The sequence below is a fragment of the Plantactinospora sp. CNZ320 genome (assembly GCF_002846275.1).
The window spans coordinates 403,701-633,431 of the sequence record NZ_PJMP01000001.1 but is presented as its reverse complement, the minus strand read 5'-3'; the positions used below and the strand labels follow the sequence as shown (position 1 = coordinate 633,431).

The following is a 229,731-nucleotide window of genomic DNA, read 5'->3' as shown; positions in this document are numbered from 1 at the left end:
TGTCGACGACGTCGAAGGCGAACGCCATGTGCATCGACTCGTCCCGGAACACCCAGTTGGTACCGGAGGCCAGCCCGTGCAGCAGCCCACGGGACCGGAGGAAGTAGACGTACGCGAACGCCCCGTAAAAGAACAGCCCCTCGATGCAGGCGGCGAAGCAGATCAGGTTGAGCAGGAACGCCCGCCGGTCGGCCCGGGTCCTCAGCTCACGCAGCTCGAACACCGAGTCGATCCACCGGAAGCAGAACTCGGCCTTGCGGCGGATCGACGGGATGTTCTCGATCGCGGCGAAGGCGGCGAACCGCTCCTCGTCGTCCGGCACGTACGTGTCGAGCAGGTTGAGATAGAACTGCACGTGTACCGCCTCCTCGAAGAGTTGGCGGGAGAGATAGAGCCGGCCCTCCGGCGAGTTGACGTGCTGATAGAGGTTGAGCACCAGGTTGTTGGCCACGATCGTGTCGCCGGTGGCGAAGAACGCGACCAGTCGGCTGACCAGGTGCCGCTCGGCCGGTGAGAGCCGGTCCAGGTCGGCCAGGTCGGCGTGCAGGTCGACCTCCTCGACCGTCCAGGTGTTCCGGATCGCGTCGCGGAACCGGTCGAAGAAGTGCGGGTAGCGCATCGGGCGCAGGGTCAGGTCCATTCCGGGGTCGAGCAGCATGGGTACCTCGTCGATTGTGGATCGGTCGGCGGTGCGCCGGCCGCTCACGGCGGTGTCGGTGGCGGTCGTGGGTGCGGTGTCGGTGGCGGGTGCGGCGGTGGTCACCGGTGCGGCGGCGGTCACTGGCAGGCGTCGCAGGACTCGGGGTTCTCCAGTGAGCAGGCCAGCGCCGCGTCCGGGGAGCCTTGGACCGCCAGCGTCACGGCGGGCAGCGTCATGGCGGGCAGCGTCACGGCGGGCAGCGCGGGCCGGGCAACCGGCTGCGCCGTCACCGTCGCCTGCTGGATCCGGGTGGCCGGGCGAGACCGGAGGTAGTAGGTCGTCTTCAGTCCGGACTTCCAGGCGTACAGGTACATCGAGCTGAGCCGGCCGATGTCCGGGGCGGCCATGAAGAGGTTCAGTGACTGGGACTGGTCGACGTAGGGCGCCCGGGCGGCAGCCAGGTCGATCAGCGCCCGCTGCGGCAGCTCCCAGGCGGTACGGAACACCTCGCGCAGCCGCGCCGGCAACTCCTCGATGCCCTGCACCGAGCCGTCCGCCCGCTTGATCGCGGCCCGGATCCGCTCCGTCCACAGCCCACGTGCCTTCAGCTCCGCCACCAGAGCCGTGTTCACCTGGAGGAACTCCCCGCTCAGCGTCTCCCGTTTGAACAGGTTGGAGACCTGCGGCTCGATGCACTCGTAACAGCCGGCGATCGAGGCGATGGTGGCCGTCGGGGCGATCGCGACCAGCAGCGAGTTGCGCAGCCCGTACGCCGAGATCCGCTCGCGCAGTGCGGCCCAGCGGCCGGTCTGGCTGCCGGTCACCCCCCACAGGTCGGGTTGGAGCTGCCCGGCCGCCGCCCGGGTCTGCGGGTACGCCGGATGGGCGCCGAACCGCTCGGCCAGCCCGGCCGAGGTCTCCAGCGCGGTCAGGTAGATCTCCTCGGCGATCCGGGTGGAGAGTTCCTTCGCCTCGGGCGAGTCGAACGGCAGCCGCAGCGCGAAGAAGACGTCCTGCAACCCCATCACCCCGAGCCCGACCGGCCGCCAGCGGGGATTGCTCGCCGCCGCCTCCCGGCTCGGGTAGTAGTTGATGTCGATCACCCGGTCCAGGAAGGTCACCGCGGTCCGGACGGTCTCGCGCAGCCGTACCCAGTCGATCCGGTCCAAGGCAGCGGGTGCACCGCCCGGGGCGGCCGGGTCGGCGACCAGGTGCGCGGCCAGGTTGACCGAGCCCAGGTTGCAGACGGCGGTCTCGGTGTCGCCGGAGACCTCGATGATCTCCGTGCAGAGATTGGAGAGGTGCACCACGTTGCCCGGCTCGGCGGTCTGGTTGCAGAGCCGGTTCGAGGTGTCCTTGAAGGTCATCCACCCGTTGCCGGTCTGGGCCAGCGTGCGCATCATCCGGCCGTAGAGGTCACGGGCCCGGACCTGGCGGACGTGCCGGCCCTGCTCTTCGGCGGCTCGGTACGCCGCGTCGAACTCCGCGCCCCACAGATCCGGCAACTCCGGCACCTCGTCCGGGTCGAAGAGCGACCAGACCTCGTCCGCCTCGACCCGCCGCATGAACTCGTCCGGGATCCAGTTGGCCAGGTTCAGGTTGTGGGTCCGCCGGGCCTCCTCGCCGGTGTTGTCCCGCAGTTGCAGGAACTCCTCGACATCCGGGTGCCACGGTTCGAGATAGACGCAGGCCGCGCCCTTGCGCCGGCCACCCTGGTTGACCGCCGCCACCGACGAGTCGAGGGTACGCAGGAACGGGACGATCCCGTTGGAGGTGCCGTTGGTGCCCCGGATCAGCGCGCCCCGGGAGCGGACCCGGGACCAGGCGATGCCGATCCCACCGGCGAACTTGGACAGCCGCGCCACCTGGGCGTAGCGGTCGTAGATCGAGTCGAGTTCGTCGCGGGGCGAGTCGACCAGATAGCAGGAGGACATCTGGGTGTGCCGGGTGCCGGAGTTGAACAGCGTCGGTGAGCTGGGCAGATAGGCGAGCGACGCCATCAGCCGGTAGAAGCCGACCGCCTCGTCCGGGGTACGGGACAGTCCACATGCGACCCGGAGCAGCCAGTACTGCGGGGTCTCCAGGACCAGCCGGTCCACCGGGTGCCGCAGCAGGTACCGGTCGTAGACGGTACGCAGCCCGAAGTACTCGAAGCGTCGGTCGGCGGCCGGGTCGACGGCCTCGTCCAACTCGTCGGCGTACGTCCGGACGAACTCGGCCGTCTCGTCGCCGATCAGGCCGTGCCGGTGCCCGAGCCGGATCGACCCGCTGAACGAGTCGACGCCCTGTCCCCGGACCTCCTGTTCGAGGTACCCGGCGAGCAGTCGGGCGGCCAGCCGGGAGTACTGCGGCTCCTCGCCGATCAACTCGGCGGCGGTCTGCACGCAGAGCCGGTGCAGCTCGGCCGCGCCGGCCCCCTCGGCCAGGCTGTTGACCACCCGGGTCGCCAGCCGTACCGGGTCGACGTCGGGGAGGTCGTCGGCCTGGCGGCGCACCGCGCGGGCGATCGTGCCGACGTCGGCCGGTCCGGTCGTGCCACCACCACCCGCTCCCGGCGGGCTGGCGGGCCAGTCGGGGCGGTAGCCGGTCCGTCGCACCGTCGACCGCTCGCCGTCGTCGTCCTGTGCCGCCGACCCGTCCGGCGTGGCCTCGGTGACTGTCACAACTCTCTCCTCGCGCACTCGACTCCTCCGGTCCGGAGGAAGCCGCGCGGGGACGCCGACGGGCACGCGTCGACGTGCGTCGGTGGCGTCGGCCGTCCCGCGCGGCCTCGGACCGCCGCGTACGGGCTCGTACACGGCGCGCTGGCAGGTCTTCGGACTCGTGGACGGGCCACGGGCGTACCCGGGTTCGCCTACTGGCCGTCGCTTCCCAGGCGGACCGGCTGTCGGGCCGGGCAACCCAGTGCGTGATGACGGCTGTCGTTTCCACTCACCGCTGCGGGGCAGTTCCGGACTCCTACCGGATTCCCTCTTGCCTCGACCGCCGGGCGGCGGCCGAACCAGCTGCGATCAACACCATATATAGGGATGGCCCGAAAGTCATACCCCAATATGTCGTGTCGGCGTGTCGGCGTGTCGGCATCCTCACCCTCGGGCGGGCGCGTTCACGCCGGAGCGGCGGCACGGTCGAGGTCACAACGGACACTCCTCGCCCGTCCTTCCTGGCGACGCCACCGTGCCCGGGCCACCGACCCGGTGGAGTCCGGCTCCGGCCGACGAGACACGAAGCCGGCGAGACAGAGAGACGAAGCCGGCGAGACACCAGAGCGACGAGACACGGAGAGACCATGCACATCCTGATAACCGGGGCGACCGGGCGGCTCGGCCGCGCACTCACCCCGGAACTGGCCCGGGCCGGGCACACCGTACGGGCCGCCAGCCGGACTCCGGCGCCGACCGGGGTACCCACTCCGGACCGGCCGGTGCCCGACGGTGGCGCGGTGCACCGGATCCGGCTCGACCTGGCCACCGGGGACGGGCTCCCGGCGGCGGTCGACGGCGTCGACGTCGTCGTGCACGCGGCATCCGCGCCCTATCAGCGCGGCTACACCCGTCAGGTCGACGTGACCGGCACCCGCCGGCTGGTCGAGGCCGCAGACCGGGCCGGGGTACGGCACCTGGTGTACATCTCGATCGTCGGCGTCGACCGGGTGCCCTGGCCGTACTTCCGGATCAAGGTCGAGGCCGAGTCGCTGGTCGCGGCCGGCCCGGTGCCGTGGACGGTGCTCCGGGTCACCCAGTTCCACGAGTTCCTGGCCGAGGCGTTGAGTCGGCTGGCCCGGCTGCCGGTGCTGCCCATCGACCCGGCGATCCCCGCACAACCGGTCGACGTCGCCGATGTCGCCGTGCACCTGCGGTCGCGGGTGACCGCCGCGCCAGCCGGGGCGATCGAGGAGTTCGGCGGACCGGCGGTACTCGACGCCGACACCCTCGCCCGGGAGTGGCTGGCGGCGCGACAGATCCGGCGTCGGCTCGTCCGGCTACCGGTGCCAGGTCGGCTCGGCCGCGCCTTCCGGTCGGGTGGGATGGTCTCCCCGGCCGGGGACCGGGGCCGGATCACCTGGTCGGAGTACCTCGCCGCCTCGCCGGAACAGGAACGCTAGGGTGCCCGACCGGACCGTACGACAGCCGGTGCCGAGCAGGGCCGTGCAGCCGAACACGAGCGCGTACCACCAGACGTCGCCGTGCACTGTGCTCAACTCGCCGTACCGGTTGGCCAGGAAGCCGGTGAAGACCAGCACCGACAGGAGTGAGACCGAGAGTACGGCCCGTGGGTCCGCGACGAGCGCCGCGTACCCGGCCACGACCGCGGCGGGTATCACCAGCCGGGCGGCGACGGCGTCGGGCGGGAACAGCGCGGCGGAGAGCACCGCGGCGAGCACCAGCGCCACGCTGCCCGCCGCGACGCTGATCCCGGTCGGTGTTCCGGCCGGCCGGTCGTCCGGGCCGGTGCGGGTTTCGACGATCATCACACTCCTCGCTGCGCCAGGGCCGGAGGTTCGGGTGCGGTCCGGCTGACGGTTCCGGCCGGACCGGGTACGGCGAGCCGGTACCCCTGTCCCGATCCCGCCGGTTGAATAGCAACGCCGCTACTGGTCGGAGTGGGCCGCCGTTGACGTTTTCGCTACGACGCCGGCCGGTTTCCGCACGCCGGATTGGCGCCACCGGCACCGTCGCGAACGGTCGCCGGGACGGTGGCGCACCCGGGGGCGGCGGCTTACCCGGGGCGATGGGCGTACCCGGGGGCGGTGGCCTGCGGCGGGCCGGGCCGGACCCGGGCGGTGGCCTGCGGCGGGCCGGGCCGGGCCGGACCCGGGCGTATGCGCGGCGTGCGGAAACCGGGCGGGGTCGTATGCGGCGCGTCAACGGCCCTGGCGGTACCTCGTGCCGCGCGCGACGGTCGGTGCCGTGACAACTGACGAAGCCGGGTCGCCGCACGCGATCCACGCCCTGGTCCTCGTCCGGCTGCCCGGCCCCGACCCGGCACCCTTCCGGCGCTTCCTGGCCGCCGAACCGGAGATCGACGCCGCCTGGCACGTCGTCGGCGACATCGACCTGGTGGTCAAGGTCGCCTGCCCGAGCCTGCCCGAACTGGATCGGCTGATCACCGCGATGCGTACCCGGGGTGGGGCGGCGGCCACCGTCACCCACCTGGTGGTCGGCGTGGTCGCCCTCTCCCCCGTGGCCTCGGCGACGACCGGCCCGACGACGACGGACCCCGGGACGACCGACCCGGAGGCAAGCGATCCTGGGAGGGCGACCGACCCCGGGACGACCGATCCGGACGCAAGCAGTCCTGGGACGGCGACCGACCTCGGGCGGACCGATCCGGGGACGCCGGCGGTCGGGGACGACCGGCCCCGGCAGGCACTCCCGCCGACCGAACACGGTTGGCAGCCGTCGCCGAGCCGTACCCGGCAGGCCGGGCGCCGTACCGTCGGGGCGGGGGCGGCCCGATGACCCTGTCGGACATCATCCCGTCGCTGCGTTCCTCACTGCGCGTCCCGTTGACCGAGGTCTGGCCGATGACCGCCGCTTGGGCGGACCACGGTGACCTCCGGGTGGGCGGGGTGTCGATGACCTCGGTGGCGACCGACCATGGCACCCCGAGCTACGTACTCGACGAGGCGGACGTGCGGCAGGCTGCCGGGACTACCTCGCGGCGTTCGGCGAGGGCGGCGTCGCGTACACCGGGAAGGCCCTGCTCAGCCGGGGCGTCGCCCGTTGGCTCGCCGAGGAGGGGCTGCGGCTCTACGTCGGTTCCGCGGGTGAACTGCGCGTCGCGCTGGCCGCCGGGTTCCCCGCCGACCGGATCGTGATGTACGGCAGCGCGAAGACCCCCGAGGACCTCGACGCCGCGTACGCCGGCCGGGTCGGCACGATCGTGGTCGAGTCGCTCGGCGAGATCACCCGGCTCGCCGCGACCGCTCCGCCCGGCCAGCGCGTGCTGCTCCGGGTGCTCGTCGGCCCCGGATCGGCCGACGGTGCGGACTGCCGGTTCGGGCTGCGGATCGACTCCGGCGAGGCGGCCGGGGCGGTGGCCCGGATCGTCGCCCAGCCCCGGCTGCGGCTGGTGGGGGTGGACTGCTCGGTCGGCCATCAGGTCAGCCGGTTCAGCGTCTACGAACGCGAGGTACGTGCCGTGCTGGAGTTCCTCGCCGGTGTGCGTACCCGGTACGGCGTCGTGGCGACCGAGTTCAACCTCGGTGGCGGGCACGCTGTCGCCTACTCCGGCGGTGATCCCGGCCTCGCCCTCGCCGCGTTCGCCAACCGGATCCGGGCGGTACTCCGGCTGGCCGCCGAACGGCACGAGCTGCCCACGCCGGCCCTGACGGTCTCCCCCGGCCGGGCGATCGTGTCCCGGGCCGGGATCACCGTCTACCACGTGGTGTCGGTCAACCGGGGTACGGACGGCCGGCCTCTGGTCGCGGTCGACGGCGGGATGACCGACTGCCCGCCCGGCGCGCTCTGCGGCGGGCGGCACAGTGCGGTGCTGTTCGGGCGTACCACCTGCGCCGCCCCGGTGCGGGCCACGGTGGTCGGCCGGCACAACGACAGCGAGGATGTCGTCGTGCCCGGGTTGACCCTGCCGTCGGACGTCCGGCCGGGCGACCTGCTGGCGGTGGCGGGGTCCGGGGCGTACCACCACTCGCGGGCGTCCAACTATCACCTGGTCGGTCGCCCGCCGCTGCTGGCGGTGCGGGACGGACGGCTGCGCACCCTGGTACGCCGGGAGTCCCCGGCCGACCTGCTGCTGCGCGACGTGGACGAGTCCGGAGCGGACTGACGGCGCGTCGGCAGGCACATCTCGCATAGTGGACAGCCGACCTGCCCTGCTGGCAGCAGCGTTCCGCAGATCGGAATGACGAGCGTGACATTTCACAACTAAATCGGACAGTTCTGTTCCAGTGCGTGGCGGGGAGACAGCGCCGCGCCACCCCTGGTAACGTCGGCGACACTCGCCGTCGAATCATGGATCTCCATGTTTGCGTCCGGCGTCGCCCTCGTACCGGCAGGTGCGCGAACAGGGAGTTGTCACTGCCCAGATGAGCCGCTCAGTTCTTCTCGCGTCACGGGCGCCCGCCGCGCCGGACCCGACGGTGGTCGCGCACGGGTCTGCGGCCACATCCGCTCGTCCTCAGGAGGTGACGGGATGACCAGTTCGGTCGACCTGCGGGGCGGCTACCCTCTGTCGCCGGTCCAGCGTGCCCTCCTGCACCCGGCCTCGGACGAGGCGGATCCGGCCCGCGACCTCCAGCAGGTACGCCTCGTCATCCGTGGCCGGCTGCGGGTCGCCGAGTTCCAGCAGGCCTGGGACCGGGTGATCGCCCGCCACGAGGTGCTGCGCACCGGGTTCGTCCGCAACGACGACGGCGAAACCGTCCAGGTCGTCACCGCGGCGGCGCCGGCCGAATGGCACCTCGACGACCTGCGGACCATCCGGGCCTGCCAGCGCCGACGCGGCCTCGCCGAACTCCTCGCCGCCGACCGGCTCCGGAACTTCGCGCTGGACGTATCACCGCTGTGCCGGTTTGCCCTGCTCCGGGTCTCCGAGACCGAGCACCTGCTGGTCTGGACGACCCACAACCTGGTCGTCGACGGCTGGAGCCTGCCGATCCTGCTCCGCGAGGCGCTGGCCGAATACCGGGCGGGCATCGAGGGCCGGGACGCCGGGCTGCCGACTCCGACGCCGTTCCGCGACCACGTCGCCTGGTCGGCCGTCCGTGACCTCGCCGATGCGGAGGACTTCTGGCGCTCGGAGTTGTCCGACGCGCCGGCGCCCGTCCCGCTGGAAAGTGATCCGCCGGACTGGCGGGGAGAGCCAACGGACGCCTTCGACGAGTACTCGCTCGAACTGACGAGCGAGGACACCTATCTGCTGGACGGGACCCTCGGTCAGCAGCGACTCACCCTGGAGACGGTCGTCCAGGGTTGCTGGGCCCGGCTGCTCTCGGCCCGTACCGGGACAGACGACATCGTCATCGGTTCGACAGTCGCCGGGCGGGCGACCGGTCCGGGCGTGGAGACCCTGGTCGGCCCGCTGGCCAACACGGTGCCGGTTCGGGTACGGATCCGCCCTGACCAACCGGTCGTGGTGTGGTTGCGCGGGTTGCAGGCACGCCAGGCACTGGCCCGCCCGTTCGACCACGTGCCCCTGACACTGGCCCGCTCCTGGGCAGGGGCGCCCGACGGGGTGCCACTGTTCGAGAGCGTGCTCGACTTCGAGACGTACCCGATGGACAACGACCTGTTCACCGGTACGGTCGACGCGTCGGCTCTCTCGGTACGCTTCGACGGCCGGTGGTCGGCGTCGCACCACCCGCTCAACCTGCTCGTCGTGCCGGGTGAGCGGCTCGGACTGCACGCGAGATACGACCTGCGGCACCTCACACCGGAGACGGTCGAGAGCCTGCTCAACGGGCTCGCGTTCCTACTCAGCCTGGTCGCCACGAATCCGGAGCGACAGGTCTCGACGCTCCGCCCGCCGGAGGACGAGCCCTTCGTCGCCGACTGACCGGCCGCCGATACACGGCCGGGCCGCCGTCACACGCTAGTGCTGTGACGCCATTCACCGGGCGGCGCACAGTTCGGCGAGGCGTGCCAGAGTGCTCGCCATCTGGGTCTGCCACCAGGCGCGCCCGCTGTCCACTTCCGCGCGTTTGTCCTCCGGCATGCGCGAACCGTCGAAGATCTCGGTCACAACCGTCGCCCCGGCCCCGTCCGGGAGCAGGTCGAAAATCCACCGGTGGCCCCACCTGGACCCGGGCTCGGTGGCGTCCGGGTGCCCGCGACCGGGCCTCGGCTCCCAGCCGATGCGGCGGTCCAGCTCGTACTCGACGACGTGGTTGTTCATCTCGTAGTCGCCGTGCCGCTCGTGGTACATCCGCATCACGAAGACGTCTCCGACGCCCGAGACCACGGCGCCGGAGACGCCACCGCGCAGCATCCCCGAGCCGTCGAAGTCCGGGTGCCGTCCGGGATCGGCCAGGATCCGGAAGATGTCCCCCGCCGGAGCCCTGATGCACCGGGACACCATCACGGGCTCGCCTCTCGTACTCGTCATCCCCGCTCCGTAAACCGCAGAACATGAACCCTGACTCGGGCCGGGACGCTACACCGAGGGTGCGACAACGCCTGGGAGGAGTGACCCGTGAACCCGGTGAACCTTCCTGGTCACAGCACTAAGGCGTGTTTCGTAAGTCAGGCCGGCTGTGTCGAGGTCACGGCGTGGCGGTGATCGACAACTGAAGAGGTCTCCGGTATCTGGTTCTGCGACCAAGCAAGAACTTCATACCGGAGACCTCGTGCCCAGCGTAGCGGTGACGAGGCGGCACGACCTGACCGACAGGCAGTGGGCTGTCCTGGCTCCGCTGCTGCCTGCCGCGCCGAGAACGGGTCGTCCGCCGAAGTGGGAGAAACGACAGCTCATCGACGCCATCCGGTGGCGGATCCGGATCGGCGCCCCATGGCGCGATGTCCCGGCCGAGTACGCGCCCTGGCCCACCGTCTACGGCCTGTTCCGCCGCTGGCAGCGTGACGGCACCTGGGACAAGATCCTGACCGCGTTACAAGCCGCCAGCGACGCGGCCGGCCGGATCGGCTGGACGGTGAGCATCGACTCGATGACCAGCCGCGCCCACCAACACGCCGCCGGCGCCCGCACCAACGGCCACCTGCAGAAAGAGTCGCCCGGCGGCGTGCACGACGAACCAGCCGACCACGCACTGGGCCGATCACGCGGCGGGCTGACCACCAAGACCCACCTGGCCTGCGAGCAGGGACAGAAGGTCCTGGCGATGATCGTGACCGCCGGGCACCGCGGCGACAGTCCGCAGTTCATCCCCGTCCTGCGCCGTATCCGCGTGACCCGCCTCGGGCTGGGCCGACCCCGTACCCGTCCTGACCTGGTCCTGGCCGACAAGGCCTACACCAGCCGCGGCAACCGCGCTCATCTGCGTAAGCGGGGGATCAAGGCCTGTATCCCCAGCAAGGCCGACCAGGACGCCCACCGCAAGGCCAAAGGCTCCAAGGGCGGGCGGCCACCCGCGTTCGACAAGGACCTCTACCGGCTCCGCCACGCCGTCGAGAACGGCATCAACCGACTCAAACGCCACCGCGGCGTCGCCACCCGATACGACAAGCTCGCAGTCCGCTTCCAAGCCGTCCTGACCATCACCATCATCACCGAGTGGCTCTGACCGACTTACGAAACACGCCTTAGCCGCCGTTACGTGCCCGGGCCGCCTTCGCAGGTGATCCGGCGTCGAACGGCGGCTGGGGGTCGTACTCGATGGCGAGCTGGATGGCCTCGGCGGTGGCCCGGTCGGTGAGCCGCGCGGCAAGGGTAAGTGCCATGTCGATTCCGGCGGAGACCCCGGCCCCGGTGAGCAGTTTGCCGTCGTCGACGACCCGCTGTGCCGAATAGGTCGCGCCGAAGGCGGCCAGCCGCTCCGCTCTGCGCCAGTGCGTGGTGGCGGTACGGCCGCGCAGCAGACCGGCGGCGCCGAGCAGCAGCGAACCGGTGCAGACCGACGTCGTCCACCGGGTGCCCTCGTGTATCCGCCGGATCCAGTCCAGCAGTGCTCCGCCGGCCAGGTGCGCGTCGACGCCGGGACCGCCGGGCACCACTAATACGTCGCAGGAGTCGATGTCGTGAAGCGCGGCGTCGGCGGTCAGGGCCAGGCTGCCGACGTTGTTCCGGATTGGCCCGGTGCTGGTCGCCGCGAACACCACCTCGGCCCCGGGCAGCAACTTGAGTACGTCGTACGGCCCAACGGCATCGAGTGCGGTAAACCCCTCGAAGAGCGGGATGACGATACGCATGGCAGGCCCTCTCAGCCGAAGTTCAGCCGAAGTGTTGGCGATACTGGCCGGGGGTGACCCCGACCACGCGTCGGAAGCGGCGGTGCATCGTCTCGACGGTGCCGAATCCGCAGCTCCGGGCGATCGCTCCGAGCGGGGCGTCGGTGGTTTCCAGCAGGCGCCGGGCGGCCTCGACCCGGGCCGCCTCGACTGCCTGCCGTCGAGCAACCCGGCCTCGGCCAGCAGGAAGGCCACACTGCACACCCCGGCCACCCGGCGGGCTCGTCCGGCGACGGCGCGCAGCCAGTCGATCAACCGTCGGTCGGCGCACGCCTCGCCCCGGCCGGCGCCACCGACCACCACGAGCGTGTCGATCGGCCCGACGCACTCGTCGATGCCGAGATTCGGCGTCACGGTGAGGCCGCCGCTGGCGGTGACCGGCCCGGGCAGCGGTGCGACGGTCTCCAGCCGGTAGCCCGGCCCGAGCCGTTCGGCCTGTGCGAACACCTCGTGCGGGCCGGTCAGGTCGAGCACCTGGAACCTCGGGAAGATCAGGAAAACGATGTGGCGGTGGTCCACGCGTCCATCGTTTCGCCGGGCGGGTTGTGGCAGCAATGACGAGGTAGTGACGATTTCGGCCATCACCGGTTCGACCGCGCCCGCTCGGGCGCGGTGATGGTCGGCGGGCCCCGCCGTCGGTCGGCGCCCGTGCCAGGCCGGGCGTACGACGGTCGTGTCTGTGGTCAGTCAGGGCTCAGCCCGAGAGCGGTGAGCCCACCGGTCAGGTCGGCGGCGGTGGCCAGATGGCGCCGTGTCCCCTGCTCACGCACTCCGATCCGACAGTCGGCGCCGCTGAACCGGACGGTCACCCAGTGGCCGGCATGGTGCGCGCCGAGCCGGCGCAGCATCGGTTCCGGGTCGGCGATCGGGTCCGACATCGGCGCCTGCGGCGCGGCGATCGGTTGCGCGGGGTCGTCCGGCACCGCCTCGGCCAGCACACTGCCCAGATAGTCGAGGGCGTAGGCGATTGCCCCGGCCAGCGTCGACCGGCCCGTCGGCTCGACCTCCGGCGCCGTCGGGGCGGCGACGGTGATCTCGACGTACCAGCAGACACCCTGCACACGCAGCGGGTCGTCGGCGTTGTGCCGGTTGTCGCGTACCGAGACGTCGACCGCCAGGTCGAGGCCGTGGGCGAGCCTGATCAGGTGTGCCAACGGCGGCACCTCGGGTGAGGCGGCCAGCACGATCAGCCGGCCGCCGGGTCTGCCCCGGCCGGCCTGGGCGAGGTGCTGGGTCAGCGGCTCGACGCCGGTCCCGTGCAGCGTGACGTACCCCTCGCGGAGATCCTGGTCGACCGTCCAGCCGCCGTCGGCCTCGGTGAGGTCCTCCGGACGTACCCCGAAGATGCTGGCGTGGGTGGCCAGCCGGAAGCGCTCGGGGAGCTGGACCACCGGCTTGCCGCCGGGCTGGGTCGCGACCAGCGTGCCGGGCCCGGCGTCGCCGGCCCGCCAGTTGAGGTGTACGACCTGGTGGTCCAGGTCGGTAAGGGTGACGACCAGCCCCTGGAAAATCCGGTGACTGTCCAGACAGGTGTGGCAGGTGAACATCCCGGCGCGCAGGCCGGTGCCGGCGCAACTGTCGCAGTCGGGATCGGCTGCGGGGGCACCGACGGTGCAGAAGCAGGGCCGCAGCCCGTTGCCGGGGTCGCAGGCCGGGCACGGGGTGTGCGGGATCGCGTCGCCGAGCCAGCCGGGGTCGGGTGGTTCCCAGCCCCGCCGCAGCACCTCAATGCGGCGGCACATCAACTGGCCGGTCGCCCGCTCGACGAGCCGGTCGGTCCGGTCGGCGACCCGCAGGCTGGTGTACCACCAGTGCCCGTCCCGCCAGATTGCGCAGGCGCCGGGGAGCGGATCTCCGGTACGCAGATCGGTGCACTCGGCGATCACCCGACGTTCCACCTGGTCGAGGTCCCGGGTCGGCCGCGCCGGGCCGAGAGGCGATTCGACCGACGGGACGAGATAGCGGGCCGGTGCGGCCAAGCCGCGCGCCGTGATGCCGGAGATCGCGGACAACGGGGTGGCGGTGCCGAGCGCCTCGGTCAGGCTGTACGCCGTGCCGCGCCGGGTCGCCGGCACCGCCGCCCCGGGTACGTCGAAGCGGATGTCCCAGAGCAGATCGTCGTGGCGGAGCCGGCGTGCCTCCAGCACCAGGTCGAGGCAGAGTCGGTCGGCGAGCGCGCAGAGCTGGCCGAGCCGCTGCTCCGGGGCGACCGGCGGCGGGGCGATGCTGCGGCCGAGGAACACCCGCCAGCTCTCGCCGGGGTGGCCCGCGATGGCCCGAGTCTCCAGCGCCAGCCGCTGGTCGTCGGGCAGCTCGGGGCACCACTCGCGGGGCAGCCAGACGGCCGACCCGTCGCCCGACTGCCCGTTGCAGTCCGACCGGGTGGCCGCGCCGACGGATTCGGCCAGTTGGTCGACCAGCGGTGTCAGCGGCAAATGCCAACCGCCGCCGGGCGCCGGCCGGGGCGGCACCGTGCCCGGGACGACGCTGGCCGAGGCGACCTCGCCGGTGTCGACGTTGGCCACCGTCAGCACGAGCTGCGCCCGCCGCTCGCCGCGCTGTCCGCAGCGATGGCAGGCGGTCGCGACCCGACCGACGCCCCGACACACCCGGCATTCCTGGTACGGCTCACGGGGCGCCGGCTCGTCGGTGACCAGGATCCGGTTGCCGTATCCGACGCAGAGGCATGCGCCAACCGTGAATGTCAGCCCGTCACAGCTCGGGCAGGTGACTACCATGGCCCGGCCGGTCACCGGGCCGCCCACCGCTGTCCGGTCTGGCGCGAGTCGTCGGTTCGCCGATCGTGATCAGGGCGGTGGCGGCGGGCGGAGAGAATACGACAGAGATTTGCGCGCACGACAGCATCATCCTTTCGCCGAAATTGTTGATCAGCGCGGCGACCCGGTCGAGAACTGTTTGGACGGTCGCTCTCGAAGGCCATCTTGTAGTGTGTGGCGGGTGGGTGGCAACAAATTCTCAGGAGAAATCGCCAAGCCCTGTTGACTTATTTTCGGTCAACGGATAGACGTTTTATCGGAGGCGGCAGGATGTTGCAAAATCGAACGCGGGGAGTGATCAAATGACCGAGGACATGGGTTCGACCGTGCCGCGCCGCCAGCTCGGCCGAACGCTCAAGCAGCTCCGCACCGAGGCCGGGGTGACCCTCGACGCGGCCGCCGACGCCCTGGAGTGCAGCCGACAGAAGGTCTGGCGGATCGAGAGTGGACTCGGCGTCGTCCGCTCACTCGACGTCAAAGCGATGTGCGCGCTCTACGACGTCAAGCCGGAACTGGTCACCGCCCTCGTTGGACTGGCCAGCCAGACGAAGGCCAAGGGCTGGTGGCACGCGTACGGCGACGCCATCCCCGAGTGGTTCGAGCTGTACGTCGGCCTCGAAGCAGTCGCCTCGCACCAGCGGCGATACGACGAAGCACTGATACCCGGACTACTACAGACCAGAGGCTACGCGTTGGCGGTCTACCAACATCGCTTGACGATGAGCGAGGAGGAACGAGACCGACTGGTCGAGATCCGGCTACAACGCCAGTCCCTCCTGACGAGACGCCTGCCACCCGCACCCAAGCTGGAGGTGATCATCCACGAGGGAGCGTTGCTGCGGACAGTGGGCAGCCGCGAGACGATGGCCGCGCAGCTCCGCCACCTGCTGGCGGTAGGCGCTCTACCCAATGTCTATATCCGGGTGTTACCGCTGGCTACTGGCCTGCACTACGGCGCGGTTGCCGGCACGTTCGTCATACTCAACTTCCCGCCAGGCAACCGGAACACCCCCGAGCCACCCATCGTGTACTGCGAGTCACTGACCGGAGCGCTCTATCTCGACCGGCCAAGCGAACTGGCTGCCTACGAAACTGTCTGGGCTGGGCTGACCGCGCTCGCCTTGGATGAGGGACAATCGAAGCACATGATCGGCAAGATTGCTGCGGAGGTCCACCATGGCTGACCTGACCGGCGCCCAGTGGCGCAAGAGCACTCGCAGCGGCGACAACGGTGGCGACTGCGTAGAGGTGGCCGACAACCTGGCCAATGTCGTCGGCGTACGCGACAGCAAAGACCAGGCCGGGCCGGTCCTCGCCTTCTCGCCGTACGCCTGGTCTGCCTTCGTCTCTGGAGTCAAGACCGCCAGCATCGCTCGCTGACCGACCGTCCATCGGATGCCCCTGGCCTCGGCCGGGGCATCCGCTCTTTCCTCAAATGCGCAGCGCGACGCCCGCCCGCTTCGAACTTCGCTCTCTCCAGGTGATCGTGCTGTTCCTGGATCGCGCGTGCCGGGCTGGCTTAGCAGCCGATCGCACCGCTACCGCCGCGAGCTGATCAGAGGCCCGGGCCTCTATCTAATGCGGCTCGATCGAGCGGGCGCGTAGCGGCTCCACGTGACCGCCTGCGTTGTGCGAGCGGGCGGCGGTCTGGTCTGTGGAAGTCAAGCGCGTCGGCCACCACCGGTGCCGGGGCCCGCACCGCAACGCGGAGACCGATGCCTCCTTGCTGGCCGCGCAGAGCACCGCCTGGGCGGCTGGCATCGGTACCGCCGCAGCGTCGCATACGAGGTGGTCCGACGCTGATTCCCAGACGCTCGCCCTCGACCTCGACCGAGAAGACAGCCGGTACGGATCCAGAATGCCGGGATGCGGCACCGACGACGATGGCGAGGTGCGGTAGGTCGTACCGGGAGTGAGCCCGGCGACCTGGTCGGGGCGGGTCACCGTCCCGCCTCCAGACCGAGCGTGGACTTCCAGACGGAAGCGGGCGGTGACCGACTGGACCGCTACAGCTAGTGCGACATCCTGCCGAGCATGTCGAGGACCGCTCCGGCCTCGTTGACGTTGCCGATCAGGATGCCCAGGAACATCCACCCCCACGAGCGAGGGATAGAGAACTGGAAGCGGACCAGGTCGCGGTCCGGCTCGAGCGAGTTCTTCTCGGTCACGCGGCTGCTCCGCTCTGCGTGCGCGGCTGTTCGGTCTTCGCCTTCATGACGGAGCGGATGCGGTACTCGTAGTACTTGGTGAAGCCCAGCGGCGTCAGTGGGGCCGCCTTGCGCTTTTCCTTCCTCTCGGCCAGTTTGAGCTCCATGATTTTCTTCAGACCCCGCTCGGCGGTGTCCGGGGACCACCCGTACCAGTTCGGGATGTGCTCGGGCAGCATCATCGCCCAACGTCCACGCTCGGCACACAAGGCCAGCAGCATGGCCAAGCCCGGCAGCTCGACCTGCTCGTCGTAACCCTTGATCCAGAATGTAGTCGGGATCCGGAGATACGGGTCCCTGTTACCGTCCTTGCCCGGACGGGTGTATGCAACTCCGGAGCCATCCTCGCGTAGGAGCTTCACCCCGATCCTTCGGCTCTTTGGGACCCGGGTGGCCTCGATTAGCTTCATGTCGGCCAGCAGCTTGAGCGTGCGCCACGCCGCAGTCCGCGCCGAAGCGGTCGTCGCGTCCTCGTGAGCGTCGAACAACCGAGCCCACACCATGCTGTCGAACTCGGTGTACCAGCCGCGCTCGTCCTCGAAGGAACTGGCGGCCAGCACGATCAAGTACGCGCGCAGGGCTCGCAGCCGGCCAGCCTTCACGAAGGCTGCCAGTACACTGGAACGCGTCTCGTTCTTATCGCTGAGCTGCACAAAGTCACGGCGGAGCGGGACATTGGAGCGCTTCGCGCGCTTCAGGAGCGCGGCCCGGGCCTGCCTGCCCGTGGCCGCCTCCGCAGACTTGCCGGATGGCACCGGCGCAAGTGGTCGATTCACGATGAAAAGTTAGCCACACGAACGGCCGCACTTCCAAACAGGACCCCGGTCCCGTTCACAGACGCACCAGCGGGTGCAGTGATACATCCATATGACAATCTCCTAGGTGACGATACCCAAACATGACAAGCCCCTTGACGAGAACCAAGTAGCGGGAATGCAGAACGGCGCCAGGCGTGCGGCCCGATCAGCGGGGCGCGTTAACCACCTCGGCGCGGAGCCGCGACCGCTTCATCTGCCAGACGGTCAAACCGCCCGAAAGGGCTGAATCGGACGAAGTTGGGCTCTGATTCCTTGGCATGGTTTCCACCGTAGGCTTACGCCGGCGTTGCCGATCGCGATCCATTTCCGTGAACCGCGCGTGCGGTGTCGCGCCGTTCGTCCGTCGCAGTCACTACGCACCCGGTGAAACCGTACGACCTGCCGGAGATGTGCCGGGCGTTCGGGTTTGCCGACGGCGACGCCGAGGAGGCGCACGCCAGCAAGCGCGGGTACGTACGTGCGCTGCCGGATTCTGGACTTCACCGAGGACCAACTGGTTGAGCCCGGCAACCGGATTGCTGAGCAGCACTACCTGCCGGATCTGTGGGACTGGTGGAGGTTATCGGCGCACTCTGTCGGCATCGGGGCCCCGACGAGTCGACCGCACACCCGATAGGTCGTGCAGGCCATCCTCGTCCTCGAGCCGATCTCAACTCCACGACGGTGAACACCGATGGGTCTGGCTCGCCCTGCACCGGGCGGCGAACCCGGACCCGGTCGCCGCGGTCACGGACACGGTCGGCGCCGCCCGCTATGCCGCCGGCCCGCACGCGGCGAACTTGCTCGCCGACGCCCGGGCCCGGATCACCGATGCCGCCGCCCAGTGACGACCCGTCCCCGGTGTTGCGCCGCTACGCCCGTTGAGGCGGTGCGACTCGCGGGACCGGCGCTGGCGGGTCTGCCGATGGGACACACCGCCGGCAGACCCGTCAGATCGCTTCCGGCCCGAGTCGTCCAACACCCTGAGCTGATCGGCACCGTTCGGACCGCGGGCTCCTCTCGGACCGGACGGGACGCGCGGCGCTCCGGTCAGCGACCCAGGCGCTGGTACTGGCGTACCGCCAGGGGCAGGAAGATCGCCGTGATCACCGCAGGCCAGAGTACGGCGGCGGTGAGGGAATGCTCCTCGATCCAGTAGCCGCTGGCCACGGCGGGAGACTCGAAGAGTTCCCGGATCGCGCCGGCGGTGGCGGAGACCGGGTTCCAGGCAGCGACCGCGCCGAGCCAGCCGGGCATCAGGTCCGGTGGGGCGAAGACCGAGGAGACCATGCCGAACGGGAAGGCGAGTGCGAACAGGTTCCCGGCCGCCTCGGTGTTCTTCAGCATCAGCCCGAGTTGGATGCCGACGAAGATGAGTGCGGTACGCAGCCACAGCAGCAGCGCGAAGGCGGTGATCGTCGCGGCGAGGCTGCCCCCGGGACGCCAGCCCAGCACCAGCGCGATGACCACCAGGATGGCCAGGTCCACCGCGGCGTGGATGACGTCGGCCAGGCCGCGTCCGGTGACCACAGCGGACGAGGCCATCGGCATGGAACGGAACCGGTCGATGAACCCCCGTTCCTTGATCAGGGTGACCGCGAACGCGGTGTTCATGAAGCCGAAGGACATGGTCATGGCGAAGAGACCGGGCATGGCGTACTCGAGGTAGCCGGCACCGGCGCCCTGCCCGGAGACGTCCATGGCGCTGCCGAAGACGTAGACGAACATCAGCACCATGACGATCGGAAAGCCGAGCTGCCAGGCGAAGTTGGAGGGCTGCCGGATGAGGTGCACCAGCTCCTGGAGCAGGATGGTCCAGCAGTCGACGACCGCCCACCTGACCCTGCTGCCGAGCGTGTCGGTGTCTTCCGGGGCGAATGGGATCGTCGTCATCGGCTGGCCTCCAGTTGGGCGGTCGGGCGGTTCTCGTGCGTCTCGGCACCCCGGCGTTCCTCGGTCAGCTGCAGAAAGGCCTCGTCTAGGGTGGGGCGCCGCAGCCCCAGGTCGGCCACGGCGATGCCGCGCTGGCGCAGTTCGGCGGCGACCTCGGTCAGGGCCGCCACGCCGTTGTCCACCGGTACGCTGACCGCCAGCACCGCTTCGTCCACTGTGGCCGTACGCCCGGCGGCGGCGACTGTCGTCACGAGCGTCTGGATCGTCGGCAGGTCGGCCGGCTCGGCGGCGACGACCTCGAGCCGTTCGTTGCCGATCCGGCGCTTCAACCCGTTCGGGGTGTCCTCGACGAGGTTCCGGCCGTGGTCGATGACGCCGATCCGGTCGCAGAGCCGGTCGGCCTCGTCGAGGTAGTGGGTGGTGAGCACGACAGTGGTACCCCGCGAGGCCAGCTCTCCGATCGCCTGCCACACCTCACGTCGTCCTGCCGGGTCGAGCCCGGTGGTGGGCTCGTCGAGGAAGAGCACGTCGGGCGCGAGGATCATGCTGGACGCGAGGTCGAGTCGACGGCGCATCCCACCGGAGAACTTCTTCGGGGTCCGGTCCGCCGCGTCGGAGAGCCCGAACTGGTCCAGCAACTCCTGGGCACGTTGCCGGGCGGCAGTGGTGCCGATGTGGAACAGCCGGCCGAACATCACCAGGTTCTGCCGGGCGGTGATGTTGTCGTCGACCGCCGTGTTCTGCCCGGTCAGGCCGATGCGGCGGCGCACCAGGCGGGGCTGGGTCCGTACGTCGTAGCCGGCGACCTCGGCTCGACCGCCGTCCGGGCGGAGCAGCGTGCAGAGGATGCGCACGGCGGTGGTCTTGCCGGCGCCGTTCGGGCCGAGCAGGCCGTAGACCATGCCGCGCGGCACGGCGAGATTCAACCCCGCCAGCGCATGTGTGTCGCGATATCGCTTCTGTAGGCCCTCGGTTACGACGACGTGGCCGGAAGTGGGCACAGGAAAACCCCCTAGACTGGGTACGGTGTACGAAGATTAGCGTACGCCGTACCCAGAACACAACCGACTTGTAGGATTACCGCACCATGACGAGCGAGCTCAGCCCCACGGAGCAGTTGCGGCGCAGCATCGACCTGCTCTGGGGCAGCGCCGAGCGCCCCGCCCGCGGTCCCAAACCGACCCTCACCCTCGACCGGATCGTCGACGCGGCGATCGCCGTCGCCGACCGGGACGGCACAGAGGCGATCTCCATGCGCCGGGTGGCCGGCGAGCTCGGGGTCGGCACGATGACGCTCTACCGGTACGTCCCCGGCAAGGCCGAACTCCTCGCGCTGATGCTGGACCGGGTCAGCGGTGCGGGCGAGGAGGCGGTTCGGGCCGCGGACAGGGGCTGGCGGGAACTGCTCACGGCGGTGGCCCGCGACTCCTACCGGCTGTACCTGGCGCACCCGTGGCTGCTCCAGGTCAACTGGACCCGCCCGGTGATGGGCCCGAACAGTCTCGCCGGGGCCGAGATCGTCGTCGCCGCGCTGACCGGCCTCGGCCTGACCAGCCAGGAGCGGATCGCCGTGTTGATCACCCTCGACGGGTTCGTCACCGGCTACGCCCGGCGCCAGATCCTCTACGACTCGGCGGCCGAGGAGAGCGGGGTCAGCGACGAGGATTTCTGGAACCAGCACTATCCGGTGCTCGAGCGCGCCATGCTGTCGGGCAACTACCCGGCGATGGCCTCGCTCGCCGAGGACGCGTTCGACGCCCGCTGGGACGAGAACTTCGAGTTCGGGCTGCGCTGCCTGCTCGACGGCTTCGCCACGCTGTTCGCCGCCCGTGGCTCGACCCCGCCGGACGGTACGACCCGGTCCGGCCCGCCCACCGACTGCCCCTGACGCCCGGGGTCCCGTCGACCGGTCGCGCCGGACGGCTTGTTCATGCCGGCCGCCCCCGGTGCGCGCCTCGCCGCTCCTGATGAGAGGGTTCGGTAATGGCAGACTTGCGGGGGCTGGTCGGTGAGATGGCGTCGGCGCTGGCCGGCAGCGACGTCACGGTCCTACAGGGGTGTTACCGGCCAGGTGGCGGCAGCTCGTTGGCCACCTTCGACGACGCCGGGCAGTCGGCTTTCGCGGACACCGGGTTCACCATGCACGACCTGCTCCGCCGGGTGGACGAGGCGGTGCGCCCGGACGGCGAGGACCGCCCGCTCGTCGTCGAACTCGCCCGCGACGGGGCCGGCCGCGCCGAACTGCGGTACACCTTCGACCTACCCACGGTGGCACCGGTGCGGCTGGTGCTCGACGCCGACTACCGCCGCCCCAACCACCCGGCCGCACCGATGCCGGCACCGCCCGGGGTCGCGGTCACCGACCGGCCCACCGACCCCGAGGTGCTCGGCACGGTCCGGGCACTCGTCGCGGAGATCGTCGACGGGTACGCCCGGAAGACGGGGCGCACGCCCGAGCTCGGCGCCGGGCACTCGGAGGAGGAGATCCACGCCGCCGAAACCGCCATGGGCCTGCGGCTGCCGGAGGACCTCCGGGCCCTGTACCGCACGGTGTCCGGCGGTGACGAGTACGGCCTGCTCAAAGCAGGGTCGCTGTTGCCGTTGCGCGCCGTGGTGGCGGGATACCTGGAGGGTGAGCGCGGAGCCGCCCTGGATGACGGGGATCTGTTCGAGGTCTTCCCGGTGGTCTACCAGGCCCACCCGCCCGGCCGGGTGCGCAGAGTGTCTCGCAACGACTGGTGGGTGGAGGTCGGCACCGACTGGGGCGGCAACTACCTGATGGTCGACCTCGATCCGGCGCCGGAGGGCACCTCTGGACAGATCCTCAAGTACGGCAGGGACTTCTACGGGCCGGTGGGTTACGTCGCCGAGTCCGTGACGGCGGCGCTGCACGACTGCCTCAGGACGTTGCGCAACGACGGGGCCGGACAGTCCAGCACCGGGCATCCGCCGTACAGCCACTCGAAACGGGTGCGGGAGCGGCGGCTCGCCGACATCGTCGCGGGGATCGACGTCCAGGAGCTGTACCTCAACGAGGCGGCCGCTCTCGACCTGGCGGACCTCGCGCCGCTGCGCCAGTTGCGCAACCTGTCGATCAACCGCGCGACGGCGGTCACGGCGGCACTCCCGCCCGCCGTACCGCTCGAGTGGCTGTCGATCGACACCGCCGAGGTCGACCTTGCGCCGCTGGCCGGGCATCCGACGCTGTGGGGGCTCAGGCTCGCCTCCCGCTCCCCGCTCTCCATCGCGCCGCTGGCCGACCTGCCGGCGCTCGCCCACCTCGACCTGTCCGGGGCAGACGTGACCGACCTGCACCGGGTCACCGGGTTCGCCGGCCTCCGGGTGTTGGAACTCAGCCTGGCCCAGTGGCGGGAGCTGCGCGACAACGGTCCGTTGCCGACCGGGCTGGCTGCCGCCGCGTTGAACGGGTTCGCCCGGCTGGCGGAGGCCGACGAGTGGGCCGGCTGGCTGCGCGGAGCGACCGGGGCACGATAGGTCCAGGCCGCACCCAGGGGCCGCGCAGCTGCCGCCGTAGGAATCAGCCGACGGTGACCGGGTGCCGCACGACGGCGCCGAACAGATAGCCCTGGGTGTTGTGTGGCACGGTGTCGGGCTGGGTCGCCCCGGTGACGTCGGTGGCCCGGGCCCGCAGCGCGTACGCCCCGGTGCCCGGCGGCGTCCAGGAGATCTGCCACCGCTGCCAGCCCCGGTCGATCGTGGAGCCGACCAGGCGGGCGGGACGCCACGACGCCCCGTCGTCGGTACTCACCACCACGTGTCGGACCGCTCCGTTCGCCGACCAGGATCGGCCGGAGAGCAGGTGCCGACGCCCGGCCGCGAGTGGGGCGTCCCAGGGCAGCTCGAAGGCGCTCTTGACCACCTGCGGGCCGAGCAGGGTGCCGTCCTCGGGATGGTCCGGTCCGAAGAGGCGATAGAACTGCGTGTTCCACGGGGAGAAGAGCGGTACGTCGGAAACCTCGATCTGGCCGACCCACTTGATCGACGAGATGCCGATCCAGGACGGCACGATCAGCCGGACCGGAGCACCGTGATCCGGCGGCAGCGGTTCACCGTTCATCTCGTACGCCAGCAGCACGTCGCGCAGTGCCTTGGCCACCGGCAGGGGGCGGCGCACCGGCCCCAGGTTCACTCCCCCGCTGACGAAGTCGGCGTCCAGCCCCTGCGGCATGATGTCGACCGCTGCCGGGGTCAGCCCGGCCCGGCGCAGCACGGTCGCCAGCGGCACGCCCCGCCAGCGGGCCACCCCGACCGCGCCGAGCTTCCAGGCCGTACCGGAGACCTGCTGGCCCTGCTGGCTGGTGAAGAGGCTGCGTCCGTTGCCGGCACACTCAAGGAAGGCGGTCAGGGTGCGGGCCGGCAGGGCCCGCAACTGCCGGTAGCTGAACTCGACGGGGTTGTCCGCGCCGGGCCTCCCGGCCAGCCCGGTGCCGAACAACCGCAGCCGCCAGGTTTCCGGGTCGATCAGCGGGGTCCGGGTGTGGTTGCGGACGAAGAACCTGTCGATCGGTACGAGATAGCCCTGGCCGCGCAGCGCTTCCCAGCGCGTCTCGGCGTTGGTGCCGTGCACCTGGAACAGCTCGGGTGGCAGCGGCTTCAGGATCGGGCCGGTGGGTGGTGGGGTGCCGGTCGCGGCGGATGCCGGAGCAGCCGTGGCAGCGGTGGCCTGCGGCAGCATCGCCGCGAGGCCCGCCCCCGCCGTCATCCGGATCAGGTCGCGGCGCGACAGCCCGGCACTCCGGGCCTGCCCCCGCAGCCACTGGCCGAGCCGCAGCCGGTCGTAGGCGCTCTCGTTGGTCAACTCGTCGCGGTCCATCTCGGCTCTCCTCGGAGGACAGGCAGCAACCCGCAGCGGAAACCCTACTCATCCTATGGGATTAATAGGGAACATGGCCATACCCCTGACGCGACGCCGTCACGCGCTGGCTCCCGGGCTGGCCGCACCCACAGCGGCGCCGCCGAAGGGCCATCAGCTGACGGCGGTGGCCGTCGGCAGGTTCGGCCCACTGTCGAGCACGACGGTGCCGGCGTCGATCCCGGGGGCGATCCGGACCCGCACCGGGTCGCCGGGCCGAAGGCCGAGGGCGAGGAACTCGTTGCGGGTCAGGGTGGCGGCGACGACCTGGTCGGCGGCGGCGATCTCGACCCGGATCTCGAAACCGACCCGGATGATCCGGGTCACCCGACCGGCGGCGGCGCCCGGTTCGGCGCCGTCGGCCGGCAGGATCTGTACGTCGTGCGGGCGCACCAGCCGATCACCGAGTTGGGTGACCGGGCCGAGGAACCGCATCACGAAGTCGTTGGCCGGCCGGTCGTAGAGTTCGTCAGGCGACCCGATCTGCTCGATCCGGCCATCGTTGATCACGACGATCTCGTCTGCCACCTCCAACGCCTCCTCCTGGTCGTGCGTGACGAAGACGGTGGTGACGTGCACCTCGTCGTGCAGCCGGCGCAGCCAGTCCCGAAGCTCCTTGCGGACCTTCGCGTCGAGCGCACCGAACGGCTCGTCGAGCAGCAGCACGGTGGGCTGCACGGCCAGGGCCCGAGCCAGAGCCATCCGTTGCCGCTGACCGCCGGACAACTGGGACGGCAGCCGGTCGGCGAACTGTTCGAGGTGGACGAGCGCGAGCAGGTCGTCGACCCGGCTGCGGATCTCCGGTTTCGGGCGTCGGCGGATCTCCAGCCCGAAGGCCACGTTGCGGCGTACCGACAGGTGTTTGAACGCCGCGTAGTGCTGGAACACGAACCCGACGTTGCGCTGCTGCGGCGGCAGGTTCGTGGCGTCCAGACCCTCGATCTCCACCCGACCGCTGTCGGCCCGCTCCAGGCCGGCGATGATCCGCAACAGGGTCGACTTCCCGCCCCCGGACGGGCCGAGCAGTGCGGTGAGCTGGCCGGACGGGATGCTCACGGAGACGTCGTCGAGCGCGACGAACTCTCCGAACCGCTTGCTGACGTTCGCGATCTCGATGCTCAACGTGATTCCTTAGGACGGATGACGGAGACGACGACGATGGCTGCCACCGCGACCAGGGTGAGCAGCAGCGCGGTGGCGTAGGCGCCCCCCTTGTCGAAGTTCAGGTACTTCTCCTCGACCACCAGGGTCGCGGTGCGGGTCTGCCCGAGGACGTTGCCGGAGACGACCTTGACCGCGCCGAACTCCCCGAGTGACCGGGCCAGGCTGAGTACGACGCCGTAGACGACACCCCACTTGATGGTCGGCAGGGTGATCCGGCGGAAGGTCTGGATCGCGTTCGCGCCGAGGCTGCGCGCCGCCTGCTCCTGCTCGTCGCCGACCTCCTGGAGCACCGGCACCACCTCTCTGATCACCAGCGGCAGGGCGACGAAGACGGTGGCCAGCACGATGCCGGGGGTGGCGAAGATGACCTGGAAGCCGAGGCTTTCGAGGGTGGGGCCGAACCATCCGCCACGACCGCCGTAGACCAGCACCAGGGCGAGGCCCACCACGATCGGCGAGACCGACAGCGGGATGTCGAGCAGGGCGTTCAGCAGTCGCTTGCCGGGAAACTCGTAGCGGACCAGCAGCAGCGAGATCCCGACCCCGAAGACCGTATTGATCACCACCGCGCTGATCGCGACGACGATGGTGAGGCGGAGCGCGTGCACGACGTCGGGATCGGCGAGGACGGCGCGCAGATCCACCGGCCCGTTGGCGAACGCGTTCCGGCCGACCAGCGCGACCGGCCAGGCCACCAGCAGCACGAGGTAGCCCAGCACAACCAGGCGCAGCAGGTAGCGGACCGGCCCGGGGCGCCGGCGGGTGGTCGTACGCTCAGCCACGGCGGACCACCCGTCGTTGGATGAGATCCACGGTGACGATGACCACGAACGAGATCACCAGTAGCACGGCGGCAACCGCGGCGGCGCCCTCCAGATTGTCGTTCTCGATGCTGCTGAGGATCCGTACCGAGGTCACCTCGGTGCGCATCGGCAGATTGCCGGAGAGCAGCACCAGGGAGCCGTACTCGCTGACGCCCCGGGCGAACGACAGCGCCGCGCCGGCCGCGATCGCCGGGGTCAGACTGGGCAGGATCACCCGGCGGAAGACGGTGAGCCGACTCGCGCCGAGGGAGGCCGCCGCCTCCTCTGCCTCGCGGTCGAGTTCGGCCAGCACCGGCTGCACCGTCCGTACGACGAAGGGCAGTGTGACGAAAAGGAAGGCGAGGAAGACGGCTACCCGGGTGTTGGCGACGTTCACCCCCAACGGGCTTTCCGGCCCGTAGAGCGACAGCAGCACCAGACCGGCGACGATCGTCGGCAGGGCGAACGGGATGTCGATCAGCACCTCCAAGGCCCGCTTGCCGAAGAACGGCTCGTCGCGCACCAGTACCCAGGCGATCGCCGTACCCATGACGACGTTGACCAGGGTGACCAGGAAGGCAGTGCCGACCGTCAGCCGGATCGCCGCCACCGTCTGCTGGTTGGTGACCGCCGCCCAGAAGCCGGCCCACCCGCCTTCGGCGGCGGTGACCACCACGGCGGTGAGCGGTATGAGCACGAGCAGGCTGAACCAGAGCATCGCCACACCGAGGCCGAGACCGGAGGTGCGGGTGAGCCGCCGGCCGCCCCGGGACGGCCGGCGTCCCCACGCCGGCCGCTCCGAGGCAAGGGTGGCCGAGGTCATCGCGCCTTCCCGGAGGCGGCAATGATCTTGACGATGATGCCGTCCTTCTCGTCGAAGAACTTCTTCGACAGGGCCGACCAGCTCTCGAAGTCCTTCTCGACCGTGAGCAGCTTCTGCGGGGCCGGGAACGGGTTGGCGGGATCGAGGGCGCCCTGGACACCGCTGGTGTCGATGCCCTCGATGATCGGCCGGAAGCCCTTGAGCGCGAACTGACGCTGCCCGCCGGAGCTGAGCACGAAGTCCAGGAAGGACCGGGCCTTGGGGTCGGCGTTCTTGAGGATCGCGCCCGGGTTCTCGATCAGGATCGTGGTCGACGGGAGCACCCAGTCGAGTTTCTCGCCACTCTGGGTGGCCAGGATGGTCTCGTTCTCGTAGGCGAGCAGGACGTCACCGGTACCACCGAGGAAGGCGGTGGTGGCGTCCCGGCCGCTGTTCGGCAGCGAGACCACGTTCCCGAAGAGCTTGCGCAGGTACTCCTCCGCCTCCACCTGGGTGCCGCCGTTCGCCGAGATGTGCCCCCAGGCGGCGAGGGCGTTCCACCGGGCCGCACCCGACGAGGCGGGGTTGGGCGTGACGATCGAGACGCCCGGCTTGACGAGGTCGTCCCAGCCCTGGATGTTCTTCGGGTTGCCCTCCCGGACGGCGAGCACCACTACGGACGACGAGACGATCCCCTTGTTGGGGCCGCTGTTCCAGTTCTCGTCGACGAGTCCCGCGTCCACCAGCCGGGTGACGTCGCTGGTGACCGAGAAGTGCACGTAGTCCGCCTTGAGGCCGGACACGACCGCGCGGCTCTGGTCGCCGGAGGCGCCGTAGGAGGTCTGGAACCGTACGCCCTTGCCGTCGTCGGTCTTGTTCCACTCGGCGATGATCGCCTTGTTCGCGGCCTCCGGCACCGCGTAGCCGACGATCGACAGCGTCGTGGTGTCACCCGCCGCCCCGCCTCCGCCGCAGGCGGACAGGGCCAGGCCGGCAATGAGCGTGAGAGCGACCGCCACTCTGGTCCGGTTCATCGATCTCCCCTATTTCCTATTAACTTGATCGGCATTATCGGGTTTACGCTAGGACCGCGGGCGTCGCGGCGTCAATGGCCGTTCGGTCGGCGGTCAGTCGCCCTGACGCCGTCCCGCGCTGACGAGCAGGTCAGCCACGGTGGTCCGGTCGACTATCTCGGTGATGGCGCGATCCAGCGAGAGCCAGACGTCCCGCAGCCCGCCCGCCACCCCGTGATAGCTGGCCAGCGCCGTCGGTCGACCGCGGACGGTCGTGATCAGGACCCCCTCGGTGGCCCGCAGGATGTCGCCGACACTTATCGCGTCCGCCGAGCGGGCGAGGGCGTGCCCACCCTCGGTCCCCCGGAAGCTCAGCACCAGTCCGGTGCGGCGCAGGTCCATCAGGATCTCCGAGAGGAAGCTCGCCGGGATCTGGTCCGCAGTGGCGATCTCGGCGGTCGTGACCAGGCGCGGGTGGGCCTCGGCGATGACGAGCACGGCTCGGATGGCGTAGTCGGTACGCGCGGAGATGTGCACCGCTGACGTGCCTCCGATCGACAGGGCGACACCCGGTGACGAGCGCGCACGGCCACCACCGCCCGCCTCCTTCGGCCAACTCCACAATTCCTACCTGCAAGATAGGAATCTTGCAGGGTTCGGGGCGGGCAGTCAACCGGCCCGCTCCGCGAAGATGTGTGGTCCGGTCCGAGAAGATGTGCGGTGCGGCGGGGGGAGACATGATGGGTGCGGATGTGATCGAGATCGGGGTACAAGCACCCAGCTTGCGCGCCGACGGTCACCCGGGTGTCATTATGATGCGATGACGGACGGAAGGTGGGAGATGTCTCCGGATCTCGACTCCACCGCCGCCATGCTGTCCTTGACGGTGGTCCGCGACGGCGCCGAGACCACGGTCACGGCCGAGGGCGAAATCGACATGAGCACCGCCGACAGTCTCCGAGACTGTCTGGAGGAGTTGCTGGAGCAGAAGCCGGACCAGCTCACGGTGGACCTCTCCGGCGTCACCTTCCTGGACTCCAGCGGCATCGCCACCCTCGTCCGCGCCTACAACCGCGCGCTCAACCAGGACGGCGCACTGACCTTGGTGAACTGCCAGCCGAACGTCCGCCGGGTCCTGGAGCTGACCGGCCTGCTCTCGATCATGAGCAACGACACCTGAACCGGCACGCCTAGCCCCGGCCCGTTCTGGGTAGCGGGATCTCCGTGAAAGACAATCCCCAGGTCCTGGTGGTCGGACAGCTCGCCCGTGACCTCGTGCTCGTGGTCGACCGGATGCCGGTGGCCGGCAGCGCCGCCGACGTGCGGTGCCGGCGCGAGGTGCTCGGCGGGAAGGGCGCGAACCAGGCGGTCGCGCTGGCCCAGCTCGGCGCGCGTCCGATCCTGCTCGCGGTGGCCGGGGACGACCAGGTCGGCGAGGAGCTGCTGGCGCAGGCGGGTCGGGACGGTGTCGACGTGTCGCGGGTACGCCGCCGGGCCGGGTCCCCCACCGGGCTGATCGTGGAGGCACTCGACGCCGACGCAGGCTGGCGCTATCTGCAACACCTCCCCGCTGACATGCTGCTGACCGAGGCGGACGTACTGGCCGCCGCCGAGGCGTTCGCCGCCGACGCCGTACTCGTGCAGCTTCAGCAGCCGTCGTCGGCCGCGCTCGCGGCGGCACGGCTCGCCCGCAAGGCCGGCCGGCTGCTGGTACTCGACGGCGCACCGGCCGACGACCGGCACCGCCAGCCGCTGCTGGCCGCCGCCGACGTGCTGCGGGCGGACGACCGGGAGACCGAGTTGCTCACCGGCGTCCCCGCCGAGGACCCGCAGCGGGTCCGCGCCGCCGCCGAGAACCTCCTCCGGTCCGGGCCGGGGCTGGTCGTCCTCGGCCTCGGGCCGGCGGGAAACCTCTTCGTCTGGGACGACCCCCGGTGGGGTCGCGGGCAGGTGCTGGTGCCGCTCACCGACGAGCCGGTGGTGGACACCACGGGTGCCGGAGACGCGCTGGTCGCCGCGCTCACCGTGGCGCTGCTGCGCGGCGATCCACCCCCGGAGGCGGCCCGCTACGCGGTGGCCGCCGCCGGAGCAGTTGTCGGGCATCCCGGCGGTCGTCCCGCGCTCGACGCCGCCGCGATCAGCGACCGCATGGCGGGCCTGGCCGCCGAGTCGGGTGCGCAGGTATGGGCCGGCGGTGCGCCGTGACGGTCGGTACCGGTCCCGCCAGCGGACGACGACACCCCACCATTCCGACGCCACGGCTCAGGACCGGCCGGCCGACGCCCGACTCCCCGACCTGGGAGATCCGCGAGGAGGGTCTCGGCCACCGCGCACTGGCCGATCTGGAATCGGTCTTCGCGCTGGCCAACGGCCAACTCGGGGTACGCGGCACGCTGGAGGAGGGCGGCCTCAGCGGCAACCCGGGCAGCTACCTCAACTCGTGCTACGAGGAATACGACCTGAACTACCCGGAGAACGGCTACGCCTTCCCGGAGCAGAACCAGGTGCTGGTCGGTGTGCCGGAGGGAACCCGGTTCCGGCTCTTCGTGGACGACCAGCCGGTCGAGCCGACGGCCGGCGGCACGCACCGGCACGAACGGGTCCTCGACCTGCGCGACGGCGTCCTCCGGCGGTCGTTCGGCTGGACCAGCCCGTCGGGTACGGCGGTGGAGGTGCGCAGTACCCGGCTTGTCTCGTTCGTCCACCCCGGGGTACTGGCGATCCGCTACGAGGTCGCCGCCACCGACCGGCCGGTCCGGATCCGGCTGCACTCGGAACTGCGGGCCAACCCGGCACTGCCCGAGCGGGAAAGCGACGACCCGAGAACCCCGAACGTCCTCGAACGCCCACTGCTGGCGCAGCGGCACGCCACCGACGGTCTCGGCGGTCTGCTGGCGCACCGGACCCGGCGCAGCGGGCAGCGGATCGTCGCCACCGTCACGCACCTGCTCGACGGGCCACGATCCCGGGTCCACGTCGACACCGGGCCGGATCTGGTGCGGCTCGCCGTCGACGCCGAACTCGAACCGGGACAGCGGCTACGGGTGACGAAACTCGTCGGGTACGCCTGGTCCGGGCACCTGCCGTTCGACGAGCTGATCGCCGAGGCGGGTACGACGCTCTCCGAGGCGACCCGGCTTGGCTGGGCAGGGCTCCGCGCCGGCCAACGGAGTTATCTCGACCGGTTCTGGGACGACGCGGACGTGGTGGTCGACGGCGACCCGCAGCTACAGCAGGCGGTACGGTTCGGGCTCTTCCACGTGTTGCAGGCCAGCGCCCGGGCGGGACGGCGCCCGTTGCCGGCCAAGGGGTTGACCGGCAACGGCTACGACGGCCACACCATGTGGGACGCCGAGACGTTCGTGCTGCCGGTACTCACCTACCTGCGGCCGGAGGCGGCCGGGGCGGCACTGCGCTGGCGGCATGCCACCCTCGACCGGGCCCGGAAGCGGGCCGGCGAACTGCGGCTGGCCGGGGCGGCCTTCCCGTGGCGGACCATCGACGGCCGGGAGTGCTCCGGATACTGGCCGGCCGGAAGCGCGGCACTGCACGTCAACGCGGACATCGCTGCCGCCGTGCTGCGGTACGTCGACGCCACCGACGACAGCGCGTTCCTGCACGACGCCGGACTGGAGTTGCTGGTCGAGACGGCCCGGCTCTGGCACCGGGCGGGCCACTTCGACGACGCGGGCGGATTCCACCTCGACGGGGTCACCGGCCCGGACGAGTACACCGCGCTGGGCAACGACAACCTGTTCACGAACGTCATGGCCCGGCACAACCTGCTCGGGGCCGTCGCCGCTGCCGAGCGACTGCCGGAGCGGGCCCGACAGCTCGGCGTCGAACAGGCGGAACTCTCCGCATGGCGACGGGCGGCCGAGGCGATGCACCTGCCGTACGACGCCGCCCGGGGGGTGCACCAGCAGTGCGCCGGGTTCACCGCGTTGCAGGAGTGGGACTTCGCCGGCACCCGGGCCGACGAGTACCCGCTGTTGCTGCACTACCCCTACCTGGAGCTGTACCGGCGGCAGGTGATCAAGCAGGCCGACGTCGTACTGGCGATGCAGCACTGCGGTGAGCTGTTCAGCAGGGAGCAGAAGGCCCGCAACTTCGACTACTACCACCGGCGTACCGTCGGCGACTCGTCACTGTCGGCGAGCGCGCAGGCGATCCTCGCCGCCGAGTTGGGGCACCTGGAACTCGGCTACGCCCACCTCGCCGGCTCGGCCCTACAGGACCTGCACGACCTTCCCGAGCAGAGCCGCGACGGCCTGCACATCGCCGCCCTCGCCGGCGTCTGGCTGGCCCTGGTGACCGGCTTCGGCGGGTTCCGTGTCGATGGCGACGAACTCGTGTTCGCGCCCCGGCTGCCGACCGCGCTGACCCGGCTGGAGTTCTCGGTGCGCTGGCGGGGCTGCCGGCTCCGGGTCACCGTGACCGGTGACGCGGCGACGTACCTGCTGCGGGACGGTGGTGACGACGCGGGGATCCGGCTGCGGCACCACGGTACGCCGCTGCATTTGCGGCCGGGCCGGTCCCGCCGGCTGCCGCTGCCGGAACTCCCCGACCCCGGCCCGGAACCTCCCGCCCCGCCGGGCCGGGCTCCCCGGCGCCGTCCGGTCGGGATGCCGGTGACCGCCATCCGGCCGGCAAGCTCGGACGGGGACGAGGCCGCGCCGCCGCCGGCCCGGTCGGAGGGGGACGAGGCCCCGCCGGCCCGCCCTGGTCCGGTGGCCCCGGCACGCGGCTGACGCCGCTGCCGACGGCCCGTCGGGTACCCCTGACGCCGCCGTCCGGGGCGGCCGGACCTGCCGGCGGCTGGGGATTGCCGGCGGCGGCCCCGGACGGCGGCGGGTGGACGTCACGACCGGGAATCACCCGGACCGTCAGCCAGTTCGCCGGCCTGGCCGGCGGCGAGTGGAGAGGCGACCCGATCCTCGGCGTTCTCCGAACCCGAACTCGCGCCGCCCGGCGCCACCTCCCCGTCGTAGTTGTAGACCCGGTACGTGCCGTCGCCGACCTGCCTGGTCGCGGTCGTCCGGATGTACCTGTGGATCAGCCCGTCGATCTCCACCTCGATCAGCCCGCTCTCGCCGGCCGCGACGAGGCTCTCGTCTCGCGGGCCGCCGATCAGAATCGTGTCGTCATGTGTCGTCATGGCTGCCCACTACCCACCGTCGGATCCGTTCACTCGCCCGTGGCCGGCCTTGCGGAAGCAACGAACGGGCGGCACCGGTTCAGTCGTGGTCGCCGAGGGCCGGCAGGACATGCTTGGCGTAGAGCTCGAAGAGTCCCTGGTAGTGCGGTCCGGTGTTGGCCACGTAGACCTCGTCGAAGCCGGCCTGTGCGTACTTGTCGATCATCTCCAGGTGTGCCTGCGGGTCGTCGCCGCAGACGAACGCCTGCTTCACCTGCTCCTGGGTCACCAGTTGGGAGGCCTGTTCGAAGTGTCGGGGCGAGGGCAGCACCTGGGACAACTCCCCCGGTACGCCGGCATTGGGCCACCGTTCGTAGGCGATCCGGGCGCCCTCCTCGACACTGCTGGCGTACGCCGCCTTGAAACCGGCCTGGCACGGCTTGTCGCCTCCGCCGTTGCTCCGGAACCGGCTGACCGCCTCGGCGTCCGGGCTGACGCTGATGTAGCCGTCACCGATCCGGGCGGCGAGTTCGACGGCCTTCGGCCCGAACCCGGAGACGTAGATCGGCGGCGGGGTCTCCGGCAGGGTGTAGATCCGGGCGTTCTCCACCCGGTAGTGCTTGCCCTGGTGGTCCACGAAGCCGCCCTGCCACAGCTCGCGGATCACCTCGACGGCCTCCTCCAGCATCTCCAGCCTGGTGGCGGCGTTCGGCCAGGCGTCGCCGAAGATGTGCTCGTTGAGCGCCTCACCGCTGCCGACACCGAGTACGAACCGGCCGGAGTGCAGCACGGCGGTGGTCGCCGCGGCCTGGGCGATCACCGCCGGGTGGATCCGGACGGTGGGGCAGGTGACCGCCGTGGTGACCGGCAGCGAGCAGACCTGGCTCAGCGCGCCGAGCATCGACCAGACGAACCCGCTCTGCCCCTGCGCGTCCACCCAGGGGTGGTAGTGGTCGGAGATCCAGAGGCCCTGGAAGCCCGCCGCCTCCGCCCCGCGTGCCTGCTCCAGCAGTTCCGCCGGGGTGTACTCCTCACTGGACAGGAAGTAGCCGATGCGCATGCCGTCCTCCTCGAATTGGCTGCTCTGGCCCTACCCGGACCGCCGGAGAATCAGTCATCCGGATCGTCCGCACCGGGAGATGGACGGATCGCCGGCACCGGGAGACGGGTGGGGACGGTTCGCCCGCACCGGAGGACAGGTGGAGACGGTTCGCCCGGACCGGGAGATGGCTGGAGAGACGAGTGGGCTCGACGGCGCCGGTGCCGTCGAGCCCGGGTGTGGGGCGGGCGGTCGGCTCCAGCAGGCGCCGTCCACCCGGTCCGGTGCGTTCGGGTCAGCCCTGTGAGATGGCGTCGACCAGGTCGCCGACGGGACGGTCCGGCAGGGCCCGCGCGACGTCGGCCACCGCGACCATCCCGACGAGGTCGTGCCCGTCGATCACCGGCAGCCGCCGTACCTGGTGGCTGCTCATCGTCCGGAGGATCTCCTCGGCGTCGTCGTCGGCTCCGATGGTCACCGGCTTGCCCTCGGCGAGTTCTCCCGCCGTCACACTGCCCGGGTCACGACCCTGGGCGAGTACCTTCACGACGATGTCGCGGTCGGTGAGCATCCCCTTGAGCCGGTTGTCGCTGCCGCAGATCGGCATCGAGCCCACGCCGAGTTCCGACATCCGGCGGGCGGCCGTGAACATGTCCTCACTCTCGCCGACACAGGTCGGGTTCGGCGTCATGATCTCCCGTGCGGTTGTCATCACAGATCACCTTCTCTAGGAGACGGGGGACTTGCCGGTCCTCCTACCCAGAAGTCGGTCCCGCTACCCAGGAGCTGGGGACCCGACGCAGGTCTTCGCGCCGGTACCGGGGTTCGACCCGGCCCTGACGGGTAGCAGTTCCACATCCCCCAGCGAAATCCCAGCGACATCCCCACAGCGACGTTCCCACAGCGACGGAAGGCGGAGACGGTGAAGGCGTTGACCTGGCAGGGCAAGCGTGACGTGCGGGTGGCGGACGTGCCGGATCCACGGATCGAGGAACCGACGGACGCGGTCATCCGGGTCACCTCGACCGCCATCTGCGGTTCCGACCTGCACCTCTACGAGGTGCTCGGCGCCTATCTGAAACCGGGCGACATCCTCGGTCACGAGGCGATGGGCATCGTCGAGGAGGTGGGGTCGGCGGTGGACCGGCTGCGTCCCGGTGACCGGGTGGTCGTGCCGTTCAACATCTCCTGCGGCGCGTGCTGGATGTGCGAGCGCCAGCTCTACGCCCAGTGCGAGACGACCCAGGTCCGCTCCGAGAGCAAGGGCGCGGCCCTGTTCGGCTACACCTCCCTCTACGGCTCGGTAGCGGGCGGCCAGGCCGAGTACCTGCGGATCCCGCAGGCACAGTTCGGCCCGATCAAGGTGCCGTCGACCGGAGCCGACGAGCGGTACCTGTACCTCTCCGACATCCTGCCGACCGCGTGGCAGGCGGTACGGTACGCCGACGTACCGCCCGGGGGCACGCTCGCAGTCTTCGGGCTCGGGCCGGTCGGGCAATTCTGCGCCCGGGTCGGCCGCCATCTCGGTGCCGCCCGGGTCATCGGTCTCGATCTGGTGCCCGAGCGGCTGGAGATGGCCCGGCGGCACGGCGTGGAGACAGTGGACGTCACCGATCTCGACGACGTGCCGGGTGCCCTCCTCGACCTCGTCGACGGCCGGGGCCCGGACGCGGTGATCGACGCGGTCGGGATGGAGTCGCACGGCTCGCCGTGGGGCAAGCTCGCCCAGACCACGGTCGGCATGCTGCCGGACGCGCTGGCGCGGCCGATGACCGACCGGTTCGGGGTGGACCGGCTCAGCGTCCTGCACGCCGCCGTCAAGTCGGTACGCCGGGGCGGCACCGTCTCCCTCTCCGGCGTCTACGGCGGGGAACTCGACCCGATGCCGATGATGGAGATGTTCGACCGGGGCGTCCAACTGCGGATGGGACAGGCACACGTACGCCGCTGGACCGACGAGATCATGCCGCTGCTGGCCGGCGAGGGCGACCCGCTGGGCGTGCAGGACCTGCGTACCCACAGCCTGCCGTTGCAGCGCGCGGCCGAGGGCTACGAGATGTTCCAGAAGAAGACCGACGGCTGCATCAAGGTGGTGCTGACCCCGTAGCCACGGCGGTGCCGGCCTCGCACCGACGCCACTGCCGCCTGGTCAGGTGAGGGTGGCGGTTTAGCGCGAATCCGGCGGGGCATCATCCGACCCGGCAGACTCGCGGCGTGCTCCGCGGCCGGTGCCGACCGTCTCGGCGAACCGTTCCTCAGACAGGAGCACCGACATGACAGACACCTCCGGCCGACCGCTCGCGCTGGTCACCGGCGCCTCCACAGGCATCGGCTACGAGTTGGCGAAGGAGTTCGCCCGCAACGGCTTCGACCTGGTCGTCGTCGCCGAGGAGGACCGCATCCGCGAGGCGGCCCGGGACGTCGAGGCGCTCGGCGGCACCGTCGAGCCCGTACAGGCGGACCTGGCGACACCCGACGGCGTGCAGCGGGCGTACGACCGGGTCCTCGCGACGGGCCGCCCGCTCGACGCCCTGGTCATCAACGCCGGCATCGGCGTCAACGGCAGGTTCGCCGAGACCGACCTCGCCGACGAACTGCGGCTGATCGACCTCAACGTACGGTCCTCGGTGCACCTGGCCAAGCTCGCCGTACCGCGGATGGTGGCCCGGGGCGCCGGTCGTGTCATGTTCACCTCGTCGATCGCCGCCACCCAGCCGGGCCCGTTCGAGGCCGGGTACGCCGCCTCCAAGGCGTTCCTGCTCTCGTTCTCCGAGGCGCTGCGCAACGAACTCAAGGACAGCGGGGTCACCGTGACCGCGCTGATGCCTGGCGCCACCGAGACCGAGTTCTTCGACCGCGCCGACATGCGGGACACCAGGCTCGGCGCCGGCCCGAAGGACGATCCGGCCAAGGTCGCCCGGCACGGCTTCGAGGCCATGATGGCGGGCAAGGACCACGTGGTCGCCGGTTCGGTGCACAACCGACTGCTCGCCGGGGCGGCCAAGCTGGTCCCGGAGCGGGTCAAGGCGGAGCTGCACTCCAGGCTCGCCCGGCCCGGCTCGGCCGGCGACTGAACCGGCCCGCGCCCGAGGCCACCTGCGGAGAGCTTCGCATATCACGACACGTCCCCCCAGCCCCGTCCATTCGCAGCAGAACGGACGAGCGGTGTGCCCGCGTCGACTATCCACCGTCCCGGTCGACTATCCCCGTCCCGCTGGTAGGTACGGCGCGAATGGTCGGCAGAAGTCGGTATATCGGCCGATCCGCGGGGTAACCGGCCGCCGACACCGCGCGCGAAGCTGGGGGCGGATATGACACAGCACAGTAATGCCGAGCCGACCGGTGACGGTCACCGGTCGAAGACCCAGGTAGCCCGTCACGGGGCGACCGAGACCGGACAGCGGTTGGCACAGACCGGAGGCGGTCTGGCGCACAGTGCCGCAGACCGGGGCCGGGACGTCGCCGCCGAGGCGGGACGGCAGGCCAACGAACTGATGGGCAAGGCGTCGGCTCAGCTCAAGGAACAGGCCGGTGCGCAGCAGCATCGCGCGGCGTCCGGCCTGCGGGCACTCGGCGACGAGCTGCGGGCGATGTCCGAACGCAGCGAGCAGTCGGGGGTCGGCACCGACCTGGTCCGGCAAGCGGCCGACCGGGTCCAGCGGGCGGCCCAGTGGCTCGACCAGCGGGAACCCGGAATGGTACTCAACGACGTGCGCGACTATGCCCGTCGCAACCCGGGACTCTTCCTCGCCGGAGCCGCTGTCGCCGGCGTGCTCGCCGGCCGGCTGACCCGCACCCGGGACGCGTTGCAGGGCGGCGGACCCGAGTCCCATCCGGACGGACGGCAGACCTATCCGGGCGGCAGTCCCGACGCGTCACTCGGAACGCCGCCCGGGATGGCCGGTCCGGCGCGGGCCGGGCAGCCGCACGGAAACCCGGCAGCCGGACAGCCCGGCGGGACCGGTGACGGACGGACCAGCGGGGTGGGGCGGTGAGCGTCTCGGCGGGTGGTCTCGGGGCGAACCGGGAACACGACCCCACCCGCGCCTCGATCGGCGAGTTGCTCGGCGCCGTCACCCGCGACACGTCGACCCTGGTCCGCCAGGAGATCCAGTTGGCAAAACTGGAGCTGCGCCAGGAGGCACGCACCGCCGGCCGGGTCGCCGGCATGTTCGGCGGCGCCGCGCTGGGTGCGTTGATGGTCCTGCTGTTCCTGTCGTACGCCCTCTGGTGGGGGTTGTCGAACGTGATGGACCAGGGCTGGGCGGCGCTCGTCGTCGCGGGAGTCTGGGCAGTGATCGCCGCCATTCTCGTCGGGGTGGCCAGGCGCCAGGCGCGCAGTCTCCGGCCACTGCCGCAGACGTCCGAATCGATCCGGCGGATGCCTTCCGCCATGCGTGACCGGACACAGCACCAATCGGGGGGACAAGGATGAGTACCGACCCAAGCTCGATCCGGGCCGACGCCGACCGCACCCAGGACCGCCTGGGTGAGAACCTGAACGCGCTCGGCGACCGGATGAACCCGCGCAACATCGGCGACCGGGTGAACCCGCGCAACATGGCGCACCACCAGGCTGGCCGGGTCCGGAACGCCTGGCAGCGGATGCGGGAGTCCGTGATGGGTACCGCCGAGCATGCCCGCCAGGACATGGCCGGCGCTGCCGGGCGGACCCGCGAGGGTGCCCAGCACGCGCGCGACGGCATACAGCGGGCCCGGGAGACGTCGCAGGCCGGGCTCTCCTCGGCCGGCCACCGGGTCCAGGAGCTGGGCCAGCAGACCCGGCAGATGTCGGAAGGGCACCCGTTGGCCGCCGGTCTCGTCGCGTTCGGACTCGGCGTGCTCGCCTCCGCGCTGGTGCCGGCCAGTTCGGCGGAGCGGCGGGCGGTCGGCCGGATCCGCGACGAGGTCGCCGAGCACTCCGACCAGATCAAGCAGCAGGCCAGCGGCATCGCCCAGCAGACGCAGCAGAACCTGCGGGAGCCGGCCCACCAGGCCGTCGAGTCGGTCCGGTCCCGGGCCGGTCAGCACGTGGGCGAGATGCGGGAACAGACGCGCTCGTCGGCGGAGGAACTGCGTGGGCAGACCCAACAGACGATGGGCGAGGTACGTCGGCGCTGACCGCGTCGGCGTACCCGCGCCGGGCATCGGGTCCGAAGGGGCCGTACCGGCGTGGTCGGGTCAGTCGCCGAGCAGGGCGAGTACCGCCTGCTCGGCCGCCTGGCCGGACGCTCCGTCCAGCGGTCCGAGTCGACCGTCCCGATAGAGATCGAGCAGCCGGGGGTCGACGTACGAGGCTCGAGCCACCGCCGGGGTGTTGCCGAGCAGGTCGGCGACCTCCCGCATCACCCCGGCCACCACCCGTCGGCGCTTCGCCTCCGAGTTGCGCGGCCCGGCCGCGCAGAGCCGGGTGGCCGCGAGTACGGTGGCGTGCCAGGTGCGGAAGTCCTTGGCGGTCATGTCGGTGCCGCTGGCCTCACGAAGGTAGTCGTTCACGTCCTCGGCGCGCACGTCCCACCAGCGCCGCCGCTCCCAGTAGCCGAACAGCCGCTCCCGGCCCCGGCGTCGACGCCGGAGGTTCCGGAGCACCTGGCAGACCTCCGGATCGGTGACCCGCCGGCTCTGCTCCACTCCGCCCTTGGCCGGAAACTCCAGCACGACGCAGCCGCCGGACCCCCTGGCGTGCTCCGGTCGCAGTGTGGCGACACCGAACGTCGGCGCCTCCCCCGCGGCGTACTGGTCGCCACCGATCCGGAACATGCCGAGGTCGAGCAGGCGGGCGATGGTGGCCAGCACCCGTGCCCGGCTCAGCCCGCGCTCGCGCAGGTCGCTGTCGACCTGCTTTCGGAGTTGCCCGAGGTGTCCGGCCACCTCGACGACATGCCTGAACTTCTCCCGGTCCCGGCGCTCCCGCCACACCGGGTGGTACAGGTACTGCTTGCGGCCGGCGTCGTCGATGCCGGTGGCCTGGATGTGCCCCCGGGGGTCAGGTGAGATCCACACCTCCCGCCAGGCCGGCGGGATGGCGAGGTCACGCAGCCGGCGGAGTTCTGCCCGGTCGGTGATCCTCCGCCCGTCGGCGTCGAGAAATGTCACTCCCCGTCCCCGCCGAAGGCGGCGGTAACCGGGCGCGCGCAGGTCGGAGCGGCGCAATTTCACGTCTCAACCTTCGCTGCCATACCGGCAGTCCTTACCCCTGGACCGGCGAGGGCACTCCAGGTGTGTCGAGGGCACTCCAGGTGTGTTCAGCACCGCCGACAAGGCGCAGCGTCGCATCGACACTCGCGGATTTACGATTCTTGCTGGCACCTTCTGGGTAGCTCATGTCAGGAAGCAGAACAGGAGGCACAGAATGCCCGACCGGGCCCAATACCACGTCATCCCCGAGGTCGGCTGCTGGAAGGTGGAGCGCGATTCCGCCGTCGTCGGACGCTACGGCAGCAAGGAAAGCGCGATCGTCGCCGGGCGCAGGGTCGCACGGGCGAATCAGCCGAGCCGGCTCGTCGTACACCGGCCGCTCGGGCAGGTCGAAATGGTGCACACCTATCAGCACGACACCTTCCCGCCGCTCGGGCACTGAATTTCCGCCGCCATGTTCGTCGACGAAGCGGTGCGGACGTTCCCGCCGACGCGGCGATTTCACCCATTCGGTTCGGTCCGACACGCCGTGACCGGGTTTTCCGCAGACCGGGCCCGGGAAGCATGGCCGGGGCAGGAGGGAATTCCCTGACCCGGGAAGAGCACCTCCGGAAGTGGAGGTAGCGGCATGGGACAGCAGACGGTCACACCGGGGCGAACCGGAACACGTCGCCCCGCCAGCCTGCAGGCGGCAACCGGGTTCCGTCGTTGGCTGCGCGACAACGGGTTGGCCGTGACGATGTTCGGGGCGTTCCTGCTCTTCCTCGTGTTGCAGAGCCTCTTCGGCTGGCAGACCCGCAACGACGCACTGATCGAGGCCGGGGCGCGCCCCGAGGGCTATCTCGGCTATCTCGGCACCGGGCACTTCGCCGAGGCGGTGTTCGAGAACTGGGAGTCGGAGTTCCTCCAGATGGGCGCGTACGTGCTGCTCACCGTCTATCTGGTGCAGCGGGGTTCCGCCGAGTCCAAGCCCGACCCCGCCCAGGACCGCCCCGGTGACGATCCGGCCAGGGCAAGGGCGGGCTCCCCCTGGCCGGTACGCGCCGGTGGCCTGGTGCGCGGGCTCTATCGCAACAGCCTCTCCCTCGCGCTCTTCCTGCTCTTCGGCGCATCCTTCGTCATGCACCTGGTCGGCGGCACCGCCGAATACAACGAGGAGCAGATGCTGGAGTCCGGGGCGCCACCGATCACGGCGTGGCAGTTCCTCGGCAGCAGCGAGTTCTGGTTCCAGTCGATGCAGAACTGGCAGAGCGAGTTCCTCGCCGTCGGCACACTGATCGTGCTCAGTGTCTTCCTCCGCCAGCACGGCTCACCGGAGTCGAAGCCGGTCAACAGCCCGCACCACGAGACCGGAGCCTGACGGCCAGCCGGCCGGCCGCGCCGCCGCGCCGCACCCCTGCGGTCCGGAACCGGGTGGTCGGCGCCGTCCAGCGGGGGTGGAGACAGCCAAAAGCTTTTGTTAGGTTCCTACAAACAGGGGTGCGTACTGTTCGGTGCGTACGACATGGCGCCGCCAGCCGCCAGGCAGCAGGGTGATCACTGCCGGGGCAGCCGTCCCGTGGCGAGTTGATCGTGGGTCTACCGGAGGGGTCGGTCGGGTGTTCAGCCGTATCGCCATCGTCAACCGTGGTGAGTCCGCGATGCGGCTCATCCACGCGGTCCGAGAGCTGGCTGCGGAGACCGGGGCGCGGATCGAGACCGTCGCTCTCTACACCGACGTCGACCGTACCGCCACCTTCGTCCGGGAGGCGGACCTCGGCTACTACCTCGGTCCCGCCTCCGCGCGCCCCTACCTCGACATGGCAGTACTCGAACAGGCGCTCGTCCGGTCCGGCGCCGACGCCGCCTGGGTGGGCTGGGGTTTCGTCGCCGAGGATCCGGCGTTCGCGGAGTTGTGCGAGAAGCTCGGGGTCACCTTCGTCGGGCCGAACCCCGACGCCATGCGCCAACTGGGCGACAAGATCGGCGCGAAGCTGATCGCCGAGGAGGTGGGCGTACCAGTCGCGCCCTGGAGTCGCGGCGCGGTCGAGACCCTCGACGTCGCCCTGGCGGCGGCGGCCCAGATCGGCTACCCGCTGATGCTGAAGGCGACCGCGGGCGGCGGCGGGCGCGGCATCCGCGTGATCACGAGCGACGCGGAGCTCTCCGACGCCTTCGAGCGGACCCGCCAGGAGGCGGCGCGGGCGTTCGGCAGCGGCGTCGTCTTCCTGGAACGCCTGGTCACCGGTGCCCGGCACGTGGAGGTCCAGGTGATCGCCGACGGCCAGGGCACCGCGTGGGCGCTCGGCGTGCGGGACTGTTCGGTGCAGCGGCGCAACCAGAAGGTCATCGAGGAGTCCTCCTCGCCGGTGCTCGCCCCGGCGCAGGCCGCCGAGCTGAAGACGTCGGCCGAACGGCTCGCCGTCGCGGTCGGCTACCGGGGCGCGGCGACCGTCGAGTTCCTCTACCACCCCGGTGACCGCCTCTTCGCCTTCCTGGAGGTCAACACCCGGCTACAGGTCGAGCACCCGATCACCGAGGCCACCACCGGGTTCGACCTGGTCAAGGCGCAACTGCACGTCGCCTCCGGCGGACGGTTGGAGGGCGGGCCGCCGGTGGAGCGCGGGCACGCCATCGAGGCCCGGCTCAACGCCGAGGACCCCGACCGCGACTTCGCGCCCTCGCCGGGCCGGATCGTCCGGCTCGACCTGCCCGCCGGGCCGGGCATCCGGGTGGACACCGGGGTCAGCGAGGGCGACACCATCCCCGCCGACTTCGACTCGATGATCGCCAAAATCATCGCGTACGGCCGGGACCGCGACGAGGCGCTCGGCAGGCTGCGCCGGGCGATGGCCGAGACCACTGTGGTGATCGAGGGCGGCGCGACGAACAAGAGTTTCGTCCTCGACCTGCTCGACCAGCCCGAGGTGATCGACGCGAGCGCGGACACCGGCTGGATCGACCGGGTCCGGGGCACCGGCCGGCTCGTCGCGCACCGGCACTCCGCGGTCGCACTGGCGGCGGCGGCCATCGAGACGTACGAGGAAGAGGAGCGCGCCGAGCGACGGCGCCTGCTCGCGACGGCGTCCGGCGGGCGTCCCCAGGTGCAGCACTCCAGCGGCCGGCCGCTGGACCTCAAGCTGCGTGGCGTCGGCTACCGGCTGCGGGTGGCCCGGATCAGCCCGCACCGGTTCCGGGTCGGTATCGAGACCGGCGGCGGTGTGCGCACCGCCGACGTCGAACTCGACCACTTCGACCGGCACAGCGGACAGATCGTCGTCAACGGCAACCGGTACCGGTTGCTCACCGGGACGCACGGGCCGATCCACCTGGTCGAGGTGGACGGCGTGACGCACCGGGTCAGCCGGGACGAGGGCGGTGTCCTCCGCTCCCCGATGCCCGCGCTCGTCGTCGCCACACCGCTGTCGGTCGGCGCCGAGGTCGAGGCGGGCGCACCGGTGCTGGTGCTGGAGGCCATGAAGATGGAGACGGTGCTGCGGGCGCCGTTCAAGGCACGCCTGAAGGAGTGTGCCGTCTCCGTGGGCAGCCAGGTGCAGGCCGGCGCCCCGCTGCTGCGGCTGGAGCCGCTCGGCGAGGGGGCCGCCGAGGATCCCACCACGGCCGCCGTCGAACTGGACCTGCCGGCCGCGCCCGGGGAGATCCCGGCCCGGCAACGTGCCCGGCACGGCCAGGAGAACCTGCGCGGCCTGCTGCTCGGCTTCGACGTTGACCCGCACGACGACCGCCGGGTGCTCGACGACTACCTCGCCACCCGCCAACTGGCCATCGAGGAGGGCCACCGGCCGCTGGTTGAGGAACTCGACCTGGTGAACGTCTTCGCCAACCTCGCCGAACTGAGCCGCAACCGGCCGTCGGGTGAGGACGGCGGCGGCGAGGCGCACGTGCACAGCGCCCGGGAGTACTTCCACACCTATCTGCAGAGCCTCGACGTCGAGCGGGCCGGACTGCCGGCCGCGTTCCAGACCAGGCTCGCCCGGGCGCTCGAACACTACGATGTCACCGAACTAGAGCGCTCCCCCGCGCTCGAGGCCGCCGTCTTCCGGATCTTCCTCGCCCAGCAGCGCGCCTCCGCCGACGCCACGGTCGTCGCGACGCTGCTGCGTAGCTGGCTGCGGGAGCCGCCGCCGGACGAGGCGCTGCGCGAGCCGGCCGGCCTGGCGCTGGAGCGGCTGGTGGCCGCGACCCAGGTCCGCTTCCCGGTGGTCGCCGACCTCGCCCGGGGCGTGGTGTTCGCCTGGTTCGCCCAGCCGCTGCTGCGCCGCAACCGCGCGCTCGTCTACGCCCGGGTCCGCAAGCACCTGCGTCACCTCGACGTCGCGCCGGACGCGCCAGACCGCGCCGAGCGGATCGCCGAGATGGTACGCAGCACCGAGCCCCTGGTCCGGCTGCTCGGCCAGCGGCTCCTCCGCGACGACCTCGACAACGCGGTCATGCTGGAGGTGCTGACCCGGCGGTACTACGGCAACAAGGGGCTCACCGCTGTCGACACCCGACAGGTCGCGGGCTGCACGTTCGTGGTCGCCCGGCGGACGGATTCGAGCCTGGTCTCCGCGGCGGTGCGCTTCGACACGCTGGGCAGCGCGCTGCGCGGGCTCGCCGAGGTGGCCGGTGGGGAGAACTCGGTCGACGCCGACCTCTACGTCGGCTGGGAGAACCAGCCGGAGGACTTCGACGCGATGGCGGCGGGGCTGGTCGAGGTCATCGGAACGGTTCCGCTGCCGCCGCAGGTCCGCCGGCTCACCACCACCGTGGCGGGGCGGCACGGCGCGGTGATGCACCACCACTTCACGTTCCGCCCGTCGACCACCGGGATGGCGGAGGAGCGGCTGATCCGGGGGCTGCACCCGTACATCGCGCAGCGGATGCAGTTGGAGCGGCTGCGCGAGTTCGACCTGACCCGGCTGCCCTCGGCGGACGAGGAGGTCTACCTCTTCCAGGCGGTGGCCCGGCAGAACCCGTCCGACCAGCGCCTCGTCGCGTTGGCGCAGGTGCGGGATCTGACCGAGCTGCGCGACCACGACGGCCGGCTGGTGGCGCTGCCGACGACCGAGGACACCGTCGCCGCCTGCCTCGACTCGATCCGCCGGGCACAGTCGCGGCGCCCGTCGAAGAGCCGGTTCAACACCAACCGGATCGTGATCTACGTCTGGCCGCCGATCGATCTCACCCGCGAGGAGATGGAGATGATCGCCGGTCGGGTACGCCCGACGACCGCGGGTGCCGGGCTGGAGGAGATCCTCTTCATCGCCCGGCAGCGTGACCGCAGGACGGGCGAACTGGCCAAGATCGCCGTACGGATCTCCTTCGACGCCACCGGCGGCGCGGAGTTGACCATCGGGGAGCCGCCGGTCGACCCGGTCGAGCCGCTGGACGACTACCGGCTGAAGGTACTCCGGGCGAGCAGCCGCAACACCGTTTACCCGTACGAGCTGACCGGCCTGCTCGGCGACTTCGTCGAGTACGACCTCGACGCCGACCACACGCTGGTACCCGTCGACCGGCCGAAGGGGCGCAACAGCGCGGCGATCGTCGCCGGGGTGGTCAGCACGCCGACCGCACGTCACCCGCAGGGGGTCACCCGGGTGGTGCTGCTCGGCGACCCCACGAAGTCGCTGGGTGCGCTCTCCGAGCCGGAGTGCCGTCGGGTGATCGCGGCACTCGATCTGGCCGAGCGGATGGGGGTGCCGCTGGAGTGGTACGCCCTCTCGGCCGGTGCCCGGATCTCGATGACCTCGGGCACCGAGAACATGGACTGGGTGGCCGCCGCGCTCAAACGGATCGTCGAGTTCACCCAGCGGGGCGGTGAGATCAACATCGTGGTCGCCGGCATCAACGTCGGCGCGCAGCCGTACTGGAACGCCGAGGCGACGATGCTCATGCACACCAGGGGCATCCTGGTGATGACGCCGGACTCGGCGATGGTGCTCACCGGCAAGCAGTCGCTCGACTTCTCCGGCGGTGTCTCCGCCGAGGACAACTTCGGCATCGGCGGCTACGACCGGGTGATGGGCCCGAACGGGCAGGCGCAGTACTGGGCGCCGAACCTGACCGCCGCCCGGGACGTGCTGATGTCGCACTACGAGCACACGTACGTCGTCCCGGGCGAGGAGACGCCACGGCGGGTACCGACCAGCGACCCGGTCGACCGCGACATCTCCGACTTCCCGCACGCCATGCCCGGCAGCGACTTCAGCACGGTCGGCGAGATCTTCTCGGCGGCGGCGAACCCGGACCGGAAGAAGCCGTTCGACATCAGGACGGTGATGCGGGCGCTGGCCGACCAGGACCACCCGGTGCTGGAGCGCTGGGCGGGGATGGCCGACGCGGAGACCGCGGTGGTGCAGGACGTGCATCTCGGCGGCATCCCGGTCTGCCTGCTCGGCATCGAGTCGCGCACGGTGCCACGGCGCGGTTTCCCGCCCACCGACGGCCCCGACACCTACACCGCCGGCACGCTCTTCCCGGCCTCGTCGAAGAAGGCCGCGCGGGCGATCAACTCGGCCAGCGGCAACCGGCCGCTGGTGGTGCTGGCCAACCTCTCGGGCTTCGACGGCTCGCCGGAGTCGATGCGGAAGCTGCAACTGGAGTACGGCGCCGAGATCGGCCGGGCGATCGTCAACTTCCGGGGTCCGATCGTCTTCTGCGTGATCTCGCGGTACCACGGCGGCGCGTTCGTGGTCTTCTCGAAGGCGCTCAACCCCGAGATGACCGTCCTCGCCCTGGAGGGCTCCTTCGCCTCGGTGCTCGGTGGCGCTCCGGCCGCCGCGGTGGTCTTCTCCGGTGACGTCGACCGACGCACCGCCGCTGATCCACGCATGCGGGAGCTGGAGGCACGCGTCGCGGCCGCCTCCGGGGCCGATCGCGCCGCACTCACCGCCGAACTCGACGAGCTGCGGGCCGCTGTCCGGGCGGAGAAGCTCGGCGAGGTGGCGACCGAGTTCGACCGGGTGCACAGCATCCAGCGCGCCGTCGAGGTCGGCTCCGTCGACGCCGTCATCCGGGCCGCCGAGCTGCGGCCACGGGTCATCGAGGCCATCGAGTCCCGGCTGGCCGGAAGCGGCGGGCCGGGCGCGGCAGGTGCGGCGGTGGCCGACTGAGAAATGGCGGGACCGGCGACGGCGGCCCGGACTACGAGGCGCGGTACTCCGGGTAGCCGTACAGGTCGAGCAGCCGGGTGCGGGTGGCCTGGAGCCGGTTCAGCATCACGGCCATGAACCGGCGGTTGAGTTCGTACCCGAACGTCGTGTCGTCCGCCATCAGGTGCCGTACCCCGGACGCGTCGAACTCGACGGCCCGGACCGGCTCCGCCACCACCGCCCCGAACTGCCAGCGCTGCGGTGCGAAGAGCCAGGACCAGCCGAGCACGTCGCCGCCGCCGAGGGTCTCGATGACCACGTCGCCCCGGCCCGGTGTCGGCAGGTCCAGTGACACCGCTCCGGAGCGCAGCAGCCAGAAGCGGGTCGCGGCGCGCCCGGCCGCGAAGAGCCGGTAGCCGCGATTGCGGTACACCGGATGGGCGTAGGCGGTGAGCCGGTCGAGCCAGGCCGGGGCCAGGCCGTCGAGGAACGGCTGCTCGGCCAGCAGGTCGCGGGTGCTCGTCATGACTTCCCCAATCGCTCGGGTACGCCGTTTCGTCCGCCGGACGGATCCGCCCTCCATCACACACCTACCGGCCGGAATCGGACAGGGCCGAAGGACCCGAACTCGGTGTCGACCGGCCCCCTGCCGCCCGGATGTGCCCGGGTGACCTGCGGGTACGGGGTACAGGGTCACCAACCGAACCGACCATGTGCCCTACGCCGTAGATCTCGCGCCCTGTTACGGTCGGTGACAGGAGCCCGGTCGGCGAAATTGAGCGGGAAGTCCGGTTGGAGGAAGTCATGCACGTACGCCCCATCATTGTCGGCTACGACGGTTCTGACGGCGCCAAGGAGGCCCTCCGCTGGGCCCTCGACGAGGCGGCCCGCACCGACGCGCCCGTGACGCTGCTCTTCGCGTTCGAGTGGCCGCCCGTCGCCAGCACGATCGCCCCGCTGGCGACGACCTGGCCGGACCCGGGCGTCCGGGAGGAGGTGCGGAAGATGCTCGACGCCGCGGTCCTCGACGCCCGCCAGACCCACCCTCGGGTGACGGTCACCGGCACCGTGCTGGACGGCCCGGCCGCGATCCTGCTGCGGGAACACTCCCGGCACGCCCGGCTGCTGGTGCTCGGCAGCCGTGGGCACGGCGGCTTCGCCGGGCTCCTCCTCGGCTCCACCACCGTCACCGTGTCGGCGCACGCGCACTGTCCGGTCGTCGTCGTACGGGGTGACCAGGCGCGGCCGGACGGTCCCGTCGTCGTCGGGGTGGACGGCTCCACCTACGCGCTACTCGCCCTCGAGTACGCCTTCGCGCAGGCGGCCGCCCGCGAGACCGCGCTGCGGGTCGTCCGGGCCTGCACTCCGGGCTCCGAGGGCGGGCAGCCCGGTGCGGAGTCGGAGGAGCAGACCGGTGCCGAGCGGGCCGAACTCGACGAGGTGCTGGCCGGCGGGCGGGGCAGGTACCCGCAGCTCCAGGTGGATGTCGAAATGATCACCGGCCCGGCCGGCCAGGTCATGGTCGACGCCAGCCAGGACGCCCAGCTGGTGGTCGTGGGTTCCCGTGGCCGTGGCGGCTTCACCGGGCTGCTGCTCGGCTCGATCAGCCAGCAACTGCTGCACCACGCGCACTGCCCGGTCGCGGTGGTCAGGGAGCTTCCACCGACCACCGACTGACCGGTCGCGATCCGCCGGTCGACCACCGGCCCCGGCCGCCGAACGCGACGGCCGGGGCGGGCTGGTCCCGCCCGTTCCTCAGCGGACCAACCCGAAGAACGCCCGCAACTCACGGACGAAGACGTCGGGCTGTTCGAGGGCGGGAAAGTGCCCACCCCGGTCCAGGTCGTTCCAGTACCGGATGTCGGTGTACCGGCGTTCGGCCCAGCGACGCGACAACCGGGGTACGTCCTTCGGGAAGATGGAGCAGCCGGTGGGCACCCCTACGGTGTCCGTCGTGGCCGAGGTGAACCATTCGGAGACCTGGGCGAAACTCTCCCAGTAGAGCCGGGCGGCGGAGGCACCGGCGGCGGGCAGCCAGTAGAGCATCACCGTGTCGAGTAGTTCGTCCCTCGTGATCACGCTCTCCAGGTCCCCGTCGTGGTCGGTCCAGGACCAGAACTTCTCGGCGATCCAGCCGGCGAGCGCGGCGGGCGAGTCGACCAGGGCGTACCCGATGGTCTGTGGTTTGGTCGACTGCTCGGCGGAGTAGCCGGATTCCCGCTCCTGTGCGTGGCGCAGCGCAGCGAGGCTCTCCCGTTCGACCCCGGTGAGGCTGTCGAAGGTGGCCGGGTCTGGTGCGGCGATCGGCGGTACGGGATGGATCCCGACCACGTGTTCGGGATCCTGCTGGCCGATCGCGGTGGTGACGCTGTTGCCCCAGTCCGTGCCGTGCGCGCCGTACCGCCGGTAGCCGAGCCGGGCCATCAACTCCGCCCAGGCACCGGCGATGCGCTGTACGCCCCAGCCGGGGCCGGTCGGCTTGGCGCTGAACCCGTATCCCGGCAACGTCGGCAGCACGAGGTGGAAGGCGTCCGCCGCGTCGCCGCCGTACCGGGTCGGGTCGGTCAGTGGGCCGACCACCTTCAGGTATTCGGCGAGGGACCCCGGCCAGCCGTTGGTGAGGACCAGCGGAAGTGCCTCGGGGTGTGGCGAGCGCACGTGCGCGAAGTGGATGTCGAGCCCGTCGAGCACGGTCCGGTACTGCGGCAGGGCGTTCAACCGTGCCTCGGTGGCCCGCCAGTCGTACCCCTCGGCCCAGTACCGGCACAGCTCCCCCAGGTACCGCAGCGGCACCCCCTGGGACCAGTCCGGCACGGTTTCGGGTTCCGGCCAGCGCGTCGCGACAAGTCGCCGCCGCAGGTCGACCAACTGTGCCTCGGGTACGTCGATGCGGTAGGGGGTCAACTCGTCGGTCACGATCCCGGTCTCCTCCGGTCGGCGGTGCGGGTACGGCTCTTACAGTTGGCGGATCTCGCCCCCGGAGGTGGGTTCACGGCCGCGCGGAGGCGGAGTGCGGTGCCGGGTCGCGTCGGCCGGTGGCCCAGTCGGCGAGGGACGACTCGCCTGTGGCGTGGTCGAGGCCGATGATCGCGGCGCCGCGCAGTGGCCCGTCGTTCCCGTGGGTGGCGTCGACGATCGGCGGCGGTCGGCTGCGGTGCGCGGCCATGAGACCGTCGGTGTAGGCGTTCTGAAAGGTCAGCTCGGCTGCGCCTCGGATCGTGGGGCCGAGACCGCCGAGGGTGATCAGGTCGGGATCGTGGATGTTGACCAGGCCGGCGATGCCGGTGGCGAGGGCCTGCGCGACGGTGGCGACCGCCTGCCCCGCCCGGCTGTCGTGGCCGGCGCGGTCGAGGACGTCGCGGGCGTAGCGGCGGGGATCGGTCGGGGCCGGGTCACCGAGATGGCGGGCGAGGGCACGGCCGTCGACGTCGAGTTCCCAGCAGCCACGTGCGCCGCAGGGGCAGCGCAGCCGGCGGTCTCCGAGCGGCAGGTGTCCGTACTCTCCAGCCGCGCCGTGTGCGCCGGTGACGGGTTGCCCGTCGACGGTGAGCGCACCACCGATGCCGGCCTCGACTATGAGGTGCAGCGCGGTGCCGGCGGTGGTCGCCGCACCGGTGCGGGCCTCCGCGACCCCGGCGAGCGTGGCGTCGTTGCCGACCAGCAGCGGCAGCGAGGTGCCGCTGGTGAGCGTGCCGAGGTCGACCGGTCCCCAACCGAGGGTGGACGACTGCACGAGGTGCCGGTCGTTGATCGTGGCGGCGACGGCGAGCGACACCGCACGAAGCCGGCCGCCATACCTGACCAGGGTGCGGTCCACCGTCCGGCGCACCGCGCCGAGGACCGTCGCCGGCCGGCGACTCTGGTGCGGATCGCGCCGCAGGTCGTGCAACTGCCCGTCGACCCCGACGACGGCGTGCAGCCACTCCCCCTGGCGCAGGTCGACGGCGAGCACGACCGGACCGTCGGGATGTGGGTGCAGCACCGTGGTGGGTCGGCCGCGCCCGCCGGCCGGGGCCGGCGCCTCGGTGAGCAGTCGAAGGTCCCGCATCCGAGCGATGATCTCCGTGGCGAATCCACTGGTCAGGCCCAACTCGCGGGCCATCGCCGCTCGGGTGATCCCGGGCTGCCGGGACAGCACGGCCAGGATCTGCGACACGGTGTGCCATCGGGCCGCGTCGGCACGCTGCCGGCCGGGGCTTGCCATGGCAGTCCACCACCACCTTATGCTCGTAGCACGAGTATATAGGGCGGGGAGGGTGGTCGACGATGGACCTGTCGATGGTGCAGGCCGTGCTGCTGGACATGGACGGCACGCTCGTGGACTCCGACGCCGCGGTCGAGCGGGCCTGGCGAACGTGGGCGGGCGAGCACGGCGTCGATCCCACGGCGACCCTGGCGATCGCACACGGCAGCCCGGCCGACCGCACGGTACGGCGCCTGCTGCCCTCCCTCGACGACGAGCGGGTCGCCGCAGCGGCCAGGCGGCAACTGGTGTTGCAGTACGACGACCTCTCCGATGTCACCGCCGCGCACGGCGCGCGGGACCTGCTGGCGACGCTGGACCGGCTCGGACTGCCGTGGGCGGTGGTGACCAGCTCCGACACCCGCCTGGCCAGGGCACGGCTGGCCAGCGCCGGCATCGACCCACCGGTGCTGGTCACCGTCGACGACGTCGACCTCGGCAAGCCCGACCCGCAGGGCTACCTGCACGCCGCCAAACTCCTCGACGTGCCACCGCGGCGCTGCCTCGTCGTCGAGGACTCCCCCGTCGGGGTGGAGGCGGGACGCGCGGCAGGCGCGACGACCGTCGGCCTCAACGGCGTCGACGCCGATCTGCGGGTGCCGGACCTGACCCGGCTGGCACACCTGCTGACCCGGGCACGTCGACAACAGTAGTGGCGCGGCGCCGCCGGCCCACCAGGCCCACCCCTGCCGTCGTTCGGGCAGGTCAGCGCCGCGCGGGGGCCACCGGTTCGCCCGTGCGCAGGGACTCGACGACGGCCTCGGCCACCGCGACACCCCAGCACGCCTCCTCGATCGGCATCACGTCCGGCTCGCGCCGGCCGGTGAAGACCGCGAGGGCGTACCCGACCTCGCGGCGCAACGCCCCACCGACCACGCCGTCCTCCTCCGGCCACAGCGACATGTCCGGCACCTGGACCCCGGCCGGAGTCCACTCCACCAGCGCGTCGCTGACCAGCCGCTGCTTGAGGATGCCCGCCATTCCCAGCACCTCGACCTCGCCGACGATGGCGCCGTCCAGGCTCAACGGGCCGTCGTCCAGGGTGCCGGGTGCGGTCGCCGGCACCAGCCAGGCGGACTCCACCGTCGCGATCACCCCGTTGTCGAACTCCAGCAGGGCGCTGACCACGCTCGGCGCGGCGTCACCGGCGGCGCCGCTGCACATCGACGTCACCCGGCGTACCTGGGTGCCGGCGAACGAGATCGCCAGGTCGATGTCGTGGATGCAGGACTCCCAGACCGGGTGCACCCGGTCACCGAAGCTGAGGAACCAGTCGCGGCTGAAGTCCCGGCGCAGCCGCAGCGCGCACGGGGTGCCGACCGCGCCCCGTTGGATGCCGGCCCGCATCCGGGCCATCGGCGCGGTGAACCGGGAGATGTGCCCGACCACCACCTGCCGCTGGTGCGCGGCGGCGGTGTCGGCGACCCGCCACGCGTCGGCGCTCGACAGGGCCAGCGGCTTCTCGACGAAGACGTGGCTGCCCGCCTCCAGCGCGGTCACCGCCAGTCCGACGTGTGACGCCTCGTCGGAGGCGATCACCACGATGTCCGGACGGACCCGGTCGAGCAGTGCGGCCAGGTCGCTGGCCGTCTCCTCGACGCGGTGCGCCCGGGCCACCTCGGCGAGCCGGTCGGCGTCCGGGTCCACCAAGCCGACGATCCGGGCGCCGGCCTCGGCCCAGACGCGGGCGTGCAGGGCGCCGAACCGGCCCACTCCGGCGATGGCGACTGTCGGTCCGGTCATGGGTTCCTCCCGGGGACGCTTGTGGACGGTTCGGGTGGGTCGGCGAGCAGGCCGAGGGTGGAGGGCTCCTTCGCACCGTGCCCGGTGAGCACGGCAACGGCACGCGACCCCGCCGGCACCCCGGCGCTGTGCAAAGCTGCCGCTGCCCCGGAGCCGTCCGGGACCGCTGCGCCAGGGCTGTCCAGGGCCGCCACCGCAGAGTTTTGCAGGGCCGCCACGGCGGCAGCCGCCGCCGGCTCGACGAACAACCCTCGGCGGGCCAGCGCGCGACCCGCCCCGGCGATCGCCGACTCGTCGACGGCGACGAGGGCGCCGCCACTGTCCCGGACGGCGGCCAGGGTGAGCAGGCCCTCGTCCTCGTAGCCGCGCAGCGCGTCGGCGATCGCGGTCGCGGCGGTCGGGGCCACCGCGAGCGGCTCGCGCAGCGACGACTCCCAGTCCGCCGACCCCCAGGCCCGGACCAGCGGCGCACACGCCTCGGCCTGCACCCCGACCATCCGGGGCAGGCTGGCCGTCAGGCCCGCGTCCCGCAGGTCGGTAAAGCCGAGCCAGATGCCGCGCAGCAGCGGACCGGCCCCGACCGGTACGACCACCACCTCGGGTACGCCGCCGAGATCCTCGACGAGTTCGGCCGCGATCGGCCGGTACGCGTCGGTCAGCAGCGGGTTCCGGTACGTGGTGGTGACGTTGAGCCAGCCCTCCTGCTCGGCGTGGGTCGCGGCGGCGTACGCGTCGCTGTAGTGGCCGTCGACCAACTCCACCTCCGCACCGTGCGCCCGGGCGGTCTGCACCTTCGCCCCCGCGTTCGAGCCGGTGGCGCAGAAGACCCGGCAGCGCAGTCCCGCCGCCGCCGCATAGCTGGCGGCCGAGACGGCGGCGTTGCCGGTGGAGGCGAGGACGAGACCGTCCAGTCCCCGGTCCAGCGCGGCGGAGGCGGCCAGCGCCATCGCCCGGTCCTTGAACGAGAGCGACGGGTTCAGCGACTCGAGTTTCACGTGCGCGTCGAGACCCTTGGCGTGCGCGTCGAGACCGTCGAGTCGCAACGGCAGCAGGGGCGTCGCCGCCTCGCCGAGGGTGACTGCGTGCCCGACCCGGGGCAGCATTCCGGCGTACCGCCACAGGCCGCTCCCGGATCCGGGCCGGCAGGCGGCGGCGGTGACCGGGGCCAGCTCCAGCACCAGCGGGGATCCGCAGGCCGGGCAGCGGTAGGCGGGAAAGTCGGTGCTCCGGTGACACCGGAGACACGAGACGGTGAAGTCCCTCATGGCGCCGCCAGCGGTGCGGACGGCGGCTGTGCCGGTGCCGGGCGCGGCTGCGGGGTCCGGTCGACCGGGTCGGCCTGTCGGTCGGCGGTGTCGCGGGCCGGCGCACCCGGCCAGCCGAGCTGGCCGGAGAGGTCGGCCGCCGCCGCCCGGACCTGCGGGCCGAGCCGGCCGGCGGAGCCGGCGTCGAACCGGGTCGCCGGGGCCGAGATGCTCAGCCCGGCGACGACGTGGCCGGTGTGGTCGAAGACCGGGGCCGCGACGCAGCAGACGCCGAGTTCGCTCTCCTGGATGTCCCGGGCGTAGCCGTCCGCGCGTACCCCGGCCAGCAGCGCCTCGATCTCGGCCCGGTCCGACCGTTCGCCGAAGAGCCGCCGGTGCGCGTCGACCACCTCGTCGACCACGTGTGCCGGGGAGTGCGCGAGGATGGCCCGGCCGATCGCGGTGGTCAGCGCCGGGTTGGTCTGGCCGACCCGGCTGTGCATCCGGACCCGGGACGGGCTGTCGATCTTCTCGATGTAGACGACGTGCACCATGGCGAGTACGCCGAGGTGGCAGGTCTCCCCCGTCAGCGCCGAGAGCGGCCGCATCACCCCCAGCGCCTCCTGCCGCAGGTCGAGCCCGTCCAGATAGGAGCGGGCCAGCGTCATCGTGCCGGCGGCCAGCGCGTACCGGCCGTCTGCCGTCTCCCGGACCAGCGCGGTGCCGCGCAGCACACCGAGCATCCGGTGCAGGGTGGTGGCCGGGATCTCGGTGGCCTTGACGAGTTCGGTGAGCGACGCCCCCGAAGGGCTCTCCGCCAGCGCCAGAAGCACCGCCATCGTCCGCTCGACCGCCCGCAGGCCGTCGGGCTTCCGCTCGTTGTTGACCATCGTCATGCCCTCATCCCGGCGTCGGTCTCCAGCGGGCGCACCGACAGCATCCGCTGCGCCATAGCACAGTAGACCTCGGCAGCGCCCCGCAACTGGTCGACCAGCACCCACTCGGCGAGGGAGTGCGCCTGGGCGATGTCGCCCGGTCCGCAGACCGCCGCCGGGGTGCCGGTGGCGGCGAGCAGTGCGGCATCGGTCCAGAACTGCAACCCGACCGGTTCCGGGTCGGCGGCGACGGCGCAGAGCATCCGCAGGTACGGGTCGTCGGGCGGGCAGTCCAGTGGGGCGTGCACGAAGGTCGACGTACCGGCCATCTCCTCGACCGTCGCGTCCACCCGGGAGTCCGCCCGGTGCAGCTCGGCCACGATCTCGCGCAGCTCGGCGAGCACCTCGTCGTGGCGTTCCGACGGCAGCCAGCGCCTGTCGAGTTGCACGACGCAGCAGGCGGGGACCATCGGCGGGCGGTCGCCACCGGCCACCACCCCGACGTTGACGGTGGCGGGTCCGAGCAGCGTGTGCCGGCGCCGGTCGAGCCGGGGTACCAGCTCCCGCTCGACCGCCGCGATGAACCGGGCCGCGTGGTAGACCGCGTTCACCCCGTCCTGCGGGACGCTGCCGTGGGTGGCGACACCACGGAACGTCGCCTCCGCCCACATCGCACCCTTGTGTGCCCGGCCGACCCGCAGCATCGTCGGCTCGCCCACGATCGCGAAGTCGGCGCGTACGCCGGCCTCGACGAGTGCCCGCATACCGGGGCTGCCGTTCTCCTCCCCGGCCACCCCGGTCAGCAGCAGTTCACCGTCGAAGGTGACGTCCGGGGCGGCGAGCAGTTCGACGACGGCGATCATCGCCGCGAGCGCGCCCTTCATGTCGACGGCGCCCCGGCCCCAGAGCCGACCTTCGGCGACCCTGGGCAGCAGGGCGTCCGGCATGCCGTACGGCGGCACGGTGTCCAGGTGTGCGTTGAGCATCAGGGTCGGGCCGGGCCGGCTGCCGCATACCCGGGCGATCACGTTCGCCCGGCCGTCCTGCACCGGTTGCAGCTCCACCTCGGCGCCGCAGCCGCGCAGCCGGTCGGCGAGGTAGTCGGCGACCCCCCGCTCGTGTCCGGGATGGTCCTGGTGCCCCTCGACCGCGATCAGCCGGGCGGCCTCCGCCAGCACCGCGTCCGGGTCGATCCGCCCGATCATCCGGCACCACCGGCCAGGGCCGGATCGCGGTGCAGTTCGGCGACGGCCGCCGAGGCGGCGGTGTAGCGGTGCCGGGCCCGCCGGTATTCGGCCCGGTGTTCGTCCGGGGCGGTCAGCGGCTCGCTGTCGTCGAGCACCTCGCAGGCGGCGGCGACGTCCGGCCAGATCCCGGCGCCGATCCCGGCCAGCGCGACGGCGCCGCGCGGCGAGGCGTCCTGGCGCAGCCGCCGCACCGGTGCGGCGCAGGCGGCGGCGAACGCCTCGCACCAGACCTGCGAGCGGGTCACCCCGCCGCCGACCCGGATCTCGGTCGCCGCACCGGCGCCGTCGAGGAGTTGCTCGACGGCCGCCGCGCAGGCATACGCGACGCCCTCCAGCACGGCCCGGGCGACGTCGGCGGTTCCGTGTTCCGGTGCGGCGCCGAGCAGCGCGCCCCGGACCGCCGGATCGTGGATCGGGGCGCTGGCGCCGAGCAGGTACGGCAGGAAGGTGAGTCCGCCGGCACCGGGGCGGCTCCCCCGGGCCAGCCGGTCAGCCGTACCGTCCGGCACCTCCGGGGCGCCGCCGCCGAGCAGGTTCCGCTCGGCCCAGCGGATCGCCAGCCCGGCCGCGTACGAGGAGACCATGCCGAGGAAGCCGTCCTCGCCGGCCCGGGCGAAGACGAACCGGTCGACACCGGCCCTCGGCTCGGCCACCGGGGTGACGATCTGGGCGGCGGTGCCGACGTTGACGTAGACCCGGCCGTCGGCGACCGCCCCGGCGCCGAGCGCGGCGCAGGAGACGTCACCGCCGCCGGCCACCACCGGGGTACCGGGGGGCAGCCCGGTCACCTCTGCCGCCTCGGGCCGGACGACTCCGACGATCTCCGCCGAGCCCTGCACCCGGGGCGCCAGCCGCTCGTCGGCCCCGCAGCAGGCCCAGAGCCGGGGCTCCCACCGTCGGCTGACGACGTCGTAGAGCAGGGTGCCGGCCGCGTCGGTGGGGTCGGTGCCCCAGTCGCCGGTGAGGTGGTGCCGCAGCACGTCCTTTGGCTGGACCAGCCGGACGGCCCGGCGTACCGCCTCGGGTTCGTGCCGGACCAGCCAGGCCAGCTTCGGGGCGCTGAACGCCTCGACCACCGGGTTGCCGGTCAACTCGCCGAAGAGGTCGCCGCGCTCGCGCAGCGCCCGTACCTCGGCGACGGCCCGCCGGTCCGCCCAGGTCATCGCCGGCCGGACCGGCCGGTCCCGGTCGTCGAAGAGCGCCACCGCGTGCATGTGGCCGCTCAACCCGACCCCGGCCACCGCGCCCGGGTCGAGGTCGGCGAGCGCCTCCCGGACAGCACCGGAGGCCGCCCGCCACCAGTCGTCCGGGTCCTGCTCGTGCCGGCCGGGTCGGCCGGTGTCCGACGGGTAGTCCCGGTAGGACCGGGCCGCCGTCGCGCCGGTCGCGGCGTCGACCACCACCGCCTTCACCCCGGTGGTACCGAGGTCGATGCCGACCAGCAGGGCGTTGCCCGGTACGGCGCCGGTCAACGGCTGCGCCGGGGGACGAAGCCGAACTCCATCAGGTATTCCAGGGACTCCTCCGCGACCCGGTCGAAGTCGGCGAGTCCCACCCCGGCCGGTTCGCCGACGCCGATGTTGCCGCCGACCTGCCAGCCCTCCCACTCGACGCTCACGTACCCGTCGAAGTTGATCTCCGCGAGCGCCTCGTACGTCTCCCGGAAGTCGACGAGCCCGCCGCCGAACCAGATGTGGTTGCAGTGCACGATCGTCGGCAGCCCGACCTCGTCCTTGATCTGCACGATGTCGATGTACGGGCCGAGCCGCTTGATCGCCTGCTTGACGTTCATGAACGGCTTCACGGCGACGTAGAAGGCGCCGGTGTCCATAGTCATCCGCAGGTTGCTCGCACCGACCTCGTCGAACATCCGCTCGATCAGCTCGACCCGGTTGAGGATGGTGCCCTGCAACAGCTCGATGCTGACGTTGAGGCCGAGCGTCGAGGCGTGCGCGGCCACCTCGGTGATCGCCTCCCGGCACTGCCGCCAGGCGTCCTTGCGACTGAGCAGCACGTTGAGCGGCGGGTCGTAGTAGCCGTCGCCGATCAGCGTGCAGACCGACTTCGCGCCGAGTACGGCCGCCGCGTCGAGCGCCTTCTTGAACGACTCGATGCCGCGCTCCCGGTCGAACTCCCGGGGGCTGACGAACGTGGTGTGGTGGCCGAGGTAGCCGATGTCGATGCCGACCCGTTCCGCCGTGGCGCGGACGTCCCGCAACTGCTGGTCGTACTCGGCCTTCGGCGCCTCCAGCAGCTTGGCGAAGATGAAGTCGACGCCGTCGTAGCCGTACTTCGCGGTCTGCTCCACGCACCAGGTCGCCGGCTTGTCCCCCCAGGAGTTCCAGGCCGGGCCGGCAGCCTCCAGTCGGCCCCAGGGCATGTTCGGCCAGACCTCAAAACTGATCTTCACCGGATGTCTTCCCTTCCTCGGATGTGCGACGGGCTACAGGTGTGGGACGAGGTCGGAGATCCGCCGCGTCGCCTCGGTGTTGTGCTCGGCGGCGCCGGGCATGTTCGCGCTCATGAACACCTCAGGTGTCTCGCCGCGCCGGATCTGGATGCCGAGTGCCTCGACGATGATCGCGTCGAGCAGGGCGAGACCGACCACACTCGACGACGGCCCGGCGGACGGCAGCCCGGGGCCCAGCTCGACGAGCGCGTCGCCGGGCGGGCAGTGGTTGTCGACGACCACGTCGGCGATGTCGTGCAGTCGTGGACCGGGCCGGGAGATCGCCGAGGCGTACCGCCGGGAGGTGATCGCGATCAGCGGCACGCCGCGCGCCTTGGCGGCTTGGGCGACCTCGACCGGCAGCGGGTTCGCGCCCGAGTTGGAGGCGACCAGCAGGACGTCGCGGTCGCCGTCGAGCCGGTACCCCGCCAGCACCGCTTCGGCGTGGCCGGCCTCCCGTTCCAGCACGGTGCTGCGTACCGCGCCCTCGTGCAGCATGTGCGCCGGCCGCAGGATCGGGCAGACCCGCACCGCACCGCCGGCCCGGTAGAACGCCTCCTCGCCGAAGATGTGCGAGTGGCCGCTGCCGAAGACGTAGAAGAGGCCCTTGGCGGCGAACGACCGGGCGACGAGTTCCGCCGCCCGCCGCACCGCCGGCAGCTCCTCGGTCAGGGCGCGGCCGAGGACCTCCTGCACCCGGGCCGCGTACCCGGCGGCGGTCACGTCCCGGGCCGACGAGGCCACGCGGTCGGCGGGCACCGCGCCGCTCACTTGACCGCTCCCGCGGTGAGGCCGCCGACGAAGTACCGGCCGGCGAAGAGGAACGGAACGATGGCGGGAATGACCGTGCAGACCGTACCGGCCATCAGCAGCCCCCAGTTCACTGTGTACTGGCCCATGATCGCGCTGAGCCCGATGGGCAGGGTCTTGAGCTGGTCGCTGACGATGAGCTGCGAGGCGAACACGAACTCGGTCCAGGAGAAGACGAAGGAGTAGACGGCGACCGTGGAGATGCCCGGGGCGAGCAGCGGCAGGACGATCCGCAGCATCATCCGGACCGGGCCGGCCCCGTCGACGGCGGCGGCCTCGTCGATGTCCCGGGGGATCGCGAAGAAGAAGCCGCGCAGCAGCCAGGTGCAGAACGGTGCGGTGAAGGCGACGTTCACGATCACCAGCGCGTTCCTGGTGTCGATCAGCTGCACCGAGGCGAACGCCTGGTAGAGCGGCACCAGCAGCAGTGTCCCCGGAATCATGTACGCCACCAGGATCGCGCCGGCCACCTTGTTGCCGCCCGGAATGCGCAACCGGTACAGCCCGTACGCCGCCGCGAACGACACCAGCACGGTGAAGAAGGCGGTGGACAACGCGATCACGAAGCTGTTGGTGAGATAGCTCGGGTAGTCCGTCGCGGTGAAGAGCTGCCGGAAGTTGTCCAGGGTCGGGTTCGCCGGGAACAGCGTCGGCGACGTCCGCAGGATCTCCTCACGGTCCTTGAACGCCGAGATCGTGATCCAGTAGAGCGGGCCGAGCACGATGGCGGTGAGCACGGTCCAGGTGACCAGGCGCGGCAGCCGCGCCCAGGAAAGCCGGGACATCACGGGCGGCCGGGTTGTCACGAGTCCTCCTTCGGCTTCGCGACACGGATGTAGAAGAACGCGAGGGCGGCCAGCAGGATGATGGTGATCATGCTGACGGCGGCGGCGTCGCTCGCCTGGAACTGGTTGAACGCCTTGTTGTAGATGAAGACCGGGGCCGTCGTGGACGCGTCGGCGGGTCCGCCCTTGGTGACCAGGTAGATCGAGTCGACGATGTTGAACGACCAGAGCGACCCGACCAGGCCGAGCGCGAAGAGCACCGGCTGGAGCAGCGGAAAGGTGATCCGCCAGAACGTACGCCAGGCGTCGGCGCCGTCCACCCGGGCGGCCTCGTAGATCTCGGGGGGAATGGTCCGCAGCGCGCCGAAGATGACGACCGCGCCGAGCGGGAACCAGTGCCAGCTGTTCATCAGGATCAGCGCTGGCATCGCCAGGGCACTGTTCCCGAACGGGCTGCCCAGCCCGTCGATGCCGATCGCGGCGGCGAGCTTCGGCACGATGCCGTAGTTGCTGTTGCTGAGCCACTGCCAGATGACCGCGACCGCGACCGTGGGGATCACCCAGGGGATCAGCACCCAGGTCCGGGAGGCCCGCGCCCAGCGACCCGAGTGGCCGATCAGCAGCGCGGTGCCGAAGGCGATGAGGGTCTGCACCAGGAGGTTGCCGAACAGCCAGATCCCGGAGCGGCCGATCGAGGCCCAGAACGCGCCGTCGGAGAGCGCCTCGGTGTAGTTGTCGAGGCCGACGAAGTTCGAGCTGCTGCCGACGACACCCTGGTCCTGGAGGCTGAGCAGCACGGTGTTCACCAGCGGGTACCCGATCACGCCGAGCATCACCAGCACCAGAGGCGCGACGAGGCCGTACCCGAGCAGGTGCGTGTGCCAGGGCCGGCGACGGCGGGCGGCCGCTCCCGGCCGCCCGGCCGCCCGGGTACCGGGGATGATCTCCCCGGTACCCGGTACCGCGTTGCGGCTGCTCACTTGGCAACCGCCGTACGCATCTGCTCGTCACCCCACTTGGCCGCCGCCTCCGGCGACTCGCCGCTGCTGTACATCCGCTGCACGACCTGGGCCAGGATGTTCTGTCCCGAGATCTTGCCGACGGAGTCGACGTACTGCCCGTCGACGAAGCCGAACAGCGCGCCGGTCTTCGACTGCTCGAGCATGGCGTCGACACAGCCCTGGTACTTCTTGATGACCTCGTTGCTGGTCCAGGACTCGGCGGTGGCGCCGTCGGCGGTGAGCGGCAGGAACAGGCCCGGCTCGGAGTTGAGCAGGGTGCCGTAGTTCTCCGGCTGGAGGACGAACTTCAGGAACGCCTCCGCTCCGGCGGCCTTGGCGTCGTCGTCGGACATCACCATGGCGGCGTTGGAGTAGTAGATGCTGCCCGGCTTGCCGCCGTCCGCCACCGGGATCGGGGCGCAGCCCAGGTCGCTCGCCGGACGGCCGGACTCGGCCTCGAACGGGGCGAGGTACTGCCCCTTCTCGATCGCCATCGCCGCCGCGCCGCTGTTGAACGCCGCCTGCGGCTCGCCCCAGGAGTAGTTGCCGCTGTCCGAGGGCGACTGCTTGAGCAGGTCCCGGTAGAGGGTGAGGGCCCGGACGGTCTCCGGGGTGTTGAAGTTGATCTCACCGTTGGGGGTGAAGAAGTTCCCGGCCCCGCCGGTCAGCATCAGGCTGTAGAGCACCTGGTCGGTGGCGAGGTTCTTGCCGGCCGGCAGCGCGATCCCCTTCTGGTCGCCCTGGGTGAGCTTCTGGGCGGCCTCCAGCAGCTCGGTGGCGGTCTTCGGCGGCTCGTTGATGCCGGCCTTGGCGAGCAGGTCCTTGCGGTACCAGAGCATCTGCACCATGCCGAAGAGCGGGACGGCCCAGTACTCGTTGTCGTCGCGGTACGGCGCCTTCGCCGCCTCGCCGAAGGTGTGCGTCTTGTCGAGCTCCTCCACCAGCGAGGTCACCGGCCGAACCGAGCCGAGCGGGCGGACGTAGGTGGTGAAGTCGGGGATGGTGAAGAGAATGTCGGGCTGCGTCTTGGACTGCACCGCGCCCGAGATCTTGGTGTAGATCTGGTTCCAGTCCTGGACCTGCGCCTGGACCTTGTATTCGGGGTTCGTCGCGTTGTAGCTGTCGATCAGCTTCTGGAACCCCTCGACCCGGTTCGGTGGCTGCTCCATGTGCCACAGGGTCAGCATCTTGTCGTCGTCACCGGCTGGCCCACTCGAGCCGCCGCACGCGGCGACCGAGAGGCCGACCACCGCGGCCACCGCCACAGCGGTGAGCCGCTTGGCCTTCCCGTACCTCATGAGCTGGTGCTCCTCTCACGGCCTTCAGGTTTCCCGCGAGCTTCGAGATCGTCACGACTTCCCGTGCGGCTGACGACGAGGCTGCGGACTAGACGGACCGAGCGGTGTTGGAATAATGTTCCGGACCATACCGACGCGGTCTAGACCAGTCAAGGGTGAAGGAGCAACCGGTCTGGACCGGACCTGGCCGGGTACGGCCGCCAGCCGGAGATACGGGATGCTCACCTCATGTCAACGCCGAAACACGTCGCGATCACGAACGCGCTCCGCGAGCAGTGCCGGAACCTGCCGGTCGGGTCCCGGCTGCCCTCGGAGAAGGATCTCGCCGTGCGCTTCGAGGTCAGCCGGATGACGGTCCGGCAGGCGCTCGACGCATTGGCCACCGACGGACGGGTGGAACGCGTCCCCGGCCTCGGCACGTTCGTCCGCCGGCCCACCGTGGCGATGGGCCCGAACCTCTCCTCCTTCACCGAGGACATGCGGTCCCGGGGGTTGCGGCCGAGCAGCCGACTCGTGGCGATCGAGGAGGTCGCCGCCTCCCCCGAGGTCGCCGTCGATCTCGGGGTCGAGGTCGACAGCCCGGTCATCCGGCTGGAGCGGCTGCGCTTCGCCGACGACGAGCCCATGTGCCTGGAGGACGCCCACCTGCCGGCCCGGTTCCAGCGCATCCTGGAGGGCGCCGAACTGGAGGGGTCGCTGCACGAGGTGCTGGCGAACGCGGGCGTGGTGGTCGCGGCAGCCCGCCGACGGGTACGCGCGGTCCCCGCTCCGTCCCGCGACGCGCAACTGCTCGGCCTGCCGGAACACGCCCCCGCGCTGGAGATCGTCGATGTCTTCTACGACACCAACCGCCGCCCGGCCCAGCGTTCCCGTTCCCGCTACCGCCACGACCGCTACGAGGTCATGTCCGACCTGCACCGCCCCAGCAACGAACCGAGGGAGACCCACAAGTGACCTGGACCGCCCATACCAGCCCTGACCTCCCCAAACCGGCCGGACCGTACAGTCACGTCATCGACGCGGGGACGCTGGTCTGGACGGCCGGCTTCGGGCCGCAGGACCCGGCCACCGGGCTGCTCCCGGAGGGGATCACCGCGCAGACCGAGCAGGTGCTCGACAACGTCGAGGGCGCGCTGCGCACCGTCGGGCTCGGCCTGGGCGACGTCGTGAAGGCCACCGTGCACCTGCAACACCTCGACCGCGACTTCGCCGCATACAACGAGGTGTACGCCCGCCGCTTCCAGCCGCCCTACCCGGTACGGACCACCGTCGGCAGCACGCTCGCCGGGATCCTGATCGAGGTCGACGTGGTGGCCGTACGCCGTGACCCGGGGCAGGCGGGCTGAGCCGATGGGTGCCGTCCCCCTGGTCGACTCCGTCTGGCTGGTCGGCAGCGGCAGTAACCCCGACGCGCTGACCGACCCGCACGACTGCCACTGCTACCTGATCTGGGACGGCGTGGGCGGCGTACTCGTCGACACCGGGACCGGCCTGGGGGCGCGGGCGTGGCTGGCCGCGGTCGCCGAGGTCTGCGACCCGGCCGCGCTGACCGGCGCGGTCGTGACGCACTACCACGCCGACCACGCCGGTGGGGCCGCCGCCGCTGCGGCCGCCGGGCTGCCCCTGCTGGCCAGCGCCGAAACCGCGGCGGCCCTGGCCACCGCCGACGAGTCACGCACCTCGTTGGCGGTGGCCCGCTCGGCCGGGGTCTACCCGACCGACTACCGGCTCGCACCGGCCGCTGTGCACCGGGTGCTGGCCGACGGCGACACCGTCGAGGCGGGCGACCTCGACATCCGGATCGTCGCCGCACCCGGCCACTGCGACGGCCACCTCGTGGTGATGCTGCGTCGCGCCGGCCGCACCATCCTGTTCAGCGGCGACTGCCTCTTCGCCGGCGGGCGGGTGAGCATGCAGGCGATCCACGACTGCCGGCTCGACAGGTACGCCGAGACGGTGATCGCACTCGCCGCGCATCCGGTCGACGTGCTGCTGCCCGGTCACGGCGAACCGGTGCTGGCCGACGCCCGGGTGGAGATCGCCCGGGCGGCCGAGTCCTTCCGCCGGCTCGTCCCGCCGCCGAACGTGCTCTCCTGACCGTTCCCCGCCGAGGCTCCACAGCGGACGGCCTGTCGGTGGGCTCCCCTAAACTGCGTCGCCATGGCGATGGTGAGTTTCGTCGACGAGACGACCGCGGGCGAGCGCAGCACCGCATGGCACCTGGAGATCTTCGAGGAGCGCCTGCCGCTGCGGGAGGTGATCCGCCGCCGGGTCTTCCAGGAGGTCGCCGAGCACAACGCGAAGGGCGGCGACGTCTTCCGCGGGTTGGTGCAGCCGACCGACACCGAGCGCACGCTCAACGGCTTCAAGCTGCGGCAGCCGCGCCGGATCGACCCGGGCGAGCAGGCCGACCTTGCCCTGGAGGCGTTCTCCCGCAACGGTTTCATCGTCCTGGTCGACGACCGGCAGGTCGACGAGCTGGAGGCGGTGGTGGAGCTGGCCCGGGGGACGCGGATCACCTTCCTCAAGCTCGTACCGCTGGTCGGTGGCTGATGCCGACACCGCTGCTCCGTCCCGAATTCGGCGAACGGATGGCGGAGCTGGCCCGGCGCGGTGACGTCGAGGGCCTCGCCGACGAGACGATGGCCTACACCGCCGGCTACACCGGCCACTGGGGTCCGGAGAGCCGGCACGTGACCGACGCGCTCGGACTCGTCACCGCCGAACGCAGGCCCGACCTGCTGATGGCGATCCTCGACCGCGGCTGCCTGGTCACCGGGGCCGAGCAGCGCCGGGTCACGAACGAGTTGTTGAAGATCCTGGTCAAGCCCTACACCAGGATCGACAGCCCCGACTCGGCCGCCGTCGCGCTCGCCTTCGCCGCCCGGCACACCAGCTACTTCGGCGCGCAGCAGCTGTGGATGATGGCCGCCCTCCTGCGCGAAGCCGGCCGGCCGCTGGCACCGGAGGTCGTCGCCATGATGCGCCGGACCGTCGCGTACGGCTACTGGGGCGCGGCCGACCAGCTCAAGCCGTTCCTGGACACGCTCGACGCACCCCCGCTCAACCCGGGTGAGGCGTGGGCCGACCGCGCGCTCGCCGACCTCGCGTCGCTCGGCCCGGAACAGGCCGGTCGCTGGCACGCGCTGTTCCGGCACGCGGCGACCGCGACCAGCGCCAAACCGAGCCAGAAGTGGGAGGCGACCGGGCGCGGACTCCTCGACGGGTTGACCGAGCCCGGTGACCTGCTGCGGAGCTGGCTCTCGCTGGTCGGCCAGCCCCGCACGCTCCGGCTCAACCGTGGCCAGTGGGAGCACGACGTCAACGAGGCGTTCGACCAGTTCAACGCCACGCCGCTGCGCGGACTGGTCTGGTTGGTCTCCTTCCTGCCCGCCGAGCCCGAGACCGCGCGGCTGCTCGGCGCGCTCGTCGAGACGTCACTGCGCAAGGCCGCCGGGCTCGGCCCACGCAGCCCGAAGATCGCCAACGCGGCGGTGCACGCGCTGTCGCGGATCCCGACCGAGGAGGCGCTCGCCCAGATCGCCCGGCTCGCCGCCCGGGTCACCTACAAGGGCACGCTCAAGGAGCTGAACGCGGCGCTCGACGCCCGGGCCACCGCGCTGGGCCTGAGCCGGGACGAGGTCGAGGAACTCGCCGTGCCGACGTACGGGCTGACCGAGGTGGGCAGCCGGGTCGAACACTTCGGTGACGCCTCGGCGACCCTGGACGCCACCTCCGGGGCGGTCACCGTCACCTGGCGCAACGGCGCCGGAAAGGTCGTCAAGTCGGTACCGGCCTCGGTGCGATCCGCCCACCCGGAGGAACTCGCCGACTTCAGGGCCGCCGTCAAGGACATCGAGAAGATGCTCTCCGCCCAGGCGGAACGCCTCGACCGGCAACTCCTCGCCCAGCGGGTCTGGCCATTCGACGCCTGGCGCGCCCGCTACCTCGACCACCCCCTGGTCGGCACGCTGGCCCGCCGGCTGATCTGGCTCGTCGACGACGTGCCCTGCGGCTACGCCGACGGCGCGCTGCGCACCCACGAGGGGAAGGAGATCGTGGCCGGCGAGACGGTCCGGCTGTGGCACCCGATCGGTCGCGAGGTGACCGAGGTGCTCGCCTGGCGCGCCTGGCTGGAGGCCCACCGCATCACCCAGCCGTTCAAGCAGGCACACCGCGAGGTCTACCTGCTGACCGCCGCCGAGGAGAACACCCGGGTCTACTCCAACCGGTACGCCGCACACGTGCTGCGCCAGCACCAGTTCCACGCCCTGGCCGCCGTCCGGGGCTGGCGCAACAAGCTGCGGATGATGGTCGACGACATGTACGAGCCGGCCACCCGCGAGCTGCCACAGTGGGGGCTGCGTGCGGAGTTCTGGATCGAGGGCATCGGTGACGAGTGGGAGGTCGACACCACCGATTCGGGGGCGTACCTGCGGATCGCCACCGACCAGGTCCGGTTCTATCCGATCACCGCACCGGAGCACTACGCGCACGCCGGTGGTGGCGGCTACGAGCAGTGGGTGTCGCATGAGGCCCAACCGACCGAACCGCTGCCGCTGGCCGAGGTCCCGCCGCTGGTGCTCAGCGAGATTCTCCGCGACGTCGACCTCTTCGTCGGGGTCGCAAGCGTCGGCAACGACCCGAGCTGGCAGGACGGCGGTCCCGGCGGGCGGTTCCGGGAATACTGGGCGTCCTACAGCTTCGGCGAGCTCAGCGGCACCGCCCAGACCCGCCGGGAGATGCTCGAACGCCTCGTCCCCCGGCTGGCCATCGCACAGCGGGCGAAGGTCGAGGGCCGGTTCCTCGTGGTCCGGGGCGACCTCCGCACCTACAAGATCCACCTCGGCTCGGGCAACATCCTGATGAGCCCGAACGACCAATATCTCTGCATCGTGCCGAAGCAGACGGTCGGCACCGGCACCGGCGACGTCTTCCTGCCGTTCGAGGGAGACCGGGTGCTCGCCGTCATCCTCAGCAAGGCGCTCATGCTGGCGAAGGACACCCAGATCACCGACCCCACCATCACCACCCAACTCCGGCGCTGACGGCCAGCCGCGGATAGGCGTCGACCCGTACGGTGGAGCGGTGATCACCTGCGTCGTGCACTACACAATCGACCCAGCGCAGATCGAGGCGTTCGAGCGCTTCGCCCGCGCCTGGATGCGGCTCGTGAACAGGCACGGGGGCGTGCACCACGGCTACTTCCTGCCCGCCGAGGGAGCCAGCGACCGGGCCGAGGCGCTGTTCAGCTTCGAGAGCCTGGCCGCCTACGAGCGGTACCGGGCGCTGTTCGGGGTCGATCCGGAGTTCGTGGCGGCGGACCGGATCCGCGACGAATCGGGGTGCGTCCTGCGCTACGAGCGCACCTTCATGCGTCCACTCCTGCCGACCGACTGAGCACCGCCCCGGCGGGATCCGAGCTGTCAGCCGGGCTTGATCTGCGCGAGCTGCACCAGCAGTTGGACCAGCCGGTACGCCTCCACCACGTTCTGCCCCGTGAAGACGAGGGTGCGGGCACCGGGCGCCCGGGTGACGCCGGGCACCAGGGTGGCCAGGTCGACGGAGTACGGGCCGTACAGGTCGAGCTCCACCCGTACCGGCGTGGGGGTCGAGGTGAGGCGGACCCCCCCCGCGTCTCCGGACCGCCTCGGCGGCACCTCGGCGGATCCGCTCCCGGGCCTCCTCGGGATGCAGTGTCTCCGCCGCCGCCTGGCCGAGTGCCCGCTTGACCTCGACTGTCACCGCCTCCGGCACCAGCTCCCGGAGTTCCGCGCAGGCCGCGTCGTCCCCGCTCAGCAGCACCACCGGTACGCCGTAGTGGCCGGCCACGGCGGCATTGAGCCCGATCTCGCCCACCGACCGCCCGTCAAGCCGCACGTCGAGGACGGCGTCGCTGATGGTGTGCGCCAGTACCGCCGGCCCCGCACCGGCACGGGCGTGGTATCCGACGAAGAGCAGCGCGTCCGCCCCGGCTTCGAGGCCGGCCACCATGCCCAGCGGGCGCGGCTTGCCGCGGATCAGCCGGGCCCGCCGGTCGAGTTCCTCGGGCAGCAGGTTGCGAAACGGGCCGTGCGAGTCCGCGACGCAGACCTCGGCGTCGGGCTCGGCGTCCAGCACACCGGCGACCGCCGCATTCACCTCGGCCGTCATCAGCGCGCGTCCGCGTTCGTAGTCGTAGCCGCCCGGGTTCGTCTCGGTGGGATGCACCACTCCGGAGACACCCTCCAGATCAGCGGATATCAACACTTTCAGCCGGTTCGCCATCACACCACCGTAGTCAGTTGTGATCGACCACCACGACGTCCCCGTGCCACGACGACCACCGACCGGCCGCGGCTTCGTAGAGTCTTCCCAGTACACGGGGGATGGGAGATGGGCATGTTCGACGACACCGGGCTGCTGCGATCGCATGAGGAACGGGCGTACCGGCTGCTGTTGCGGCTCTCCACGGCCCGGCCCGCCGACCTCGCCAGGTTGGCCGACGTACCGTTGGGCGAGGCCGCCGCGGCGTTGGATGGCTTGCGTAACAAGGGATTGGCCATGGCCCGGCCCGGCCCGGATCCCGTGTTCGAGCCGCTGCCGCCGGATGTCGCGCTCGGCAACACGCTGCTGCGCTGGCAGGAGTCGCTGGAGAGCGCCCGCCAGGCGGTGGCCGCGCTGACCGAGGAGTACCGGAGCAGCGCCCGGCGCCGCAACGCCGACCACCTGGTCGAGGTGGTGGTCGGTACGGCCGCGTTGCGCGACCGGCTGCGGGACCTCCAGGAATCGGCCCGGGAGGAGATCCTCTGGTTCTGCCGGGCCAATCCGCTGGCCATGTCCGGCGCGGAGAACGCCGAGGAGTCCGGGGCGCTGGCCCGTGGCGTGCGCTACCGGGCGATCTACGAGCGAGCCCTGCTCGAGGCACCCGGTGAACTGGAGAGCATCGCGGAGAGTGTGCGCGCCGGTGAGGAGGCCCGTACCCTGCCGACGTTGCCGGTCCGGATCGCCATCGCCGACCGGGCGACCGCGATCTGCCCGCTGGTGCCGGACGACGAGCGCGACGTCGGGGAGCCGACCGCCGCGCTGATCCGGCGCAGTGAGTTGCTGGACGCGCTGCTGGCGCTCTTCGAGAGCCACTGGGACCGGGCGACACCGATCCGCTGGGACGCCGACCAGGGTGGACTCGTCGACGACGCACCCGACGACGCGCTGGACGACGGCGAGCGGTTCCTGCTGTCGCTCTTCGTGGCCGGTTTCCCGGACAAGTCGATCGCGTCGCAGCTCGGGGTCAGCCGCCGGACGGTGCAGCGCCGGCTGGAGCGGCTGATGGCGCTGGCCGGAGTGGACACCCGCACCGGGCTGGCCTTCCAGGCCGCTCGCCGGGGCTGGCTCTGACCAGCGGTCGTCACCCTCGGCCGGCGGTGACCGCCGGCCGAGGGGGTGACGACCTGCGTCGGGGCGGGACGGCGGCACCTCCGTCCCGCCCCGTCCCCGTTGCGCGCAGGCCGTACGCCCGGATCACGGTCTGGGTGACCGGGTTGCCGGAGCGGTCGACGAACTCGGGTACCCGCAGCGCGAGAGTGTCCCCGGTGCGGATGGAGGCCGGTTCCGGTATCCCGCGCGGCGAGGCCGGGCGGGATACCGGGGCGACTCAGGTCTTCTCGGCCCTACGGGCACGGCAGCTGGTGGACCGCTCGGTCATCCCGGTCAGCAGGGCGCCGAGGTCGTTGCACGGCCACCCGTGGCTCACCCGGTGCTGCCAGACCGGGCCGGTGGTCACCCACTCCTCCCGCTCCCTGGGTGTGGCCACGAACCGGGACGTGTCGTTCCATGCACAGGTCTGCCAGGGGCGCCATCCGAACCGCTGCTCCTTTGCCAAGGGGAATCCGCCGTCGTCGGCGTCCCAAGTGGTGATCCGTGTCGAGTTGGCCGGGGTAACCCGGTAGACGATCCGGTCCGGGATCCGGTTCCGTTCCACGCGCTGTCCGTCGTGGCGGTGGGGCTGGCGAGGGTCAGGGCCGGCGTCGCCCGGCCACGCCGTGCCCGCGCGACGAGTCGCTGGCCGTCGTCGTTCGTCACCGTCAGCATCGGAATCAGCGGGCTCCTTCGACCTCCACGAAGACGCCGTCAACGGCGACAGTCGGAGTCTGTGGCCGAAGCGTTTGCCGGTCAGCAACCTTGCGGTGCCGCAGAGGCGACATGGCGCCAAGTGGACACCGGGCCACCACAGCGGGTATCTGCGATGTTCACCCAGCGGGATGATCGGACAGGCTTAGACAGTACAGCATCTGATGTACTATCGGCCCATGCAGACGTCGGCCCACGGAGCGGCGCTGGCGCGCTTCGGTCACGCACTGTCGGATCCGACCCGGGCACGACTCCTGCTGGCCCTGCGCGACGGCCCGGGTTACCCGGCCGAACTGGCCGAGCTGCTCGGCACCACCCGGCAGAACCTGTCGAACCACCTCGGCTGCCTGCGCGGCTGCGGCCTGGTGGTCGCCGTACCGCAGGGGCGCCGGACCCGCTACGAACTGGCCGACGCCCGGCTGGCACACGCCCTGGCTGACCTGCTCGGCCTGGTCCTGGCGGTGGACCCGGCCGCCTGCCCGGACGCCGCGACCAGGGGTTGCTGCTGATGGCCGCGCCGCTGCGGCTGCAACCGGCCGGCCCGGCACCGGCCCGCCGCGCCCTGCTCACCCGACGGATCCGGCTGCTGGTCGCGGCGACGATCACCTACAACGTCGTCGAGGCCGTGGTGGCGATCACCGCCGGCACGCTCGCCTCCTCGACCGCCCTGATCGGATTCGGTCTGGACTCGGTGATCGAGGTTTCCTCGGCAGCGGCCGTGGCCTGGCAGTTCGCCGGCCGGGACCCGCAGTCCCGGGAGAGGGTCGCGTTGCGCGTCATCGCGCTCTCCTTCTTCGCCCTCGCCGGCTACGTCACGGTCGAGTCGGTACGCGCCCTCGTCGGCGGCGCCGAGGCCGCACACTCCACCGTCGGGCTGGTACTTGCCGCGCTGTCCCTGGCCGTCATGCCACTGCTCTCCCACGCACAGCGGCGCACCGGCCGGGAACTCGGTTCCCGTTCGGCGGTCGCCGACTCCAAGCAGACCCTGCTCTGCACCTACCTCTCGGCGGTGCTGCTGGTGGGACTCGGCCTGAACAGCCTGTTCGGCTGGTCCTGGGCCGACCCGGTCGCCGCGCTCGTCATCGCCGCCGTCGCGGTTAGGGAGGGGCGCGACGCCTGGCGCGGCGACACCTGCTGCGCCGTACCGCTGGAGGCGCCGTCCGACACCGACCGGTCCGTCGCCGCCGTCAGCACCGGCGACGGGTGCGGCTGCCAGTCCGGCTGCTCCGGTCGCCCGGACTGATCCCCCGGGACGATCCGGTCAGCCGGTGCCACCGCCACCGGCGGGCCTGTCGACATCGGTCGGGCCCGTCGCACCATCGGTCGGGTCCGTCGTACCACCGGTCCGGTCCTCGAAGCTGTCTCCCGGCCTGCCTCCGGCCCGGCGTATCTCCCGTTCCGCCTGGTCATGCGGCAGCCCGGTGGTGCCGAGCAGGTCGGTGCCGATCGCGCGGACCTGCGCGACCAGCACGCTGCCGGAGAAGCCGAGACCCTGCCGGTAGGCGACGCTCGCCTGCTCCACGGCGTGGCACACCAGGCCAGACGCCTTCGGCAGCGAACCACGGCGAAGATCCCGTTGCACCACCCGGGCCGCCTCCGCCAGCCCGCAGAGCGAGGCCACGAGTTCGGCCGGCGCCGGTTCGTCGTCGCGCAGCAGGGTCACCGCCCGCCGGGTGAGCACCCGGGCGTTGCGTACGGCCCGTTCGAGGTATTCCGCGGCACTCACGTACCGCTGCAACGCGGCCCTGGATCGCCAGCGCAGCGGTGCGATGGTGGCGGCCTCCCGCCCCTCGGGCAGTACGTCGTAGAACTCGTCGAGCTTCTCCTCACCCCGGGTCAGCGCGGCCAGCGCCTCCTGCACGCGGTCCTGGTCGCGCTCGGCGAGACCACGCGCGGTCATCGTCAGGCTGTCCACGAGTACGTCGAGAGCCGGCCGGGCCACCCGCGACACCACGGTCACCGGGTTCACCGGCAGCAGCAGGGCCATCACCGCCAGCGCCACGGCGCCACCGATCAGCGCGTCGATCAGACGGGCGAAGTAGATGCCCTCGGTCGGCGGGCGCAACGTGGCCACCAGTACCGACGAGGTGGCCGCCTGGGAGACCACGCCTGCCGATCCCCCGGCCAGGATCGTCACCGCCATGGCCAGGGCGGCCCCCACGCCGATCTGCCACGAGCCGGTACCGATCAGGTAGATGAGCCCGTCACCGACGGCGATCCCGGCGATCACGCCGAGCACCAGTTCCACCGCCCGGCGCAGGCGCTGGCCGGACGAGATTCCGAGGGTGACCATGGCGGCGATCGGCGCGAAGACCGGCTGCGGGTTGCCGACCAGTTCGGCGGCGAGGAACCAGGCCAGGGCGGCCGCCAAGGCGCTCTGCACCACGACCACCTCGACCGCCCGCAGTTGGCGCCACCGTTCGACGAACGCGCCGCGAATCTTCGTGATCCGCCGGGTGCGCATCACCGCCGCCCGGGCGGTCTGCCGGCCACCACAGTGCCACGATAGGGACGGGGTACGGCGGCAGCGGGCGGATCTGGCATATCGGACCGGGTGCCCGGCGACAGTCGGTTCGTACCTTTTCCGGCTCGACGTCGAGGTTCCTCCCGGCCTGCCCATGCTGCGCGCACCGGACCGGCGGCGGCACCTGCGCCGGAGCACTGCGCAGCGGCGCCCGCCACGCATCACCGCCAAGCATCGCCGACCGGCGCTTGAAGTGGCGCCGGGCGGGAATGCCAGGCCGGTAGTCGGACGATCATGGGGAGCGACCCAACCGAGAGACGGATCATGGCACGGATCGTCACACCGTACGGGCGGCACTCCACCGCCGAGGAGGTCGTCGCCGGAATCGACCTGTCCGGACGCCGGGCCATCGTCACCGGAGGTGTCTCCGGGATCGGCCTGGAGACGGCGCGAGCGTTGGCCGGTGCGGGCGCGCAGGTGACGGTGACCGCCCGGGACGACGACGTCAACCAGGCCGCCGCCGACATCGCGGCGTCGACCGGAAACACCGACGTGCGGGTGGCCCGCCTCGAACTGACGAACGTCTCGTCCATCAGAGCCTTCGTGGACGACTGGGAAGGCCCGGTGCACATCCTGGTCAACAACGCCGGCGTGATGGCCCTGCCCGAACTGCGCCGAACCTCGCAGGGCTGGGAGGAACAGTTCGCCGTCAACCACCTCGGCCACTACCTGCTCGCCATGGGACTGCGCGACGCGCTGGCCCGGGCCGAGGGCGCCCGCATCGTCTCGGTCAGTTCGAGTGCCCACCACCTCTCCCCGGTGGTCTTCCAGGACGTCCACTACCTCTCCCGCCCGTACCACCCGCAGCAGGCGTACGGGCAGGCCAAGACCGCCGTGGCGCTCTTCGCCGTGGCTGCCGCCAGTCGCTGGGCCAGGCTGGGCATAACCGCCAACGCCCTCAACCCGGGCGCCATCGCCACCGGACTACAGCGGTACATCGGCGGCGACCTGGGCGTTCCCATCGACCTGCAGAAGAACCCGCAGCAGGGGGCGGCCACCTCGGTACTGCTGGCCACCTCGCCACTGCTTGCCGGCGTCACCGGCCGCTACTTCAACGACTGCGCGGAGGCCACCCCGGTCACCGTCGCCCCCACCGACCAGGCGGAACTCGCCTCGTCAGTCGCCGACTACGCGATCGATCCGGAGAAGGCCGACCAGCTGTGGCGGATGTGCGACCGGATGGTCTGTTGACCCGGGACAGCCCGACGGGGATGGCGCCGACCGGCGCCATCCCCGTCGTGGTTTGCCGTTACCTGGCCGTACAGGTCAGGGTCGGTGCGGTGTTCGTGCCGTTCCAGGAAGCGTTGAACCCGAAACTGGTGCTGCCGTTGGCGCTCAACGAGCCGTTGTAACTCGCGTTCGTGGCCGTCACCGACGACCCGGACGAGCTTATCGACGCGTTCCACGAACTGGTGATGCTCTGGTTGTTGGGCCAGGTCCAGCCCACCGTCCATCCCGAGATCGCGGCGTTGCCGGCCCGAACGGTGACCTGGGCACCGAAGCCGCCCGACCACTCGTTCGTCTTCGCGTACGTCGCGGTGCAACCGCCGTTGCCGGCCGGCGGGGTGGTGGGCGGAGTGGTCGGCGGGTCCGTCGCAGGCGGGGTGGTCGGCGGCGGGTTCGTCGGGTCGCCGCCACCGCCGAAGATCACGTCACTGCACAGGTAGTACGGCTGGTCGAGGTGGCTCGCCTGCCAGATGGTGTAGACGACGTGCCGACCGGTGCGGTTACCGGCGTTCACCTGGGCCTCGTACAGCCCGGTGGTCGGGTAGCTGCCGGTACGCAGCACCAGATCCAGGCTGCCCCAGGTGAGCGGCTGGGTGGTCGGGTCGAAGCCCTGCTTGGTGATGTAGATCAGCATGTAGTCGGCACCGTGCCGGGCGCCGTCGGTGAGCGTCAGCGTGAAGTTGTTAGGCATCGGCTTCGCGACCCAGGCACCGACCGCGTCGAGCGAGGCGTACAGCCCGCCCTGGGTACGGCCGCCGCTACAGAGCTGTCCGTCCGGTACGGCGGCCTGGTGGTTGCCGCCGACGTTCTCCCGGTACAGGCCGTTCCAGTTCCACATCGTGTTCGGGTTGGCCTGCCAGGCCTGGGCGCACATCGGGTCGGTCTGCGCCATGTTGGGGTTGAGGTGGTCGTCGCCCCAGCGCTCCCAGCACCCGTAGTTCCGGGAGGGCGGGTTGGTGACCGATCCGTGCGCCGAGGCCGGGCCGGCCTGGTTGACCACGACCATCGTGAGCCCGGTGACGAGGACGGCGACCGCACCGAATATCACGCGGCGGGCACTTCGTGCAGCTTTCATCTGTGCTCCAACATTCCGCCGACGCCTGTGTCGCTCGACGGGATGCCCTGGCCCACGAGGAAACACGCGCCGACACCAACATCGATGATCTCGAAAAGCGCAGGCAAGACGGCTGCCCGCCTGCGATGGCTCGGTGGCTCCCGCAGTGATCGTACTAGAGACATGCAAATATGTGAATCTCATTCCGGGAGTTTCCCGGCCACCGGCGAACTCGGGCGGCCGCCGGTGGCTTGTCGGATCACCGGAGGTGTGTGCAATATATTGCATGCCCGTCCCCCGAAACGCTCCCGCGATCGACCGGCGCCTGCTGCGCGACGACGTCTACCACCGGCTCCGGGAGGTCATCGTCGACGGCAGCCTGGCACCTGGCGAGCAGCTACGCGACGTGGAACTGGCGGCCTGGCTCGGGGTCAGCCGCACCCCGGTTCGAGAGGCGTTGCTGCGCCTGGCGGAAGCGGGACTGGTCGTGGCCCGGCCGGGACGCTCCACCACCGTCAGCTCGCTGGACCTGCGCGACGTGCGGGATGCCCGCGACGTGGTGGCGGCAATGCACGAACTGGCCGTACGCGATGCGGTGGGCAGCCTGACCGAGGACGATCTGGCGGCGATGCGCGAGGCGAACCGGCGGTTCGGTGCCGCGATCGAGCGGGGCGACGTCGAGGCCGCGCTGCGGGCCGACGACGACCTGCACGCCGTTCCGGTGAAGGTCACCGCGAACCGGGCGCTGACCGCCGTCCTCGAGCAGTTCACCCCGGTGCTGCGGCGAGCCGAACGGCTGCGCTTCTCCTCGCTGGCCGGCCGGGACTCGCTCACCCGGCACGACGAGCTGATCCGGCTCTGCGCCGCCGGAGACGCGGATCGGGCCGCGGCCGTCGCCTTCGACACCTGGCGCACCCTGTCGACCACCGAATCGACCACCGAGGAGTGACGATGGCCCTCTCCGACTTTCCGCGCCACCGGCTGACCTTCGGGCCGAGCCCGGTCCACCCGCTGCCCCGACTCACCGCTCACCTCGGCGGCGCGTCGATCTGGGCCAAGCGCGAGGACTGCAACGCGGGGCTCGCCTACGGCGGCAACAAGACCCGCAAGCTGGAGTACATCATCCCGGACGCGCTGGCACAGGGCGCCGACACGCTGGTTTCGATCGGCGGTTACCAGTCCAACCACACCCGCCAGGTCGCCGCCGTTGCCGCCTCGCTGGGCCTGAAGGCCGTACTGGTGCAGGAGAACTGGGTCGACTGGCCCGACTGCGTGAGCGACCGCGTCGGCAACATCATGCTGAGCCGGATCATGGGTGCCGAGGTCCGGCTCGACCCGGCCGGCTTCGGCATCGGGTTCAAGGACTCGTGGAAACGCGCGATCGAGGACGTGCGGGAACGGGGCGGTAGGCCGTACCCGATCCCGGCCGGTGCCTCGGACCACCGGCTCGGCGGTCTCGGGTTCGCGAACTGGGCATACGAGGTGGAGCAGCAGGAGCGCGAACTCGGCGTCTTCTTCGACACCATCGTGGTCTGCGCGGTGACCGGCTCGACCCAGGCGGGCATGATCGCCGGGTTCGCCGCCGCTGAGCAGGCCGGGGCCCGGCCACGTCGGGTGATCGGGATCGACGCGAGCGCGAAGCTCGACGAGACACGTGCCCAGGTCGCCCGGATCGCGCGGGCCACGGCGGAGTTGATCGGTGTGGGCCGGCCGCTGCGCGACGACGAGATCAGCGTCCTGCCCGGCTGGGCCGGCGACCGCTACGGGATCCCGGTGGAGTCCACAATGGAAGCGATCCTGCTCACCGGCCAGCTCGAAGGCATGATCATCGACCCGGTCTACGAGGGCAAGTCGATGGCCGGCCTCATCGACCTCGTCACCAGCGGCGAGATCCCCGAGCAGTCCACCGTGCTCTACGCGCACCTGGGCGGCCAGCCGGCCCTGAACGCCTACAGCGGCCTGTTCACCCAGACCCGCCCGACAACCCGCTGAGCGCGGCCGGTCCCGCCGGACGTGCCGACCGGCGATGCCGTACGGCGGGTCCGTGGCGCGTTCCGACTCCGGGCTGTCATGATCGCCTCCATGGGCCTCACCCGCCGTACCCTGGTCAATGCCGGTCTCGCCGCCGCCACCGCCGCGCTCGCCGGCTGTGACCGCCCCGACGGCGCGGCGCCGGACGCGACGTCGAGCAGCGCCGGCCACCGGACGCGCACGACCGGAAGCGGAAGCGCCGCCAGCGGCGCACCGACGGGTACGCCGACCCCCGGCGACGCCCTCGGCCCGGCGAGCGAGCCGGAACCGGTACCCGGCAACCGCCTCGGCTACGCGGCGGAGGTGACCACCCTGCTCAAGCGGCACCTACCCGCCACCGCCGACACCTTCCAGCACAGCGGCTTCCCCGGCGCGGTCGCCACCATCCTGGTCAGAGGGGTCGCCACCGTGCACACCGCAGTCGGCGAGGCACTGCGCTACGGCGCCGGGCCGAAACTCCTGCCGGCCGGTCAGCGGGTCCCGATGCGCCCCGACTCGATCTTCGACCTCGCCTCGGTCACCAAGGTCTACACAGCGATCCTGCTGCTCCAGCAGGTCGAGCGGGGCCGGGTCGACCTCGACGCCCCGGTCCGCGGCTACCTGCCGGACTTCAGCGGTACCGGCAAGGATCGGGTCACCGTCGAGATGCTGCTCACGCACACGAGTGGCCTTCCGGTCGGTGCCAAGGTCACCGGCCTGCCCGACAACACCGCGCGCTGGAACGCCGTGCTCAGCACCCCGCTGCTGGCCGGCGCGACCCCGGGCGACACGTTCCGCTACTCAAGCGTCGGGCTGATGGTCGCCGGCAAGATCGTGGAGAAGGTCACCGGCCAGCGCCTCGACCAGGCCCTGAAGACGAACCTGACCGGGCCGCTCGGCCTGCGCGACACCGGCTTCAACCCCAACACCTGGCTCTCCGCCACCGCCCGGGCGACCCGGCTGGTCGCCACCGACGCCCGCTCCTCCCGAGGACTGCTTCGCGGCATCGTGCACGACGACGTCGCCAACCACCTCGGCGGGATCGCCGGGCACGCCGGCATCTTCGCCTCCGGCAGCGACCTCGCCGTGATCGGCCAACTCCTGCTCGACGGCGGCACCTACCGGGGCACCCGGATCCTGTCCGCCGAGACCGTGGCGCGGATGCTCACCGACCACAACGCCGGCAAGCCGGCCGTCGACCCCGACCGGCCGCACCGCACCGCCGCGCACGGCCTCGGCGTCGTACTCGACCAGCCCTGGTTCATGGGTCGGCTCTCCTCCCCCGGCACCTTCGGCCACACCGGGTTCGCCGGCCCCTCGCTGCTCGTCGATCCTGCCCGCAGTCTCGTGCTCGCGCTGCTCACCAACCGGGCGCATCCCAACTGGAGCTGGGCCGACCCCGATCCGGTACGCGCCGCCGTGGCGGACCTGCTCGCCCGCTCCGTCAGGTGATCGACGGCTCCACCACGAGCCGGTACTCCCCCGGCGCCCGGAACCGCCGCCCGTCCGCCTGCCCCGACGCGGCGGCGGCCGCGGTACCCGGAGGTGCCACGGCCGCCACACGGTCGGGTCGGAGCCGTCCTCACCGCCGGGGTGGGATGGCGACTCCCTTGCGGTGGTTCTTGCCCCTGCCGTCGGGGCGGTAGTTGCCCTCGACGTTGCCGGCCGCGTCCACCGAGAACCAGTTGATCCTGGTGCCGTACCGCACCGTCAGGATCTCGCCGCCCTCCCGGATGCCGGCCGAGCCGTAGAGCGTGGACGAGTACGTCGGCTTGCTGCCGTCGAGGGTGTAGAAGACCGCCGCCGGCTCGTTCACCTCGAACCTGACGTCCACCATCCCGGGCGTGGCGCTGCGGGTGACCGACAGGGAGCTCTCCGGCCGCCTGCGGTCGGTGTCGAAGTCCCGGGCCACCCGCATCAGCTCGACGAGACCGTTGGCGAACTCCATCGTCTCGTCGTGCGCCTCGGCCCACTCCGGCTGGAACGAGGTGCCGACCTCGAAGTTCCAGGCGTAGATGCCGTACCTGTACCAGAGCATGTCACCGGAGTTGCCGGCGGCCGAGTAGAGCACGTCGGAGATCGGGCCGGTACGCGCCGGGGTGACCGCCATGTTCCGGTGCCGCTTGATCGAGGTCAGGATCCGCGACGAGGCGCCCCAGAAGAACGACTCCTCGCCGAGGGTCGGCCGGGGTGCCGAGATCCGGCCCGGCGTGGCGTACGCGCCCGGCGACCACATGAAGTAGTTGCCGGAGGAGTGCAGGTTCATCGAGAACTTGATGTTCGGTCGGGAGGCGAGCCAGTCGAGGTTCCGGTTCTCCGGCTCGGACAGCTCGCCCGGTCCCGCGTACGTGCCGCTGGTGCAGCTCGACGAGGCACCCGAGTAGCCGTCGAAGAGGCTGTACTCGGTGTAGTTCCGGTTGTTGTCCACGCCCCAGGAGTTGCGGCCGAGGGCGTCCGCCGCCCCGGTCTGCGGGCAGTGGTTCGTCATGTTCTTGCGCTGGGAGTTGAAGTCGTAGAACGAGTAGTGCCCGCCGTCGGGGTTGATCGACGGGGCGATCCAGATGTCGAGGTTGTCGAGCAGGTCCCTGGTCTTGCGATCGTGGCCGTAGTTGCGCAGCAGCCGTTCGGCGGTCTCGATCGTGACCAGTGGCGGCACCCACTCCCGGGCGTGCTCCTGGGCGTACGCGAGGACTCCCAGTTTCCTGGTGCTGCGGTCCTTGCCGATCCGGATCGCGTACACCGGATGCGGGTCGCGCGAGACGCTGGCCGGCGCGTTCAGGCCGTCGGTAAGCGGCGTCGGCGCGGCCGGCGCGACCACGCCGCCGCCGGTGTCGCCGCGATAGGTGTAGGCGACGAGGAGCGATCCGGCGGTGGCGTTCAACGCCGCGACGACCTCGGCGGCGGTGCTGGTCACCGCGCCTGCGGAGTCGGTGGCGAGACTGACCCGCACGGCACTGCCGGTCACCGCCACCGCGAGCGCCCGGTCGGCGGCGCCGGGGTCGGTGAACTCGACTGTGATGTCGTTGCCACCCTGGTGCCCCCACGCCCTGGAGTCCACCGCGACCCGGCTCGCGTTCGCGGTGCCGAGCACCGCCTGCGCCTTGCGCCGGTAGCCGTTCGTCTTGTACGGCAGCTCGACGATCTCGGCCAGCCTCGGGTACTGCTCGGCGAGCTGGTGGATCCGGTCGTAGAGTTCGGTCGGCGTCAGGTAGCTGGCGACGAAGTCCTTCTGGTAGCCGGGGCCTTCCGGGTTGTCCTTCGGGATGGGCAGCCAGTGGTTCACCTTGGCCACCGCCACGTCCCCGCTCGGGCTGGTGATCTGGACGTAGTTCGGCCGGGCCGTCACAGTGGCGGCGCCACGGTGGTAGAGGTACACCCCGGCGTCCACGAAGCGGGAGATGGTCTGGGTGCCGCCGGAGCCCATCGGCGTGCCGGGGCCGCTGTCCCGGGTGACGGTGAGGGCGTCGGTGGCGGTCTGCCCCTGCGCCCACTTCGCCTCCACCGACAGCACCTGGTCGGTGCCGGAGGTGTAGTAGTCGGCCCGGATGATTTTGACGTCGGCCGGCGCCTGGGTGCTCCGGCGGGACTGGTCGCCTCGTTCTCCGCCGTGTGGGCGGCGATCGTCGCGTCGCGCTCGGCGATGCGGCGGGCCGAGTCGGCCGGGGTGAAGAGCACGTCGCCGATCCGGTAGCCGCTGGCCCGCAACGTGACGACCTCGTTCGGAGTGACGACGGCGTGTGCCACGATGCCGTTCGCGGTGCGACTCACGTGGTGGTCGAGGTCGACGCCGGTGGCGACCAGCCGGTCCAACTCGGCGCTGTCGGCGAGCAGGACCTCCACGACGCTCGTCGCCTCGCCCGCGAGCCGGCCGAGGTCGAGGTGCGGGTTGGCGTCGGAACCGGACGGGGTCGGGGTGGGTGCGCCGGCCGTGGCCGGGCTGACCAGGAGCAGGCCGGCGAGGGCAGCCGACGCGGCGACGACGGCTCGGCGTCGCCAACCGGGGCCAGGATGATCTGACATGGCGTTGCAACCCTTTCTGCGCAGTTCACCCCTGGTGGGATCGGCCGCCAGGGACGTGACGGACCGCTTGATGACACGCAGGATGCAACAGCCGCCTGGACTTGCGGCGATCGTTGCCTACTGCCCGGGCTGGAAAATCTCGAAGATAATCTTGAATCCGTCGTGATCGTCTTGTCAATCACCGACCACAGATGGGCGACTACGCTCCGTAGGCTCGTTCTGCCCCAGTCGCCGGGCAATGGTACGAAAAAAGCCGACCCGGCCCAGGACGATGTCCTGGGCCGGGTCAGATCCGACCGTCGGTCTTGCCGATCAGGAGATGTTGATGTCGCTGCACCACATGTAGGCCTGGTCGAGGTGCGAGGCCTGCCAGATGACGAAGAGGATGTGGTGCCCCGTGCGCCCCGAGGTCGAGACGTTGAACGAGATGTTCTGGGCAGGCGCGTACCGGCCCGTGGTGTGGATCAGGTCGAGGTTGCCCCAACCGAGGCGCTGGGTGGTCGGGTTGAACCCCTGCTTGGTGACGTAGACCCGGAAGTAGTCGGCACCGTGGCTCGCCTGGTCGTACAGCTGGACGGTGAAGCTGCGGCCGACGTTGGTGGTCTTCCAGGCTCCGGGCTGGTTCAGGCTGTCGTTCCTGGACAGACCGTTGCTGCAGAGCTGGCCGTCCGGGGTACGGCCCTGGAAGTTGCCGCCCAGGCCGTCCCGCAGCGCGCTCATCCAGTTCCACATGGTGTCCGGGTTGGACTGGAACGCCTGGTAACACATCGGGTCCTGCTGCTGCATGGCCGGGTTGGTGTGGTTGTTCCCCCAGGCCTGCCAGCACTTGTAGGCGCGAGTCGCCGGGTTGACGATCGTGCCGTGAGCTTGGGCCGTGCCGGTCCAGACGAGCGAGCTGGCCACCATGGCGAGCACCAGGACGAGCGCTCGGAGGGACTGGTGAGCCGCCGACCGGGGTTGCCGGTCGGACTGGTCGTGGTGGTGTGAACGCACTGTACATCCTCCTTCTTCGGCGCTCAAGATCCGTCTGGGAGCGCTTCCAACGAGTATTACAGCTACGCAATGAAATATCAACGATCGTCTATTAGTGTCCGCCGTGCGTCCAGTTCGCCGGAGTCGCCGCAACTACACTCTAGTTTGTTGGGTTGCGACGGTCTGGGCGATCCGGCCAGCCGCACGCGTACGGCAAAACCGCAGGTGACGGGCGTCGAGCGTCGTCATCTGGCCACACCGACCCTGGCACACCACGCCATTGATCACCACTTGGCGGGCCTGCGACCGCATCCTCCGAGACGCCGCCGGACCGGTCGGACGAGCCTCGTCCACTACCCACGGTCACCTAGACAGCCGGGCATCCACCCCGCGTCACGCCACTGTGGTGCCGCGCGGCGACGACGCACTCAGTCCTGGCGCGCTGCCCTCGGCAGTGAGGTACCGGCGGCCGCCTCCCGGCGCCGGGCGCTCCGGACCGGCGGGTGCAGCGGATGCGGCGGGCGCCGGTGCGGCGGCTGCTCCGACGGATGGCGGGTGGCGCCCCGGGGCGGCTCGGCAGGCAGTCTGCGCTGGAGGATCGCCCGGTGCAGGGTGACCAGCTCGTCGCCCGGCTCCATCCCGTACCGGGTGATCAGCGCGACCCGGGCGCTCCGGTACGCGGCGAGCGCCCCCGCCAGGTCACCGCCCCGGTAACACGCCACCATGAGCTGCCCCCAGGCGCGCTCCCGGTGCGGATGGTCACCGAGGAACTCGTGCAGCAGCACCCGAGCCGCCTCGTACTGCCCACTCCTGTTCAGCACCTGCGCGTACCCCTCGGTGGCGGTGAACCGCTCCGCCTCCAGTACGGCGGCACGGGCGGCCAGCGGCCCACCCTGCCGTACGTCCTGCAGGGGCGCTCCCCGCCAGTATCCGACGGCGCGGCGCAGGTGCAGGCCCGCCTCCGCCAGGTCACCGAGCCGGGCCGCGCACCGCCCCTGTGCCAGCGCGGCCTGGAAGCCGGTCACGTCGAGGGTGATGCTGACCCCCGGCGACGGCACGATCCGCCAGCCGGAGTCGTCACGTACCAGGTCGGCGCGGCCGGCCAGCCACGCCCGCAGCCCGGACAGATAGGTGCGCAGGTTGGCCGACGCCGATCGTGGCGCCGCCGCCCCCCACAGTTCGGCCGCCAACCTGGTACGCGACACGGCGCCGCCGTCGAGCAGCATCAGGGCGAGGGTGCGGCGCCGGTTGCCGACCGGCGCGGCAACCGGTTCCCCGTCCTGACGGATGTCGAACGGCCCCAACAGTCCGACCGCGAGTTCCATCGCGACCGCTCCCTCCCCCGTTGCCGCAGAGCACCGTCCGTCCAGGATGCAACCCGAGGTGTGGAAGAAGCGTGGAAGTTACGTGCAGGGAGCCCCGATAACATCAACAGGTTCCACTGCCGAGCCGAGAAGTCGTCGAAGTGCGAGGTCGGGATGCTGTTGGTTTCGGTGCTGGGACCGCTGCGGGTACTGCGCGACGGCGTCCCGGTCCGGCTCGGGCCGCGACAGGTCGAGGTGCTGTCGATCCTGTTGCTCAACCTGGGTACGTCGGTACCGGCCAACCGGATGGTGAACCTGCTCTGGGGCGACGCCGTACCGCCCGGTGCACCGGCGACGCTGCGCAGCCACGTCTCGCACCTGCGCCGGGCGCTTGGACCGGACTCCCCCGGCACCCCCGGCCCGACAGGCACCACCGTCATCAGTGCCGCCGACGACCCTTCCGGCCGGGGGTACCGGCTGGAACTGGCTCCGGAGCGGATCGACGCACACCGGTTCGAGCAGACGTACGCGCAGGCTCGCCAACTCCTGTCGGCGAACGACACCGAGGCGACGACCCGGGCGGTGGGGGTACTGCACGACGCCCTGGGACTCTGGCGTGGTCCGGCCTTCGCCGACGTGGCCGACCGGCCGTACGCGCTGAACGAGGTCGCCCGGCTCAACGCACTGCACCGCTCGGCCCGGCTCGCCCACGCCGAGGCGCTCGCCTCGCTCGGCCGGTACGCCGAGGTGGTCGTCGAACTGTCCGGTGTGGTGCCCGAGGAGCCGTACGACGAGGGGCTACGCCGGCTGCTCGCCGTCGCCCTCTATGCCGAGCAGCGGGTGGACGAGGCCGCCCAACTCTGCCGGACCGGCCTGCTCCTGCTACGGGAACGGGGCATCGACGCTCCCAACCTCCAGGAGTTGCAGCGGCGGATCCTGCGGCGTGACGTGCCGCTGCACCGACCGCAGGAGCAGCCACACCGCCCGGACGAGCAACCGCACCGACCCGACGGCCCAGCACACCAGCCTGCGGGGGTCTCCCCCGGGTCGGTCGCGCCGCATCTGCTGCCGCCGGATCCGGCACGCTTCGTCGGCCGGGAGGCGGAACTCGACGAGATCCGGCGCCGGCTGCACAACCTGGCCGACCGGGCCGAGATCATCGTCGTCACCGGGCCGCCGGGGGTGGGCAAGTCCAGCCTGGCGATCCGGGCCGGGCACGCGGTGGCGGACCGGTTTCCGGACGGCCAGTTGTACGTCAACCTGCGCGGCTTCGACCAGACCGGCTCGGCACTCGGCCCCGGCGAGGCGATCCGGGGTTTCCTCGACGCGCTCGGCGTACCCCAACAGCAGTTTCCGGTCACCGAGGCGGCCCAGGCCGGTCTCTACCGGGCGAGGCTGGCCAACCGGCGGACGCTCGTGGTGCTGGACAACGCCCGGGACGCCGATCAGGTACGCCCGCTGCTTGTCGGGTCGCCGGGCTGCGCCGTACTCGTGACCAGCCGCAACCAGCTCGCCGACCTGGTTGCCGCCGAGGGAGCGCATCCGATCGGCCTGGATCTGCTCTCCGAGCCGGAGGCCCGGCAGTTGTTGGCCCGGCGTCTCGGTGAGCGGCGGGTGGCCGCCGAACCCGTGGCGGTGGCGGAGATCGTCAACCGGTGCAGCCGGCTGCCGCTGGCGCTGGCGATCGTGGCCGCCCGGGCAGCCGGCAACCCGCGCTTCCCGCTCGAATCCTTGGCGGACGAGTTGCGCCACGCCGACCAGGGCCTGGACGGGTTCCGGGCCGCCAGTCCGGCAACCAACATCCGTACCGTCTTCTCCTGGTCCTACCACGCCCTGAGCGCGCCGGCGGCCCGGCTGTTCCGGCTGCTCGCCCTGACCCCCGGCCCCAGCATCACCGTGCCGGCCGCGGCCAGTCTCGCCGCCGAGCCGGCCGACCGGCTCCGGCCGGTCCTTGCCGAGCTGGCCGCCGCGCACCTGGTCGCCGAGGTGGTACCGGGCCGGTACGCCTGGCACGACCTGCTCCGGGCGTACGCCGTCGAGCTGGCCGGCGACGACCCGGCGGAGGAACGGCAGGCCGCCGAACGCCGACTGCTCGAGCACTACCTGCACACCGCCCGCGCCGCTGACCAGTTGATCTGGCCGCAGCGGGACCCGATCCCGATCGGGTCACCCGTCGCCGGGGTGGTCCCCGAACGGCTCGCCGACCAGCAGTCGGCGCTGGCCTGGTTCGCCGCCGAGCACGCGGTACTCCTGGACGTGGTGGCCCGAGCGGCCGACACCGGTTCCGACGCTCCCGCCTGGCAACTCACCTGGAGCCTGGTGAACTTCTTCGACCATCGTGGACACTGGGACGACTGGCTGGCGACCGTCGGCCGGGTGATGCCAGCGCTCGACCGTCTCGGTGACCGCTCCGCCCAGGCACACGCGCACCGGATCCTCGGTGGCGCGTACGTGCGATTGCGGCGCCACGACGACGCACGGGCGGCGTACCTGCGGGCCCTGGACCTCTTCGGCGAACTCGGTGACACAGTCGGCGAGGCGTTCACGCATCGCAGCCTGGGGTGGCTGGCCGAACGGCAGGGCGACCCGGAGGGCGCGCTGCGCAGCGATCTGCGGGCGCTGCGGCTGTTCCGGCAGGTGGGCCATCTGGACGGCCAGGCGAGCGCGCTCAACTCGGTCGGTTGGTGCCAGGCGTTGCTGGGCCGGCACCGGGAGGCGATCGAGCACTGCGAACAGGCGCTGGTGCTGCACCGGAAGAACGGCAACCGGGGCGGGGAGGCCAGTGCGCTGGACAGCCTCGGCTACGCCCACCACCTCCTCGGCGACCACGGAACGGCGGTCGGCTATCTGCGGCAGGCGGTCGAGCTGTGCCGGGAACTCGGCCAGTGGACGCAGGAGGCAGAATCCCTGCACCGCCTCGGCGACGCGCAGTACGCCGCCGGAGCCGTACCCGAGGCCCACCTGGCGTGGCGCGCGGCGCTGGTGATTCTCGACCGGCTCGGCCGCCCGGAGGCCGACGCGGTCCGGGACAAGCTCGACCGCGACCCCCGGACCGGTCCGCTCACCGGTCCCTGAACCCCGCCGTCATCCGCGTCCGGCGCACGGATCTCGCCCGCCGAGGGTGCACCTCGACGGCTACCGGTCGACCGGGTACGCCCTCCCGTCGGCACCGACCCCGATCCGGCCCTGCGGCCCGACTCCGCCGCAATTCCCGGCAGAATCGGGCAGCTTCGGATCGACCGTCACCGTCTCGTCGACGATCGAACTGCCTGCCCGGTCGGTCAGGCGCACGGTCACCTCGACCGGACTGGCAGGCATGCCGGCGATGTCGACGAAGCCCGTTCCCTCATCCGTAGGCTCCGCACGTGCGGCACAGACGTCGTCTGGCCCGGACCCGCTACAGCTCTCGTCGACGACCCGGGAACCCGGCCGCAGGGCGAGCGGCCGTGTCTGGCAGGAGCCGCTCCAGCACACCGTCAACTCCCCGGCCTCCACCCGCGTCGCGATCGCCGCGTCGACGGTGACGCCGACCCCCTCCGGGGTGTGGATCAACAGGCATTCCTTCGCTCCGTCAGCGGAGCAACCCGCAACGACCATGAGCATCAACGTCGAGACCAACAATGATCTGCCGCTCGGCACAGCCACCCCCGTCGGTTCGGCACCATGGAAACGACGACACCGTCGACGCCTCGGTATCGTCCCAGGCGGGTCCGTCACCGACAACGTCGCATCGGTGTTACCTGCCCCCGATCCGCGCGCTACCGAGTGATCGCGCTACCGAGTCATCTCGTCGCGCGACGCCGCCGAATGCACAGGCGAGGGAGTCCAGCGATCACAGCGATCGGCGGCGATCGGAGGTGGCGGGCGGACGGGGCAACCTCCATGATCGGTCCATGGACGCGGAGAACTGGCGGGTGCTGGGGCGGGCATTGCCCGGCCCGATCGGGCTCGCGGTGTGGATCGCGGTGACCGTGCCGGCCCCGTTGTTGTTCTTCGACGCCTCCCACCGGTGGGAAGAGGACCAGCCGGTGTCGACGGCACTGTGGTGGACCGTGGCAGCCCTGCCGGTGCTCGCAGCCACGATGGCGGCACGCTGGACCAGGCAGACCGGTCGACGCCACAGCGGTCCTGCCCTTCTGACAGCGGTCGCGGTGGCCACGCTGCTCGGCACCTTGTTCCTGGCAGCGTCGATGGCCTTCTACCGGTGGGTCATCCCACTGACCGGCGCGGCTGACTGGTGGAATGTGACGCTCGGCGGAATCGCGCTCGCGGCCGGCGGCGCGGCGGTCGGCTATCTGATCGGGCTGCGTGGCGAGCCGCACAGCGAGCGGCCCGACCGACACGGCTACCTCGTCGGCGCAGTCGTCACCGTGCTCGGCATACTGCTCGCGCCGGTGACTGTCCAGTTCGGTGCCGAGAACAGCACCACGTCGGTCGACCCGACGACCTACGGCGGGGTGGGGCCATACCTCGGCCCGACCGGTGACTCGGGGACCGTGCCGTTGCCGCAGGCGGGCCGGTACGCCATCTTCGCGGTGGGGTTCGCGCCGCAGGATCCCGACTGTCGGGTCACCGGCTCCGGGCTGACCGGTCGTTCGGCGGAACTGGTCCCGATTCCACCCGGCAGCTACGGCGGGGACGCCGCCTCGTACGCCTGGGTCGCCTCGCTTGAGGTCCCCGCACCCGGCAGCTACTCACTGACCTGCCATTCCTCCGACGAGCAGGCGTCATACACGGTCGGGGAAGTTCCGCAGATCCGTGGCGCGGTGGGCGCCTTGATCCACTGGCCGTCGGCCGCGATCTGGCTACTCGGTGCCGTCCCCGGTCTGTTGATCCTCGTGGCGACCGTCAGGCGACGCGCCGGACGGCAGGAGCCGGCCGCGCCGAACTGACAGTACGAAGTGGACAGACCGGGGTCGCGCACGTCGAAAGGTAGGGAACCGATTCAGCTCACTTCGCGCCGGTCACGATTCCCGGATTGATGCAGAGGCCCGGGTTACTGCCGTTCTTCTCCGCGATCTCCAGGCACCGGGTGATCTTGTCCACCTCGGCGTTCTTTTCGGTGATGGCCTTCTGCTTCTCCGCGTTGATCAGGTCTTGGTCCAGGTTCCGCCCCTGGGCCAGCTTGTCCTGGAAGACCTTGATGTTGGCTTCGGTCTTCTCGTCGTGGTTGACCCGGATAATCGTGACGGACAGGATGTCGATGTCCTCGCCCAGACGGCTCTGCGCCGACGTCTGCACCTTCTCCGCGAAGGGCCTCAGATCGACGTTGAGGTTGCCGGTCTTCGCGTCGATATTGGCCAACGGGTTGTAGGTGGCGAAGGCGTCGTTCACCGCACCGTCGAGCTGGACACCGACGCGCTGACCCCGGAACGCCTCGAAGTCCCCCTTGTAGTCCATGAACTGCCGGGCGGCGTTCTCCGGCCGTACCTGCCACTCGACCAGCAGTTCGACCCCGGCGTTGGCCAGCGTCCCGGTCCGTACGGGGACGGCGTAGTCAGCACCGACGTGGTCGTACTTCTGCCGGCTCGCGTCCCACTCACCGACCTTTTCCCACGGCGCGACCCAGTTCAGGCCACTGCCGGTTACCTCGCCGGTCGGCTTGTTGAATGAGGTGACGATGCCCACGTTGCGGACCGGTACGGAGTTCGCCGCCGCACCGATGGTGAGCGCGATCCCGAGTAGCGTCGCCCCTGCGGCGCCCCCCAGGACGCGGCCTTTCATACCGGCCGGTGCGAACAAGCTGTAAATGGCGGCGAGGACCGCGCCGGCGAGAACAACAAGAGCGCAGACAAACAGCGCTGGCATTACCGCGACTCCTCTACTGGCCCCGAGCCGAGGCCAAGGTGATCATGCTCCTTGGTGGCAGCATAACGAGAACGGGCAAGCCTGATTCGTACGGAACAGCAGCGCTGGGTCATCGTGCTCCACCGGGAGGCGTGGTCGAGGTAGCGGTTTGCCCGGGCGACCAGACCGCCACCATCATCCGGCGGCTCCCGCATCAGCCGAGGACGCCTCACCATCATCCGGCCGAGCTGGTCGGGGCAGGTCGGCGAGCCGGCCGGCCAGGACCAGCCGCTCGTAGGCCCACCGCCACTCGTCGCACCGGCTCCGCCCACAGCGCACGCAGACTCCCAGGTCGGGATCGTTGGCGTGGATGCGCATCGTGTCCCGGAAGTGCGCCGCCATCTCGTCGGAGACCTCGACGGCCGCGGACGGCCGGTCAACCGGTCGATCCGTCATCGCCGACCACCCCGCCACCGGCCGTCGGCCGGCCGGGCGTTACGGGTCTGCCAGCTCCGCAGCGCCGCCTTCACCCGATCCGCGTCGGCACGAGCCACCCGCACATCCCGCCGCAGCAACTCCACCTCGTCAGCCAACCGAGCCAGGAACCGGTACACCTCCTCCGGCTCCAACCCCCGTCGCCACCTGCTCCGCCCGAACCGGACCGACCGGATGTCCGTCGAGGTCAGCCTCGGATACACCGCGCTCACCGCCGACCACCACCAGCCTGATCGGGTACGCACACCAGCGCCCCAACCGCAACACCACCCCACCCCGCCCTCCGGGCGGCTCCCGCAGACCAAGACACCTGTGCCCTCCCGAACGTCGTCCGAGCCTGTCGACTGGATCGGCACCGAGGCAGGCGGGGTCGGCATTCCGCCACGCCGACATGGCGGAAACCGTTGGCCACAGCACCCGCCCCGGGCCACAGCTGGATCCTGTGCCGCAGATGGGTCTGCGAGAATGACGCGCCGTTGGTGCGATATATACGCAAAGCTCATTGGTTCGATAGCCTCGTCGGTATCTGTCCGACGCCAACCGGCAACCCTCGTGGGGGTCCTGACATGTCCAGCAAAGCCCCGCCAGCCTGCCGCCGGTGTGGCGCGCGGCTGGCGAAAGACAATCGCACGAGAGTCTGTCGGCGATGCGGCCGCGAGGCCAGCAGTTACCTGTTCGCGCCGCCACCATTGCCGTCCGGGTTCTGGCGGACCAGGGAGCTACGCGATGCTTTTGCCGAGCGCCACGTCGGCCACGTCATCAGGGCGTACCGGCATCATCCTCACCACGGACCACGACCGCTTCCCCAGGACCTCGTAGCTGGCTGGATGAACCTGTCTCAGGCTCAGCTCAGCCGTCTGGAGAACGGGCCAGGGCTACGCGACCTCGATCGGTTGGTCGATTGGGCGCTGCTGCTCGCCATGCCCGCGGAGATGCTGTGGTTCGCGCTGCCCAGCAGTGCGCCAGCGCAATCCCAGCCTGGACCGGACGGCATCGCGCTTCCCTTCGTGGACGCGCTCCGTACCGTCGATCGAGAGGTCGGCGGGGCGCACCTTTACGCGACAGTCGCCGCCCACCTCGCTCAGTATCCGTCCGCGCTTCCATCGACTGGCGCGAGTTCACGAGCGCGCCCCGGATCGGCATCTGTGGCGTCCCTTGCAGAGATGGCGGCCTGGATGGCGCTGGAGAGCGGCGCCAGGACGGTGGCCCACCGGCATCTGTCCTACGCCGTCGCCAACGCCGTCACCAGCGGCGACAGCCAACTGGCTGCCCAGTCCTTTGCGAGTCTCAGTCACTTCGCTCGCCAGGATGGCAACGCGCAGGATGCGGTGGCACACGCCGACGCCGGGCTGGTACATCTTCGGAATGGACCACCACACGGCCCGCTTGAGGCCCGACTACAGGCAGTCCGCGCATCCGGGTTGGCGGCAGGTGGCCGCCCCGTCGAGGCTGTAGCGGCGATCAGCGCCGCCGAGAGAGCATTCCAGGGCACATCTGTCCCCTCCTCACAATGGTTGAGCCCGTTCGACGAAGCATCCCTCGCCGCAGAGGCAGCCAGGTGTTTCCTTCAGGTAGGTGACTTCGCTGAGGGGGCTCGACAACTACACCAGGCCCTCGCGGGCCGCGAGCACGGTCGCCTCCGTAGCCGTGCTCTCGCCCAAATCACGCTGGCCACCGCCCTCCTTGGCCAAGGGCGGCCGGACGAGGCATGCGCTCTTGTCCGCGAGGTGCTCGCATACACGACGAGCCTCGGTTCGGCGGTACTCCTCGACCGGCTAAAGCATGTGGCGTTGTTACTCAGGTCCCACACCGAGTGCAGCGACGTTCCGGAGCTGATCGAGCGCCTTCGACAAGCAGTGCTCGACCGCTCGTGGATCGGCAGTACCGGGGCCTTGCACGAGCTGCCAGCCGTACGTCGGCCGCAATGACCAACGAGGAACGGCCACTGTACGAACGCGACCGGGCAGCCTGGCGTGAGCACCTCGCCGAGGGTAACGCCAGGCAGGCCCGGAAACGGGTCGGCGCAGACGCCCTCATTCGGAACGGCCGGGGTGAGGTCCTGTTGGTGGACCCGAGCTACAAACCAGATTGGGATCTCCCGGGCGGCATGGCCGAGCAGAACGAGCCACCGCACCAGGCCGCTGAGCGTGAACTGCGAGAAGAGTTGGGTCTCGAGCTTTCGCTCAACACGATCCTGGTGGTCGATTGGGTCGCGCCGCACGGCCCCTGGGACGACAGCCTCATGTTCGTCTTCGATGGCGGAATCCTCGATGACCGACAGGTCACTTCGCTTCACGTGGCGGATCCGGAGATCAGGGCATTCGAGTTCGTCCCTCTGGCGCGGGCAGCGACGTTACTCCGGCCGTACGTCTGGAAGCGGCTCGACCGGGCTCTGGCTGCCGTCAACGAAGGTACGGCGGGCTATCTGCGTACTTGGGTAAGCGACCGGTCGCCCGGATGACCATGTGCTGTGGAGGATGGGCGGTCACAGCCTGGCTCACCGGTGACCGCGTCGGCTGACGTATCCGTGACACCATCGGCGATTCCCGTCCGGCGGTCCGTTCGACAATGATGGCCCGGTGGCTGACACGTTCTCGTACACCGACGCCGTACGTCTGCTCGGCGGCGGGCAGAGCCGGGTCGTCGCCGCCCTGGACAACCTGGCCGGCGGGCTGCTGCTCGGCGGGTCGGTGCTGGCGCCTGGACTGCTCGCGCTCTTCGACGCCAAGGCGGAGTTCGCCCGGCTGAGCCGGGAACTCGTCGGCAAGGTCGGCGAGCAGTGGCACCGGTTGGGCAGGTACGACCGCACCGAGCGGTTGGCCGCCGCGCACTCGGTACTCGTGGTGACCGCCTTCTTCGAGGCGCTGGCCGAACTCGACCTGCCGGTCCCCTTCGCCGAACTGGAGTTGACCCGCGACGAGCAGTTGCTCCTCACCGGACACAGGATCGAGGGCTCCGTACGCTCGCCGCTCACCGCGTTGTTCGCCTCTCCGGTGCCTCGGCCGGCGCCGCACGAACCGTACGAGGTGTTCCGCGCCCGGCTCGCCCTGATGTACGACACTGTCGCGGTACGGCTGGGGGGTTTCCTGCCCGGTCTCGCTGCCTGGGAGCGGCTTCGCCACTCGGAGCGGGCAGCCTTCCAGAGAGGCGTGGAGCGCCTGCCCGAGCCGGCGATGCGCCGGTACGACGAACTGTTCGGGCGGCTCGCCGCCGACTTCCCCGAGGTGTCCTTCTGGGCACAGATCCGCGAGCACGAGGGCACCCGGGCCGAGGTGCGCGAGGTCCTGTCGGTGCTGCGCGACGCGCGGGCCGACGTACGGGAGTTGGGCATTTCGCTCGCCGGGCTGGAGCGGGCGCTCGCCCGGATCGCGGACGGCCGGACCGCCGCTGACCTGCCGGCGGCGCTGCGTCGCGCCTACACCGACACCCTCGACGAGTCCGTCGTCGAGTCCGGTGAGGTGCCGGACTGGCTCTCGGTGCCCACGCTCGGCCAGGCGTACGTGCCGCCGCTGTGTCGGGTCGCCGAACTGGTCGGCGACGAGGCGAAGCCCAGCGACGAGTGGTGGTGGTCGCAGCAGCCGGTCCGGGACGACCTGCCGGAGTTCCTGCTGGGTTACCTCACCTCGCCGCGAGCCACCCGGGCCCCGTTGCTGGTGCTGGGCCAGCCCGGCTCCGGCAAGTCCGTGCTAACCCGCACGCTCGCGGCCCGACTACCGGCCGCCGACTTCCTGGTGGTACGGGTCGAGCTGCGGAACGTGTCGGCCCTCACCGACCTCCAGGACCAGATCGAGCGCGCGGTCCGGGACGTCACAGGTCAACGGATGGACTGGCCGGCGCTGGCCGGAGCAGCCGGCGGCGCCCTGCCGGTGGTGCTGCTCGACGGCTTCGACGAGCTGTTGCAGGCCACCGGGATCAGCCAGACCGACTATCTCGACCGGGTGGCCCGGTTCCAGCGCCGGGAGGCTGTCCAGGGCCGGCCCGCCGTCGTCGTGGTGACCAGCCGGACCAGCGTCGCGGACCGGGCGGTGCCGCCGGACGGTACGGTCGCCGTCCGGCTGGAGCCGTTCGACGCCGAGCGGGTGTCGGCCTGGCTGGACGTGTGGAACGCAGTGAACGCCGAGAACTTCGCCCGGCGCGACGTGACACCGCTGGCACCCGACACCGTGCTCGCGCACGGGACGCTGGCCGAGCAGCCCCTGCTGCTGCTCATGCTCGCGCTCTACGACGCGGACGGCAACGCGCTGCGCGACGCCGGCCAGTTGCGCCGTGACGAGCTGTACGAGCGGCTGCTGGACCGGTTCGCCCGCCGCGAGGTGACCAAGCACCGGCCGGCACTGGACCGTTCGGAGCTGGACGCGGCGGTCTCCGCCGAGCTGTACCGGTTGTCGGTGGTGGCGTTCGCGCTCTTCAACCGGGGTGCACAGTGGGTCACCAAGAAGGAGTTGGACGACGACCTCGGCGCACTGCTCGGCCCGGCCCCGTCCAGCCCGCCCGACGAGCACCGGCGCGCCGCGCTGCGCCCGGCCGAGATCGTGCTCGGTCGGTTCTTCTTCGTGCACCGCTCCCGGGTGGCCGACAACGCGGCAGCCGGTGACGAGGAGCTGGAGACGTACGAGTTCCTGCACGCGACCTTCGGCGAGTATCTGGTGGCCCGCCTCGTCTGGCACGTCCTGGCTGGCATGGTGGCCGCTCGGCAGGCGGCGGCCGTCGCCCCCTTCGGGATGCCGTTCGGTGACCCACAGCCGGTGGACGACGGCCGGCTGCACGCGCTCACCTCGTGGGCCGCGCTCTGTGGCCGGGCGCCGGTGGTGGAGTTCCTGACCGGAATGATGTCCACTTTGGATCGGCAGCGCCGGGAGTGTCTGGTCGAGCTGCTGATCGGGCTGTTCCGGGCGGCCAACTGGGCGCGGGCAGAGCACCGGTTCGACAGGTACCAGCCCCGGCCGCTGCCGGTGCCGGCCCGGCATGCGGCGTACTCGGTCAACCTGTTGCTGCTCGCCGTCTGCGCCGCCGGCACGCTCCCCGGCAGCACCCTGTACGGCGCCGGCAGCAACGTCGTGCCATCCTGGCACCGGCACGTGTTGCTGTGGCGTTCGCAACTGCTCTCGGCCGACTGGACCAGTTTCGTCCGGACCATCGCGCTCGACCGGGTCGGCATAGGCGAGGCCCGGGACATCCAGCTGCGGCTGGCCGGACCAGACGAGACGCCGCCACCGATCGACCTCGGCTGGACGATGGGCCAGGCCTGGCCCGACCAGCAGCCGGAGCACATCCCCCGGGTTGTCACCTTCCGGTGGGGTGCCCGGGAGGTCAACCTGCTCTGCGGGATCGGCGAGGACATGACCCAACATGCCCTCGACCCGCTGGTCGCGCGCCAGCCCGACGCCCTCAGGCTGGCGCAAGTCGGATCCGCGGGGCGGTTGCGTTCCGAGGCGCACGAACTGGTCGACCTTCTGCTGACGCCGCTCTCCGGAGCCTCCCAGTCAGACCGTATCTCCGGCTACCAGCGGTGGCTCCAACTGTGCACCTTCCACCCCTCGGAGGCGCTGCCGCCGACACTGCTGCTGGAACGGCTCGCGGCCGACACCGAGCTGCTGGCGCCGGTCGCGGCCGCGATCCTCTCCAGCCTGACCGGGCAGGCAGGCGAGGGCTTCGTCCAGGCGCCCCCGCTGCCGCCCGAGCCGTACCTGCGCTGTGTCCGGGTGTGGCTGGGCCGGAACGAGGACGCTGACCGGGAGCTGGCCAGGCTCCTGCGGCACATCCTGCCCGACCTGTTGGCCGAACCGAATCGCCCCCGGCCGGGGACGCCGACCGCCGAGCATCTGCTGGCCGTCCTCGACGAACTGGAACGGCTGGACCTGCTCGACGAGGCCGCCGTGGACCCGACCATGCCACCGATCCTGCGGGCCATCGCCACGATGACCGGCGCCCCGGCCGGACCCACGCCACCCCCCGACTGACCGGAGGTCATCCGGTAGCGCTGGCGGCCGGTGACGCAGCGGTCTGCTGCATCAGTGCGACGTATCCGTCCTCAAGGGAGGGTGCGACCGGCGTTGCGTCGGGACTCGGCCGGGTCGGGCTGACCACCCGGTAGTGCGTACCGTCGGTCCGGCTGATCGCCGAGAGCACCACCCCCGACGGCGGTGGCGCTCCGGCGGCCGAGACCACCTCCCAGGTGGCACCCTCACCGAGCCGGATCAGGTCGGTGACCATCCCGGTGTAGACCACCCGACCGGCCGCCATCACCGCCGCGTGCTGACAGGTCTGCGCCACGTCCTCGACGATGTGCGTACTCAGCAGCACCGTACGATGCCCCGCCAGCCCGGCCAGCAGGGTCCGGAAGCGTACCCGCTCCTCGGGGTCCAGCCCGGCCGTCGGCTCGTCCACCACGATCAGGGCCGGGTCACCGAGCAACGCCTGCGCGATGCCGACCCGCCGCCGCATGCCACCGGAGAAACCCTTCATCCGCCGGCCAGCGACCTCGGTCAACGCCACCAGCTCCAGCAACTCGTCGACCTGCCGCCGCCGCGCCCGGGTGTCGTCGAGTCCCTTGAGCAGCCCGACGTAGTCCAGAAACTCCCGGGGCGACAGATCGGGATAGAGCCCGAGGTCCTGCGGCAGGTAGCCGAGCCGGCGTTGCACCGCCAACCGCCCCGCGCCGGTGGTCAGGTCGTGGCCGCCGACCCGCACCTGTCCACCGCCCGGTGGCAGTACTCCGGCGAGGATCCGCATCAGCGTGGTCTTGCCGGCGCCGTTCGCGCCGAGCAGGCCGTACATGCCGCCGGGGATGTCGAGGTCGACCGAGTGCAGCGCGGTGACCCGCCCGAACCGGCGGGTCAGACCGGTGGTCTGGATGTCCATGCGAGAGAAGCCTTTCGGAAGCGGAGGACGCGTCAGGCGGCGTGCCGGCGGCGGGACAGGACGGTGTGCGTCACCAGCAGGGGCACCAGGCCGAGCAGGACGAGCAGGGCGATGCTGAGCAGCGCGCTCGCGGCGTCCGGCTCGGGGCGCAGGAAGGAGAGCCAGCCGGGTACGCCGGCGAAGAACGCCAGCTCGCCGGAGAGCCAGCTCGCCTGGTAGTCGCCGATCGGTGTGATCAGCGTGCCGGTCAGCGAGGGCAGGAAGTCCGGGGCGAGCATGTTGCCCCAGAACCAGTACCCGACGAAGAGCACCCGGAACAGTGGCGCGGAGATCGCCAGCGGGCAGGTGAGGGCGAACCCGGCGACGAAGGCCAGTCCGGGCAGCATGATCAAGGCGAACGCCAGTACCGCCCAGCCGAGCATCAACGGGTCGTCCCGGTGCACGGTCTCGTATCCACCGGCGACCAGCATCACCAGCAGCGCCGGCAGCGCGGTCGCGGCGAGCCCGCCGAGATACTTCCCGGCCAGCAGCAGACCCGGCCGGACCGGCAGGCTCTCCAGCAGCGCGGCGGTGCCGAGCCGGCGGTCCCGGACCAGCCGGTCCGCCAGCACCATGCCGAGGCCGAGCGGCACCACGATGCCGAAGAGCAGCGCCCAGCCGGCCATCACCTCCGGCGCGGTGGCGTCCGCCGGCAGGTAGCGGGGTCCGCGCGGACCCTGGAAGAGCGCGATCACCGCCGCCAGGATCAGCGTCGCCAGCCACAGCGACCGCTTGCGGGCCTGCATCCGGAACTCGTACCGGCCGACCGCGAGCAGTTCCGACATCCCGTTCACTCCTCCTCCTCGGACAACAGCAGATGGGGCCGGCGCAGCAGCAGTGCGACAGCACCGGCGAGCAGCAGCCCGGTGAGGGTCAGCACCAGCCGGTTCGTCAGCCAGCCCTCCCCGGTCCCCACCCGACTGGTGGTGAAGAGGAAGAGCGGACGGGTCCAGTCGTGACCGACCATCGCCCCGGCGAGGATCTGCTCGCAGAGCCACAACCCGCCGACCGCGCTGGTGGCGAGTACGACACTGCGACCGAGTACGGCCAGCAGCACCGCCAGGGCGGCGAGCCAGATCGCCGGCGGCGCCCAGACCAGTACCGAGGCGAGCGGCCCCGGGCCGGTCCACCAGCCGGTGAGGCCGACCCCGGCGGAGTAGACAGGTGCGGAAAGCGCGGTGGCCAGCGCCAGTACGCCGAGCCGGCGGCCGAGCGTGTGGGCGTACCGGGTGGGCAGGGCCAGTTGCAGTTCACGGCAGTTGTCCCGGGCCACCAGGGTCACCGCGCTCATCGCCACGGCAAGCGGCAGTACGGCTTCCAGCCCGGTGAGCAGCAGGTCGCCGATCTGTCCTCGTCCGGCGCCGCCGTTGCCGGCGAGCAGGGCCATCGTCACCGCGACCAGCAGCGCCACCGGCGGCGTGGCGACGGCTGTCCAGCCGGCGCGCCGCGCCTCGTACCGCCACAGTTGGCGGGACTCGGCCCGCCGCAGTGGAACGTGCCAGGAATGTTGGGCCATCACGCAACTGGGTGGGTCGGCAGGACACCGGGGTTCACGGTGCGGCCGGTGACCCGGGCCACATTCCGGGCGCCGGTCACCGCCCGTAGGCGCGGCGCCCCACCCCGGCCGGCAGGTGCGGCAGCAGTGCCACCGTGCCGGCCATCAGCAGCACTGCCACCAGCAACAGTGGTGCGCTGGTCCGCCAGAGCGGTTCGACAAGCCGGTCCACCGTGCCGTCGAGGGCGCTGGAGCCGGCGAGCAGCCGGAGCACCCAGAGGCCCATGGCGACCCCGATCCCGACCGCCGGTCGCCAGAGCACCGAGAGTGCGAAGCTGACCGCCGAGAGCAGCGCCATCGGCCCGAGCCAGGCTGCGAAGAGGGCCGGTGGCGCCCCGGCGTCGAAGAAGACCAGGCCGAGGGAGGCGAGCGAGGCGGCGCCGAAGATCGCGCCGAGCACCAGGGTGAGCCGGGCCAGCAGGACCGCGCGTACCCCGGTGAGGCTCGCCGCGACCAGTTCGCCGGCCGGGTCGACGCCGCTGCCGCAGGCGCCGGCCACACCGAGGGCGGCGACCAGGGGTACCACGATGGCCAGGACCTGCTCGGACATCTCCGACGGCACCCAGCCGGCGAGGCCGGTGCCGGCCGCCAGCACCACGGCGGCGACCAGCCAGATCCGCCGGTCCACCAGGCGGCGCTGCGCGGCCAGGATCCGCGTCGCACGTCGCGCGGCAGCGCCGCCGAGCGGTGCCGCATACCGGGGTACGACCGGCGCGTGCCGGGGTACGTCCGACGTGCCGGCCACCGACCGGGCCGACGCGATCCGGGACAGCAGCGTGTCGCGCAGCCTGGCCGGCGGTGCGGCGACCGCCGCGACCCGGTCCCCGACGGCGACGGCCACCCGCTGCCAGGCCGCCAGTTCTGCGGCACAGCCGGGGCACTCCGCGACGTGTCGGGCCACCCCACCGGCCCGGTCGTCCGGAAGCGTGCCCGCGGCGAAGGCGGCCAGCAGATCACTCGGGTGGGTCATCGTCCCGCCTCCTGTCCGGAAAGCCCGACCGCCGCGGCGTTGTCGGGCAGCGCCCGGGCGAGCCCCGCCCGGGCGTGGAACAGCCGACTCTTCACGGTGCCGACCGGGATGCCGAGCACCTCGGCGATCTCGCCGTGCGCGAGTCCGGCGCCGAACGCGAGGTCCAGCACCTCCCGGTGTGCCGGAGCCAGCTCGGCCAGCGCGGCGGCCACCGCTCGGGCGTCGGCCCGGGCCAGCGCCACCGCCTCCGGTCCCGGCTCGCCGGCCGGTACGTCGGCGGCGGCCTCCATCGGCAGCGGCGCCGGCCGCCGTGCGGTCATCCGGCCCAGCGCCTGCCGCCGGCAGATGCCGAAGAGCCAGGTACGCACCGTGGACCGCCCCTCGAACGAGCCGGCCCCCCGCCAGATGGCCAGAAAGGTGTCCTGGAGCGCCTCCTCGGCCCGCCCACGGTCGCCGAGCAGCCCCTCGGCGTACGCCAGCAGCGGCTGGCCGTGCCGGTTGTACAGCTCCTCGAAGGCCCGCTGGTCACCGGCGGCCACCCGCTGCAACAGCCCGTGGTCGACGTCATCCATCCCGTCCTGGGTAGCCGGCCGACCCGCCCCGGTTCACGCCCCGGTACGGAATGTGCCGCTCGTCACAGCAGGCGTACGAGCGGGTGCGGTCCGAAAGGTGGCAACGAGAAATGATCTTGTAATGCCGAGGAAAACCCGAACTCGCACGATCGCGGTCATCCCCTCGTCCCGGCAACTGACACCCCCTCGTTCCCGCAACCGGAGGTCGCATTGTCCAGTCTTCCCGGCCGGCTCCGGCCGACCCCACGGCGGCTGACCGCCGTACTGGTTCCGGTCCTCACCGCGGCACTCACCGCCACCGTCGTCTCGGTCGTCAACCGCGCACCCGCGCCGACGGCGGTGGCGCTACCCCCGATCAGCGGCGCGGTCACCGGGGTCACCGGACCGACCGAGATCCGCAGCGTCGCGTACGCCCAGGCGGTGGCCGGGGCGAAGGCGAAGAAGCCCAGGGTGACCGTGATCGGCACCGGCGGCACCATCTCCGGCGTCGCCACCTCACGGAGCAGCTTCACCGACTACCGCTCCGGTCAGATCGCCGTCGCCGACCTGGTCGCCCGGCTCCAGCCGGAGATCGGCCAGGTCGCCGACGTCTCGACGGTGCAGTTCGGCAACAAGGGCTCCGGCGGCTACACCATCGCGGAGTTCCACGCCCTCACCCTGGCCGTCGAGTCGGCGCTGAAGAAGTCGGACGCGGTGGTGGTGACCAGTGGCACCGACACCATGGAGGAGTTCGCGTACTGGCTGGACCTGACCGTGCAGAGCCGCAAGCCGGTGGTGCTTACCGGTGCGATGCGGCCGTGGGCGGCGGTCACCCCGGACGGGCCGCAGGTGATCGGCGCCGACGGGCCGGCCAACCTCTACAACTCGATCGTGCTGGCGGCCAGCCAGTCCACCTACTGCTACGGCACCGTGCTGCTGCTCGGTGACGAGTTCCACGCCGCCCGGGACGTCACCAAGACCAGTTCCTACCGGATGGACACCTTTCAGTCCCGGGAACTGGGCGTACTCGGCTGGGTCGACGGGCCGAACATCAAGGTCGGCCGGGCACCGGCCCGGGTCGAGGAGTGCGACGCGAAGAAGCGCTGGCTGACCCCGTTCGACCTGTCGAAGATCGCCCCGACCTCGGTACCCCGGGTCGAGGTGGTCTACGGCTACCAGCAGGCCGGCGGGGAGGCGATCACCGCCTTCGCGGACGCCGGGGTGAAGGGCATCGTCACCGCCGGTACCGGTGCCGGCGGCATCTCCTCGGCGCAGAGCAGCGCCCGGAGCGCGGCGGCGGCGAAGGGAGTCGTCTTCGTCAGCACCACCCGGACCGGCTCCGGCTCCGTCTACGGCGGCAGCACCACCTCGCCGATCATCGCCGGGGACGACCTGCTGCCGCAGAAGGCCCGACTGCTGCTGATGCTCAGCCTCGCCTTCGCACCGGCCGACGTGGCCAAGGTGCGAACCTGGGTCACCACCCTCGGCAACCCGGAGTGGAACACCGCCCCCAAGGGCAGCCCGAAGGACTGACCGGGCTGCCGGCTGATGCCGGGCGGACGAGCGATCGCCGCAGTCCGCCCGGCACCCGACGGACGGGTTCCTCCGGCACTCGACCGGCGGGTCCGTCCGGCGCCCGGCAGCTTCGGCGGGGGCCGGGTCCGCGCCGCCGCGGTTCACGCCAGCGGTACGCGACCGTGGACATCACCGCCCCGGCCAGGTTCAATCCCTGAGCATGGGTGAGCCGAGCAAGATTCTGCTGGACGAGTCGGAGATGCCGCGTCGCTGGTACAACATCGTGCCCGACCTGCCCGCCGCGCCGCCCCCGGTGCTGCACCCGGGCACGCTGGCGCCGGTCGGGCCGGACGACCTGGCCCCGCTCTTTCCGATGGCGTTGATCGAGCAGGAGGTCACCGCCGAGCGCTACGTGGAGATCCCCGAGGACGTCCTGGACGTCTACCGGCTCTGGCGGCCGTCTCCGCTCTACCGGGCACACCGGCTGGAGCGGGCGCTCGGCACACCGGCCAAGATCTTCTACAAGTACGAGGGTGTGTCGCCGGCCGGCTCGCACAAGCCGAACACGGCGGTGCCGCAGGCGTACTACAACGCGGCGGCGGGGATCCGTCGACTGACCACCGAGACCGGTGCCGGTCAGTGGGGCACCGCCCTCGCCTTCGCCTGTTCGCAGTACGGCCTGGACTGCGAGGTGTGGCAGGTGCGCGCCTCCTACGACCAGAAGCCGTACCGGAAGATCATGATCGAGACGTTCGGCGGGACCATCCATCCGTCGCCCTCCGAACTCACCGCCGCCGGCCGGGCGGTACTGGCCGACCAGCCCGACTCGCCCGGCTCGCTGGGCATCGCGATCTCCGAGGCGGTCGAGGTGGCCGCCGGCAGCCCGGACACCAACTACGCGCTGGGCAGCGTGCTCAACCACGTACTGCTGCACCAGACGGTGATCGGTGAGGAGGCGATCGCCCAGTTCGGCAAGGTCGGGCTGACCCCGGACGTGATCGTCGGCTGCACCGGCGGTGGCTCCAACTTCGGCGGGCTGGCCTTCCCGTTCCTCCGGGAGAAGTTGGCCGGCCGGATGGACGTGACGATCCGGGCCGTCGAGCCGGCGAGCTGCCCGTCGCTGACCCGGGGCGTCTACGCGTACGACTTCGGCGACACCGCCGGGATGACCCCGCTGATGAAGATGCACACCCTCGGCCACGACTTCATCCCCGACCCGATCCACGCCGGTGGGCTGCGCTACCACGGCATGTCACCGCTGATCTCGCACATCTACGAGCTGGGGCTGATCGAGGCGGTGGCGAAGAACCAGCGGGAGTGCTTCGAGGCGGGGGTGCGCTTCGCGCGTACCGAAGGGATCGTGCCGGCCCCCGAGCCCACCCACGCGCTGGCCGCGTGCATCGAGGAGGCGTTGCGCTGCAAGGAGACCGGTGAGGAGAAGGTGATCCTGACCGCGCTCTGCGGGCACGGGCACCTGGACCTGGCCGCCTATGGCGCCTATCTCGCGGGCGACCTCACCGACCACGAGATCGCCGAGTCGCAGTTGCGGGCGGCCACCGCCGGGCTGCCGACGGTACCGGCCGGGTCGGCGTAGCGACGGTACCGGCCGGACCTGTCCCCGGCCGGCCGGATGCTCGGCCGGCCGGCCGGGTGCGGCGGTGGCGCGGTCCGGCGGTGGCGCGGTGTGGTGGTGGCGCGGTCCGGCGGTGGGGACCCGCGACGCTCTGGTGGTGGATCCCGAGGCTAGTGCCGTGACCACGAACGTTCACGGTGTTGCATGACACGCCGTGGGGCCTGTCGGCTGGGCGGCGTCGGGGCGGTCAGGCTGTAGCGGTGGCAGATCCTGTACGCGTGCGGCGGCTGAGTGATCAGGAAGGTCAGCAGCTGCTCAGAATCACCCGCCGGGGTACCGGTTCACCGATCCGACTGCGACGGGCGATGGTCGTGCTCGCCTCGGCCGGTGGGAACACAGTGCCGGCGATCGCCCGCCTCGTCCAGGCCGATGAGGACACGATCCGGCAGGTCATCCACCGGTTCAACGAGATGGGGATGGCCTGCCTGGACCCTCAGTGGGCGGGTGGCCGTCCCCGCCAGATCAGTCCTGACGAGGAACAGTTCATCGTCGAGACGGCCAATACCCGCCCCGAGAAGCTGGGACGCCCGTTCACCCGCTGGAGCGTACGCAAGCTCGCCGAGCACCTGAGCTCGGGTACCGCCCGCCGGATCCGTATCGGTCGAGAACGGCTGCGGCAGATTCTGCACCAGCACAAGATCACCTTTCAACGGACGAAGACGTGGAAGGAGTCCACCGACCCTGACCGGGACGTCAAGCTCGCCCGGATCGAGTACGTGAGCAGCCGCTTCCCGCAGCGAGTGTTCGCGTTCGACGAGTTCGGGCCTCTGGTGATCCGGCCGCAGGCCGGTGCTGGTTGGGCTCCGGCAGGGCATCCCCACCGGCTGCCCGCGAACTATCACAAGCTGCACGGGGTCCGGCAGTTCCACGGCTGCTACTCCGTTGGTGACGACCAGCTCTGGGGCGTCGTCCGGCGACGCAAGAGCGCGGCGAACACACTCGCCGCACTCAAGTCGATCCGCGCCGCCCGCCCGGACGGTGCACCGATCTACGTGATCCTGGACAACTTGTCGGCTCACAAGGGCTCGAAGATCCGCAGGTGGGCGGCCCGCAACAAGGTCGAGCTGTGCTTCACCCCGACCTACGCCTCCTGGGCCAACCCAATCGAGGCCCAGTTCGGGCCGCTACGCACCTTCGTCATCGCCGGCTCGAACCACCCCAACCACCCCGCACTGACCCGAAAGCTGCAGGCCTACCTGCGCTGGCGCAACGCCAACGCCCGCCACCCCGACGTCCTGGCCGCCCAACGCCGCGAACGCGCCCGCGTCCGCAGCGAACGACAACGACGCTGGGGCCAACCCGCCACCCGAGCAGCCTGACCCCAACACCCCGAACGTTCGTGGTCACGGCACTAGCCCCGGGAGGAGATCTGCTGCACGGCCCAGCCGTTGCCGTCCGGGTCGCTGAAGAACACGAATCCGACGTTGTCCAGCGGCTCCGGCACGGGCCTCGGGTTCTCGCCGAGCACCTGGATCTCGCTGACCTCGACACCCCGCTCGACGAGTTGCGCACGCGCCTTGGCCAGGTCGGGAACGACGAGTTGCAGGCCGCGCAGCGAACCGGGCGGCGGCAGGTCCGGTGCGACCCCGGTGCCGATCACGATCGAGCAGCCCGAGCCCGGCGGGGTGAGCTGGACAATGCGTACCTCATCGCCGACCCGGGTGTCGTGGTCGACGTGGAAGCCGAGCTTGTCGGCGTAGAAGGTCTTGGCGCGGTCCACGTCGGAGACGGGGACCATCACCACTTCCAGGGTCCAGTTCATGGTTGTTGCCTTTCTGGTTGTGCGGATCCGGTGTCCGCCTCAGCGCCCGGACGATCGCCGGGGCACCTGGTATTGCTGGTCAGCTTCGATCCGTTCCGCGAGCAGGTCGTCGAGCCGGCGGTAGCCCTCGGACACGCCGCGCCGCATCGGATAGCGGAGCACCCGGTCCCGGCCCTCCGGGGTCGCGTACCGGATCGTGCTGGTCAGGGTGGTCACGCCGGCCCGTTCGACGAGCCGGTGGTCGATCAGGGTGTCGCCGGGGTAGGACTGCTCGTCGTAGCGCTCGGTGTAGACCAGCCGTAGGGCCGGCTCGATCACCCGATAGGTCCCGCCGTGCGCCATCTCCTCGTCCCCCGGACCTCGGGAGACGAACCGCCACGCGCCGCCGACCCGCAGGTCGATCCGGCAGTCGACGAGCTGCCAGCCCCGCGCGCCGAACCAGCGCCGGAGCAGTTCGGGGCGGGTGAGCGCGTCGAAGACCAGGGCGGCAGGGGCGTCGAAGGCCCGGGTCAGCTCGATTTCCCGGTCCGTCGGGGTGGTGACGGTCAGCTCCCGGCCGGCGTCGCTCACCGGCTCCGCCCCTCGCCGCCCTCGGCCTGGAGCTCGGCGAGCAAGCCGTCGAGGCGCTGGTAGCTCTCCCCCCAGTAGTCGCGGTAGTTCTCCAGCCAGTCCAGCGCGGCCTTGAGCGGCCGGGCCTCCAACCGGCACGGCCGGCGTTGCGCATCCCGGCTCCGGGAGACGAGCCCGGCCCGCTCCAGCACCTTGAGGTGCTTGGAGATGGCGGGTTGGCTCATCGCGAAGGGCGCGGCCAGCTCGGTGACGCTGGCCTCGCCGGTGGCCAGGCGGGCGAGGATGGCCCGCCGGGTCGGGTCGGCCAGGGCCGCGAAGGTGGCATCGAGCAGGTCCGCACTCATGTTTTGTAACCTCTCAGTTCTATAACCGGATGGTTTATAGCGTGGCTCCGGTCGGGCTGTCAAGCCGGTCCGTCCGAGCCTTTGTCCATCGTGGACGGGTCGGATCGGCAGTTGGCAGCGATCCGGATGGATACCATGGGCCATGGCCAGACCCAGGATCGACCCCGTGGTGTGGCGACCGGAGCGGGCACCGGCCCGGGCGCGCCAGCGCGGTGGTACCGACCCGATGCCACCGGTACGCCTGCACGCCGTACCCGGCCAGGGGCCGGAGGACGTCGCGGTCGACTCCGCCGGCCGACTTCACACCGGACTCGCCGACGGCCGAATCGTGCGACTGGCGGCGGACGGCACCGGAGCGCGGGTGGTCGCCGAGACCGGGGGCCGGCCGCTCGGCGTCGAGGTGGACGGCGACGACCGGCTGGTGGTCTGCGACGCCTCGGCCGGACTGCTCCGGGTCGACAGCGGCACCGGCCGGGTCGACACCCTGGTCGCCGCCGGCACCCCGGTCGGGTCGGCGCCGCTGCGGCTCTGCAACAACGCGGCGGTGGGGCGTGACGGGTCGATCTGGTTCAGTGACTCCTCGCAGCGTTTCGGGCTGCCGCACTGGAAGGCGGACCTGTTCGAACACTCCGGCACCGGGCGGCTACTCCGGTGGCATCCGGACGGGCGTACCGAGGAGGTGCTGACCGGGCTCCACTTCGCCAACGGGGTGGCGCTGGCCGCCGACGAGTCGTACGTGGTGGTGGCGGAGACCGGAGCGTACCGGCTGACCCGGGTGTGGCTGGCCGGGCCGCGTACCGGCGAGGTGGACCGGCTGGCCGACAACCTGCCGGGCTTCCCCGACAACCTCGTCCGGGACGACGAGGGGCTGCTCTGGATCGCGATGGGCTCGCCCCGCAACGCGCTGCTGGACCGGCTCTCGTCGTGGCACCCCGCCGTGCGGCGGGCGGTCTGGGCGCTGCCGGACCGTCTGCAACCGAAGCCCGCGAACACCGCCTGGGTGCAGGCGGTGGACGCCGAGGGCCGGATCCGGTACGACTTCCAGGCGACGATTCCGGGCTTCTCGATGGTCACCGGGGTACGCCGGCACGGCGACACCGTCTGGCTGGGCAGCCTGCACGGCGATGCCGTCGCGGAGTTCACCCTGCCGATCGTGGCCCGCCAGAACGAGGGCTGAACGAAGGCAGGCGAAGCAGAATCGCCGTTGATCGCCCGAAACGAGCCGGATCCGCCATTACGCCGAAAAGGCCCTAACCCTAACCATTCAATCGGTTCGGTCTGCTATCCATAATCCGACACCGGCGGGCGCGGAGCGAAGTTGGACACAATCGCTACCATGCCGGTGTGCGCGACAACGGCAAGCGCCTCCTTTCGCCCCGCCTCCTAATAGCTGTAACCGCAATTGTCCTGCTTGCGGCACTGCCGGCCGTCGCCGAGCGCAAACCATTCATGGTAGTAGCCGCCTGCACGGTCTCGGCGGCACTTCTGGCCTTCGCGGCGAACTTGTGGCCAAGACTGGTCCGCTGGTCACAGTTGACACCCACGGCCTTGGCTGAGGCCATGGACACCCTGGCCGGCGAGATGCGGAACCAGTGGCAGAGATTCGCTGTCGAAAATCAACTCAGGTACCCGGTCGATATGCCGATCAGATGGCGATGGACCTCTCTTCCCGTATCGGGATCCATCTCGGTCGCGGTGGGCCGGGTCGGCGTGAACCCGAGGTTCAGGAGTCTGGACGGCGTCCCGGCGTCAGCACCAGATGACCTCGTCGAAGGAGACCTGGCCGACCTGTTCCGGGTCTACGCGGGTCTGGACTCCGGGCGCATGGTCGTACTGGGCGAGGCCGGGAGCGGCAAGACGGCCGCCGCTGTCCGTCTGGCACTTGACGCATTGGAACACCGCGCGGGGCTGGCCGAGGCCCAGCGGGCAGTCACACCGGTGCCGGTACTGTTGACCCCGCATGGCTGGAACCCCCGAAAACTCGATTTCGAGAAGTGGCTCGTCGATCGCATCGCGGATGAGTTCGGTGCGCAGCCGACACTTCGGCGGCGAGCTACCGTACGGCAGATGCTACAAGACGGAAAGATCGCACTGTTCCTCGACGGCTTCGATGACCTCCCCGTTCCGTCCCGGAGGGTCGCCATTTATGCGATCAATCACCGGAGCACCATACGCACGGTGATAATGAGCCGCAGCGACGATTACCGGGACACCGTCGCAGACGTCCATCTGCGCGGGGCCGCCGTGCTCGAACTACAACCCCTGTCCGGCGACGACGTCATAACCTACCTCCGGCGGTGCCAGGTCAATCCCCCGCCGGAGGAGTGGGCCAGCCTGCTCGACCGACTGAGCGACAGCCCGCCCGGTCCGCTCATGCAGGCGCTGACGAGCCCACTGATGCTCACCGTCGCGCGCGACGCAGACGTCTTTCCCGCTGCCGTGCGAACTGCCAGTTTCACCGACAGAGCGGCCGCCGAGAACTTCCTGCTCGACCTGCTCGTTCCGGCCGCGTACTCGCGCTCGAACCTCGACGACGAGGTTCCGTCCGCCGAGCAGGTCACCCGCACACTCGGCTTTCTGGCCCGGCGACTGGACCGAAACGGGCTTCGGGAGTTCGGCTGGTGGGAGGTGGTGAGCCTGCTCGCCTGGCCGCACCGTCTCGTGAACGCGGCGTGCAGCACCGGGGTCACGCTCGCGGCGTTGTCCGCCTCGTTGCTGGGCGCTCTCTCCAGTTCGCCTACCGATGCGGCGGTGGTGTTCGCCGTCGGTCTTCTCGCTTTCTCGTTCGCACTGGAGCCACCCGGAAGCGCTCGACGTCGGGCCCGTGTCGGGACGAGGTCCGGCGTCGGGCCGCGACGACCGACGAGGTTCCGCTGGCGGGTCCTCATCAGTGGCGACCGCTGGCGCGAGGCGAGTCTCAAAGATGTTCGGCAGGCCGCCCTGTGGGGACTCGCCGCCGGCCTGCTACTGGGGGCAATCGCCTGGTACGAAAGCACCCGCGATGCCCAGGACACTGTTCTTGGTCCACGCTCGCCGCGCAGCATTGTCGGCGAACTGCTGATATTCGAGCTGGTGGGTGCGTTCGTCGGATCGATCGCCGCGCTCGCCCTCCTGGCATTCATCATTGTCCTGAACGGCACGTTCGGGAGCCTGCTCGACGCTTTCTCCGCGCCGATCGCCGACGACGGCGGGCATCTCAGTCCCAAGGAGTCCTGGCGGCTTGATCGCCGAGACGACCTGACCACAAACGCCGCCGCAGCAGCCGCGATCCTTGCCGTGCTCGTCGTCTCGGGCCTCGTCTTCCCGGACAGTGTCCGGGTCACGTCGGTCAAGCTACTCTTCGCGCAGCTCTTCCTGGGGGGCATTGCGGTGCTCGTGCTGTCCGAGCTTCTCTCGCTGCGCTGGCGAGCGAGAGTTGCCTTCGTCCAGATACGGATCCTGAGCCGGAGCAGGACGGGTGGGATGCGGCTCCTCGAGGATGCGCGCAATCGCGGCATCCTCCGAGTGGTGGGCTCGCGTTACCAGTTCCGACACGCACGGCTACAGGAACGAATGGCGGAGCTTACCGCCCGGACCGCGCACACACCACGGACGCTGGAGCGAGAGAACGCGGGCCATTGAGCCACTGTCATCCTGGTCCTGGTCGTCGAATCCCCGCATCGGGCCGTCCTTGCGGCACATTGGGCAGGAATCTAGCCTGCACGGATGCGGACAGAGTCACGCGGCACGATGCACGGCTGGATCTGGCGTGCGAATCTGCTGCCGTTCGTCGAGACGATTGCCGGCCTTGTCCGGTGCCGACTCGATGACCATGCGCTCACCGCCGGGATCGAGGATTCCGATGCCGACGACGACAACTGGTTCACGTTCGTCCTGAACGGACAGCCGCGGGTCGAGATGCACTTCGCGCGCACCCGTACGGACGACACGGTTCTGGTCGACGTGGAGTTGGACGGCATCGACGAGGCGCTCGAAATCCGGACTGCGCTGTTGCTGGACGTCTGCAACCGATACCGGCTGACGCCCGCGACCGGTCGATCCGAGCCCGACGTCCACGCGCAGCAACGAAGTTCCGCTGCGGGAGGAACCCCAGGGCGACACCCTTGATGCCTCATCACGATGAAGATCGCTCATTGGTGTGACGGCACCGTGTCGGGATCGGCACGGCGGAGGGATCCCCAGGGCCAGCACCGTGAGCCGGTCGCCGCAGCAGTGCACGACGACGTTTCGTTACTCCGCCGCACGGAGGCGTTCGACGGCCTTCTCCGCCAAGCCCCGCACATAGGGCTCGGCACCGCTGGCGTTCTCCCAGCCCAGATCGGCGACGACTGTGACACGGTCGCCGACCCTCGCCACCACGGCCGGCGTGGTGGTCACGACGTCGTCGTCACCGTAGCTGAACCGGGCGGAGACCCGTACGAGCAACGACTCGTCGCCGACAACTCCGGTGCCGGCGATCTCCCACCGATGCTGCCCCGATCCCAGGCCGCCCGGACACCGCGGTAACGCCGCCGCGATCTCGGCGAAGGCCGCTCTCCCGTGCCCCGGGTGCAAACCCACGTACTGCAACACCACCCGTGGGGTCTCGTTTCCGCCCGGGCTGACGTACGCCCGCATGGCGACAGCCGCAGCCCGGGTCGCATCGCTCGGGTACGGGTCGCCGCAGGGGCGTGCCGGCCGAAGGTGTGCGTTGTCGCCCTCCGGTAGCGGTTCGAGCCTCGCCCCACCGAGATCCTCGGGCTGAAGCAGGGCCGACGAGGCGATCACCTGAGCGCTCGGCGATGGCGAGCGGGCCGGCACACTCCCCGTGCCCGTGCCCGTGCCCGTGCCCGGCTCGGTCGACGCCGTCGCGGACGGACTGCGGCCAGGGCTCGACTCCACGTCGTCGCCATCTGCTGAGCAGGCGACCACCAGAGCGAGTGCGACCACTGCGGCGGGAATCACCCGTAGCGAACGGCGCATGGCATCCTCCGTCGTGATCGGTCGGCTCCGTCAGGACTGCCCGGCCGGCACATCGGACAAACCCCACCGGTGCGGATGGCGCCCCCGACCGCGCGCCGTCAGCTGGCCTGGCGGAGGTCCCAACCAGGCTTGTCGTCGCCCCCTGCTGCGGAGCAGGCTCCTCGACGCGGGTCCGATGTTCGGCGGCGAGCAGGCCACTCAGCGCAGTGACAGCCGTAACAAACCTCCCTATCACTCCCTATGCAGGGTAGGTTAGATGTCGATGAGTGAGGAAATGTACTCGGTCGAGCAGGTGGCCGACCGGCTCGGCCTACACGTCCGGACCGTGCGCGGTTACATCCGCTCCGGCCGGCTCAGGGCGGTACGGATCGGCAAGCAGTACCGGATCGCCCGGACCGACCTCGACGCGCTGACCGGCGGTGCCACACGGCCCCGAGCCGGCGGGCGCGCCACCGTCGAGGTGTCGAGCATCGTGCAGGTCGACGGCATCGACCGATCCGGAGCCGACCGGCTCGGCACCCTCCTGCTGGCCGGGGCGAACACAAATCACTCGCCCGGGCATCCGCTGCGGGTGCAGACCGTCCACGACGAGGAACGAGGCCGGATGAAGATCGTGATACTCGGCGACGCCGCCGCCACCGCCGAGCTGCTACACCTGCTCGACGCTGTGCTGCACGGCGACAACGGCCTGCTCACCGGGGAGGTGGCGGATGCCTGACGAGATCCAGGATCGGGCCGGGGCATCGGTGCTGGTCTGTGATCCGGCCGGTCCGGCGATCAGCACCGAGCAGGACGCGCTGGATCTGATCGGCGCGGCTTTCCTCGGCGCCACAGTGGTGGCGATACCGGCGAGCCGGCTGGACCCGAGCTTCTTCTCCCTCGGCACCCGCTTCGCCGGTGAGGTCATGCAGAAGTTCGTCAACTACCGGCTGCGGCTGGTGGTGGTGGGCGACATCGCCGGGCACCTCGCGAGCAGTTCCGCCCTACGCGCCCTGGTCCAGGAGTCGAACCGGGCCGACCACATCTGGTTCGTACCCGATCTCGACGCTCTCGACGATCGGCTCCGCGCCCTGGCCGACCGGCCCGATCGTCGACCGGCCTGACCAGGCTCGGACCCGCCGGTTCCGCCCCCGCCGGGCGGGCGGGGGGCGACCAGGGTCAGCTCCGGGCGCCCTGGTCGTCTTCCTGGTAGACGTCCGGCACCCCGTCGGCGTCGCGGTCCTCCTCCTCCACCATGCGAAGCCGCTGGTAGTGCCGGTTACGGACCCGGAGTACCACGGCGGCCAGCACCGCCGAGATCAGCGAGCCCAGGAGTACGCCGATCTTGGTGTGGTCGTCGCGTTCGGTCCCGGCGCCGAACGCCAGTTCGCCGATCAGCAACGACACCGTGAAACCGATCCCGGCCAGCAGCGCCAGCCCGAACACGTCCCACCAGCCGAGCCCTTCGGCGAGCCTGGCCCGGGTGAACCGCTGCACCAGCCAGGTCGCGCCGAAGACCCCGACGACCTTGCCCACGACCAGCCCGACCACCACCCCGACGGCGACCGAGTCGGTGAGGGAGGCACCCAGGCCGCCCGCGCCGGCCACCGACACCCCGGCGGCGAAGAACGCGAAGATCGGCACCGCGATCCCGGCGGAGATCGGCCGGAACCGGTGCTCGAAGTGCTCGGCCAGCCCCGGCCCGGGCCCCGGCTTGCGTCGCGACACCGGTACGGCGAAGGCGAGCGCCACCCCGGCGACCGTGGCGTGTACCCCGGAGGCGTGCACCAGCGTCCAGGTCACCGCCGCCAGCGGGAGCAGCAGCCACCAGGACCGTACCCGCCGCTGGACCAGCAGGCCGAACAGCGCCAGCGGGACCAGTGCCAGCAGCAGCCAGCCGAGGTGCAGCGCGCTGGTGTAGAAGAGCGCGATGATCATGATTGCCAGCAGGTCGTCGACGACCGCGAGAGTGAGCAGGAACGTCCGCATCGCCGCCGGCAGGTGTGTGTTGATCACCCCGAGTACGGCGAGCGCGAACGCGATGTCGGTGGCGGTCGGGATCGCCCAGCCCGCCAGCGCCCCGTCCCCGGTCCGGAGGTTGAACGCCACGTAGATCAGGGCCGGTACCGCCATCCCGCCAACGGCGGCGGCGACCGGCAGCATCGCCCGGCGGGGTTCCCGGAGGTCCCCGGCGACGAACTCGCGTTTGAGCTCCAACCCGGCGACGAAGAAGAAGATCGCCAGCAGGCCGTCGGCCGCCCAGGTCGCCAGGGATAGGTCCAGGTGCAGGGCGGCGGGGCCGATCGTGACCTCGCCGAGCGACCGGTACGCCTCAGACCACGGCGAGTTGGCCCAGCCGAGCGCGAGTACGGCGGCGATCAGCAGCAGGACGCCACCGACGGTCTCGGCACGCAGGATGTCACCGATCCGGCGGACCTCGGGCCAGCTACCCCGGTCGAACAGGGTCGGCATGCGGTTGCCGGGGGTGGCCATCAGGGTGCCTCCGATGGGGTCGACGAATGAACCGCCGACCAGACTTCCCGGCACACCGGCTCCCACCCTACCGAACCCGCGATCACCGCCCCAACCAGGAGCAGGGCAGGCAGCCGACGAGCGACCCGGGCCGATCAGGGCCGGGATCGGATCTCCCCTGATCGGGTCAATCTGTGCTGATAGGTTGAAAATATGTTCATCCGGGCCAGGGGTATTGCCCGATCCCTGCTCCTCTACTACTGCCGGCCGGCCACCCAACGCCGGGCGGCCCACCTCTACGGGCAGTTCCTGGGTCCGGGAGACGTCGGCTTCGACATCGGCGCGCACGTGGGCGGCCGGGTGCGGATCTGGCGACGGCTGGGCGCCCGGGTCGTCGCCGTCGAACCGCAGCCGGACTGCCTGCGCGTGCTGCGCTGGGCCTTCCGCCGGGACGGCGGCGTCACCATCGTGCCGGCGGCGCTCGGCGACCGATCCGGTCGGGCGACGATGGCGCTCTCCACCGCCACCCCGACGGTGTCGACGATGTCGGCCGACTGGATCCGCTCGGTGACCACGGATCGCAGTTTCGCCCAGGTGCGCTGGGACCGCTCGGTCGAGGTGGAGGTGGCGACCCTCGACAGGCTCATCGCGGTGCACGGCGTACCCGCGTTCTGCAAGATCGACGTCGAGGGTTTCGAGGCGAACGTCCTCGCCGGGCTCAGCCAGCCGTTGGCCGCGCTGTCGTTCGAGTACCTTCCGTCGGCACACGACGCCGCGCTCACCGCCCTCGACATCGTGGACGGGCTCGGTGCGACGGCCGGCGGATACCGCTACAACTACTCGCCCGTCGAGACGATGCGGTACGCCAGCGAGCGCTGGCTGGACGCCTCCGGCCTGGTGAGACTCCTCGAACGCTTCCGCCCGCTGGGTCGGTCCGGCGACGTCTACGCCTGGCTGGCATCACCCGGGCGCGGGCCGGAGGCTTCCGGTTCGCCGGGCCGGCCGGCCGATCCGGCGACCGCACCGACTCTCGTCGGCGACGGGTAGGCTGCCGGATCGTGGACGCCTCGGACTGGGATCGCCGCTACGCCGCGACGGAGCTGCTCTGGAGCGCCGAACCCAACCGGTTCGTCCACGCGGAGTTGGCCGACCTGCCACCGGGCCGGGCCGTCGACCTGGGCACCGGCGAGGGCCGCAACGCGATCTGGCTGGCCAGCCGGGGTTGGCGGGTCACCGCCGTCGACTTCTCGGCCGTCGCCGTCGACAAGGGACGCCGGCTCGCCGAGTCGGCCGGGGTCGCCGTGCACTGGGTCGTCGCCGACCTGCTCGACCACGTGCCGGAGCCCGACTCCTTCGACCTGGTCCTGATCGCCTATCTGCAACTGCCGGCCGAGCGGTTCGGCACCGTGCTGGACCGGGCCGCCCGGGCGCTCGCCCCCGGCGGGGTGCTGCTGATGGTCGGGCACGACGCGGAGAATCTGCGCCACGGCGTCGGCGGGCCACAGGACCCGAGTGTGCTGCACACCCCGGATGGCGTCGCGGCACGGCTGCCGGGCCTGCGCGTGGACCGGGCCGACCGGGTACGCCGCCCGGTCGCCGACGCCGACCGCGAGGCGATCGACACCCTGGTCCGGGCCCACCGGCCGGCCGGATGACCGCCCGGGAGCCGACCGGCACACCCGTACTGCGCCGACTGACCGGGCCGGAGGCACTGGCGCTGCACGACCGGCTGGTCGAGACGTACGCGGCGGTGTTCTGCGCGCCGCCGTGGAACGACGCACCCGAGCGGGCCGTCAGGTTCGGCGAGCTGCTGACCGAGTGGGCCGGGCGGCCGGGCTTCGTCGCCGTTCTGGCCGACGACACCGGGCTCGCCGGCTCCGGTGAGGACGACGGGGCGGTTCCCGCCTTCGCGCTCGGGCTGACCACTCCGACCCCGTTCCCCGCCGACCGCGCCTACGGGCAGGTACGCCGCCTCCTCGGACCCGCCACGGAGACGCTCTCCAACTGGCTGGAGGTCGCCGAGCTGGCGGTACGGCCTTCGGCGCGGCGGGGTGGACTCGGCCGGCGCCTGCTGGCGGCGCTGACCGACGACCGGCCGGCGTGGCTGCTGACCGTTCCGCAGGTCGCCGGCACCACCGCCTTCTACGACGCGGTGGGCTGGCACCGGCGGGGCACCGGTTACGGCATCACGGTCTACACCAACCGGCCGCTGGACCGCTGAGCCGTCGCCGCGGGAAGCGGTGTGGCTGGGCAGGGCGGCTCGCCGCGGTAGTGCCACGCCGCACCATGTCTAGAAAACTTGACATGATGTCTGCGCCTCTTTACTCTTCGACATGTCAAGAATTCTTAACCTCTCGAAGGCGGCACCCATGTCGTACGAGGAAAAAGGCACCTGGGTGGCGCTGGTGGTCGGCGTTACCGTCTATCTCGGTTACCTCGGGGTCGTCCTGGGCCGGTTGGCCGGAACGCCCGTGGCCGAGGTGACATACGCGCCGACCCTGCTGCTGGCGATAGGCGTCTCGATCGTCGCGTCGATAGTGGCCCGGATCGCGGTCGAGATCGCCAAACCCAGCGACAGCCACTCCGGCGACGTCCGGGACCGGGAGATCCACTGGCTCGGTGACCGCATCGGGCAGCAAATGCTCATCGCCGGCGCGCTGGCCGCGCTCGGATTGGCGCTGTTCGAGGTCGAGCACTTCTGGATCGCGAACGTGCTCTATCTCGGCTTCGTCGCCTCCTCGGTGGTCGGGTCGGTGGTCAAGCTCCGCGCCTATCGCAGGGGAATCTAGCCGTGGTCAAGCCCACCAGGGTCACCAACTCGATCCGCGCCCTGCGCTTCGCCGCCGGCGAGATGACGCAGGCACAGCTCGCCGAGCGGATAGGGGTGACCCGCCAGACGATCATCGCGATCGAGCAGGGCAGATATTCGCCGTCACTGGAGATGGCGTTCCAGATCGCCCGGGTCTTCGCGGTGCCGCTCGACGAGGTGTTCCAGTATCCCGACCCCGGAGGAGAACAGCCATGAGAGCAGCCGTGTACCGGACGTACGGCCCGCCGGACGTGGTCCGGGTCGAGGAGGTCCCGACCCCCGTGCCCGGCGACGAGGAGGTCGTCGTCCGGGTCCGCGCCGCGACGGTCAGCGTGACCGACGGTACCGCCCGGCGCGGCTCGCCAGGCTACGCCCGACTCTTCTTCGGGCTGCGCCGTCCGAAGTGGACGACACTGGGGTCCGAGTTCGCCGGGGTGGTCGCGGCGGTCGGGGTGGGCGTGACCCGGCTGCGGGTCGGCGACGAGGTCGTCGGGATCACCGGACCGGACTTCGGCGCGCACGCCGAGTACGTCCGCGTGCACCAGGACGGCGCCCTCGGCCCCAAGCCGGCAAACCTCGACTTCGCCGAGGCGGTCGCGTTGATCGACGGAACCGCGCTGGCGTTCCTGCGTGACAGCGCCGGCCTGCGCCCCGGGCAGACGCTCCTGGTCAACGGCGCCTCCGGCAGCGTCGGGAGCGCGGCAGTGCAACTCGGCAAGCACTTCGGTGCCCGGGTCACCGGCGTGTGCAGCACACCCCATCTCGACCTGGTACGCGACCTCGGCGCCGACACGGTGCTCGACTACACCAGGGAGGACTTCACCCGTACCGGCCAGACGTACGACGTCGTCTTCGACGTCGCCGGCACCAGTTCGTACGGGCGCTGCCGACGGGTGCTCAACCCGGCCGGACGTTATCTCAGCCCGGTACCGTCGCCGGGCCTGCTCTTCCTGACCCCGTGGACTGCCGCGTTCGGCCGCAGGAAGGCGGTCGTTGCGTTCACCGGGCTGCGGAAGGCGACGGACAAGGCCCGTGACCTGCTGCTGGTGCACGAGTTGGCCGAGGCCGGCGCGCTCCGGCCGGTAATCGCGGAGCGCTACCCGTTGGAGCAGATCGTGCAGGCCCACCGCCACCTGGAACGCGGCAAGTACGGCAACATCATCGTCACCATGGACGCGGCCGACTGAGAGCCGCGGCAGTTGGCACCTGGCCTCGAACGTCCGGGTCAGCCGCGCCGTCCCGCCAATCTGGACAACGGCACCACGGACCCCGGGCCACGGTACGCTCGGTCCGACGGAGGAAATTCGTCTGCTTGATCATCCTTTGCGGTGGGAGAGAACGCGATGACCCCTTCTCCGGTACTTCCCCTGAAACGCACCTGCCCGTACGCGCCACCGGCCGAACACCTGCGGCTGCAACAGCAGGAGCCGGCGGCCCGGGTGGTGCTGCCGGACGGCACGACGGCATGGGCGCTGAGCCGCCTCGAGGACATCCGGGCCATGCTCACCGATCCACGGTTCAGTTCTGACCGGCAGCGCGACGGATATCCGTTGCAGCCACCCGGACAGCGCCGAGCCGCCGACGAACGACCGGTGCTGATCGGGCTCGACCCGCCGGAGCACGGTGAGGCCCGGCGCGCCGTCGTCGGCGAGTTCACCATCAAGCGGATGAACGCAATGCGCCCGCGCATCCAGCAGATCGTCGACGACTGCCTCGACGCGATGCTCGCCGGGCCACGCCCGGTCGACCTGGTGCCGACGCTGGCCCTGCCGGTGCCGTCGCTGGTCATCTGTGAACTGCTCGGCGTGCCCTACGCCGACCACGACTTCTTCCAGAGCCGCTCGGCGAATCTGCTGCGCCGGTCGGCCCCGGCTCAGGAACGCTTCGCCGCGGCCCAGGAGATCCGCGAGTACATGGCCACGCTGATCGCGGAGAAGGCGAAGACACCCGGTGAAGACCTGCTCAGCCGGCAACTCGGCAGGGGAGCCGATCACGAGGACCTGGCGGGCCTCGGCTTCCTGCTGCTGCTCGCCGGGCACGAGACCACCGGAAACATGATCTCCCTCGGCACGATGACCCTGCTGGAGCGGCCGGAGGCGCTGGAGGCGCTGAAGCGGGATCCGACCGTCACCCCGCAGGTCGTCGAGGAACTGCTGCGATACTTCACCATCGCCGAGTACGTCACCTCCCGGATCGCCGTCGAGGATGTCGAGATCGGTGGGGTACTGATCCGGGCCGGCGAGGGCGTCGTCACGCTCGCCAACGTGGCCAACCGCGACCCGGCCGCGTTCACCGACGGCGACACCTTCGACATCAACCGGGGCGCCCGGCACCACATCGCGTTCGGCTTCGGCGCCCACCAGTGCCTGGGGCAGAATCTCGCCAGGGTCGAACTCCAGATCGTCTTCGACACCCTCTTCGCCCGCATTCCCGGTCTCGAACTGGCGGTGCCGGTAGACGAGTTGTCCTTCAAGGACGACTCCACGGTCTACGGCCTGCACTCGCTGCCGGTCACCTGGTAGGAGACGCGATGCGGATAACCGCCGACCTGGAGCGCTGTGTCGGCGCCGGTCAGTGCGTGCTCACCGAACCCGCCGTCTTCGACCAGAACGACGAGGACGGCACCGTGATCATCCTGCGCGCCGTACCGGAGGACGACGAGACGACCCGCCGGGTACGCGAAGCCGTCCGGCTCTGTCCAAGCCAGGCCCTGACCCTCACCGAGCCCGCTCCGACGCCCTGACCCCCGGCCGGTACGGGAGCGCGTTGCGCTACTCGTGCCGGCTGACGCCCTCGGAGTGCATCCCGGTCTCCTCCTCCAGCGGGTTGTTGCGGAGGTCGTCGAGCCCGGTGTCGTCGGGGAAGAACCGATGCCCCGATCCGGGGTCGGTCGGGGCACCGCCCGGTCCCGCCTCCGGCGCACGGGTCGGCTCGACCGGACCGAACCCGTGCTTGCCCGCCCCCTGCGGCCACGGTTGCGGCGGCTGCGCGTCGGCCCGTCGTTCGGCAAGACGCGTGGGTGGCAGGCCGGCCTCCTCGCTCCCCTCGTCCAGCGGCGAGTCCTCGGTCGCGCCCCACGGTGCGTCCCGGTCCTCGGTCCCACCGGTGGTGCCCCACGGTTGGACCGACTGCGGGCCACGGTCCTGCCCGTCCGGGGCCACCTGACCGCCGTCGGCGGCACCCGGCCGGAGCTGGCCACCCGGATCCTCGTCCGCCAATCGCCTCTTCGCGCCCATCGCCACCACCTCGTTGCCGACTCGTCCCGCCCGGTCATCCGGTCGGTCCGGTGCGTGTGCCGTTCCCGGCCCGAGCCAGGACATGCGCACCGGACCGGAAGGGATCTCCGGGCCGCAAGGGTGCTTTGAGCAGGGAAGGAAGCTTTAAGCCAGGAAGGGAGCTTTGAACCAGAGTCACCTGGACGTGTGGTCCGACCGGGCGAGGCCGACGCACGGTCAACTGGAGGTACGGTCGGGCCCGGCGAGGCCGGCGGCGGTCCGGAACGCCGCGAGAGCCCGGGCGATGTCGTCCTCGTCCGTCTGCCAGTTCGAGACCGACAGCCGGATGGCGCGGCGCCCGTCGACTGTCGTGCCGCTCAGCCATGCCTCGCCGCTGTCGACCACCGCACGCAGGATCCGGTCGGTCGTAAGGTCGTCGCCGAACCGGAAGAGCACCTGGTTGAGCGGACCGTCGCTGAGCACCTCGCAGCCGGGTACCCCGGCCAGGCCCGCGCCGAACGTGCGGGCGTGTGCGCAGGTCCGCTCGACCAGGTCCGCCACACCCTGCCGGCCGAGCGACCGCAGCGCCGCGTAGACGGCGAAGCCACGCGCCCGCCGGGAGAACGCGGGTGTCCAGTCCGTCGCGTCGCGGGGCTGTCCCGGGCCGCCCTGCACCAGGTAGTCGGCGGTGGCGGACATCGCGGCCCGGTGCGCGTCCGGGTGGGCGCAGAAGGCCAGGCCGCAGTCGTACGGGACGTTGAGCCACTTGTGCGCGTCGAAGGCCCACGAGTCGGCACGTTCGACCCCTCGGACGAGGTGGCGGAGCGCGGGACTCGCGGCGGCCCAGAGCCCGAAGGCGCCGTCGACGTGCAGCCAGCCGCCGGACTCGGCGACGGCGTCGGCGATCCCGTCGAGGTCGTCGACGGCACCGGTGTTGACCTCACCGACCTGGGCGCAGACGATCGTCGGGAGGTCCGCCCGGCCGAGTTCCGCCCGCAGCCCGGCGACCGACATCCGACCGGCCCGGTCTGCCGGGACGACCCGCAGCGCCGCCCTGCCGATGCCGAGGAACCGCAGCGCACGGTCCACGCTGACGTGGCGCGCCGCCCCGACCAGCACCCGGATCGGCGGGGAGCCGGGCAGCCCCAGCTCCTCGACGTCCCAGCCGACCGCGCGGAGCACGTGGTGCCGGGCCGCAGCCAGACCCGTCAGGTGCGCGGTCTGGCACCCGGTGACGAAGGCGAACGACGCGTCCCCGGGCAATCCGAGCAGCTCGGCCAGCCAGGCACCGGCCACCTCCTCGGCGACCGACGCCGCCGGGCCGCACGCGTAGAAGCCCGGGCACTGGTCCCAGACCGAGGTGAGCCAGTCGGCGGCGACAGCGGCCGGCAGCCCGCCACCGATCACGAAGCCGAAGTAGCGGCCGGACGGGATGCCGAGCAGTCCCGGGTCGACCGCCGCGGCCAGTTCCTCGACCACCACCAGCGGGTCGACCGGGTCGACCGAGAGCGGTCCGCCGAGTCGGGACCGCAGTTCGTCGACTGTCGCCGCGACGCCCACCGGCCGGCGGTCGAGCGACCGGAGCCAGTCGGTCGCGATCTGCGCCGTACGGGCCAGCAACCGGTCGGGTACGCCGGTCGGCAGGTCGGCGTCGACCTCGACGACCGGCGGCTGCACCTGGTGTTCTGCGGGAACTGTCGAGCTGCCTGTCATGCGGGCAACCTAAAGCGGCACCGGGGCATCGGTCTTGTACGGGATTGCGGCCGGCCGGGCCCGCTCGTCCCCGGTTAGGCTCGGTGTCGTGGCCCTCGCCGACGGCGGCACCCGTGATCCAGCCGCTCCCGCCCGGATGTGGTGGGTGCCGGACCTCGGCGGCCTGGAACTGTTCCGGGCCACCATCAGCGAGTTCGAGTTCCACCCGCACGCGCACGAGGAGTTCTTCCTCGCCCTCACCGAGGACGGCCTCGCCACGCCCAGCTACCGGGGGCAGACCCACGTGATCGGCACCGGGGACCTGATCACGCTCAACCCGGAGGAGACGCACTCCGGCGGCCCACCTGCCGAAATCTCCTGGAGCTACCGGGCGCTCTACCCAGGTCCGGAGCTGATGGGAAAGATCGCGGCCGAGTTCCCCGGCGTACGGCGGCACGTGCCGGCGTTCGGCGCGGACGTGGTGCGGGACCGGGAGGTGGTGGCGCGGCTGCGTCGGTACCACCGGCTCGCCGAGCCGCCCGGGTCGAGCCGGCTGGCCCGGGAGGCGTACCTGGTCGAGGCCCTCGCGCTGCTGGTGGCCCGGCACACGGCGCCGACGCGTACGCCCACCAGGGCCGGCCGGGAACGCGCGGCGGTGCGCCGCAGCAGGGAGTACCTCCAGGAGCACGCGGAGGAGAACGTCACCCTGGAGACGCTGGCCGAGTTCGCCGGGCTCAGCCCGTTCCATCTGTGCCGCGTCTTCCGGGCGGCGGTGGGCATGACACCGCACGCCTACCAGACCCAGACCCGAATACGCCGCGCCAAGTCCCTGCTGCGGGCGGGCCTGCCGATCACCGTTGCCGCCACCGAGGCGGGCTTCTACGACCAGGCGCACCTGACCCGGCACTTCAAGCGTCTCATCGGCCTGCCGCCCGGCCGGTACGCCCGGGACACCACCACCTGACCCTGCGGTGCCGGGGACCCAGCCGAAGCGGCGGGGCCACCGGAAGGCACCGCCGTCAGGCGCGCATGACTGTGGCGATCGGAATGCGGGCGGCCCGGATGGCCGGGATGAGACCGCCGAGCAGCCCGGCCACCAGACCGGCGATGACTCCGGCGACCCCCGCCCGCCACGGGAAGACGTTGTCCGCCAGGAACGGTGCCTGGTCGGCGAAGAGGGTGCCGGCCACGTTCAGCGCCAACGCGGACGCCCCGATGGCGGCGGCCGCGGTCAGCAGCCCGGTGAGCAGGGTCTCGGCGAGGACGATGCCGGCCAGCAGCAGCCGCGAGGTGCCCACCGCCCGGCGCAGCGCGAACTCCTCGACCCGCTCCCCCACCGTGGCCAGCCCGACGTTGAGGATCCCCGCGACGCCGATCAGCAGGACGAGGCTCGCCATGCCGAGGAATACCCAACGGATCAACGCCAGATCCCGGGCGATCTCCTTACGGGCCTGGATCGTCTCGAAGTGGATCTGGTCCGCCGGTATCCCGGTCGCGGCGAGCCGGAGCGCCAGGACCCGTTCCAACTCGCCCGCCGTCGGAGCCAGCATCACCTGGAGGCCCGGACCGGCCTCGCTCTGCTGGGCCTCCGGAGCCAGCCAGGTCGCCAGCTCGTCGGCCCGGGAGTATGCGGCTGGCATCGGGCTGCCGTCATCGACCACCCCGACGATCCGGGGCGTCGGATTGGCAGTCGTCCCCTCGATGCGCATCTCGGCGGGTACCTGGTATCGATTGAAGCCCTTCGCCGCCTCCAGGTTGAGTACCAGCCGGGGTGCCAGGGACGGGTCGGAGCTGAAGTCCAGCCACTCGCCGGAGACCCGCCGGAAGGGCTTGAACTGGCGGATGTCGCCGGTAAGCGTGGTCAGGGTCAGCTCGATCGCCTGACCGGACACCGGTGCAGCCCCGTCGCCGCCCGGCGAGGTCGGGCGGCAGCCGTACTGGTCACAGTAGATCGGGCCGCCCGGGCCGCCGTAGCCACCGGGCTGGTCGAACGGGGCGCCGCCCGGGTTGACCGGGCTGAGTCCGGGTTCACCGACGATCGCCTGCCGGGTGACGATCGCGACCGCGTCCGGCCGGTTCGCCAGCGTCTCGGAGCTGACCTGGACGGTCTGCTGACTTCCCGGCAGGTACGCCTGCCGGGTCCCGTCCTTGCCCACCTGTAGTGCGAGATCGGCCAGTCGGGACTGTTCCAGGGTCTCGGCGGCGGCCTGCACCACCACCACGGCCAGTACGCCGAGGAAGAGGCTGACCATCGACAGGAAGGTACGCATCTTGCGGGCCCGGATGCCCTGTACGCCGATGATGAGCGCGGACCGGAACCGCCCGGAGAGCCGGATCACCGACCCACCCCTTCCGCGGCCCGGACGGCACCGGCCGGGGCAGGCTCGGCCACGGTGCCTCCGGCTGACTCGGCCAACGTTCGGGTCGGGCCCGACTCCGGCCGCAGCGCCTGCTCCGGGGCGCCGGTCGCCGGTTCGAGTCTCCCGTCGTTGAGCCGCAGCACCCGGCGCATCTTGTCGGCGTGGACCCGGTCGTGGGTGACCAGGATCAGTCCGCAGCCCCGTTCGGTGGCCGAGCGCATCACCTCGATCACCAGGTTGCCGGTCTCGGTGTCGAGTGCGCCGGTGGGCTCGTCGGCCAGCAACAGCCGGGGTTCCCGGACCAGGGCCCGAGCCACCGCCACCCGCTGCTGTTCACCGCCGGAGAGCCGGGCCGGGCGGTGTTTCGCCAGATGGGCGATGCCGACCTGGTCGAGTGCGGCCATGGTGCGGGCCCGGCGCTTGCGACGCGGTAGCCAGCCCTGCCCGTTGACCAGCGCCATCGCCACGTTCTGGGCGGCGGTGAGGTGTCCCAGCAGGAAGAACCGCTGGAAGACGAAGCCGAACTCGGCGCTGCGCAGGGCGGCCGCCCGGCGCTCGGGCAGCCGGGTGATGTCCCGGCCGCCGAGCAGGTAGCGACCGCCGTCCGGACGGTCGAAGAGGCCGATCAGGCTGAGCAGGGTGCTCTTGCCGGAGCCGGACCGGCCGAGGATCGCCACGCTCTCCCCCTCGGCGACGGTGAGGTCGACGCCGTCGAGGATGGTCCGTGGTGTGCGCTGTCCCTTCAGCGTCTTGGTGATGCCGTGCAGTTCCAGCAGCGCCGTCATTTCCCGCCCATCGGGTCGGTCGGGCCGCCGGGCTGCCCCGGCGCCGGTTTGGCCGGCGGCAGGTTGGGACCGGGTACGGCGACCGTCTCGTCACCGGTCAGTCCGGACTTGATCTGCACGACCTTGCCGTCACTGAGTCCCAGCACCACGTCCCGGGTCTCCCGGTTGCCGTCCGGACCGACCACGTCGACCTTGCCGCTGCCCTGGCCGCCGGCGACCGCCTCCACCGGGAGCACGAGCGCGTTCTTCGCCCGGGCGGTCACCACCTGGAGGGTGGCGGTGGCACCGTTTATCAGCTTGACGCTGGCCGGCGCCGTGCAGACCAGTCGCATCCCGGTCGGCTCGGACGGCTCGACCTGCTGCCCCGGGCCGGGTGGCGGGCCGACCGGTACGACCACGCGCGAGCCAGGGGCGGCGGACGGATCGCTCGACGGCTCCGGGGCCGGCGGGTCCGGAATCGTCCCGGCCGGAAGCGCGGCGATGGTGCCGAGGACCTTGCAGGCGAACGGGCCGGGGCCGTTCTTGATCTGGGCCTGCACGGTCGCCAGCGAGTCGGCGATCTGGTACGCCTGAGCACCGTCGATCTCCGCGACCAGCCCGTACCCGATCCGTTTCGCCGACACCACAGGCATTCCGGCGGTGACGTTCGAGCGGTCGTCCACCAGCCGGCCGGCGAAGACGGCACCGGCCGGTACATCGACCTGGTGCGACTTGCCCTTCGCCCAGATGCTGGCCACCCGCGTCGCCTTGCTGGGGGTGTTCCGGGGTGGGTCGACGTCGCGGTAGCGGATCTGCCCGGCGACCGGCGCCACCACCCCGAAGACCGGGTTCATGGTGACCCTGCCGGTCAGGCTTACCCGGTTGTCGAGATTCTGCCGGACCGGCTTCGCCGTGGTCATCGTGGTGCCCCGGGCCGCCAGTCCGGGGGTCTCGGCCTCCGGATCCGGCTCACTGCAGGCGGCTCCCGCACCGACGAGCAGAACGAGCACGCACGAGCGCAGCAGCAGTCGCCTTCGCACCGGCACCCCCAACTGACATGGTCCTGGACCGACATCTGACCAGACGCGGTGGGCCGGTCCTCGGTTGCCTTCGGACGAATCATTCACGACGATCGACCGGCATGATGACTGTGCGTGTGGGTTCGCACAGTCATCGCCGTACCGGACACCGCCACCGCCGTATCAAACCAGACCGGCCGCCGGGGTATTGCCCCGCCCGTCGTAGCGGGCCGATCCGGGAAGACCGGCGGCGCAGGACATCGCCCGGTGCCGGACCAGGCACCGCCCGGCAGCGGATCGGGTGCCGGATCCGGCGCGGTCGTCTGTGCACTGTCAGTCGAAGTGCCGGATCCGGGGCCACAGCTCGGCCCAGGCCGGTTGGCGGTCGTGGCAGACCACGATCGGCACGCCCTGCTCCTCGTTGTCGACCCCGACTCCATTGTCCAGGCGTCCGACGGTCCGGCACGTGCCGAAGAAGCCACGGAGTTGGCCCGCCTCGCCCACGCCGACCCCGATCATCACGGTCGCCGACTCCGGCGGTGGGCCGTAGAAGCCGAGTTCGTTGTGTCCACTGTAGATCGGCGGTAATCGGTCGGCACCGAGTCGGGTGAGCGCACCGGCCTCGCCGTAGTTGGCGGTCAGCACGACCGCCGCGGCCCGGTCCGCGGGGGCAAGCTCGTCGTATGCCCGGACCACCTGGTCGACGTAGCGCGGCCAGCCGACCGAGTCGGCGGCGGTGATGTTGATTCCGGGCACCGGTGTGTCACCGAGCACCTCGACCGGAAGCAGTGGCAGCGCCACCACCGCACTGGTCACCGCATTGAAGAGGTACGCCGTGCCGAGCAGGGAGGCGCGGATCCGCCGTCGCCCCCGCCGCAGCCAGTCGGCCACCGGTACGCATCCGGCGGCGAAGAGCACGCCGAGCAGCGCGTACGTGTAGTAGTGCTGACCGCCGGCGACAAGTACCAGCACACAGACCACCAGGTAGGCCACGGCGAGTGCCCGTACCGGCCGCCAGGACGGGCGACGCAGCAGCCCGACCAGGCCGGCGATCCAGACCGCCGCCAGGGGTGGCCCGATCAGCAGGAACTGGAAGGGCACGAAGGTGCTCCGCGACTCGGCGCCCCTGTCCTCGGCTATCGCACCGGCCATGTCGGCCTGCGGCAGCTCGTGGGTGAGCTGGTACACCAGGTTGGGCGCGCCGATCACCAGGGCGAGCGCCACGCCCGCCCAGAGCCAGCGGCTGGCCAGCACCCGTCGCGGCCCCACCGCGAGCAGCCCGGCGCCGAGCCCGACCAGCAGCAGCACCACGAGCAGTTTGTTGTGGAGCCCGATCCCGAGCACCGCCCCGGCCGCCAGCCACCAGCGCGGCTGGTCGCGCAGCAGCGCCCGGGCGGCACAGAGGAGGATGCCGAGCCAGACCACCAGGTCGAAGCCGGCGGTGAGCAGCACGTGTCCGAAGATCAGGGTGGTCGCCCCGGTGCCGAAGCCGAGCGCGGCCAGGGTCTGGGCCAGCGCGCCGCCGCCGAATTCCCGGGCGAGCAGGGCGGCCAGCAGCAGCGCCGCCAGCACGCAGAGGGTGGCCGGCACCCGCAGCCCCCAGAGCGAGCCGCCGAAGAGGGCGTCGGCCAGCCGGGCGATCGCCGGGGTGAGCGGCGGCTGGTCCAGGTAGCCCCAGTCGGGGCGGAGCATCAGGAAGTAGAGCTCGTCGCGGTGGTAGCCGTAGCCGCCGTTGGTGGCCAGCAGCAACGCGGCGACAAGGGCGGCGACGGCGCCGAGCGGGCGCCAGGCGACCGGGGGCGGCGTGACCCGGCCACCGTCGGCGGTCACGGTCGACTCGGGTACGTCCGGCGGCGCGGCGATCGCGGCCGGTCCGACGGCGTGCTCTGTCATGGGTCGCCCCTCCCTGGCGCGGCGGTGCCGGCGACCCGTGACGCGATCCCGGGCGCCCATACATAACGGTTAGAGCTTAACGGTTATGTATGGCGTGTCAACGCCCGAACAGGGCTGCTGTCAACGCCAGGACCGGAGACCGGACGACCGGCCAGGGATGGCGTCCACCGTGGCCGGTCGAGGCTCCGGCTATCCCGCCCGCCGCTGCCCGTCCGGCACGGCGGACACCCCCGACACCGGGCCGGCCGGGTTGCCCCGCCAGACCGTGCCGGCCGGCAGGCTGCTCCCCTTCATCACGAACGAGTCGGGCGCCACCACCACCCCGTCGGCCAACTCGACGCCGTAGTGCACAAGCGCGCCCGTGCCTACCGAACAGCCACTACCGAGGCGGATCCGGTCGGACTTGAACGTCCCGTCCTCCAGCGAGTGGGAGTGCAGCGACGACCCCTCGCTCAGCGTGCAGTGGTCGCCGATCCGCACCAGCGTCCGCTCCGGCATCCCGCAGCCGTCGTCGAAGACCCGCCGGCCGACCCGTACGCCGTGCAGCCGCAGCAGCAGCGGCTTGAGCGGGGTGCCGTTGAACAGGCCGAGATGCCCCACCCCGGTGAGCTTCCAGTACCGCTCGTGCCGCCAGTACCGGGGGTCGTAGATCGAACAGTACAGCGGGCGCAGCCGGCGGAAGCCGAGGCAGAGCCAGTCCACCAGGGCTGAGTAGCCGACGATCGACAGCAGGGCGAGCAGGATCCCGGCACTGAAGGTGTAGAGGTTCGGCCGGGACCCGTCGTGGATGCCCTCGACCCGCACCACGATCTGGATCGAGAGGTAGAAGAGCAGCCAGCCGCTGAGCAGGTACCAGCCCATGGTGCACAGGTTCGAACGGTTCTTCCGGGCCAGCCTGCGGCGGAACTGGTCCCCGGTCCGCAGCTCGTCGAAGCTGGCGTCCCGGCGTACCGACCGGGGGATCTCGAACGGCGGTGACCCCAGGAGCCCGACGTCGGACCGGACGGGACCGTCGATCGGCACCATCACCTTCGTTGCCAGCAGGCAGTTCTCGCCGACCCGTGCTCCGGCCGGAAAGACGACCCGGTTGCCGAGGAAGTTCTCCGCGCTGATGGTGACCCGGGACAGCGAGAACGAGGAGGACGAATACCTGGCGTTGCCCATGGAGAGCCCGTCGGAGACGAGTACCCCGCCGCGCACCTCACACAGGAACGGCGTGTCGTGCCGCTGTGCGCAGCCGAAGTTCGATCCGGTCTGACGCAGCTCGCGGAACCGCCAGCCGACGGCACGCAGATAGCCGACCACGTACGAGCTGTCTCCGAAGAGGGTGTTGAGGTACGGGACGTTGCTGAACCGGGAAACGATCTGGAAGCAGATCCAGCGCCAGCCGTAGAGCGGGTACGCCCGGTCGGCGGTCAGGAAGAGGTTCGCCAGCCGGGGTACCCCGAGCACCAGCAGCAGACCGAGCAGCACACCGCCGTAGAACATCAGCAGCGACCCGGCGACCCTGCTGACGTCCAGCGCGAACGCCACGGCCGCGAGTACGACAAGCAACTGGGTGTCGACCACGACCCGGCCGAGGAGTTGACCGGCGCCGTACCCGATTCGGCGCGTCGTCGAACAGTGCCGGGGTTCCGCCGCCGGGTTGCCGCTCCCGCCGGGCACCGCGGGCGAGCCGTGGAAGCGCGCCCCGGCCGGCACGACCTGGCCGGCACGCGGCGACGAGGCGTGCCCGAGCTGGGCGCCGTCGTCGATCACCGTGTCGAGGTCGAGCACGCTGCCCTCGCCGATCTGGACGTCCCGACCGAGCCGGACCGGGCCGGTGGTGATCCAGCCGGCTTCGGCCCGGTAGCCGAGGAAGCTCGTCCCCCGGCCGACGACCGTGCCGGCGCCGATCTCGATCAGGTCGGTGCAGACCGGCACCGACCGGGACAGCAGCAGGACGTTCGGGCCGATCTTCGCGCCCAGCGCGCGCAGATAGAGGTTGTAGACGGGCGATCCGACGAAGAGCACCAGCGGATTGGCCCCGATCATCCGCTTGACGACCCAGAACCGGAGGTAACGCAGCCCCCAGATGGGGAAGGCGCCCGCCCGCCACCGCCCGACCAGCAGCCACTTCACCGCCACCGGCAGCACCGCCAGCCCGGCGAAGCAGGCCGCCCCGAAACCCAGCGACCGCAGCGTGACGTCGACCGCGCCGGCACCGTCGGAGATCCAGTTGTACCCGGTGAGCGCCATCGCCGCGAGCAGGAACAGGTAGCCCAGGCCGAAGATGGTCTGGACGACCGCGCAGCCGTACCACTCCAGGTCGCTCGGGACGCGCTGCGCCGGGTGCGGCGGTTCGGGCGGCGCCTGCGCAGGCTCCGCCGCTACGACCGTGGCGAGATCGCGGACGGTCGGATGCAGGTACACGTCCTTGATCGAGACGTCGGCACGGAGCCGTTCCCGCAGCCGGGTGCAGTACCGGGACATCACAAGCGAATCGGCGCCCAGGTCGGTGAAGAAGTCGTCCCGGACCGAGACCCGGTCCACCCGCAGCAGGTCGGCGAGGAGGGCCGCGAGGGCGGTCTCGGTGGGTCCGGCCGGGGCGACCACGGGCGTCGCCGGCAGCACACGTGACCGGGGTGCGGGCAGGCGCTTGCGGTCCACCTTGTCGCTGGGCAGCGTCGGCAGATCAGGCAGCTCCTCCAGATAGGCCGGAACCATGTAGCCGGGCAGCCGGGTCCGTAACGCCGCCAGCGCCGCCGTGTGGTCAAGCGTCGCCGCACCGGCCCGTCGGGTGTAGAAGGCGGCGAGTTCGACCACGCCAGGCTCCGGCTGGTACGTCGTCACCGCCGCCTGGGCCACCTCGGGCAGCCGCAGCAGCACCGACTCGATCTCGGCCAGCTCGATCCGGTATCCACGCACCTTGACCTGGCTGTCGATCCGGCCCAGATATTCGAGCTGGCCGTCGCCGGTGATCCGGCCGAGGTCGCCGGTCCGGTAGATCCGTCCCGACGGGTTGTCCGGGATCCCTGCCGGATCGGGGATGAAGGCCCGCTCGGTCAGGTCGGGCCGATTGACGTACCCCGGGGAGAGGCCGACCCCGGCGAGGCCGATCTCCCCGGTCTGCCCCGCCGGCAGCAGACGGTGCTCGGAATCCAGGATCACCACCGAGTACGTCGGCAGCGGCACCCCGATCGTCACCGGTCGATCCGGCACCAACCGGGTCCAGGTGGCGGTGACCGACGCCTCGGTCGGCCCGTAGACGTTCAGCAGTGTGCGTCCCGGCCGGTGCCACCGCCGCACCAGGTGTGCCGGACAGGCCTCGCCGGAGACCAGCACGAACCGCAGGTCCGGCAACTCCTCCTCGATCGTGGCCAGCAGCGTCGGTACGCAGCAGAGTGCGGTGACCCGGTGCCGGACGAGGAAGCCGGCCAGGTCGGCACCGACCAGCGCCCCGGGCGAGGTGCTGGGCACCAGCGTCGCGCCGGAGACCAGTGGCACCCAGATCTCCTCGACCGAGAAGTCGAAGGCGATCGTCATGCCCTGGTAGACCCGGTCGTCCGGGCGCAGCCCGTAACACTCCACCGCCACCCGGACGAAGTTGCAGATGTTCGCCTGGTCGATGGCGACCCCCTTGGGCCGGCCGGTGCTGCCGGAGGTGTAGATGACGTAGGCCAGGTCCTCCGTGCCCGCCCCGACCTCGTCCGGCCCGACCTCGTCCGGCCCGACCTCGTCCGGTCCGATGCGGTGCCGGGGGTAGCGGTCGAGTTCCGGGTCGGTGTCGATCAGGATCACCGTGTTGACGACGCCGTCGAGCCGACTGGCCAGAGTGGAGAGCGTGACGACCGTCCCGACCCGCGCGTCGGCGACCACGAAGCCGAGCCGGTCGGCCGGAAAGGTGGCGTCCACCGGGACGTACACCGCATGGATCTTGGAAACCGCGAGCATCGCCTGATAGGCGAAGGCCGACCGGTCGAGCAGCAGTCCGACCCGGTCGCCCGGCCGCACCCCTCGGGCCGACAGCAGCCGGGCGAACTGGTTCGCCCTGGCGTCCAGCTCGGCGAAGGTCAGCCGGCGCTCGCCGTCGTCCACGGCCAGGTGCCCCGGATCGCCCTCGGCGGCGAACCGGTCGCAGCGCTCCTCGAAGAGATGGTGCAGGCGCTCACCCGGCCGCCAGCGGATCCGGTTGTCCACGCCCCGCGCCCGCAGCACCAGACCGACGCCGGGCTGGACGGTCGAGGTCGGGGTACGCGGTGCGACCGTGGGTACGGCGGCATTCGGTGCCACCGGAGTCGGCCCGGTCACGCCGGCACCAGGCCGGAGGAGCCCCGCACGTCCGGCGCCGCCCCACCGTCCGGCCCCGATCCACCGTCCGACCCTGATCCGGCGGCCGACCCTGATCCGCCGGCCGGCCCTGATCCGCCGGCCGGCCCCGGTCCACCGTCCGGCCCCGATCCGCCGGCCGGCTGCGGTCCGGCGGCCCGTTCCACTCCAGCGGCGGTCTGTTCCGCCACGGTGGCACGGGTTGCCGCCAGCAGGATGTCGAGGCCGTCGGCGAGTTGCTCGTCCGGGGTGGTGAGCGGCGCCATCACCTTGACCACCTGGTCGTAAGCGCCGGCGGTCTCCAGCATCAGACCGTCGGCGAAACAGCGCCGGCTGATGGCGTCGGCCAGCTCGCCCGACCCGACGTCGACGCCACGCATCATCCCGCGCCCCTTCACCACCGCACCCGGCACGACGTCGGCCACCTCGGCGAGCCGGAGTGCAAGCAGGTCGGCACGACGCGCCACCTCGGCGGTGAAGTCGGTACCGGTCCAGAACTTCGTCAGCGCCACCCCGGCGGTGACGAAGGCGTGCACGTTGCCGCGGAAGGTTCCGTTGTGCTCGCCGGGCTGCCAGACGTCGTACTCGGGGCAGATCAGCAGCAGTGCCATCGGCAGGCCGTACCCGGAGATCGACTTCGAGAGCACCACCAGGTCCGGAACCACGTCGAACGGCTCGAAGCTGAAGAACGTGCCGGTACGCCCGCAGCCCGCCTGCACGTCGTCGACCACCAGCAGCGCCCCGCTGCTCCGGGCCAGCTCGGCGATCCGCCGTAACCAGTCCGCCGAGGCGACATTCAGGCCCCCCTCGCCCTGCACGGTCTCCAGCAGGATCGCGGCAGGGGCGTCCAGCCCGCTGGACGGGTCCCGCAGCATCCGGGCGAGCAGCTCGGCGGTGTCGATCCCGTCGCCCTGGTAGCCGTCGTACGGCATCCGGGTCACCCCGGGCAACGGAAGTTGCGGGCCGATCCGGTGATGCTGGTTTCCGGTCGCCGCCAGCGCGCCCAGCGAAACCCCGTGGAAGCCGTTGGTGAAGGCGACCACATTGCTCCGCCCGGTCACCTTGCGGGCCAGCTTGAGTGCCGCCTCGACCGCGTTCGCCCCGGTCGGCCCGGTGAACTGCACCCGGTAATCCAGCTCTCGGGGTATCAGCACGATCGACTCGAACGCGGCGAGGAACGCGCTCTTGGTCGAACTGAACAGGTCGAGGCTGTGTGCCATCCCCCGCTGTTCCAGGTGGGTGATCAACGCCTGCCGCATGTCCGGGTCGTTGTGCCCGTAGTTCAACGAACCCGCACCCGCGACGAAGTCGAGATAATCGCGGCCGGTGACGTCCCGGACCACGCTTCCCTCCGCCGTGTCGAACACGCAGTCGAATCGACGACAATAGCTTCGTACGGCTGATTCTCGTCGCTCAAAGATCGGGTTTTCCTCCGCGCCCGCCAATCCGCGCACCTTTGTCACTCCCTCCGGGCCGCACCCGACGATCTGGTCGACCGCAGCCGCTGACCAGGAACGAGGGCCGTGGATGTCGCTACGTCCAACCGCAGAACGACGCGCAGGACACGGCGGAGTTTCGCAGATATGTCAATTGGTTGGATTGCCGACTCAACGCTTGTCAGGCAGGCTGCCGCGCACTCTGATATGTGACGGGATTTCCAGGAGGAAAATGCCTGTCACCGATCTCCGGAGCGATTCGTCGAGGCGAGGCGTCGGCACGCCCGGCAGTCTGTCGCAGGCGCCTGCCGATGGCCGGCGCCTGCGTCAGCGATAGTCGCAGACCCCCGTCGGGAAGATCTGCTCAAGGCGCCGTCGCTCGACCTCGGTCGGGCGCCACGATCCGTAGAGTCCCCGGGCGATCGCCACCCTGACCGGCTGCCGGTCGCAGGCGTAGACACCGCCCTCGATCGGGCCGCCCGCGACGGTCCGGGACGTGCCGTAGAGCGGGAAGTACCGGGTACAGGCACCGTCGGGCCGGCTGTCGAGGATGCCGTCCCAGACGTGGTCACCGCGGGCGATCTCCGTACCGTCGGTGCGGAAGCAGCGGTCCACGGCCAACGCCGGCTTGTTGCCCTGCACGCCCCGCCACGGCCGGTCGCGCAGGTTGGCCATCCAGTCGTCGATCACCGCCAGCGCCTGCGGGGTCTGGTCGAACGCCTCGGCCGGCCGGGCGTCGGTGAACCAGATGACCTGGTTGCCGGCGTTCCGGTCATGGTCGCGCATCCGCTGCCGGGACGCGAAGGACTGGTGCGAGTTGTGCATGTCCAGCTGATCTTCGAGGTAGTGCCGCCAGTCGATGATCGGGATGTCGATGTCACCGGTGAAGACGATCCCCGACTCGTACGCGGCCCGGATCGCCCGCCGATCACCCGTGGTACGCGGTGCCGGTGTCCCGCCGCCGTCCGGCGACAGTCGCATGTTCCGGGACGACCAGGGGTCGAACTGGGCCGGGTCGGCACAGGCCGCCTGGGTGAACGGGCAGCCCTCCTGCACCATCTCCGGCTGCGGCTTCCACGAGCCGACCCGGGCGTTCAGGTCGAGGAACTCGGCAGGGGTGATCCGGCCCGAGGTCAGCGCCGAGAGGCCGTACTGGACGCCGACGTTGTCCCAGGTGGACCTGGCGTACCCGTCCGGGCCGGTGCCGTAGATGTTGACCAGGTCGCCCCAGTGCGACCACTGCACGGTCTCGGTCACCCCGGGCGGGTCCATCCGGGCCCAGAGCGGGTCACCGGGGAACCAGCGTGGGTTCAGCGCCAGCGGGGTCAGTCCGCGCCAGCCCTCGATGCACTCGGTGGAGCCGGGCGCACCGCCGAGGTACGGGTTCGGCACCGTCGCGCTGGCGTTCATGCCGATCAGCCAGGTCCGGTTCTCCCAGTCCCGCCACTTCGGGTTCGCCCGGTCGGTGACGTCCATGTAGTACTCGAGCAGTTCGCAGTCGCCGACGTGGATCGTCTGGGTGGCCATGTCCGGGTACGAGTACTGCGGAATCGCCGCGTCGATCACCCGGTTGCCGTGGTTCTGGCCGTAGATGTACTGCTGGATGCCACCGCCGGAGCCACCGACCCCGACCGTGTAGAGCGGGACGCCGTACTCCTCGACGAAGTGTTCCTTGAGCATCAGCGCGGTCTCGCCGCCGAGTACCAGGTTGTAGTGGGTCGCGGTGCGGGTGCCGGTGGAGTAGAGGACGGCGTAGCCGAGCGAGAGCCCCTCGTGGTAGAGGTGCCCGCCGGGGAGCCTGCCCTGGTCGTGGCCGATCGCCACCCCGCCGTCGAAGCGGTAGACGACCCGCCGGTTCCAGTTCCCCTCCAGCACCGTGATCGAGTAGACGAACCGGTTGATGGTGCCGCGTTCCCGGCGTACGACGTAGTCGACGGTCCGGCCGTCCAGGGTACGGGTGGTGGTCAGGTCGGCCGGGCGGGTGCCGTCCGGCGGCATCGGCTTGAAGGTGCCGTCGGTCGCCCGGTAGAGCCGGTCCGTCACGGTCGGCGCGGCACAGTCCCGGCTCCAGCCGACGATCGCGCCGTCCGGACCGGTCACCCGCATGCCCTGCCCGTCCTGGTTGTCCACCAGCGGCGCGCCGAGCCCGTTCTGTTCGGTGCGGCAGAGGAACGGATACTGCTGCGGCCCGGAGAAGACCGGACCGGAGATCGGGTGGTTGCGAAGGGTCAGGCTCGCGGTACGGGCCGACCGGGCGCTCGCCTGGAGCAGGTTCGCGCCGTCCCGAAGCCCGTCGACGACGCCGCGCAGTGACCGGCCGTCGACCCGGAACGCGCGGGTGACGTCTGTGCCGTTGCGGGTGACCCGGACCGAGCGCGGGTCGATCCGGCCGTCCACGGCGATCCGGACCAGCGCGTCACCACCGGTGACCTGGTCGGCGCGGCTGGAGAGGACCTCGATGTCGAGCCGCTGCCCGGCACCGCCGGCCCCGGCGGTGGCCGGGGTCGCCAGGCCGGCACCGAGTACGACGGCCAGGGTGCTGCCGAGCCCGGCGGTGACGATCCGGCGGGTGCCAGAGCTGGCCGACGCCCCACCGGTGCCGAGGCGCGCGGCGGATCGGCGCCGCAGCCTGAACCGGCCGGTCTGGACGGTGCCGTGCGCGGCACGCCTACCGTGAGCGAGGAACCTGAGTACAGACATCGGTCTTCCTCTCCTCCCCCGGAGGTGGAGCACCGACCATGTCATGAGGATCGTTCGCTTGTCGAGATCGGATCGTGGTGTGACCGCCGCGAGCCCGGCATCGGACGGGGCCGGTGAGCGCCGGTGCGGTGACGAACCTACGCCCTCCGATCAACGCTCGCCGGGCCGAGGTCCGTGCTACCTCACCTTCACTCGCCGGGCCGGGTCCGCTGCTACCCCACCGTCAGGAGCCGACGAAGCTCGGTGGGAGGTTGGATGGCCGGGACGGGGCGCCCGCCGTCGATCACCAACGAGGGGACGCCGGTGACGCCGTGTCGCACCGCGCGGCGCCGGTCGGCGCGGACGTCCGCGGCGTAGTCGTCCCCGGTCAGCACAGCGCGGATGTCGGCGTCAGCGAGCCCTGCCTCACCGCCGAGGCGTTGCAGGACCTGCGGGTCGGCGACGTTGAGTCCGTCGGTGTGATAGGCGCGCAACAGCTGCTCCATCATCTGGTCCGCCCGGCCTCGGTCAGCGGCGAGGTGGCACAGTCGGTGCGCGTCGAAGGTGTTGACCGGCCGGGCCCGACGCAGGTCGATGGTCAGGCCCTCGGCAGCGCCCAGAGCCTCGATCGTGGCTATCCGGGCCGGCGCCTGATCCCCCCACCAACCAGCCATCGCCGCCGCGGCGGTAAGGCCGGGGGTCCGGCTCTCCTCGGGTGCCAGTTCGAAGCTGCGCCAGACGACCTGCACGCTGTCCCGATCGACGTGCTCCAGCGCGGCGGTCAGGCGTCTCTTGCCGATGTAGCACCACGGGCACAACACATCGGCATAGACCTCTACTATCATCAATATCCTTCGTGAAACGGCTGGCGCGCCCCGGCGTCCGCCCCCGGCCCGTACCACCCGGCCGAGACGCCCACCGGGGCGTGGTCAGGGTCGGTCAGGCGTCGAGACGCTGCGGTCCGGGGCCGACCTCGCGGACGACGGTGTAGGTGGTCACCTCACTCATCCGCGCCTCGGCCCTGCCGGGCAGGCCCTCCAGGGCCTCTCGGATGGCGGCCATCCGGCCCTCGGTGTCCGAGGTCTCCACGAAGTGGCGATAGTCCGCCTCGCTGGCCCACCGCACGATGTTGTACACCCGCGCGCCGTCGGTGCTCACGTGAAACCGGGCTGACTGGTAGCCGGGATAGAAACGCACCCAGCGCTCCTGAATCTCCGCGAAGGCCGCTACCAACTCCTGTTGGGTACCGAGGCCGTCGACCGTGTAGTCGATGATCGAATAGAAGCTGGTATCCGTGCTCACGTGCATGCTCCTCGCCTTGCGGGACACTCCCTCGCCATCCTGCGACCTCAACCACGGACGAGGTAAAGGTGCGAACCTCGCCGATTTCTGACTGCCACGGTGATCCGAGAACCCGCAACCACGTCACTGCACCTCGACACCGCAGAGCATGACGGCCCACGAGTTCCCTGCGGCGGCTCGGCGTTGGTCGGCGGCTCAGCCGCGGTCGCCCTCCTCTGTCCTGAAGGTGCGAAAGCCTCGGCGGTGATAGTTGGGCAGGGCGTGCGGGTGGTCCACCGACGAGGTGTGCAGCCAGATCCGTTCCACAGTGGAGGCAAGTGCCCAGCCCCGTTGGATCGCGAGCGTCAACGCGTACCCGCCCAGGCCCCGGCCGACGAACCTCGGTACCAGCCCGAAGGTCTCGATCTCCACCTCGTCCCCGGGATGGAGATCGTAGGCGACCAGGCCGGCGGGCTCACCGGCGAAGGAGAGCAGCCAGAACACCCGTTCCGGGTACCGGGCGAACCAGGCCGTCCAGTCGTCCCGGGTTCGGCGCGCGCACGGCCAGCCGTACGGGGCACCGATCTCGACCTGCAACTCGACGACCAGCGGCGAATCCCGGTGCAGTGGCTCCAGCGCCAGGCCAGGCACCGGATCGGCGGGGACGAACTGGGCCGGAGACGTCAACTCCAGATAGGTCACGATCTCCCTCACCCGCCGAAGACTACGTCCGCCCTGCCCCGCCACGGACGCCACCTCCAGCAGCGGGCTACCGCGCCGGTCCCGGCCGCGGCCGGCCCGACGCTCATCCCCGGCCCGACGCTCATCCCCGGGCCAACGCGCGTCCCGGGGCCAACGCGCGTCCCCGGGCCGGCACTCGTCCCGGGCCGGCACTCGTCCCCGGTACGGCGGTCGTCCCCGGGCCGACGGCCGTCGCCGCTATGGCGGTGCGCGCCGCAGCCCCGGCGCGGTGAGCCGGTCGCGGTTCACCGGCAGCCGGCCGTCTCGGCGAGCAACTCGACGACGGCGGACGCGGTCGCCGGATAGGCGCTCAGCAGTGAGGCGGACCCGCTCGACGCTGACCCACCCCCGGGCGGCCCGGCCGGCTGCCAGCCGGCATCGCAGCCGAGCAGTCCGGCGACGGCGTCGCAGGTGGCCGGTTGCGCCCGCAGCAACCCGACCACGGGTCCGGACGACGGCATCGGGCCACCAGCCACGACGTCCGGCGCGGGCGCGTCGGGCGACCACGGCGGCACCCAGGCGTCGAGGGTGGCGAGACCGGCCGGGAAGGTCCGGCCCGCCTCCCGGACCAGCATCGGGACGAGTTCGCCGGCCTGCTGCCGCAGCGTCGTGATCAGCTTGGGCAGCCAGGGCAGCAGCACCGGATCGGGCAGCCGGGCGAACGCCTCGGAGATCACCTCCACGACGAACGCGGCCAGCGACGGCACCGGCTCCAGCGCCTGCACGAACCCGCTGAGATAGTGCGGGAACGCCGGCACGACGAGCGGGTTCGTCAGCAGTTCGACGCAGCGGGACCGGAGCTGTGCCACCGACAGCAACCCCAACTGGGACTGTGCGGCCCAGAGCAGTGCCACCTTCGCCGGGGCCTCCGGGTGCGACTGGCGCACCGCCAACTCCAGTTGGGCACGGTCACAGCCGAGGGAGAGCGCCAGGCTCTCCATGGAGAAGAGGAAGCCGAGCATCGCCCCGACCTGGCGTACCCCGGTCTCGTCGTCGGTGAACGCGGTCGGCAGCAGGGTGCAGTAGTGCGCGTACCCGGTCGTCACGAAACTCTCGCACCAGGCCGGCAGCTCCGGCTCGGTGTTGCGGTAGTGCGCCAGCAGCCGACGGATCCGGCGCAGCACCTCGGGTGCCTCGTCGACGGTGCGCTCGGCGGAGAGCAGCTCGACGGCCCGGCTGCCGAGTTCGTCGGCGAATCGCCGGCTGGGCAGGAACAGGATCGCGTCCTCCACCGCAGCCAGCGCGGCCGAGGCGGTGGCGTCAGGGGCCCAGACCACGCGACGCAGCCGCTTCTCCAACACCTGCTCGACGGTGATCCCCTCGTAGCCCAGCTCGATCACCGCGCGCTGGTGCCGGCCCAGCCCCAGATCCCAGCTCTCCTGGATGGACCGTTCACCGAGCCGCCGCTCCCCCATGATCGGCCGGACGACGCCGTCGGGCAGCAGGCGGTGCAGCACCCAGAGCAGGTCCGAGCAGGGCGCCAGCTCCGCACGGGTGGTCAGGTCGAGCAGGGCACGCTGGATCGTACGGGTCTCCAGGGCGAGCCCCAGCGGCGCGAGCCGGTCGAAGACGTCCCGGGCCAGCGGCGGCAGGGCGTCGTAGCCGACCTGGCCGATCCGGTCACCGCCGAGCAGGATGTCGCAGAGCCGGCGTACGTCCCGCCGGCCGGGGACGACGTCCTTCTCGATACAGGTGACCGCCGCGTCCGCGAAGTCGTAGGGCGTCGGCCGGGCCCGGTTGCGAATCCCGGCCAGCAGGATCGAGGTCTCGAAGACCGCTATCGCGTCGGCGGTACTCGCCAGATAGCCGTTGCGCCGGGCCAGTCGCACGATGTCGACGCACCAGCCGAGCAGCTCCGCCTCGTCGACGTCGTCCAGCACCGGCGGCCGGGAGAGGAAGCCGGAGAGCCGGTCGGTCACCGGTGCCGGTGCCGCCGCTGCCGGAACCTGCTTCTTCGCCCTGCCTCGCTTGCGGCCCGCCTGCTGCCCGGTCAGCTGGTACGGCGTGACGCCGCCCCGGCCGACCGCCTTCGCCCAGCCGGCCTGGGCGATCGACACCGACCCGGGAGCGAGGTCGAACTGCCGCTCGATCGCCGAGTGGCTGGACGGGATGAGCCCGTACAGCCAACGGGTGCCGGTGCGCGGGCTGATCTCCCAGTCGGGTGTGCCGGGTGCGGTGCCGAACTCCTCGACCGGGCTGGCCGCGTGGAAGGCACCGCAGACGTAGAGGCAGCGGGACCGGTCGACGCCGGTGGCGGCCATGTGCTGGCGCATCCGGGTCCACATGTAGCGCTCACGGTCGCAGTCCCGGTCGTCGTCCCCGGTGCCGGCGGGTGGGCGCAGTCGCCGGAACAGGCTGCCGATCAGCACCATCACCTGCCGGTACGTGTCGTAGTCGGCGTCGGCGAGCGGCTGCTCGACGTACTGGTCCCACCATTCCGACCAGTGCCGCACCCGCCCGTGGTGCAGCAGGTGGGAGCGGAGTTCGGCGAACCGGGGACGCAGGTCGCCGATGCCGATCCCGACCGCCTCCCCGTGCAGCGCCGCCTCCTCCGCCGGCTGCCCGCCGGAGTCGTCCGGGGCGTCCTCCTCCTCGCCGGACTCCGGCACGGTGGCAGCGGCCGGTTCCGCCGACTCCGTCGACGTCCACTGGAAGACGTGGTCCGCCGACCGGTCCACCAGGACCAGTTCGACGCCCGGGGTGTCCAGCGCGTACGCGATGGCCTGGTATTCCGCCGACGCCTCGCTGATCGGGGCGACGATGTTGAGCGGTGCCCAGGCCGGCGGGAACCCGTCGAGGTCGGAGGCGAACGCCTGCAACGCCACCGGCAGCCGGCAGTTGCGCAGCTCCTCCAGCAGCGGTCGCAGGTCCTCGCAGAGTTCCAGGTAGATGACGCTGGGCTGCTTCTCCCGCAGCCGGCGGGCCATCGCCAGCGCCGAGGCGGGCGAGTGGTGGCAGACCGGGAAGATCTCCAGCTCCTCCCCCAGTGCCCGGTCGACGTCGTCGACGATCCCGGTGAGGATCTCGGCCACCGCGTCCGGACCACCGGCGAAGGTGGTCGCCGCCGCCTCCAGTTGGGCGCGCAGCGGGGCGAAGGTGCCCGCCGACCGGTCCGGCGGGACGGATACGCCGCCGCTCACGACAACGTCGCGATCGCCTCGCGACCGCCTTCGAGGAACTCCGGCCAGGACCCGCCGTCGGACTTGCTGCGCGGCTCGACCACGCCGTGCCAGTACTTGTTCAGGATCGCCAGGTCCTCCGGGGCACGCCGGGCCAGCGAACCGACGAGCGAGCCGGCGAGCGTGGCGGCCCGCAGGGTCCGGTCGCCGAAGAAGTGGCTGTGCAGGATCGCGTCCTCCAGCACACCGATCTGTTCGGCGGTGGAGAGCGCCGACTCCAGCTTCTCGTCGTCGCTGCCGGCCGCGGCCGCCGCCGCGCGCAGGTCGGCGAAGCTCTGCAACAGGATGTCCAGCAGCGTCGGCGGCACGTCCAGCTCGATTCGGTGCCGGCGCAGCAGTTCGGTGGTACGGAACCGCACGATCTCCGCCTCGCTGCGCTTGTTCGTCACCACCGGGATGCGGACGAAGTTGAACCGGCGCTTCAGTGCCGAGGAGAGGTCGTTAACCCCCCGGTCCCGGCTGTTGGCGGTGGCGATGATCGAGAAGCCCGGTTGGGCGAAGACGATGTTGTCGTCGTCCAGCTCCGGAATGGAGACGTACTTCTCGGAGAGGATGGAGATCAGCGCGTCCTGCACGTCGCTTGTCGACCGGGTCAGCTCCTCGAAGCGCCCGATCACCCCCTGCTCCATCGCCGTCATGATCGGCGACGGGATCATCGAGTCCCGGGACTGGCCCCGGGCGATCACCATCGAGACGTTCCACGAGTATTTGATGTGGTCCTCGGTGGTGCCGGCGGTGCCCTGCACCACCAGGGTGGAGTTGCGGCAGATCGCGGCGGCGAGCAGCTCGGCGAGCCAGCTCTTGCCGGTGCCGGGGTCACCGATCAGCAGCAGGCCCCGGTCCGACGCCAGGGTCACGATGCTGCGCTCGACGAAACTCCGGTCGCCGAACCACTTCTGCGAGATCTCCCGGTCGAGGCCGTCGGCGCGCTCGGAGCCGAGCACGAAGAGCCGGACCATCCGCGGGCTGAGCCGCCAGGAGAACGGCTTGGGGCCGTCGTCTACCGACTCCAGCCAGTCGAGTTCCTCGGCGTACTTCACCTCGGCGGGGGCACGCAACATGTCGGTCATTCGGTGGGTCTCCTAGCTGAGGAAGTTCTTGAGTTCGAAGACGAGCTTGCGGATGTGTCCGGAGAGGACCGGCGCACCGAGATCCTTGAAGCGCTGGCGGAACCACGGGTTCACGCTCTGCTGGCCGCCGCTGTTCACCGAGCCGACCGGGATCACACGTACTCCGCTGCGGTGGGCCGTCGCCAGCCCGTCGAAGACGCCCTGCGGATTCGCCTCGTAGTAGTCCGAGATCCAGACCAGTACGGTGTTGCGCGGCTCGGCGATCTTCGGGCGTACCAGGGTGAGCGCGGAGGTGCCGTCCGTCCCGCCGCCCAGCTTGGTGCGCAGCAGCACCTCGAAGGGGTCGTGCACCCACGGCGTCAGGTCCAGCGCCCGGGTGTCGTACGCCACCAGGTGCACGTCGACCCGGGGCAGCCCGGCGAAGATCGAGGCCAGGATGGTGCAGTTCACCATCGCGTCGACCATCGATCCGGACTGGTCGACCACCACGATCAACCGGGCCGGGGTGGTGCGCCGGGCGGTCTGCCGGTAGTAGAGCCGGTCGACGTAGAGCCGCTGGTCCTCCGGGTTCCAGTTGGTGAGGTTCTTCCAGATGGTGCGTTCCAGGTCGAGGTTGCGGAACACCCGCTTCGGCGGCACCGAACGGTCGATGGCACCGACGCTTGTCTGCTGCACCTGGGTACGCAGCACCTCGGCGACCTCGTCGACGAAGCGCCGGATCAGTGCCTTGGCGTTCGCCAGCGCCACGCCCGACAGGTTGTGCTTGTCCCGGAGCAGTTGCTCGATCAGGGACATGCTCGGGGTCAGTTTGCTGGCCAGTGCGCTGTTGCCGAGCACCTCGCGCAGTTGCATCCGGCGCACCAGGTCGCCCTCGATCCCGGCGAGCACGCCGGCCAGCTCACCGTTGCCGGGCTGGTTCCCGACGCCGGGCCCGCCGGTGGCGCCGGGCCGGCCGCTGCGCAACTGCCCCGGTTCCAACCCGAGTGCCTGCTCGAACCAGCCGGCGTCGGCCTGCCAGCGGGCCAGCTGGTTGGCGGTGACGTTGCCGGAGCCGGTCGCGAAGACGTTGAGCAGCAGTTTCGACACCAGGGCGGCCCGGCGTACCTCGGCCCGGCCGACCTGCTCGTCCGGCCCGCCGGGCGACGCCGCAGCGCCGCTGGGCTCCTCCTCGGCGGGCGGCGGGGTCATCAGGTCCCGCAGGTCGGCGGCGAGCTCCGGGAAGCGCTGCACGATGGTGTCGACCGAGACCGTCGGGTCCAGCAACGCCGCCGGCAGGTCGAGGTCGTCGACGATCGCCACGCTCGCCGACTCCAGCGCCGGCTGCTCGTCGGCGTCGAAGAGCCGGGCCAGCAGGCGCCAGTAGAGCACCTGCCGCCGGTTCTCGTGCATTCGGGTACGGTCACTCGACTCCGCGCTCTGCTCGCTCATCGCCGCAGCAACCGTCCCGCCCGCTCGCGGAGTACGGCCACCGCGTCTCCGGACTTCGCCTCCGCCTTGACCACCTTGGGATCGGTGGGGCCGAGCGCCCAGTCGCCGGTGTGTGCCTCCGCCGTCACGCGTTTCGAGGTGTGCCGCACGGCGAGCGGTTGCAGCAGCCAGCGGCCGGCGTCCCAGCGGAGCAGGCCGAGACAGGCCGACGACCTGGCGACCAGCTCCGGGGTCAGCGGCGCGCAGCTCGGCAGCCGGGACACGTCGACCGGCAGGGCCTGCCCGTCGAGTTGCAGGGTGATGCCGCCCCGGTCGTCGGCGGTGGCGGAGTAGCCCTCCAGCAGGACGGGCTCGGCGATGCGTACCGGATGGCGGTCGAGTGGCGGGACCGCCGCGGCGACCGCCTCGGTCAGCCGGAGCCGGGCGGTGGCGAACGGATCGGCCGGCTCGGCCGGCCGGGCCCGGTCGTCGTGCCAGAGCAGGTCGCCACCAGGCAGCAGCGGCAGATCGGTGATCTCCACGGCGTGCCGCTGGGCGAGCGCGCCGAGCAGCACGGGGTGGCTGCCGAGCAGTCGCCAGACCGCCGGACCGACGATGGTCTCCACCTTCGCGGCCGAGACGCTCGCCCGGACCAGCCGGGCCGGCGCGGCACCGGCCGGTTCGAGTACGGCGTGCACCTGCACCTGGATCGCGGTGCCGTGCTCGTGCACGTCTGCACCGAGTGGCAGCAGTCGCCCGGAGACCGGGGTGGCGGCGGCCGGCCCGTCCGGCAGGCCACCGGGCTGGGCCAGCAGCATGGCCCGGGTCCACAGGTCGGCCCAGCGCCGGGCCGGCAGCTGGTCCATTGTCGACACCGGACAACAGCCGCGCAGCTCCGCCGCCAGCCCGTCGAGGAGTACCGCCAGGCGGCGCAGTGCCGGCACGGCAAGCGCCGCGTCGATGGTCGGTGCCGAGGCGGCGACGAGATCGTGGTCAACGCCGCGCCAGCCGGCGATGGCCAGCTCGCGCAGCCACGACCGGCACCCGGCCAGCACGTTCTCCGGCACGGCCCCGGCTGCCACCGCCGGCGCGGGTGCCACCCAGTCGGCGCGGGAGCGGCCGACCGCGGTGTCCAGCCCGGCGAGCAACGCGTCGTGCACCGCACCGAGCAGCGCGGCCCGGCCGCCGGCCAGCGCGGTCAGGTGCTCGTCGGCGAGCGAACCCGCGACCACCTTCTCCACGGCCTCCCGGACCCGCTCACCCAGTGGCGTCACCGCGAGGGCGTCGGCCAGCTCGGCAAGCGCCGCCCGGGGCCGCTCACCCAGCCGGGCGAACCCGTGGCTGAAACCGTCGTCGAAGCCGCCGACCAGGTCGAGCGCCTCCTCGATGCCGGGCTCGACGGTGGCGAGCCCGGCCAGTTGGGTGGGGAGCATCAGGCGGCCGTCCCCGTCGCCGGAAACCAGTGCAGTTCGGGCAGCGGCTCGGTGCTGCCCGGCAGCTCCAGATAGGCCAGGTGCCGGAGGAACCGGCTGAAGACCACTGCCGCCGGAGTCGGCTCGTGCGCGCCGTTCAGCCGGGCCGCCAGGTCTGCGCCGGAGGACGCGCCGTCGGCCACGTCGATCCGCAGGTAACTGGCGACCCGCTCCACGCCGTACTGCACGGTGGCCTCGTCGAGCAGCGCGTACAGGTGCTTGCAGGGCGCACCACGCAACCCGCCGCACGGGCGGTTGTTGTTGGTGCTGCAGTTGAAGCCGTGGCTGCCGGCGGCGATCGACGAGACGTAGACCCGCTCGATGTCCGAACCACTCGACACGACACCCTGCAACCGGCCGTCCGCCAACTCGACGAAGGGGACCTTCGCCAGCTTGCGGGGCCGCACCGCCGGCAGCACCCGGGCGACGCTGTGCCGCTCCCATCCGACCTCGATCGTTCCCAAGACCCGCGCCCCTCTCGTTCGTTGCCCCGAGAAGATAGACCGGCGCGGCGACATTTTCCGCCGCCCGATCAACTTCCGGGACGGCGGCGCGGGGACCTCCGGGCGGGCGGCGGCGGTACGACCGTCCACAGTGGTGACGGCGCCGGGGCGGGGCGGCGTGACAGGCGTACCCGCCCCGGCCCGGGCACCGTGCTCAGTCGGCGCTGCGGGCCATCGCCCGTACCCCGACGGTCAGGCCGACCGTCGCGGTGACCAGCGCCGCGACCCAACCCCAGAGCACGGTCGAGGAGCCGATGTCACCGGCGAAGAGCGCGCGCTCGGCGTCGACGAGATAGGCCAACGGGTTGAAGTGCGCGGCGACCCGCATCCACGCCGGGCCGGTCTCCAGCGGCAACAGGATCCCGGAGAGCAGCATCAGCGGGAAGATCAGGGTCTGCTGTACGGCCCAGAACATCCAGTCCTGCTTGCGTACGGCGATCGCCAGCGAGTAACTCAGCGCGCCCAGCCCGACGCCGAAGACCGCGAGCAGCGCCAACCCGACCAGCGCGCCGACCGGATAGAGCCGGAAGCCGAACGGGATCATCACCGCGACGATGATCGCCGCCTGCCCGGCCAGTGGCACCATTTCCTTCAGAGCGCGGCCGATCAGCAGCGACGGGCGGGACAACGGGGTGACCAGCATCCGCTCGTGCGCACCGGTCTGGAACTCGAAGAGCAGGTTCGCCCCGGTGGTGGAGGTGCCGAACAGGGCGGTCATCACCAGGATGGCCGGTACGAACCACTGCCAGACACCATCGGTGCCGAGCGTCGTACCGGCCTGGGCGCCGAGCGAGCCGACCAGCAGCGGCCCGAACAGGGCGAGGAAGAACAGCGGCTGCACCATGCCGAAGATGAGCGAGAACGGATCGTGCCGCAGCGGACGAAGTTCCCGGGCCAGCACGATGCCGGTGTCCCGGAGCAGGCTGACCGGCCCGCTCCGGCGCCCGGCCGGGACCGGGGTCGGCGAGGAGACGGTGGCACCGATGGTGGTCATGAAAGGTCCTTCCGAGTCTGCGAATCCTGCGGGCTCTGCTGCGCGGTCGAGCTGTCCTGTCCGGCCTCGCGCAGGCTGCGGCCGGTGAGGGTCAGGAAGACGTCGTCGAGGGTGGGCTGGTACGCCTGGGCGGTGCCGACCGGTACCCCTGCGGTGACCGCGGCCCGGAGCAGTTCCGGCAGCGCCGCCGGTCCGTCGGCGACGTGTGCCTCGACCCGGGAGCCGGCGCAGACCACGTCCCGGGCGCCGGGCAGCCGGTCGACGAGCCGGGCCAGCGGGCGGGCGTCGGAGTCACCGGCGACGGTGACCACGATCCGGTCCCCGGCCAGCTTCGCCTTCAGCGCCGCCGCCGAATCGTCGGCGATGATCTCACCGTTGTCGACGATCACCACCCGCTCGGCCATCGAGTCCGCCTCGTCGAGGTAGTGCGTGGTGAGCAGCACCGTCATCGCCGCCTCGGCGCGCATCCGCAGGATGTGCTCCCAGAGGTTCGCCCGGTTCTGCGGGTCCAGCCCGGTGGAGGGCTCGTCGAGGAAGAGCAGGGACGGCGCGTGCACCAGCCCCATCGCCACGTCCAGCCGGCGCCGCTGCCCGCCGGAGAGCGCCGAGACCTTCCGGTCGGCGAGATCGACGAGGTCGAGGTTGTCCAGCAGCTCGTCGGCCCGCCGCCGGGCGGCACGCCGGTCCATGCCGTAGATCACGCCCTGGGTACGCAACTCGTCGCGGACCCGCTGGCTGTGCCCGGCTCCGTTGCCCTGTCCGACGTACCCGATGTGCTGGCGGACCCTGCCCGGTTCGCGTACCACGTCGTGGCCGGCGACGGTGGCGGTGCCCGAGGTCGGTGCGATGAGCGTGGTGAGCATCCGCATCGTGGTCGTCTTGCCGGCGCCGTTGGGGCCGAGCAGCGCGACCAGTTCACCTGGTTCGATCCGCAGGTTGACGCCCCGGACGGCGTGCACGGTCTTCGTGCTGCTCACGACGAAGTGCCGGGTGAGCGCGCGAGCGTCGATCATCGGCTGCTCCCCCGGTCGGAGGATCGTATCTGTCATGCCCGGAACGCTAGGCGCGATAGCGGCCACTTTCTGACCTCAATCTCGGGCAGACTCGTCGGCATGGCGAACACCAGCTCCCGAACCCTCCGCCTGCTCTCCCTGTTGCAGACCCACCGCTACTGGGGCGGCACCGAACTCGCCGACCGGCTCGGCGTCTCCGCCCGTACCCTGCGCCGCGACGTCGACCGGCTGCGCGAACTCGGCTATCCGGTCGAGGCACACCGTGGCGTGGACGGCGGCTACCAGCTCGCCCCGGGCGCCGCCCTGCCGCCCCTGGTGGTCGACGACGAGGAGGCGGTCGCGCTCGCGGTCGGGTTGCAGGCCGCCGCGCACGGTGCGGTCGCCGGCATCCAGGAGTCGTCGATCAGGGCGTTCACCAAGGTCGTACAGGTGATGCCGGCCCGGTTGCGGCGCCGGGTCGACGCACTGCGCGCGATGACCGTACCGGCGTTCTGGGGTGACGGCGGGCCGACGGTCGAGGCGGCGGTCCTCACCACCGTCGCCCAGGCGTGCCGGGACACCGAGCGGCTGCACTTCGGCTACACCGCCCGGACCGGGCAGCGGACCGAACGGCACGTCGAGCCGTACCGGCTGGTCTCGCTCGGCCGGCGCTGGTATCTGGTCGGCTACGACCTGACCCGGCACGACTGGCGCAGCTTCCGGCTCGACCGGTTGCACGACCCGCGCGGCACCGGAGCCCGGTTCCACCCCCGGCAGCTTCCGGCCGAGGACGCCGCCAGCTTCGTCCGGGCCGGCATCGAGAACCTGCCCGCGCCGTACCGGGTCGAGGTGGTCATCGAGGCACCGCTTGCCGTCGTGCAGGAGCGGCTGTCCCGCTGGGCCACCATCGAGTACGTCGACGAGCGGCGCTGCCGGATGCTGATGACCACCGACACCCTGGACTGGCCAGTGATGGCGCTCGGCTCGCTCGGCGCGGAGTTCGAGGTGCTCTCCCCGCCCGAGCTGACCGAGCAGCTCAGCGAGTGGAGCGAGCGGTTCCGGCGCGCGACCGTGACCGGCCCGGCGGCCGGCGGGTTGACGTCCGCCCCGACGTAGGCGAGGCTGCTGCGACCGATTGTGGATCATCGTCCCGGGGCGGTGCGGGACAGCCGGGAAGCCTGGGACATGGAACAGACATTCGAGTTGACGATCAACGGCGAGCGGCGGAGGGTCGACGCCGACGCCGACAGCTCCCTGCTGCACGTACTGCGCGAACTGCTCGACCTCAAGGGTTCCCGGTTCGGCTGTGGCGAGGGCCACTGCGGTGCCTGCTTCGTACTGTTGGACGGCCGACCCGCGCCCTCCTGCGACACCCCGCTCTGGTCGGTCGCCGGCAGGATGGTCACCACGGTCGAAGGGCTGGCCGACGGCGACGTACCGCACCCGGTCCAGCGGGCGTTCCTCGACGAGCAGGCCGCACAGTGCGGCTACTGCCTCTCGGGGATCCTGGTCAGCGCGGCGGCACTGCTCGCCCGCGAGCCGAGGCCGGACGAGTCGACGGTGGCCGCCGCGCTCGACCGGCACCTGTGCCGCTGCGGCGCCCAGCGGCGGATGATCCGGGCCGTGGTCCGGGCCGCACGGTCCGAGGTGGACGGCGCGGGGGTGCCGGGAGCGGGGGCCGAGCGGTGAGCGCCGACACGCCGGAGCGCGGCCCCGACCTGCCACCGCTGCCCCGATGGGTGCTGGCCAATCCACGGCTCGCCCGCTGGGTCACCGTGCACCGGGACGGCACCGTCACGGTCCGGGTCGGCAAGGTCGAACTCGGGCAGGGCATCCTCACCGCGCTGGCCCAGATCGCCGCCGACGAACTCGACGTCGACCTCGGCGCCGTCCGGATGGCGGCGGCAAGCACCGCCGAGGGGCCCGACGAGGGACTCACCGCCGGCAGCCTCTCCGTCGCCGACTCCGGCGCCGCGGTCCGTCAGGTCTGTGCCGAGGTACGGGCACTCTTCGTCGCCGAGGCGGTGCTGAGCCTGCCCCTCGATCCGGAGACCGTCACGGTCCACAATGGTGTGATCAGCGACGCGGCCGGTGTGCGACGCACCTGCTACGGCGAGCTGGCCGAGCGGGTCGACCTGGACCGCGAGGCGACCGGAGCGGTCCGCCCGAAGCCGGCGCGGCAGGCCCGCTGGGTCGGCACCAGCGTGCCCCGGCTGGACCTGCCCGACAAGCTCGCCGGCCGGCCGCGCTTCATCCAGGACCTGGCACTGCCCGGTCAGCTCTCCGGCCGGGTGGTCCGGCCGCCGTCACCGGCGGCGACCCTGCTCGACGTCGACACCGCCGCCGCTCGGACGCTGCCCGGGGTGCAGGCGGTGATCCGGGACGGCGACTTCCTCGGTGTGGTCGCCGAGGGCGAGGAGAACGCCGAGCGCGCCGCCTCGGCACTCGCCGCCGGAGCGCGCTGGCACGAGGAGCCGACCCTGCCGGACGAGGACGACATCTCCAACCTCCTCCGGGAGGGCCCGGCCGAGTCGATCCCGGTACCCGAGCCCGGCGCCGCTGCCCGGCCGGCCGCACCGGCCGAGAGTGCCGGTGTGACCGTCGAGCCGGCCGGTGCGGCGACCGAGCCTGCCATCGTCGCGACCGAGCCTGCCGACCCGGTCGGGCGTGCCGGCACAGCCGCCGAGCCTGCCGGTGCGACCGTCGAGCGTGCCGGTGCGGCCGTCGTCCGGCGGCTGCGGGCGAGTTACAGCCGACCGTTCCTGGCCCACGCGTCGATGGCGCCGAGCTGCGGTGCCGCCCGCTGGGCCGAGGACGGCACGACGGTCTCGGTCTGGAGCCACAGCCAGGGCATCCACGCGTTGGGTCGGGCGATCGGCGCGGCCCTCGGACTCGATGCCGACCGGGTCGACGTGCGGCACGTCGAGAGCGCGGGCAGCTACGGGCACAACGGTGCGGACGACGCCGCCTTCGACGCCGTACTGCTGGCCCGGGCGGTTCCCGGCCGACCCGTACACGTGCGGTGGAGCCGCCGCGACGAGCTGACCTGGGCACCGTTCGGCTCGGCGATGGTGGCCGAGGTCGAGGCCGGCGTCGGCGCCGACGGTACGGTGCTGACCTGGTCGTACGACGTGTGGAGCCAGGGGCACACGGCCCGACCCGGTTACGCCGGCAGCCCCGGCCTGCTCGCCGACACACACCGGGACCGGTCCCGCCCGACGCCATCCGCGGTCGACCCGCCGGCCTGGGGGGGTGGCGGGACCACCCGCAACGCCTGGCCGATCTACACCTTCCCGGAGCGCCGAGTCCACGGCCACCGGGCGCTGCGGACCGTGCTGCGCTCCTCGTCGCTGCGCTCACTCGGCGCGTTCACGAACGTCTTCGCGATCGAGTCCTTCATGGACGAGCTGGCGCTGGCCGCCGGAACGGACCCGGTGGCGTACCGGCTGGCGCAGCTCGCCGACCCCCGGGCCCGGGAGGTGGTCTCGACCGCTGCCGAACTCGGCGGGTGGCGGCGACGCGGTACCGAGGAGAGCGTCGGCCACGGCATCGGCTTCGCCCGCTACAAGGACCGGGGTGCGTACTGCGCGGTACTGGCGGTGGTGGAGGCCCGGCACGAGGTACGGGTACGCCGGCTGACTCTCGTCGTCGACGTGGGGCGGGTGGTCAACCCGGACGGGGTCCGCAACCAGGTCGAGGGCGGCGCCGTGCAGGCGACCAGTTGGACGCTCAGGGAACGGGTCCGGTTCGACCGCTGGCGGGTCACCAGTGCCGACTGGGAGAGCTATCCGATCCTGCGGTTCGGCGAGGTGCCGCAGGTCGACGTACACCTGATGGATCGCCCGACGGAGCCGTCGGTCGGCGCCGGCGAGGCGGCCCAGGGCCCGACGGCGGCGGCCATCGCCAACGCCGTCGCGGACGCGCTCTCGGTCCGGGTACGCGACCTGCCGATCACCGCCGACCGCATCGTCGCGGCGCTCTAGCCCCGGCAGCGGGCCGCCGGCCGTTCCGCGGTCGCGGCACTGCCTGGACAAACGATTGCCCATCCGGTCGGCTTCGCACCTCGTGTGCGACTGCCACGGCTGGCGGATCGATAACCTTCGCGCCATGCGAGGCTCGCGGGAAGACGACGGTTCGGCCGAACTCGACGACGTCGAGCGTCGGCTACGTGCGATCCGGGACAACCCGGAGAAGTCCACGACGCTCCGGGAACTGGCCCGGTACCAGCTCGAGCGGATCGCCGCACTGCGGGCCGCGCGCACCGGAATCGGCACCGGTGCCCCTGCGGTGACGGTGGACCGGCTCGGCCCGTTCCGGTTCTCGGCGATCCCCGCGTCCGGCCTCGTCAGCATCGAGGTCGACCGTGCGGAGCAGCTCTCCCCGCTGGTGGTGGTCGTCTCGGCGGACGAGATCCGCCGGTTGACGCCGCTGTTCCAGCATCTGCGGGACCGGGCCGCGCGCGGCGAGCCGACCCGGATCGACGTCCGGGAGGCGTTCCTCCAACTCCTCGGTCACGATCCGTTCGAGGACCAGCTCGACGAGCGCTGACCGCCGGCCGGCACCGGCGTACCGGCCCGGTGTGGTGGTACCGGCCAGCCGGGTCGCCACCCGTCCGCTACCCGGCCGAGGCGCCGACCCGGTACTGGTGCGGGCTGACGCCCCGTTCCCGCTTGAAGGCCGTGCTCAGTGCGAACGGGCTGCCGTAGCCGACCCGTCGGGCCACCGAGGCGACGGTGCTGTCCGGCTCCCGCAGCAGGTCGGCGGCGAGCGCCAGCCGCCAGCCGGTCAGGTACGCCATCGGCGGTTCGCCGACCAACTCGGTGAACCTGCGGGACAGCCCGGCCCGGGAGACTCCGGTCTCGGCGGCCAGTGACGCCACCGTCCATGGATGCGCCGGGTTGTGGTGCAGCGACCGCAACGCCCGCCCCACCACCGGATCGGCGTACGCCCGGTACCAGCCCGGCGCCTGCGCCTCGGTCCGGGCGAACCAGGTCCGCAGGGCCGTGACCAGCAGCAGGTCGAGGAGCCGGTCCAGGATCGCCTCCTGGCCGGGTTCCTCCTTGACGATCTCGTCGCCGATCAGCCGTACGAGCGGGCCCAGTCGCCCCTGCTCGGGCAGTACCAGCAGCGGCGGCAGCGCGGCGAGGAGTCGACGCCCGACCTCACCGTCCAACTGGTAGGTGCCGGTGAGCAGCACCGTCGAACCGTCCGGATGGTTGCCCCAGGTCCGGACCCCCAGGTCCATCGCCTGGCCCAGGCTCTCCCCCTGCGCGGTCGTGCAGCGCTGGCCGGGGTGGATGATCACCTGCGGCGCGGTCGCCGGATCGTCGGCGACGGTGTACGGATCCGGGCCGCGCAGCACCGCCACGTCCCCCGGCTCCAGGGACCGGGCGGCGCCGTTGTCGGGCAGCACCACCGCACTGCCCCGGACCATCACCGCCACGGTCAGCGGTGCCTGGTCCTGAATCCGCAGCGACCAGGGTGGTTCGAGCACCGACCGGAGCAGGAAGGCGCCCCGGGCCCGTGGCCCGTCGAGGAGTCCAGTCAGCGCGTCCACTCCGCCAGGTTAGACGCTGACGCATGGAATTGCGATTCTCAGCTATGGGAAGTCGCAGCCAGCCCGAGTTGACTGATCGGCATGACGAAGAACGAATCCACAGGCACACCCCTGACCCTGGTCCTCGGCGGTACCGGCAAGACCGGCCGGCGCGTCGCGCAGCGGCTCACCGCGCGGGGCGTACCGATCCGGATCGGGTCCCGCTCCGGCCAGCCGCCGTTCGACTGGTGGGACCGGACCACCTGGGCGGACGCGATCCAGGGGGTCTCCGCCGCCTACCTCTCCTTCTATCCGGACCTCGCGGTGCCGGGCGCTGCCGAGACCGTCGAGTCCTTCAGCGAACTCGCCGTACGCGGCGGCGTACGCCGACTGATCCTGCTCTCCGGACGGGGCGAGGAGGAGGCGCAGCGAGCCGAGCGGATCGTCCAGGACTCGGGTGCGGAGTGGACGATCCTGCGGGCGAGCTGGTTCAACCAGAACTTCAGCGAGGGCGAGATGCTGGCGCCGCTGCGCGACGGCGAACTCGTGCTGCCGGTCGGTGAGGTCGGAGAGCCCTTCGTCGACGCCGACGACATCGCCGAGGTGGCCGAGGCGGCGCTGACCGGGGACGGTCACGTGGGCCAGCTCTACGAGCTGACCGGGCCCCGACTGTTGACCTTCGCCGAGGCCGTCGCCGAGATCGCCGAGGCGACCGGCCGGGAGATCCGGTTCCGGACGATCCCGGTCGAGGAGTACGCCGCGATGCTGGCGGAGCAGAAGCTGCCGTCGGACGTGGCCGCGCTGTTGACGTACCTCTTCGTGGAGGTGCTGGACGGGCGCAACGCCGCGCTCGCCGACGGGGTGCAGCGGGCACTCGGCCGCGAGCCTCGGAATTTCCGCGACTTTGCCCGGCGTGCCGCCGAGACCGGGGTCTGGTCCGGGTGAGGCGGCCTCAGGCTCGGCCGACCGGCTCCGGAATGACGGGGTCGGTCGGCCCGGTCGCCGCGTCCACCGGCTCGGCCGGTCCGGTCGCCGCGCCCAGCGGCTCGGCCGTCTTGGTCGCCTCGTCCACCGGCTCGGCCGGGATCTTGGTCGTCGCCTCGACCGGGACGGCGGGAAGGTCGAGCGGGTGCGCCAGTTCGTCCCTCGGCATCCGGGCCAGCACGATCGCCAACCCGGCGAAGACGGCGGGCAGCAGGCCGGCGAGCGCGAATGTCGTGCCGAGCCCGATGCCGTTGCTGACCGGACCGGCGACGGCCATCGACAGCGGCATGAAGACAAGCGAGACGAAGAAGTCGAGGCTGGAGACCCGACCGAGCATGTGTGGCGGAACGCGGCGCTGGAGCAGGGTGCCCCAGATGACCATCGGGGCGGAGAAGCAGAGCCCGACGGCGAAGACCGCCACGGCGATCAGCCAGACCTGACCGGCGAAGCCGACCACCGCCAGCGGCAGGCAGCCCAGGCCCCAGAGCAGGTTCATGATGGTCAGGTAACGCCTGGGCATCCGGAACGAGGCCATGCCCAGCGAGCCGATCGCGCCGCCGATGCCGAACGCGGCCATCACCAGGGCGTGGTCGCCGGGGCCACCGCCGGCCTGATCCTTGATCACGAACGGGATCAGCACCTCGATCGGTCCCATGATCAACAGGATCAGGACGGAGGCGTACAGGAGCGTGGCGAGCAGCCAGGGAGTACGGCCCATGTAGGCGAAGCCGTCACGCAGGTCGATGAGCGTCGAGCGGACCGGATGGGCGGCCGGCGCGGCCCGGTCGTGCCGCAGCGGCACCGGACGCAGCGCCAGCAGGAACGCCACACCGACGACCTCCAGGGCCGTCACCACCAGCAGCGCGGCACCGGGTGACCAGGCGGCGACCAGCACGCTCGCCAGCGCGGGCCCGGCGGCCTGCATGATCGTCGGCCGCAGCATCCCCTCGACACCGTTGGCCGGCATCAGGTCCTCGGGCGGCAGGATCGACGGCAGCAGTGCCGAATATGCCGGAAAGTGGAAGCCGTTTCCGACCCCGATCAGCAGCGCCACCGCCGCGAGCTGCCACAGCCGCAACTGGTCGGTCACGGCCAGCACCGAGACCAGGCCGATCGCGACCGTCCGGCCCCCGGCCACCGCCAGCAGGATGCGACGCTGTGGGACGCGGTCCGCCAGCACCCCGCCGAGCAGCGTGGTGACAAGCATGCCGACAGCCATCGCGGCGGAGACGAAGGAGAGGTGACCGGGGCCGCCGTCCATCTCGATGACCTGCCAGACGACGGCGATCATCCACACACCGGCGGCGAGGAGCGACATCGTCAGGGCACCGGCGAGGAGCTGGTACTGCCCGTGGCGGAACGGGCGCAGTGGCCCGCGTAGCCAGCCCGGATGACTCTCCCCCGTGGCGCCGTCCATCGCCTTTCCCCCTCGTGTCACGATCGCTCGATGATGTCACGGGCCGGAGTCGCCGGGCCCGTTACCGTCCACGGCTCCGGGCCGGCGTCGGATCACCCGGACCGGAGTCCGCGACATTGTCGTCGGCACCTCCGACATTTCCGGGCCGAACGGCGGTGGGTGGCCCGAAGGATGTAGCGACGAATCGTCAGCGCGGTCGAGGAGAACCCTCGTGCCGGCCGGAACGCTTGCACCATGCCCAGACGGATCCTCACCGGCACCGGCCTCGCGCTGGTGATCGCCGCGCCCGTGGCCCTGGCACTCTTCGACGGAACGGAGGTGCGCACCTCCGCCGATCCAGAGGCGCCGGCCAAGACGCTGGTCGGGATCGTCACCGCCACCCTGGTCGGCCTGCTGCTGGTCCGGCTCGTCCCGCTCCGGCTACCGGCGATGCCGGCCGTCGGGGCCGCCGAGCGGCCCGCGCTCGGCCGGCAGGCGATCGGGTTGGTCGGGATCGCCCTGCTGCTCCCCGCCGTGGTGCTCGCCGTCGACCCCGGCATCTGGTACGCGCCGATCAAGCTCATCCTCTTCTTCGGCGGCGCCGCCCTGGTGCTCAGGCTCTGGCCGACGGAGTGGCGGGGCGGCCGGGCACACCGACGCCTCCTGCCGACCCGCTGGTACTGGCTCGGCCCGCTGCCCGCCCTGGTCGGCTGGGCCTACCTGCTCTACTACAGCCCGCTCGCCGGCAGTCAGGACATGTCGGGCTACCTGCGGTACGACCGGAGCTACCTGCTCGCCGCCGTACTGCTGACCTTCGTCACCGCGAGTCTCGCCGAGGAGATCTTCTACCGGGTGCTGTTGCAGACCCGCCTGGAGGCGCTGTACGGCCGCTGGCCGGCGATCATCAGCGCCGCGCTGCTCTACGCCGCGATGCACGTACACCGGGTCGGCGACGGTCCACTGTGGCAGACGATCGCGGTGATGCTCTTCTGGAACGGAGGATTCGGCGTCCTCGTCGGCTATCTCTGGGCCCGCCACCGCAACATCTGGGCCATCTTCGCGCTACACGCCGCGCTCAACGCGCTGAACATGCTGCCGCTGTTGGTCCGTTGACCGACGGACACCCCGGGCCAGGCGCCGCGGGGCGATCGGCCACCCGCCGAGCGACGCCGGCTCGGCCACCCGCCGAGCGACACAACTCGGCTACCCGCCGAGCGACGTTGGCTCGGCCATCCGCCGGTTCGCATCCGTCCCCGACGCCCTACCAGCGGCTCGGCCGGGTCAGGCCGGGATCGGGGTGAACCGGGCGACGTACCGGCGCTGCCACGGCGTCTCCACCGCGCCCCGGGCGTAGTGCTGGCGCACGAAGGCGACCGCCTGCTCGGCCGGTACGCCGTCGAGCACGGCGAGGCAGGCCAGGGCGGTGCCGGTCCGGCCCTTGCCGCCGCCGCAGGCGAACTCCACCCGCTCGTCCGCCGCCCGCTCCCACGCCTCCCGCAGGACGGTCCGGAACCCGGAGCCGTCGCGGGGCAGCCAGAAGTCCGGCCAGCGCACCCAGCGGCTCTGCCACGGGGTCGGTGCGGGGGTGTCACCCAGCAGGTACACCCCGAACGTCGGGACGGGCCCGGGCGGCAGTGGCCGGCGCAGGCCGCGCCCGCGCACCAACCGGCCCGAGGGCAGGCGCAGCACGCCCGGTTCGGACGGGTTCCAGGGCTCGTTCATCCCGGCAGTCTAGGCCGGCGGCCCGGCTCCGGTGGACCGGTTCACCGCCGGCCCCCGGGTCACCGGTCAGCCGGCTCGCCCCGCCACCCGGCACTGCGCCTCGGACGCGATCGCGTGGGACCGGCGTGCCGCCCTCCCGGTCGCAGGGGCCGGCGTGCCGCCCTCCCGGTCGCAGGGGCCGGCGTGCCGCCCTCCCGGTCGCAGGGGCCGGCGTGCCGCCCTCCCGGTCGCAGGGGCCGGCGTGCCGCCCCCGGCCGGAGGGCGCGGTGGCTGGCGTGTTGCCCCGGCCGGCGGGCGCAGGGCCGGCGCGTCGCCCCGGCCGGCGGGCGCAGGGCCGGCGTGTCGCCCCCCGTCGCGGCGGCACGCCGGCCCGCCCGCCGGGCTCCGCCCCAGCGGTGATGCCGGCCCGACCCAATTCGTGGCAGCAGCGCAGGGACGCGGCTGGGAACCCGGCTGGCATCGGCATGGCCTTGCGGACTATTCGGTGCGCAGTGCCGTGGCGGTCCGGGTACGGGCGGCCCAGCCGGCCGGCAGCAGCGCGCCGAGTACGGCGATCACCAGACCGCCGAGCCCGAACAGGACCAGTTCGGCGGGGTGGTAGATGTCGACGACCGAGGCGGGCATGGTGAAGCCGGTGACCCGACCCATCTCGCCGACGATGACCCGTTGCATCAGCACCCCGACGGGCGCGCCGACCGCGCCACCGACCAGTCCGGTCACGACGACCGAGGCGATGACCATCGTGATGGTCTGCCGTGGTGTCATGCCCAGCGCCTTGTGTACGCCGAGGTCGTGCACGCGCTCCCGGGTCTCCAGCACGACCATGTTGAGTACGCCCAGCGCGGCCACCGTGACGAGCATCAGGGTGAGCAGCGTGGTCAGGGTGTTGATGGCGATGATCACCTCTTCGGCCTCCTGCTCGACGACCTCCGCCGTCGCCTCCACCGACCCGAGCGCGGTGTTCAACGCCGCGACGTACGCCTCCGGGTCGGTGCCGGGCGTGAGCGTGATGCGGTACTCCATGGCCCGCAGGTCCGGCTCGGCGGCCGCGAGGGTCGCGGCGGCGGTGAGCACCTGCATGCCCCTGGACTCGATGTTGAAGACCTCACCGACGATGCGGACCGGAATCTGCCTGCCGTGGTCGGTCAGCACGATGCTGTCGCCGACCCGGGTACCGGTGGCGGTCAGGAACGGTGTGGCCACGACGATCTCCCCCGGCCCGCCGAACCAGTGACCGGAGATCACCGGGTAGTTCCCGGTGGCGCCGTCGCCGGTGAAGGCGAGGACCCTCACCGGGTTGGTGAGCCCGGGGGTGGTCACCTCGGTCTCCGCGACACCGCTGTAGCCGGCCGTACCGGCCTGCGCGGTTATCACGGCGACCACCGCGACCGGGTCCGGTGCCGGCGGAGGTCCGGCCGCGATCCCGGGCCCGCGCTCGACCGGTTGCCCGCCCTGCGGTGGTGGCCCGGACATCGCGCGGCCCGGGTGGATGACCACGTCGCCGTGCGCCTCGGTGGCCCGCACCTGGTTCAAAGAGGCGCCGAGGCCGACGGCGAAGGTCGCGGCTGCGGCGCCGAACGCGATCGCCGCGACGACGGTCGCCGACCGGAGTGCCCGGGCGAACGGCTGGGCCAGGCCGAGGGTCACCGGACGGGGCAGCGGAAGCCGGCCGGTCAGCCGGGCCGCCCACTGGCCGCGTCCCGGCCCGGGGGTGCGGCCGACCGCCAGCACCTCGACGGTACGCAGCCTGCCGGCCCGCAACGCAGCCGTCCACGCGGTCACGGCGACCAGGGCCAGCGCCCCGGCGAACACCACGGCGTTGACCCACGGGGTGACCCCGCTGTCCGCCGTGCCGTAGACCTCGTTCGTCTGCGCCAGTACCGGAAGGACGAGGATGTTGCCGGCGACGACGCCGAGTGCGGCACCGACCAGGGCGGGAACCAGCGCCTGGATCGTGTACGCCCGGACCACCTGGCTCGGGGTGAACCCGAGTGCCTTGAGGATGCCGATCCGGTGCGTACCGGTGCCGACCGCTCCGGCGATGACGTTGCCGATGATCAGCACCGCCATGAGTACGCCGAGCACGCCGAAGGCGAGCAGGAACGGTACGAACAGTACGGTGCTGCCGGCGCTGTTGGTCCTGGTGGTAAGCCAGGACCGGGCTCCGGTCAACGCCCCCTCCGGCACGCTCGCCTGCACCGCCGCCCGGCCGGCGTCGACCTGTGCGGCGGTGCCACTGGCCGCCAGCCGGTACAGCATCTGGTATTCGGTTTTCGCGCCCGGAGGGGTGAGCCCCGCGATCTGTTCCGGGACCACCCAGCCGCCGGCGGTCTCGCTGACGGAGCGGGCCACCCCGACCACGGTCAGGGTCGGGTCGCCGGGCAGATCCGGCAGCGACAGTACGTCTCCCACCCGTGGCTGCATGCTCGGCGGGCGCCGGACGTCGCCCTGCAACACGATCTCGCCGGGGCCGCTGACCCAGCGTCCCTTCGTCACGGCGACGGCGTCCACGGGTCCGCCCGGATCGGCCCGCCCGACGACGGTGAGCGGTCGTACCGGTCCACGCTCCTCGGCAGGGGTGATCGTCGTGGTCGGGAACGGACCGGCGGCGGCGGTCACCCCGACCGCCTTCGCCGACGCCGACAGTTGCGCCGCCGTGCTGCTGCTTCCGTCGAACTGTGCGGTGAGGTGCGCGCCCCGCTGCTCGGCGAAGGCCCGTTCGAAGGGCGCCGTGGAGGCCACCATCAGCGATCCGCCGAGCACGGCGGCGGTCACCGCGATCATCACCACCAGCCCGATCACCACGGTCTGCACCCGGCGCCGGCCCACGCCCGATCGGACCACCCCGCCCAGCGCACTCATCGGACCGGCTCCATGCTCCGGTCGGCGGCGACCCGGCCGTCGACGAGCTCGACGGTGCGGGTGGCGCAGGACTGCGCCAGGCTCAGGTCGTGGGTGACCAGCACGATGGTCTGGCCCTGCGCGTGCAGGTCGCTGAGCAGGTGCCTGACCTCCGCGCCGGAGGCGGTGTCCAGCGCACCCGTCGGTTCGTCGGCGAGCAGCAGCGACGGCCGGTTCATCAGTGCCCTGGCCACCGCCACCCGTTGCCGCTCGCCGCCGGAGAGCCGGCCGGGATAGGCGCTGGCGTGCCGGTCGATGCCGAGCGTGTCGAGCAGTTCCATCGCGCGACGCCGTGCGGCGGTACGGGCCGTGCCGACAAGTTGCGCCGGCAGCATGACGTTGTCCAGCACGGTCAGGTCGTCGAGCAGGTTGAAGAACTGGAAGACCATGCCGATCTTCGCGCGCCGGTAGCGGGCGGAGCCGGCCTCACCCAGCTGGTCGACCCGGACGCCGTCCACGGTCACCGTGCCGCTGCTCGGCCGGTCCAGTCCGGCGACGAGGTTCAGCAGGGTGGACTTGCCGCTGCCGGACGGCCCGAGGATCGCGACCGCCTCCCCGGCCGCGATCCGCAGCGACACGGCGTCCAGGGCCGGCCGGCCCTCGTCGTATCTGCGGCTCACGTCGGTCAACTCGATCACCGGTACGGTCATTGGGGATTCCCTCCTGCTCGCTGCGCCTCTGGCCGCTCGACGCTAGGTCCGGAGCGGGATCGCGGGCGTCGGCCGGCGGAGCCAAATCGGGTACCGCACCGGGATGAGCGGAGCCGCCGTCATCCCTGCGACGTAGTCGACGGAGGTAGCCGGGTGGTCAACCCGACGGATATCGCGGGCCGGACACGCCGGGTGACAATGAGCTGGTGCGGAGCGGAGTGCTGGCCAGTCGGCTGTGGTCCCGGGTCAGATCACTGCTACAGCCGGCCGGTCCGCTGCCCAGCCTCTCCTGGCGCGGCCGGATCTTCGACGGGCTGCTGGCGCTGTGCCTCCTGCTCGCCGCCATCGTGGAGGGCGACGATCAGGACCACAGCGAGCGGACGTCGGTTGTCGTCTTCGGCCGGGACGAACTCGGCCCGGCTGGACCCCCGGCGGCACCCGAGCCGGAGATACCCCCGATCCCGCCCGATCCGCTGCGGCGCCGGGAAGTACCCGAGCCCTTCCTGCCGATCGAGGACTACGAGATCGGCGGGACTGTCGTCATGCTCCTCGTGGTGGTGCTGCCGCTGGTCCTGCGCCGCCGGTATCCGCTCGCCGTACTCTGGGTCGTCCTCGCCACGGCTCCACTGGCGAGCGACTTCAACGCCGCGCTGCGGGTCTCCTTCTACGCCTGTGTCATCGCCGCCTACACGGCCGCCGTCTACAGCCCCTACCGGTTGCCCGCGCTGGCCAGCCTGCCGATGGCGGCGTTCATCTACACCCAGCTCCGGGAGCCGGCGGTGCCGACCGTCCCGGACAACGCCGTGCCGTTCCTGATCCTCGTCCCGATCGTCCTCGCCGCCAACGGACTGCGGCGGTGGAAACGGCGTGCCGACGAGGACCGGGCCCGGCTCGCCGCGCTGGAACACGAGCAGGCCGAGGCGCTGCGGCGGGCCACCGAGCACGAGCGCGCCCGGATCGCCCGTGAACTGCACGACGTGGTGACGCACAACGTGAGCGTCATGGTCATCCAGGCCGGGGCCGCCCGCAAGGTCATGGCGGTCGACCCCGACCAGGCCCGGGACGCGCTGCTCTCCGTCGAGGCCGGTGGCCGGGCAGCGATGGCCGAACTGCGTCACGTCATGGGACTGCTGACCATGGACAGCGACGGCGCCGACCCGGCGACCACCAGCGGCCTGACCCCGCAGCCGGGCCTGGACCGGGTCGAGGCGCTGGTGCAGCGGGTACGCGACACCGGGATACCTGTCGAGCTGACAGTGACCGGCGAACCGCGTCCCCTGCTCTCCGGGATCGAACTGACCGCCTACCGGGTGATCCAGGAGGCACTGACCAACACGGTCAAGCACGCGTCCGGGGCGACCGCCCGGGTCCTCGTCGACTACGGCACCGACGAGTTGCGGGTCGAGGCCACCGACACCGGCGGAGTCCCCGGCGTCTCCGCCGCGACCGGTGACGGGCACGGCCTGATCGGCCTACGCGAGCGGTTGGCCGTCTACGGTGGCACCCTGCAGGCCGGGCACCGGCTCGGTGGTGGCTATCGGGTCGCCGCACGAATCCCGTTGGAGGGACCATGACCGCGCCACTGCGGGTCGTCGTCGCGGACGACCAGGCGTTGGTCCGTACCGGCTTCCGGATGATCCTGACCGCCGACGGCATCGACGTGGTCGCCGAGGCGACGAACGGTGCCGAGGCCGTCGACGCGGTCCGGCGTACCCTGCCGGACGTCGTGCTGATGGATGTCCGGATGCCGGAAATGGACGGGTTGGAGGCCACCCGACGCATCCTCACCGGTGCCACAGGCGATCCTCGGGTGATCATCCTGACCACGTTCGACCTGGACCACTACGTCTACGCGGCGCTCTCCGCCGGCGCCAGCGGCTTCCTGCTCAAGGACGTCACGCCGGAACACCTGGTCGCCGCCGTCCGGATGGTCCGCTCCGGCGACGCGCTGTTGGCTCCCACCATCACCCGGCGGCTCGTCGAGCGGTTCGCCAGCCGCAGCGCCGACCCCGCCGCACCGCACCGCGACCTGTCCACGTTGACGCCGCGCGAACTCGAGGTGCTGCGGCTGCTGGCCCAGGGGCTGAGCAACGCCGAACTCGCCGCCCACCTCCACCTGTCGGAGGCGACCGTCAAGACCCACGTCGCCCGGATCCTCGGCAAACTCGGGCTGCGCGACCGGGTCCAGGCCGTTGTCGTCGCCTACGAGACCGGACTGGTCAGCCCGGGCGGCGGCTAGCCTGGCGACCCGGAGGTGGAAGAGCCCCCTTCCTTCGCGGCTGGAGCGCTCGCTCGCCGCGTCGGCGGGGCCCTTCCACCGCGTACCGTCGGGATCGCCTCAGGACTCGTCGTCGGCCACCTTGCCGTCCGGCCCGTACGGTGAGGTCTGCCCCTTCGGCACCGGACGCTTCGCGGTCTTGTCGTGGCTGCCGCCCGGCGGGTCTGTCGGGTTGGCGTCCTGGATCCGCTGCTTGGTCGTCCCCGTCTCGCCGCTGCGGCGCATCTCCGGCTGCTGGATGTTGGTCATCACGGTCTCCTCTCGGCGTCCCGACTGGTTGGCTACCCCGGCTCACCCCGGTCATGCCGCAGCGGCGAGGTGTCGTCCCTCCCCACGTCCGGGTCCGCCGCGAAGGTCCGGGACACTCGCAGGCCGCCTGCGCCGGATGGGCGGTATGACATGTCGGATCACCGGCTGCGGCTGTCGAGCCCCTTGCCTCGGTTTCGCCCGCACGCCACGCTGTTAGGCATGGGGGCGGCATGGTCGTAACTCGGGAAAGCGCATACGGCGTCAGCGCTTTCCGGGAGTCCGGCGACAGCGGCGTCGAGACGGTACGGCTGGAGATCCTCGGCTCGGTGCGGGCCTGGCGCGGTGAACACCAGATCGCGTTCACCTCACCCGGCCAGCGGGCCGTGCTCGGTCTGCTGGCACTCGCCGCCGGTCGGCCGATAACCCGGGCCGAGATCATCGACACGCTCTGGGACGACGGCGAACCGCCAGCCACGGCCACCAACGTGATCCAGACGCACGTCAAGAACCTTCGTCGACTACTCGAACCCGACCGGCGTACGCACAGCGCCAGCGCCGTGCTGCCCCGGGTCGGCGACGGGTACGCCGTCGGGGTACCCGCCCGCAACCTCGACCTTTGCGTCTTCCGGGAACTCGCCGGTGCGGCGTCCGAGGCGTACCGCCGGGACGACCTGGCCGGTTCGGTCCGGCTCTGGCAGCGGGCACTCGCACTGTGGCGTGCCGAACCGCTCGTCGACGTACCCTCGCTCGCCGGGCATCCGAAGGTCGTGGCGCTGGCCGAGGAACGCCGGGCCGCCGTACGCCGGTACGGCGAGGTCATGATCGCCATCGGCGGGGCCGCCGACGTGCTGCCGGCACTGGAGGAACTCGCCACCGGCAGTCCGTTGGACGAGACGGCCCAGGCACTGCTGATCCGGGCCTACCACGCGCTCGGGCGCCGGGACCGGGCCGGCGCGGTCTACCGGGCGGCCCGCCGTCGACTCGTCGACGAGCTGGGGGTCGAACCCGGCCCGGAGCTCGCCGCCGCCTACCGGGAGGCGCTACGGGCCACCGAGACCGTGGTACCGGCCGCCACTCCCGGTACCGGCGGCGCGCCAGAGGAGCAGCCGGCCGTTCCGGCCCAGCTTCCGGCCGACGTACCCGGATTCAGCGGCCGCTCCGCCGAGCTGTCCAAACTGGACCGTCTGCTGGTGCACGCCGGTGAGGAATCCCGGCCCGCACCGTCGACCGTCCCCGTCGTGGTGCTCGCCGGCACCGCCGGAGTCGGCAAGACCGCCCTCGCACTGCGCTGGGGGCACCGCGCCCGGCACCGGTTCCCCGACGGGCAGCTCTACGTCAACCTGCGTGGCTACGACGTCGACCGGCCGATGCCGCCGCAGGAGGCCCTGGCCGGGTTCCTCCGCGCCCTCGGCGTACCCGGTAACGAGGTGCCGTTCGACCTCGACGAGTGCGCGGCACGCTACCGCAGCGCACTTGACGGCCGGCGGATGCTGATCGTGCTGGACAACGCCGCCTCGGTGGAGCAGGCCAGGCCGCTGCTTCCGGGCAGCGCCGCCTGCGCGACGCTGGTCACCAGTCGGGACAGCCTCGCCGGGCTGGTCGCCCGGCACGGCGCCGAGCGGATCGAACTCGGTCTGCTCTCCAGCGCCGACTCGGTCGAGCTGCTCTGGCGCACCCTCGGCGAGCGGGTTGCCAGGGAACCCTCGGCCGCCGCCGCGCTGGCCGAACGCTGCGCCCACCTGCCACTGGCGCTGCGGGTCGCCGCCGAACTCGTGCTCACCCGGCCGAGCGCACCGCTGGCGGTACTCGTCGGCGAGCTGGCCGACCAGCAGCACCGGCTGCGCCTGCTCGACGCCGGAGGCGACCCGCGTACCGGCGTGCGCGCGGTGCTCTCCTGGTCGTACCAGCAGCTGCCCACCGCCGCCGCGCGCGCCTTCCGGATGCTCGGGCCGCATCCCGGCCCGGACGTCGACAGGTACGCCGCGGCGGCGCTCTTCGACACCGAACCGGAGCCGGCCCGGCAGCTGCTCGACACGCTCGCCCGGGCGAACCTCGTGCAGACGGCGGGCCACCACCGTTACACCTTCCACGATCTGCTCCGGGCGTACGCGGCCGAACGCTGCGCCGCCGACGAGCCGGCCTCGGCCGCCGACGCCGCCCTCGACCGGCTCTTCGACTACGAACTGGCCGCCGCGACGGCGGCGATCGACACGCTCTATCCGGCGGAACGGCACCGCCGGAGCCCGGTGCCCCGGCCGCCGGTCCCGCCACCGCCGATGCCGGACCCGCAGGCGGCCCGGGAGTGGCTGGACGCGGAACGGCCGTCCCTGGTGGCGACGGCGGTACGGGCCGCCGAACGCGGCCGCTCGGCACACGCGATCCGGCTGACCCTCACCCTGTTGCGCTATCTGGAGAGCGGCGGATACTTCGCCGACGCCGAACGGATGCACACGCACGCCCTGGCGGCGGCCCGTCAGGACGGCGACCGGGTCACCGAGGCGCACCTGCTGACCGGGCTCGCCGTGATGTACGCCCAGCAGGGCCGGTACGCCCCCTCCATCGCCCGGCTCCGGGAGGCGGTGACGCTGAGCCGGGAGAACGGCGACAGCGCGGGTGAGGCGCGGGCACTGGGCAACCTCGGCCACGTCCAGCAGCGGCAGGGCCGGTACGACGAGGCGGCCGAGGCGCTGCGTGCCGCGCTGCTGCTCTGCCGTCGAGCCGGTGACCCGGCCGGCGAGGCCCGGGCCGGCGGCAACCTCGGGCACGTACTGCTGCGACAGGGCAACCATCGCGAGGCGGGGGTGCACCTGCGTACCGCCGCCGTGCTCTGCCGGCGGATCGCCGACGCGACAGGTGAGGCGTACGCGCTGACCAGCCTGGGCGAGGTGCACCTTCGTGGCGGGCGCCTGCTCACCGCCGCCGGCCGACACCAGCGGGCACTGGCGTTGTTCGAGGCGGTCGGTGACCAGGCCGGGCGGGCACTCGCGCTGGACGGGCTCGGCCGGGTGCGCCTGCGGCAGGGAGACCACGATGCCGCGCTGGAACTTGTCGAGCAGGCGCTCACGCTGCTGCGCCGGGTCGGTGAGCGGGCCGGCGAGGCCGCGTCCACGAACAGTCTCGGCGAGATCCTGCACCGGCTGGGTCGGTCCGGCCCGGCCCGGGCACAGCACAGCAGCGCGCTCAGCATGGCCGCCGAGATCGGCGACGCGTACGAGCAGGCTCGGGCGCACGCCGGGCTGAGCCGGGCGTACCGGACCGACGGTGACCACGGTCGGGCCGAGACGCACTGGAGTTCCGCCAACGCCCTCTACCGGATGCTCGGGGTGCCGGAGGCGGCCGAGCCGCCGGATCGGCTGGCCGTGCCCGGCCAACCGTCCTGACCGCGCCGCCGCGCCATCCCCGATTCCAGCCTCATCCCGGTCGCCTGCTCGGGCGGCCTACTCCTCGACGGCGCCGCCGATCCGGCGCAGGTGCCGCCGGAAGCTGTACGCCGGATCGACGGCCCGCTGGGCCAGATACTCGGCGAAGCGGGTCTGCTCGCGCAGCGACTGCCCGGCCCGGACCCGGTCGGCCTGGTCACGTTCGGTCCGGCGGATCTGCCGCGCGGTCGTCAGCACCTCCTCGGTCCGGTCGGCCGCGACGAAGAGCACCCCGTCGTCGTCGGCGAAGACGGCATCTGTCGCGTCGACGGTGTACGTGCCGAACCGCGCGCTGACCAGGGCGGTCGGCTCGGGGTCGTCGAGGCGTACCGGACCGGGTGGGTAGCTGCCGTAGCTGAAGACCGGCAGCCCGATCTCCACCAGTTCCGGCGTGTCGCGGTGCAGACCCCAGACCACCAGTCCGGCCAGCCGGGCCGCCCGGGCCTCCAGCACCATCAGGTCGCCGACACACGCCTCGTCGGTACGCCCGCCGTTGTCGACGACCAGGACATCGCCTGCGTCGGCCGCCTCCAGCGCCTCCAGGAACACGTCCACACTGCCGTAGTGCCGGGCCGGCAGGACGCGTCCGGCGAGCCGCTGCCCGGGTACGACCGCGGCGATGCCGGGCGGCGCGACCCGCAACGGCACGCCGAGGCGTACGCAGGCGTCGGCGACCAGCGGCGTGGACAACTCGGCGAATGTGTCGCGCACGAGGGTTTCCTCCCCGGTCGGATGCGGTTCGGCGGCGATCTCGCGCCAGCCTCGGGAGGCCCGATGCTACCCACGGTGGCCAGGTTGCCGGCCGGGCCAATTTCCCGGTGGTGGCCTGGCCATCTCGTCGGGGAGGCTGTCCTGGCGACGGTTTCCGGCGGGCCGGGTCAGGGCACGGGTGGCCCGGAGAACCGGGGCGCGGACTCGCCGTCCAGCCGGCCGGGTGGCAGTCGACGCCCGCAGATCACCAGCAGCAGGTCCTGGGCGAGGCCCCGGAGCGGGCTGCCGGTGCCGTAGCTCCAGTCCAGGTCGCTGGCGTGCAGCGCCACCCCGCGCAGGTCCACTCCGAAGTACGCGATGTTCCTCGGCTTCATCCCGGACAGCACGAGGCGGACCCGGTCCGGCGGCACCCGGCGGTCGAGGCCGAGCCCCACCGTGATGTCGAGCCCGTGGATCACGTCGTGCGACAGCGCGCCGTGCGCTCCGCCGCCGGGTGGTGCCCAGGTGTGCCCGATGTTGTCCCGCAGCGACCCGAGCAGGTGCTCGGCGGGAAGCGCGGCGGCGTCACGCCTGGCGCACTGGTCGGCCATCCGGTCGAAGTTGCCCCGGGCCCTGATCAGGTCCAGCACGGTACGCCCGAGCGAACTCCGGAACGGCAGCGTGGTGTGCGCGACGACCTCGCGTACCCGCCAGCCGGCACAGAGAGTCGGCGAGTCCCACTGTTCCTCGCGGAGTGCGCCGAGCAGTTCCACCTGCTCCCGGCGCTCGGCCCGTACCTCGGCCCACAGCTGATCCTCACTCATCGAAACCTGCTCCTCCTGTCAGCCGCGCCAGCCGTCGGCTCCTGCCTGTCCTACGGGGCGGGTGGGGGAAACTCATCGGTGCTCGGGCGGGTCCATCGGCGTGGCCGAGCGGACGGGCTGGGTATGGTCGGACCGGTGGCGGAGACGACGACCGTGCAGACATCCCGACCGGACGCGCAGGCGTCCCGGCTGGAGCCGTTCCGGACCGAGCTGACCGGCTACTGCTACCGGATGCTCGGCTCCGGGTTCGAGGCCGAGGACGCCGTCCAGGAGACGCTGGTGCGAGCATGGCGGTCGTTCGACAGGTACGACGAGCGGCGCGGCTCGCTGCGGACCTGGCTCTACCGCATCGCGACGAACATCTGCCTCGACATGCTCCGCAGCGCACAACGCCGGGCACTGGCGATGGACCTGGGTTCGGCCGCCGACGGGCCGGGCATCGGCGCACCGGCACCCGAGCGCCTCTTCGTCCAGCCGGTCCCGGACGGTGCCGCACTGTCGACACACGGCGACCCGGAGGAGCAGGCGCTTCGCCGGGAGACGATCCGGCTGGCGTTCGTCGCCGCGTTGCAGCACCTGCCGCCCCGGCAGCGGGCGGTGCTGATCCTGCGCGACGTGCTGTGCTGGCGGGCCGAGGAGGTCGCCCAACTCCTGGAGACCACCGTCGCGTCGGTGACCAGTGCCCTGCAACGGGCGAGGGCGACGCTGCGGACCGTCGAGGCGGTACCCGGTGAACCGTACCGGCCGGCCGACCCGAGCCAGCGCCACCTGCTCGCCCGGTACTGCGACGCGTTCGAACGCCACGACGTCGAGGCGTTGGTGGCGCTGCTGCACGAGGACGCCACGATGTCGATGCCGCCGTTCCGGTTCTGGTTGCGGGGCCGGGACCGGATCCGGCAGGCCCTGCTGGACCCGGCGGCATCGTGCGCGGGTGCCCGACTCGTCCCGGTCGCGGCGAGCGGCTCCCCCGCGTTCTGGCAGCTCCGCCCGGCCCCCGAGGGCGGCTACCGGCCGTTCGGACTGGTCCTGCTCGACGTGGCCGACGGGCTGGTGACCGGCATGACCACGTTCCTCGACACGGACCGGCTGGTGGTCCTCTTCGGGCAGCCGACCGGGGTGTCGCCCGTCGACCGATGAGTTCCGCCGCTCCGGCCCGTACCTCTCGATGAGAGCGCCACTACGGATCCCGGAGGTACCACCGGCATGAGCACCGTGCAGCCGATCATCGTCACACCCGACCTACCCCGCCTGCTGAGCTTCTACCAGCGCTTGCTCGGCGCGGTGGAGATGAGCCGGTTCCCGGACGACGGTCCGGTCTTCCACGTCCTGCTGCGGCTGGGCGACTCCGACCTCGGGCTGGTCAGCGAGGCGGAGGTCGACCTGTCGACTCCGTCCCGGATCGCACTGAGCGTGGCCGTGCCGGACGTCGACGGGCTGCTGGCGGAGGTGGCGACGCTCGGCGGGCGGGTGCTGGGCCCGCCGAACGACATGCCGTGGGGTGAGCGGGTGGTCCACCTGCACGACCCGGACGGCAATCTGGTCAACCTGACCCAGCGGCTGGGCGAGCCCGACCGGATCGGCTGAGTCGCCGGCCGGTGGCTCCCGGCGGGACCGGTCCTCGGTGCGTTCGTCGCGCCGAAGGGAGGGTCCACGGCCGCCGGGAGCCACCGGGGTGTCGACGCCGGGGGGTGGGCGCCGACAGGCCCGTTCAGCAGCCGATCACCCAGTGGGCGGGACCGGTCTGCCGGAGGGTGGTGGTGGCGAAGACGTTGTAGAGACCCATCCGGGCGCCCGAGCCGACGGCATAGGCGTACCCGCCGGAGTGGTAGGCGCGGCCCGCCTGGACGTGCGCGTAGTTGCTGGCCGTGACGCAGACCGGGTCCTCCCCCGGATCACCGGGATCGCCAGGGTCGCCCGGATCGCCAGGGTTACCCGGGTCACCCGGGTCGGTGCCAGCGTCGAGGCCGAAGAAGAGCGCGTCCCGGTACGCCGAGCAGATGGTGTCCAGGAAGTACGCGGCGGCGGTACCGCACTGCTCGGTTCCGGAGCCCGGGTCGACCGGGGTACCGTGTCCCATCCCGGCGACCCGGTAGAGGCGGACCCGGTCGGCGCCGTACGTCTCCAGGCTGGTCCCACCCGGCAGGCTGGCGGTACCGGTGGGGGTCTGCGAGACGCCGAGCACGTTGGTCCACTGGTCCCGAGACTCGGTGGCGTTGGTGGTGCCGACCGTGTAGTCGGCGGTGCCGTGCCAGATCGCCACCTTCGGACGGGCCCCGGAGTAGCCCGGGTACGCGCCGCGCACCAGGTCGCCCCACTGCGCCGGGCTCCGGTCGACACCCGGGTTCATGCAGCTGAACGCGTTGACCATGCTCGTGGCACAGCGGTACGGGATGCCGGCGACTATCGAGCCGGCCGCGAAGATGTCCGGATAGCTGGCGAGCATCGCGGCGGCCATCGCACCACCGGCGGAGAGCCCGCTGACGTAGACCCGGTTGGCGGCGATGCCGAAACTGCTCCGGGCGTGGTCGACCATCTGCTTGATGGAGAGCGCCTCGCCCTGGCCCCGGGCGGTGTCACCGGGCTCGAACCAGTTGAAGCAGGAACTGGAGTTGTTAGCCGACTTCTGCTCCGGCACGATCAGCGCGAATTTCCACTGGTCGGCGTACTTGCGCCAGCCGGAGTTGCTGAAGTAGCCGTTGGCGTTCTGGGCGCAGCCGTGCAGCAGCACCACCGCCGGGGCGTTGCCGGGCAGGTTGTCCGGGCGGTACGCGTACATGCTGAGGTTGCCGGGGTTGGAGCCGAAGCCGGTCACCTGGCCGAAGGTGGCGGCCCGGGCGGGACCTGCGACGGCGAGTACTCCGACCGCCACCAGTACGGGCACGAGGGCGGCCCGCGCGAGGCGGGCCAGGAGGGGTCTGTGGCGCATGCGGGGCCTCCGGCGGTGGTGTGGGCTGGATCACGCTGAAGTTGCCGCGACGTTACGGTGCCGGGACGAACCGACGACATGGCGCGCCGGCACACATTTCCGAACATCGAAGTGATGCCGAGCGCTATGCCGCCGGAGGTCGTCGCCGGTTCGCTATCGTTTCGGCCACTGCCAGGGCGGCTCGTCCAGGCGCCCCCGCCCGGCCACCCGGGTCTCGCCGAACTCCTTCACCAGCTCGACAGTGGTCAACTCCCCCGCGTCGCGCTCCAGCGCGCCGGTCAGCGCCCGGGAGTGACTGACCACCACCACCTGGGTACGCGCCGAGCCGGCCAGGATCAGCCCGGCCAGCGGTCGCAGCAGCTCCGGATGCAGACTCGTCTCCGGCTCGTTGAGCACCAGCAGCGCCGGCGGCCGTGGGCTCAGCAGCGCGGCGACCCAGAGCAGATAGCGCAGCGTGCCGTCGGAGAGTTCGGCGGCGTCCAGCGGCCGCAGCAGGCCCGGCTGGCGCAGCCGCACCTCGAAGCGCCCGGCCTCGATCCCGATCGACAGTTCGGAGCCGGGAAACGCCGAGTCGACCGCGAATGCCAGCGCCTCGGGGTCACCGGTCTCCCGGATCGTCTGCAACGCGGCGGCCAGGTCCGCGCCGTCCGGCCCGAGCACCGGGGTCCGGGTACCGACCTGCGGCTGCCGGGCCGGCGCGGCCGCGTCGGTACGCAGATGGTCGTAGAACCGCCAGGAACGGATCCGCTCGCGTACGGTCAGCAACTCCGGGGCGCGCTGCGGATCGGTGTACTCGCTGAGCATGCTGTCGAACGGGTGCACCGCGTCCGGCACCGGCAGCCACGAGCGGCCGTCGCGGATCCGCAACGCGGTGCCGGACCGCTCGGCCAGCAACGCCGACGGGCGCAGCAGCGGCCCGGCCCAGACCGCCTCCCGTTTGATCTCCGGATCCAACGTGAAGAACGATGTCGTCGACGGCGGAGGAAGCCCGAAGTCGACGGCGTACCCGAAATCGGTCCCGGCGAAGCCGAGGCGCAGGCTGACCGGGCCGCGCCGGACAGTGCCCTGCACCGGATGCTCGCCGGCCCGCACCGCCCGGCCGATCGTCTCCGGCCCCGCCCACAGCGTCGACGGCAGCCCGCCCTCCCGGGCCAGCGCCGCGACCGCGCCGTTGCGGGCCGAGTCGGCCAGCAGCCGCAGCGCCCGGTACAGGCTCGACTTGCCGGTGCCGTTCGCCCCGGTCACCACCGTGAGCCGGCCCAGCTCCACGACCAGGCTGCGCAGCGACCGGTAGTTCTGCACGGCCAGGGTGCTGATCACCCGCCCAGGTTACGACGCGGCCGACCGGCCCGGAGTGCTGACACCGGCCCGCCGCCGGTCCAGCAGGACGCGCGCCGGAGCGCGCCGACCGGCCACGGGCGGCATCCGGTACGGGTACCCGGAAGCACGCCCGTGGCCGGTCAGGCCCGGACCCGGTGTCTCAGTCCACGGCCGGCCTGAGCGGTTGCCGGAAGGCCGGTGCCGCACCGGTGATGGTGAAGCTCGACCCCGGCTCGACCACGATGTTGCCGGTGCCCGAGTTGGTGATCGTCACGTTCGACAGCGTGGCGCTGCCCCGCGCACCACCCATCGCCAGGATGCCGGCGCCGTTGTTCGACCGGTCGATCCGGACGTTGCTGATCACGACGCCCGGCATGTTGCCGTTGCCGCTCTTGAACTGGATCCCGTCGTAGGTCGAGTCGACGATCTCGGTGTCCCGGATGGTGGCCCCGACGATGTCCCGGGTCGCCGGGAAGAGCGTGATCGCGCCGAACTCCTGCTGCCCACCCCAGAAGGCGCCACCGGTGCGGTAGAGCCCGTTGTTAGCGATGAGCGTCTGCCCGGAGAAGGGCAGCGGGTTGTGGTCGGTGGCGAGCATGATCCCCGGGTAGTTCATCGTGTCGTAGACCAGGTTGTTCTCGATCCGGTTGCCGTACCCGCCGTAGACCGCGATCCCGTTTGCCCGCCACGGAAGCTGGATCGTGTTGTTGACGAAGGCGTTGGAGTGGCCGATGTCGACCGAGGGGTCCCGGACGTAGGTGCTGGCCCAGACCGCCAGGGCGTCGTCACCGGTGTTCCGGAACGACGAGTTGAAGACCCGCGAGTTCCGGGTGCCGTTGGTGAAGTTGATCCCGTCGGCGTACGTGTTGCGGACCCGCATCCCGGTGAGCTCCAGCCCGTCGCCGGGACCCCAGAGTTCGCGGATGTTGTCGTAGTCCCGACCGACCCAGACGCCGACGTTTGCGTGCTCGATCCAGACGTTGCTGATCCGGGTGTTCATGCCGAACCGGCCGTTGAGCCCGACGCCGCCCTCGGCACCGCCCGGCCCACCCCTGATCCGGCCGGAACCGAAGATGGCGATGTCGGAGATCTGGGTGTTGTGGTCGATGTCGAACCCGAAGTTGCCCTCGTGCGGGTGGTTGATCCCGCCGACCACCAGGTGCGGTTCGGTAAGGGTGTAGAGCTGTGAGTGCCACATCCCGGCGCCCCGGATGGTGACGTCGCGGATCCCGACCTGGTTCCACTGGCCCCGGTTCAGCGGGTCGTCGGTGAGGATCTTCTGCTCCTGGCGCCACTGCCCCGGCGGGATCCAGACACAGCCGATCACACCGTTCTGGTCGTCGGTGACCGCCCGCTGGATCGCGGCGGTGTCGTCCAGCCCGTCGTTCGGCACCGCCCCGTACTGCGTGATCGAGGTGCAGCCGGCCGGCTGGCTCGCCGCCGGGGCGACCTGCTCCAGGTCGACCAGGTCGATGATGTAGAACGCCGCCGTGTCGCCCGCGTCCCGCTGGAGCCGGAACCGGGTGCCGGCCGGGTACGACTGGGCCAGCAGCGCGTTCGCCTCGTCGAAGAGCCGCCGCGCGTCACCGCCGGGGCTGTTCGACAACCCCTCCGGATCGTCGGTGTTGCCGTACAGCCAGCTGTGCCGGGAGGAGAGGGTCAGTTTGCGCAGGAAGACGTCGTTGACGTACAGGCTGATGGTGGCCTCGATGCCGCCGCCGCCCGGCGCGTCCGGGATGGAGTTGCGGACCACTATCGAATTCGCCGCGTTGGTCGAGGTGAACTCGACGAACTGGCCGGTGCCGTTCAGCCGGACCGAGCGGCGCCCCGACGACTCGGTGGCGAAGTTGGTGTGCCCGAAGGTGCGCAGCGGGTCGGCCTCCAGCAGGGTGCCCTGGTAGCGACCGGCCTCCGCCTCGTACGACACGTACGGCACCGCCGCGCCGCGCCCCACGACTATCGACTGGGTGCGTACGTTGTTGCCCTCGTTCGTCTCCGCGACGACGTTCGTCGCGTCGGCGGTGGCGGTGACCGTGGCCCCGCCGCTGGTGGCGGTCCAGCTACCGCTGATCGCCACTGTGCTCGTCGCCCCCGCCCCGATCGACGGGGTGCTGGTGTTCAGCGTGGTGCCGCCGACGGTGACCCGGGTGACGGTTGTCGCGCCGGTCGCGGCGGTACCCCGGTTGCGCACCGACACCGTGAAGGTCACCGCGGCCCCGACCGCCGGGTTCGGCGGGTTCGAGGCGATGCCGGTCACCTCCAGGTCCGGCCCGGGTGCCTGGCCCACGACCAGCGGCGACGGCGCGGTGAAACTGTTGTTGGCGTCGCTCTGCTCGACGATCGTGTTCGTCGGGTCGACCACCGTGACGACCGGATAGCTGCCCATCGGCCGGGTGCCGGCGTTCACCGTCACCGTCGCCGAGGCACCGGCGGCCAGCGCGGGCACCGGGGCGCTGCCGGCGACCGTGCCGCCGAGGCTGATGTTGGCAGTGGTCGCGGCGGCCGCCGCCGAGCCGCTGTTGCGGATCGTGGCCGAGAAGGTGACCGGTGTGCTCTCGGTCGGTGCGGCCGGCGTCCAGGTGGTTCCGGTGACCACCAGGTCAGGGTTGGGTGCCGGAGTGCCGCAGACCTCCAGCTCGGCGACCTGGCCCGACGGGGCACCGGTGTTGGCGTTGAACCGGAGCTGCACGTCCGCCGTGGTCGCGCTGACCGGGACCACCACAACGTTGTCGCCCGCCACGAACTGGTAGTTCGCCGCCGGCACCAGACCGGTGTACGTCGTCGCCGCCTGGTCCCGGCCGAGGACCTGGAAGTTCTGGGTACGGGTACCCCAGGCGGGATCCGGGTTCAGTTTCACCCGTACCGCCGTGATGGCGTGGTTGGCGCCGAGCGCCACAGTCAGGTGCTGCGGGTATCCCGGCGCCCCCTCCCAGTACGTGCCGAGCGACCCGTCGACGGCGTTGCCCGGTACGAAGGTGAACGTCGAGCCGCTGGCCGTGGCCGGCCTGCCCCGGGCCACGTTGACGCAGCCGGGTTGCTCACCGCCGACCCGGGTGACCGTGTTGCTGTTGCCGGAGAGGTTGCCTGCCACGTCCCGGGCCCGGACGAAGTACGAGACAGTGGTGTTGCCGGGCTGGGTGTCGTTGAAGCTGGTGACGTTGCCGAGCGAGGCGACCTGGGTGCCGTTGCGATAGACGTTGTAGCCGGCCAGGCCGCTGCCGCCGGGGTTGTCGGTCGACGCGCCCCAGTTCAGCGCGATCGTCGTACCGGACTGGGTGTAGGAGAGCGTGCCGGGCACGGTCGGCGGGGTGGTGTCGGTGCCGTCGCCACCGTCCGGGCCGTAGACCTCCAGTTCGGAGAGTTGCCCGGCCGGCCAGCCGCTGTTGGCGGTGATGGTGATCCGCAGGTAACGGGTGCTGGCCTGCCCGAACGTGATAGCCACCGAGTTGGCGTCGACCGCCGGGTCGAAGGTGTACGTCCGGGACGCGGCCAGGTCGGTGAACGAGGACCCGTTGGTACTCCCCTGCACCCGCAACGTCTGGGTACGGGTGCCCCAGTTGGCGGTCGGCAGCTTCAGTACGACCCGGTTGATCGGCACCGCCGAGCCGAGGTCGACCTGGAGCCACTGCGGGAAGGCGTTGTTGACGCTCTCCCAGTAGCTGCCCTGGTTGCCGTCGACGGCCCGGGCCGGGTCGTAGACGTCGGCGTGGCCGCTGGCCTGGGTGGGGCGGCCCTGGGCGAGGTTGACCTCGGCCAGCGCGGCGGTCTGGTCCGGCCGACCGGCCGGGACGGTCGGTTGCTCGGCGAGCTGCGCCGGGCCGGCCGCGTGCGCGGCGGGCACCCACAGCGCCAGAGTGGCGATCACGGCTGCGGCGACAGTCGTCGCCACCACCGGGACCGGATCGGAGCGTCTCATCACTGTCCTTTTCGCTGGGGGACGGTTCCGCGGCAGGGGTGGCGGAGCCACGCTCGCGCGGGCGGTGGGGGTGGCCGGCAGACCGACCGCGCAGCCGGTATCGGTGGCGGGGCGGCCGGCGCCAGGTCAGCGCTGTAAGGAAGTTCCGGTGAGGAGTGAGAAACAGAGCATTAAACTGTTCTGTTCTTGCAGTGGGTTGGCCAAAGGTTACCGGCGGGCTACCGGCACGTCAACGCTTCCACCCCGATCGATGCCAAGGCGGCGAACCGCAGCCGGCCCGACAGACAGCCGCCCCACAGACAGCCACCCGCCCCACGACCGGACCGGGTCGCGGGGCGGGTGGCTACCGGCGGGCTACCCCGCCGCTTTGAGGGTGCAGGGCCGCACTCCCCGTAGAGCGTCCTAGGACAATTGCGATGGACGGTCGGCCGTCGGCGACCGGGGCGCGCTCAGACGGCGCTGGGTCGGTCGGCCCGGCGGTGCCGCCGCCACCGGTGCCCGGCGACGATTCCGCACCCGGCGAGCGCCACGACCAGGAGCGTTCCGGCAACCAGCAGCGCACGCCGCGACGTCGACGTCGACGGATCCGGCGCGGCCACCGAGCCGGACCGCCCGGCGGCGGCACTCGGGTCGTCGACCGGGGCGGCGACCACCGAGAACGGATTCCGGTCCGGGTCGACCGGGACCGCCGGCGGCCGGATCGCGCCGGGCCAGTACCGCTCGGTCTCGCCCGCCTTCAGCGGCGCCGGCACGCCGAGCACCGCCAGTCCGCCGGGCACGGTGAGGGTGCCGATCCGGTAGTCGGCGAACTGGCCCTGTACGGCGGTGACCGTCCAGGCACCGGCGTGCGGCACCGCGACCGCCGCCGCGTAGTGCGCCGGTTCCGGCAGTGCCGACGCGGCGAACGACAGCGAGGTACCGGTCCCGTCCTCCAGCCGCAGCGCCACCCGACCGAGATCACCCTCGAAGGGGTGGAATCCGTGCTGGAGCACCCAGAGCCCGACCGTGTAGGCCCGGCCCGGTTCCAGCCGCTCCGGCAGCGGGTCCAGCAGGGTGGCCGCCCAGTTGCCGGCCTGGGCGGGCGCCGGGGCGAACAGTAGGGTGCCGGCCAGCCCGACCAGGGTCGCGACGACGGCGGCGAGCATGCGACGGGTGCGCATCGGTTACCACCTCCACCGGGGACGAGCCGCGCCCCCGCCGCCCGGTTCCCCGGAGTTCCCGGACGCCGACGGGCCCGACGCTCCGGGTGGAGCGCCGGGCCCGTCCGGCATCGCGTGGTGGTCCCGCCGCCGGTCAGCGACCGGGCAGCGGCACCCGGGACCAGTCGATGTCCGAGCCCAGATAGAAGCTCGGGTACGACGGCTGGTTGTACGTCGTCTGCTGCCGTGCCACCTCCACCCGGTACTGCGGGTCGTGCATCAGCGTGTAGAGCTTGCGGTCGGTCAGCTCGGTACTCAGGTAGATCCGGATCGCCGAACTGTCCACCGTGCGGACCAGCAACTCCTCGCGCCAGTCGCCGAGGACGTCGGCGACCAGCCCCGGGTTGCCCTTCGTCCCGTTGTTGGTCCGGGTCCCCTCGGCGGTGAGCAGCCGGCCCCGCTGCCAGTCGTCGATGCTCGGGGTCACCTCCTGGGCACCGTTGACGATCTGGGTGGTCATGTCGGCCGCCCACCGGATGCTCTGGTTGGTGCCCGGGATGACGCTGCTGAGCAGCTCGCCGTCGGCGGTACGCAGTCCGGGTCCGTCCGGCTGGCCGCCGACCACCGTCGCCCAGGTCTCCAGACCCGGCTCGGTGGGTACGACGTCGCCGACCATCCCACGCCCGGTGTCCACGCCGGTGTAGCCGCCGTAGATCACCTCACCGGTGCGGGCGTCCCGCAGCGCGTAGCCGTACGGCGCACCGGTCGCCCCCTCGTGCACCATGAAGATCTCCAGCCCGGGACGGGCCGGGTCGATGTCGGTGACGTGCATGGCGTCGCCGTGCCCGACCTTGGCCCGGGCACCCGGGTTGGCGCTGCCCGGCGGCAGGATCCCGTAGGAGCTGTAGAGCAGGCTGCCGTCGTGGTCGATGGTGGCGCCACCGTAGACGATCTCCTGCTTGCCGTCGGCGTCAACGTCGGCGACGCTCAGCGAGTGCGCGCCCTGGGTGGTCAGGGTGCCGTACTCCGGGTCGGTGCCCTCCCGGCCGTGTGGGCCGTCGTTGAACGGGTTGGTCATCGGCACCCAGCCACTGTCGACGTACCAGTCCTCGCGCAGTCGCCGGCCGTCCCAGCGGTACGCGACCAGGGTGGCCCGGGTGTAGTAGCCCCGGGCGAAGACCGCCGACGGGTGCCGGCCGTCCAGGTAGGCGACTCCGGCGAGGAACCGGTCCACCCGGTTGCCCGGCTCGATCCGGCTCATCGCGTAGTCGCCCCACATCAGCCCGTCGTCGTGCCGGCCGGGCTTGTAGTGGATGGTCTGCAACTCGCGCCCGGTCGCCCCGTCGAAGACGGTCAGGTATTCCGGCCCGTCCACGATGAAGCCCTGGAAGGCCCGCAGCGCGTTGCGGGTGCTGCGCGCCGGGGCGTAGACGTCGAGGAAGTGGTCGACAAGTGCCTCGGCATCGGGGCGGGACAGCGGGTAGGCGTAGGTCGGGGCGATCCCGAACGCCTGCTCCAGGGTCGCCGGCCAGCGCCCGGCGACCACCTCGGGGTGCCGGTGCCAGCCGAGGAAGAGGTCGACGAGCTTCTGCCGGTACTCCTCCGGGGACAGCCGGTAGTCGTCGGTGTGCGCGTACCCGGCCCGGACGTCCTCGCGGGGCATCGTGACGTACCGCTCGGAGACGACCCGGCCGCGCTTGTCGTACCGGGTGACCTTGGTGCCGGGGGCGGTCTTGAGCATCATCTCGGCGCGGTTGTCGCCGTCGAAGTCGTAGACCAGGAACTGCGTGTAGTGCGCCCCGGCCCTGATGTTGACCCCGAGCGAGACCCGGTGCAGCAGGGTGCCGTCGAGTTCGTAGGTGTCGAGGTAGACCTCGCCGGTGTAGCCGACCTGGGATACGTCCTTGGAGTTCGACGGATCCCACTTGACGACGTACTCGTACTGCCCGTCGCCGTCGACGTCGCCGACGCTCAGGTCGTTCGCCGAGTAGGTGTACGTCTCACCGGTCGGGGTGACCCCGTCGGCCGGTTTGCGCAGCGGCAGGTCGCGGTGCCCCTCGGCCCACGGCGTCACGGCCGCGCTCCGGGCACCGGTGCGGCCCCGGGTCAGCGGCGCGACCTGGTAGGCGGCGGTGGCGGTGCCGGCCCGGTCGAGATAGTTGGTGCTGTCGGTGACGGTGCCGATCCGCCGCCCGTCCCGGTAGACGGCGAAGTCGGTCCCGGTCAGGCCGGTACGGCTCCGGCCGGTCGCCTCGGCGCCGAGCAGCCGCCAACTGAGGAACACTCCGTCGCCGGTGGCGACCGCGGCGAGCCCGCGGTCGAGGCGTTCGAGGCGGGGTCCGGAGTCGTGTCCGCCACCCGGCCCGGCCGAGACGGTAGCCGGACTGCCGACCAGCAACACGGTGGTCGAGAGGACCGCGACGGCCGCCCGCGACAGCGGGGAGAACCTCCGGCCTGTCCTGGTTCGAGATCTCATGGGTCTCCAATGTGGGGTGCGACCCGATCCTGGTGGTGGGGTGAGCACGACCGGGCTGAAACGATACAACTCACTGAGAATTCTGGATCCCGGGCAGGCTTGTCAAGGTCGGTGGGCACGAGTTGATCGATCGGTCACCGGGGCACGGCCGGTAGCCCGCGATCCCCGGTCGACCTAGCGCAGCACGCCCCGGACGGCGCGTTCGAACTCGGCGCGGCGCAGCGAGGCGCCGAAAACCGGGCCGCCGGGTTCGAGCAGCCGCCCGGCGACGAGGCTCTCCAGCCGTACGGCGTCGTAGCCGATCCGCTCGACGACCCCGGCCACCAGATCCGTGGCCGCTCCGTCGTCCCCGGCCACCCCGAGCGCGCGCCGGTCCGGGTCACCCACCGGCCGGCGCTCCTCCTCGATCTGGTGGTAACCGGCGTGGTTGAACGTCTTCACCACCGTCGACCGGTCGAGCCGGCGGGCGACGATCTCGCTGCTGCCGTACCGGGGATCCTCGAACAGCTCCTGCACGCCGTCGGTGGGCGGCCAGTAGTTCATGGTGTCCACGACCAGCTTGCCCGCGACCAGTGCGGGGTCGAAGTCCGCGAACCGGTGCAGCGGGATCGCCAGTACCACCAGGTCGGCGTCGCGTACGGCGTCGGCTGCCCACCGCGCCTCGACGCCCGGCACCAGGATCTGGGTGATCAGGGCGATCCTCTCGGGGTCGCCGGAGGCGGCGATCGTCACCCGATGGCCGGCGGCGAGCGCGACCCGGGCGATAGCCGGTCCGACGTGTCCGGCGCCGAGCACGGCGATCCGGGGCAGCGGCGAGCCGTTCATGATCGGGAAGCCCTGACCGCGGGAGTGGCCGGCACCCCACGCTGCGGTCGCATCCCCGGCCCGACGGCGGCGGTGCGGGCGTGCCGACGGAGCAGAGCACGCTGTGTCCGCACGACCCTCCCCCCGTGGTTGACGCGTCAGAAAAATATACCCGGGCAACCGGGCGGTTCCGCCGGTTATCCCGGCTCGGCACCGCCCCGCCCAGCGCCGGGCGGGGCGGTGAGCCGGAGCAGCCAGCCGGGGCCACGCCCGGCCAGCCGGACCACCGCCAGCGGGGCCACCTCCAGCCGCCAGAAGGTGGCGGCCGGCAGCCGCAGCGCCCGGACCAGCGCGGCCCGGACCACCACCGGATGGGTGACGGCGACGATCCGCCCGCCCAGGTCACGCGCGCCGGCCAGCCAGCGGTCGACCCGGTCGAGCAGCGCCTCGACTGACTCGCCGCCGTGCGGGGCCGCCTTCGGGTTGCCGAGCCAGTCCCGCAGCGCCTCGGGCTCCCGGGCGGCGACCTCGGCCAGCGGCAGCCCGGTCCACCGGCCGTAGTCACAGTCGGCGAGCGCGGGCACGGCGGTCGGCCGCAGGCCCAGCGCGTACCCGGTCTGCCGGCCCGCCTCGGCCGGAGTACTGAGGCAGGCGTCGACCCGGCCGAACGGCCCAGGCCGGCCCGGCCCGGTGTCGGCCAGGGCGCGGGCCGCCGCCAGGCCGCCGGCATCGAGGCTGTCGTCGCCGCCGAACACCGCCCGCCGCAGCGCGCTCGTGTGGGCGTGCGCGACCAGGTGCAGACTCGTCGGGCTCACCGGCCGGCCGACGCCCCGGCACCGTCCGGCGTCCCGGCGGACCGTCCCGGCCCACCGTCGCCAGCCTGCCGCCGGTCCCGGCCCCGCCAGCCGAGCAGCACGGCGAAGAGCAGCCCGATCCCGGTCCAGAGCACCACCTGGGTGCCCAGCGAGGCGAGCCGGAACTCCCACAACAGCGCCGCCGGGAAGTCGCCCGGCACCTCCGAATACGACGGCAGCACGGTGTACGCGACCGCCGCGACCAGCAGGAAGCCGCCGACCGCCGCCGAGGCCCGCAGCGCGTACGGGGTGTGCGGGGCGACCGAACGGTGGGCGAGCGCACCTGCCCAGACGGCCACCAGCCCGAGCACCACCAGCAGCAGGTAGCTGCCGGTCCGCTGGTCGATGGTGTCCGGGTTGCCGACCGCCGGAGGGTTCGCCGGATACTTGCCGAACGGCACGACCACCGCCCCGAGCAGTGCCCCGCCGGCCAGCAGCAGCGCCGCCCGGCCGTCGTCGGTGCTGCGCAGTCGACGGCGCAGCAGGACGTACCCGGTGGCGAGCAGGCCGCCCATCGCGGCACCGAACAGCCCGGTGGCCAGGAACAGCCCGGCGCGCTGACCGTCGCGGCCGACGAGTTCCTCGGCGTGGTGGTCGGCCTCGACCCCGGGGGCGGCGTGGGTCGCCGCCTCCTCGATCGCGATCGCGGCATCGATCCGCGGCTCGCCGACGAAATAACCGAAGGTGCCGGCGATCAGACCGGCGACCAGGCCCGCGAGCAGGCCACGCAGCAGTACGGACAGAAACGTCGACACGTCGGTGCGACGATTCAGTGGCAGGGAACGCCGAGCAGGTGCCGACCGTCGTGCATCAACTCGTGCAGGAACATGCCGCTGCGCGAGACAGCCCCCTGGTCGAAGGCGACCAGGTAGACCAGCAGGGCGAGCAGGGCGACCACGGCGAGAGCCGTCCACAGTAGCCGGACGGAAACGACAGGCTGGGCGAGCGGACGGGCCGGAGCAGGGCTGGACATGCGCGTAGAACCTCCTCGGGGATGACGCGTCCCCGTCGACAGGCTGCGACGACCGAGCGTCCTGGCTCGCGGAACCCGACCGGGGTCGGGACCGCTCACAGTGGCGCGACCGCGCCGGACTTTCACCGGCTTCCCTCGTACCGCCGCAGATGGCCAGTCGACCGTAACCGGGCGGTACCCGGCGGTCAACCGGGGCACCGGCCGGCCGGCGGTTCACGGTCGGCCGGTGCGCCGTACCGCCCGCTCCGGGTGTCGGAGGTCACCGCCGCCACACCGTCCGGTTGTGCCGGCCGGGGCCGGCCGATACCGTCGCGCCCGTGACGACCCGGGTGCTGCTGCTCGGCGGCACCGCCGAGGCGCGGGAGCTGGCCGCCGCGCTGGCCGGCCGCCCCGACACCGTGGTGGTCTCCTCACTGGCCGGCCGGGTCGCCGATCCCCGGTTGCCGGTCGGCGAGGTGCGGATCGGCGGGTTCGGTGGCGTGGCCGGACTCACCCGCTGGCTCGTCGAGCACCGGGTCGACGTACTCGTCGACGCCACACACCCGTACGCGGCCCGGATGCGGTCGTCGGCGGTGCGGGCGGCCGAGGCGACCGGGGTACCGTACCTGCGGTTGGGGCGTCCAGGGTGGACGGCCGGTCCCGGGGACCGCTGGCACCGGGTACCCGATCTCGCCGCCGCCGCCGACCTGCTGCCCCGGCTGGGCCGGCGGGCCTTCGTCACCACCGGCCGGCAGGGGCTCGGCGCCTTTCTGCACCTGACCGGCACCTGGCTGCTGGTCCGGGTGGTTGACGAGCCGACCGTCCCGTTGCCGGACAACGTGACCCTGCTCCGCGACCGGGGACCCTACCGGGTGGCGTCGGAGCGGGAACTGTTGACCGGGCACCGGATCGACGTGCTGGTCAGCAAGGACAGCGGTGGGACGTACACGATGGCGAAGCTGACCGCCGCCCGCGAGCTGGGGTTGCCGGTGGTGCTGGTGGACCGGCCGGCGCCGGTCGCCCTGCCGGCGGCGGTCGGCGACGTGGCGGCGGCGCTGGCCTGGTTGGATCGGGTACCGCCCGGAGCCGGCCGGGCGGACGGTGCTCAGCCGGGATAGGTCCGGGGCGTCCAGACCACCGTCGAACCGTCCGCCCGCCGATCGGTCCGGGTGGTGGAGGAACCGACGATCAGCAGGCAGCGCATGTCCACATCGGATGGATCGAGGTCGGCCAGTGGTACCACGGTGACCCGCTCCCCCGGCCGGCCCACGTCCCGGGCGATCACCACCGGCGTGTCGGCGCTCCGGTGCCGCAGCAACACCTTCCGGGCCGCCTCGACCTGCCACCGTCGGCTGGCCGAGGCCGGGTTGTAGAGCGCCAGCACCAGGTCGGCGGCGGCCGCGCCGGCCAACCGCTGCTCGATCACTGCCCACGGCTTCAACCGGTCCGAGAGCGACAGCACCGCGAAGTCGTGGCCGAGCGGGGCACCGATCCGGCTCGCCGCCGCCTGCGCCGCGGTCAACCCGGGCAGCACCCGCACCGGGACGGCGTCGAACCGCTTGTCACCGGTGGCGACCTCCAGCACCGCCGTGGCCATCGCGAAGACTCCCGGGTCGCCGGAGGAGACCACGGCCACCCGGGCACCGGCCAGGGCGAGTTCCAGGGCGTGCCGGGCCCGGTCGATCTCGACCTGGTTGCCGGAGGTGTGCCGGTGCTGTCCGGGGCGGTGCGGCACCCGGTCGACGTACGGGCCGTAGCCGACCAGGTGCTCCGCCTCGCGCAGCGCCTGGCTGGTCTCCGGGGTGAGCCATCGGGTGCCGGCGGGGCCGAGGCCGAGCACTGTCACCTCGCCGGCCGGTGCCCCGCCCCCGGCCGCCACCGCGCCAGCCGAAGCCACCGGTCCGGTCGAAGTCGCCGGTCCGGTCGAAGTCGCCCGTCCGGTCGAAGTCGTGGCATCGGGTGTCGCTGTTGCGGCAGGTGCCGTGCGGACACGAGCCGCCACGGCGTCGCCGGTGGGGCTGGTCAGCACGGCGAGCGAGAAGTACGGCACCCCGTCCGGGTCGACCTCGGCCAGTGGCAGTTCACGGCCGACCGGCGCGGTGGCCCGCTCGACGTACCAGGCGTCGTCCAGCCGCCCGGCATCGGCGAACGCCGCCCGTACCTGCGGAAACGTCCGCCCCAGCTTGAGTACGGCGGCAGCGTCGGTGTCGGCGAGTCGACGGGTCAACTCGTCAGCCGGCAGCGTCCCGGGCAGTACGGTGAGCACCTCGTCCCGCTCGACGAGCGGCCGACCCAGTACGGCGGTCGCGGCGCTGATCGAGGTGACCCCGGGTACCACCTCGGCGGGGAACCGGTGCGCGAGCCGCTCGTGCAGGTACATGTAGGAGCCGTAGAACATCGGATCGCCGGCACAGATCACCACCACGTCCCGCCCGGCGCGCAGGTGCGCGGCGAGCCGCTCCGCGCTGGCGTCGTAGAACTCGGTGATCGCCGCCTCGTAGCCGCCCGGATGGTCGGTGGTCTCGGTGGTGACCGGATAGACGAGCGGCTCGGTCAGCTGGCCGTCCCGGAGGTAGGGCTCGGCTATCGACCGGGCGATGCTGCGGCCGTGCCGGGCCGAGTAGTAGGCGATCACGTCGGCGGCGCCGATCAGCCGGGCCGCCTTCACCGTCACCAGTTCGGGATCGCCCGGCCCGACGCCGACGCCACGCAGCGTGCCGGGCCGCCGGCCGCCGTCGACATCTGGTCCGCCGCCGGGTTCGGACGCGCTCATTCGACCTCGCTCGCGATCGCGTTGACGGCGGCGGCGGTGACGGCGCTGCCGCCGCGCCGGCCGTGCACCACCAGGTAAGGGATGCCGGCGCCGTGCCCGGCCAGCGCCTGCTTCGACTCGGCCGCCCCGATGAACCCCACTGGTACGCCGACGATCGCCGCCGGCCGGGCGGCCCCCTCGTCGATCATCTCCAGCAGCCGGAACAGCGCGGTGGGGGCGTTGCCGATCGCCACCACCGCCCCGTCGAGCCGGTCCCGCCACAGCTCCAGGGCGGCCGCACTGCGGGTGGTGCCGAGCCGGCGGGCCAGGTCGGGCACCTCGGGGTCGCGCAGCGTGCAGAGCACCTCGTTGTCCCGGGGCAGCCGGGCCCGGGTGATGCCGGCGGCGACCATCACCGCGTCGCAGAGGATCGGCGCACCGGCCCGCAGCGCGGCCCGGCCGGCGTGGACCAGGTCGGGTGCGGCCTCGACGTCGGCGGCCAGGTCGACGCTGCCGCTGGCGTGGATCATCCGTACCACCACCGGCGCGATCTCCGGCGGCAGCGCGGAGAGGTCGGCCTCGGCCCGGATGGTCGCGAACGACTGTCGGTAGATCTCCGCACCGTCGCGGATGTACTCGTAGCTCACTTCTGCCCTTCTGCCCGCGCGGCCAGGGCGGCCGCCGGGGTACCCGGTCGGCTGGTGCCGCCGGCCTCGATCCGGTATCCGGTGCCGGTGGCGACCGCCAGTACGGCCGGTCCGGCCGGTCGGCCGCAACCGCGCTCGCAACCGACCACGTGCACCGGAAGCCCCGCCCCGTCCGCCGGAGCTGCCGCATGTGGCATTGCCGCCCCGTGCGCCGGAAGTGTCGTCCGGTGTGCCGGAGGTGTCGCCCCGGCCGCCGTCTCGGCGTCGGCTGCCGTTTCGGCGTCGGCCAGCGCCTCGGTGACGTCCCGGCGCACGTCGGCGAGGGCGCTGGCGCAGCCGGGTCGGCCGGTGCAGGCGGTCACGCCGAGCCAGGGCGAGGCCGGGTCGACGAGCAGGCCGGCGGCTGCCAGCCGGCCGACGATATCGGGTCCCTCGGCGTCGAGCACCAGGCTGCGCCACGGCGTGACGACGATCTCGTCCGTTCCCGCCAGCTCGGCCAGCAGGTCGGCCTGGTCGGCGGTCAACCGGCCGAGCCGGGTACCGGCCACCAGCACACCGCCCGGGTGGGCGCCGACCGCCGGTGCCGGTGCCGACCCGCTCGGTGCCGATGACAACTCGGCCGGTATCGCGGCGATGTCGGGACCGTCCAGTGCCTCGGTGACCCGGGCCGGCCCGTCCGGCAGGTCCGCCAGCCGCCACAGGTCCCGGCGGTCGCCGCGTACCCGCAGGAAGGCACGGGCGGCGGCGATCAGCAGCGCCACGGCATTGGCCGGGCCGGCCCGCAACCCGGTGTCGGTGCCGGCCAGCCACAGCACCTGCGAGTCGCCGGTCCAGCACAGGTCAGCACCGAGGGTGGCGACATCGCCCCGGCCGTCGTCGAGGGCGAACAGGAACCGCCCGCTGAGCGACGCCAGCTCGGCCGTGCCGCGCAGCGCCGTGTCGAGGTCCCGCACCATCGGGCGTACGTCGAGCCGCCCGGCCCGGTCCCGCCCGCTCATCGGGGAGGCCAACAGGTTGCGTACCCGTTCGTGGGTGGCGGTGGGCAGCAGTCCCACCTCGGCGATCCGGTCGGCTACCCGGCGTACCGAGGCGTCGTCGGCGAGGCGGCGGAGTTGGAGGTTAGCCCGGGAGGTCAGTTCCAGTGCGCCGTCGGACTCGATCCGGGCGAGGTCGGCGAGAACCCGCAGTTGGCCGGGGCGGAGTTGACCGCCGGGCAGCCGTACCCGGACCAGCAGCCCGTCGGCGGCCTGGTGCGCCCGCAGCGCACCGGGACAGCGGTCCTCCGGCAGCCGGGGGGACGGGGTGGAGACGGCGGACACGGGCTCATCGTAGAGTCGTGTTCCTCGGCGTCGACCGGCGGCGAGAAAAGCATCACGCGGTGGACCCGGAGGAACCCGGTGCGAGTCCGGGGCGGTCCCGCCACTGTCACCGACCTGTTCGCGGGTCGGGAGCCAGACACTCCGGACCGCTGTCGAAACGGACCACGACCACGGGCGCGGACCCGGGGAGGAGCCACCCATGCCGGACGCTGCCACCATCCTGCTCTTGTCCACTTCGGACACCGATCTGCTCTCGGCTCGCGCCAGCGGTGCGGCGTACCGGCTGGCGAACCCGGCCCGGATCGACCCGGCCGAGCTGGCCGACCTGGTCGACGGCGTCGACCTGGTGGTGGTGCGGATCCTCGGCGGCGCCCGGATGTGGGCGGAAGGGCTGGCGGCGCTGCGTGCCGGTACCCGGCCGGTGGTGGCGCTCGGCGGCGAGCAGACCCCGGACGCGGAGCTGATGGCCCGCTCGACGGTGCCGGCCGGTACCGCCGCACAGGCGCACGCCTACCTGGCCCAGGGCGGGCCGGAGAACCTGCGCGAACTGCACGCCTTCCTCTCCGACACTGTACTGCTGACCGGGCACGGCTTCGCCCCGCCGGTCGCACAGCCGAACTGGGGCGTCCGGGCCCGCCCGGCCGGCCCGGCGACCGGGCCGGTGGTCGGGATCCTCTACTACCGGGCACACCAGCTCAGCGGCAACACCGGGTTCGTCGACGCGCTCGCCACCGCTGTCGAGGAGGCGGGCGGTCGGGCGCTGCCGGTCTTCTGCGCCAGCCTGCGTACCCCGGAACCGGAGCTGCTGGCGACGCTCGGTGCGGCCGACGCGCTGCTGGTCACGGTGCTGGCTGCCGGCGGTACCCGACCGGCGGACGCCGCTGCCGGCGGCAGCGAGGAGGCCTGGGACGTCGGCGCGCTCGCCGCGCTGGACGTGCCGATCCTCCAGGCGCTCTGCCTCACCTCCACCCGGACGGCCTGGTCGGACAGTGAGGACGGCCTCTCCCCACTGGACGCGGCGACCCAGGTCGCGGTGCCGGAGTTCGACGGGCGGCTGATCACCGTGCCGTTCTCGTTCAAGGAGACCGACAGCGACGGGCTGCCCCGCTACGTCGCCGACCCGGAACGGGCCGCCCGGGTCGCCGGCACCGCCGTCCGGTTGGCCCGGCTCCGGCACACCCCGGTCGAGCGGCGCCGGATCGCCCTGGTGCTCTCGGCCTATCCGACCAAGCACGCCCGGGTCGGCAACGCGGTCGGGCTGGACACCCCGGCCAGCGCGGTACGCCTGCTCCGGGCGATGCGCGACCTCGGCTACGACGTCGGCCCGGCCGACGGCCCGGACGCGCTGCCGGGCCTCACCCCGACGACCACCGGAGAGACCGCCCCCGGGTCCGGACCCGAAGCCGGGCTGTCCGATGGTGATCGGCTGATCCACGCGCTGATCGCGGCCGGTGGCCAGGACCAGGAGTTCCTCACCGAGGAGCAGCTCGCCGCCAACCCGGTACGAATCCCGCTGGGCCGGTACCGGCGCTGGTTCGACGCGCTGCCGGCGCAACTGCGCGAGGCGATGGAGACACACTGGGGGCCGCCACCCGGGCAGCTCTACGTCGACAGCTCCACGGACCCGGACGGCGAGATCGTGCTCGCCTGCCTGCGGGCCGGAAACGTGGTGTTGATGATCCAGCCACCGCGCGGCTTCGGTGAGAACCCGGTCGCGATCTACCACGACCCGGACCTGCCGCCGACGCACCACTACCTGGCGGCGTACCGGTGGCTGGACGAGGAGTTCGGTGCGGACGCCGTGGTGCACCTGGGCAAACACGGCTCACTGGAGTGGCTGCCCGGCAAGACCGTCGGGCTCTCCGCCTCCTGCGGGCCGGACGCGGTGCTCGGGTCACTGCCGCTGGTCTATCCGTTCCTGGTCAACGATCCCGGCGAGGGAGCGCAGGCGAAGCGGCGGGCGCACGCGGTGATCGTCGACCATCTGGTGCCGCCGATGGCCCGGGCGGAGAGCTACGGCGACATCGCCCGGCTGGAACAGCTCCTCGACGAGTACGCCAACATCGCCGCGATGGATCCGGCCAAGCTGCCGGCGATCCGGGGACAGATCTGGACGCTGATCCAGGCTGCCCGGCTCGACCACGACCTCGGTCTGGAACAGCGCCCGCACGACGCCGAGTTCGACGAGTTCCTGCTGCACGTGGACGGCTGGCTCTGCGAGGTCAAGGACGCCCAGATCCGCGACGGCCTGCACGTGCTCGGCGAGGCGCCGACCGGCGCGGCCCGGGTCAACCTGGTGCTGGCGATCCTGCGCGCCCGGCAGGTCTGGGGCGGGCAGGCCGGTGCTGTCGACGGGCTCCGGGCCGCGCTCGGCCTGACCGAGGGCGGGGACGGGCAGGGCACCGCCGAGGTCGACCGGGCCGAGGCGGTGGCCCGAACCCTGGTCGAGGCGATGGAGGCACGGGACTGGACGGTCGAGGCGGTACCCGCCGTACTGGCAGACGTCCTCGGCGACGACGACCCGCGCCGCGCGGCGGTACGCCCGGTGCTGGAGTTCGCCGCCACCGAACTGGTACCCCGACTGGCCCGGACCACCGACGAACTGACCCACCTGCTGCACGCCCTCGACGGCGGGTACGTACCGGCCGGCCCGAGCGGCTCGCCGCTGCGTGGACTCGTCAACGTGCTGCCGACCGGCCGGAACTTCTACACGGTGGACCCGAAGGCGATCCCGAGCCGGTTGGCGTACGCGACAGGGCAGGCGATGGCGACCTCGCTTGTCGAGCGGTACCGGAGGGACACCGGGCAGTGGCCGCGCTCGGTCGGGCTCTCCGCCTGGGGCACCTCGGCGATGCGGACCGCCGGGGACGACGTGGCCGAGGTACTCGCGCTGATCGGCGTGACACCGACCTGGGACGAGGCGTCCCGCCGGGTCGACGGCTTCGAGATCGTGCCGCTGGCCGAGCTGGGCCGGCCGCGCATCGACGTGACGGTGCGGATCAGCGGCTTCTTCCGGGACGCGTTCCCGCACGTGGTGCTGCTGCTCGACGACGCGATCCGGGCGGTGGCGGCGCTCGACGAGCCGGACGAGCAGAACTTCCTGCGGGCACACGTGCGGGCCGACGCCGCCCGGCACGGCGACGAGCGGCGGGCCACCAGCCGGATCTTCGGCTCGAAGCCGGGAGCCTACGGTGCCGGGCTGCTGCCGCTGATCGACAGCGGAAACTGGCGGGACGACGCCGACCTGGCCGAGGTCTACACGGTCTGGGGTGGCTTCGCCTACGGGCGCGGGCTGGACGGGCGGCCGGCCCGGGAGGAGATGGAGGACGCCTACCGGCGGATCGCGGTGGCGGCGAAGAACACCGACACCCGGGAGCACGACATCGCCGACTCCGACGACTACTTCCAGTACCACGGCGGAATGATCGCCACGGTGCGGGCGCTGACCGGGCAGGCGCCCCGGGCGTACATCGGGGACAGCACCACCCCGGACGCGGTGCGGACCCGGTCGCTGACCGAGGAGACCGCCCGGGTGTTCCGGGCCCGGGTGGTCAACCCGCGCTGGCTCGCGGCGATGCGCCGGCACGGCTACAAGGGCGCGTTCGAGCTGGCCGCCACCGTGGACTACCTCTTCGGGTACGACGCAACCGCCGGGGTCGTCGCCGACTGGATGTACGAGGACCTGGCGAAGACGTACGCTCTCGACGCCGCGAACCAGGAGTTCCTGCGCCGGTCCAACCCGTGGGCGCTGCGGAACATCATCGAGCGGCTCTCCGAGGCGGCTGACCGGGGGCTGTGGGCGAAGCCTGATCCGGCGACAATGGCAGCGCTGCGGGAGACGTACCTCCAGCTCGAAGGTGACCTTGAGGGCGGCGACGGCGGTACCGGCCCGACGTGATCGTCCGGCTGGAGTTCGATGACGTCGCCGGGCCCGCCGGCGGTGGGCGTGCAGAAGGGACGGCGCAGATGGAACAGGTGGACGCGACGGCCACGGACCCGGTCCGGACCTATCTCGACGGCACGGCGGAGCGGCTCCGGGCCGACGGCTGTGAGGTGACGACCGAGGACTGGAACGGCCTGCCGGTGCTGGTCGGCTACCGGGCCGACTTCAGGTTGCGGTGGATGGCCACCAAGCTGCACCTGTTCACCATCGCCGCGCCGGCGCCGGTGGTCACGGCGAGCGCGATCGAGGAGTTCACCACCGTGGCGCTGGACAACGTGGTGGCCCGCAAGGGGCAGCTTCGCGGGCTGCAGAGCGGGGTCGCGGTCTTCCCCGCACTGGTGAGCACCCAGGTCGAGCCGGCGGCGGCAGCCTGGGCACAGCACGGGCAGCGGGTCCGGTTCGCGGCGGCGGCCCGCCCGGTGGTGGTGGACGCCGGCACGGGCACGGTCGCCTGCTTCCGGGGCAACGCGACGCTCGGCCGGCTCTACTCGGCCCACTTCCGGCGGAAGCTCGCCGCCTACTTCCCCGGCAACTGACCCGCCCGCCGAGTGGCGCCCGCTGAACGACAGTTCCTGGCGTCCGCGGTGGGTCCGGTCCTGGCGGCCGGCGTGGGTCCGGCCGCGGCGGCGTACCGGGCCGCCGCCGCGCCGAACCGGGCGGCCAGGGCCGGATGGCCGGCCCAGTGCACGTGCAGGTAGGAGGCGTGCAGGTTGCCGACGACCACACCCTCCTCGACGGCCGCGTCGAGCCCGTGCGGGCGGGAGGGCCGGGGCCGGAACCGCCAGGCCGGCTGGCGCCCGGCGGCGTACTCGACCCGGGTGCGGTGGAACTCGTGCCCGGTGGCCACGGTTCCCGGCTCGGCGAGCAGGCTGACGCCCGCCGCCACCGCCTCCCGGTAGCCGAGGGTGAGCCGGCCGGTCATCCGGGCCGAGGCGTCCAGCACCCCGGTCATCGGGTGGCCGTCGAGGTCCCGGCAGAGGTAGAGCAGCCCGGCGCACTCGGCCAGCACCGGCATGCCGCCCCGGGCCGCCCGGCCGACCGCCTCGCGCAGCCGCCCGTTGGCGGCGAGTTCCGCCGCGTAGACCTCCGGGAAACCGCCGCCGAGGTAGAGACCCGCGCACTCCGGCGGCAGTTCCTCGTCCCGCAGCGGATCGACGGGTACGACCCGGAGGCCGGCAGCCGTGAGGAGTTCGTCGGTTTCGGCGTACCGGAAGGTGAACGCCGAACCACCGGCGACCGCGATCGTCACCGTGGGCAGCCGGGGCAGTTCCTCGGCGGGTCGCCACTGGCCGGCCGGCAGTTCCGGTGCCTGGCGCGCGACGGCGAGCACCGCCGCCAGGTCCACCGCTTCGGCCAGGCGGGCGGCGAGCGCGTCGACGGTACGCCGGGCCCCGGCGACCCGCTCGGCGGCCGGTACGAGCCCGAGGTGCCGGCTCGGGGTGTCCAGGGCGGCGTCCCGGCGCAGCGCCCCGAGCACCGGTACGCCGGTCCGGGCGACCGCCTGGCGCACCTCCGCCTCGTGCGTCTCCGAACCGACCTTGTTCAGGATCACCCCGGCGACGCTCAACTCCGGGTCGTAGTTGGCGAAGCCGTGCACCAGCGCGCCGATGCTGCGGGAGGCACCGGAGACGTCGACCACCAGCAGCACCGGGCTACGGGTCAGCCGGGCGACGTGCGCGGTGGAGGCGAAGCCCTCCCGGCCGATCGCACCGTCGTGCAGCCCCATCACGCCCTCGACCACCGCGATGTCGGCCGGCACCGGCACGCTCGCACCGTGCCGCAGCAGCGGAACGATCCGCTCCTCGCCCTGTAGGTGCGGGTCGAGGTTGCGGCCCGGCCGGCCGGTCGCCACCGCGTGGTAGCCGGGATCGATGTAGTCGGGGCCGACCTTGTGACCGCTGACCACCAGGCCCCGGGCGCGCAGTGCCGCCATCAGTCCGGTCGCCACCGTCGTCTTGCCCTGCCCGGAGGCGGGCGCGGCGATGACCAGCCGGGGCAGCCGGGTCACCACTCGATCCCCCGCTGTCCCTTCTGGCCGGTGTCCATCGGGTGCTTCACCTTCGTCATCTCGACCACCAGGTCGGCGGCGTCGACCAGCCGGGGGTCGGCGTCCCGACCGGTGACCACCACGTGCTGGTGGCCGGGGCGGTTCCGCAGGGTGTCGACGACCTCGGCCACGTCCACCCAGCCCCACTTCATCGGATAGGTGAACTCGTCGAGCACGTAGAGCTGGTGCCGTTCCTCGGCGAGCCGGCGCCGGATCTCCCGCCAGCCCTCCAGGGCGTCGGCGGCGTGGTCGGCCTCGCTGCCCGGCCGGCGGCTCCAGCTCCAGCCGGCGCCCATCTTGTGCCACTGCACCGGGCCGCCCTCACCGGTCTGCTCGTGCAGCCGGCCGAGCGCGAGCAGCGCGGACTCCTCGCCGACCCGCCAGCGGGCCGACTTGACGAACTGGAAGACCGCGATCGACCAGCCCTGGTGCCAGCCGCGCATGGCCAGCCCGAAGGCGGCAGTCGACTTACCCTTCATCGCGCCGGTGTGCACCATCAACAGCGGACGGTTGCGGCGTTGCCGGGTGGTCAGCCCGTCGGCGGGTACCGTCTCCGGCTGTCCCTGCGGCATCAGGCTGCCCTCCCCCACCGGCTCCGGACGCCGCCGCCGGAGCCGTCCGGGCCAGTCTCTTTTCGGGTACGCACACCGGTGCGCTCGCGTACCGCACCGCTCAGGGTGGCGGCGGCCACCTGCTCCAGGGGCAGGTGTTCGGCACCGAGTGCCTCGGCGAGTTCGGCGGCCAGGCCGAGCCGGATCCGTCCCGCCTCGCAGTCGACCACCACCGAGCGGACTCCGCGCTCGGCGAGCAGCCGGGCGGCGTACCGGGACCGGGCCACCGCATCCGGGCCGGCGGTGGCCCGACCGTCGGTGAGCAGCACCAGCAGCGGGCGGCGGCGCGGATCCCGGATCCGTTCCACCCGCAGCACCGCACCGGCCCGGAGCAGTCCCTCTGCCAGTGGCGTACGGCCGCCTGTCGACAGCCCGGCCAGCCGGGTCGCGGCAACGTCCACACTGGAGGTCGGCGGCAGCGCGAGTTCGGCACCGTTGCCCCGGAAGGTGACCAGCCCCACCCTGTCCCGCCGCTGATAGGCGTCGAGCAGCAGTGACAGTACGGCTGTCTTCACCTCCCGCATCCGCTGCCGTGCCGCCATCGAGCCGGAGGCGTCGACGCAGAACAGGATCAGGTTGCCCTCCCGGCCCTGCCGTACCGGCACCCGGAGGTCCTGCGGGCGCAACTCCAGCCCTGCGCCGCGCCGGCCGCGCACCCGCTGGTGCGGCGCTGCCGCCCAGAGCGTGGCGACCAGGTGTGGCCGGTTGCCGGCAGCCGCCCCCGGGGTGGTCCGGATCGTCTGCCCGACAGTGGTGACCGCCGGTGAGCGACGCCCGGCGACGCCGGCCCCGACGCCCGGTACGACCAGCAGCCGGGCCCGGTACGGCCGCCCGGCGGCAAGTGTCCGGCCATCGCCACCCGCCCCGCCCGGCGACCCGTCCGGTCCCGCCGAGCCGTACGGCGTCGCCTCGCCCTGCGTCCCGTCCGGTTGCGCCGAGCCATCCGGTTGTGTCGAGCCGTGCGGTTGCGTCGAGCCGTGCGGTGTCGGCCAGCCGTGCCACGCGCCGGGCACCCCGACCCGGTCCCAGCGTCCGGATCCGGTGCCGTCGGTGGTGCCGTCCGGGGCGGTGTCACCAGCCGGGGCGGGACCTGTGCCCGGCGGGCTTCCCGGCGCCGGGCCGTCGTCGGGTGCCGGCGCACCGCCCGGCCCACCCGGGTCGGGCCCGTCCGGTCCGGGATCCCGCGGCCCGGGGTCCTGCGGTGGAGCACCATCCGGGGGCGGCTCGGTGAGGTCGAGCCCGGCGTCGGCGAGCGCCTGGTCGAGCCGCTCCTGCTCGATACCGGGTGGGTCGAACGGGTTCCGCCGACGCCGGTGCGGCAGCGCCAGCCGGGCGGCGGCGCGGATGTCCACCCCGGTCACCGTGGTTCGCCCGCACCATGCGGCGTGCGCCATCGCGGTCCGTGCGGTCACCAGGTCGGCACGCATCCCGTCCACCTCGAACGAGGCGCAGACCGTGGCGATCCGGTACAGGGTGTCGTCGTCGAGGCGTACCTCGGGGAGGAGTCGACGGGCTCGGGCGATCCGGGCCGCCCGCTCGGCGTCCACAGTGGCGTACCGGCCGGCAAACCCGTCCGGGTCGGCCTCGTAGCCGAGCCGCCGCCGGGTCACCTCGGCCCGTACCGCCGGGTCGCGGCTGGCGGTCACCTCGACGGTCAGGCCGAACCGGTCCAGCAGTTGCGGGCGGAGTTCCCCCTCCTCCGGGTTCATCGTGCCGACCAGGACGAACCGGGCGGCGTGTGCGACCGAGACGCCCTCCCGTTCGACTGTGGCCCGGCCCATCGCCGCCGCGTCGAGCAGCACGTCGACCAGGTGGTCGTGCAGCAGGTTCACCTCGTCGACGTAGAGCAGTCCCCGGTGTGCCGAGGCGAGCAGTCCCGGCTCGTACGCGGTGACGCCGTCGCGCAGCGCCCGTTCCAGGTGCAGGGCGCCGAGTACCCGGTCCTCGGTGGCACCGACCGGCAGCTCGACCAGCCGGGCCGGCCGGGTCGTCGAGGGTGCCGCCGGATCGTGCGGCCCGTCCGGGCACTCCGGGTCCGGTGCGCCCGGGTCGCAGGAGAACCGGCAGCCGGTCACGACGGTCACCGGTGGCAGCAGCGCGGTCAGTGCCCGGACGATCGTGGACTTCGCGGTCCCCTTCTCGCCCCGGATCAGTACCCCGCCGATGGCCGGCGAGACGGCGCTGAGGGTGAGGGCGAGGGCCATGTCGTCCATCCCGACGACGGCGGAGAACGGGTACGACCGCACGGGGCCAACCTCCTACCTCGCGGGTGTCCACGCCCGCGACCGGTCCGGTACCGGGCCGCCCGGAGGGCCGACCCGGGACGGGGGCGGAGTGTCTGGCTCCCGGCCGTCGGCCGGTCACAGTGGCGGGACCGCCCCGGAGTCGCCGGCCCTGTCGGACCGACCCACCGGTGTTCCTCGCCGCACCGTCGCCGCCGATGATGACACAGCCCGGCCGAGCCGGCACCGTCGGCAGCTCACGGCAGGGCCCGGTGATGACCCGGCTCACCCGGCGGGGCACCGGCGGCGCGGGTTCGGCTAACGTTCCGGCTCGTGACCGCGACGAGTGCCGACGCTGGGCTGACCGTGGTCGGCATCGGCGCGGACGGCTGGGCCGGGCTCGGCGACGCCGGCCGGCGGGCGTTACGCACGGCAGAGGTGGTGCTCGGCGGGCGTCGGCAGCTCGACCTGCTTCCCGCCGAACTGCCGGCACAGCGGGTGAGCTGGCCGAGCCCGTTGCTGCCGGCGCTGCCCGGCCTGCTCGACAGGTACGCCGATCGCCGGCTCGCCGTCCTCGCCAGCGGTGACCCGATGTGGTTCGGGATCGGGGTGCGGATCGTCGAACTGGTCGGCCCGGACCGGGTGCGGATGCTGCCGCACCCGTCGTCGATAAGCCTGGCCTGTGCCCGGCTGGGCTGGCCGGTCGAGCGGGTCACCGTGGTCAGCGCGGTCGGCCGCGACCTGGCCCGGGTACGCCGGGTGCTCGCCCCCGGCCGGCGGATCCTGGTACTCAGCGCGGACGCCTCCACCCCGTCGGCCCTGGCCGCCCTGCTCACCGAGGCCGGCTACGGCCCGAGCCCGCTGGTCGTGCTCTCCTCCCTCGAATCGTCCGGGTCCCTCGGATCGCCCGCACCCCTCGGATCGCCCGGATCGCCCGGACCCCTCGGATCGCCCGGACCCCTCGGATCGTCAGGACCGCTCGGGTCGCCCGGACCGCTCGGGTCGTCCGGGCGGGAGCAGCAGCTCGCCGGGACTGCCGAGGAGTGGTCGCATCCGCCGGGTGATCCGTTGAACGTGGTGGCGGTGCACGCCACGGCCGGGCCGGAGGCCGTACTCCGGTCGACGGTGCCGGGGCTGCCCGACGAGGCGTACGCGCACGACGGGGCGCTCACCAAGCGGGAGGCGAGAGCGCTGGCGCTGGCCCGGCTCGCCCCGGCCCCGGACGAGCTGCTCTGGGACGTCGGCGCCGGTTCGGGCAGCATCGGTATCGAGTGGCTGCGTGCCGAGCCGAACGCCCGGGCGGTGGCGGTGGAGGCACGGGCGGACCGGGCCGAGCGGATCGCCGGCAATGCGTCGGCGCTCGGGGTGCCGGAGCTGACGGTGGTGGTCGGCCGGGCTCCGGCGGCGCTGGCCGGGCTGCCCACCCCGGAGGCGGTCTTCGTCGGCGGCGGGCTGGCCACCGACGGTGTCCTGGACGCATGCTGGGCGGCGCTGGCCCCGGGCGGCCGGCTGGTGGCGCACGCGGTGACGATCGAGGGGGAACGCGAGTTGACCATCCGTGCCAATCGCCTCGGTGGCGATCTGACCCGGCTCGCCGTCGAGCGGGCCGCACCGCTGGGCGGCTTCACCGCGTGGAAGCCGGCCCGCGCCCTGGTGCAGTGGGCGGTGGTCAAGCCGTGCCGGTGACCTTCATCGGCGCCGGGCCGGGCGCCGCCGACCTGATCACCGTACGCGGGCAGCGGGTACTGGCCCGCGCTCAGGTCTGCCTCTACGCCGGCAGCCTGGTCCCGGCGGAACTGCTGGAATCGTGCCGGCCGGGGGCGGAACTGGTGGACACCGCCGACCTCACCCTGGACGAGATCGTGGCCCGGATGGTCGACGCCCACCGGGCCGGGCACGAGGTGGCCCGGCTCTGCTCCGGCGACCCGTCGATCTACAGTGCCGTGGCCGAGCAGTTGCGCCGGCTCGACGAGGCGAACGTACCGTACGAGATCGTGCCGGGCGTGCCGGCCTTCGCCGCCGCCGCCGCGACGCTGGGCCGGGAGCTGACGGTGCCTACGGTCGGCCAGACGGTGGTGCTGACCCGGGCCCGGGCGCGGTCGACGGTGATGCCGGCGACAGAGGACCTCGCCGTGCTCGGCGCCAGCCGGGCGACCCTGGTGCTGCACCTGGCGGTCGGCCGGACCCGGGAACTGGCCGACCAGCTCGTGCCGCACTACGGCGCGGACTGTCCGGTCGCGGTGGTGGCTCGAGCCAGCCGCCCGGACGAGCTGGTGCTGCGCGGTACCCTCGCCGACATCGCCGACCAGGTCGAGCAGGCCGGGGTACGCCGCACCGCCGTGATCGTGGTGGGTCGGGTGCTTACCGCCGAGGGCTTTCCGGACTCCTACCTCTACTCCGCCGGCCGTGACCGCTCGGCGAAGCGCTGAAGGGCAGGCGACCGTGCGGAGGATCCTGGTCATCGGCATCGGGGCGGGCGATCCCGCCCAGTTGACCCTGGAGGCGGTCCGGGCGATCGCCGAGGTCGACGTCTTCCTCGTGCTGGACAAGGGCGCCGTCAAGCAGGACCTGCTCGGGCTGCGGCAGGAGATCCTGCGCCGGCACCCGACGAAACCGGGGCACCGGGTGGTGGAGGTACGCGACCCGGACCGGGACCGGAGCGCACCAGACTATGTGGACGCGGTGGACGAGTGGCGTCGCCGCCGGGCCGAACTGTTGCGGGCACTGATCCGCGACGAGGTGCCGGCCGACGGCTGCGGCGCCTTCCTGGTCTGGGGCGACCCGGCGCTCTACGACAGCACGCTCGGGGTCATCGAAGAGATCCTCGCGGACGGGTCGGTCGAGTTCGACTACGCGGTGATCCCGGGGGTGAGCAGCGTGTCGACGCTGGCGGCCCGGCACCGGATCGGGCTGAACCGGGTCGGACGGCCGTTCCAGGTGACCACCGGCCGGCTGCTGGCCCAGGGTTGGCCGGCCGGGGTGGACGACCTGGTCGTGATGCTCGACGCGCACTGCACGTTCCTGCGGGTGACGGAGCCGGACGTACAGATCTACTGGGGCGCCTACCTCGGTACCGCCGACGAGATCCTGGTCGCCGGCCCGCTCACCGAGGTCGGCCCGGAGATCGTCGAGGTGCGCCGGGCCGCCCGGGAACGCAAGGGCTGGATCATGGACACCTATCTGCTGCGCCGCCGGGTCGACCAGACCGCCGGATAGCACCCCGCTCGCCCCCGTACCCCCTTCCTGGTCCGACCCTGCGCGGGCCGGACCGGTCGGCGGTGCTCGCCCAAACACGGAACCGGTATATCGGTCCGCAAAATAGCTTGGTATTATGTTCCGCATGATAGCGGCGGAGCACCAGCCGAGCGACGACAACGACCGGCACACCCAGCTGCTGCGCGGCGTGCTCGACATGTGCCTGCTGGCGCTCCTGGCCCGGCAGCCAGCCCACGGCTACGAGTTGGTGCGCCGGATGGAGACGGCCGACTTCGGTGTGCTCAGCTACGGCACCATCTATCCGCTGCTGACCCGGATGCGTCGGCTGGGCCTGGTCGCCGACGAGCAGCAGGCGAGCCCGAACGGCCCACCCCGGAAGGTCTACGCACTCACCGAGCTCGGCCGGGCACACCTGGATGCCTGGCAGAAACAGTGGAACCACTTCGCCGACACCGTCGGCGCCCTCCTCGACCCATCCGACCAAGACCCCAGCAGGAGTTGACCGTGGACAGCATCGACAGCGTCATGGCCGAAGCCGAGCGGGCCTGGCGGTCCTACGGGGTCGGCCGGGTCGATCGGGCGGCACTCGCCGCCGATCTGCGCCTCGATCTGGAGGCCGCGGTGGCCGACGGCGGCGACCCGGCACAGATGGTCGGCGGCGACGTGACCGGATTCGCCAGGCGGCTCGCCGAGGAGGCCGGCGTCCAGCGGGTACGCCGAGACTACGGCCGGCTGCTCCGCACCGCGCTGGCCGGTGCGGTACTCGGCAGCGTGCTCGGGTACGCCGTGATGGCCGTGCTGTATCCGGTGTTCGTACACCTGGTGGACATCCCCCGCTCGATCGAGATACCGATCCTGCTCGCCGTCGCCGTCTACTACGGTGTGCCCGCCGCGGTCGTGGTGACCGGCGCGGTCGTCGCGGTCCGGATCCGGCTCTCCGACATGCCGCAGATCAGGAGGACGGCCCGGCTGATGGCCCTGCTGCTCCCGGTCGCCGGCATCCTCGTCACGCCACTGACCATCGCGTTCGCCTGGTCGACGAACTACAGCACGGCCCCCGAGGTGGTGCTCACCGAGACCGCCATGGTGCTCGCCGCGCTCGTCGGCGCCACAATCCTGGCCCGCCGACTGTCTCTTCGGCAGAGCCGGAAGTCCACCGATTCCACCGATTCCGCCGACCCCAGCGGCCCGTACCCGGCGCAGGCCACCTCGGCCTGACAGCTCGACGGTGGCAGGATCTACCCATGGAGTTCGCCGAGGTGATCCGCCGCCGCCGGATGGTCCGCCACTATTCCGACCGGCCGCTCGGTCCGGAGGTCGTCGACAGGATCCTGGCCAGTGCGCTGCGCGCACCGTCGGCCGGCTTCTCCCAGGGCTGGGCCTTCCTCGCGCTCACCGACCCGGCCGACCGGGCCAGGTTCTGGCCCTTCGTCCCCACCCGGGTCGCACAGACCCCGACCATGCAGGACGCACCGCTCGTCGTGGTGCCCCTCGCGCACAAGGCCGCCTACCTTGCCCGGTACGCCGAAGCCGACAAGGGCTGGACCGACCGCTCCGAGGCCCGCTGGTCGGCACCGTACTGGTACGTCGACACCGGCATGGCCACGCTGATGATGCTGCTGACCGCCGTCGACGAGGGGCTCGGTGCCTGCTTCTTCGGCATCACCCCGACGGCCGGCGACGACTTCGATCCGGTGGTGGCGGTTCCCGCGCACACGGCCGCGTTCAAGGCCGAGTTCGGCATTCCCGACGAGTACGCGCCGATCGGTGGCATCTGCGTCGGCTACCGCGCCGACGACCTGCCGCCGCAGAACCCCGCCATCGCGGAACGCCGCCGCGACCGCGACGATGTGATCCACCGTGGACAGTGGGGTCGCAGGTCCTGAACCGGGTTCTTAGCTCCTGAGCCGGGTTCTTAGCTCCTGAGCCGGGTTCTTAGCTCCTGAGCCGCCGCCACAACTTCAGGCCCGGACGGGGTTCGGTGCTGGCCTGGGCGCCGGCCGGCGCGGTTCAGCGGAAGGGCCCGGGTGCGCCGTCGACGAAGGGCCAGGTGATCCGCTCCGCCCGCAGGTCGGCCACCAGGTCACGCACGTAGTGCAGTTCCGCGTCGATGACCTGGCGCCGGTATTCCGTCTCGATCGCGAAGAGTCGGGGCAGGAACGTGGCGACCTCGGCGATCTCCCGGTCCAGGGCGGCGAGCCGTTCCTCCAGCCGGGTCACCCGCAACGTCAGCGCCTCGACCGCGTCGGCCGGGGAGAGGTTCGGCAGGAACGACAACGCGGCCGGAAACTCGGGATACTCCGCCGCCGGGCTGGCGAGCATCGCGCGGAGCCAGTCGGTCAGGGTCGCCCGTCCGGCGTCGGTGATCCGGTACGTCGTGCGCTCCGGGCGGTTCTCGGCGCGTTCGGTCGCGGCGACGGCGACGAGTCCGTCCCGGAGCAGGCGCTGGATCGTCTGGTAGACGCTGTTGCGCTGGCTGACGTTCACCACGTCGTCCTTGCGGCGCGTCTTGATCAGCTGCTGCATCCGGTACGCGTGCATCGGCTCCTCGGTGAGCATCGACAGCACGGCCAGCGCGAGGACGGATCGGCGTGGTTCGGGCACGGCACGAGCCTATCGACACCTCAGAATTAGACATAACATGTATAGTCAGTTTATGACTACGGCCCCTCACCTCGATCCTGCCGCCGGCCCCGACAACGCTCGCCGCGACAGCCGCCCCGCCGTCCAGCCCGGACACCCGCTCGCTCGGCGGCTCGCCCTGGGCGCCGTCATCGGGCCGGCACTCTTCACCCTCGCCTGGCTCGTCCTCGGTGTCGTGAGCGACGGGTACACGCTCTTCGGTCACCGGTTCACCGACTACTCGCCGGTCAGCCAGCCGATCAGCGGGCTCGGCATGGGCGCGACAGCGCCGTACATGAACAGCGCCTTCGTCGTCACCGGGCTGATCCTGCTCGTCGGGGTGATCGCGGTGTTCCGGGCCGTCCCGACCGGCCGGCACGGGCTGCGCCGCTGGTCGGCGGTACTGCTCGGATGCAGCGGCGTCGGGCAGGTCGTCTGCGGGATCTTCAACCTCGAGGCGGTACTGCCACACACCCTCGGCTTCGTGCTCGCCATCGGTACACCGGTCGTCGGATTCCTCGTCGCCGGTTACTACTTCCGGGGCGTACCCGGCTGGCGGCGGTTCGGCAGCTGGCTGCTGCTCGGCAGCCCGCTGACGCTGATCCTGCTGGTCGCCTTCTTCGCCACGTTCCAACCGACCGCCGACGGTGCCGAGCAGGGCGTCGCGGGGCTCGTACAGCGCATCGGCGTACTCGAACTGCACGCCTGGTTCGTGGCGATGGGCTGGCTCGCGTACCGGCGTACTCCGGCCTCATCCCTGCGTGCGCGGGGAGCAGACTGCTTGACCCCCAAGGCCACCGGGTGATGTCGGCACCGCCGGCGCTGACCTGCCCCGGTGGGCCGAATGCACTTCGGCCACGACACTGACCAGAGGGGACCTCCCGAGGCCGGCCCCGGCACCCGTGGCCGGGTCTGGCCTGGTCTGGCTCAGTGCGGTCGGAGCGATCAGTCGCCGGCGGCGAGGGCACGGCGCCGTCGTAACAGCGGCGGTACGCTGCCGAGCAGCCCGACGGCCAGCGCGAGGGTGCCCCAACCGTAGCCGGCGAACCCGTCCAGCCCGAGCAGGTGGTCGAGGGACCAGGCACCCGGCCCGGTGTACGCCAGCACGACTGCCAACGCACCGTAGACGAACGCCACCTCGTAACCGCCGAGGTGTGCCCAGAGCCCGTTCGGCAGGTTGACCGAGGCGGCCACCACCATCGTGCCGAGCACGATCGCCGCGCCGAGCGGGGTGGCCAGGCCGAGCGCGATCAGTGCCGCGCCGAACAGTTCGGCGACACCGGCCAGCAGCGCCATCTGCCGGCCGGGCCGGAAGCCCCAGGTGTGGAAGGTGGCGCCGGTCCCGGCGGGACCCTGGCCGCGGAACCAGCCGAAGAGTTTCTGGCTGGCGTGGCCGAAGAGCAGTGCCGCGAGGAGCAGCCGGAGCAGCAGCAGTCCGAGGTTCACGCCGCACCCACCGAAACCGGCACGGCAGGCCAACCGGCTGACCGCCGAGCGCGGACCGGACCGATGGCGACGGCATGTGGGACTGCGGTCTGCGGCGCCATAACCTGCTCCTCCGATAACTCGGCTCTGCGGCCGTCGACTGCGTCGCGGACGTTCGTCCGCTACGCGGACGCGGCGCACCTCACAATCTCCGCCGCCGCTTGAGGCATGTCAAGACTCGCTGTGGAAACATTTGCACCCGCGTCCGGACTGGTGTTCGCTTGACGGTCAGGGTGCACCGAGCGGAGGCGACGGCGGGACCGAGGCGGCAGCGACGACCGAGGCGGCAGCGACGACGGATGCGACAGCTCGGCGGATGCGGCAGCGACGACGGATAGAGGCGGACGATGGCACAGCGTGGCGAAGGACCCGACTTCATCGAGGCCCTGGCCCGAGGGCTGAAGGTCATCACCGTCTTCCACGCCGACCATCCCCGACTGACCCTCAGCGAGGTCGCCGCCGCCGCCGGACTGGCCCGACCTACCGCCCGACGCTTCCTGCTCACCCTTGAGGAACTCGGCTACGTCCGTGCCGAGGCGGGCAGCTACGAACTCACGCCCCGGGTGTTGGAGCTCGGCATGGCGTACGTCGGGGCGCTCTCGCTCTGGGACGTCGCCCGCCCGCACATGCAGGAGCTGGTCGCCGCCACCGGGGAGTCCAGCTCGATGGCCCAGCTCGACGGCTCGGACATCGTCTACATGGCCCGGGTCGCGGTACCGAAGATCATCGCACTGCGGGTGCAGATCGGCACCCGGTTCCCGGCGAGCGTGACCTCGCAGGGCAAGGTGCTGCTCGCCGCGCTCGACCGGGAGACGCTCGGCACGGCGCTGGCCCAGCCCAGTCGTTCCGGGGTGGAGCCGAAGGTCCGGCACAGCCGTACCGCGCTGGACGCCATGCTCCGCGAGGTCCGCGCCCGGGGCTGGGCGCTCGCCGACGACGAACTCGCCCCGGGCATCCGCTCGATCGCGGTGCCGATCCGGGACGGCCACGGCACGGTCCGGGCCGCGATGAACGTCACCGTCAACTCGGCCGAGACCAGCGTCAAGGTACTCGTCGAGCAGCATCTGCCGCGACTCATCCAGGCGGCCAGCGCGATCAGCGCGGACTGGGCCCGCTGGCAGTCCCGGCCGCAGGTCGAGGTGGCCGGCGCCGCCACCGCCGCCCGGCACTGACCGCGGCGACAGTGGCGGCGTCGTCGCGGCTCAGGTCGCGATGTCCGGGTACGGGAGCGCGAAGTGTGCCAGCCGGGCCGCGTAGTGCTTCTGGAAGCCGAGCGGTTCGGGGTGGTCCCGTTCGAACATCGCGATGAACAGGGTCAGGGTCAGGAACGGGTGCGCCCCGAGCTCGAAGAGTTTGACGTAGTCGTGGCTGGCCAGCGCCTCCCGCTCGGTGTCGGTGAAGCGCAGCCAGGTGCTCGCCTCGCCGGTGTGGCAGTTGAGCACCGCGTTGGCGCGTTCGGCCTCCCACCAGGTGACGGTGCCGCGCGGGTCGTCCCGGTACCGCTCGACGAGTTCGGCGTCCCGGTCCACCGTGTAGAGGAACTTGTTCAGCAGGTATCTGCTCACGACGCCACCCCCGTCCCGCCCGGTACGCCGTTCGGATACCAGGTGAAGTACGCCTCCATGGTGTGGAACAGGTCGAGGGTGTCGACGTGGTCCGCCTTGGCGCCCGCCCCGGCCACCCCCATCATCAGCATGAAGTCCATGAAGCCGTGGGTGGCGTTGCCGGGCGAGTGCAGGCTCTCCAGGGTCACCTCGGCCAGGCAGCGCTCCAGGTCGCCGGTGGCGATCCACTCCACCGCCTTCCGGTCGAACTCCGGGTCCGGGCCGTGCGGGCCGAACTGGCGGGGGCCGCCGAGTTCCAGCGACAGGTGCCCGGTGCCGACGATCGCCACCCGCAGGTCGCTCGGCCAGGACTCGACCAGTTCCCGGACAGTCTGGCCGAGCTGCACGAACCGCTTCGGCTGCGGCAGCGGCGGCGCGAAGATGTTGGTGTAGATCGGCACGATCGGCAGGTCGGCCTCGGGGCGCAGCGTGATGATCGGGCAGGTGATGCTGTGGTCGATCCGCAACTCGTTGCTGAACGCCAGGTCGAAGCCGGCGTCCAGCCCTTCGCGCAGCAGGTGGGCGGACAGCTCCTCGTGGCCTTGCAGCAGCATCCGGGGCAGGCCGAACTCGCGTTCCTCGTTGTACCAGTTCGCGTCGTAGAACGGGGCCTTGCCGATCAGGAACTGCGGCATGTTGTCCAGCCAGAGCTGGTGGAAGTGGTCGGAGCCGACCATCACCAGCACGTCGGGGTTGGCCCGGGTCAGCGTCTCCCGGAAGGCCAGGATCTTGCGTACCCACTCGTCCGCGAAGGGTGGCCGGTCCTCGCCCTGTGCGGTGCTGGCCCGGTAGTAGAACGGATGGTGGGTGGAGGCGATCACCGCGGCGATGGTGGCCATCGCGGCTCCTCTCAGGCGGGGTCGGGGGGTGTGTAGCGGGCGTTGCGGTCGACGGTGCGGTAGATCTCCATCCCGGTGCCGGTGCGGCGTTCCTCGGCCAGGTGGCCGAGCAGCCCGGCGGCCCGGGCCAGCAGCGCGAAGCCGCGCAGCAGCTCCGGCGGCAGCCCGAGGTCGGCCAGGGCGGCGCCGCAGACACCGGCACCGTTCAACGGCAGGGTACGACCGAGCACCTGCGGATGGACCCGGCCGATCGCCTCGAAGAGTCGCAGGTGGGGACCGCGCAACCCCTCCCGCTCGGCGAGCGCGATCAGCACCGGGGTACGCGGGTCGCGTACCCGATGCACCGGGTGACCGAGTCCGGGGACGAGCCGGCGCTCGGACCGGGCCCGGGTGACGGCGGCCAGCGCGAGGGTGTCCCAGCCGGCGTCGTCGGTCGGCGCCTCGGTCGCCCCGGTCAGTTCGGTCAGCTCGGCCAGGGTGTCGGCGAGGAACCGGCCGCTGTCCTCGGTGACGCCGAGGAACCGGGAGCCGCCGCCGAGCAGCCCGGCGGCCAGCGCGCCCTGCAACGCCTCCGGCGCGCTCTGGTAGGTGACCCGGGCGGCGATCGCGGTCGGGGTGAAGCCGTGGTCGGCGAGCGAGACGAGTACCGCCTCGAAGACGCGCACCTGGGCCGGGCTGGGTCGGTGCCCGGCGACCAGCCAGAAGGCGAGTTCACCGAAGCCGACCTGGCCGATCATCTCGGTGGCGAGGTCGTGGCCGAGCAGCCGGATCGTGTCGGCGTCGGAGGTGCCGATCGAGGTGGGGAAGGTCAGTTCTTCGTCAGCCACGCGCGGATCTCCTCGCCGTGCTCGTCGAGCCCCGGTGGGGGCAGGTCGTACCGGGGACGGGTGGCCGAGAAGGTGATCGGGTTGCGGACCATCGGCACCGCGTCGGCCCCCTCCCCCAGCGTCACCACCGGGTCGAGGCCGACCTGCTCGGCGAAGGCGACCCCGCGGTCGATGGTGTTGATCGGCGCGCACGGCACCCCGGCGGCGATCAGGTCGGCGAACCACTCGTCCCGGGTCCGGGTACGCAACCGCTCCACCAGCAGCGGGCGGAGTTCCTCGCGGTTGGCGGTGCGGTCCTGGTTGCGCCCGAACCGGGGGTCGTCGACCAGTTCCGGCAGCCCCAGCACCTCGCAGAGTTTGCGGAACTGACCGTCGTTGCCGGCGATGACGATCAGTTCGCCGTCGGCGACCGGCAGCGGCTCGTACGGGAAGAGGCTCGGGTGTGCGTTACCCATCCGGTACGGCACCGCCCCGCCGGCGACGTATCCGCTGCTGTGGTTGACCAGCCCGGACAGGGCCGAGGAGAGCAGGTTCACCTCGACGTGCTGGCCCCGGCCGCTGGTCGTCCGGTGGTGCAGCGCGGCCAGGATGCCGATGTTGGCGTGCATCCCGGCCATCACGTCGAAGACCGAGATGCCGGCCCGGTAGGGCGAGCCGTCCGGGTCACCGGTGAGGCTCATCAACCCGGAGATCGCCTGCACCATCAGGTCGTAGCCGGGCAGCGAGGCGCCGGCTCCGGTGCCGAAGCCGCTTATCGAGGCGTAGACGATGCCGGGGTTCTCCGCCGCCACCGACGCGTAGTCGAGGCCGAACCGCCGCATGCCGCCGGGCTTGAAGTTCTCGATCATCACGTCGGCGCGGGCGGCGAGGGCCTTGGCCACGGCGAGATCCTCCGGTGTCCGCAGGTCGAGGGCGATCGACCGCTTGTTCCGGTTGATCCCGAGGTAGTAGGTGGCCACCCCGTCCCGGACCGGCGGCATCCAGGTACGGGTGTCGTCCCCGGCCGGCCCCTCCACCTTGATCACGTCGGCGCCGAGGTCCGCCAACAGCATCGTGGCGTACGGGCCGGCGAGGATCCGGGAGAAGTCCGCGACCACCAGTCCGGCCAGCGGTCCCGGCGTGTCACCGGTACCCGGCTGATCCGCCATGCGCCTGCCTCCGTCCGTCTCGCGGACGTTTGTCCGTGCTCGTCAGTCTGTTCGCGACCAGCATCGCTGTCAACCTTCGGCCCTGAGTACTGCTCGTTGACAGGCGCGAAACGCCGGGACAATAATTGCGCCACCTTTTGCGCCCGCCATACGGACGATCGTCCGCGTGGATCACTCCGCCGATAGGAGTCGACGATGGCCACGACCGAGTCCGACCGCCCGGTGCTGCTGCGCGACGGGCTGGTGCTGACGATGGACGACGCGCACACCGTGCTGCCCGGTGGCGACGTGCTCGTGGTCGGCGACCGCATCGCCGAGGTGGGCGTCGGGCTGACCGCTCCCGACGGCGCACTGGAGATCGACGCCAGCGGCGGCATCGTGATGCCCGGAATGATCGACACGCACCGGCACATGTGGCAGACCGCGATGCGCGGCTACGGCGCAGATTGGACGCTCACCCAGTACTTCGTCTGGTACTACCTGGAGTCTGGCAAGCTCTTCCGGCCCGAGGACATCTACGCCGGCAACCTGCTCGCCGCCATCGAGGCGATCGACGCCGGAGTCACCACCACCGTCGACTGGTCGCACGGGCTACAGACCCCGCAGCACGCCGACGCCGCGGTCGACGCCCTGGAGGCGGTACCCGGCCGCTTCGTCCTCGCCTACGGCAACATCCAGCAGGGACCGTGGGAGTGGGCGACCAGCCCCGAGTTCCGCGACTTCGTCGAGCGGCGCATCACCGGCCGGGGCGACATGCTCGGCTTCCAGATGGCCTTCGACGTCACCGGCGACCCGGCCTTTCCGGAGCGGGCCGCCTTCGAGGTCGCCCGCGAACTCGGCGTACCGGTCACCACCCACGCCGGGGTCTGGGGCGCCACCAACGACGACGGCATCCGGCTGATGCACGAGAACGGCTTCATGACCCCGGAGACCGTCTATGTGCACGCGGCCACACTGACCCGGGACTCGTACAACCGGATCGCCGCCACCGGCGGGTCGGTCTCGGTCTCCACAGAGAGCGAGCAGAGCGCCGGCCAGGGCTACCCGCCCACCTGGCAGCTACGGCAGCACGACATCCCGGTCTCGCTCTCCATGGACACCAGCGTCTGGTGGAGCGGTGACCTCTTCACCGCCATGCGTGCCACCCTCGGCGCGGACCGCTCCCGGGAACACCTGGAGGCGCACGGCCGGCAGGAGACGATCACGCACTGCCACCTGCGCGCCGAGCAGGTGGTCGAGTGGGCCACCCGAGGCGGCAGCCGCGCCCTCGGCCTGGACGACACGCTGGGCAGCCTGACGTCGGGCAGGAAGGCGGACATCGTACTGATCAAGAACGACGACTCGCCGGTGATGTTCCCGATCCTCAACCCGTACGGCCACGTGGCCTTCCAGGCGCAGCGCGGCGACGTGCACACCGTCCTGGTCGACGGCCGGCTCGTCAAGCACCAGCACCGGCTGGTCGGCGTCGACCTCGGCCAGGCGCGGCGCGCGGTGGAGCGGACCGTCGAGTACCTGGTCGAGTCGATGGGGCAGGACGCCTGGGTGCAGGGGATGAACCCGGACGTGCCCGAGACGAAGGTGCGGGACAACCCGTACACGTACACGGAGTGGGACGCCGGCTCGGCCCAGTGGAAGCGCTGAGCGCGGAGCGGCTGGGCCGCGATCTCCGATGTGGCCGGTGACGAGCCGTCGCATGCTCGACGGACACGTCTGGAGGGTGCTCCGGCAGGTGGCGTTCACCGGTAGCACCCGGACCCGCGTCCGGTCGGCCAACGCATCGAACCGCGCGGACGCCAGGGCCTTCCGACGGTAACGGTCTCGGCCAGTCGATCTCCAGTAGGTGGGTCCGTGCTGGTCATGGCCGGTGAGCCACCGGGTAAAGTGTCCGTCGTGCCGGCACAAGCGGGCGTGGACCGCCACCGGAAGGAAGAGCATTGACACCGCCACCGGCTGCCACGTCGGGTAAGACGATCAACCGTTCGGCCAACGCTCTCCCGCTGCTCGCGGTGCTGGCCCTGGTGGCGGTCTGGGGACGTGACCTGCCCGTCATGGTCGAGATCGTCGTGGTGATCCTGCTGGCCGGCTCGGTGCTCGCCGCGGTGCACCATGCGGAGGTCGTCGCGCACCGGGTCGGAGAGCCGTTCGGCTCGTTGATCCTGGCGGTCGCCGTGACCGTCATCGAGGTCGGCCTGATCATCACGCTCATGATCTCCGGAGGTCCGGGTACGGCCTCGCTGGCCCGGGACACCGTCTTCGCGGCAGTCATGATCACCTGCAACGGGATCGTCGGGGTGTCACTGCTGGTGGCCACCTCGCGCGGCCGGGTGACGCCGTTCAACGCCGAGGGTACGGGCGCCGCGCTGGCCACCGTGCTCACCCTCGCCGTGCTCAGCCTCGTCCTGCCCACCTTCACCACCGGCACGCCGGGTCCGGAGTTCACCGGGGCCCAACTGGCGTTCGCCGCAGTGGCGTCGCTGGTGCTCTACGCACTCTTCGTCGTGGTGCAGAACGTCCGCCACCGGGACTACTTCCTGCCGGTGGACGACGGAATCGTCCACCGGCGCCGCAAGCCCGTGCCGGCGGTCGCAGGCGTGAGCGTAGGCGCCAACGCCGATGGCAACGCCGAACGGGACGACGACGAACTGGACGACGACGAGCACGCGGCGGCACCGTCCACGCGTACCACGCTTGTCAGCCTCGGGTTGCTCGTCGCCGCCCTCGTCGCGGTGGTCGGGCTGGCCAAGGTGGAGTCCGCCACCATCGAGAGCGCCGTCACCGGCGCCGGCATGCCGCACGCGGTCGTCGGCGTGCTCATCGCCCTGCTGATCCTGCTGCCGGAGACGATCGCCGCAGCCCGCAACGCCCGCCGCAGGCGGATGCAAATCAGCCTCAACCTCGCCCTCGGCTCCGCCATGGCAAGCATCGGCCTGACGATCCCGGCCATCGCGATCGCCTCGATCTGGCTCGACGGTCCACTCCTGCTCGGCCTCGGCCCGACCCAGATCGTGCTGCTGGGGCTGACCGCCGCCGTCAGCATCCTGACCATCATGCCCGGCCGGGCCACGGTGCTCCAGGGCGCCGTGCACGTCTCCGTCTGCGCCGCGTTCCTGTTCCTCGCCGCCAATCCCTGATCCGGCCGGGTCGGTTACCGCCGATCACCGGCCCGTTGCCGTTCATCAGCGAGGAGTCGGCTTGACCGCTCGGGTGGCGAAATAGCCGGGTAGCCAGCCGGCGGTGGCGTCGCAGTGGTGTGGTGCCTCCGCGAACCCGACGACGACGAATCCGGCGGCGAGCTGCCCGCCGATCTGCTCGGCGAGCGTGTGGCTGTACTCGAGCGCTGCGTCCGTACCCCAGAGCCGCTCGCGCTCCTCGGCCGGAACGTGCGTGAGGTCGCTGTACGGCAGCCGGTGCCGTACCACCAGTTCGCCGCGCTTGTCCAACGCCTCGTGGTCGAAGAGGAAGACGTCGGGGTTGACGAAGCCGCAGAGCAGCGCGCCGCCCGGCCGCAACACCCGGAAGCACTCCCGCCAGACCGGGGCGAGCTCGGGCACGAAGAGGTTCGAGACCGGGTTGAAGACCAGATCGAAGGAGGAGTCGGCGAAGACCGACAGGTCGCGCATGTCGCCGAGGACCGTCCGCAGCTCCAGACCATCCCGGTCGGCCACCGTCCGGTCCTGTTCGAGCTGCCGTGGTGAGTTGTCGAAGACGGTGACGCGGGCGCCGGCGGCCGCGAGCGTCGGGCCCTGCTGTCCGCCACCGGAGGCCAGGCAGAGTACGTCCACGTCCGCGAGGTCGGCCGGGAACCAGGCACGGTCGACCGGCTGGTAGCCGATCAGTACGACGGACCAGTCCCCGGCCCGCGCCCTGGCGATCGTCTCCGCCGGGACCGGGCGCGACCACTCGTTGCCCTTCTCGACCTGCCGGTCCCACGCGGCTCGGTTGTGCATCACCGGGTCAGGGTTCATCCGCCACACGGTAGCGGCCGCACCCCGGATCGCCGCCGGGTTTTCCAGGCGCACCGGACGGGTGCGGCCGGGGTTGCCGGACGGGGGCGACCGGAAGCTGCCGGGCGGTGGTGGCCGGAGGCTGCCAGGCGGTGGCGGCCGGGCCGGTCAAACCGGTGGCAGCCCGGAGGTGAGGTCGAGGGCGGTGCTGATGAGGGCGTGGGCGCGGGCGGTGATCGCGGTCAGCAGGCCGTGCGCGTGTTCGTCACTGTGCCGGGTGGCGGCCTGCAGGGCGTGCAGGGCATTGTCGAGTTGGTCGAGCCTGGCGTCGAGGTCGTCGGCCACCGGCTGCCGCAGGGCCGCCGCGATCTCCTGCAACGGCACGCCCTGAGCCTCAAGAGCACGGATCGCGGTGATCCGCTCGACCACCTCGGGGTGGTAGAGCCGGTAGTTCCCGCCCGACCGGGCAACGGGGCCGATCAGATCCAGACCTGTGTAGAAGTCGACTGTGCGCGGTGAGACGCCGGCCTGCGCGGCCACCTCCCCGATCCGCAACAGTGTCGCGTCGACGGTCCACCTCCATGCCACGCTCGGCTCCCGCGGAAATCGTACAGCGATCGGCGGAACGCCCCGACGACACCTGACCGGCCACCACCGCCAGACCTGTCCGGCAGGAGGGTGGTCCGGTCGGGGCCTGGTCCCGGAGAGCAGGATCGCGGTCGTCTCGCTCGGCGCGACGCGTCGCATCGTGTTCCGCAGCATCGATCGGGCCCACCGCACCGAACTCGCGCTCGAACACGGTTCGGTGCTCCTGATGACTGCAGCGACACAGCGCCTGTGGGCCCACTCGGTCCCCCGGATGCGCGACGCGGGTCGTCGGTTCAGCCTGACCTTCCGCAGTTTCCAGCCAGCACCCGCTGCGGAGCCAGACGCCTGACCAGCCCTGGGTGTGCTGCTGACCTGATCACGACGTCGTTCTGCCCGTCTCAGCACGGGGGTGCCGCCGACACCGGGACCACTGCGGGAAAGCACCGCAGAAGAAGCTGTGCCGACCGGCGGTCGCCCTCGACGGCGGCCTCGCCGGCCCGCTCGGCCTCGGCCAGCGACCGGCCGGTGAAGACCAGGGACTGCAGGGTCGGCGCGTCAGCGGTGACGGTGACGTCCGCATCGTCGGCCTCGGCACGCGCCACCTCGAAGCGTCCCCCGGCGACCCGGAGCCGGAAGATGTCGTCGCCGATACGCAGCTGACACGTCACCGCCAGGTCACCGGCGAGGTCCGGGGCGAAGGTGGTCCGCAACGCGAAGGCCAACGCGTCAACGCTGAGGTCCGGCTCCGTCGCGGCGTCGAGCGGAATCCGGGTCCCCCAGCGACCCAACGCGACCAACACCGGTTCCAGTTCACGTCCACGGGCGGTCAGTTCGTACACCCACACCCCGGCCGGTGGTCCGAGCCGACGCCGGCGCACCAGGCCCGACTGCTCCAGCTCGCGCAGGCGCTGGCTCAGGACGTTGTCGCTGACCCGTGGCAGCCCGTGCCGCAGCTCGGTGAACCGTTTCGGACCGAAGAACAGCTCACGTACCACCAGCAGCGCCCATCGCTCCCCCACCACGCCGAGCGCTCGGGCTATTCCGCACTGATCGTCGTAACCCCGCATCCGTCGATCATAATGCTACTTGTTTTTCAGGAGCGGCTGCTCCTAGCCTAGGAGCCGGTCAACAGCTCCCCAAGCTAGGAGACAGAGATGGCCCGGGTGACCTCGAAGGACGGCACGTCGATCGCATACCGGCGCACAGGCAGCGGGCCGGCCGTCGTCCTGATCGGCGGGAACCTCGACGACGGCGCGGAGAACGAACCCCTCGCCGCGGAGCTGGCCGAGCACTTCACGGTGTACAACTACGCCCGCAGGGGCCGAGGCGACAGCGGTGACACCCCGCCGTACGCGGTGGGTCGTGAGGTCGACGACCTCGCCGCGCTGATCGCCGAGGCGGGTGGCCAGGCCCACCTGTTCGGCGCGTCCTCGGGCGGGGCACTCACCCTGGAGGCCGCCTCGGCCGGGCTTCCGATCGGCCGCATCGCGGTCTACGAGGTGCCGTACATGACCAGCGCCGAGGCGACCGACTACTTCCGGGCGTACGTCGACGACCTGAAGCGCGCCCTCGGCGAGGGCCGGCGCGGCGACGCCGTGGAACTGTTCATGCGACTCGCCGGCTCGCCCGAAGCGGACATCGCCGCCGCGCGGAACTCGCCGGTCTGGCCGCATCTGGAAAGGCTCGCTCCGACCCTCGGCTACGACGCGGACTGCCTGGGCGACGGGCGGCCCCCCACCGCCCGGCTCGGCACCATCACGCAACCGACGCTGGTTGCGACCGGCGGAGCCGCCGACCCGCACACCGGCGGGCTGCAACCCGGCTTCTTCGACGACGCCGCTGACGCGATCAGCGCCGCCATCCCCCGTGCGGAGCGTCGGATCATCGAGGGGCAGACCCACGTGCCCGACCCGAAGACCTTCGCCGGCACGCTCCACGAGTTCTTCACCCGGTAACCGAACGCCGGCACAGCGGCCGCATCCACCATTGCCGGCCGCCATCGTCCACGCCAGCATGTGGTCTCTGCTGAGGTGGCAGAACCGCCGTTCTGACGCACCCACAGGCGGACGAAGCCCGCACCGAACGCTCGCGCTCTCAGCCGTCCGACGGGGTGGAGTCCTTCGGCTCCGCTGACTCGACGGTCTCCGCTGACTTGACCGCCTCGGGTGACTTGACGTAGGTGGGGTGCAGGTGCACGGGCCGCGCCCCCCGCCGCTGCTGACGTGCCCGTACCCGCAGGTTGAGGAACTCGACGAAGATGGAGAAGGCGATCGGGCCGTACACGTAGCCCTTGGGGATGTGCTGGTCGAAGCCCTCGGCGATCAGGCTGGCGCCGATCAGCAGCAGGAACGACAGGGCCAGCATCTTGACAGTCGGGTGCTCATTGACGAACCGGCTGACGGCACCGGCCGAGATCAGCATGATCACCATTGCGACGACGACGGCCGCCACCATGATGAACAACTGGTCCACCATGCCGACCGCGGTGATCACCGAGTCGAGCGAGAAGACGATGTCGAGGACCAGGATCTGGGCGATCACGGCCGCGAACGACGAGGTGCCCCGGGCCGAACGGCCGTGTTCGGCGCCCTCCAGATGCTCGTGGATCTCATAGGTCGCCTTGCCGAGCAGGAACAGGCCACCCAACAACAGGATCAGGTCGCGGCCGGAGATCTCCTGCCCGAAGACCGTGAAGAGGGTCGCGGTCAGCCCGATCACCCAGGAGAGCGAGGCCAGCAGCAGCAACCGGGTCACCAGGGCCAGCGAGAGGCCGATGGTGCGGGCACGCGCCTGCTGGTGCTCGGGCAGCCGGCCGGCCAGGATCGAGATGAACACCACGTTGTCGATGCCCAGTACCACCTCGAGCAGCAGCAGCGTCGCGAACGCCACCCACAGCTCGGGACTGCTCAGGAACTCCATCTCACCCTCGACATCTCGGCGTGCCGGCGCGAGGCCGCCAGCAGGTGGGCAAACCATACAGTGCCACGTCCTGGTGAAGGTGCGACGGGCACGGGTTGCCGGGCCGGGGGCGGCACCACAAGTGACGCGGCCGGGACTTCGATCAGCGTCGTCGGGTTGGCGTACCGGTGTGGCCGCCACCTCGACGCACACCGACGGTCCGGAGGAGGTTGCGTTGCGCCTCCCGGACCGGTCAGGTCAGGTCAGGTCAGGGCGGACGGAAGCGCGTCGTCGGCGCCCTGGATCGGGGCGTACCCGGGGAGCCGCCCACCCCGGCCGGCGGAGGGTACCGGGAATCGGGTCGCCGTCGCGGGGACGATCTCATCCTCGCCGATCCGGCCGGCCAGGTAGCGGCTGGTGTCGTCGAGTCGTAGCACCCGGACTCCGGGCCGGTCCTGCAACCAGCGCCGTACCGCGCCGGCGGCGAACCACCGGTTGACCCGGCGTACCGGTGCCAGGCTCCAGCCGAAGGGCAGCAGTGCCGGAGGCGTGGCGTGCCAGACCGAGGAGCCGTCGTACTCGACGCGCAGCCGTCGACCGCGCAGTCGGCGTGGCCGGTGCACCAGCAGGATCCGCTGGTCGTGCACCCGCTGCCCGGTGACTATCCGGAAGTAGTGCTCGGCAGCCCACTGGCCGTCGCCGGAGAGCACCGCCCACTCCCGGATGTCGCCGTCGGGCAGTACGCCGATGTCGCCGCGCAGCGTCGCGCCCAGCTCGCGCAGCCCCAGGGCCGTCGGACGACCGGTGATCTGCCGGCCGAGATGGTCGGCCAGCAGCACGAGCCGGAACACCGCCAGCCGGTACCAGGGCTCGGTCGATCGCAGGTAGCGGACCAGTCCACCGATGCGGTGCCGGGTACCCGACCGGGTGCCGAGCAGCCGGCCGGCGGTGCCCCGGCCACGCGTGGCGACCGCCTCGGGGACCAGGCAGAGCCGCTGCCCAGCCTCAGACAGCGTGCGGGCGAGCATCAGGTCGGTCCCGTAGACCGGAAAGCGCTCGTCGAGGAGCCGATCCGGTTGCAGTGCGTCGCGGCGGAGCAGCACGCAACCGGCGGCGGCGAGCCACCGGAGCCTGGACAGGTCGTCGGCATCCGGCCCGAACGTGTCGACTGTCGGCGGGACTTCCGGGAACCGACGCGGCGAGGTGCCCAGGGCGAGTACGGCGGGAAGGCTCGGCACCCAGGGCTGGTGCAGACAGTGTGGGAGGGCGCCGGCCACCTCGGTACGGGCACGGAGGAAGTCGACCATGGTGTCCAGTGCACCGGGATGGAGTCTGACCGCGCTGGTGAACAGCAACAGGATCAGCTCCCCGCCGGCCTGCCGGTACGCCTGGTTCACCGCCACGGCGTGGCCGACGTTGCGCTCGTTGCGGATGAGCCGTACCCGTGGGTCTGCCGCCAGCATCTCGGCCGAGCCGTCCGTCGAGGCGTTGTCGACCACGACCACGTCGAGTGCGACGGCCTCGGTGCGGGCCGCCCAGAGCGCGTCCAGGCAGCGGCGGGTCTCCTCCCGGCTGTTCCAGTTGACCAGCAGCACCGAGACGGTCGGCCCGGTCACGACCGCCCCACTGCCGCGACGGTCAGCACCGTCGGTCTTCCTGGTCTGGTGGTTGAAGGCCCGCTGGTCGGAGGTCCAGTGGTCGCCGGGCCGGGTCGCCGGCTGTCGTGTCAGTCGTTTGCTCCGCACCGCGACAATGCTATTCGGTACAAATGACCTATAAGCTACCAATCCGGTAAGTGACCGTCGTCAGTCGCGACGCAGGCGAAGGCTTCGCCGCCGGACCCAACAAAAGCGACAAACACGGTAAACTGCGCCGTAGTAATAGCAGAGCCGGCACGGCTGGGCTGGCAACAGCGAGGAACGTCCAGTGAAGGTGATCGTCTCCACGGAATCCCGGTTCGTCCGTACCCCGGACGGGGCGGTCTGGACCCATGACGGCCCGACCCGGCGGTTCTTCGCCCGATACCTCTCCAGCTTCGACCAGGTGCGGGTGCTGGCCCGGGTCGCCGAGGTGGCCACACCCCCGGACGACGCCCGCCGGGTGGACGGTGACGGCGTCTCGATCTGCCCGGTGCCGTACTACGTCGGGCCACGGCAGTACCTGCGCCGTCGGGCGGCGGTCGTCCGGGCCGTACGGCAGGCCGCCGCCAGCACCGACGCGGTGATCGTCCGGGCACCCTCGCCCATCGGTACCCTGCTGGTCTCGGCGCGTCGACGGGTCGGCTCGCCGTACGCGCTAGAGGTGGTCGGGGATCCGTTCGACGTCTTCGCCCCCGGAGTGGTGGAGCATCCGCTGCGACCGGTGCTCCGCCGCCGGTACATGTCGGCGATGCGGGACCACTGCGCCACCGCGACCGGGGTGGCATACGTGACCGAGGCGTACCTCCAGGCCCGCTATCCGGCCGCTCCCGGCGCGGTCACCGCCAGCTACTCCAGCGTCGACCTCCCGGCCGAGGCCTTCGTGCCCGCGCCCCGTGGTGTCGAACGCTGTCGCGAGGCACGCACGCTCATCTCGGTCGGTTCCCTCGAGCAGATGTACAAGGGGATCGACATCCTGATCCGGGCACTCCCCCGGCTCGCGGCGGCCGGTACGCCGGTACGCCTGGTACACCTGGGCGACGGACGGTACCGACCCCGGCTGGAACGGCTCGCCACCGACCTCGGGGTACGCCGGCAGGTGCACTTCACCGGCACGGTAAGCGCCGCCACGGAGGTACGCCGGCAACTCGACGCCGCCGACCTCTTCGTCATGCCGTCCCGCACGGAAGGGCTGCCGAAGGCCCTCATCGAGGCGATGGCCCGGGGGCTGCCCGCCGTCGCCACCTCGGTCGGCGGCATCCCCGAGCTGCTGCCCCCGGAGGAGTTGGTGGCCTCGGACGACGTCGCCGGGCTCGCCCGTCTGATCACCGACCACCTGACGCAACCGCACCGGATGTCGACCGCCTCGGCGCGTAACCTCGCCCGCTCCCGGGCCTTCTTGGACGAGGAACTCACCCGCCGCCGCGACGGGTTCTACCGCGAGGTGCGGGACGCAGTCGAGCGGAAGGCACCGGCGGGACGCTGAGCGGCGGAGATCATCGGCCCGGCCGTCGGCCGCAGCACCGTCGTCGCGAGCAGCACCGCCAAGCCCACCGGGGCGAAGCGGGTGAGCAGGAGGATCGTGATGTTGTCGAGGTCGCTGCTGAGCATGAGCACGGCCGCCAGGCACAACGAGGGCGTCAGGATCCGGGGTGCCAGTGTCTCCGCACGCCGCGCCCGCAGGTAGAGCGCGGTGACCCCGCGGATCAGCAGGCCCAGCACCAGGAAGGAGGCGACGGCGCCGGGCGGGCCGAAGTTCAGCATCGCCTCCCCGGCGATCCCGTAGACCCGGCTGACCCATCGTCCCGTCTCGTAGTCGAAGGCCCCCGGACCGGCGATCGTCTCGGTACCAAAATCGATCTTGCTTGGCACGCGCTCGGGCAGGAGTGCCCGGGGAACCACGGTCGTCAGGTCGCCGAGATAGGAGAGGCCGTAGCCGAGTTCGCCGACGCCCTGGCGCTTGCGGTCCAGCACCACCGCCTGGATGTCGGCCCTGGCCAGGTCGCCCAGGAGCAGCGTGGGCACGTCCCGGCCGGTCTCGGCGGAGAGCTGTGTGACGCTGCGGCCACTGCGGACGGCGTCGACCGCCTGGGTACCGCCGCTCTTGTAGATCCCGTACAGGTACATGAAGGAGACGAGGAAGAGCCCGACGATCGCCAGCGCCCTGCGGGAGACCCGGACGACCAGCAGGTGGACCAGGATCAGACCGAGCAGTACCGGCCAGACCGTGTTGCTCCGGCTGCCGCGCAGGCCACCGACCAGGAACTGCACCACCGCCAGCCCGACCAGCAGCAGCGCCACCACGGCGGGCCGGCCGGCCAGGGTACGACGCCAGCGCAGCAACACGAGCAGGAAGGTCAGCAGCGGGAACGACTCGGCCAGGATCAGCAACCAGCCCGTTCCGGCGAGAACCTCCCGTTCACCGGTCATCGCGTTGAGGTAGCCGCCGATGCCGCCGAACATGGCGATCTCGACGACGAACGCGAGCACGCCGACCGCCACGGCGACGGCCACGACGCGTACCAGTCGCCTCTCGTCCACCCGGAACCGTGGGCCGCCGCCCCGTCCCCCGCTCCGGCCCCGGTACCCCGGCAGCGCCAGGACGATCCGGTAGAGCAGCAACCCGATGCAGTTGAGTACGGCCATCGCGCCCAGCGCGTCCCGCCAGCTCCCCGGCAGATGTACGGTCGCCGGCCAGTAGTCGAGCGTGACGTGCAGCAGCGGAGCCAGGAAGAAGAAGTGGAACCCCAGCAGACCCAGCAGCGCCCGTGGGTCGAAGATGTCCAGTCTGCGGCGCAACCAGGCCGCGACGTCCGCGCCGACCAGCATCCCGCAGAGGGCGACCGGGACGACGAACGGGTGCCAGAGCATCGGCTCGACCGCCAGCAGTACGGCGGTGACCGTCCCCACCAGACAGCCGGCGAGCAGCAGGTCGCCCTGGAGGTCGGAGGCGCCCCGCCGCACGTCTGCGGGCATCACCGGGACCACGACGTCCGGCACCGCCGATCCGCCGCCGGGACGACGGGACGACAGCCGGGGCCGGAACGTCCCCGCGACACCCGTCTGGTCACGACGCTCCACCGCTCGGTTCGGGCTCCACCGCGACATCACAGGTCGCCGGGTTCGGTGCCGAGCCCTGCGGCGGGACGAGCACGGACGGTTCCGGGCGGGACGCGTACACGTAGTACGGGATCCACGGCCGGGGATCATGGGGACGGGTCCGGATGGTGTACCCGGCCGCGCGCAACAGCGCAGTGACCTCGTCGAAGGTACGCTGCCAGCCCCGCCCCGGCAGATCCGCCAGGAAGTCGTGGCAGGATACGACCAGGTGGCGTACCCGATCCAGCGCCTCGACCGAGCCGGCCAGCACGGCCGCCTCCGCCCCCTCGATGTTCATCTTCAACAGGTCGACCCGGCGCAGGTCGAGCGTCGTCAGGATCTCCTCCAGGGTCCGCCCCGGCACCAGCACCCCGGCGGCCGGGTCCGAGGTCAGACCGTTGCGGATGTGCAGCTCCGGATCGTCCTCGATGCGCACCGGCCCCGGCTGGCCGACTACCGCGCACTGCAACGTCGTCACGTTGGTCAGCCCGTTCTCCACCATTGTGCGGGCGAGGCAGCGGAAGGTGCGCGGGTGCGCCTCGACGCTCACCACCCGACCCCGTGGGCCGACCAGCCGGGAGAAGAGCCGCACCTCGCCACCGACCCCGGCACCAATGTCCAGCACCGTGTCGCCGGGTCGCGGCCGGTAGTCGTGCAGGAAGACGTCGGTGGTCGCCCGGTCCTGCATCGCCGGTGTCGGGCCACCGACGCGGTTGTCCACCAGCACCCCGTCGCGGTACCGGTGGATCCAGACGCCGTCGTCGTGACGCAGTACGCAGCGGCCACGCGCGCGGACCGACAGGTAACCGGAGCCGATCAGCGCGGTCAGCCGGGGATCCATGCCGCTCCGGACGAACCCGCTCAGCCAACCCCGCGGACTCATCGGTGCGGCTCCGGCCGGGACGGCCCGACGGACGGCGTGACGTGGTCGCGGTACCACTCGAAGGTCCGGCGGACGCCCTCCTCCAGCGACACCTCCGGCTCGAAGCCGGTCAGCCGGCGCAGCAGGCTGAGGTCCGGGCAGCGCCGGGCGACCGAGTCGGCCGGGGCCGGCAGCATCGCCAGCGCGGTGTCGACCCGAGCCACCCGCAGCACCAGCTTGGCCAGGTCGGCGATGTTCGTCTCCTCGGCGTCGTTGCCGATGTTGACCACGCCGGGCGCCTCCGGCAGGCCCATCAGCCGTAACACCGCCTCGACCGCGTCGTCGACGTGGCAGAAGGCCCGCGACTGGTCGGCGCCCCAGACCCGGAACGGGTTCTCGGCGGCCAGCGCCCGCAGCACCATCTCCGGGATGACGTGGTCGGCGCCCATCCGTGGGCCGTAGACGTTGTGGAAGCGGCCGATCACCAGGTGGCAGCCCTTCGCGGCGGCGCCGTGCAGCAGGGCGGACTCGCCGAGCAGCTTGCTGATCCCGTACGCGAACCGGGGCGCGGCCACGTTCGGCACGAGTACCGGTACCCGCTCGTCGGTCGGCACCGGCACCACCCCGGCGGTCACCCCGCCGGCGTAGACCTCGCTCGTGGAGCTGAAGAAGACCCGGTCACCGGGGATCAGCCAGTCCAGCAGGTGCAGCGCGGTCAGGGTGTTCACCTGGATCACCCGGCTCGGATCCGCCGCCACGTTGCGTACGCCGACGACCGCGGCCAGCAGGTAGATCTGGTCGTACCCGTGTGGCAGGGCGGCCCAGGCCGACGGCCGGGTCAGGTCGGCGGAGACGACCTCGACACCTGCCGAGGAGGCCAGGGCCAGCTCGTCGTCCCAGCGACCCCGGGAGAAGTCGTCGACGCAGGTCACCTCGTGGCCGTCGGCGACGAGCCGGCGGGTCAGGTGCAGTCCGATGAACCCGGCACCGCCGAGTACGAGAGCGCGGCTCATGCCGGCACTCCGGTTCGATGCGCCGGCCGGTAGCCGATGCCGGCGTACCGGACACCGGCGGCGACGAGGGCCGCCTCGTCGAGGATCCGCCACGAGTCGTAGACCACCGCCGGACGAACACCAGGACCACCCGACCCTGCCTCGCCGAGCAGCTTGTCGAGCTGGATGGCGCAGTAGTCCGGATGGTCGGTGAGCACCAGCACCGCGTCGGAGTTCCGGAACGCCTCGTCCAGGCTGACCGGCTCGCCGCCGTGCCGCCGGATCACCTCGGGCGGGACCAGCGCGTCGTGGCCGGTCACCGTCACCCCGGCGGCCTGGAAGATCGGCATCATCGCGTCGATCGGAGCGCCGCGCATGTCGTCGGTGGGCGGCCAGCCCTTGTATGCCCAGCCCAGCACCGCCAACCGGGCACCCGCGGTCCGTCCCCGCTCCTGGCGGAGCAGCTCCAGCACCGTCTCGGCCACGTGCCGGGGCAGGCGTTCGTTGAGCCGGCGCGCCGCGCCGACCAGGTCCGGTGGCGCGTCACCGGCGCTGGCGACCATCAGGTACGGGTCCTTGGAGAGGCAGCCGCCGCCGACGTACCCGGGCCGGGCGAGGTCGGGGCGTGGATAGTCGACGTTCGCGGCCCGGATCACCTCCAGCGGGTCGAGCCCGTGCCGCTCGGCGACCAGGGCCACCTCGTTGCCGTAGGCGTAGATCAGGTCGGTGTGGCAGTTGTTGGCGAGCTTGACCAACTCGGCCGCCTCCAGGCTGGAGACCGGCACGACCTGCCGGGCGATCCCGGCGAAGAGGTCCCGACCGGCCCGCAGGCTCTCCTCGTCCAGCCCGCCGACCACCTGCGGCAGTTCGACGAGTTCGCGCAGCGCCTGCCCCTGGATGGTGCGTTCGGGCGCCATGACCAGGCGGGCCGTCCCCCAGCTTCGGGTCAGCGCCGGCAGCACCACCCGGCGGCAGGTCCCGACCGGCACGGTGCTGCGCACCACCACCAGCGTGTCCGGGGCGCAGGTGCGGGCGACGTCGGTGGCCGCCCGCGCCAGGTTCGTCAGGTCGGGTCGGTGGGTGTCCGGGTCGACCGGGGTGGAGACGCAGATGATCACTGCGTCGACCTCGGAATCCAGTTCGGTCCGCAGCCGCAGCGAGTCGCCCACCGCGGCGCCGAGGATCCGTTCCAGGCCCGGCTCGAAGAGGTGCAGCCGACCGCGCCGCAGCGACTCCAGCACCTCGGGGTTGGCGTCCACGCCGCAGACCCGGTGGCCCCGCTCGGCCAGGACCGCGCTGAGCGTCAACCCGACGTAACCGAGTCCTACGACGCCGATTCTTGGATACACGCCGACTCCTTTGGCTGTGCTGGCGGGGTGACGGCCGGGAACACGCCCCGGTCCGGAAGCTGGATGCCGGCCGTGGCGTACCACAGCGCCGAGACCGAGGCCGGCAGCTCGTAGCTGGGTTGCCAGCCGAGCAGGTCGGCGGCGGCGCGGATATCGGCGCACGCCCAGGTGACGCCGCCCGAGCGGGAGGTGCCCTGCGGGTCCGCCTGCTCCACGATCCGGCCGGTGAACCCGGCGGCCCGGGCCAGCAGTCGCACCGCGGTCCGGGTCGGCACGGCATGACCGCTGCCGATGTTGAAGATCCGCTGCGGCAGGGTCCGGATCTGGACCGCGGCCCGGACCGCGAGCGCCACGTCCCGGACGTCGACGAAGTCGCGGTGGGCGTCGAGGCTGCCGAGGGTGATCCGGTCCTCGCCCCGGGCCAGCGCCTGGCGCAGCAGCAGAGCGGCACGGCCGAGGACGTTGCCGGTGGGCAGGCCGGGGCCGACCGGGTTGAAGACCCGCAGCACCACCCCGTCGACCCGGCCGGCCCGCGAGGCCAGCTCGACCAGCCGGGTACCGGCCAGGTGGCTGATGCCGTACGCGCCGGTCGGGCGGGTGCCGGCGGACTCGTCGGCCGCCTCACCCGGCGGGATCGGGCCGTACTCGCCGGCCGAGCCGATCCGGACGAGTCTGGCCCCGGGTGCCCCGGACGCGACCGCCTCGACGAGTTTCGCCGTCACCAGGGTGTTGCCGAGCACGAGTTGGTCGTCGGTGCCGTCCAGCGCGCCCGTACAGTTGACCACCGCGTCCGGTGCGACGGCCCGGACCAGTCGGGTCAGCTCGCGGAGTTCGACCGTGCCGAGGTCGCAGTCGGCGCGTTCCGGGCAGTGCAGCTCGGCGTCGGGTGCGAGTACCGCCCGGACCTGCCGACCGACGAATCCCGACGCCCCGAACAGCAGGACGGTGCTCACACCGGCTCCGGCACGGTCGAGGGCAGCAGCAGCGGCCGGAGCATCTCGAAGGACCGGTTGGCCTCGTCGTAGTCCTCGGGCCGGCCGATGTCCAGCCAGTACCCGTCGAAGTCGTAGCTGGCCGGCAGCCGGTCCTGGGCGATCAGGTCGAGCATGAGCTGGTCGAAGCCGAACGCGAGTCCGGCCGGATAGGACTCGATCGCGGCGGCGGAGAGGCCGTAGACGCCCATGCTGACCCGGTAGTCGAGGGTGGGTTTCTCCTCGAACCGCACCACCCGGCCGCGTTCGGTGGCGAGCACCCCAAAATCGATCTTGACGGTACGCCGGAACGTGGCGACGGTGAGCGGGGCGCCGGAGCCGGCGTGCACCCGCAGCAGGTCGGCGTAGTCCAGATCGGTCAGGATGTCGCCGTTCATCACGAGGAAGTGCTCCGGCAGCCGGTCGCGCATCATGAACAGCGGGCCGACCGTGGAGAGCGGAACGTGTTCCTCCAGGTACTCCACCTCGATGCCGAACCGGGCGCCGTCGCCGACGAAGGCCCGGACCAGCGAACCCAGGTGGTTGATCGCCAGCGTGGCCCGGGTGAACCCGCGCGCGGCGAGCTGCCGCAGCACGATCTCCAGTACCGCGTAGCTGTCCCCGATCGGCACCAGCGGCTTGGGTAGCGAGGTGGTGTACGGCCGCAGCCGGACACCCTTGCCACCCGCCATGATCACTACATGCATGTCGCCCCCTCTGCACCGGCCGCGCCTCGTGCCGGCACCAGCACCGGTGCCGCAGTGACGCGCCGATCCGCGAGTTCGGACTCGTACCAGGCCACCGTCGAGCGGAGCCCGTCGAGCAGTGCTGCCGGCTCGACGCCGGGGAAGAGTTCCCGGAGCAGCGCGCTGTCGGCCTGGGAGTGCCGTACGTCGCCCGGACGCGCCGCGGCGACCTGTCGGGGAATCGGCCGGCCGAGCACGGTCTCCAGCGCCGCGACCAGGTCACGCAGGCTGGTCCGGGTCTCGAAGGCGAGGTTGACCGGCTGATCGTGCCGGACCCGGCGCCGGACGGCGTCGAGCAGGACGGCACAGACCGTCGACACGTGGGTGAAGTCGCGGGACTGGTCGCCGTCGCCGTAGAAGACCACTGGTTCGCCGCAGAGTGCCGCGTGCACGAACCGGGGAACCACCGCGGCGTACGGGTGGTCGTGCCGCTGCCGTGGCCCGTACACGTTGAAGAACCGGAAGGCGAGCGCGGCGAACCCGTACGACGCCTGGTAGGCCAGCGTGTACGCCTCGGTGGCGAGCTTGCTCGCCGCGTACGGGCTCAGCGGCCTGGTCCAGTCCAGTTCGTTCTTCGGCAGGCCGGGGTTCGCCCCGTACACCGAGGAGGACGAGGCGACGACCAGGTGGCCGACCTCGTGCCGGCGGGCCGCCTCCAGCACCATGAGCGTTCCGGTGGCGTTGGCGGCGTGCGAGTCGAGCGGATAGCGCACCGAGCGGGGCACGCTGGGCAGGGCCGCCAGGTGCACGACGGCGTCCCGGCCGGCCATCGCCCGGTCCAGCGCTGTCGGGTCCAGGATGGACCCCTCGACGAGTTCGACGTCCTGTCCACGCAGGTTGGCGGCGAGCCCGGTGGAGAGGTCGTCGATGACCCGTAGGTCGGTGATCGCCGGATCGACCAACGCGGACTCCACCAGATTGGACCCGATGAAGCCGGCTCCGCCGGTCACGAGAAGTCGCATCGCACGGCCCCCTCCCTATCCACCGGCGCGGCACCGCAGGACGGTGCGCTCGGTCTCGGGCTCCCGGGCGGAGGGGTGAGATACCGGGAGCGGCAGCGTTGACGGGCTTGAGATTACCGTCGCTGTTAACGCTTTACGGTGACTTTGAGCATGTTTACACTATTTCCCGGCTCGTCGGCTGCTCGCCGTAGCAGCCGCCACCGCAGCAGTGTGCAGGCGCCGAGCGAGAGCGCGGCGTACAACACGCAGCAGGCCAGCGCCGCTCCGACCAGCCCGAGCACCGTGACCAGCGTGGTGTACGCCGACACCGCAAGTACGCACCCGGCCGCACCGAGCAGCCCGGCCGTACCCATCCAGCCGCCACCGAGCAGTCCCCGGCTCGCCACCTCGAACGGCGCCAGGATCACCCCCGCGCCGAGCAGGACGGGCAGCAGGAACCGCACCAGGGCGAACTCCGGACCGAAGACCGGGACGACCAGGACCCAGCCGGCCACCGCCACCGGCACGCTGAACGCGGCCGACCAGCGCACCGCCCGCCAGGCGACACTTCGGACGAGGTCCAGCCCACGGCCGGCCGCCACCTCCCGCAGCACGAGCTGCCCCATCGCGACCGGCACCAGGGCGGGCAGTCCACTGATCGTCACCGCCAGCGAGTAGACGGCGACGTCGGCCGGGCCGGTGACCGCACCGAGCACGTAGCGGTCCAGCCGCATCACGATCACCAGCCCCAGGGTCATGCCGAGGGCACGCACCCCGGCACCGGGCAGCTCGACAAGGCGGCGCCACGGCAGCGGTACGAGCGCGAAGAGCCCGACGGCACGCAGGTGTACGGCCTGCCACCCGCCGGCCACCGCCATCAGCAGTCCCTGGCCGAGCAGCAGTGCCCACGCCGTACGGTCCAGGGCTGCGGCGCCGACGACGCCCAGCGCACCGGCCAGCGCGACGAGCGTCGCCCAACCGCTGCCGGCGTGGAACCGGCCATCCGCGTACCAGGCCTCGGGCAACTGCGTGAGCGCGACCTGACCGGCGGCGTTGACGAAGACGCCGAGCAGCAGTGCCGGCCCGGTCAGCTCGGGACCGATCAGCGGGGCGGAGAGGGCGCAGAGCAGCACGGCCAGTACCCCGGCGGCACCGGCCGACAGCACCGTCCACCAGGCGAACGAGGCGACGAGGAGTTGCCGCCCGACGGGGTCGGCGCCGGCAATCCGCGACCGCAGCGCCGACCCGGTGCCCATCCCGACCAGCAGGGCGGCGAAGCTGCCGAAGGTCACCCCGAGCACCATCAGGCCCCGGTCGTGCGGGCCGAGCAGCCAGGTCGCCACCACCGCACCGCCGGCCACTAGCGCGGCGCGCAGCGCGCCGAAACCGGTCAGCCCGACCAGCGGGGAGGAGCGGGGCCGGCTCAGCGCGCCCACATCCGGGTCCACTCGGCCACCGCGCGGGGCAGCACGAAGGGTGAACCGAGCAGGCTGCGCCGGATGTGGTGCCGCTGCACCGGGGAGGTCTCCGCGAGATCCAGCGCGACCCGCGCCCACCGCTCGGGCCCGGCGGCCAGCGGCAGCAGCGTGACACCGTCCACCTGGTCGGCGACCTCGCGCAGGCACGCCAGGTCGCTGGCCAGCACCGGCAGGCCGAGGGCGAGCGCCTCGAGCACCACGCCGGGCAGTCCCTCCCGTCGGGACGGCAGCACGAAGACGTCGGCCGCCGCCAACACCTCGGCCACCTCGTCGACCTCGCCGGCCAGGACGATCCCGGGATCGTCCTGGCACTCCGGGTGCACCGAGGCGAGGTCGGCGATCCCGCCCGGGCCGGCCAGCAGCAGCGTGCTGTCGGGTCGGATCCGGCGGGCCGCGTGGAGGACCTCGACCAGGTACGGCCGGTTCTTCGCCTCGGCCGCGCGGCCGAGGTGCAGCAGGACCGGCGTCTCCGGCGCGAGTCCCCACCGGCGTCGGGCGGCGGCCCGGTCGCCGCCGGCCAGCCGGGTGACGTCCACACTGTTGTAGAGCACCCGGTAGCGGGGGTCACCGGGTCGGGGGCCGGCGAACGCGAGCGCCGCCTCGGTCACCCCGACCACATCGGTGCTGACCTGGCGCAGCAGGAACCGCAGCGCGGCCCGGCGCAGCCGCCGACCCGGCCGGTCGGCGCGGCCGTCGCCCTCGCTCCACATCCGGGCCACCCGCACCGGCACGCCGAGCACCCGGGCCACCCCGAGCACGACGGCGCTGCTGAGGCTGACGTGCGCGACGACGACGTCCGGGCGCAGCGTCCGCAGGCAGCGCCAGAGTCTCGGCAGGAAGAGCCGCGCGGGCCGCAGTGGACACTGCCTGACCTGCGCGCCGGCGACCCGGAACAGGTGGGCGAGACTGCCCTCCGTGCCGCCCAGCGTGACGAAGGTCTGCGCGAACTCGTCGGCGGGCACCGCGCGACAGATGTCCAGGGAGACCGTCTCGGCGCCACCCCGATCCAGGGAACCGACGACGTGCGCCACCCGCACTGTCACTGCGGACCTCCTGGTACCGAGCGATCCGGTATCGATCAGATCGGACGCGACGCGCCCCAGTTTTGTCCATCTTAACAGCAAAGAAGGGTAAACGTCCGTTATGGTCCAACGATAGCTCGAGGAGGTCGCCGGTGGAGAGCATGGCCCGGACCGACAGACCTGCCGCGTCGGCGCGGCTGCGGATCGTCGTGGTGTTGAAGACGAACACCGGTGGCCTGTGGACCGTCCCGCAGGTCGAGGCCCTCCGGACGCGCGGCCACGACGTGCGGATCGTCGTCCCGCCAGGCGAGGGCCGGCTGACGGCCGAACTCCAGGCACGGGGCTTCCAGGTGCTCGCCTCCCCGTTCGACTTCCGGTTCCGGCCAGCGCCCGGCGTACTGCGGGCACTGTGGCGGCTGCGCCGGCTGCTGCGCGACCTCCGTCCCGACGTCGTGCACTACCACCTGTACGCCTCGGCGATGGCCACCCGGCTCGTCACCGTCGGACTGGCCGCCCGCAGAGTCCACATGGTCGCCGGACCGCTCTTCCTCGAATCACCTGTCATCCGGCGGGTCGAGCGACTGCTGTGGCGGATGGACGATCTCGTCGTCTGCGGCACCGAGTTCACCTCCCGGCTCTACGGGCGACTCGGCTGTCCTCCCGGCCGGCGGCCGGTGGTGACCTACGGGGTGGACACCGAACGGTTCAGCGTCGACCGGCTGCTGCGCGAGCGCGGCCAGCCCACGCACGATCCGGCACGGGCGGAGCTGCGCAGGAAGATCCGTGCGGATCTCGGGGTGGCCGAGGACGTGCTGCTGGTGGTCATGGTCGCCTTCGTCTACCCGCCGCGCCACCTGGTGCACCGGGGCCGGGGCATCAAGGGCCACGACATCCTGCTCACGGCCTGGGACCGGTTCCACGCCCGGCACCCGCGCTCGCACCTGCTGCTGGTCGGCGGCGGATGGAACGAGGCCGGCCGGGTACACCGGGCCGAGCTGCTCAGGCGCTTCCGGGTGGCGGAGCGGGCCGACGTCACCTGGACGGACTCGGTCACCGAGGTCCGCGAGGTGTACGCCGCAGCCGACCTCAGCGTCAGCCCGTCCCTGTCCGAGGGGCACGGTGCGGTCGTCGAGGCCAGCGCGATGGGGGTACCGAGCATCGTCAGCGACGCCGGCGGGCTGCCCGAGACCGTCGACGAGTACGCCGGCTGGGTGGTCCCGGCCGACGACCCCGGCGCACTAGAAGCGGCGCTCGACAGCGCCGGGCAGGAGTTCCTCGCCGGACGCCTCGCGGACCGGGGGGCGAACGCCCGGCGCCGGGCGGTGGCCCTCTTCGACAGCGCCGCCGCGGCCACCCGCCTCGCCGCGATCATCGAACACTCCGTCGCGGCGAGGTCGGCCCCGAGGGTCAGGTCAGCAGTTCCCCGTTGACCCGGCGC

At 71.7% G+C, this 229,731-nt stretch carries 201 protein-coding genes, 5 pseudogenes and 3 riboswitches (2 of these 209 running past the window's edge); of the genes and pseudogenes, 87 read left to right on the top strand and 119 right to left on the bottom strand.

The features are described 5' to 3' along the window. Together CLT71_RS02590 and CLT71_RS02585 are read right to left on the bottom strand one after the other, a co-directional pair. A protein-coding gene (locus CLT71_RS02590) for a ribonucleotide-diphosphate reductase subunit beta (RefSeq protein ID WP_101371079.1) crosses the window boundary here: on the bottom strand, positions 1 to 658 show its 5' portion. The gene continues 338 nt to the left of window position 1, outside the view; 658 of the gene's 996 nt are visible here — the first part of the coding sequence; the start codon lies at positions 656 to 658; the stop codon falls past the left edge of the window. Positions 659 to 777: 119 nt separating this feature from the next. Further along, positions 778 to 3,237 carry a ribonucleoside-diphosphate reductase subunit alpha gene (locus tag CLT71_RS02585; RefSeq protein WP_101371078.1) on the bottom strand — a complete coding sequence of 820 codons (2,460 nt, stop codon included), beginning with the start codon at positions 3,235 to 3,237 and terminating at the stop codon, positions 778 to 780. Between the two features lie 192 nt (positions 3,238 to 3,429). Continuing rightward, a riboswitch (cobalamin riboswitch) is annotated at positions 3,430 to 3,661 on the bottom strand. 268 nt (positions 3,662 to 3,929) lie between these two features. Here CLT71_RS02585 and CLT71_RS02580 point away from each other — a divergent pair. The 5 genes and pseudogenes from CLT71_RS02580 to CLT71_RS02565 all read left to right on the top strand — a co-directional run bounded on the left by CLT71_RS02580 (position 3,930) and on the right by CLT71_RS02565 (position 9,157). Beyond that, positions 3,930 to 4,745 carry an NAD(P)H-binding protein gene (locus tag CLT71_RS02580; RefSeq protein WP_101365673.1) on the top strand — a complete coding sequence of 272 codons (816 nt, stop codon included), beginning with the start codon at positions 3,930 to 3,932 and terminating at the stop codon, positions 4,743 to 4,745. Positions 4,746 to 5,550: 805 nt separating this feature from the next. Next, positions 5,551 to 6,102: an Lrp/AsnC ligand binding domain-containing protein gene (locus CLT71_RS02575; protein WP_158242158.1), complete on the top strand. Its 552-nt coding sequence runs from the start codon at positions 5,551 to 5,553 to the stop codon at positions 6,100 to 6,102. A 196-nt stretch (positions 6,103 to 6,298) separates the two neighbouring features. Further along, positions 6,299 to 6,991: pseudogene (locus CLT71_RS37750) on the top strand (diaminopimelate decarboxylase family protein); the annotation flags it as partial. A 6-nt stretch (positions 6,992 to 6,997) separates the two neighbouring features. Further along, positions 6,998 to 7,429, top strand: a complete 432-nt coding sequence (locus CLT71_RS37745) for a hypothetical protein (protein WP_486483644.1) — start codon at positions 6,998 to 7,000, stop codon at positions 7,427 to 7,429. A 366-nt stretch (positions 7,430 to 7,795) separates the two neighbouring features. Further along, on the top strand, positions 7,796 to 9,157 hold the full coding sequence (locus CLT71_RS02565; RefSeq protein WP_158242157.1) for a condensation domain-containing protein: 1,362 nt from the start codon (positions 7,796 to 7,798) through the stop codon (positions 9,155 to 9,157). A 54-nt stretch (positions 9,158 to 9,211) separates the two neighbouring features. On the opposite strand, the gene CLT71_RS02560 is transcribed toward CLT71_RS02565, so the two are convergent. Continuing rightward, positions 9,212 to 9,706 (bottom strand): SRPBCC family protein, encoded by a 495-nt coding sequence (locus CLT71_RS02560; RefSeq protein WP_143743342.1) that lies wholly within the window; start codon positions 9,704 to 9,706, stop codon positions 9,212 to 9,214. 256 nt (positions 9,707 to 9,962) lie between these two features. Here CLT71_RS02560 and CLT71_RS02555 point away from each other — a divergent pair, with 256 nt between their 5' ends. Further along, entirely contained in the window at positions 9,963 to 10,841 is an 879-nt protein-coding gene (locus tag CLT71_RS02555) for an IS5 family transposase (RefSeq protein WP_486483643.1), read from the top strand. 19 nt (positions 10,842 to 10,860) lie between these two features. On the opposite strand, the pseudogene CLT71_RS02550 reads toward CLT71_RS02555, so the two are convergent. The 4 genes and pseudogenes from CLT71_RS02550 to CLT71_RS02540 all read right to left on the bottom strand — a co-directional run. Then, a pseudogene (locus tag CLT71_RS02550) lies at positions 10,861 to 11,454 on the bottom strand (DJ-1/PfpI family protein); the annotation flags it as partial. Positions 11,455 to 11,488: 34 nt separating this feature from the next. Beyond that, complete coding sequence (locus CLT71_RS37335; RefSeq protein ID WP_199187485.1) at positions 11,489 to 11,707, bottom strand: helix-turn-helix domain-containing protein; 219 nt, start codon at positions 11,705 to 11,707, stop codon at positions 11,489 to 11,491. Next, positions 11,668 to 12,087: pseudogene (locus CLT71_RS37740) on the bottom strand (DJ-1/PfpI family protein); the annotation flags it as partial. The gene CLT71_RS37335 and the pseudogene CLT71_RS37740, both read right to left, overlap by 40 nt. 101 nt (positions 12,088 to 12,188) lie before the next feature. Then, on the bottom strand, positions 12,189 to 14,258 hold the full coding sequence (locus CLT71_RS02540; protein ID WP_143743341.1) for a hypothetical protein: 2,070 nt from the start codon (positions 14,256 to 14,258) through the stop codon (positions 12,189 to 12,191). 326 nt (positions 14,259 to 14,584) lie between these two features. Here CLT71_RS02540 and CLT71_RS02535 point away from each other — a divergent pair, with 326 nt between their 5' ends. Continuing rightward, positions 14,585 to 15,466, top strand: coding sequence for a Scr1 family TA system antitoxin-like transcriptional regulator (locus tag CLT71_RS02535; RefSeq protein WP_101365666.1), 882 nt, complete (start codon positions 14,585 to 14,587; stop codon positions 15,464 to 15,466). Beyond that, a complete protein-coding gene (locus tag CLT71_RS02530) occupies positions 15,459 to 15,662 on the top strand; it encodes a DUF397 domain-containing protein (protein WP_101365665.1) in 204 nt (67 codons plus the stop codon). Before CLT71_RS02535 ends, CLT71_RS02530 begins: the two co-directional genes overlap by 8 nt. Positions 15,663 to 16,294: 632 nt before the next feature. Here the strand turns inward: CLT71_RS02530 and CLT71_RS36885 are convergent. The 4 genes from CLT71_RS36885 to CLT71_RS02510 all read right to left on the bottom strand — a co-directional run bounded on the left by CLT71_RS36885 (position 16,295) and on the right by CLT71_RS02510 (position 20,180). Beyond that, entirely contained in the window at positions 16,295 to 16,450 is a 156-nt protein-coding gene (locus CLT71_RS36885; RefSeq protein ID WP_158242155.1) for a hypothetical protein, read from the bottom strand. Further along, positions 16,447 to 17,265 carry a hypothetical protein gene (locus tag CLT71_RS02520; protein WP_486483002.1) on the bottom strand — a complete coding sequence of 273 codons (819 nt, stop codon included), beginning with the start codon at positions 17,263 to 17,265 and terminating at the stop codon, positions 16,447 to 16,449. The genes CLT71_RS36885 and CLT71_RS02520 overlap by 4 nt, the downstream gene beginning before the upstream one ends. Positions 17,266 to 18,336: 1,071 nt before the next feature. Next, positions 18,337 to 19,179, bottom strand: a complete 843-nt coding sequence (locus CLT71_RS02515) for an ABC transporter permease (RefSeq protein ID WP_101365662.1) — start codon at positions 19,177 to 19,179, stop codon at positions 18,337 to 18,339. Further along, on the bottom strand, positions 19,176 to 20,180 hold the full coding sequence (locus tag CLT71_RS02510) for an ATP-binding cassette domain-containing protein (protein ID WP_101365661.1): 1,005 nt from the start codon (positions 20,178 to 20,180) through the stop codon (positions 19,176 to 19,178). The genes CLT71_RS02515 and CLT71_RS02510 overlap by 4 nt, the downstream gene beginning before the upstream one ends. An 86-nt stretch (positions 20,181 to 20,266) precedes the next feature. Between CLT71_RS02510 and CLT71_RS02505 the strand changes: the two genes are divergently transcribed. Then, positions 20,267 to 21,067: a TetR/AcrR family transcriptional regulator C-terminal domain-containing protein gene (locus CLT71_RS02505; RefSeq protein ID WP_101365660.1), complete on the top strand. Its 801-nt coding sequence runs from the start codon at positions 20,267 to 20,269 to the stop codon at positions 21,065 to 21,067. 95 nt (positions 21,068 to 21,162) lie between these two features. Next, positions 21,163 to 22,674 carry an SMI1/KNR4 family protein gene (locus CLT71_RS02500; protein ID WP_101365659.1) on the top strand — a complete coding sequence of 504 codons (1,512 nt, stop codon included), beginning with the start codon at positions 21,163 to 21,165 and terminating at the stop codon, positions 22,672 to 22,674. Positions 22,675 to 22,717: 43 nt separating this feature from the next. Here CLT71_RS02500 and CLT71_RS02495 read toward each other — a convergent pair whose 3' ends face one another. From CLT71_RS02495 to CLT71_RS02470, 6 genes are all read right to left on the bottom strand, one after another. Then, positions 22,718 to 24,013 (bottom strand): sulfite oxidase, encoded by a 1,296-nt coding sequence (locus CLT71_RS02495; RefSeq protein ID WP_101365658.1) that lies wholly within the window; start codon positions 24,011 to 24,013, stop codon positions 22,718 to 22,720. 153 nt (positions 24,014 to 24,166) lie between these two features. Beyond that, positions 24,167 to 25,174, bottom strand: a complete 1,008-nt coding sequence (locus tag CLT71_RS02490; RefSeq protein ID WP_101365657.1) for a sulfate ABC transporter ATP-binding protein — start codon at positions 25,172 to 25,174, stop codon at positions 24,167 to 24,169. Then, positions 25,171 to 25,998, bottom strand: a complete 828-nt coding sequence (locus CLT71_RS02485) for a sulfate ABC transporter permease subunit (protein ID WP_101365656.1) — start codon at positions 25,996 to 25,998, stop codon at positions 25,171 to 25,173. The genes CLT71_RS02490 and CLT71_RS02485 overlap by 4 nt, the downstream gene beginning before the upstream one ends. Beyond that, on the bottom strand, positions 25,991 to 26,842 hold the full coding sequence (gene cysT, locus CLT71_RS02480; RefSeq protein WP_101365655.1) for a sulfate ABC transporter permease subunit CysT: 852 nt from the start codon (positions 26,840 to 26,842) through the stop codon (positions 25,991 to 25,993). Before cysT ends, CLT71_RS02485 begins: the two co-directional genes overlap by 8 nt. Further along, on the bottom strand, positions 26,839 to 27,855 hold the full coding sequence (locus tag CLT71_RS02475) for a sulfate ABC transporter substrate-binding protein (protein ID WP_101365654.1): 1,017 nt from the start codon (positions 27,853 to 27,855) through the stop codon (positions 26,839 to 26,841). The genes cysT and CLT71_RS02475 overlap by 4 nt, the downstream gene beginning before the upstream one ends. A gap of 93 nt (positions 27,856 to 27,948) precedes the next feature. Next, entirely contained in the window at positions 27,949 to 28,371 is a 423-nt protein-coding gene (locus tag CLT71_RS02470) for an Rrf2 family transcriptional regulator (RefSeq protein ID WP_101365653.1), read from the bottom strand. A 283-nt stretch (positions 28,372 to 28,654) separates the two neighbouring features. On the opposite strand from CLT71_RS02470, the gene CLT71_RS36880 reads away from it, so the two are divergent. Genes CLT71_RS36880 through CLT71_RS02455 form a run of 3 tightly spaced genes read left to right on the top strand, consistent with a single transcriptional unit; the run spans position 28,655 to position 32,585 of the window. Next, on the top strand, positions 28,655 to 29,014 hold the full coding sequence (locus tag CLT71_RS36880) for an STAS domain-containing protein (protein ID WP_158242154.1): 360 nt from the start codon (positions 28,655 to 28,657) through the stop codon (positions 29,012 to 29,014). 44 nt (positions 29,015 to 29,058) lie between these two features. Continuing rightward, positions 29,059 to 30,039 (top strand): PfkB family carbohydrate kinase, encoded by a 981-nt coding sequence (locus CLT71_RS02460; protein ID WP_101365651.1) that lies wholly within the window; start codon positions 29,059 to 29,061, stop codon positions 30,037 to 30,039. Next, positions 30,036 to 32,585, top strand: a complete 2,550-nt coding sequence (locus CLT71_RS02455; RefSeq protein ID WP_486483001.1) for a glycoside hydrolase family 65 protein — start codon at positions 30,036 to 30,038, stop codon at positions 32,583 to 32,585. The genes CLT71_RS02460 and CLT71_RS02455 overlap by 4 nt, the downstream gene beginning before the upstream one ends. Positions 32,586 to 32,695: 110 nt before the next feature. Here CLT71_RS02455 and CLT71_RS02450 read toward each other — a convergent pair whose 3' ends face one another. The 3 genes from CLT71_RS02450 to CLT71_RS02440 all read right to left on the bottom strand — a co-directional run bounded on the left by CLT71_RS02450 (position 32,696) and on the right by CLT71_RS02440 (position 34,722). Next, a complete protein-coding gene (locus CLT71_RS02450; protein WP_101365649.1) occupies positions 32,696 to 32,992 on the bottom strand; it encodes a hypothetical protein in 297 nt (98 codons plus the stop codon). Positions 32,993 to 33,071: 79 nt separating this feature from the next. Continuing rightward, positions 33,072 to 34,031: a TIGR03557 family F420-dependent LLM class oxidoreductase gene (locus CLT71_RS02445; protein WP_101365648.1), complete on the bottom strand. Its 960-nt coding sequence runs from the start codon at positions 34,029 to 34,031 to the stop codon at positions 33,072 to 33,074. 274 nt (positions 34,032 to 34,305) lie between these two features. Beyond that, on the bottom strand, positions 34,306 to 34,722 hold the full coding sequence (locus tag CLT71_RS02440; protein ID WP_101365647.1) for a CBS domain-containing protein: 417 nt from the start codon (positions 34,720 to 34,722) through the stop codon (positions 34,306 to 34,308). Positions 34,723 to 34,932: 210 nt separating this feature from the next. Between CLT71_RS02440 and CLT71_RS02435 the strand changes: the two genes are divergently transcribed. The 5 genes from CLT71_RS02435 to CLT71_RS02415 all read left to right on the top strand — a co-directional run bounded on the left by CLT71_RS02435 (position 34,933) and on the right by CLT71_RS02415 (position 39,131). After that, positions 34,933 to 36,117 (top strand): zinc-dependent alcohol dehydrogenase, encoded by a 1,185-nt coding sequence (locus CLT71_RS02435; protein ID WP_101365646.1) that lies wholly within the window; start codon positions 34,933 to 34,935, stop codon positions 36,115 to 36,117. A 166-nt stretch (positions 36,118 to 36,283) separates the two neighbouring features. Next, positions 36,284 to 37,084 (top strand): SDR family NAD(P)-dependent oxidoreductase, encoded by an 801-nt coding sequence (locus CLT71_RS02430; protein WP_101365645.1) that lies wholly within the window; start codon positions 36,284 to 36,286, stop codon positions 37,082 to 37,084. Between the two features lie 237 nt (positions 37,085 to 37,321). Beyond that, positions 37,322 to 38,005 carry a hypothetical protein gene (locus tag CLT71_RS02425; RefSeq protein WP_101365644.1) on the top strand — a complete coding sequence of 228 codons (684 nt, stop codon included), beginning with the start codon at positions 37,322 to 37,324 and terminating at the stop codon, positions 38,003 to 38,005. Next, the gene (locus CLT71_RS02420) at positions 38,002 to 38,445 is read left to right on the top strand and encodes a phage holin family protein (RefSeq protein WP_199187484.1); all 444 of its coding nucleotides are present in this window, start codon (positions 38,002 to 38,004) and stop codon (positions 38,443 to 38,445) included. Before CLT71_RS02425 ends, CLT71_RS02420 begins: the two co-directional genes overlap by 4 nt. Next, positions 38,442 to 39,131 (top strand): DUF3618 domain-containing protein, encoded by a 690-nt coding sequence (locus CLT71_RS02415; RefSeq protein ID WP_101365643.1) that lies wholly within the window; start codon positions 38,442 to 38,444, stop codon positions 39,129 to 39,131. The genes CLT71_RS02420 and CLT71_RS02415 overlap by 4 nt, the downstream gene beginning before the upstream one ends. A gap of 60 nt (positions 39,132 to 39,191) precedes the next feature. On the opposite strand, the gene CLT71_RS02410 is transcribed toward CLT71_RS02415, so the two are convergent. Continuing rightward, positions 39,192 to 40,169, bottom strand: a complete 978-nt coding sequence (locus CLT71_RS02410) for a DNA topoisomerase IB (protein WP_101365642.1) — start codon at positions 40,167 to 40,169, stop codon at positions 39,192 to 39,194. Positions 40,170 to 40,362: 193 nt separating this feature from the next. Here CLT71_RS02410 and CLT71_RS02405 point away from each other — a divergent pair, with 193 nt between their 5' ends. From CLT71_RS02405 to CLT71_RS02395, 3 genes are all read left to right on the top strand, one after another. Further along, complete coding sequence (locus CLT71_RS02405; protein ID WP_101365641.1) at positions 40,363 to 40,590, top strand: DUF2188 domain-containing protein; 228 nt, start codon at positions 40,363 to 40,365, stop codon at positions 40,588 to 40,590. Between the two features lie 186 nt (positions 40,591 to 40,776). Next, positions 40,777 to 41,508 (top strand): DUF6766 family protein, encoded by a 732-nt coding sequence (locus CLT71_RS02400; RefSeq protein WP_486483000.1) that lies wholly within the window; start codon positions 40,777 to 40,779, stop codon positions 41,506 to 41,508. 238 nt (positions 41,509 to 41,746) lie between these two features. Next, positions 41,747 to 47,245 (top strand): ATP-binding protein, encoded by a 5,499-nt coding sequence (locus CLT71_RS02395; protein WP_101365639.1) that lies wholly within the window; start codon positions 41,747 to 41,749, stop codon positions 47,243 to 47,245. A gap of 31 nt (positions 47,246 to 47,276) precedes the next feature. On the opposite strand, the gene CLT71_RS02390 is transcribed toward CLT71_RS02395, so the two are convergent. Beyond that, positions 47,277 to 47,750: a cyclic nucleotide-binding domain-containing protein gene (locus CLT71_RS02390; protein ID WP_101365638.1), complete on the bottom strand. Its 474-nt coding sequence runs from the start codon at positions 47,748 to 47,750 to the stop codon at positions 47,277 to 47,279. Between the two features lie 278 nt (positions 47,751 to 48,028). On the opposite strand from CLT71_RS02390, the gene CLT71_RS02385 reads away from it, so the two are divergent. After that, complete coding sequence (locus CLT71_RS02385) at positions 48,029 to 48,901, top strand: universal stress protein (RefSeq protein WP_101365637.1); 873 nt, start codon at positions 48,029 to 48,031, stop codon at positions 48,899 to 48,901. 78 nt (positions 48,902 to 48,979) lie between these two features. Here the strand turns inward: CLT71_RS02385 and CLT71_RS02380 are convergent, their stop codons facing one another. Continuing rightward, the gene (locus CLT71_RS02380) at positions 48,980 to 50,140 is read right to left on the bottom strand and encodes an epoxide hydrolase family protein (protein ID WP_486482999.1); all 1,161 of its coding nucleotides are present in this window, start codon (positions 50,138 to 50,140) and stop codon (positions 48,980 to 48,982) included. Positions 50,141 to 50,213: 73 nt separating this feature from the next. Then, positions 50,214 to 51,428 carry an ROK family transcriptional regulator gene (locus CLT71_RS02375; RefSeq protein WP_199187483.1) on the bottom strand — a complete coding sequence of 405 codons (1,215 nt, stop codon included), beginning with the start codon at positions 51,426 to 51,428 and terminating at the stop codon, positions 50,214 to 50,216. 62 nt (positions 51,429 to 51,490) lie between these two features. On the opposite strand from CLT71_RS02375, the gene CLT71_RS02370 reads away from it, so the two are divergent. Continuing rightward, positions 51,491 to 52,120 carry an HAD-IA family hydrolase gene (locus tag CLT71_RS02370; protein WP_101365636.1) on the top strand — a complete coding sequence of 210 codons (630 nt, stop codon included), beginning with the start codon at positions 51,491 to 51,493 and terminating at the stop codon, positions 52,118 to 52,120. A 52-nt stretch (positions 52,121 to 52,172) separates the two neighbouring features. Here the strand turns inward: CLT71_RS02370 and CLT71_RS02365 are convergent, their stop codons facing one another. The 10 genes from CLT71_RS02365 to CLT71_RS02320 are packed head-to-tail and all read right to left on the bottom strand — an operon-like array spanning position 52,173 to position 62,919. Further along, positions 52,173 to 53,210: a Gfo/Idh/MocA family protein gene (locus CLT71_RS02365; protein ID WP_101365635.1), complete on the bottom strand. Its 1,038-nt coding sequence runs from the start codon at positions 53,208 to 53,210 to the stop codon at positions 52,173 to 52,175. Then, a complete protein-coding gene (locus CLT71_RS02360) occupies positions 53,207 to 54,475 on the bottom strand; it encodes a pyridoxal-phosphate dependent enzyme (RefSeq protein ID WP_101365634.1) in 1,269 nt (422 codons plus the stop codon). Before CLT71_RS02360 ends, CLT71_RS02365 begins: the two co-directional genes overlap by 4 nt. After that, on the bottom strand, positions 54,472 to 55,350 hold the full coding sequence (locus CLT71_RS02355; protein ID WP_101365633.1) for an IclR family transcriptional regulator: 879 nt from the start codon (positions 55,348 to 55,350) through the stop codon (positions 54,472 to 54,474). The genes CLT71_RS02360 and CLT71_RS02355 overlap by 4 nt, the downstream gene beginning before the upstream one ends. Further along, the gene (locus CLT71_RS02350; RefSeq protein ID WP_101365632.1) at positions 55,347 to 56,534 is read right to left on the bottom strand and encodes a M20 family metallopeptidase; all 1,188 of its coding nucleotides are present in this window, start codon (positions 56,532 to 56,534) and stop codon (positions 55,347 to 55,349) included. Before CLT71_RS02350 ends, CLT71_RS02355 begins: the two co-directional genes overlap by 4 nt. Then, positions 56,531 to 58,048: an FGGY family carbohydrate kinase gene (locus tag CLT71_RS02345; protein ID WP_158242153.1), complete on the bottom strand. Its 1,518-nt coding sequence runs from the start codon at positions 58,046 to 58,048 to the stop codon at positions 56,531 to 56,533. Before CLT71_RS02345 ends, CLT71_RS02350 begins: the two co-directional genes overlap by 4 nt. Further along, a complete protein-coding gene (locus tag CLT71_RS02340) occupies positions 58,045 to 58,986 on the bottom strand; it encodes a sugar phosphate isomerase/epimerase family protein (RefSeq protein WP_101365630.1) in 942 nt (313 codons plus the stop codon). Before CLT71_RS02340 ends, CLT71_RS02345 begins: the two co-directional genes overlap by 4 nt. Positions 58,987 to 59,019: 33 nt before the next feature. Then, positions 59,020 to 59,784, bottom strand: coding sequence for an SIS domain-containing protein (locus tag CLT71_RS02335; RefSeq protein ID WP_158242152.1), 765 nt, complete (start codon positions 59,782 to 59,784; stop codon positions 59,020 to 59,022). Positions 59,785 to 59,792: 8 nt separating this feature from the next. Beyond that, positions 59,793 to 60,641 (bottom strand): carbohydrate ABC transporter permease, encoded by an 849-nt coding sequence (locus tag CLT71_RS02330; protein WP_143743339.1) that lies wholly within the window; start codon positions 60,639 to 60,641, stop codon positions 59,793 to 59,795. Next, positions 60,638 to 61,600, bottom strand: a complete 963-nt coding sequence (locus CLT71_RS02325; protein WP_101365627.1) for a carbohydrate ABC transporter permease — start codon at positions 61,598 to 61,600, stop codon at positions 60,638 to 60,640. Before CLT71_RS02325 ends, CLT71_RS02330 begins: the two co-directional genes overlap by 4 nt. Continuing rightward, on the bottom strand, positions 61,597 to 62,919 hold the full coding sequence (locus CLT71_RS02320) for an ABC transporter substrate-binding protein (protein ID WP_101365626.1): 1,323 nt from the start codon (positions 62,917 to 62,919) through the stop codon (positions 61,597 to 61,599). Before CLT71_RS02320 ends, CLT71_RS02325 begins: the two co-directional genes overlap by 4 nt. A 228-nt stretch (positions 62,920 to 63,147) precedes the next feature. Here CLT71_RS02320 and CLT71_RS02315 point away from each other — a divergent pair, with 228 nt between their 5' ends. The 6 genes from CLT71_RS02315 to CLT71_RS02290 all read left to right on the top strand — a co-directional run bounded on the left by CLT71_RS02315 (position 63,148) and on the right by CLT71_RS02290 (position 68,319). Further along, positions 63,148 to 63,873 carry a GntR family transcriptional regulator gene (locus CLT71_RS02315; protein ID WP_101365625.1) on the top strand — a complete coding sequence of 242 codons (726 nt, stop codon included), beginning with the start codon at positions 63,148 to 63,150 and terminating at the stop codon, positions 63,871 to 63,873. Then, positions 63,870 to 64,265 carry a Rid family hydrolase gene (locus tag CLT71_RS02310; RefSeq protein ID WP_101365624.1) on the top strand — a complete coding sequence of 132 codons (396 nt, stop codon included), beginning with the start codon at positions 63,870 to 63,872 and terminating at the stop codon, positions 64,263 to 64,265. Before CLT71_RS02315 ends, CLT71_RS02310 begins: the two co-directional genes overlap by 4 nt. Positions 64,266 to 64,269: 4 nt before the next feature. Further along, the gene (locus tag CLT71_RS02305) at positions 64,270 to 65,016 is read left to right on the top strand and encodes an MBL fold metallo-hydrolase (protein ID WP_143743338.1); all 747 of its coding nucleotides are present in this window, start codon (positions 64,270 to 64,272) and stop codon (positions 65,014 to 65,016) included. A 63-nt stretch (positions 65,017 to 65,079) separates the two neighbouring features. Next, positions 65,080 to 65,472, top strand: a complete 393-nt coding sequence (locus CLT71_RS02300) for a hypothetical protein (protein WP_101365622.1) — start codon at positions 65,080 to 65,082, stop codon at positions 65,470 to 65,472. Continuing rightward, complete coding sequence (locus tag CLT71_RS02295) at positions 65,472 to 67,967, top strand: DUF4132 domain-containing protein (protein WP_486482998.1); 2,496 nt, start codon at positions 65,472 to 65,474, stop codon at positions 67,965 to 67,967. Before CLT71_RS02300 ends, CLT71_RS02295 begins: the two co-directional genes overlap by 1 nt. A 40-nt stretch (positions 67,968 to 68,007) precedes the next feature. Continuing rightward, entirely contained in the window at positions 68,008 to 68,319 is a 312-nt protein-coding gene (locus CLT71_RS02290; protein ID WP_101365621.1) for an NIPSNAP family protein, read from the top strand. A 26-nt stretch (positions 68,320 to 68,345) separates the two neighbouring features. Here the strand turns inward: CLT71_RS02290 and CLT71_RS37330 are convergent, their stop codons facing one another. Both CLT71_RS37330 and CLT71_RS02285 read right to left on the bottom strand, forming a co-directional pair. Further along, on the bottom strand, positions 68,346 to 68,513 hold the full coding sequence (locus CLT71_RS37330) for a hypothetical protein (protein ID WP_199187482.1): 168 nt from the start codon (positions 68,511 to 68,513) through the stop codon (positions 68,346 to 68,348). Between the two features lie 49 nt (positions 68,514 to 68,562). Further along, a pseudogene (locus CLT71_RS02285) lies at positions 68,563 to 69,186 on the bottom strand (M55 family metallopeptidase); the annotation flags it as partial. Between the two features lie 114 nt (positions 69,187 to 69,300). On the opposite strand from CLT71_RS02285, the gene CLT71_RS02280 reads away from it, so the two are divergent. Beyond that, positions 69,301 to 70,296 (top strand): helix-turn-helix domain-containing protein, encoded by a 996-nt coding sequence (locus tag CLT71_RS02280; RefSeq protein ID WP_101371073.1) that lies wholly within the window; start codon positions 69,301 to 69,303, stop codon positions 70,294 to 70,296. Positions 70,297 to 70,552: 256 nt separating this feature from the next. Here CLT71_RS02280 and CLT71_RS02275 read toward each other — a convergent pair whose 3' ends face one another. Next, the gene (locus CLT71_RS02275) at positions 70,553 to 70,879 is read right to left on the bottom strand and encodes a hypothetical protein (RefSeq protein ID WP_101365620.1); all 327 of its coding nucleotides are present in this window, start codon (positions 70,877 to 70,879) and stop codon (positions 70,553 to 70,555) included. Between the two features lie 328 nt (positions 70,880 to 71,207). Here CLT71_RS02275 and CLT71_RS02270 point away from each other — a divergent pair, with 328 nt between their 5' ends. Together CLT71_RS02270 and CLT71_RS02265 are read left to right on the top strand one after the other, a co-directional pair. Then, a complete protein-coding gene (locus CLT71_RS02270) occupies positions 71,208 to 71,537 on the top strand; it encodes a metalloregulator ArsR/SmtB family transcription factor (protein ID WP_101371071.1) in 330 nt (109 codons plus the stop codon). Further along, positions 71,537 to 72,271, top strand: coding sequence for a cation efflux transmembrane domain-containing protein (locus CLT71_RS02265; protein WP_101371072.1), 735 nt, complete (start codon positions 71,537 to 71,539; stop codon positions 72,269 to 72,271). Before CLT71_RS02270 ends, CLT71_RS02265 begins: the two co-directional genes overlap by 1 nt. 18 nt (positions 72,272 to 72,289) lie before the next feature. Here CLT71_RS02265 and CLT71_RS02260 read toward each other — a convergent pair whose 3' ends face one another. Beyond that, entirely contained in the window at positions 72,290 to 73,492 is a 1,203-nt protein-coding gene (locus CLT71_RS02260; RefSeq protein WP_158242151.1) for an FUSC family protein, read from the bottom strand. Positions 73,493 to 73,816: 324 nt separating this feature from the next. Here CLT71_RS02260 and CLT71_RS02255 point away from each other — a divergent pair, with 324 nt between their 5' ends. Further along, complete coding sequence (locus CLT71_RS02255) at positions 73,817 to 74,743, top strand: SDR family NAD(P)-dependent oxidoreductase (RefSeq protein ID WP_101365618.1); 927 nt, start codon at positions 73,817 to 73,819, stop codon at positions 74,741 to 74,743. 58 nt (positions 74,744 to 74,801) lie between these two features. On the opposite strand, the gene CLT71_RS02250 is transcribed toward CLT71_RS02255, so the two are convergent. Continuing rightward, positions 74,802 to 75,854, bottom strand: coding sequence for a lytic polysaccharide monooxygenase (locus tag CLT71_RS02250; protein WP_101365617.1), 1,053 nt, complete (start codon positions 75,852 to 75,854; stop codon positions 74,802 to 74,804). 265 nt (positions 75,855 to 76,119) lie between these two features. Between CLT71_RS02250 and CLT71_RS02245 the strand changes: the two genes are divergently transcribed. The 3 genes from CLT71_RS02245 (at position 76,120) to CLT71_RS02235 (ending at position 79,295) form a co-directional block, all read left to right on the top strand. Continuing rightward, the gene (locus tag CLT71_RS02245; RefSeq protein ID WP_101365616.1) at positions 76,120 to 76,782 is read left to right on the top strand and encodes a GntR family transcriptional regulator; all 663 of its coding nucleotides are present in this window, start codon (positions 76,120 to 76,122) and stop codon (positions 76,780 to 76,782) included. 2 nt (positions 76,783 to 76,784) lie between these two features. Further along, positions 76,785 to 77,825: a 1-aminocyclopropane-1-carboxylate deaminase gene (locus CLT71_RS02240; RefSeq protein ID WP_101365615.1), complete on the top strand. Its 1,041-nt coding sequence runs from the start codon at positions 76,785 to 76,787 to the stop codon at positions 77,823 to 77,825. 90 nt (positions 77,826 to 77,915) lie between these two features. Continuing rightward, on the top strand, positions 77,916 to 79,295 hold the full coding sequence (locus tag CLT71_RS02235) for a serine hydrolase domain-containing protein (protein WP_486482997.1): 1,380 nt from the start codon (positions 77,916 to 77,918) through the stop codon (positions 79,293 to 79,295). Between the two features lie 130 nt (positions 79,296 to 79,425). On the opposite strand, the gene CLT71_RS02230 is transcribed toward CLT71_RS02235, so the two are convergent. Beyond that, positions 79,426 to 81,345 (bottom strand): M14 family metallopeptidase, encoded by a 1,920-nt coding sequence (locus CLT71_RS02230; protein ID WP_199187481.1) that lies wholly within the window; start codon positions 81,343 to 81,345, stop codon positions 79,426 to 79,428. A 266-nt stretch (positions 81,346 to 81,611) separates the two neighbouring features. Between CLT71_RS02230 and CLT71_RS37325 the strand changes: the two genes are divergently transcribed. Further along, positions 81,612 to 81,860 (top strand): hypothetical protein, encoded by a 249-nt coding sequence (locus CLT71_RS37325; RefSeq protein WP_199187480.1) that lies wholly within the window; start codon positions 81,612 to 81,614, stop codon positions 81,858 to 81,860. A 315-nt stretch (positions 81,861 to 82,175) separates the two neighbouring features. Here CLT71_RS37325 and CLT71_RS02225 read toward each other — a convergent pair whose 3' ends face one another. Further along, positions 82,176 to 82,856: a lytic polysaccharide monooxygenase gene (locus CLT71_RS02225; protein ID WP_199187479.1), complete on the bottom strand. Its 681-nt coding sequence runs from the start codon at positions 82,854 to 82,856 to the stop codon at positions 82,176 to 82,178. Between the two features lie 407 nt (positions 82,857 to 83,263). Then, complete coding sequence (locus CLT71_RS02220; protein ID WP_101365614.1) at positions 83,264 to 84,160, bottom strand: AfsR/SARP family transcriptional regulator; 897 nt, start codon at positions 84,158 to 84,160, stop codon at positions 83,264 to 83,266. Between the two features lie 153 nt (positions 84,161 to 84,313). Between CLT71_RS02220 and CLT71_RS02215 the strand changes: the two genes are divergently transcribed. Beyond that, positions 84,314 to 87,214: a tetratricopeptide repeat protein gene (locus tag CLT71_RS02215; RefSeq protein ID WP_101365613.1), complete on the top strand. Its 2,901-nt coding sequence runs from the start codon at positions 84,314 to 84,316 to the stop codon at positions 87,212 to 87,214. 60 nt (positions 87,215 to 87,274) lie between these two features. On the opposite strand, the gene CLT71_RS02210 is transcribed toward CLT71_RS02215, so the two are convergent. Beyond that, entirely contained in the window at positions 87,275 to 87,691 is a 417-nt protein-coding gene (locus CLT71_RS02210) for a hypothetical protein (protein ID WP_101365612.1), read from the bottom strand. Between the two features lie 341 nt (positions 87,692 to 88,032). Between CLT71_RS02210 and CLT71_RS02205 the strand changes: the two genes are divergently transcribed. Next, positions 88,033 to 89,031, top strand: a complete 999-nt coding sequence (locus tag CLT71_RS02205; protein ID WP_486482996.1) for a hypothetical protein — start codon at positions 88,033 to 88,035, stop codon at positions 89,029 to 89,031. A gap of 58 nt (positions 89,032 to 89,089) precedes the next feature. On the opposite strand, the gene CLT71_RS02200 is transcribed toward CLT71_RS02205, so the two are convergent. The 3 genes from CLT71_RS02200 to CLT71_RS37735 all read right to left on the bottom strand — a co-directional run bounded on the left by CLT71_RS02200 (position 89,090) and on the right by CLT71_RS37735 (position 90,633). Next, entirely contained in the window at positions 89,090 to 89,947 is an 858-nt protein-coding gene (locus CLT71_RS02200; RefSeq protein WP_101365611.1) for an SPFH domain-containing protein, read from the bottom strand. Positions 89,948 to 90,121: 174 nt separating this feature from the next. Continuing rightward, positions 90,122 to 90,382 (bottom strand): hypothetical protein, encoded by a 261-nt coding sequence (locus CLT71_RS02195; protein ID WP_101365610.1) that lies wholly within the window; start codon positions 90,380 to 90,382, stop codon positions 90,122 to 90,124. Continuing rightward, positions 90,379 to 90,633, bottom strand: coding sequence for a DivIVA domain-containing protein (locus CLT71_RS37735; protein WP_486482995.1), 255 nt, complete (start codon positions 90,631 to 90,633; stop codon positions 90,379 to 90,381). The genes CLT71_RS02195 and CLT71_RS37735 overlap by 4 nt, the downstream gene beginning before the upstream one ends. 615 nt (positions 90,634 to 91,248) lie before the next feature. Here CLT71_RS37735 and CLT71_RS02185 point away from each other — a divergent pair. The 3 genes from CLT71_RS02185 to CLT71_RS02175 all read left to right on the top strand — a co-directional run bounded on the left by CLT71_RS02185 (position 91,249) and on the right by CLT71_RS02175 (position 96,381). After that, positions 91,249 to 92,349, top strand: coding sequence for an NsdA family TPR-like regulatory protein (locus CLT71_RS02185; protein ID WP_101365608.1), 1,101 nt, complete (start codon positions 91,249 to 91,251; stop codon positions 92,347 to 92,349). Then, on the top strand, positions 92,346 to 92,882 hold the full coding sequence (locus CLT71_RS02180) for an NUDIX hydrolase (RefSeq protein ID WP_101365607.1): 537 nt from the start codon (positions 92,346 to 92,348) through the stop codon (positions 92,880 to 92,882). The genes CLT71_RS02185 and CLT71_RS02180 overlap by 4 nt, the downstream gene beginning before the upstream one ends. 118 nt (positions 92,883 to 93,000) lie before the next feature. Further along, on the top strand, positions 93,001 to 96,381 hold the full coding sequence (locus CLT71_RS02175; protein WP_101365606.1) for an ATP-binding protein: 3,381 nt from the start codon (positions 93,001 to 93,003) through the stop codon (positions 96,379 to 96,381). A gap of 7 nt (positions 96,382 to 96,388) precedes the next feature. Here the strand turns inward: CLT71_RS02175 and CLT71_RS02170 are convergent, their stop codons facing one another. The 5 genes from CLT71_RS02170 to CLT71_RS02150 form a co-directional block, all read right to left on the bottom strand. Further along, the gene (locus CLT71_RS02170) at positions 96,389 to 97,282 is read right to left on the bottom strand and encodes an ABC transporter ATP-binding protein (RefSeq protein WP_101365605.1); all 894 of its coding nucleotides are present in this window, start codon (positions 97,280 to 97,282) and stop codon (positions 96,389 to 96,391) included. A gap of 32 nt (positions 97,283 to 97,314) precedes the next feature. Continuing rightward, on the bottom strand, positions 97,315 to 98,115 hold the full coding sequence (locus CLT71_RS02165; protein ID WP_143743337.1) for a hypothetical protein: 801 nt from the start codon (positions 98,113 to 98,115) through the stop codon (positions 97,315 to 97,317). Further along, positions 98,112 to 98,837 (bottom strand): hypothetical protein, encoded by a 726-nt coding sequence (locus tag CLT71_RS02160; protein WP_101365603.1) that lies wholly within the window; start codon positions 98,835 to 98,837, stop codon positions 98,112 to 98,114. The genes CLT71_RS02165 and CLT71_RS02160 overlap by 4 nt, the downstream gene beginning before the upstream one ends. Before the next feature lie 76 nt (positions 98,838 to 98,913). Beyond that, the gene (locus tag CLT71_RS02155) at positions 98,914 to 99,846 is read right to left on the bottom strand and encodes a zf-HC2 domain-containing protein (RefSeq protein ID WP_101365602.1); all 933 of its coding nucleotides are present in this window, start codon (positions 99,844 to 99,846) and stop codon (positions 98,914 to 98,916) included. Further along, positions 99,843 to 100,418: a sigma-70 family RNA polymerase sigma factor gene (locus CLT71_RS02150; protein WP_101365601.1), complete on the bottom strand. Its 576-nt coding sequence runs from the start codon at positions 100,416 to 100,418 to the stop codon at positions 99,843 to 99,845. Before CLT71_RS02150 ends, CLT71_RS02155 begins: the two co-directional genes overlap by 4 nt. Before the next feature lie 210 nt (positions 100,419 to 100,628). Between CLT71_RS02150 and CLT71_RS02145 the strand changes: the two genes are divergently transcribed. The 3 genes from CLT71_RS02145 to CLT71_RS02135 all read left to right on the top strand — a co-directional run bounded on the left by CLT71_RS02145 (position 100,629) and on the right by CLT71_RS02135 (position 104,864). Continuing rightward, positions 100,629 to 101,930, top strand: coding sequence for an asparaginase (locus tag CLT71_RS02145; RefSeq protein ID WP_199187478.1), 1,302 nt, complete (start codon positions 100,629 to 100,631; stop codon positions 101,928 to 101,930). 202 nt (positions 101,931 to 102,132) lie between these two features. Continuing rightward, positions 102,133 to 103,506, top strand: coding sequence for a TrpB-like pyridoxal phosphate-dependent enzyme (locus CLT71_RS02140; protein ID WP_101365600.1), 1,374 nt, complete (start codon positions 102,133 to 102,135; stop codon positions 103,504 to 103,506). A 239-nt stretch (positions 103,507 to 103,745) separates the two neighbouring features. Continuing rightward, positions 103,746 to 104,864: an IS630 family transposase gene (locus CLT71_RS02135; protein WP_486482994.1), complete on the top strand. Its 1,119-nt coding sequence runs from the start codon at positions 103,746 to 103,748 to the stop codon at positions 104,862 to 104,864. 32 nt (positions 104,865 to 104,896) lie between these two features. On the opposite strand, the gene CLT71_RS02130 is transcribed toward CLT71_RS02135, so the two are convergent. From CLT71_RS02130 to CLT71_RS02120, 3 genes are read right to left on the bottom strand one after another with little or no spacing between them, the layout of a single operon-like run. Further along, on the bottom strand, positions 104,897 to 105,307 hold the full coding sequence (locus CLT71_RS02130; protein ID WP_101365598.1) for a VOC family protein: 411 nt from the start codon (positions 105,305 to 105,307) through the stop codon (positions 104,897 to 104,899). A 39-nt stretch (positions 105,308 to 105,346) separates the two neighbouring features. Next, complete coding sequence (locus CLT71_RS02125) at positions 105,347 to 105,877, bottom strand: SRPBCC family protein (RefSeq protein WP_101365597.1); 531 nt, start codon at positions 105,875 to 105,877, stop codon at positions 105,347 to 105,349. After that, a complete protein-coding gene (locus tag CLT71_RS02120) occupies positions 105,874 to 106,221 on the bottom strand; it encodes a metalloregulator ArsR/SmtB family transcription factor (protein WP_101365596.1) in 348 nt (115 codons plus the stop codon). Before CLT71_RS02120 ends, CLT71_RS02125 begins: the two co-directional genes overlap by 4 nt. A 142-nt stretch (positions 106,222 to 106,363) precedes the next feature. Between CLT71_RS02120 and CLT71_RS02115 the strand changes: the two genes are divergently transcribed. The 3 genes from CLT71_RS02115 to CLT71_RS02105 all read left to right on the top strand — a co-directional run bounded on the left by CLT71_RS02115 (position 106,364) and on the right by CLT71_RS02105 (position 110,328). After that, entirely contained in the window at positions 106,364 to 107,398 is a 1,035-nt protein-coding gene (locus tag CLT71_RS02115) for an SMP-30/gluconolactonase/LRE family protein (protein ID WP_199187477.1), read from the top strand. A 167-nt stretch (positions 107,399 to 107,565) separates the two neighbouring features. Continuing rightward, positions 107,566 to 109,842, top strand: a complete 2,277-nt coding sequence (locus CLT71_RS02110; RefSeq protein WP_143743336.1) for an NACHT domain-containing protein — start codon at positions 107,566 to 107,568, stop codon at positions 109,840 to 109,842. Positions 109,843 to 109,926: 84 nt separating this feature from the next. Continuing rightward, the gene (locus CLT71_RS02105) at positions 109,927 to 110,328 is read left to right on the top strand and encodes a hypothetical protein (RefSeq protein WP_143743335.1); all 402 of its coding nucleotides are present in this window, start codon (positions 109,927 to 109,929) and stop codon (positions 110,326 to 110,328) included. Between the two features lie 123 nt (positions 110,329 to 110,451). On the opposite strand, the gene CLT71_RS02100 is transcribed toward CLT71_RS02105, so the two are convergent. Continuing rightward, positions 110,452 to 111,183: a hypothetical protein gene (locus CLT71_RS02100; RefSeq protein ID WP_143743334.1), complete on the bottom strand. Its 732-nt coding sequence runs from the start codon at positions 111,181 to 111,183 to the stop codon at positions 110,452 to 110,454. A 262-nt stretch (positions 111,184 to 111,445) separates the two neighbouring features. Here CLT71_RS02100 and CLT71_RS02095 point away from each other — a divergent pair, with 262 nt between their 5' ends. Together CLT71_RS02095 and CLT71_RS02090 are read left to right on the top strand one after the other, a co-directional pair. Continuing rightward, the gene (locus CLT71_RS02095) at positions 111,446 to 111,901 is read left to right on the top strand and encodes a helix-turn-helix domain-containing protein (protein WP_486482993.1); all 456 of its coding nucleotides are present in this window, start codon (positions 111,446 to 111,448) and stop codon (positions 111,899 to 111,901) included. After that, positions 111,894 to 112,286 (top strand): DUF4180 domain-containing protein, encoded by a 393-nt coding sequence (locus tag CLT71_RS02090; RefSeq protein ID WP_101365591.1) that lies wholly within the window; start codon positions 111,894 to 111,896, stop codon positions 112,284 to 112,286. Before CLT71_RS02095 ends, CLT71_RS02090 begins: the two co-directional genes overlap by 8 nt. 55 nt (positions 112,287 to 112,341) lie before the next feature. Here CLT71_RS02090 and nhaA read toward each other — a convergent pair whose 3' ends face one another. Continuing rightward, a complete protein-coding gene (nhaA, locus tag CLT71_RS02085; RefSeq protein WP_101371065.1) occupies positions 112,342 to 113,655 on the bottom strand; it encodes a Na+/H+ antiporter NhaA in 1,314 nt (437 codons plus the stop codon). A gap of 192 nt (positions 113,656 to 113,847) precedes the next feature. On the opposite strand from nhaA, the gene CLT71_RS02080 reads away from it, so the two are divergent. The 8 genes from CLT71_RS02080 to CLT71_RS02045 all read left to right on the top strand — a co-directional run bounded on the left by CLT71_RS02080 (position 113,848) and on the right by CLT71_RS02045 (position 119,186). Beyond that, on the top strand, positions 113,848 to 114,681 hold the full coding sequence (locus CLT71_RS02080; protein WP_101365590.1) for an FkbM family methyltransferase: 834 nt from the start codon (positions 113,848 to 113,850) through the stop codon (positions 114,679 to 114,681). A gap of 11 nt (positions 114,682 to 114,692) precedes the next feature. Beyond that, positions 114,693 to 115,289, top strand: coding sequence for a class I SAM-dependent methyltransferase (locus CLT71_RS02075; RefSeq protein WP_101365589.1), 597 nt, complete (start codon positions 114,693 to 114,695; stop codon positions 115,287 to 115,289). Then, positions 115,286 to 115,855 carry a GNAT family N-acetyltransferase gene (locus CLT71_RS02070; RefSeq protein ID WP_101365588.1) on the top strand — a complete coding sequence of 190 codons (570 nt, stop codon included), beginning with the start codon at positions 115,286 to 115,288 and terminating at the stop codon, positions 115,853 to 115,855. The genes CLT71_RS02075 and CLT71_RS02070 overlap by 4 nt, the downstream gene beginning before the upstream one ends. A 112-nt stretch (positions 115,856 to 115,967) precedes the next feature. Then, the gene (locus CLT71_RS02065; RefSeq protein WP_486482992.1) at positions 115,968 to 116,423 is read left to right on the top strand and encodes a hypothetical protein; all 456 of its coding nucleotides are present in this window, start codon (positions 115,968 to 115,970) and stop codon (positions 116,421 to 116,423) included. A 2-nt stretch (positions 116,424 to 116,425) separates the two neighbouring features. Then, positions 116,426 to 116,659: a helix-turn-helix transcriptional regulator gene (locus tag CLT71_RS02060; protein WP_101365586.1), complete on the top strand. Its 234-nt coding sequence runs from the start codon at positions 116,426 to 116,428 to the stop codon at positions 116,657 to 116,659. Further along, positions 116,656 to 117,630: an NAD(P)-dependent alcohol dehydrogenase gene (locus CLT71_RS02055; protein ID WP_101365585.1), complete on the top strand. Its 975-nt coding sequence runs from the start codon at positions 116,656 to 116,658 to the stop codon at positions 117,628 to 117,630. Before CLT71_RS02060 ends, CLT71_RS02055 begins: the two co-directional genes overlap by 4 nt. 156 nt (positions 117,631 to 117,786) lie before the next feature. Next, positions 117,787 to 118,965 (top strand): cytochrome P450, encoded by a 1,179-nt coding sequence (locus tag CLT71_RS02050; RefSeq protein WP_101365584.1) that lies wholly within the window; start codon positions 117,787 to 117,789, stop codon positions 118,963 to 118,965. A gap of 8 nt (positions 118,966 to 118,973) precedes the next feature. Further along, complete coding sequence (locus tag CLT71_RS02045) at positions 118,974 to 119,186, top strand: 4Fe-4S domain-containing protein (protein ID WP_101365583.1); 213 nt, start codon at positions 118,974 to 118,976, stop codon at positions 119,184 to 119,186. A gap of 28 nt (positions 119,187 to 119,214) precedes the next feature. Here the strand turns inward: CLT71_RS02045 and CLT71_RS02040 are convergent, their stop codons facing one another. Continuing rightward, on the bottom strand, positions 119,215 to 119,679 hold the full coding sequence (locus tag CLT71_RS02040; RefSeq protein ID WP_486482991.1) for a hypothetical protein: 465 nt from the start codon (positions 119,677 to 119,679) through the stop codon (positions 119,215 to 119,217). A 216-nt stretch (positions 119,680 to 119,895) separates the two neighbouring features. Further along, positions 119,896 to 121,371 (bottom strand): pyridoxal-dependent decarboxylase, encoded by a 1,476-nt coding sequence (locus CLT71_RS02035; RefSeq protein ID WP_101365582.1) that lies wholly within the window; start codon positions 121,369 to 121,371, stop codon positions 119,896 to 119,898. 88 nt (positions 121,372 to 121,459) lie between these two features. Between CLT71_RS02035 and CLT71_RS02030 the strand changes: the two genes are divergently transcribed. After that, a complete protein-coding gene (locus CLT71_RS02030; RefSeq protein ID WP_143743333.1) occupies positions 121,460 to 122,314 on the top strand; it encodes an AraC family transcriptional regulator in 855 nt (284 codons plus the stop codon). A gap of 55 nt (positions 122,315 to 122,369) precedes the next feature. Here the strand turns inward: CLT71_RS02030 and CLT71_RS02025 are convergent, their stop codons facing one another. From CLT71_RS02025 to CLT71_RS01945, 17 genes are all read right to left on the bottom strand, one after another. Next, the gene (locus tag CLT71_RS02025) at positions 122,370 to 123,689 is read right to left on the bottom strand and encodes an ABC transporter permease (RefSeq protein WP_101365580.1); all 1,320 of its coding nucleotides are present in this window, start codon (positions 123,687 to 123,689) and stop codon (positions 122,370 to 122,372) included. Next, positions 123,686 to 124,495 (bottom strand): ABC transporter ATP-binding protein, encoded by an 810-nt coding sequence (locus CLT71_RS02020; protein WP_101365579.1) that lies wholly within the window; start codon positions 124,493 to 124,495, stop codon positions 123,686 to 123,688. Before CLT71_RS02020 ends, CLT71_RS02025 begins: the two co-directional genes overlap by 4 nt. Beyond that, positions 124,492 to 125,514 carry a permuted SH3 domain-containing protein gene (locus tag CLT71_RS02015; protein WP_101371063.1) on the bottom strand — a complete coding sequence of 341 codons (1,023 nt, stop codon included), beginning with the start codon at positions 125,512 to 125,514 and terminating at the stop codon, positions 124,492 to 124,494. The genes CLT71_RS02020 and CLT71_RS02015 overlap by 4 nt, the downstream gene beginning before the upstream one ends. A 312-nt stretch (positions 125,515 to 125,826) precedes the next feature. Then, the gene (locus tag CLT71_RS02010) at positions 125,827 to 127,386 is read right to left on the bottom strand and encodes a glycosyltransferase family 39 protein (RefSeq protein WP_101365578.1); all 1,560 of its coding nucleotides are present in this window, start codon (positions 127,384 to 127,386) and stop codon (positions 125,827 to 125,829) included. A gap of 189 nt (positions 127,387 to 127,575) precedes the next feature. Continuing rightward, entirely contained in the window at positions 127,576 to 131,676 is a 4,101-nt protein-coding gene (locus CLT71_RS02005; RefSeq protein ID WP_199187476.1) for a Pls/PosA family non-ribosomal peptide synthetase, read from the bottom strand. Continuing rightward, positions 131,673 to 133,148: an aspartate aminotransferase family protein gene (ectB, locus tag CLT71_RS02000; protein WP_486482990.1), complete on the bottom strand. Its 1,476-nt coding sequence runs from the start codon at positions 133,146 to 133,148 to the stop codon at positions 131,673 to 131,675. The genes CLT71_RS02005 and ectB overlap by 4 nt, the downstream gene beginning before the upstream one ends. A gap of 309 nt (positions 133,149 to 133,457) precedes the next feature. After that, the gene (locus tag CLT71_RS01995) at positions 133,458 to 135,830 is read right to left on the bottom strand and encodes a DUF6351 family protein (RefSeq protein ID WP_101365576.1); all 2,373 of its coding nucleotides are present in this window, start codon (positions 135,828 to 135,830) and stop codon (positions 133,458 to 133,460) included. A gap of 212 nt (positions 135,831 to 136,042) precedes the next feature. Further along, positions 136,043 to 136,654: a DsbA family oxidoreductase gene (locus CLT71_RS01990; RefSeq protein WP_101365575.1), complete on the bottom strand. Its 612-nt coding sequence runs from the start codon at positions 136,652 to 136,654 to the stop codon at positions 136,043 to 136,045. 94 nt (positions 136,655 to 136,748) lie between these two features. Next, entirely contained in the window at positions 136,749 to 137,117 is a 369-nt protein-coding gene (locus tag CLT71_RS01985) for an antibiotic biosynthesis monooxygenase (RefSeq protein WP_199187842.1), read from the bottom strand. Between the two features lie 189 nt (positions 137,118 to 137,306). Then, complete coding sequence (locus CLT71_RS01980; RefSeq protein WP_101365574.1) at positions 137,307 to 137,804, bottom strand: GNAT family N-acetyltransferase; 498 nt, start codon at positions 137,802 to 137,804, stop codon at positions 137,307 to 137,309. 272 nt (positions 137,805 to 138,076) lie between these two features. Continuing rightward, a complete protein-coding gene (locus tag CLT71_RS01975) occupies positions 138,077 to 140,971 on the bottom strand; it encodes a DUF5682 family protein (protein ID WP_101365573.1) in 2,895 nt (964 codons plus the stop codon). Then, complete coding sequence (locus CLT71_RS01970) at positions 140,968 to 142,080, bottom strand: ATP-binding protein (RefSeq protein ID WP_101365572.1); 1,113 nt, start codon at positions 142,078 to 142,080, stop codon at positions 140,968 to 140,970. Before CLT71_RS01970 ends, CLT71_RS01975 begins: the two co-directional genes overlap by 4 nt. Before the next feature lie 12 nt (positions 142,081 to 142,092). Continuing rightward, the gene (locus tag CLT71_RS01965) at positions 142,093 to 143,508 is read right to left on the bottom strand and encodes a vWA domain-containing protein (protein ID WP_486482989.1); all 1,416 of its coding nucleotides are present in this window, start codon (positions 143,506 to 143,508) and stop codon (positions 142,093 to 142,095) included. Next, positions 143,505 to 144,920 carry a hypothetical protein gene (locus tag CLT71_RS01960; RefSeq protein ID WP_101365571.1) on the bottom strand — a complete coding sequence of 472 codons (1,416 nt, stop codon included), beginning with the start codon at positions 144,918 to 144,920 and terminating at the stop codon, positions 143,505 to 143,507. Before CLT71_RS01960 ends, CLT71_RS01965 begins: the two co-directional genes overlap by 4 nt. Continuing rightward, positions 144,920 to 145,423: a hypothetical protein gene (locus CLT71_RS01955; protein ID WP_101365570.1), complete on the bottom strand. Its 504-nt coding sequence runs from the start codon at positions 145,421 to 145,423 to the stop codon at positions 144,920 to 144,922. Before CLT71_RS01955 ends, CLT71_RS01960 begins: the two co-directional genes overlap by 1 nt. 193 nt (positions 145,424 to 145,616) lie before the next feature. After that, entirely contained in the window at positions 145,617 to 146,456 is an 840-nt protein-coding gene (locus CLT71_RS01950; RefSeq protein WP_101365569.1) for an ABC transporter permease, read from the bottom strand. Next, on the bottom strand, positions 146,453 to 147,505 hold the full coding sequence (locus tag CLT71_RS01945) for an ATP-binding cassette domain-containing protein (protein ID WP_486482988.1): 1,053 nt from the start codon (positions 147,503 to 147,505) through the stop codon (positions 146,453 to 146,455). Before CLT71_RS01945 ends, CLT71_RS01950 begins: the two co-directional genes overlap by 4 nt. A 63-nt stretch (positions 147,506 to 147,568) precedes the next feature. On the opposite strand from CLT71_RS01945, the gene CLT71_RS01940 reads away from it, so the two are divergent. The 4 genes from CLT71_RS01940 (at position 147,569) to CLT71_RS01925 (ending at position 151,996) form a co-directional block, all read left to right on the top strand. After that, positions 147,569 to 148,564, top strand: a complete 996-nt coding sequence (locus CLT71_RS01940; RefSeq protein WP_101365567.1) for a helix-turn-helix transcriptional regulator — start codon at positions 147,569 to 147,571, stop codon at positions 148,562 to 148,564. Positions 148,565 to 148,633: 69 nt separating this feature from the next. Continuing rightward, the gene (locus CLT71_RS01935) at positions 148,634 to 149,137 is read left to right on the top strand and encodes a (2Fe-2S)-binding protein (RefSeq protein WP_101371059.1); all 504 of its coding nucleotides are present in this window, start codon (positions 148,634 to 148,636) and stop codon (positions 149,135 to 149,137) included. Further along, positions 149,134 to 151,431 (top strand): xanthine dehydrogenase family protein molybdopterin-binding subunit, encoded by a 2,298-nt coding sequence (locus CLT71_RS01930; RefSeq protein WP_486482987.1) that lies wholly within the window; start codon positions 149,134 to 149,136, stop codon positions 151,429 to 151,431. Before CLT71_RS01935 ends, CLT71_RS01930 begins: the two co-directional genes overlap by 4 nt. Before the next feature lie 124 nt (positions 151,432 to 151,555). Beyond that, positions 151,556 to 151,996, top strand: a complete 441-nt coding sequence (locus tag CLT71_RS01925) for a hypothetical protein (RefSeq protein WP_101365566.1) — start codon at positions 151,556 to 151,558, stop codon at positions 151,994 to 151,996. Positions 151,997 to 152,063: 67 nt separating this feature from the next. Here CLT71_RS01925 and CLT71_RS01920 read toward each other — a convergent pair whose 3' ends face one another. Beyond that, on the bottom strand, positions 152,064 to 153,005 hold the full coding sequence (locus CLT71_RS01920) for an AraC family transcriptional regulator (RefSeq protein ID WP_101365565.1): 942 nt from the start codon (positions 153,003 to 153,005) through the stop codon (positions 152,064 to 152,066). An 81-nt stretch (positions 153,006 to 153,086) separates the two neighbouring features. Between CLT71_RS01920 and CLT71_RS01915 the strand changes: the two genes are divergently transcribed. Continuing rightward, positions 153,087 to 153,929: a Rossmann-fold NAD(P)-binding domain-containing protein gene (locus CLT71_RS01915; protein ID WP_101365564.1), complete on the top strand. Its 843-nt coding sequence runs from the start codon at positions 153,087 to 153,089 to the stop codon at positions 153,927 to 153,929. A 7-nt stretch (positions 153,930 to 153,936) separates the two neighbouring features. Here the strand turns inward: CLT71_RS01915 and CLT71_RS01910 are convergent, their stop codons facing one another. Beyond that, a complete protein-coding gene (locus tag CLT71_RS01910) occupies positions 153,937 to 155,385 on the bottom strand; it encodes an MFS transporter (RefSeq protein ID WP_101365563.1) in 1,449 nt (482 codons plus the stop codon). Between the two features lie 234 nt (positions 155,386 to 155,619). Here CLT71_RS01910 and CLT71_RS01905 point away from each other — a divergent pair, with 234 nt between their 5' ends. Then, positions 155,620 to 156,477 (top strand): CPBP family intramembrane glutamic endopeptidase, encoded by an 858-nt coding sequence (locus CLT71_RS01905; protein WP_101365562.1) that lies wholly within the window; start codon positions 155,620 to 155,622, stop codon positions 156,475 to 156,477. 168 nt (positions 156,478 to 156,645) lie between these two features. Here the strand turns inward: CLT71_RS01905 and CLT71_RS01900 are convergent, their stop codons facing one another. The 3 genes from CLT71_RS01900 to CLT71_RS01890 all read right to left on the bottom strand — a co-directional run bounded on the left by CLT71_RS01900 (position 156,646) and on the right by CLT71_RS01890 (position 160,637). Then, complete coding sequence (locus CLT71_RS01900; protein WP_101365561.1) at positions 156,646 to 157,086, bottom strand: protein-tyrosine phosphatase family protein; 441 nt, start codon at positions 157,084 to 157,086, stop codon at positions 156,646 to 156,648. Between the two features lie 477 nt (positions 157,087 to 157,563). Continuing rightward, on the bottom strand, positions 157,564 to 159,948 hold the full coding sequence (locus CLT71_RS01895; RefSeq protein WP_101365560.1) for an ABC transporter permease: 2,385 nt from the start codon (positions 159,946 to 159,948) through the stop codon (positions 157,564 to 157,566). Next, positions 159,945 to 160,637, bottom strand: coding sequence for an ABC transporter ATP-binding protein (locus CLT71_RS01890; RefSeq protein ID WP_101365559.1), 693 nt, complete (start codon positions 160,635 to 160,637; stop codon positions 159,945 to 159,947). Before CLT71_RS01890 ends, CLT71_RS01895 begins: the two co-directional genes overlap by 4 nt. Before the next feature lie 206 nt (positions 160,638 to 160,843). Between CLT71_RS01890 and CLT71_RS01885 the strand changes: the two genes are divergently transcribed. Together CLT71_RS01885 and CLT71_RS01880 are read left to right on the top strand one after the other, a co-directional pair. After that, entirely contained in the window at positions 160,844 to 162,211 is a 1,368-nt protein-coding gene (locus tag CLT71_RS01885; protein ID WP_486482986.1) for a sensor histidine kinase, read from the top strand. Beyond that, positions 162,208 to 162,876, top strand: coding sequence for a response regulator transcription factor (locus tag CLT71_RS01880; protein ID WP_101365558.1), 669 nt, complete (start codon positions 162,208 to 162,210; stop codon positions 162,874 to 162,876). Before CLT71_RS01885 ends, CLT71_RS01880 begins: the two co-directional genes overlap by 4 nt. 99 nt (positions 162,877 to 162,975) lie before the next feature. On the opposite strand, the gene CLT71_RS01875 is transcribed toward CLT71_RS01880, so the two are convergent. Next, a complete protein-coding gene (locus tag CLT71_RS01875) occupies positions 162,976 to 163,164 on the bottom strand; it encodes a hypothetical protein (protein ID WP_101365557.1) in 189 nt (62 codons plus the stop codon). A 230-nt stretch (positions 163,165 to 163,394) separates the two neighbouring features. On the opposite strand from CLT71_RS01875, the gene CLT71_RS01870 reads away from it, so the two are divergent. After that, positions 163,395 to 166,544 carry a tetratricopeptide repeat protein gene (locus CLT71_RS01870; protein ID WP_101365556.1) on the top strand — a complete coding sequence of 1,050 codons (3,150 nt, stop codon included), beginning with the start codon at positions 163,395 to 163,397 and terminating at the stop codon, positions 166,542 to 166,544. Positions 166,545 to 166,601: 57 nt separating this feature from the next. Here CLT71_RS01870 and CLT71_RS01865 read toward each other — a convergent pair whose 3' ends face one another. Next, positions 166,602 to 167,294 (bottom strand): RraA family protein, encoded by a 693-nt coding sequence (locus tag CLT71_RS01865; RefSeq protein ID WP_101365555.1) that lies wholly within the window; start codon positions 167,292 to 167,294, stop codon positions 166,602 to 166,604. Between the two features lie 167 nt (positions 167,295 to 167,461). Continuing rightward, a complete protein-coding gene (locus tag CLT71_RS01860) occupies positions 167,462 to 168,097 on the bottom strand; it encodes a maleylpyruvate isomerase family mycothiol-dependent enzyme (protein ID WP_101365554.1) in 636 nt (211 codons plus the stop codon). Positions 168,098 to 168,232: 135 nt separating this feature from the next. Here CLT71_RS01860 and CLT71_RS01855 point away from each other — a divergent pair, with 135 nt between their 5' ends. After that, positions 168,233 to 169,234, top strand: coding sequence for a sigma-70 family RNA polymerase sigma factor (locus CLT71_RS01855; protein ID WP_486482985.1), 1,002 nt, complete (start codon positions 168,233 to 168,235; stop codon positions 169,232 to 169,234). Positions 169,235 to 169,300: 66 nt separating this feature from the next. Then, positions 169,301 to 169,681, top strand: coding sequence for a VOC family protein (locus CLT71_RS01850; protein ID WP_101365552.1), 381 nt, complete (start codon positions 169,301 to 169,303; stop codon positions 169,679 to 169,681). 124 nt (positions 169,682 to 169,805) lie between these two features. Here CLT71_RS01850 and CLT71_RS01845 read toward each other — a convergent pair whose 3' ends face one another. The 9 genes from CLT71_RS01845 to CLT71_RS01805 all read right to left on the bottom strand — a co-directional run bounded on the left by CLT71_RS01845 (position 169,806) and on the right by CLT71_RS01805 (position 182,505). Next, positions 169,806 to 171,023: an extracellular catalytic domain type 1 short-chain-length polyhydroxyalkanoate depolymerase gene (locus CLT71_RS01845; protein ID WP_101365551.1), complete on the bottom strand. Its 1,218-nt coding sequence runs from the start codon at positions 171,021 to 171,023 to the stop codon at positions 169,806 to 169,808. 153 nt (positions 171,024 to 171,176) lie between these two features. Next, on the bottom strand, positions 171,177 to 172,343 hold the full coding sequence (locus tag CLT71_RS01840; RefSeq protein ID WP_101365550.1) for an AAA family ATPase: 1,167 nt from the start codon (positions 172,341 to 172,343) through the stop codon (positions 171,177 to 171,179). Positions 172,344 to 172,503: 160 nt separating this feature from the next. Further along, the gene (locus tag CLT71_RS01835; RefSeq protein ID WP_101365549.1) at positions 172,504 to 176,259 is read right to left on the bottom strand and encodes a CARDB domain-containing protein; all 3,756 of its coding nucleotides are present in this window, start codon (positions 176,257 to 176,259) and stop codon (positions 172,504 to 172,506) included. Between the two features lie 449 nt (positions 176,260 to 176,708). Beyond that, positions 176,709 to 177,419 (bottom strand): hypothetical protein, encoded by a 711-nt coding sequence (locus CLT71_RS01830; protein ID WP_143743332.1) that lies wholly within the window; start codon positions 177,417 to 177,419, stop codon positions 176,709 to 176,711. A gap of 133 nt (positions 177,420 to 177,552) precedes the next feature. Next, a complete protein-coding gene (locus tag CLT71_RS01825) occupies positions 177,553 to 179,874 on the bottom strand; it encodes a rhamnogalacturonan lyase (protein WP_158242150.1) in 2,322 nt (773 codons plus the stop codon). Between the two features lie 174 nt (positions 179,875 to 180,048). Next, positions 180,049 to 180,699: an NAD(P)-binding domain-containing protein gene (locus CLT71_RS01820; RefSeq protein WP_101365547.1), complete on the bottom strand. Its 651-nt coding sequence runs from the start codon at positions 180,697 to 180,699 to the stop codon at positions 180,049 to 180,051. A 176-nt stretch (positions 180,700 to 180,875) separates the two neighbouring features. Then, the gene (locus tag CLT71_RS01815) at positions 180,876 to 181,493 is read right to left on the bottom strand and encodes a histidine phosphatase family protein (protein WP_101365546.1); all 618 of its coding nucleotides are present in this window, start codon (positions 181,491 to 181,493) and stop codon (positions 180,876 to 180,878) included. After that, positions 181,490 to 182,287: a CbtA family protein gene (locus CLT71_RS01810; protein WP_101365545.1), complete on the bottom strand. Its 798-nt coding sequence runs from the start codon at positions 182,285 to 182,287 to the stop codon at positions 181,490 to 181,492. The genes CLT71_RS01815 and CLT71_RS01810 overlap by 4 nt, the downstream gene beginning before the upstream one ends. Before the next feature lie 14 nt (positions 182,288 to 182,301). Next, positions 182,302 to 182,505: a CbtB domain-containing protein gene (locus CLT71_RS01805; RefSeq protein ID WP_101365544.1), complete on the bottom strand. Its 204-nt coding sequence runs from the start codon at positions 182,503 to 182,505 to the stop codon at positions 182,302 to 182,304. Between the two features lie 34 nt (positions 182,506 to 182,539). Next, positions 182,540 to 182,682, bottom strand: a riboswitch (cobalamin riboswitch). A gap of 140 nt (positions 182,683 to 182,822) precedes the next feature. Here CLT71_RS01805 and CLT71_RS01800 point away from each other — a divergent pair. Further along, positions 182,823 to 183,602 carry a cobalt-precorrin-6A reductase gene (locus CLT71_RS01800; RefSeq protein WP_101365543.1) on the top strand — a complete coding sequence of 260 codons (780 nt, stop codon included), beginning with the start codon at positions 182,823 to 182,825 and terminating at the stop codon, positions 183,600 to 183,602. On the opposite strand, the gene CLT71_RS01795 is transcribed toward CLT71_RS01800, so the two are convergent. From CLT71_RS01795 to CLT71_RS01785, 3 genes are read right to left on the bottom strand one after another with little or no spacing between them, the layout of a single operon-like run. Further along, on the bottom strand, positions 183,590 to 185,257 hold the full coding sequence (locus tag CLT71_RS01795) for a precorrin-2 C(20)-methyltransferase (protein ID WP_101365542.1): 1,668 nt from the start codon (positions 185,255 to 185,257) through the stop codon (positions 183,590 to 183,592). The two genes, CLT71_RS01800 and CLT71_RS01795, sit on opposite strands and share 13 nt — an antisense overlap. Continuing rightward, complete coding sequence (locus tag CLT71_RS01790; RefSeq protein WP_101365541.1) at positions 185,254 to 185,883, bottom strand: precorrin-8X methylmutase; 630 nt, start codon at positions 185,881 to 185,883, stop codon at positions 185,254 to 185,256. Before CLT71_RS01790 ends, CLT71_RS01795 begins: the two co-directional genes overlap by 4 nt. Further along, a complete protein-coding gene (locus tag CLT71_RS01785; RefSeq protein WP_101365540.1) occupies positions 185,880 to 187,202 on the bottom strand; it encodes a precorrin-3B synthase in 1,323 nt (440 codons plus the stop codon). The genes CLT71_RS01790 and CLT71_RS01785 overlap by 4 nt, the downstream gene beginning before the upstream one ends. A gap of 70 nt (positions 187,203 to 187,272) precedes the next feature. Next, a riboswitch (cobalamin riboswitch) is annotated at positions 187,273 to 187,336 on the top strand. 65 nt (positions 187,337 to 187,401) lie between these two features. On the opposite strand from CLT71_RS01785, the gene cobN reads away from it, so the two are divergent. Continuing rightward, positions 187,402 to 191,100, top strand: coding sequence for a cobaltochelatase subunit CobN (cobN, locus tag CLT71_RS01780; protein ID WP_101365539.1), 3,699 nt, complete (start codon positions 187,402 to 187,404; stop codon positions 191,098 to 191,100). Positions 191,101 to 191,168: 68 nt separating this feature from the next. Beyond that, the gene (locus CLT71_RS01775; RefSeq protein WP_101371056.1) at positions 191,169 to 191,681 is read left to right on the top strand and encodes a levansucrase; all 513 of its coding nucleotides are present in this window, start codon (positions 191,169 to 191,171) and stop codon (positions 191,679 to 191,681) included. A gap of 95 nt (positions 191,682 to 191,776) precedes the next feature. On the opposite strand, the pseudogene CLT71_RS01770 reads toward CLT71_RS01775, so the two are convergent. The 3 genes and pseudogenes from CLT71_RS01770 to CLT71_RS01760 all read right to left on the bottom strand — a co-directional run. Beyond that, positions 191,777 to 193,153: pseudogene (locus tag CLT71_RS01770) on the bottom strand (cobyrinic acid a,c-diamide synthase CobB); the annotation flags it as partial. Further along, positions 193,150 to 193,764 (bottom strand): cob(I)yrinic acid a,c-diamide adenosyltransferase, encoded by a 615-nt coding sequence (gene cobO / locus CLT71_RS01765; protein WP_101371055.1) that lies wholly within the window; start codon positions 193,762 to 193,764, stop codon positions 193,150 to 193,152. The gene cobO and the pseudogene CLT71_RS01770, both read right to left, overlap by 4 nt. After that, the gene (locus tag CLT71_RS01760; RefSeq protein ID WP_101371054.1) at positions 193,764 to 196,016 is read right to left on the bottom strand and encodes a magnesium chelatase subunit D family protein; all 2,253 of its coding nucleotides are present in this window, start codon (positions 196,014 to 196,016) and stop codon (positions 193,764 to 193,766) included. Before CLT71_RS01760 ends, cobO begins: the two co-directional genes overlap by 1 nt. 342 nt (positions 196,017 to 196,358) lie before the next feature. Between CLT71_RS01760 and cbiE the strand changes: the two genes are divergently transcribed. From cbiE to CLT71_RS01730, 6 genes are all read left to right on the top strand, one after another. Then, positions 196,359 to 197,711 carry a precorrin-6y C5,15-methyltransferase (decarboxylating) subunit CbiE gene (gene cbiE, locus CLT71_RS01755; RefSeq protein ID WP_101365537.1) on the top strand — a complete coding sequence of 451 codons (1,353 nt, stop codon included), beginning with the start codon at positions 196,359 to 196,361 and terminating at the stop codon, positions 197,709 to 197,711. Beyond that, positions 197,702 to 198,454 carry a precorrin-4 C(11)-methyltransferase gene (gene cobM / locus CLT71_RS01750; protein ID WP_101365536.1) on the top strand — a complete coding sequence of 251 codons (753 nt, stop codon included), beginning with the start codon at positions 197,702 to 197,704 and terminating at the stop codon, positions 198,452 to 198,454. The genes cbiE and cobM overlap by 10 nt, the downstream gene beginning before the upstream one ends. 13 nt (positions 198,455 to 198,467) lie before the next feature. Beyond that, positions 198,468 to 199,241 carry a precorrin-6A synthase (deacetylating) gene (cobF, locus tag CLT71_RS01745; RefSeq protein ID WP_101365535.1) on the top strand — a complete coding sequence of 258 codons (774 nt, stop codon included), beginning with the start codon at positions 198,468 to 198,470 and terminating at the stop codon, positions 199,239 to 199,241. 124 nt (positions 199,242 to 199,365) lie between these two features. Next, entirely contained in the window at positions 199,366 to 199,743 is a 378-nt protein-coding gene (locus CLT71_RS01740; protein WP_101371053.1) for a PadR family transcriptional regulator, read from the top strand. Positions 199,744 to 199,745: 2 nt separating this feature from the next. After that, positions 199,746 to 200,459 carry a hypothetical protein gene (locus tag CLT71_RS01735; RefSeq protein ID WP_101365534.1) on the top strand — a complete coding sequence of 238 codons (714 nt, stop codon included), beginning with the start codon at positions 199,746 to 199,748 and terminating at the stop codon, positions 200,457 to 200,459. 26 nt (positions 200,460 to 200,485) lie between these two features. Next, positions 200,486 to 201,127, top strand: coding sequence for a nitroreductase family protein (locus CLT71_RS01730; RefSeq protein ID WP_101365533.1), 642 nt, complete (start codon positions 200,486 to 200,488; stop codon positions 201,125 to 201,127). A 124-nt stretch (positions 201,128 to 201,251) separates the two neighbouring features. On the opposite strand, the gene CLT71_RS01725 is transcribed toward CLT71_RS01730, so the two are convergent. Continuing rightward, on the bottom strand, positions 201,252 to 201,845 hold the full coding sequence (locus CLT71_RS01725; RefSeq protein WP_486482984.1) for a PadR family transcriptional regulator: 594 nt from the start codon (positions 201,843 to 201,845) through the stop codon (positions 201,252 to 201,254). Between the two features lie 52 nt (positions 201,846 to 201,897). Here CLT71_RS01725 and CLT71_RS01720 point away from each other — a divergent pair, with 52 nt between their 5' ends. Beyond that, complete coding sequence (locus tag CLT71_RS01720; RefSeq protein WP_158242149.1) at positions 201,898 to 202,668, top strand: DUF998 domain-containing protein; 771 nt, start codon at positions 201,898 to 201,900, stop codon at positions 202,666 to 202,668. 140 nt (positions 202,669 to 202,808) lie between these two features. Here the strand turns inward: CLT71_RS01720 and CLT71_RS01715 are convergent, their stop codons facing one another. After that, the gene (locus CLT71_RS01715) at positions 202,809 to 203,309 is read right to left on the bottom strand and encodes a DoxX family protein (protein WP_101365531.1); all 501 of its coding nucleotides are present in this window, start codon (positions 203,307 to 203,309) and stop codon (positions 202,809 to 202,811) included. A 386-nt stretch (positions 203,310 to 203,695) separates the two neighbouring features. Here CLT71_RS01715 and CLT71_RS01710 point away from each other — a divergent pair, with 386 nt between their 5' ends. Next, positions 203,696 to 204,520, top strand: a complete 825-nt coding sequence (locus tag CLT71_RS01710) for an IclR family transcriptional regulator domain-containing protein (RefSeq protein WP_101365530.1) — start codon at positions 203,696 to 203,698, stop codon at positions 204,518 to 204,520. Between the two features lie 30 nt (positions 204,521 to 204,550). On the opposite strand, the gene CLT71_RS01705 is transcribed toward CLT71_RS01710, so the two are convergent. Genes CLT71_RS01705 through CLT71_RS01690 form a run of 4 tightly spaced genes read right to left on the bottom strand, consistent with a single transcriptional unit; the run spans position 204,551 to position 207,766 of the window. After that, positions 204,551 to 204,913, bottom strand: coding sequence for a hypothetical protein (locus CLT71_RS01705; RefSeq protein ID WP_101365529.1), 363 nt, complete (start codon positions 204,911 to 204,913; stop codon positions 204,551 to 204,553). Beyond that, on the bottom strand, positions 204,910 to 205,791 hold the full coding sequence (locus CLT71_RS01700) for a DODA-type extradiol aromatic ring-opening family dioxygenase (RefSeq protein ID WP_101365528.1): 882 nt from the start codon (positions 205,789 to 205,791) through the stop codon (positions 204,910 to 204,912). Before CLT71_RS01700 ends, CLT71_RS01705 begins: the two co-directional genes overlap by 4 nt. An 11-nt stretch (positions 205,792 to 205,802) precedes the next feature. Beyond that, a complete protein-coding gene (locus tag CLT71_RS01695) occupies positions 205,803 to 206,618 on the bottom strand; it encodes a citryl-CoA lyase (RefSeq protein ID WP_101365527.1) in 816 nt (271 codons plus the stop codon). Then, positions 206,600 to 207,766: a CaiB/BaiF CoA transferase family protein gene (locus CLT71_RS01690; protein ID WP_101365526.1), complete on the bottom strand. Its 1,167-nt coding sequence runs from the start codon at positions 207,764 to 207,766 to the stop codon at positions 206,600 to 206,602. Before CLT71_RS01690 ends, CLT71_RS01695 begins: the two co-directional genes overlap by 19 nt. A 195-nt stretch (positions 207,767 to 207,961) precedes the next feature. On the opposite strand from CLT71_RS01690, the gene CLT71_RS01685 reads away from it, so the two are divergent. Further along, positions 207,962 to 209,407 carry an amidohydrolase family protein gene (locus tag CLT71_RS01685; RefSeq protein WP_101365525.1) on the top strand — a complete coding sequence of 482 codons (1,446 nt, stop codon included), beginning with the start codon at positions 207,962 to 207,964 and terminating at the stop codon, positions 209,405 to 209,407. A gap of 407 nt (positions 209,408 to 209,814) precedes the next feature. After that, positions 209,815 to 210,897, top strand: a complete 1,083-nt coding sequence (locus CLT71_RS01680) for a calcium:cation antiporter (RefSeq protein WP_101371051.1) — start codon at positions 209,815 to 209,817, stop codon at positions 210,895 to 210,897. 45 nt (positions 210,898 to 210,942) lie between these two features. Here CLT71_RS01680 and CLT71_RS01675 read toward each other — a convergent pair whose 3' ends face one another. Continuing rightward, a complete protein-coding gene (locus CLT71_RS01675) occupies positions 210,943 to 211,731 on the bottom strand; it encodes a class I SAM-dependent methyltransferase (protein ID WP_101365524.1) in 789 nt (262 codons plus the stop codon). Positions 211,732 to 211,878: 147 nt separating this feature from the next. Further along, positions 211,879 to 212,298, bottom strand: a complete 420-nt coding sequence (locus CLT71_RS37320) for a MerR family transcriptional regulator (protein WP_486482983.1) — start codon at positions 212,296 to 212,298, stop codon at positions 211,879 to 211,881. Here CLT71_RS37320 and CLT71_RS01665 point away from each other — a divergent pair. Further along, entirely contained in the window at positions 212,219 to 212,647 is a 429-nt protein-coding gene (locus CLT71_RS01665; RefSeq protein ID WP_101371049.1) for an alpha-ketoglutarate-dependent dioxygenase AlkB, read from the top strand. The genes CLT71_RS37320 and CLT71_RS01665 overlap by 80 nt on opposite strands. Before the next feature lie 49 nt (positions 212,648 to 212,696). Here CLT71_RS01665 and CLT71_RS01660 read toward each other — a convergent pair whose 3' ends face one another. Beyond that, positions 212,697 to 213,365: a winged helix-turn-helix transcriptional regulator gene (locus tag CLT71_RS01660; protein WP_199187473.1), complete on the bottom strand. Its 669-nt coding sequence runs from the start codon at positions 213,363 to 213,365 to the stop codon at positions 212,697 to 212,699. A gap of 87 nt (positions 213,366 to 213,452) precedes the next feature. On the opposite strand from CLT71_RS01660, the gene CLT71_RS01655 reads away from it, so the two are divergent. Then, positions 213,453 to 214,253: an alpha/beta fold hydrolase gene (locus CLT71_RS01655; protein WP_101365523.1), complete on the top strand. Its 801-nt coding sequence runs from the start codon at positions 213,453 to 213,455 to the stop codon at positions 214,251 to 214,253. A 139-nt stretch (positions 214,254 to 214,392) separates the two neighbouring features. Here the strand turns inward: CLT71_RS01655 and CLT71_RS01650 are convergent, their stop codons facing one another. Both CLT71_RS01650 and CLT71_RS01645 read right to left on the bottom strand, forming a co-directional pair. Further along, the gene (locus tag CLT71_RS01650) at positions 214,393 to 215,217 is read right to left on the bottom strand and encodes a TerC family protein (RefSeq protein WP_101365522.1); all 825 of its coding nucleotides are present in this window, start codon (positions 215,215 to 215,217) and stop codon (positions 214,393 to 214,395) included. Between the two features lie 242 nt (positions 215,218 to 215,459). Next, positions 215,460 to 216,941: a glycosyltransferase gene (locus CLT71_RS01645; RefSeq protein WP_158242148.1), complete on the bottom strand. Its 1,482-nt coding sequence runs from the start codon at positions 216,939 to 216,941 to the stop codon at positions 215,460 to 215,462. 181 nt (positions 216,942 to 217,122) lie between these two features. On the opposite strand from CLT71_RS01645, the gene CLT71_RS01640 reads away from it, so the two are divergent. Then, on the top strand, positions 217,123 to 218,319 hold the full coding sequence (locus CLT71_RS01640; protein WP_101365520.1) for a glycosyltransferase family 4 protein: 1,197 nt from the start codon (positions 217,123 to 217,125) through the stop codon (positions 218,317 to 218,319). On the opposite strand, the gene CLT71_RS01635 is transcribed toward CLT71_RS01640, so the two are convergent. The 9 genes from CLT71_RS01635 to CLT71_RS36315 form a co-directional block, all read right to left on the bottom strand. Continuing rightward, positions 218,268 to 219,833 (bottom strand): hypothetical protein, encoded by a 1,566-nt coding sequence (locus CLT71_RS01635; protein ID WP_101365519.1) that lies wholly within the window; start codon positions 219,831 to 219,833, stop codon positions 218,268 to 218,270. The two genes, CLT71_RS01640 and CLT71_RS01635, sit on opposite strands and share 52 nt — an antisense overlap. 67 nt (positions 219,834 to 219,900) lie before the next feature. Beyond that, on the bottom strand, positions 219,901 to 220,815 hold the full coding sequence (locus CLT71_RS01630) for an FkbM family methyltransferase (RefSeq protein ID WP_101365518.1): 915 nt from the start codon (positions 220,813 to 220,815) through the stop codon (positions 219,901 to 219,903). Then, positions 220,812 to 221,807, bottom strand: a complete 996-nt coding sequence (locus CLT71_RS01625) for an NAD-dependent epimerase/dehydratase family protein (protein WP_101365517.1) — start codon at positions 221,805 to 221,807, stop codon at positions 220,812 to 220,814. Before CLT71_RS01625 ends, CLT71_RS01630 begins: the two co-directional genes overlap by 4 nt. Continuing rightward, positions 221,804 to 223,135, bottom strand: coding sequence for a nucleotide sugar dehydrogenase (locus CLT71_RS01620; RefSeq protein ID WP_486482982.1), 1,332 nt, complete (start codon positions 223,133 to 223,135; stop codon positions 221,804 to 221,806). Before CLT71_RS01620 ends, CLT71_RS01625 begins: the two co-directional genes overlap by 4 nt. Beyond that, entirely contained in the window at positions 223,111 to 224,088 is a 978-nt protein-coding gene (locus CLT71_RS01615; RefSeq protein ID WP_486482981.1) for an NAD-dependent epimerase/dehydratase family protein, read from the bottom strand. Before CLT71_RS01615 ends, CLT71_RS01620 begins: the two co-directional genes overlap by 25 nt. Next, on the bottom strand, positions 224,085 to 224,813 hold the full coding sequence (locus CLT71_RS01610; protein WP_101365516.1) for a sugar phosphate nucleotidyltransferase: 729 nt from the start codon (positions 224,811 to 224,813) through the stop codon (positions 224,085 to 224,087). The genes CLT71_RS01615 and CLT71_RS01610 overlap by 4 nt, the downstream gene beginning before the upstream one ends. Then, positions 224,804 to 225,814, bottom strand: coding sequence for an NAD-dependent epimerase/dehydratase family protein (locus CLT71_RS01605; protein ID WP_101365515.1), 1,011 nt, complete (start codon positions 225,812 to 225,814; stop codon positions 224,804 to 224,806). The genes CLT71_RS01610 and CLT71_RS01605 overlap by 10 nt, the downstream gene beginning before the upstream one ends. A 125-nt stretch (positions 225,815 to 225,939) precedes the next feature. After that, positions 225,940 to 227,241, bottom strand: coding sequence for a lipopolysaccharide biosynthesis protein (locus CLT71_RS01600; protein WP_158242147.1), 1,302 nt, complete (start codon positions 227,239 to 227,241; stop codon positions 225,940 to 225,942). Then, the gene (locus tag CLT71_RS36315; protein ID WP_158242146.1) at positions 227,217 to 228,314 is read right to left on the bottom strand and encodes a glycosyltransferase; all 1,098 of its coding nucleotides are present in this window, start codon (positions 228,312 to 228,314) and stop codon (positions 227,217 to 227,219) included. Before CLT71_RS36315 ends, CLT71_RS01600 begins: the two co-directional genes overlap by 25 nt. 140 nt (positions 228,315 to 228,454) lie before the next feature. Between CLT71_RS36315 and CLT71_RS01590 the strand changes: the two genes are divergently transcribed. Continuing rightward, positions 228,455 to 229,723: a glycosyltransferase family 4 protein gene (locus CLT71_RS01590; RefSeq protein WP_101365513.1), complete on the top strand. Its 1,269-nt coding sequence runs from the start codon at positions 228,455 to 228,457 to the stop codon at positions 229,721 to 229,723. Here the strand turns inward: CLT71_RS01590 and CLT71_RS01585 are convergent. Continuing rightward, positions 229,701 to 229,731, bottom strand: partial view of an aldehyde dehydrogenase (NADP(+)) gene (locus CLT71_RS01585; RefSeq protein WP_486482980.1) — the 3' portion only. Its footprint extends 1,487 nt past the window's final position; 31 of the gene's 1,518 nt are visible here — the last part of the coding sequence; its start codon lies off the right edge, out of view — the gene reads right to left on this strand; the stop codon is at positions 229,701 to 229,703. The genes CLT71_RS01590 and CLT71_RS01585 overlap by 23 nt on opposite strands.

Coding starts and splice junctions, on each gene's coding strand:
- CLT71_RS01950 (WP_101365569.1), bottom strand. CDS start 146,456: ATGACCACCATCGGTGCCACCGTCTCCTCGCCGACCCCGGTCCCGGCC.
- cysT (WP_101365655.1), bottom strand. CDS start 26,842: ATGACCTCGGCCACCCTTGCCTCGGAGCGGCCGGCGTGGGGACGCCGG.
- CLT71_RS01995 (WP_101365576.1), bottom strand. CDS start 135,830: ATGTCTGTACTCAGGTTCCTCGCTCACGGTAGGCGTGCCGCGCACGGC.
- CLT71_RS02355 (WP_101365633.1), bottom strand. CDS start 55,350: ATGACGATGGTCAACAACGAGCGGAAGCCCGACGGCCTGCGGGCGGTC.
- CLT71_RS02415 (WP_101365643.1), top strand. CDS start 38,442: ATGAGTACCGACCCAAGCTCGATCCGGGCCGACGCCGACCGCACCCAG.
- CLT71_RS01660 (WP_199187473.1), bottom strand. CDS start 213,365: ATGCGGGGTTACGACGATCAGTGCGGAATAGCCCGAGCGCTCGGCGTG.
- CLT71_RS02445 (WP_101365648.1), bottom strand. CDS start 34,031: ATGCGCATCGGCTACTTCCTGTCCAGTGAGGAGTACACCCCGGCGGAA.
- CLT71_RS02315 (WP_101365625.1), top strand. CDS start 63,148: ATGTCAACGCCGAAACACGTCGCGATCACGAACGCGCTCCGCGAGCAG.
- CLT71_RS01605 (WP_101365515.1), bottom strand. CDS start 225,814: ATGCGACTTCTCGTGACCGGCGGAGCCGGCTTCATCGGGTCCAATCTG.
- CLT71_RS02195 (WP_101365610.1), bottom strand. CDS start 90,382: ATGACGGATCGACCGGTTGACCGGCCGTCCGCGGCCGTCGAGGTCTCC.
- CLT71_RS02105 (WP_143743335.1), top strand. CDS start 109,927: ATGCGGACAGAGTCACGCGGCACGATGCACGGCTGGATCTGGCGTGCG.
- CLT71_RS01830 (WP_143743332.1), bottom strand. CDS start 177,419: ATGCGCACCCGTCGCATGCTCGCCGCCGTCGTCGCGACCCTGGTCGGG.
- CLT71_RS02120 (WP_101365596.1), bottom strand. CDS start 106,221: ATGAGTGCGGACCTGCTCGATGCCACCTTCGCGGCCCTGGCCGACCCG.
- CLT71_RS01935 (WP_101371059.1), top strand. CDS start 148,634: ATGGAACAGACATTCGAGTTGACGATCAACGGCGAGCGGCGGAGGGTC.
- CLT71_RS01740 (WP_101371053.1), top strand. CDS start 199,366: ATGATAGCGGCGGAGCACCAGCCGAGCGACGACAACGACCGGCACACC.
- CLT71_RS02430 (WP_101365645.1), top strand. CDS start 36,284: ATGACAGACACCTCCGGCCGACCGCTCGCGCTGGTCACCGGCGCCTCC.
- CLT71_RS02150 (WP_101365601.1), bottom strand. CDS start 100,418: ATGGATGACGTCGACCACGGGCTGTTGCAGCGGGTGGCCGCCGGTGAC.
- CLT71_RS02170 (WP_101365605.1), bottom strand. CDS start 97,282: ATGGACATCCAGACCACCGGTCTGACCCGCCGGTTCGGGCGGGTCACC.
- cobO (WP_101371055.1), bottom strand. CDS start 193,764: ATGCCGCAGGGACAGCCGGAGACGGTACCCGCCGACGGGCTGACCACC.
- CLT71_RS02115 (WP_199187477.1), top strand. CDS start 106,364: ATGGCCAGACCCAGGATCGACCCCGTGGTGTGGCGACCGGAGCGGGCA.
- CLT71_RS02360 (WP_101365634.1), bottom strand. CDS start 54,475: ATGAGGGACTTCACCGTCTCGTGTCTCCGGTGTCACCGGAGCACCGAC.
- CLT71_RS01970 (WP_101365572.1), bottom strand. CDS start 142,080: ATGACCGACATGTTGCGTGCCCCCGCCGAGGTGAAGTACGCCGAGGAA.
- CLT71_RS02385 (WP_101365637.1), top strand. CDS start 48,029: ATGCACGTACGCCCCATCATTGTCGGCTACGACGGTTCTGACGGCGCC.
- CLT71_RS02220 (WP_101365614.1), bottom strand. CDS start 84,160: ATGGAACTCGCGGTCGGACTGTTGGGGCCGTTCGACATCCGTCAGGAC.
- CLT71_RS02155 (WP_101365602.1), bottom strand. CDS start 99,846: ATGACCCACCCGAGTGATCTGCTGGCCGCCTTCGCCGCGGGCACGCTT.
- CLT71_RS02390 (WP_101365638.1), bottom strand. CDS start 47,750: ATGACGAGCACCCGCGACCTGCTGGCCGAGCAGCCGTTCCTCGACGGC.
- CLT71_RS02255 (WP_101365618.1), top strand. CDS start 73,817: ATGGCACGGATCGTCACACCGTACGGGCGGCACTCCACCGCCGAGGAG.
- CLT71_RS02425 (WP_101365644.1), top strand. CDS start 37,322: ATGACACAGCACAGTAATGCCGAGCCGACCGGTGACGGTCACCGGTCG.
- CLT71_RS02495 (WP_101365658.1), bottom strand. CDS start 24,013: ATGGACCGCGACGAGTTGACCAACGAGAGCGCCTACGACCGGCTGCGG.
- CLT71_RS02200 (WP_101365611.1), bottom strand. CDS start 89,947: ATGCCAGCGCTGTTTGTCTGCGCTCTTGTTGTTCTCGCCGGCGCGGTC.
- CLT71_RS01775 (WP_101371056.1), top strand. CDS start 191,169: ATGGAACAGGTGGACGCGACGGCCACGGACCCGGTCCGGACCTATCTC.
- CLT71_RS02530 (WP_101365665.1), top strand. CDS start 15,459: ATGGCTGACCTGACCGGCGCCCAGTGGCGCAAGAGCACTCGCAGCGGC.
- CLT71_RS01910 (WP_101365563.1), bottom strand. CDS start 155,385: ATGGACGGCGCCACGGGGGAGAGTCATCCGGGCTGGCTACGCGGGCCA.
- CLT71_RS01850 (WP_101365552.1), top strand. CDS start 169,301: ATGAGCACCGTGCAGCCGATCATCGTCACACCCGACCTACCCCGCCTG.
- CLT71_RS02270 (WP_101371071.1), top strand. CDS start 71,208: ATGCAGACGTCGGCCCACGGAGCGGCGCTGGCGCGCTTCGGTCACGCA.
- CLT71_RS01630 (WP_101365518.1), bottom strand. CDS start 220,815: ATGAGTCCGCGGGGTTGGCTGAGCGGGTTCGTCCGGAGCGGCATGGAT.
- CLT71_RS02235 (WP_486482997.1), top strand. CDS start 77,916: ATGGGCCTCACCCGCCGTACCCTGGTCAATGCCGGTCTCGCCGCCGCC.
- CLT71_RS02265 (WP_101371072.1), top strand. CDS start 71,537: ATGGCCGCGCCGCTGCGGCTGCAACCGGCCGGCCCGGCACCGGCCCGC.
- CLT71_RS02515 (WP_101365662.1), bottom strand. CDS start 19,179: ATGACGACGATCCCATTCGCCCCGGAAGACACCGACACGCTCGGCAGC.
- CLT71_RS02040 (WP_486482991.1), bottom strand. CDS start 119,679: ATGGGCGCGAAGAGGCGATTGGCGGACGAGGATCCGGGTGGCCAGCTC.
- CLT71_RS02065 (WP_486482992.1), top strand. CDS start 115,968: ATGTCAAGAATTCTTAACCTCTCGAAGGCGGCACCCATGTCGTACGAG.
- CLT71_RS02100 (WP_143743334.1), bottom strand. CDS start 111,183: ATGCGCCGTTCGCTACGGGTGATTCCCGCCGCAGTGGTCGCACTCGCT.
- CLT71_RS01685 (WP_101365525.1), top strand. CDS start 207,962: ATGGCCACGACCGAGTCCGACCGCCCGGTGCTGCTGCGCGACGGGCTG.
- CLT71_RS02260 (WP_158242151.1), bottom strand. CDS start 73,492: ATGCGCACCCGGCGGATCACGAAGATTCGCGGCGCGTTCGTCGAACGG.
- CLT71_RS02505 (WP_101365660.1), top strand. CDS start 20,267: ATGACGAGCGAGCTCAGCCCCACGGAGCAGTTGCGGCGCAGCATCGAC.
- CLT71_RS02365 (WP_101365635.1), bottom strand. CDS start 53,210: ATGACCGGACCGACAGTCGCCATCGCCGGAGTGGGCCGGTTCGGCGCC.
- CLT71_RS01890 (WP_101365559.1), bottom strand. CDS start 160,637: ATGACCGTACCGGTGATCGAGTTGACCGACGTGAGCCGCAGATACGAC.
- CLT71_RS01825 (WP_158242150.1), bottom strand. CDS start 179,874: ATGAGATCTCGAACCAGGACAGGCCGGAGGTTCTCCCCGCTGTCGCGG.
- CLT71_RS01835 (WP_101365549.1), bottom strand. CDS start 176,259: ATGAGACGCTCCGATCCGGTCCCGGTGGTGGCGACGACTGTCGCCGCA.
- CLT71_RS02205 (WP_486482996.1), top strand. CDS start 88,033: ATGGACGCGGAGAACTGGCGGGTGCTGGGGCGGGCATTGCCCGGCCCG.
- CLT71_RS01690 (WP_101365526.1), bottom strand. CDS start 207,766: ATGGCGGATCAGCCGGGTACCGGTGACACGCCGGGACCGCTGGCCGGA.
- CLT71_RS01700 (WP_101365528.1), bottom strand. CDS start 205,791: ATGGCCACCATCGCCGCGGTGATCGCCTCCACCCACCATCCGTTCTAC.
- CLT71_RS01960 (WP_101365571.1), bottom strand. CDS start 144,920: ATGCTCCCCACCCAACTGGCCGGGCTCGCCACCGTCGAGCCCGGCATC.
- CLT71_RS02020 (WP_101365579.1), bottom strand. CDS start 124,495: ATGACGGCGCTGCTGGAACTGCACGGCATCACCAAGACGCTGAAGGGA.
- CLT71_RS01925 (WP_101365566.1), top strand. CDS start 151,556: ATGCGAGGCTCGCGGGAAGACGACGGTTCGGCCGAACTCGACGACGTC.
- CLT71_RS02405 (WP_101365641.1), top strand. CDS start 40,363: ATGCCCGACCGGGCCCAATACCACGTCATCCCCGAGGTCGGCTGCTGG.
- CLT71_RS02535 (WP_101365666.1), top strand. CDS start 14,585: ATGACCGAGGACATGGGTTCGACCGTGCCGCGCCGCCAGCTCGGCCGA.
- cobN (WP_101365539.1), top strand. CDS start 187,402: ATGCCGGACGCTGCCACCATCCTGCTCTTGTCCACTTCGGACACCGAT.
- CLT71_RS01915 (WP_101365564.1), top strand. CDS start 153,087: ATGACGAAGAACGAATCCACAGGCACACCCCTGACCCTGGTCCTCGGC.
- CLT71_RS02160 (WP_101365603.1), bottom strand. CDS start 98,837: ATGGCCCAACATTCCTGGCACGTTCCACTGCGGCGGGCCGAGTCCCGC.
- CLT71_RS02565 (WP_158242157.1), top strand. CDS start 7,796: ATGACCAGTTCGGTCGACCTGCGGGGCGGCTACCCTCTGTCGCCGGTC.
- CLT71_RS02090 (WP_101365591.1), top strand. CDS start 111,894: ATGCCTGACGAGATCCAGGATCGGGCCGGGGCATCGGTGCTGGTCTGT.
- CLT71_RS01625 (WP_101365517.1), bottom strand. CDS start 221,807: ATGAGCCGCGCTCTCGTACTCGGCGGTGCCGGGTTCATCGGACTGCAC.
- CLT71_RS02500 (WP_101365659.1), top strand. CDS start 21,163: ATGGCAGACTTGCGGGGGCTGGTCGGTGAGATGGCGTCGGCGCTGGCC.
- CLT71_RS01900 (WP_101365561.1), bottom strand. CDS start 157,086: ATGAACGAGCCCTGGAACCCGTCCGAACCGGGCGTGCTGCGCCTGCCC.
- CLT71_RS02180 (WP_101365607.1), top strand. CDS start 92,346: ATGACCAACGAGGAACGGCCACTGTACGAACGCGACCGGGCAGCCTGG.
- CLT71_RS01985 (WP_199187842.1), bottom strand. CDS start 137,117: ATGCACGTGAGCACGGATACCAGCTTCTATTCGATCATCGACTACACG.
- CLT71_RS01905 (WP_101365562.1), top strand. CDS start 155,620: ATGCCCAGACGGATCCTCACCGGCACCGGCCTCGCGCTGGTGATCGCC.
- CLT71_RS02045 (WP_101365583.1), top strand. CDS start 118,974: ATGCGGATAACCGCCGACCTGGAGCGCTGTGTCGGCGCCGGTCAGTGC.
- CLT71_RS01945 (WP_486482988.1), bottom strand. CDS start 147,505: ATGACAGATACGATCCTCCGACCGGGGGAGCAGCCGATGATCGACGCT.
- CLT71_RS01610 (WP_101365516.1), bottom strand. CDS start 224,813: ATGCATGTAGTGATCATGGCGGGTGGCAAGGGTGTCCGGCTGCGGCCG.
- CLT71_RS02215 (WP_101365613.1), top strand. CDS start 84,314: ATGCTGTTGGTTTCGGTGCTGGGACCGCTGCGGGTACTGCGCGACGGC.
- nhaA (WP_101371065.1), bottom strand. CDS start 113,655: ATGGCCACCCCCGGCAACCGCATGCCGACCCTGTTCGACCGGGGTAGC.
- CLT71_RS02240 (WP_101365615.1), top strand. CDS start 76,785: ATGGCCCTCTCCGACTTTCCGCGCCACCGGCTGACCTTCGGGCCGAGC.
- CLT71_RS02375 (WP_199187483.1), bottom strand. CDS start 51,428: ATGGCAAGCCCCGGCCGGCAGCGTGCCGACGCGGCCCGATGGCACACC.
- CLT71_RS02320 (WP_101365626.1), bottom strand. CDS start 62,919: ATGAGGTACGGGAAGGCCAAGCGGCTCACCGCTGTGGCGGTGGCCGCG.
- CLT71_RS02250 (WP_101365617.1), bottom strand. CDS start 75,854: ATGAAAGCTGCACGAAGTGCCCGCCGCGTGATATTCGGTGCGGTCGCC.
- CLT71_RS02580 (WP_101365673.1), top strand. CDS start 3,930: ATGCACATCCTGATAACCGGGGCGACCGGGCGGCTCGGCCGCGCACTC.
- CLT71_RS02450 (WP_101365649.1), bottom strand. CDS start 32,992: ATGACGACACATGACGACACGATTCTGATCGGCGGCCCGCGAGACGAG.
- CLT71_RS01760 (WP_101371054.1), bottom strand. CDS start 196,016: ATGGACGACATGGCCCTCGCCCTCACCCTCAGCGCCGTCTCGCCGGCC.
- CLT71_RS02280 (WP_101371073.1), top strand. CDS start 69,301: ATGTTCGACGACACCGGGCTGCTGCGATCGCATGAGGAACGGGCGTAC.
- CLT71_RS01805 (WP_101365544.1), bottom strand. CDS start 182,505: ATGTCCAGCCCTGCTCCGGCCCGTCCGCTCGCCCAGCCTGTCGTTTCC.
- CLT71_RS01795 (WP_101365542.1), bottom strand. CDS start 185,257: ATGAGCGCGTCCGAACCCGGCGGCGGACCAGATGTCGACGGCGGCCGG.
- CLT71_RS01880 (WP_101365558.1), top strand. CDS start 162,208: ATGACCGCGCCACTGCGGGTCGTCGTCGCGGACGACCAGGCGTTGGTC.
- CLT71_RS36880 (WP_158242154.1), top strand. CDS start 28,655: ATGACGGACGGAAGGTGGGAGATGTCTCCGGATCTCGACTCCACCGCC.
- CLT71_RS01845 (WP_101365551.1), bottom strand. CDS start 171,023: ATGCGCCACAGACCCCTCCTGGCCCGCCTCGCGCGGGCCGCCCTCGTG.
- CLT71_RS02400 (WP_486483000.1), top strand. CDS start 40,777: ATGGGACAGCAGACGGTCACACCGGGGCGAACCGGAACACGTCGCCCC.
- CLT71_RS01875 (WP_101365557.1), bottom strand. CDS start 163,164: ATGACCAACATCCAGCAGCCGGAGATGCGCCGCAGCGGCGAGACGGGG.
- CLT71_RS02185 (WP_101365608.1), top strand. CDS start 91,249: ATGAACCTGTCTCAGGCTCAGCTCAGCCGTCTGGAGAACGGGCCAGGG.
- CLT71_RS02050 (WP_101365584.1), top strand. CDS start 117,787: ATGACCCCTTCTCCGGTACTTCCCCTGAAACGCACCTGCCCGTACGCG.
- CLT71_RS01710 (WP_101365530.1), top strand. CDS start 203,696: ATGGCACAGCGTGGCGAAGGACCCGACTTCATCGAGGCCCTGGCCCGA.
- CLT71_RS01990 (WP_101365575.1), bottom strand. CDS start 136,654: ATGATAGTAGAGGTCTATGCCGATGTGTTGTGCCCGTGGTGCTACATC.
- CLT71_RS02475 (WP_101365654.1), bottom strand. CDS start 27,855: ATGAACCGGACCAGAGTGGCGGTCGCTCTCACGCTCATTGCCGGCCTG.
- CLT71_RS01895 (WP_101365560.1), bottom strand. CDS start 159,948: ATGAGTGCGCTGGGCGGGGTGGTCCGATCGGGCGTGGGCCGGCGCCGG.
- CLT71_RS01870 (WP_101365556.1), top strand. CDS start 163,395: ATGGTCGTAACTCGGGAAAGCGCATACGGCGTCAGCGCTTTCCGGGAG.
- CLT71_RS01940 (WP_101365567.1), top strand. CDS start 147,569: ATGGCGAACACCAGCTCCCGAACCCTCCGCCTGCTCTCCCTGTTGCAG.
- CLT71_RS02070 (WP_101365588.1), top strand. CDS start 115,286: ATGACCGCCCGGGAGCCGACCGGCACACCCGTACTGCGCCGACTGACC.
- CLT71_RS02295 (WP_486482998.1), top strand. CDS start 65,472: ATGCCGACACCGCTGCTCCGTCCCGAATTCGGCGAACGGATGGCGGAG.
- CLT71_RS01720 (WP_158242149.1), top strand. CDS start 201,898: ATGACTACGGCCCCTCACCTCGATCCTGCCGCCGGCCCCGACAACGCT.
- CLT71_RS01730 (WP_101365533.1), top strand. CDS start 200,486: ATGGAGTTCGCCGAGGTGATCCGCCGCCGCCGGATGGTCCGCCACTAT.
- CLT71_RS02010 (WP_101365578.1), bottom strand. CDS start 127,386: ATGACAGAGCACGCCGTCGGACCGGCCGCGATCGCCGCGCCGCCGGAC.
- CLT71_RS02350 (WP_101365632.1), bottom strand. CDS start 56,534: ATGATCGGGCGGATCGACCCGGACGCGGTGCTGGCGGAGGCCGCCCGG.
- CLT71_RS02300 (WP_101365622.1), top strand. CDS start 65,080: ATGGCGATGGTGAGTTTCGTCGACGAGACGACCGCGGGCGAGCGCAGC.
- CLT71_RS01680 (WP_101371051.1), top strand. CDS start 209,815: ATGGTCGAGATCGTCGTGGTGATCCTGCTGGCCGGCTCGGTGCTCGCC.
- CLT71_RS02440 (WP_101365647.1), bottom strand. CDS start 34,722: ATGACAACCGCACGGGAGATCATGACGCCGAACCCGACCTGTGTCGGC.
- CLT71_RS02370 (WP_101365636.1), top strand. CDS start 51,491: ATGGACCTGTCGATGGTGCAGGCCGTGCTGCTGGACATGGACGGCACG.
- CLT71_RS01590 (WP_101365513.1), top strand. CDS start 228,455: ATGGCCCGGACCGACAGACCTGCCGCGTCGGCGCGGCTGCGGATCGTC.
- CLT71_RS01650 (WP_101365522.1), bottom strand. CDS start 215,217: ATGGAGTTCCTGAGCAGTCCCGAGCTGTGGGTGGCGTTCGCGACGCTG.
- CLT71_RS01655 (WP_101365523.1), top strand. CDS start 213,453: ATGGCCCGGGTGACCTCGAAGGACGGCACGTCGATCGCATACCGGCGC.
- CLT71_RS01675 (WP_101365524.1), bottom strand. CDS start 211,731: ATGAACCCTGACCCGGTGATGCACAACCGAGCCGCGTGGGACCGGCAG.
- CLT71_RS02560 (WP_143743342.1), bottom strand. CDS start 9,706: ATGACGAGTACGAGAGGCGAGCCCGTGATGGTGTCCCGGTGCATCAGG.
- CLT71_RS02080 (WP_101365590.1), top strand. CDS start 113,848: ATGTTCATCCGGGCCAGGGGTATTGCCCGATCCCTGCTCCTCTACTAC.
- CLT71_RS02035 (WP_101365582.1), bottom strand. CDS start 121,371: ATGACAGGCAGCTCGACAGTTCCCGCAGAACACCAGGTGCAGCCGCCG.
- CLT71_RS01820 (WP_101365547.1), bottom strand. CDS start 180,699: ATGAACGGCTCGCCGCTGCCCCGGATCGCCGTGCTCGGCGCCGGACAC.
- CLT71_RS02305 (WP_143743338.1), top strand. CDS start 64,270: ATGGGTGCCGTCCCCCTGGTCGACTCCGTCTGGCTGGTCGGCAGCGGC.
- CLT71_RS02245 (WP_101365616.1), top strand. CDS start 76,120: ATGCCCGTCCCCCGAAACGCTCCCGCGATCGACCGGCGCCTGCTGCGC.
- CLT71_RS02055 (WP_101365585.1), top strand. CDS start 116,656: ATGAGAGCAGCCGTGTACCGGACGTACGGCCCGCCGGACGTGGTCCGG.
- CLT71_RS01965 (WP_486482989.1), bottom strand. CDS start 143,508: ATGAGCGAGCAGAGCGCGGAGTCGAGTGACCGTACCCGAATGCACGAG.
- CLT71_RS01860 (WP_101365554.1), bottom strand. CDS start 168,097: ATGAGTGAGGATCAGCTGTGGGCCGAGGTACGGGCCGAGCGCCGGGAG.
- CLT71_RS02140 (WP_101365600.1), top strand. CDS start 102,133: ATGGGTGAGCCGAGCAAGATTCTGCTGGACGAGTCGGAGATGCCGCGT.
- CLT71_RS02095 (WP_486482993.1), top strand. CDS start 111,446: ATGAGTGAGGAAATGTACTCGGTCGAGCAGGTGGCCGACCGGCTCGGC.
- CLT71_RS02130 (WP_101365598.1), bottom strand. CDS start 105,307: ATGAACTGGACCCTGGAAGTGGTGATGGTCCCCGTCTCCGACGTGGAC.